Origin of the sequence: Dolichospermum compactum NIES-806 (assembly GCF_002368115.1) — a bacterium.
In the GTDB taxonomy this organism is placed as follows: domain Bacteria; phylum Cyanobacteriota; class Cyanobacteriia; order Cyanobacteriales; family Nostocaceae; genus Dolichospermum; species Dolichospermum compactum.
The window spans coordinates 4,088,666-4,319,351 of record NZ_AP018316.1 but is presented as its reverse complement, the minus strand read 5'-3'; the positions used below and the strand labels follow the sequence as shown (position 1 = coordinate 4,319,351).

General features: G+C 37.5%; 189 protein-coding genes, 1 tRNA gene, 1 other RNA gene and 10 pseudogenes (1 of these 201 only partly in view). 113 read left to right on the top strand and 88 right to left on the bottom strand.

Annotated elements, in window-relative coordinates; translation table 11 throughout:
• On the bottom strand, positions 1–726 hold the 5' portion of the coding sequence (locus tag CA730_RS19995) for an ABC1 kinase family protein (protein WP_096669950.1). The gene continues 972 nt to the left of window position 1, outside the view; 726 of the gene's 1,698 nt are visible here — the first part of the coding sequence; the start codon lies at positions 724–726; its stop codon lies off the left edge, out of view.
• A 418-nt stretch (positions 727–1,144) separates the two neighbouring features.
• Here CA730_RS19995 and CA730_RS19990 point away from each other — a divergent pair, with 418 nt between their 5' ends.
• The 5 genes from CA730_RS19990 to CA730_RS19970 all read left to right on the top strand — a co-directional run bounded on the left by CA730_RS19990 (position 1,145) and on the right by CA730_RS19970 (position 5,070).
• On the top strand, positions 1,145–1,567 hold the full coding sequence (locus CA730_RS19990; protein ID WP_039205040.1) for a putative toxin-antitoxin system toxin component, PIN family: 423 nt from the start codon (positions 1,145–1,147) through the stop codon (positions 1,565–1,567).
• A gap of 7 nt (positions 1,568–1,574) precedes the next feature.
• Positions 1,575–1,847 carry a toxin-antitoxin system HicB family antitoxin gene (locus tag CA730_RS19985; RefSeq protein ID WP_096669948.1) on the top strand — a complete coding sequence of 91 codons (273 nt, stop codon included), beginning with the start codon at positions 1,575–1,577 and terminating at the stop codon, positions 1,845–1,847.
• Positions 1,848–2,087: 240 nt separating this feature from the next.
• Complete coding sequence (gene gpmI / locus CA730_RS19980) at positions 2,088–3,686, top strand: 2,3-bisphosphoglycerate-independent phosphoglycerate mutase (RefSeq protein WP_096669946.1); 1,599 nt, start codon at positions 2,088–2,090, stop codon at positions 3,684–3,686.
• Positions 3,687–4,020: 334 nt separating this feature from the next.
• Complete coding sequence (secG, locus tag CA730_RS19975) at positions 4,021–4,254, top strand: preprotein translocase subunit SecG (RefSeq protein ID WP_096669944.1); 234 nt, start codon at positions 4,021–4,023, stop codon at positions 4,252–4,254.
• Between the two features lie 12 nt (positions 4,255–4,266).
• Positions 4,267–5,070, top strand: coding sequence for a peptidase (locus CA730_RS19970; protein WP_096669942.1), 804 nt, complete (start codon positions 4,267–4,269; stop codon positions 5,068–5,070).
• A 42-nt stretch (positions 5,071–5,112) separates the two neighbouring features.
• On the opposite strand, the gene CA730_RS19965 is transcribed toward CA730_RS19970, so the two are convergent.
• Both CA730_RS19965 and CA730_RS19960 read right to left on the bottom strand, forming a co-directional pair.
• Positions 5,113–5,562, bottom strand: coding sequence for a DUF29 domain-containing protein (locus CA730_RS19965; RefSeq protein WP_096669940.1), 450 nt, complete (start codon positions 5,560–5,562; stop codon positions 5,113–5,115).
• Positions 5,563–5,736: 174 nt separating this feature from the next.
• A complete protein-coding gene (locus CA730_RS19960; protein ID WP_096669938.1) occupies positions 5,737–6,705 on the bottom strand; it encodes an orange carotenoid protein N-terminal domain-containing protein in 969 nt (322 codons plus the stop codon).
• A 201-nt stretch (positions 6,706–6,906) separates the two neighbouring features.
• Between CA730_RS19960 and CA730_RS19955 the strand changes: the two genes are divergently transcribed.
• Positions 6,907–8,625 (top strand): WD40 repeat domain-containing serine/threonine-protein kinase, encoded by a 1,719-nt coding sequence (locus CA730_RS19955; RefSeq protein ID WP_096669937.1) that lies wholly within the window; start codon positions 6,907–6,909, stop codon positions 8,623–8,625.
• 99 nt (positions 8,626–8,724) lie between these two features.
• On the opposite strand, the gene CA730_RS19950 is transcribed toward CA730_RS19955, so the two are convergent.
• Positions 8,725–9,024 (bottom strand): 30S ribosomal protein PSRP-3, encoded by a 300-nt coding sequence (locus CA730_RS19950; protein WP_015079494.1) that lies wholly within the window; start codon positions 9,022–9,024, stop codon positions 8,725–8,727.
• Between the two features lie 281 nt (positions 9,025–9,305).
• On the opposite strand from CA730_RS19950, the gene CA730_RS19945 reads away from it, so the two are divergent.
• Positions 9,306–10,106, top strand: a complete 801-nt coding sequence (locus CA730_RS19945; RefSeq protein WP_096669935.1) for a tetratricopeptide repeat protein — start codon at positions 9,306–9,308, stop codon at positions 10,104–10,106.
• 66 nt (positions 10,107–10,172) lie between these two features.
• Here CA730_RS19945 and CA730_RS19940 read toward each other — a convergent pair whose 3' ends face one another.
• Both CA730_RS19940 and era read right to left on the bottom strand, forming a co-directional pair.
• Positions 10,173–10,706, bottom strand: coding sequence for a dihydrofolate reductase (locus CA730_RS19940; RefSeq protein WP_096669933.1), 534 nt, complete (start codon positions 10,704–10,706; stop codon positions 10,173–10,175).
• 237 nt (positions 10,707–10,943) lie between these two features.
• The gene (era, locus tag CA730_RS19935; RefSeq protein WP_096669931.1) at positions 10,944–11,918 is read right to left on the bottom strand and encodes a GTPase Era; all 975 of its coding nucleotides are present in this window, start codon (positions 11,916–11,918) and stop codon (positions 10,944–10,946) included.
• Between the two features lie 206 nt (positions 11,919–12,124).
• On the opposite strand from era, the gene CA730_RS19930 reads away from it, so the two are divergent.
• Entirely contained in the window at positions 12,125–13,501 is a 1,377-nt protein-coding gene (locus CA730_RS19930) for a carotenoid oxygenase family protein (RefSeq protein WP_096669929.1), read from the top strand.
• Positions 13,502–13,589: 88 nt separating this feature from the next.
• Here CA730_RS19930 and CA730_RS19925 read toward each other — a convergent pair whose 3' ends face one another.
• The gene (locus CA730_RS19925; RefSeq protein ID WP_157750029.1) at positions 13,590–14,684 is read right to left on the bottom strand and encodes a hypothetical protein; all 1,095 of its coding nucleotides are present in this window, start codon (positions 14,682–14,684) and stop codon (positions 13,590–13,592) included.
• A gap of 215 nt (positions 14,685–14,899) precedes the next feature.
• Positions 14,900–15,709: a hypothetical protein gene (locus tag CA730_RS19915; RefSeq protein WP_096669923.1), complete on the bottom strand. Its 810-nt coding sequence runs from the start codon at positions 15,707–15,709 to the stop codon at positions 14,900–14,902.
• A gap of 102 nt (positions 15,710–15,811) precedes the next feature.
• On the opposite strand from CA730_RS19915, the pseudogene CA730_RS26495 reads away from it, so the two are divergent.
• Positions 15,812–15,895 (top strand): annotated as a pseudogene (locus tag CA730_RS26495) (carotenoid oxygenase family protein); the annotation flags it as partial.
• Positions 15,896–16,023: 128 nt separating this feature from the next.
• On the opposite strand, the gene CA730_RS19910 reads toward CA730_RS26495, so the two are convergent.
• The 3 genes and pseudogenes from CA730_RS19910 to CA730_RS19900 all read right to left on the bottom strand — a co-directional run.
• Complete coding sequence (locus CA730_RS19910) at positions 16,024–16,854, bottom strand: alpha/beta hydrolase (RefSeq protein ID WP_096669921.1); 831 nt, start codon at positions 16,852–16,854, stop codon at positions 16,024–16,026.
• 153 nt (positions 16,855–17,007) lie between these two features.
• The gene (locus tag CA730_RS19905; protein WP_096669919.1) at positions 17,008–18,852 is read right to left on the bottom strand and encodes a tetratricopeptide repeat protein; all 1,845 of its coding nucleotides are present in this window, start codon (positions 18,850–18,852) and stop codon (positions 17,008–17,010) included.
• A gap of 105 nt (positions 18,853–18,957) precedes the next feature.
• A pseudogene (locus CA730_RS19900) lies at positions 18,958–19,380 on the bottom strand (adenylate/guanylate cyclase domain-containing protein); the annotation flags it as partial.
• Positions 19,381–19,481: 101 nt separating this feature from the next.
• Here CA730_RS19900 and CA730_RS19895 point away from each other — a divergent pair.
• Both CA730_RS19895 and CA730_RS19890 read left to right on the top strand, forming a co-directional pair.
• The gene (locus CA730_RS19895) at positions 19,482–21,038 is read left to right on the top strand and encodes a DEAD/DEAH box helicase (RefSeq protein ID WP_096669917.1); all 1,557 of its coding nucleotides are present in this window, start codon (positions 19,482–19,484) and stop codon (positions 21,036–21,038) included.
• On the top strand, positions 20,968–22,182 hold the full coding sequence (locus tag CA730_RS19890) for a DUF790 family protein (protein WP_096669915.1): 1,215 nt from the start codon (positions 20,968–20,970) through the stop codon (positions 22,180–22,182). The genes CA730_RS19895 and CA730_RS19890 overlap by 71 nt, the downstream gene beginning before the upstream one ends.
• 80 nt (positions 22,183–22,262) lie before the next feature.
• Here CA730_RS19890 and CA730_RS19885 read toward each other — a convergent pair whose 3' ends face one another.
• The 3 genes from CA730_RS19885 to CA730_RS19875 form a co-directional block, all read right to left on the bottom strand.
• The gene (locus CA730_RS19885; protein WP_096669913.1) at positions 22,263–22,523 is read right to left on the bottom strand and encodes a BrnA antitoxin family protein; all 261 of its coding nucleotides are present in this window, start codon (positions 22,521–22,523) and stop codon (positions 22,263–22,265) included.
• A complete protein-coding gene (locus tag CA730_RS19880; protein ID WP_231939895.1) occupies positions 22,507–22,821 on the bottom strand; it encodes a BrnT family toxin in 315 nt (104 codons plus the stop codon). Before CA730_RS19880 ends, CA730_RS19885 begins: the two co-directional genes overlap by 17 nt.
• Positions 22,822–23,029: 208 nt before the next feature.
• Positions 23,030–24,688, bottom strand: coding sequence for a DUF3352 domain-containing protein (locus tag CA730_RS19875; RefSeq protein WP_096669911.1), 1,659 nt, complete (start codon positions 24,686–24,688; stop codon positions 23,030–23,032).
• Between the two features lie 694 nt (positions 24,689–25,382).
• Between CA730_RS19875 and CA730_RS19870 the strand changes: the two genes are divergently transcribed.
• The 7 genes and pseudogenes from CA730_RS19870 to CA730_RS19850 all read left to right on the top strand — a co-directional run bounded on the left by CA730_RS19870 (position 25,383) and on the right by CA730_RS19850 (position 30,219).
• On the top strand, positions 25,383–27,956 hold the full coding sequence (locus CA730_RS19870) for a M1 family metallopeptidase (RefSeq protein ID WP_096669909.1): 2,574 nt from the start codon (positions 25,383–25,385) through the stop codon (positions 27,954–27,956).
• A 157-nt stretch (positions 27,957–28,113) separates the two neighbouring features.
• Positions 28,114–28,368 carry a hypothetical protein gene (locus CA730_RS19865; RefSeq protein WP_231939894.1) on the top strand — a complete coding sequence of 85 codons (255 nt, stop codon included), beginning with the start codon at positions 28,114–28,116 and terminating at the stop codon, positions 28,366–28,368.
• 5 nt (positions 28,369–28,373) lie between these two features.
• On the top strand, positions 28,374–28,532 hold the full coding sequence (locus tag CA730_RS24665) for a hypothetical protein (RefSeq protein WP_157750021.1): 159 nt from the start codon (positions 28,374–28,376) through the stop codon (positions 28,530–28,532).
• Positions 28,532–29,524 carry an IS66 family transposase gene (gene tnpC, locus CA730_RS19860; protein WP_231939882.1) on the top strand — a complete coding sequence of 331 codons (993 nt, stop codon included), beginning with the start codon at positions 28,532–28,534 and terminating at the stop codon, positions 29,522–29,524. The genes CA730_RS24665 and tnpC overlap by 1 nt, the downstream gene beginning before the upstream one ends.
• A 72-nt stretch (positions 29,525–29,596) precedes the next feature.
• Positions 29,597–29,785 (top strand): annotated as a pseudogene (locus tag CA730_RS26165) (tetratricopeptide repeat protein); the annotation flags it as partial.
• Complete coding sequence (locus CA730_RS26160) at positions 29,780–30,019, top strand: DUF4258 domain-containing protein (protein ID WP_269076529.1); 240 nt, start codon at positions 29,780–29,782, stop codon at positions 30,017–30,019. The pseudogene CA730_RS26165 and the gene CA730_RS26160, both read left to right, overlap by 6 nt.
• Positions 30,016–30,219 carry a DUF2283 domain-containing protein gene (locus tag CA730_RS19850; protein ID WP_096669903.1) on the top strand — a complete coding sequence of 68 codons (204 nt, stop codon included), beginning with the start codon at positions 30,016–30,018 and terminating at the stop codon, positions 30,217–30,219. The genes CA730_RS26160 and CA730_RS19850 overlap by 4 nt, the downstream gene beginning before the upstream one ends.
• Positions 30,220–30,231: 12 nt before the next feature.
• Here the strand turns inward: CA730_RS19850 and CA730_RS19845 are convergent, their stop codons facing one another.
• Positions 30,232–30,369, bottom strand: a complete 138-nt coding sequence (locus CA730_RS19845) for a hypothetical protein (protein WP_231939893.1) — start codon at positions 30,367–30,369, stop codon at positions 30,232–30,234.
• 167 nt (positions 30,370–30,536) lie between these two features.
• The gene (locus CA730_RS19840) at positions 30,537–32,231 is read right to left on the bottom strand and encodes an ABC-F family ATP-binding cassette domain-containing protein (RefSeq protein ID WP_027401786.1); all 1,695 of its coding nucleotides are present in this window, start codon (positions 32,229–32,231) and stop codon (positions 30,537–30,539) included.
• Between the two features lie 657 nt (positions 32,232–32,888).
• Here CA730_RS19840 and CA730_RS19830 point away from each other — a divergent pair.
• The 5 genes from CA730_RS19830 to CA730_RS19800 all read left to right on the top strand — a co-directional run bounded on the left by CA730_RS19830 (position 32,889) and on the right by CA730_RS19800 (position 41,773).
• The gene (locus CA730_RS19830; RefSeq protein ID WP_096669897.1) at positions 32,889–35,063 is read left to right on the top strand and encodes a cation:proton antiporter; all 2,175 of its coding nucleotides are present in this window, start codon (positions 32,889–32,891) and stop codon (positions 35,061–35,063) included.
• A gap of 589 nt (positions 35,064–35,652) precedes the next feature.
• Entirely contained in the window at positions 35,653–39,726 is a 4,074-nt protein-coding gene (locus CA730_RS25780) for a beta strand repeat-containing protein (RefSeq protein ID WP_157750028.1), read from the top strand.
• A gap of 86 nt (positions 39,727–39,812) precedes the next feature.
• Complete coding sequence (locus CA730_RS19810) at positions 39,813–40,073, top strand: hypothetical protein (RefSeq protein ID WP_157750027.1); 261 nt, start codon at positions 39,813–39,815, stop codon at positions 40,071–40,073.
• 197 nt (positions 40,074–40,270) lie between these two features.
• Positions 40,271–40,942: an AMIN domain-containing protein gene (locus tag CA730_RS19805; RefSeq protein WP_096669893.1), complete on the top strand. Its 672-nt coding sequence runs from the start codon at positions 40,271–40,273 to the stop codon at positions 40,940–40,942.
• A 102-nt stretch (positions 40,943–41,044) separates the two neighbouring features.
• Complete coding sequence (locus tag CA730_RS19800) at positions 41,045–41,773, top strand: Bax inhibitor-1/YccA family protein (protein WP_096669891.1); 729 nt, start codon at positions 41,045–41,047, stop codon at positions 41,771–41,773.
• A gap of 103 nt (positions 41,774–41,876) precedes the next feature.
• On the opposite strand, the gene CA730_RS19795 is transcribed toward CA730_RS19800, so the two are convergent.
• From CA730_RS19795 to CA730_RS19780, 4 genes are all read right to left on the bottom strand, one after another.
• Positions 41,877–42,419: a DUF3172 domain-containing protein gene (locus tag CA730_RS19795; protein WP_027401792.1), complete on the bottom strand. Its 543-nt coding sequence runs from the start codon at positions 42,417–42,419 to the stop codon at positions 41,877–41,879.
• A 162-nt stretch (positions 42,420–42,581) separates the two neighbouring features.
• Positions 42,582–43,658, bottom strand: a complete 1,077-nt coding sequence (locus tag CA730_RS19790; protein WP_096669889.1) for a fatty acid desaturase — start codon at positions 43,656–43,658, stop codon at positions 42,582–42,584.
• 196 nt (positions 43,659–43,854) lie between these two features.
• Entirely contained in the window at positions 43,855–44,913 is a 1,059-nt protein-coding gene (locus CA730_RS19785; RefSeq protein ID WP_096669887.1) for a fatty acid desaturase, read from the bottom strand.
• A gap of 229 nt (positions 44,914–45,142) precedes the next feature.
• On the bottom strand, positions 45,143–45,958 hold the full coding sequence (locus CA730_RS19780) for an acyl-CoA desaturase (protein ID WP_096669885.1): 816 nt from the start codon (positions 45,956–45,958) through the stop codon (positions 45,143–45,145).
• 86 nt (positions 45,959–46,044) lie between these two features.
• Between CA730_RS19780 and CA730_RS19775 the strand changes: the two genes are divergently transcribed.
• Together CA730_RS19775 and CA730_RS19770 are read left to right on the top strand one after the other, a co-directional pair.
• Positions 46,045–47,277, top strand: coding sequence for a methionine gamma-lyase family protein (locus tag CA730_RS19775; protein WP_096671664.1), 1,233 nt, complete (start codon positions 46,045–46,047; stop codon positions 47,275–47,277).
• A gap of 37 nt (positions 47,278–47,314) precedes the next feature.
• The gene (locus CA730_RS19770) at positions 47,315–47,692 is read left to right on the top strand and encodes a GxxExxY protein (protein ID WP_027401797.1); all 378 of its coding nucleotides are present in this window, start codon (positions 47,315–47,317) and stop codon (positions 47,690–47,692) included.
• Positions 47,693–47,746: 54 nt separating this feature from the next.
• Here CA730_RS19770 and CA730_RS19765 read toward each other — a convergent pair whose 3' ends face one another.
• Positions 47,747–48,940, bottom strand: coding sequence for a Coenzyme F420 hydrogenase/dehydrogenase, beta subunit C-terminal domain (locus CA730_RS19765; protein WP_096669883.1), 1,194 nt, complete (start codon positions 48,938–48,940; stop codon positions 47,747–47,749).
• Positions 48,941–49,272: 332 nt separating this feature from the next.
• Here CA730_RS19765 and CA730_RS19760 point away from each other — a divergent pair, with 332 nt between their 5' ends.
• From CA730_RS19760 to CA730_RS19750, 3 genes are all read left to right on the top strand, one after another.
• Positions 49,273–49,470 (top strand): hypothetical protein, encoded by a 198-nt coding sequence (locus CA730_RS19760; protein ID WP_157750026.1) that lies wholly within the window; start codon positions 49,273–49,275, stop codon positions 49,468–49,470.
• A gap of 15 nt (positions 49,471–49,485) precedes the next feature.
• Positions 49,486–49,893 carry a DUF6575 domain-containing protein gene (locus tag CA730_RS19755; RefSeq protein ID WP_027401800.1) on the top strand — a complete coding sequence of 136 codons (408 nt, stop codon included), beginning with the start codon at positions 49,486–49,488 and terminating at the stop codon, positions 49,891–49,893.
• Between the two features lie 334 nt (positions 49,894–50,227).
• Positions 50,228–50,713 carry a hypothetical protein gene (locus CA730_RS19750; protein ID WP_096669879.1) on the top strand — a complete coding sequence of 162 codons (486 nt, stop codon included), beginning with the start codon at positions 50,228–50,230 and terminating at the stop codon, positions 50,711–50,713.
• A gap of 24 nt (positions 50,714–50,737) precedes the next feature.
• Here the strand turns inward: CA730_RS19750 and CA730_RS19745 are convergent, their stop codons facing one another.
• Positions 50,738–51,019 carry a TMEM165/GDT1 family protein gene (locus CA730_RS19745; protein ID WP_039202938.1) on the bottom strand — a complete coding sequence of 94 codons (282 nt, stop codon included), beginning with the start codon at positions 51,017–51,019 and terminating at the stop codon, positions 50,738–50,740.
• A gap of 29 nt (positions 51,020–51,048) precedes the next feature.
• Positions 51,049–51,426: a TMEM165/GDT1 family protein gene (locus CA730_RS19740; RefSeq protein ID WP_096669877.1), complete on the bottom strand. Its 378-nt coding sequence runs from the start codon at positions 51,424–51,426 to the stop codon at positions 51,049–51,051.
• Between the two features lie 364 nt (positions 51,427–51,790).
• Between CA730_RS19740 and CA730_RS19735 the strand changes: the two genes are divergently transcribed.
• On the top strand, positions 51,791–52,444 hold the full coding sequence (locus CA730_RS19735; protein WP_231939892.1) for an AAA family ATPase: 654 nt from the start codon (positions 51,791–51,793) through the stop codon (positions 52,442–52,444).
• 137 nt (positions 52,445–52,581) lie between these two features.
• A complete protein-coding gene (locus tag CA730_RS19730) occupies positions 52,582–52,809 on the top strand; it encodes a hypothetical protein (protein WP_096669875.1) in 228 nt (75 codons plus the stop codon).
• 89 nt (positions 52,810–52,898) lie between these two features.
• Here CA730_RS19730 and CA730_RS19725 read toward each other — a convergent pair whose 3' ends face one another.
• On the bottom strand, positions 52,899–53,249 hold the full coding sequence (locus CA730_RS19725; protein ID WP_039202930.1) for a YkgJ family cysteine cluster protein: 351 nt from the start codon (positions 53,247–53,249) through the stop codon (positions 52,899–52,901).
• 306 nt (positions 53,250–53,555) lie between these two features.
• Here CA730_RS19725 and psb30 point away from each other — a divergent pair, with 306 nt between their 5' ends.
• The gene (gene psb30 / locus CA730_RS19720) at positions 53,556–53,675 is read left to right on the top strand and encodes a photosystem II reaction center protein Ycf12/Psb30 (protein ID WP_096669873.1); all 120 of its coding nucleotides are present in this window, start codon (positions 53,556–53,558) and stop codon (positions 53,673–53,675) included.
• A 90-nt stretch (positions 53,676–53,765) separates the two neighbouring features.
• Here the strand turns inward: psb30 and recJ are convergent, their stop codons facing one another.
• The gene (gene recJ, locus CA730_RS19715) at positions 53,766–55,811 is read right to left on the bottom strand and encodes a single-stranded-DNA-specific exonuclease RecJ (protein WP_096669871.1); all 2,046 of its coding nucleotides are present in this window, start codon (positions 55,809–55,811) and stop codon (positions 53,766–53,768) included.
• 211 nt (positions 55,812–56,022) lie between these two features.
• Between recJ and CA730_RS19710 the strand changes: the two genes are divergently transcribed.
• Positions 56,023–56,937 carry a hypothetical protein gene (locus CA730_RS19710; RefSeq protein ID WP_096669869.1) on the top strand — a complete coding sequence of 305 codons (915 nt, stop codon included), beginning with the start codon at positions 56,023–56,025 and terminating at the stop codon, positions 56,935–56,937.
• Here the strand turns inward: CA730_RS19710 and CA730_RS26155 are convergent.
• The 4 genes from CA730_RS26155 to CA730_RS19690 all read right to left on the bottom strand — a co-directional run bounded on the left by CA730_RS26155 (position 56,934) and on the right by CA730_RS19690 (position 69,294).
• Positions 56,934–57,056, bottom strand: a complete 123-nt coding sequence (locus CA730_RS26155; RefSeq protein WP_269076484.1) for a hypothetical protein — start codon at positions 57,054–57,056, stop codon at positions 56,934–56,936. The two genes, CA730_RS19710 and CA730_RS26155, sit on opposite strands and share 4 nt — an antisense overlap.
• A 56-nt stretch (positions 57,057–57,112) precedes the next feature.
• Positions 57,113–58,627, bottom strand: coding sequence for a Swt1 family HEPN domain-containing protein (locus CA730_RS19705; protein ID WP_096669867.1), 1,515 nt, complete (start codon positions 58,625–58,627; stop codon positions 57,113–57,115).
• A gap of 23 nt (positions 58,628–58,650) precedes the next feature.
• Positions 58,651–63,072, bottom strand: a complete 4,422-nt coding sequence (locus CA730_RS19700) for a hypothetical protein (RefSeq protein WP_096669865.1) — start codon at positions 63,070–63,072, stop codon at positions 58,651–58,653.
• Between the two features lie 516 nt (positions 63,073–63,588).
• Positions 63,589–69,294: an alpha-2-macroglobulin family protein gene (locus tag CA730_RS19690; protein WP_096669863.1), complete on the bottom strand. Its 5,706-nt coding sequence runs from the start codon at positions 69,292–69,294 to the stop codon at positions 63,589–63,591.
• A 294-nt stretch (positions 69,295–69,588) separates the two neighbouring features.
• Between CA730_RS19690 and pbpC the strand changes: the two genes are divergently transcribed.
• Together pbpC and CA730_RS25005 are read left to right on the top strand one after the other, a co-directional pair.
• Positions 69,589–71,943 carry a penicillin-binding protein 1C gene (gene pbpC, locus CA730_RS19685; protein ID WP_096669861.1) on the top strand — a complete coding sequence of 785 codons (2,355 nt, stop codon included), beginning with the start codon at positions 69,589–69,591 and terminating at the stop codon, positions 71,941–71,943.
• A gap of 114 nt (positions 71,944–72,057) precedes the next feature.
• Complete coding sequence (locus CA730_RS25005) at positions 72,058–72,204, top strand: hypothetical protein (protein ID WP_172891219.1); 147 nt, start codon at positions 72,058–72,060, stop codon at positions 72,202–72,204.
• Between the two features lie 71 nt (positions 72,205–72,275).
• Here the strand turns inward: CA730_RS25005 and CA730_RS19680 are convergent.
• Both CA730_RS19680 and CA730_RS24655 read right to left on the bottom strand, forming a co-directional pair.
• A pseudogene (locus CA730_RS19680) lies at positions 72,276–72,440 on the bottom strand (DUF1345 domain-containing protein); the annotation flags it as partial.
• 100 nt (positions 72,441–72,540) lie between these two features.
• Entirely contained in the window at positions 72,541–72,696 is a 156-nt protein-coding gene (locus CA730_RS24655) for a lmo0937 family membrane protein (RefSeq protein ID WP_172891218.1), read from the bottom strand.
• A gap of 430 nt (positions 72,697–73,126) precedes the next feature.
• Here CA730_RS24655 and CA730_RS19675 point away from each other — a divergent pair, with 430 nt between their 5' ends.
• The 6 genes from CA730_RS19675 to CA730_RS19650 all read left to right on the top strand — a co-directional run bounded on the left by CA730_RS19675 (position 73,127) and on the right by CA730_RS19650 (position 78,813).
• Complete coding sequence (locus CA730_RS19675) at positions 73,127–73,834, top strand: hypothetical protein (protein WP_096669859.1); 708 nt, start codon at positions 73,127–73,129, stop codon at positions 73,832–73,834.
• Positions 73,835–73,920: 86 nt separating this feature from the next.
• Positions 73,921–74,283, top strand: an RNA gene (gene rnpB / locus CA730_RS19670) — RNase P RNA component class A.
• Positions 74,284–74,439: 156 nt separating this feature from the next.
• Complete coding sequence (locus CA730_RS19665) at positions 74,440–74,703, top strand: hypothetical protein (protein ID WP_197705470.1); 264 nt, start codon at positions 74,440–74,442, stop codon at positions 74,701–74,703.
• A 110-nt stretch (positions 74,704–74,813) separates the two neighbouring features.
• The gene (locus CA730_RS19660) at positions 74,814–77,567 is read left to right on the top strand and encodes a class I SAM-dependent DNA methyltransferase (protein ID WP_096669857.1); all 2,754 of its coding nucleotides are present in this window, start codon (positions 74,814–74,816) and stop codon (positions 77,565–77,567) included.
• A 142-nt stretch (positions 77,568–77,709) separates the two neighbouring features.
• Positions 77,710–78,432: a ribonuclease III gene (gene rnc, locus CA730_RS19655; RefSeq protein WP_096669855.1), complete on the top strand. Its 723-nt coding sequence runs from the start codon at positions 77,710–77,712 to the stop codon at positions 78,430–78,432.
• 69 nt (positions 78,433–78,501) lie between these two features.
• Positions 78,502–78,813, top strand: coding sequence for a hypothetical protein (locus CA730_RS19650; protein ID WP_330221275.1), 312 nt, complete (start codon positions 78,502–78,504; stop codon positions 78,811–78,813).
• A gap of 325 nt (positions 78,814–79,138) precedes the next feature.
• Here CA730_RS19650 and CA730_RS19640 read toward each other — a convergent pair whose 3' ends face one another.
• The 3 genes and pseudogenes from CA730_RS19640 to CA730_RS19630 all read right to left on the bottom strand — a co-directional run bounded on the left by CA730_RS19640 (position 79,139) and on the right by CA730_RS19630 (position 80,897).
• Positions 79,139–79,420 (bottom strand): RNA recognition motif domain-containing protein, encoded by a 282-nt coding sequence (locus tag CA730_RS19640; RefSeq protein WP_096669851.1) that lies wholly within the window; start codon positions 79,418–79,420, stop codon positions 79,139–79,141.
• Between the two features lie 140 nt (positions 79,421–79,560).
• Positions 79,561–79,864, bottom strand: a pseudogene (locus CA730_RS19635) (RNA recognition motif domain-containing protein).
• 163 nt (positions 79,865–80,027) lie between these two features.
• Positions 80,028–80,897: a PD-(D/E)XK nuclease family protein gene (locus CA730_RS19630; RefSeq protein ID WP_096669847.1), complete on the bottom strand. Its 870-nt coding sequence runs from the start codon at positions 80,895–80,897 to the stop codon at positions 80,028–80,030.
• A gap of 122 nt (positions 80,898–81,019) precedes the next feature.
• Here CA730_RS19630 and CA730_RS19625 point away from each other — a divergent pair, with 122 nt between their 5' ends.
• The 3 genes from CA730_RS19625 (at position 81,020) to CA730_RS19615 (ending at position 83,712) form a co-directional block, all read left to right on the top strand.
• Entirely contained in the window at positions 81,020–82,447 is a 1,428-nt protein-coding gene (locus tag CA730_RS19625; protein WP_096669845.1) for a phosphoglucomutase/phosphomannomutase family protein, read from the top strand.
• Positions 82,448–82,919: 472 nt separating this feature from the next.
• Positions 82,920–82,992 (top strand) — tRNA-Ala (locus tag CA730_RS19620).
• Positions 82,993–83,349: 357 nt separating this feature from the next.
• The gene (locus tag CA730_RS19615; RefSeq protein ID WP_096669843.1) at positions 83,350–83,712 is read left to right on the top strand and encodes an STAS/SEC14 domain-containing protein; all 363 of its coding nucleotides are present in this window, start codon (positions 83,350–83,352) and stop codon (positions 83,710–83,712) included.
• A 117-nt stretch (positions 83,713–83,829) separates the two neighbouring features.
• Here the strand turns inward: CA730_RS19615 and CA730_RS19610 are convergent.
• A pseudogene (locus tag CA730_RS19610) lies at positions 83,830–84,021 on the bottom strand (transposase family protein); the annotation flags it as partial.
• Between the two features lie 100 nt (positions 84,022–84,121).
• On the opposite strand from CA730_RS19610, the gene CA730_RS19605 reads away from it, so the two are divergent.
• Positions 84,122–85,012 (top strand): bestrophin family protein, encoded by an 891-nt coding sequence (locus CA730_RS19605; RefSeq protein ID WP_096669841.1) that lies wholly within the window; start codon positions 84,122–84,124, stop codon positions 85,010–85,012.
• A 7-nt stretch (positions 85,013–85,019) separates the two neighbouring features.
• On the opposite strand, the gene CA730_RS19600 is transcribed toward CA730_RS19605, so the two are convergent.
• The 3 genes from CA730_RS19600 to CA730_RS19590 all read right to left on the bottom strand — a co-directional run bounded on the left by CA730_RS19600 (position 85,020) and on the right by CA730_RS19590 (position 87,848).
• A complete protein-coding gene (locus tag CA730_RS19600; RefSeq protein ID WP_096669839.1) occupies positions 85,020–85,949 on the bottom strand; it encodes an alpha/beta fold hydrolase in 930 nt (309 codons plus the stop codon).
• 21 nt (positions 85,950–85,970) lie between these two features.
• Entirely contained in the window at positions 85,971–86,795 is an 825-nt protein-coding gene (locus tag CA730_RS19595) for an NAD-dependent epimerase/dehydratase family protein (RefSeq protein WP_096671662.1), read from the bottom strand.
• A gap of 378 nt (positions 86,796–87,173) precedes the next feature.
• Positions 87,174–87,848 carry a pentapeptide repeat-containing protein gene (locus CA730_RS19590; RefSeq protein ID WP_096669837.1) on the bottom strand — a complete coding sequence of 225 codons (675 nt, stop codon included), beginning with the start codon at positions 87,846–87,848 and terminating at the stop codon, positions 87,174–87,176.
• Positions 87,849–88,090: 242 nt separating this feature from the next.
• Between CA730_RS19590 and CA730_RS19585 the strand changes: the two genes are divergently transcribed.
• Complete coding sequence (locus CA730_RS19585; RefSeq protein WP_231939890.1) at positions 88,091–89,194, top strand: APC family permease; 1,104 nt, start codon at positions 88,091–88,093, stop codon at positions 89,192–89,194.
• A gap of 62 nt (positions 89,195–89,256) precedes the next feature.
• On the opposite strand, the gene CA730_RS19580 is transcribed toward CA730_RS19585, so the two are convergent.
• Positions 89,257–94,725: a translocation/assembly module TamB domain-containing protein gene (locus CA730_RS19580; protein ID WP_096669835.1), complete on the bottom strand. Its 5,469-nt coding sequence runs from the start codon at positions 94,723–94,725 to the stop codon at positions 89,257–89,259.
• Positions 94,726–95,026: 301 nt separating this feature from the next.
• On the opposite strand from CA730_RS19580, the gene CA730_RS19575 reads away from it, so the two are divergent.
• The 3 genes from CA730_RS19575 (at position 95,027) to CA730_RS19565 (ending at position 98,472) form a co-directional block, all read left to right on the top strand.
• A complete protein-coding gene (locus CA730_RS19575) occupies positions 95,027–95,446 on the top strand; it encodes a DUF3110 domain-containing protein (RefSeq protein ID WP_027400778.1) in 420 nt (139 codons plus the stop codon).
• A gap of 87 nt (positions 95,447–95,533) precedes the next feature.
• Positions 95,534–96,454, top strand: a complete 921-nt coding sequence (murQ, locus tag CA730_RS19570) for an N-acetylmuramic acid 6-phosphate etherase (protein ID WP_096669833.1) — start codon at positions 95,534–95,536, stop codon at positions 96,452–96,454.
• Positions 96,455–97,122: 668 nt separating this feature from the next.
• Positions 97,123–98,472 carry a PrsW family glutamic-type intramembrane protease gene (locus CA730_RS19565; RefSeq protein ID WP_096669831.1) on the top strand — a complete coding sequence of 450 codons (1,350 nt, stop codon included), beginning with the start codon at positions 97,123–97,125 and terminating at the stop codon, positions 98,470–98,472.
• Between the two features lie 130 nt (positions 98,473–98,602).
• On the opposite strand, the gene CA730_RS19560 is transcribed toward CA730_RS19565, so the two are convergent.
• From CA730_RS19560 to ndhM, 4 genes are all read right to left on the bottom strand, one after another.
• Complete coding sequence (locus CA730_RS19560) at positions 98,603–99,232, bottom strand: hypothetical protein (protein WP_096669829.1); 630 nt, start codon at positions 99,230–99,232, stop codon at positions 98,603–98,605.
• A gap of 306 nt (positions 99,233–99,538) precedes the next feature.
• Entirely contained in the window at positions 99,539–101,167 is a 1,629-nt protein-coding gene (locus tag CA730_RS19555; protein WP_096669827.1) for a CHAT domain-containing protein, read from the bottom strand.
• Between the two features lie 156 nt (positions 101,168–101,323).
• The gene (locus CA730_RS19550; RefSeq protein WP_096669825.1) at positions 101,324–103,507 is read right to left on the bottom strand and encodes a PP2C family protein-serine/threonine phosphatase; all 2,184 of its coding nucleotides are present in this window, start codon (positions 103,505–103,507) and stop codon (positions 101,324–101,326) included.
• A 213-nt stretch (positions 103,508–103,720) separates the two neighbouring features.
• Positions 103,721–104,077, bottom strand: a complete 357-nt coding sequence (ndhM, locus tag CA730_RS19545) for an NAD(P)H-quinone oxidoreductase subunit M (RefSeq protein ID WP_096669823.1) — start codon at positions 104,075–104,077, stop codon at positions 103,721–103,723.
• 807 nt (positions 104,078–104,884) lie between these two features.
• Between ndhM and CA730_RS19540 the strand changes: the two genes are divergently transcribed.
• A complete protein-coding gene (locus CA730_RS19540) occupies positions 104,885–105,166 on the top strand; it encodes an Npun_R1517 family heterocyst differentiation transcriptional regulator (protein WP_096669821.1) in 282 nt (93 codons plus the stop codon).
• A gap of 266 nt (positions 105,167–105,432) precedes the next feature.
• Here CA730_RS19540 and CA730_RS19535 read toward each other — a convergent pair whose 3' ends face one another.
• Positions 105,433–106,128 carry a response regulator transcription factor gene (locus CA730_RS19535; protein WP_096669819.1) on the bottom strand — a complete coding sequence of 232 codons (696 nt, stop codon included), beginning with the start codon at positions 106,126–106,128 and terminating at the stop codon, positions 105,433–105,435.
• Positions 106,129–106,711: 583 nt separating this feature from the next.
• Between CA730_RS19535 and cobA the strand changes: the two genes are divergently transcribed.
• The 4 genes from cobA (at position 106,712) to CA730_RS19510 (ending at position 110,036) form a co-directional block, all read left to right on the top strand.
• Positions 106,712–107,452, top strand: coding sequence for a uroporphyrinogen-III C-methyltransferase (cobA, locus tag CA730_RS19525; protein WP_407919747.1), 741 nt, complete (start codon positions 106,712–106,714; stop codon positions 107,450–107,452).
• 204 nt (positions 107,453–107,656) lie between these two features.
• Positions 107,657–108,460 carry a uroporphyrinogen-III synthase gene (locus CA730_RS19520; RefSeq protein ID WP_231939889.1) on the top strand — a complete coding sequence of 268 codons (804 nt, stop codon included), beginning with the start codon at positions 107,657–107,659 and terminating at the stop codon, positions 108,458–108,460.
• On the top strand, positions 108,460–109,068 hold the full coding sequence (coaE, locus tag CA730_RS19515; protein ID WP_096669813.1) for a dephospho-CoA kinase: 609 nt from the start codon (positions 108,460–108,462) through the stop codon (positions 109,066–109,068). The genes CA730_RS19520 and coaE overlap by 1 nt, the downstream gene beginning before the upstream one ends.
• 143 nt (positions 109,069–109,211) lie before the next feature.
• Positions 109,212–110,036 (top strand): IS982 family transposase, encoded by an 825-nt coding sequence (locus CA730_RS19510; protein ID WP_096669812.1) that lies wholly within the window; start codon positions 109,212–109,214, stop codon positions 110,034–110,036.
• A gap of 94 nt (positions 110,037–110,130) precedes the next feature.
• On the opposite strand, the gene CA730_RS19505 is transcribed toward CA730_RS19510, so the two are convergent.
• Positions 110,131–110,499, bottom strand: coding sequence for a hypothetical protein (locus CA730_RS19505; RefSeq protein WP_096669810.1), 369 nt, complete (start codon positions 110,497–110,499; stop codon positions 110,131–110,133).
• A gap of 209 nt (positions 110,500–110,708) precedes the next feature.
• On the opposite strand from CA730_RS19505, the gene CA730_RS25775 reads away from it, so the two are divergent.
• The 12 genes from CA730_RS25775 (at position 110,709) to CA730_RS19450 (ending at position 123,814) form a co-directional block, all read left to right on the top strand.
• The gene (locus tag CA730_RS25775; protein WP_231939888.1) at positions 110,709–110,915 is read left to right on the top strand and encodes a helix-turn-helix domain-containing protein; all 207 of its coding nucleotides are present in this window, start codon (positions 110,709–110,711) and stop codon (positions 110,913–110,915) included.
• A gap of 105 nt (positions 110,916–111,020) precedes the next feature.
• The gene (locus CA730_RS19495; RefSeq protein ID WP_096669808.1) at positions 111,021–111,209 is read left to right on the top strand and encodes a hypothetical protein; all 189 of its coding nucleotides are present in this window, start codon (positions 111,021–111,023) and stop codon (positions 111,207–111,209) included.
• Positions 111,206–114,565: a helicase-related protein gene (locus CA730_RS19490; RefSeq protein WP_096669806.1), complete on the top strand. Its 3,360-nt coding sequence runs from the start codon at positions 111,206–111,208 to the stop codon at positions 114,563–114,565. Before CA730_RS19495 ends, CA730_RS19490 begins: the two co-directional genes overlap by 4 nt.
• A gap of 70 nt (positions 114,566–114,635) precedes the next feature.
• Positions 114,636–115,595: an RpnC/YadD family protein gene (locus CA730_RS19485; protein ID WP_053541294.1), complete on the top strand. Its 960-nt coding sequence runs from the start codon at positions 114,636–114,638 to the stop codon at positions 115,593–115,595.
• Between the two features lie 102 nt (positions 115,596–115,697).
• Complete coding sequence (locus CA730_RS25275) at positions 115,698–116,810, top strand: DUF1156 domain-containing protein (RefSeq protein ID WP_197705469.1); 1,113 nt, start codon at positions 115,698–115,700, stop codon at positions 116,808–116,810.
• Positions 116,811–116,819: 9 nt separating this feature from the next.
• Positions 116,820–118,400 carry a DUF1156 domain-containing protein gene (locus CA730_RS25270; RefSeq protein WP_197705468.1) on the top strand — a complete coding sequence of 527 codons (1,581 nt, stop codon included), beginning with the start codon at positions 116,820–116,822 and terminating at the stop codon, positions 118,398–118,400.
• A 232-nt stretch (positions 118,401–118,632) separates the two neighbouring features.
• Positions 118,633–118,851: a hypothetical protein gene (locus tag CA730_RS19475; protein ID WP_053539518.1), complete on the top strand. Its 219-nt coding sequence runs from the start codon at positions 118,633–118,635 to the stop codon at positions 118,849–118,851.
• Between the two features lie 3 nt (positions 118,852–118,854).
• Positions 118,855–119,235, top strand: a complete 381-nt coding sequence (locus CA730_RS19470; protein WP_096669804.1) for a type II toxin-antitoxin system VapC family toxin — start codon at positions 118,855–118,857, stop codon at positions 119,233–119,235.
• A gap of 46 nt (positions 119,236–119,281) precedes the next feature.
• Positions 119,282–122,020, top strand: coding sequence for an ATP-binding protein (locus CA730_RS19465; protein ID WP_096671658.1), 2,739 nt, complete (start codon positions 119,282–119,284; stop codon positions 122,018–122,020).
• Between the two features lie 169 nt (positions 122,021–122,189).
• Complete coding sequence (locus CA730_RS19460; protein ID WP_096669802.1) at positions 122,190–122,396, top strand: hypothetical protein; 207 nt, start codon at positions 122,190–122,192, stop codon at positions 122,394–122,396.
• A 75-nt stretch (positions 122,397–122,471) separates the two neighbouring features.
• Entirely contained in the window at positions 122,472–123,062 is a 591-nt protein-coding gene (locus CA730_RS25265) for a hypothetical protein (protein WP_197705467.1), read from the top strand.
• Positions 123,063–123,088: 26 nt separating this feature from the next.
• Positions 123,089–123,814, top strand: a complete 726-nt coding sequence (locus tag CA730_RS19450) for a hypothetical protein (protein WP_096669800.1) — start codon at positions 123,089–123,091, stop codon at positions 123,812–123,814.
• A gap of 395 nt (positions 123,815–124,209) precedes the next feature.
• On the opposite strand, the gene CA730_RS19445 is transcribed toward CA730_RS19450, so the two are convergent.
• Entirely contained in the window at positions 124,210–125,058 is an 849-nt protein-coding gene (locus tag CA730_RS19445; RefSeq protein WP_157750025.1) for a pentapeptide repeat-containing protein, read from the bottom strand.
• Positions 125,059–125,433: 375 nt separating this feature from the next.
• Here CA730_RS19445 and cutA point away from each other — a divergent pair, with 375 nt between their 5' ends.
• Positions 125,434–125,766, top strand: coding sequence for a divalent-cation tolerance protein CutA (cutA, locus tag CA730_RS19440; RefSeq protein WP_096669796.1), 333 nt, complete (start codon positions 125,434–125,436; stop codon positions 125,764–125,766).
• Positions 125,767–126,102: 336 nt separating this feature from the next.
• Positions 126,103–126,444 (top strand): hypothetical protein, encoded by a 342-nt coding sequence (locus CA730_RS19435; RefSeq protein ID WP_096669794.1) that lies wholly within the window; start codon positions 126,103–126,105, stop codon positions 126,442–126,444.
• A 245-nt stretch (positions 126,445–126,689) separates the two neighbouring features.
• Here CA730_RS19435 and CA730_RS19430 read toward each other — a convergent pair whose 3' ends face one another.
• From CA730_RS19430 to CA730_RS19410, 5 genes are all read right to left on the bottom strand, one after another.
• The gene (locus tag CA730_RS19430) at positions 126,690–126,983 is read right to left on the bottom strand and encodes a type II toxin-antitoxin system RelE/ParE family toxin (protein WP_096669792.1); all 294 of its coding nucleotides are present in this window, start codon (positions 126,981–126,983) and stop codon (positions 126,690–126,692) included.
• Positions 126,980–127,246 carry a type II toxin-antitoxin system ParD family antitoxin gene (locus tag CA730_RS19425; protein WP_096669790.1) on the bottom strand — a complete coding sequence of 89 codons (267 nt, stop codon included), beginning with the start codon at positions 127,244–127,246 and terminating at the stop codon, positions 126,980–126,982. The genes CA730_RS19430 and CA730_RS19425 overlap by 4 nt, the downstream gene beginning before the upstream one ends.
• 116 nt (positions 127,247–127,362) lie before the next feature.
• Positions 127,363–127,776 carry a type II toxin-antitoxin system VapC family toxin gene (locus tag CA730_RS19420; RefSeq protein ID WP_096669788.1) on the bottom strand — a complete coding sequence of 138 codons (414 nt, stop codon included), beginning with the start codon at positions 127,774–127,776 and terminating at the stop codon, positions 127,363–127,365.
• On the bottom strand, positions 127,767–128,036 hold the full coding sequence (locus CA730_RS19415) for a hypothetical protein (protein WP_096669786.1): 270 nt from the start codon (positions 128,034–128,036) through the stop codon (positions 127,767–127,769). Before CA730_RS19415 ends, CA730_RS19420 begins: the two co-directional genes overlap by 10 nt.
• Before the next feature lie 33 nt (positions 128,037–128,069).
• On the bottom strand, positions 128,070–128,279 hold the full coding sequence (locus CA730_RS19410; protein WP_197705466.1) for a type II toxin-antitoxin system VapC family toxin: 210 nt from the start codon (positions 128,277–128,279) through the stop codon (positions 128,070–128,072).
• 163 nt (positions 128,280–128,442) lie between these two features.
• Between CA730_RS19410 and CA730_RS19405 the strand changes: the two genes are divergently transcribed.
• Entirely contained in the window at positions 128,443–129,462 is a 1,020-nt protein-coding gene (locus CA730_RS19405) for a transposase (protein WP_053537527.1), read from the top strand.
• Positions 129,463–129,513: 51 nt separating this feature from the next.
• On the opposite strand, the gene CA730_RS19400 is transcribed toward CA730_RS19405, so the two are convergent.
• From CA730_RS19400 to CA730_RS19375, 6 genes and pseudogenes are all read right to left on the bottom strand, one after another.
• A complete protein-coding gene (locus tag CA730_RS19400) occupies positions 129,514–129,747 on the bottom strand; it encodes a hypothetical protein (RefSeq protein ID WP_096669784.1) in 234 nt (77 codons plus the stop codon).
• Positions 129,748–129,801: 54 nt separating this feature from the next.
• Positions 129,802–130,008, bottom strand: coding sequence for a hypothetical protein (locus CA730_RS24650; protein WP_157750024.1), 207 nt, complete (start codon positions 130,006–130,008; stop codon positions 129,802–129,804).
• Between the two features lie 479 nt (positions 130,009–130,487).
• A pseudogene (locus CA730_RS25000) lies at positions 130,488–131,911 on the bottom strand (GUN4 domain-containing protein).
• A gap of 80 nt (positions 131,912–131,991) precedes the next feature.
• Positions 131,992–133,503 (bottom strand): anthranilate synthase component I, encoded by a 1,512-nt coding sequence (gene trpE / locus CA730_RS19385; protein WP_096669782.1) that lies wholly within the window; start codon positions 133,501–133,503, stop codon positions 131,992–131,994.
• Between the two features lie 109 nt (positions 133,504–133,612).
• A complete protein-coding gene (locus tag CA730_RS19380; RefSeq protein ID WP_015079642.1) occupies positions 133,613–134,029 on the bottom strand; it encodes a photosystem I reaction center subunit II PsaD in 417 nt (138 codons plus the stop codon).
• A 108-nt stretch (positions 134,030–134,137) separates the two neighbouring features.
• On the bottom strand, positions 134,138–136,126 hold the full coding sequence (locus CA730_RS19375) for a DICT sensory domain-containing protein (protein WP_096669780.1): 1,989 nt from the start codon (positions 136,124–136,126) through the stop codon (positions 134,138–134,140).
• Positions 136,127–136,882: 756 nt separating this feature from the next.
• On the opposite strand from CA730_RS19375, the gene ovoA reads away from it, so the two are divergent.
• The 5 genes from ovoA to CA730_RS19350 all read left to right on the top strand — a co-directional run bounded on the left by ovoA (position 136,883) and on the right by CA730_RS19350 (position 142,953).
• The gene (gene ovoA / locus CA730_RS19370) at positions 136,883–138,205 is read left to right on the top strand and encodes a 5-histidylcysteine sulfoxide synthase (protein WP_096669778.1); all 1,323 of its coding nucleotides are present in this window, start codon (positions 136,883–136,885) and stop codon (positions 138,203–138,205) included.
• A gap of 53 nt (positions 138,206–138,258) precedes the next feature.
• Positions 138,259–139,236, top strand: coding sequence for an L-histidine N(alpha)-methyltransferase (gene egtD, locus CA730_RS19365; protein ID WP_096669776.1), 978 nt, complete (start codon positions 138,259–138,261; stop codon positions 139,234–139,236).
• Positions 139,237–139,409: 173 nt separating this feature from the next.
• Positions 139,410–140,948 carry a radical SAM protein gene (locus CA730_RS19360; protein WP_053539035.1) on the top strand — a complete coding sequence of 513 codons (1,539 nt, stop codon included), beginning with the start codon at positions 139,410–139,412 and terminating at the stop codon, positions 140,946–140,948.
• A gap of 148 nt (positions 140,949–141,096) precedes the next feature.
• On the top strand, positions 141,097–141,594 hold the full coding sequence (locus CA730_RS19355; RefSeq protein ID WP_096669774.1) for a DUF427 domain-containing protein: 498 nt from the start codon (positions 141,097–141,099) through the stop codon (positions 141,592–141,594).
• Between the two features lie 3 nt (positions 141,595–141,597).
• On the top strand, positions 141,598–142,953 hold the full coding sequence (locus CA730_RS19350; protein ID WP_096669772.1) for a hypothetical protein: 1,356 nt from the start codon (positions 141,598–141,600) through the stop codon (positions 142,951–142,953).
• Between the two features lie 265 nt (positions 142,954–143,218).
• On the opposite strand, the gene CA730_RS19345 is transcribed toward CA730_RS19350, so the two are convergent.
• The 3 genes from CA730_RS19345 to CA730_RS19335 all read right to left on the bottom strand — a co-directional run bounded on the left by CA730_RS19345 (position 143,219) and on the right by CA730_RS19335 (position 149,119).
• Entirely contained in the window at positions 143,219–146,584 is a 3,366-nt protein-coding gene (locus CA730_RS19345) for an alkaline phosphatase (RefSeq protein ID WP_096669770.1), read from the bottom strand.
• Between the two features lie 217 nt (positions 146,585–146,801).
• Positions 146,802–148,328, bottom strand: coding sequence for a glycine betaine ABC transporter substrate-binding protein (locus CA730_RS19340; protein WP_096669768.1), 1,527 nt, complete (start codon positions 148,326–148,328; stop codon positions 146,802–146,804).
• Between the two features lie 23 nt (positions 148,329–148,351).
• Positions 148,352–149,119, bottom strand: a complete 768-nt coding sequence (locus CA730_RS19335) for an ATP-binding cassette domain-containing protein (RefSeq protein WP_096669766.1) — start codon at positions 149,117–149,119, stop codon at positions 148,352–148,354.
• A gap of 366 nt (positions 149,120–149,485) precedes the next feature.
• Here CA730_RS19335 and CA730_RS19330 point away from each other — a divergent pair, with 366 nt between their 5' ends.
• Positions 149,486–151,747: an amylo-alpha-1,6-glucosidase gene (locus CA730_RS19330; RefSeq protein WP_096669764.1), complete on the top strand. Its 2,262-nt coding sequence runs from the start codon at positions 149,486–149,488 to the stop codon at positions 151,745–151,747.
• A gap of 778 nt (positions 151,748–152,525) precedes the next feature.
• On the top strand, positions 152,526–153,212 hold the full coding sequence (locus CA730_RS19325) for a hypothetical protein (protein ID WP_096669762.1): 687 nt from the start codon (positions 152,526–152,528) through the stop codon (positions 153,210–153,212).
• A 143-nt stretch (positions 153,213–153,355) separates the two neighbouring features.
• On the opposite strand, the gene CA730_RS19320 is transcribed toward CA730_RS19325, so the two are convergent.
• Entirely contained in the window at positions 153,356–156,562 is a 3,207-nt protein-coding gene (locus CA730_RS19320; protein ID WP_096669760.1) for a glycoside hydrolase family 15 protein, read from the bottom strand.
• Positions 156,563–156,597: 35 nt separating this feature from the next.
• Between CA730_RS19320 and CA730_RS19315 the strand changes: the two genes are divergently transcribed.
• Positions 156,598–157,386, top strand: coding sequence for a sulfite exporter TauE/SafE family protein (locus CA730_RS19315; protein WP_172891217.1), 789 nt, complete (start codon positions 156,598–156,600; stop codon positions 157,384–157,386).
• 87 nt (positions 157,387–157,473) lie between these two features.
• Positions 157,474–157,581: pseudogene (locus tag CA730_RS19310) on the top strand (DUF2887 domain-containing protein); the annotation flags it as partial.
• A gap of 93 nt (positions 157,582–157,674) precedes the next feature.
• On the opposite strand, the gene CA730_RS26150 reads toward CA730_RS19310, so the two are convergent.
• Complete coding sequence (locus tag CA730_RS26150) at positions 157,675–157,809, bottom strand: hypothetical protein (protein WP_269076483.1); 135 nt, start codon at positions 157,807–157,809, stop codon at positions 157,675–157,677.
• 446 nt (positions 157,810–158,255) lie between these two features.
• On the opposite strand from CA730_RS26150, the gene nifJ reads away from it, so the two are divergent.
• The 3 genes and pseudogenes from nifJ to CA730_RS19295 all read left to right on the top strand — a co-directional run bounded on the left by nifJ (position 158,256) and on the right by CA730_RS19295 (position 162,565).
• Positions 158,256–161,813, top strand: a complete 3,558-nt coding sequence (gene nifJ, locus CA730_RS19305) for a pyruvate:ferredoxin (flavodoxin) oxidoreductase (protein WP_096669756.1) — start codon at positions 158,256–158,258, stop codon at positions 161,811–161,813.
• A 47-nt stretch (positions 161,814–161,860) separates the two neighbouring features.
• On the top strand, positions 161,861–162,157 hold the full coding sequence (locus CA730_RS19300) for a hypothetical protein (protein WP_096669754.1): 297 nt from the start codon (positions 161,861–161,863) through the stop codon (positions 162,155–162,157).
• Positions 162,158–162,160: 3 nt separating this feature from the next.
• Positions 162,161–162,565: pseudogene (locus CA730_RS19295) on the top strand (PIN domain-containing protein).
• Between the two features lie 258 nt (positions 162,566–162,823).
• Here the strand turns inward: CA730_RS19295 and CA730_RS19290 are convergent.
• Positions 162,824–164,185, bottom strand: coding sequence for an NAD(P)/FAD-dependent oxidoreductase (locus tag CA730_RS19290; protein ID WP_096669752.1), 1,362 nt, complete (start codon positions 164,183–164,185; stop codon positions 162,824–162,826).
• Positions 164,186–164,384: 199 nt separating this feature from the next.
• Between CA730_RS19290 and CA730_RS19285 the strand changes: the two genes are divergently transcribed.
• The gene (locus CA730_RS19285) at positions 164,385–164,621 is read left to right on the top strand and encodes a DUF6737 family protein (RefSeq protein ID WP_096669750.1); all 237 of its coding nucleotides are present in this window, start codon (positions 164,385–164,387) and stop codon (positions 164,619–164,621) included.
• A gap of 6 nt (positions 164,622–164,627) precedes the next feature.
• Here CA730_RS19285 and CA730_RS19280 read toward each other — a convergent pair whose 3' ends face one another.
• Entirely contained in the window at positions 164,628–165,635 is a 1,008-nt protein-coding gene (locus CA730_RS19280; protein ID WP_096669748.1) for a sodium:calcium antiporter, read from the bottom strand.
• Positions 165,636–165,729: 94 nt separating this feature from the next.
• On the opposite strand from CA730_RS19280, the gene CA730_RS25260 reads away from it, so the two are divergent.
• From CA730_RS25260 to miaE, 5 genes are all read left to right on the top strand, one after another.
• On the top strand, positions 165,730–166,443 hold the full coding sequence (locus CA730_RS25260; RefSeq protein WP_197705465.1) for a TIGR04283 family arsenosugar biosynthesis glycosyltransferase: 714 nt from the start codon (positions 165,730–165,732) through the stop codon (positions 166,441–166,443).
• A complete protein-coding gene (locus tag CA730_RS25255) occupies positions 166,444–167,139 on the top strand; it encodes a TVP38/TMEM64 family protein (RefSeq protein ID WP_231940138.1) in 696 nt (231 codons plus the stop codon).
• Positions 167,140–167,277: 138 nt separating this feature from the next.
• Positions 167,278–168,825: a mercuric reductase gene (locus CA730_RS19270; protein ID WP_096669746.1), complete on the top strand. Its 1,548-nt coding sequence runs from the start codon at positions 167,278–167,280 to the stop codon at positions 168,823–168,825.
• 186 nt (positions 168,826–169,011) lie between these two features.
• Positions 169,012–169,773 carry a sterol desaturase family protein gene (locus CA730_RS19265; protein WP_096669744.1) on the top strand — a complete coding sequence of 254 codons (762 nt, stop codon included), beginning with the start codon at positions 169,012–169,014 and terminating at the stop codon, positions 169,771–169,773.
• Positions 169,774–169,804: 31 nt separating this feature from the next.
• A complete protein-coding gene (gene miaE / locus CA730_RS19260) occupies positions 169,805–170,404 on the top strand; it encodes a tRNA-(ms[2]io[6]A)-hydroxylase (protein ID WP_096669742.1) in 600 nt (199 codons plus the stop codon).
• Here the strand turns inward: miaE and CA730_RS24645 are convergent.
• Together CA730_RS24645 and CA730_RS25770 are read right to left on the bottom strand one after the other, a co-directional pair.
• On the bottom strand, positions 170,401–170,529 hold the full coding sequence (locus CA730_RS24645; protein ID WP_231939887.1) for a DUF4351 domain-containing protein: 129 nt from the start codon (positions 170,527–170,529) through the stop codon (positions 170,401–170,403). The two genes, miaE and CA730_RS24645, sit on opposite strands and share 4 nt — an antisense overlap.
• A gap of 31 nt (positions 170,530–170,560) precedes the next feature.
• Positions 170,561–170,707, bottom strand: a pseudogene (locus CA730_RS25770) (DUF2887 domain-containing protein); the annotation flags it as partial.
• Positions 170,708–170,831: 124 nt separating this feature from the next.
• On the opposite strand from CA730_RS25770, the gene recR reads away from it, so the two are divergent.
• Together recR and CA730_RS19240 are read left to right on the top strand one after the other, a co-directional pair.
• Positions 170,832–171,431 (top strand): recombination mediator RecR, encoded by a 600-nt coding sequence (gene recR, locus CA730_RS19245; protein WP_096669736.1) that lies wholly within the window; start codon positions 170,832–170,834, stop codon positions 171,429–171,431.
• A 23-nt stretch (positions 171,432–171,454) separates the two neighbouring features.
• Positions 171,455–172,075, top strand: coding sequence for a tetratricopeptide repeat protein (locus CA730_RS19240; RefSeq protein ID WP_096669734.1), 621 nt, complete (start codon positions 171,455–171,457; stop codon positions 172,073–172,075).
• A gap of 285 nt (positions 172,076–172,360) precedes the next feature.
• On the opposite strand, the gene CA730_RS19235 is transcribed toward CA730_RS19240, so the two are convergent.
• The 6 genes from CA730_RS19235 to CA730_RS19215 form a co-directional block, all read right to left on the bottom strand.
• On the bottom strand, positions 172,361–172,636 hold the full coding sequence (locus tag CA730_RS19235) for a hypothetical protein (RefSeq protein WP_197705463.1): 276 nt from the start codon (positions 172,634–172,636) through the stop codon (positions 172,361–172,363).
• Between the two features lie 173 nt (positions 172,637–172,809).
• Positions 172,810–173,187, bottom strand: a complete 378-nt coding sequence (locus tag CA730_RS19230; protein WP_096669732.1) for a GxxExxY protein — start codon at positions 173,185–173,187, stop codon at positions 172,810–172,812.
• A 232-nt stretch (positions 173,188–173,419) separates the two neighbouring features.
• Positions 173,420–174,034, bottom strand: a complete 615-nt coding sequence (locus tag CA730_RS19225) for a type I restriction endonuclease (RefSeq protein WP_197705462.1) — start codon at positions 174,032–174,034, stop codon at positions 173,420–173,422.
• A 182-nt stretch (positions 174,035–174,216) separates the two neighbouring features.
• On the bottom strand, positions 174,217–175,461 hold the full coding sequence (locus CA730_RS25250; protein ID WP_231939886.1) for a C-terminal helicase domain-containing protein: 1,245 nt from the start codon (positions 175,459–175,461) through the stop codon (positions 174,217–174,219).
• Positions 175,462–175,708: 247 nt separating this feature from the next.
• Complete coding sequence (locus CA730_RS25245; protein WP_197705461.1) at positions 175,709–177,637, bottom strand: SNF2-related protein; 1,929 nt, start codon at positions 177,635–177,637, stop codon at positions 175,709–175,711.
• 433 nt (positions 177,638–178,070) lie between these two features.
• Positions 178,071–178,724 carry a Uma2 family endonuclease gene (locus CA730_RS19215; protein WP_172891216.1) on the bottom strand — a complete coding sequence of 218 codons (654 nt, stop codon included), beginning with the start codon at positions 178,722–178,724 and terminating at the stop codon, positions 178,071–178,073.
• A 186-nt stretch (positions 178,725–178,910) separates the two neighbouring features.
• On the opposite strand from CA730_RS19215, the gene CA730_RS19210 reads away from it, so the two are divergent.
• The 4 genes from CA730_RS19210 (at position 178,911) to CA730_RS19195 (ending at position 186,829) form a co-directional block, all read left to right on the top strand.
• Positions 178,911–184,241, top strand: coding sequence for a chemotaxis protein CheB (locus CA730_RS19210; RefSeq protein WP_096669728.1), 5,331 nt, complete (start codon positions 178,911–178,913; stop codon positions 184,239–184,241).
• A gap of 244 nt (positions 184,242–184,485) precedes the next feature.
• Positions 184,486–185,760, top strand: a complete 1,275-nt coding sequence (locus CA730_RS19205; RefSeq protein WP_096669726.1) for a diguanylate cyclase — start codon at positions 184,486–184,488, stop codon at positions 185,758–185,760.
• Between the two features lie 137 nt (positions 185,761–185,897).
• A complete protein-coding gene (locus tag CA730_RS19200; RefSeq protein WP_039201598.1) occupies positions 185,898–186,134 on the top strand; it encodes a helix-turn-helix domain-containing protein in 237 nt (78 codons plus the stop codon).
• Positions 186,131–186,829 (top strand): type I restriction endonuclease, encoded by a 699-nt coding sequence (locus CA730_RS19195; protein WP_096669724.1) that lies wholly within the window; start codon positions 186,131–186,133, stop codon positions 186,827–186,829. The genes CA730_RS19200 and CA730_RS19195 overlap by 4 nt, the downstream gene beginning before the upstream one ends.
• On the opposite strand, the gene CA730_RS19190 is transcribed toward CA730_RS19195, so the two are convergent.
• Positions 186,819–188,141 carry a DNA methyltransferase gene (locus tag CA730_RS19190; RefSeq protein WP_096669722.1) on the bottom strand — a complete coding sequence of 441 codons (1,323 nt, stop codon included), beginning with the start codon at positions 188,139–188,141 and terminating at the stop codon, positions 186,819–186,821. The two genes, CA730_RS19195 and CA730_RS19190, sit on opposite strands and share 11 nt — an antisense overlap.
• Before the next feature lie 239 nt (positions 188,142–188,380).
• Between CA730_RS19190 and CA730_RS19185 the strand changes: the two genes are divergently transcribed.
• The 10 genes from CA730_RS19185 to CA730_RS19130 all read left to right on the top strand — a co-directional run bounded on the left by CA730_RS19185 (position 188,381) and on the right by CA730_RS19130 (position 200,455).
• Positions 188,381–189,670: a glucose-1-phosphate adenylyltransferase gene (locus CA730_RS19185; protein WP_096669720.1), complete on the top strand. Its 1,290-nt coding sequence runs from the start codon at positions 188,381–188,383 to the stop codon at positions 189,668–189,670.
• A gap of 72 nt (positions 189,671–189,742) precedes the next feature.
• Positions 189,743–190,252 carry an AAA family ATPase gene (locus CA730_RS19180; protein WP_096669718.1) on the top strand — a complete coding sequence of 170 codons (510 nt, stop codon included), beginning with the start codon at positions 189,743–189,745 and terminating at the stop codon, positions 190,250–190,252.
• An 83-nt stretch (positions 190,253–190,335) separates the two neighbouring features.
• A complete protein-coding gene (locus CA730_RS19175) occupies positions 190,336–191,316 on the top strand; it encodes a DnaJ C-terminal domain-containing protein (protein WP_096669716.1) in 981 nt (326 codons plus the stop codon).
• A gap of 754 nt (positions 191,317–192,070) precedes the next feature.
• Positions 192,071–193,099: a hypothetical protein gene (locus CA730_RS19170; RefSeq protein ID WP_407919745.1), complete on the top strand. Its 1,029-nt coding sequence runs from the start codon at positions 192,071–192,073 to the stop codon at positions 193,097–193,099.
• A gap of 142 nt (positions 193,100–193,241) precedes the next feature.
• A complete protein-coding gene (locus CA730_RS24640; protein WP_157750022.1) occupies positions 193,242–194,375 on the top strand; it encodes a hypothetical protein in 1,134 nt (377 codons plus the stop codon).
• A 421-nt stretch (positions 194,376–194,796) separates the two neighbouring features.
• Positions 194,797–195,981, top strand: coding sequence for a right-handed parallel beta-helix repeat-containing protein (locus CA730_RS19150; RefSeq protein ID WP_096669710.1), 1,185 nt, complete (start codon positions 194,797–194,799; stop codon positions 195,979–195,981).
• 138 nt (positions 195,982–196,119) lie between these two features.
• Positions 196,120–196,773 (top strand): COP23 domain-containing protein, encoded by a 654-nt coding sequence (locus tag CA730_RS19145; RefSeq protein WP_096669708.1) that lies wholly within the window; start codon positions 196,120–196,122, stop codon positions 196,771–196,773.
• Positions 196,774–196,877: 104 nt separating this feature from the next.
• Positions 196,878–197,552 carry a COP23 domain-containing protein gene (locus CA730_RS19140; protein WP_096669706.1) on the top strand — a complete coding sequence of 225 codons (675 nt, stop codon included), beginning with the start codon at positions 196,878–196,880 and terminating at the stop codon, positions 197,550–197,552.
• A 129-nt stretch (positions 197,553–197,681) separates the two neighbouring features.
• Complete coding sequence (locus CA730_RS19135) at positions 197,682–198,515, top strand: S1 family peptidase (RefSeq protein ID WP_096669704.1); 834 nt, start codon at positions 197,682–197,684, stop codon at positions 198,513–198,515.
• Between the two features lie 65 nt (positions 198,516–198,580).
• Positions 198,581–200,455: a tetratricopeptide repeat-containing S1 family peptidase gene (locus tag CA730_RS19130; protein WP_231939885.1), complete on the top strand. Its 1,875-nt coding sequence runs from the start codon at positions 198,581–198,583 to the stop codon at positions 200,453–200,455.
• Between the two features lie 12 nt (positions 200,456–200,467).
• On the opposite strand, the gene CA730_RS19125 is transcribed toward CA730_RS19130, so the two are convergent.
• The 3 genes from CA730_RS19125 to CA730_RS19115 all read right to left on the bottom strand — a co-directional run bounded on the left by CA730_RS19125 (position 200,468) and on the right by CA730_RS19115 (position 202,337).
• Positions 200,468–201,004, bottom strand: a complete 537-nt coding sequence (locus tag CA730_RS19125; protein ID WP_096669702.1) for a peroxiredoxin family protein — start codon at positions 201,002–201,004, stop codon at positions 200,468–200,470.
• Positions 201,005–201,048: 44 nt separating this feature from the next.
• The gene (locus CA730_RS19120) at positions 201,049–201,660 is read right to left on the bottom strand and encodes a peroxiredoxin (RefSeq protein ID WP_096669700.1); all 612 of its coding nucleotides are present in this window, start codon (positions 201,658–201,660) and stop codon (positions 201,049–201,051) included.
• 239 nt (positions 201,661–201,899) lie between these two features.
• Positions 201,900–202,337: a DUF6918 family protein gene (locus CA730_RS19115; protein ID WP_096669698.1), complete on the bottom strand. Its 438-nt coding sequence runs from the start codon at positions 202,335–202,337 to the stop codon at positions 201,900–201,902.
• Between the two features lie 498 nt (positions 202,338–202,835).
• Between CA730_RS19115 and CA730_RS19110 the strand changes: the two genes are divergently transcribed.
• The 3 genes from CA730_RS19110 to CA730_RS19095 all read left to right on the top strand — a co-directional run bounded on the left by CA730_RS19110 (position 202,836) and on the right by CA730_RS19095 (position 206,364).
• The gene (locus tag CA730_RS19110; RefSeq protein ID WP_096669696.1) at positions 202,836–204,314 is read left to right on the top strand and encodes a hypothetical protein; all 1,479 of its coding nucleotides are present in this window, start codon (positions 202,836–202,838) and stop codon (positions 204,312–204,314) included.
• Positions 204,315–204,458: 144 nt separating this feature from the next.
• On the top strand, positions 204,459–206,018 hold the full coding sequence (locus CA730_RS19105; protein ID WP_096669694.1) for a tetratricopeptide repeat protein: 1,560 nt from the start codon (positions 204,459–204,461) through the stop codon (positions 206,016–206,018).
• Between the two features lie 166 nt (positions 206,019–206,184).
• Positions 206,185–206,364 (top strand): hypothetical protein, encoded by a 180-nt coding sequence (locus CA730_RS19095; RefSeq protein ID WP_231939884.1) that lies wholly within the window; start codon positions 206,185–206,187, stop codon positions 206,362–206,364.
• A 279-nt stretch (positions 206,365–206,643) separates the two neighbouring features.
• Here the strand turns inward: CA730_RS19095 and CA730_RS19085 are convergent, their stop codons facing one another.
• From CA730_RS19085 to hpnA, 4 genes are all read right to left on the bottom strand, one after another.
• Positions 206,644–207,084 (bottom strand): DUF29 domain-containing protein, encoded by a 441-nt coding sequence (locus CA730_RS19085; protein WP_096669690.1) that lies wholly within the window; start codon positions 207,082–207,084, stop codon positions 206,644–206,646.
• A gap of 325 nt (positions 207,085–207,409) precedes the next feature.
• Positions 207,410–208,417 carry an Rpn family recombination-promoting nuclease/putative transposase gene (locus CA730_RS19080; protein ID WP_096669688.1) on the bottom strand — a complete coding sequence of 336 codons (1,008 nt, stop codon included), beginning with the start codon at positions 208,415–208,417 and terminating at the stop codon, positions 207,410–207,412.
• A 179-nt stretch (positions 208,418–208,596) separates the two neighbouring features.
• Positions 208,597–209,613 (bottom strand): adenosyl-hopene transferase HpnH, encoded by a 1,017-nt coding sequence (hpnH, locus tag CA730_RS19075; protein ID WP_096669686.1) that lies wholly within the window; start codon positions 209,611–209,613, stop codon positions 208,597–208,599.
• A gap of 78 nt (positions 209,614–209,691) precedes the next feature.
• The gene (hpnA, locus tag CA730_RS19070; RefSeq protein ID WP_096669684.1) at positions 209,692–210,678 is read right to left on the bottom strand and encodes a hopanoid-associated sugar epimerase; all 987 of its coding nucleotides are present in this window, start codon (positions 210,676–210,678) and stop codon (positions 209,692–209,694) included.
• Positions 210,679–210,998: 320 nt separating this feature from the next.
• On the opposite strand from hpnA, the gene CA730_RS19065 reads away from it, so the two are divergent.
• Positions 210,999–212,342 carry a cytochrome P450 gene (locus tag CA730_RS19065; protein WP_096669682.1) on the top strand — a complete coding sequence of 448 codons (1,344 nt, stop codon included), beginning with the start codon at positions 210,999–211,001 and terminating at the stop codon, positions 212,340–212,342.
• Between the two features lie 64 nt (positions 212,343–212,406).
• Here CA730_RS19065 and CA730_RS19060 read toward each other — a convergent pair whose 3' ends face one another.
• The gene (locus CA730_RS19060) at positions 212,407–215,862 is read right to left on the bottom strand and encodes a class I SAM-dependent DNA methyltransferase (RefSeq protein WP_096671652.1); all 3,456 of its coding nucleotides are present in this window, start codon (positions 215,860–215,862) and stop codon (positions 212,407–212,409) included.
• Positions 215,863–216,544: 682 nt separating this feature from the next.
• On the opposite strand from CA730_RS19060, the gene CA730_RS19055 reads away from it, so the two are divergent.
• Positions 216,545–217,198, top strand: coding sequence for a MotA/TolQ/ExbB proton channel family protein (locus CA730_RS19055; RefSeq protein ID WP_096669680.1), 654 nt, complete (start codon positions 216,545–216,547; stop codon positions 217,196–217,198).
• Positions 217,182–217,586 carry an ExbD/TolR family protein gene (locus tag CA730_RS19050; RefSeq protein WP_096669678.1) on the top strand — a complete coding sequence of 135 codons (405 nt, stop codon included), beginning with the start codon at positions 217,182–217,184 and terminating at the stop codon, positions 217,584–217,586. Before CA730_RS19055 ends, CA730_RS19050 begins: the two co-directional genes overlap by 17 nt.
• A 1-nt stretch (position 217,587) precedes the next feature.
• On the opposite strand, the gene lpxD is transcribed toward CA730_RS19050, so the two are convergent.
• The 3 genes from lpxD to rd form a co-directional block, all read right to left on the bottom strand.
• A complete protein-coding gene (gene lpxD, locus CA730_RS19045; RefSeq protein WP_096669676.1) occupies positions 217,588–218,664 on the bottom strand; it encodes a UDP-3-O-(3-hydroxymyristoyl)glucosamine N-acyltransferase in 1,077 nt (358 codons plus the stop codon).
• A 55-nt stretch (positions 218,665–218,719) separates the two neighbouring features.
• Positions 218,720–219,961 carry a BaiN/RdsA family NAD(P)/FAD-dependent oxidoreductase gene (locus CA730_RS19040; protein ID WP_096669674.1) on the bottom strand — a complete coding sequence of 414 codons (1,242 nt, stop codon included), beginning with the start codon at positions 219,959–219,961 and terminating at the stop codon, positions 218,720–218,722.
• A gap of 91 nt (positions 219,962–220,052) precedes the next feature.
• The gene (gene rd, locus CA730_RS19035; protein ID WP_096669672.1) at positions 220,053–220,217 is read right to left on the bottom strand and encodes a rubredoxin; all 165 of its coding nucleotides are present in this window, start codon (positions 220,215–220,217) and stop codon (positions 220,053–220,055) included.
• A gap of 428 nt (positions 220,218–220,645) precedes the next feature.
• On the opposite strand from rd, the gene CA730_RS19025 reads away from it, so the two are divergent.
• Both CA730_RS19025 and CA730_RS19020 read left to right on the top strand, forming a co-directional pair.
• Positions 220,646–221,212: an SRPBCC family protein gene (locus CA730_RS19025; protein WP_096669668.1), complete on the top strand. Its 567-nt coding sequence runs from the start codon at positions 220,646–220,648 to the stop codon at positions 221,210–221,212.
• A 5-nt stretch (positions 221,213–221,217) separates the two neighbouring features.
• On the top strand, positions 221,218–221,793 hold the full coding sequence (locus CA730_RS19020) for a DUF924 family protein (protein WP_096669666.1): 576 nt from the start codon (positions 221,218–221,220) through the stop codon (positions 221,791–221,793).
• Between the two features lie 489 nt (positions 221,794–222,282).
• Here CA730_RS19020 and CA730_RS19015 read toward each other — a convergent pair whose 3' ends face one another.
• The 3 genes from CA730_RS19015 to CA730_RS19005 all read right to left on the bottom strand — a co-directional run bounded on the left by CA730_RS19015 (position 222,283) and on the right by CA730_RS19005 (position 226,766).
• On the bottom strand, positions 222,283–222,855 hold the full coding sequence (locus CA730_RS19015; RefSeq protein ID WP_096669664.1) for a Uma2 family endonuclease: 573 nt from the start codon (positions 222,853–222,855) through the stop codon (positions 222,283–222,285).
• Positions 222,856–223,041: 186 nt separating this feature from the next.
• Positions 223,042–225,660 carry an ATP-dependent chaperone ClpB gene (gene clpB, locus CA730_RS19010; RefSeq protein ID WP_096669662.1) on the bottom strand — a complete coding sequence of 873 codons (2,619 nt, stop codon included), beginning with the start codon at positions 225,658–225,660 and terminating at the stop codon, positions 223,042–223,044.
• A 380-nt stretch (positions 225,661–226,040) separates the two neighbouring features.
• The gene (locus CA730_RS19005) at positions 226,041–226,766 is read right to left on the bottom strand and encodes a PsbP-related protein (RefSeq protein WP_096669660.1); all 726 of its coding nucleotides are present in this window, start codon (positions 226,764–226,766) and stop codon (positions 226,041–226,043) included.
• A 130-nt stretch (positions 226,767–226,896) separates the two neighbouring features.
• On the opposite strand from CA730_RS19005, the gene CA730_RS19000 reads away from it, so the two are divergent.
• Positions 226,897–227,958 (top strand): IS4 family transposase, encoded by a 1,062-nt coding sequence (locus CA730_RS19000; protein WP_096663248.1) that lies wholly within the window; start codon positions 226,897–226,899, stop codon positions 227,956–227,958.
• Here the strand turns inward: CA730_RS19000 and CA730_RS18995 are convergent.
• A complete protein-coding gene (locus tag CA730_RS18995; protein WP_231939883.1) occupies positions 227,902–228,825 on the bottom strand; it encodes a serine/threonine-protein kinase in 924 nt (307 codons plus the stop codon). The two genes, CA730_RS19000 and CA730_RS18995, sit on opposite strands and share 57 nt — an antisense overlap.
• Before the next feature lie 299 nt (positions 228,826–229,124).
• On the opposite strand from CA730_RS18995, the gene CA730_RS18990 reads away from it, so the two are divergent.
• Together CA730_RS18990 and CA730_RS18985 are read left to right on the top strand one after the other, a co-directional pair.
• Positions 229,125–229,667, top strand: a complete 543-nt coding sequence (locus tag CA730_RS18990) for a COP23 domain-containing protein (RefSeq protein ID WP_096669656.1) — start codon at positions 229,125–229,127, stop codon at positions 229,665–229,667.
• Between the two features lie 377 nt (positions 229,668–230,044).
• A partial coding sequence (locus tag CA730_RS18985; protein ID WP_172891215.1) for a S1 family peptidase occupies positions 230,045–230,686 on the top strand: 642 nt, incomplete at its 3' end.

Genomic DNA, 230,686 nt, shown 5'->3' with positions numbered 1-230,686 from the left:
AATTTTTACCTGGGGGTCATCACGGAAATTATGGGCAAATTTTTCCGCATTGCGACCTTCATTGATGTAGTCAATTTCCTCAAATAGCTTTGTGCCAAACTCGTCCACAATTAAAGTTAAATCGTGTCCGAGATTCAGCGGTAGCCAAGGAGCAAGCCAACTGGCAACCCAACGCATGAGGTACAGGTCTTTTATCAGTAGCGGGCGGAGATTAGGGCGTTGTACTTTGACTGCCACTTCCTCGCCGCTGAGTAAGCGACCCCGGTAGACTTGACCCAAACTAGCTGCTGCTACGGGTTGAGGCGAAAGCTCTCGAAAAATTTCGCCAATTGAGCGATTTAATTCTGTTTCAATAATCTGATATGCCAGATCATTATCAAAAGGTGGTAACTGGTCTTGTAACTTGATTAGTTCTGCTAAGAAGTCTTTGCGGATTAAGTCGGGACGAGTCGAGAGGGCTTGACCGACTTTAATAAATGTCGGACCGAGATTGGTGAGTAGGGTTCGCAACTGGGTAGCGCGTTTCCCCTGATTTTCCTCCACCTGGTCTTGCCATTCGTCCCATTTGAGACTGAATATAAATCCGGCAAAAGACCAGATTATTCTCAGTAGTCGTCCCCAGGCTAACCAAGGACGGTAACGAAAGTAACGAGCGATCGCTCCGCTTGCCCAGGGCAGTGCCTCTGGGTTATACTGCTTTAATTCATCAGATTTATACTGACCCACGCCTTTATTTGCCTCTTCAACTGGGAATTTTACATCGTCGCTTTGATCCTGAATGCTAACTTAGTTGTTGGCACCGGAAAATGGTACTTTTTAGTTTAGAAAGAAACTTTAACCGGATCTAGGGACAATAGGTGAAGAAATAAGCCTATCTAGCTAGATTTATTTATCTTTTTCTTAATTATACTTTATAAAAGTACAAACTTTTTGTGTGTATTTAGGGTATTTTATATTTTCTTAATGACTCATGCAAATTCGTGATCTTAAGCATTTGCATGATAATCTTACAGAACAAGGCGATCGCGAAGCGCTGCTGCAAGCAGATCGCTCTGCCTTTAATCTAAAATAGTACGAAAGCAAAAAAACTCAGTACGAAGACCAATATTTTCTCTAATGACAGCATATATGCTATCATAGCCACATGGCGATTAAAATTGTGGTAGATACAAGCGTTTTTATTAGTGCGCTTATTGGATCAAAAGGTTCTAGTCGGGAACTAATTCGACGCTGTTTGAAAGGAGAATATCAGCCTTTGATGGGAAATGCTTTATTTTTAGAGTATGAATCAGTCATGCAGCGAGAAGAAATTATCAGCCAATGTTCTCTAACTAACACAGAAATTTATACTTTACTTGCATCATTTATAAATGTCAGTCAATGGATATCAATTTACTACTTATGGCGACCTAATTTAAAAGATGAAGCTGACAACCATTTAATTGAATTAGCGGTTGCTGGTAATGCTCAAATTATTGTCACCAAAAATGTTAAAGACTTCCAAAATGCTGAACTCGTATTTCCTAACTTATCAATATTAAGACCGGAAGAAATTATTAGGAGTTAAACAAAAAATGGCTACTTTAACTATTCGCTTACCCAACGAAAAACACATCCGATTAAAAGAACTGGCGCAAACTAGAGGTATAAGTGTAAATAAACTCATTGAAGAACTTTCTACTATAGCTCTAGCGGAATTTGATGCCTGTACTCGATTTAAAGCAATGGCTGTAACGGGAAACCCAGAAGCAGGTTTAAGAATACTGGATAAACTTGATAATCTTACAGAACAAGGCGATCAGGAAGCGCTGCTGCAAGCAGATCGCTCTGCCCTTAATCTAAAATAAGCAATGAAGGGCGGGGAAACCCCGCTGACAGAAACTGGGATAACTGAGGGATATAGACTGAAACTCTCTATAGAATCTCCGCGTCTTTAGACCGGAGAGTGTCAAAGTCGTCTCAAATATTTGGTATCAGTAGGTTAACAAAATTTGGGATTTAAGATTTTTTCCGACTGAATTTAACTTCCATAGTTGGTTAGCAATGGTATCATTCGAGTATTACAAAAAGTAAAGGGCGATTTTACTATGACCAAAGCACCTGTTGCTCCTGTGGTGCTAGTCATTCTAGATGGATGGGGCTACTGTGAGGAAGAGCGAGGAAACGCGATTCGCGCTGCCAAAACTCCGATTATGGACAGTTTATGGGCAGTCTATCCCCACACCCTCATTCGCACATCAGGAAAAGCCGTAGGGTTGCCAGAAGGTCAAATGGGCAACTCGGAAGTTGGTCATTTGAACATTGGCGCTGGTCGAGTCGTACCCCAAGAATTGGTACGGATCTCAGATGCTGTAGAAGACGGTTCTTTAGCCGCAAACCCAGCCCTTGTCAAAATTTGCCAGGAAGTCAGTTCTGCTAATGGCAAGTTACATCTAGTGGGGCTTTGTTCTGATGGGGGGGTGCATTCCCATATTACCCATCTATTTGGACTACTTGACTTAGCGAAGGAACAGCGACTTTCACAGGTTTGTATTCATGCCATTACTGATGGTCGTGACACTAAACCAACGGATGCCATCAACGTCATTCAGCAGTTGGAAGACTATATAGCTCATGTTGGCATCGGTGAAATCACTACTATTAGTGGTCGCTTTTATGCAATGGATCGTGATAACCGTTGGGATCGAGTCCAATGTGCCTACGATGTGATGACAACAGATAGTGCGGGCAATGGACTCAGGGCTGTAGAGGTATTGCAAGCAGCTTACGCGAAAGGTGTAACCGATGAGTTTGTTCTCCCAGTCCGGTTGCAACCGGGCGCGGTAGAATCTGGTGATGGGGTAATATTTTTCAATTTCCGCCCCGACCGCGCTAGGGAACTAACTCAAGCCTTCGTTAGTCAAACTTTTAACGGTTTTGAAAGACAGTCAATTCAACCACTTTCTTTTGTAACTTTTACCCAGTATGATCCAGAATTGCCAGTTTCTGTGGCTTTCGCACCGCAAAATCTGAGTAATATTCTGGGTGAAGTTATCGCTAGTCGCGGGTTAAAACAGTTTAGAACGGCTGAAACTGAAAAATACGCTCATGTTACTTATTTCTTTAACGGGGGACTAGAAGATCCCTGTGAGGGAGAAGACCGGGAATTAGTCAGTAGTCCAATGGTGAATACTTATGATCAAACCCCGGCGATGTCAGCACAAGCTGTGACAGATGTGGCGATCGCTGCCATCAGAAAGGGTATCTATTCCCTAGTTGTAATGAACTATGCTAACCCAGACATGGTAGGGCATACAGGACAAATTCCAGCGACAGTCACAGCTATTGAAGCAGTAGATAAATGTTTAGGTCGTCTAATTGATGCTATTGGTAAAGCAGGTGGTACAGCAATTATTACTGCTGATCATGGCAATGCTGAGTATATGATAGATGAAGGCGGTCATCCTTGGACAGCCCATACTACTAACCCAGTTCCTTTAATTTTGGTAGAAGGTGAAAAAGCCAAAATACCCGGATATGGAACAAATGTGGTATTAAGAAATGATGGCAAATTAGCCGACATTGCCCCGACAATTCTAGATATTTTACAAATATCTCAACCACAAGAAATGACAGGGCGATCATTACTTAAAGCCGCAGAATATGATTTACAACTAACTCGTACTCCTGTACAAATAGGTTTGTAAAATCGTAAAATGGTAGGGGTAAAGCAAGAGCTTCACTGGTGTCAACTTAACGTAAAACCCAAACCCCAACTGGGAATGATAGCGTAGCGTGGCGTTAGCCATATTCCCAGTCTAATAGCACAAGTCATCTAAAGATGACTGAATAACCGGAAAATTTTTAAATTCTTGAGTAAACTTCAGTTTACTTTGGCTATTAGACCGGAACTTAAGTTCCGGGCGGGTTTGGAAGCTAAACAAATAAGCTATTTATAGCCTAAGTTGACACCAATGAGCATTGCTAAATCCCTCCAAAATTGATAAATTTTGATAAATTTTGATCACCAACATTTCTAATATGGCAATTACTAACATTATTCAAGGCATTTGGGCATTTTCCGCTCTCGGTTTGATTATCCTCGTTTTGTTACATAGTCCTAAAGGTGATGGCATTGGTGCTATTGGTGGACAAGCACAATTATTTAGTAGTACCAAAAGTGCCGAAAATACTTTAAATCGAGTTACGTGGGCATTAGTTGTAGTTTTTATGGGTTTAACTGTGGTTTTAAGTGCTAATTGGTTGCCCAAATAATTGAAACCGAAAATGGGAAAAATTACCCAAAATCACAACTTTTGGCGAAGATTAATAGTTCGATTTCGCTCACTACAAGCAGCAGTTCTGACTTTAGCAATAAGTACAGGACTGCTGGTTGTTTTGACTAACTTTCAAGTTAATGCTGTTTCGAGGGAACAGGGAATAGGGAACAGGGAACAGGAAAGAAACTTCCAATTATTAACTTCTTTACCTATTCTCCCAAAATCCTATCCTTTACCACCAACTCTGGCACAATGGCAAGATAAAACAAATAGTGGTGATTATTTTGATCAAATTAAATCTACAAAAGTTGGTTATTTAATTTGGTCACATTTTCCGGTGAAAGTGAAGATAGAAACACCAACTGATATTAATGAAAAACAATCGCAAGTATGGGTTAATAGTGTTTCTCAAGCAGTGCAAGAATGGAGTATTTATTTACCTTTGCAGATAGTGGAAAAATCTGCTATTGCTGATATTACAATCTTCCGAAAAGCACCACCCTTGCAGCGTGAACCTAATGGTAAAATACTACGGGCGCGTTCGGCTTTAACTAGTTATGATTTATATGCTGAAAATAATATTTTATCTCACCGGTTTACGATTCTGCTGAGTCCTAGTCAAACTGGTGAATATGTACTATCAGCAGCCCGTCATGAACTTGGTCATGCTTTGGGTATTTGGGGTCATAGTCTTCTAGAAACTGATACTATGTATTTTTCTCAGGTTCGCAAACCGCCCTTGATTTCTGTCAGAGATGTGAATACTTTGAAGAAGGTTTATGAACAATCTACAAGTTTGGGGCAGAATTGAATTTATCTCACGCAGAGACGCTCCAGGCGCAAAGAGAAAATTTTAAGATGAAGGCAACCAGTTTTTATCTAAAATCTGATCTAAGGTGTAAGGACAAATTTCTGGTAAGTTGGTAAGTTTGGTTTTGGTTTTAACATAATCTAAGGCATTGCTGTAAATGATATTGATATTTTCTGCTAAGTGGTTGCGTAAGTTAGTTGTTAATTCTTCATGAATTTGATTACGAAAACTAATAATTTCCGCCGCCCAATGGTTAGCATTTCTAGGCTTTTCTATATGCCAATTTTGATAAAGTAATAAGTGTCTAATAATCTGTTCTAATAAACTTCTGACTCGTCTTTTTTCGGTTTTCGCCAATTCTTCTAACTCTTCTATTAAGTTATCATAGTCAATATCTCCCAATTGACGAGATTTGAGACTTTTAATTGTCTCTTCTAGCCATTGTGAGTAATTAGACTCATATAGTTTGTTGATCTCAATAGCTGTTTTCATTATTTGCTGACTTAGCTTGATGCTTAATTAGTTGCGCTTATGCTCTAGAGATGTTTCTTCCTCGTCGGTTTCATAATAACAAATTTTCTGGTCGGTGTCAATATTTTTCACTCTATTATTGCGAGGCTGTGGAAATAACAAGTAAATTTGATTTTCAACAGCCTCATGATTTGATTACACTCGACGTAGGTTCATGAGTTCTTGAGGAGATGCAAGCATATCAATGGCTACGAAGAAGATTTTGCCATCGGGATTGATTAAAAACCGCCAGGAAATGTTCATACCAACTGTGACACCAAACCAAGGAGTTTGCACTACTCCTGTGACCTTTAGTTGTTTAGAACCGTCTGGTTGAACTTCGCAGATACCTTGTTGTGGCATCATGTTTAGTCCTTGTGCTTCTTCGCGCATATATTTAGTGATCGCTTCTCGTCCCACAATTGGCTTTTGGAATGGTGGTTGTAGCGCACCGTCGGTAGTGAATAGTGCGATCGCATCATCAAATTTATCTGCATTCATGGCTTCAATGTAGCCTAAGACCGCAGGTTCTGTAATCCCGTCAATTTTCACTGAGGAAATAACTGGTGTTGTCCGTTGGAAAGCAGGTTCTGTAGCTGCTTTGGGATAACTGCTAGGACCAAGATCAGAAGTATCAAATCCCATATCTACTACAGTATTCCGCAATACGGTGATTTGCTGACCTGGATCAAGTTTCTGTGTAGCTTCTAATACAAATTTTACACCGGGAGACATTTGATAACCAACGGGGATAGGAGCGATGATTCCCTGTTTCATCAATTCTCCTAACTCGAACCAGAAAGCTAGTTTGGTATTAACGCTGAAGAAACCATAGGAACGGCTAATAGGAGTATCAGCACGGCTGGCTAAATCCCGCATCACTTTTGTTTGCTCTTCACGAGACATTTGCTTAATTTGGGTCAGCAAACTTTCGGCTAGTTGTAAGCGTGCTACTCCAGGTGCTGCGGGAGTAATGGTTTTACCCATTTCAGTGTAAGCATACCAAAGGTAAGCTAATTGATCATCAACGTTAAGTTGATCGAATAACGCTATAGTTGCAGGAATAGGGCTGGGAACTTGAGTATTAGAAAAAATAGTTTGAGCAGACTGGATAGTTAAAGCCACAGTCGGAATCTCCAAAATTATGTGTTTATTAGTCTCTGTAAAGACATAAGCTAAAAATGTTTATGATGAACTTATGTCTTATGCAGAGTAATGTAATAAAAATCTTAATTTTTGTAAACAATGGAAATTACGAATTGACAAAATATAAAGTTAGTGGTAGAGTTTTCGTTTTTTCACGCAGAGGAATTTAGGAGATAAGTTGTGTTAGTTAATGGAGTTTATTGTTTAGTTAAACAGATTAGTCAGGGGGGATTTTATCAGACTTTTTTGGCTGTAGATGAAAGTCAATTTCCGCCAATTCCTTGTGTTGTTTATCAAGTTTTATCTCGATATCAACCGCTGGAAATTTTTCAATTTCAGGTACAGAAGTTAACGGAATTAGGTAAACATCCCCAAATTCCTACTTTAATTACACATTTTACCGAAAATGAATATTACTATTTAATTCAAGAATTTATTGAGGGGGATAATTTAGCTAGTTTATTAGCAAAGCAAGGTGGTTTTAATGAAACTCAGATTTGGCAGCTTTTAAAAGGTTTATTACCAGTGATCATGTTTATTCATAATCATCAAATTATTCACCGAAATATTCAACCGGGAAATATTATTTTGCGGACTAAAAATCAAAGTCAAGATCTATTGAATAATTTGGTTTTAAGGGATTTTACCAATATGAAGTTTGTCAATATCAATGAAGATGACGATAATTTAGTTGGTAGTCCAGAATATATTTCTCCAGAACAAGCACAAGGTAAAGCAGTTTTCGCTAGTGACCTTTATAGTTTAGGTATAACCTGTATTTATTTACTTACTCAAGTTTCTCCTTTTGAACTGTTTGATATGACTAATAATTGCTGGGTATGGCTAGATTATCTTACCTATCCTATTAGTGAACATTTAGGACAAACCCTTGATAAACTAGTAAAATATAATTTACAAGAACGTTGGGAATCAGCAGATCAACTTATATATAATTTGGGTATTAAAGATAATTATTTGCCTTTATTATCCCCAATTGAAACTTATTTTTGGCAATTTTCCCATACTCTGAAAAATCAAATTAATAGTTCTATTAATACTGTGGCATTAAGTCATGATAGTAAAATATTAGCTAGTGGTGAAGATAATAAAAGTATTAAATTATGGAATTTAAGCAATCAGCAATTAATAGGGAACTTTATCGGACATACTCAACGTATAACGGCAGTTACTTTTAATGATCATGATACAATTTTAGCCACAGCTAGTGATGATCAAAATATCAATTTGTGGGATGTGAAGACATTAACGAAAATTCATAGTTTGACTGGACATTCACACGCTGTTAAATCCCTAGCATTTCATCCTCATGGGCAAATTTTAGCTAGTGGTAGTTGGGATAAAACTATTAAAATCTGGGATGTAAAACCGGGTTTAGCACGGAACACTTTAACAGGGCATAAATTACAAGTAAATGCTGTGGCTTTTAGTCCCCAAGGACGGCTTTTAGCTAGTGCTAGTTATGATCGCACAGTTCGGGTCTGGAAATTAGAAGACGGAAATTTTCACTTATTAACAACTCTTTCTGGTCATACTTGGGCAGTTTTGACAGTGGCTTTTAGTCCCACTCATCCTAATTTGTTGGCGACTGGTAGCGGTGATAATACAATCAAATTATGGGATGTTAGCACTGGTGAATTAATTAGCACACTTTCAGGTCATTCTTGGTCAGTGGTGGCTGTGGCTTTTAGTGCTGATGGAGAAACGCTGATTAGTGGCAGTTGGGATAAAACTGTGAAAATTTGGCAAATCAGCACAAAATTGGAAATTGCTAGTCTTGTCGGTCATACAGACTCAGTATCTAGCGTTGTTATGAGGGAGGATGGGGGATTAATTATCAGTGGTAGTAAGGACAAGACAATCAAATTGTGGCGAAGATGATGGGGACTGGGGACTGGTGACAGGTGACAGGTGATAATTTGACTTAATTACCCATGACCAATCACCAATTACCCACTACCAATTACCAATTTAAAATAATCAGGCGCTACCTGTGAAGGCAACTTCTGGAAATTTCAACTGTGCTTCTGCCATTGGGCGTTTTCTGCCTTCTTCTTGCCAGTAGTTAATCACTTCTGTGGCTTTGTTAAGCAACTCTACCCGGTCAACATCTGTGATCCAGTGTTTGGATTCTAACTCTTTTTTTAGCTCTTCCCAGGCATCATTTCTGGGCCAAAAAAAGTATTTGGTTAAGGGACTAGAACCTTTACCAACAACCTGATCTACTGCTAGGGCGACGTTTTCGTCTAACCAGAGAATTTTCAAAATGAACTTGGTCAATTACACCTCCGGGGAATATCCGGGTTTTACTTACTAAGTTTGCGACCCCTTATTTTAACTCAATCTTTGAATAATTGACTAATGAGTGCAGAAATTTAGTCAGGAGTCAGGAGTCAGAATGAATAAGGAAGAATGAATAAGGAAGAATGAAGAGGGAAGAGGGAAGAGGGAAGAGGGAAGAGGGAAGAGGGAAGGGGGGGAGAATGAGTAAAACCCTCTTTTAATCTGAGTTTCGTGATCTGCTATATCATTAATTTTGTTGCATATCACGTCAGAGTTAGATGATTAAACTAATTGGTATTTTTCTGAGTTTATTACTGGTTTTTGGCTGGAATACACCAGTTATGGCAGAATCTCAACCTATTACAGCCCAGGAGTTGCAAGTAGGGGATGAATTAGCGACTAAGGCTTTTGCAGCTACGAATCAAGGCGATTTTGTGACGGCGGAGGCTTATTGGACAGAAATTATTGAAAAATTTCCTACTAATGCGGGAGCATGGAGTAATCGCGGTAATTCTCGTGTCAGTCAGAATAAGTTACAATCCGCATTGATGGATTATAACAAAGCCGTAGAACTTGCGCCTACTGTGACAGATCCTTATTTGAATCGGGGGACGGCGTTGGAAGGTTTGGGAAGATGGGAGGAGGCGATCGCTGATTATAATCGTGTATTAGAATTAGATCCTCAAGATGCTATGGCTTATAATAATCGTGGTAATGCTAAAACAGGTTTAGGGAAATGGCAAGAAGCGATTTTAGATTTCCAAAAAGCCACAGAAATTACCCCAAATTTTGCCTTTGCTAGGGCTAATTATGCCCTGGCTTTGTATGAAACTCATCAACCAGATCAAGCTATCCGGGAGATGCGGAATATAGTCCGTAAATATCCTCGATTTGCTGATATGCGTGCTGCTTTAACAGCCGCTTATTGGGTGACGGGAAATAAGGGAGAAGCGGAGAGTAATTGGGTAGCAGCCTATGGACTAGATACCCGTTATAAGGATATGAATTGGGTAAGGAATATCCGTCGCTGGCCACCAAGTATGGTAGCAGCTTTGGATAGATTTTTGAAATTACAATAAATTAAACAGGGAACAGGGAACAGGGAACAGAAAAATCAGTTGTGTAATTAATTTGTGTCCCATCACTTATCCAATTATTGAAGGTGGCGTTATTCCATTAACGCACTTTTCAATTTCTACAAAATTAAACTTATAGCCATTTTCCTGCATTTTCTTCTCTTTTGTGACTTTTCCAAAATCGGCAAATTCAGGAAAGTATATGTCTCCCACAAAATTACCTTCAACAATAGTTAAATAAAGTTTATCGGCAAATTGGATGGCTTCAGTATAAATCTGTCCACCACCGGCGATAAATATTTCTTCTGTTTCACTCATTTTCGCCCATGCAATTGCTTCTGTTAATGAATGCAAAACTACACAACCAAAGGCTTGAAAATTGGGATCTCTGGTCAGAACAATAGTTGTACAATCGGGAAATGGTTTAGTCATGGTAGAATAACTTTTGCGCCCGATAATTACAGGATGTCTGCGGATCATTTGCCGGTAATAAATTTCATCACTGGGAATATCCCAAGGATTACCAGAACGAATATGTTTTCTGGCTGAGTTTGCTAAAATTCGATTTTCCGAAATGGCAGCAATGAGACTAATTAACGGCATAAATTGATAATATTCTGGTTTTTCAAAAAGAGGGTAATTTTAAAAATTTAAGATATACTCAAAACGGTTGAAACATGAACTTTTGTAGAATCACGAAAACCCCAGATTTGTAAGGGTTTAGCACTGCTAAACCCTTACCCGGAGAATCAAATAATTAAGCCGTGTTGGGTATACCCTAAACTGGGCGTATTCCGTACCACGTGACTGGGCGCAGGGCCTGCGCCCCTACTTTCTGATTTATTCTTCGACGCGATAACCTAGTTCTGCTAAACGCACCCGTGAATGTCGCCATTTGGGTTGGACTTTGACAAATAATTCTAGATAAACTTTCCCAACAATTAGCTTTTGAATTTGTTGTCTAGCTTCACTACCAATGGCTTTGAGCATTGTTCCCCCTTTTCCAATGAGAATACCTTTTTGAGAATCTCTCTCAACATGGATTGTGGCGAGAACACGGGTAATTTTTGGGGCTTCTTCAACTAAATCAATGGCGATCGCTACGGAGTGGGGAACTTCTTGACGGGTTAATAATAGTATTTGTTCTCGAATTAATTCACCCATGATGAACCGTTCTGGCTGGTCTGTAACTAAATCCGGTGGATAGTAAAATGGACCTGGTTCAAGATGACTAATTAATAAATCTTGGAGTTGCGATAATTCCGCGCCGGTTTTAGCAGAAAATTTCACACTTTGCCATTTATAGGTATTAGCTAATTGAATATAACTATCATCTATTTTTTGGGCATCTTCTGGTTGTTGATCAATTTTATTAATCCCCAGAATTACAGGTGTTTGAGTATTAATTAGTAGTTCTGCCACATAGCGATCGCCTGGACCACAAGCAACAGTACCATCAACTACAAATAATATCACATCTACCGAGTCAATGGCAATTTTGGCATTTTTTACCAACACTTCCCCTAATTGATGATGAGGTTTATGAATACCGGGGGTATCCACAAAAATCAACTGGGCTGTTTCCGTCGTTAAAATCCCCTTTAAGCGATTGCGAGTAGTTTGGGATACGGGGGAAGTAATAGCTATTTTTTGCCCAACTAATTCATTCATCAAAGTGGATTTACCCACATTAGTCCGACCGATAATGCCAATAAAACCTGATTTAAATCCATCCGGTGCTTCGGGAATCATGACCCCACCGAAATCAGTAAAAATATTATTATCAATATCAGAGATTTGTGATTCTACTTGCATTTTTTACAATTATGATTAACAGATTATTTTGATTTTGACGGAAAATCTCTTGAAGAATAGAGATACATTGATTATCGCATATTTATGGAAAGGATATAGATCCCCGACTTCTCAAAGAAGTCGGATATCTGGTGTTTGTTTTTCATAGCACAAATAGCCAACCATAACTATATTAAATACAGTGTCTCTATCTGAACTCACTGAGTATGACCGCATCAACAGCCGTAAATCCTTATTTAGCGGGTAACTTTGCCCCCATAAACACTGAAATATCTACTGATACCTTAGAAGTTATTGGAGAAATCCCCCCAGAACTATCAGGGATGTTTGTCCGTAATGGTCCCAACCCGCAATGGAGTCCCATTGGTCAATATCACTGGTTTGATGGGGATGGAATGTTACATGGAGTCCAAATTAACGACGGGAAAGCCACCTATCATAATCGCTATGTGAAAACTAGAGGATGGAAGATTGAACATGAAGCGGGTAAAGCTGTGTGGAGTGGACTTTTAGAACCACCGCAAATGGACAACCCTCACGGACCAGGGAAAAATACCGCTAATACAGCCTTGGTGTGGCACAATCAACAGCTTTTAGCACTATGGGAAGGAGGTGCGCCTCATCACATCAATATTCCCGATCTAGCAACTATTGGGGAACATACCTATAATGATAAACTGGTTTCCGCCTTTACCGCCCATCCCAAGGTAGATCCTGTCACCGGGGAAATGATGTTTTTTGGTTACGGTTTCAGACCACCTTATCTACAATATGGCGTAGTTTCCGCCCGGGGGGAGTTATTACGAACAGTACCCATAGAAATACCCACAGCGGTAATGATGCACGATTTCGCCATCACAGAAAATTATACCATTTTCATGGATTTACCTCTGACATTTAGTGTGGAAAGAATGCAGCGGGGAGAACCAATGATGATGTTTGAGAGCGATCGCCCCAGTCGGTTTGGTATAATGCCTCGTCATGGTGACAACAGCAATATTCGCTGGTTTGAATGTCCCTCTTGCTATGTCTTCCACACCCTCAACGCTTACGAAACCGGAGACGAAGTGGTACTTATCGCTTGTCGCATGAATTCTACTAATGTTCTGGTTTCTGACCATACACACCGTGAGGAAAAAGGAGACATTCCTTATTTACACAGTTGGCGTTTTAACCTTAGCACAGGTGCAGTTACAGAAGAAAAACTAGATGACGTACCGGGAGAATTTCCCCGTGTCAACGAAATCCTGTTAGGAAGAAAAACCCAATATGGCTATGTAGGAAAAATGGCACATAGTCAAAATCCCTTGTTTAGTGGTGTCATCAAATACGATTTTGAAAATGGTAAATCCCAAATTCATGAATTTGGTGAAAATCGTTATGGTGGAGAAGCCGTATTTGCACCTCATCCTCATGGTACTGCTGAAGATGCAGGATGGTTGGTAACATTTGTTTATGATGAAAATTCCCAAACATCAGAACTCATAATTATTAACGCCCAAGATATCACCAATGAACCCATAGCGCGGGTAATGATTCCTCAGCGTATCCCTTACGGATTTCACGGTATTTGGATTTCCTAATTAGGTAGGTTGGGTTGACGTATGTTACCCAACATTATTAATCCTTTTGTTGGGTTGGGCTATCGCTTAACCCAACCTACATCTGGATCTATTCCTTCCCTCGCAGATGGTCTATTAGTTGTAAAAAACAGGACTTCCCAAAATCTCTAAGTTCATCAGAATTAAAGCTACCTTGATCTTCATTGGTTGCCATAACCACACACAAACCAAACATTTTATAGAATAATTGTTCAGCAATAATATCGTTACTACCCAGTCTGCTTTTTATTCCAACTTTCTTCTTAATAGTAGTTAATTTATGTTTTGGATCAGAGCATCTCAGGATATCAAGGAACTCCAAAACTAGCACATCAGCAGCCCATTGGTAGGTAGCTTTGTGATGGCTGTTAAAATCTTCAGTGAACCCAAAGATAGAATAAGACCTTTGCTTATATGCACTGTCAATCAGAGTGGCTTTAGTTGTAAATCCTGGGTTAGTTTCCAGGAACTTAGTGAACTTTATGGGTATATCTTCTTTTGGTTCCGTTTCAACTACTGTTACTTTTGCTTTAGGAACAGACTTAGAATTTTTACTTTTAGCAGGTTGCGGTTTTTTAGTAGGTTGCGGTAACGCTTCGCCTTTATCATATTTATCGCCATATTTTTTCTTAAGATAATTGGCAATAACATAAAAACTTCCTTTACCTAAAGCATTTAACCCTTCTAAATTTACTTCAGTTTTGGAGAATTTCTGATGCACACACAAACCAACTAAGCTGAAAAACCTGTCTTTATCAACACTACCTTTTAGCTCATGTCCACGCTGTTCTGTATATAAAGTAACCCCAAATTTCTTATCTAATAGCTCAATCTTGCTCTTTTTTATTTGTGTGGGGTAGGAATGACCAAAATACTCTAATAATTGCTCAACAAAATAAGAACATTCCATTTTTTTAATTTCTTGGTTGTTCTCATCTTCTGGATAAGCAAATTTGAAAAGGTCATAAGAGAAAGGTTGATTTCTCCTGACTTTATACTTATTTTTGATAATGATTATATCATCACATGGCTTAGTCTCCAGGAGTGACTTTAGCGTCTCTAATGCGTGATTGTACAACATGATGAAAGTCTTTAAATTAGTAAATGAGCATCTGATTAATAATGGGGCTGTTTCTGTTTCAACCTCTTCTTTAGAAAATAGCATTATTATTATTAAAAGTCAAGATAAGAGTAAAATATTTTATTTAGTCATTTCGTCTAGGCTGATACAGTCTGCGTCTCCAGTACCATCGGTGTCTGACGAAAAAAAGAATCAGTGATTTTGAAGCATCAGTGATTCCTGAGTTAAAAAAGTGGGATTATGTTTTAACTAATCATCCTTGGATAATTAGAGAAGAACCTAAATCAAAAACCGACATTTCAGCTATCCGTATCCTCATATAGCAGTTTTATGAACTCTTCTGAGGATATCCCCAACAGGATAGGTAGGCATCTAATTGTGTTGATGCTTATTTTAGGGTTCTTATCAATTAGCAAACTTAATAACTCCATTGCATCCAGACCTGAACCAATTAGAATATCAGTTCCCTTTCTGCTTAATGTTTGGTGGATGAGCGATCGCAAATTATTAGACTCTTCAGGTTGATTAGTGAATTCCTCATCACTATCTAAATAAAGGGTTTCTTTCTCAGGTGTTGAAAAATCTAAACTGAGTTTAACTGGTGCTGTTCCGCCATGTCTGTGTCTATTATACTCAGCAACGACTTTATCCCCTATTTCTTTTAGTTGCTCATAGGTATATTTATCTGTGAAACAAGACATAAATTTTAAATTAGGCTCTTGCACAGTAGCAGCAGGTTTACCTGTTCTAGTCGGTTTGGGGTTAGCTGTCCCAACTAAATGGACTACAGCCGTGCGGTTTATCGGCATTTCAGGGCTGTTAGGCTCATTGCAACCGAATAATTCCTGAACCATTTCAATAAACAGATCATAAGATAGCCCTATGGTTTCATGACCATAGGGGTTTTTATCACGAATACGTTTTAACCATTTATCTCTGACTAAGGAATATTCTTTATCGGAGAGTTTGCTTTTTTGTAACCTATGGTCAGACGCTGGTTTTTCGTGTATGAGTAGGTCTTTTGATTCAGGGATATAAGGATTCTTAATTATTTTGATTAGAATATCCCCAAACTCAGTATTAGTCGTAGGCTGGTCTTCTGAAAGCATTTTGTATAGTTGAGCTATATCAGGTTATGTGATCATAATTATTTTACCCCATTTTGTTGTTTGTTTCAATAACTGCTAATATATCTATCTGATGGTATTCTTCAAGATATCACCAGCGCATCCATAGCGCGGGTAATGATTCCCCAACGTGTACCCTATGGATTTCACGGTATTTGGATTTCCTAATTAGGTAGGTTGGGTTGACGTATGTTACCCAACATTATTAATCCTTTTGTTGATTAATCCTTTTGTTGGGTTGCGCTGTCGCTTAAACCAACCTACATTTAGATCATTTTTTAAATTGGTATTATTTTCTATTTAGTAGGATTTTTCTCAACTAAATCAGCGAACTTTTTTAACATTTCCCAATACCTTTCACCTGCAACAAAGGATAAATCATTGTGGCTGGCTTTATCTACCCAAAAAGAAAGTTTGGGAGATGATACAGCCGCAAATAATTTTTCTCCATGACTAAAAGGAATAATTTCATCAGATTTACCATGAATGATCAAAACTGGAGATTTTACTTTTTTGATTTTGTTGAGATTAGTAAATTTATCAAAAGGTAAAATTGGCACAGGAACAACTACTCGAAAAATAGAAGTAAAGCTACTTTCAACTATTAACCCAGCTACAGGTTTTTTAGATGCTAAATCTACTGCTGAACTACCACCAACGGAACGCCCAAAAACTATAATTTGTTGAGGAAAAATATTTAATTGTTGAGTTAAATAATTGTAAGCAGTATCAATATCTTGATAAGCAGCTTTTTCTGTAGGATTTCCTTCACTTGTCCCATAACCGCGATAATCATAAGCAAAGACACTAAAACCCAAATCTCGGATTTTTTTTAATCGTGGTTTTATATACCCCAAATCTTCAGCATTACCATGAGCATAAAGAATGGTATATTTAGCTTGAGGATTTGGTAAATAGATTGCAGAAATATTTTTATTCTCTGCGGTTTTTATCTTGAGAATATCCTGATTATCTTGATAACTGGATGGTTGAGGTAGAAAAATCATGCTGTCAGCGCGGAAATAAACATAGACAGCAAAAAAAGCGTAAATAAAAATGAGAGATTTTAACATTCGTTTCCAAGTTAAATCACCAATAAGCAGTTTTTTTAATTGCTGTTTATCCATGATAGAGAAATAATAAATTACAGCGATTTTCGGGTAAATTCCGTAGGTTGGGTTGACGCAAGGAAACCCAACATTATTAATCTTTTTGTTAATTAATCCTTTTGTTGGGTTGCGCTGTCGCTTAACCCAACCTACAATTTTATTAACATCAAATTACATATCTTCTTGATATTTTACTAGCAAATTAGGAATGTAATCATAACCATCAACACCAATAATGGCAATCATTTTCGGGCGATTTTGTTGTAGTAATAATTGAAATTTGTCTATACCAATTTGTCCTCTAATAATAGTTAATAAAGCAGCAGGTTGTCGCCATTCATCAGAGGCAATTTGCTCTAAAAGATACATTCCCAAACTACCAGAGTAAACTGCTTTTTCATAATTAGCCATCATATAATTAGCTTCAGCTAAATATGCTAAATTTCTGCCTTGTAAATACAAATCACCGGAAATTTGGGCAATTTTAAAGGCATTTTCTAAATATTTAATTGCTGTGGGATATTGTGCAGTCACTACATAAGCAATTCCTAGACTACTAAAACATAAAGCTTGACTTTGTAAATCGTTTAATTTTTCTGCTAATTTTAAACCTTGTTCTAGATAGTTAATAGCAGATTCATAAACTTCAGGTTCACTAATTTCTGTTTGCTTGGCTTGCATAACTTCGCTATAACCTAGATTTACCAAAGCATTAGCTTCTCCAGTTTTGTCTCCAGTTTGTCTACTGTAAATTAATGCCCGTTGACTATAATTAATGGCTTCACCATAATTTTGCCGTTGTACATAAGTCCGACTCAGGTGATTGAGATTGGCGATTTCACAGGCTTTATCTCCGGCATTTCTGGCTATTTCTAAGGCTTGTTGATGAAAATTAAGAGAGCGATCATATCTGCCCAAACTGCGCTGAGAATACCCCAATAAAGTCAAAATCCGGGCTTTTTCTTGAGTACCTTCGGCAGAACGCAAGGGAGCATCTAAATAATCTAAAGCATCCCGTAAATAACTACCAGAAAATGAGGCAAAAATCCCACCGTAAAGAGGGAAATAAGGACGTTGGGCAAAGGTTCGCAAAATTTGCAGCATGATTTGGGATGCACCATTGCTATATATTATGGCTTGATTTTGAAAACCACTAGCTAATTGACTCCAAATTACGGCAAAGGTTAAAAATGTGGAAATAGATAATTTAGGACCTGCTTGAATATCATAAGCTTGTTGATCAAACCAATTAATTAAACCTCTTTGCAAAAGCTGTAAAACTATTGTTAATTCTACCCAGTTACTCAAACTAATTTGCTGTTGTTGTTGAGCAAATTCTAGGGCTGATTGTTCTTTTGCTAGAATCTGAAAAAATGCTTGGGGAACTTCACTATTAACTACTTTAGCCCAACTTGCCCAAGGACTATTTTCTCCAGGTATACCACCAAATCCTAGAGAACTTTTGGGTTCATACATCCAATTTAGTAAATTTGCTTGAATTTTTTGCCAAGAAGTTATACCACGATTAATTCCGTCAGCAATTTGCTGAAAATCTTGGTTAGCGCCGGCAAATTGTTGTAGAGATTTGGCTAACTGTTGAAGTTGGGATAAATTTAAGGGATACTTTAAATTAGGATCAGTAGCTCGCAACAAAGCTGTTAATCGCTCATCTGCGGTGGCTGTGGTAATTTCCCGCATAGATAGGGAAATCGCTTCAGTGGCTTTATTTTGTTCTTGCCACCGTTGCCATTGAGTTTGAATTGTTTTAGCTGCGCGTAAACTTCTAGTGGCTTTGGCTTTTTTCAGTTCGTCGGTTTCCGAGTCTACCTGAGATTGTATCGTATTGAGGCGATCGCTCAAAACTAATTCAAACACCTCCCCAGTTCCGGAAGTGATACCTTTGAGCAACATTTGATAAACCTGCTCTACAGAGCTAATTTTGCCTTTGAGAGTGGTTTCGATAATATCGTTAATTAAAGCGAGATAATGCTCGCGCAATGGTAAAGAGTCTGACACTTTAGCTAATAGGGAACATCACAACAATTCTCATTGTAGCTGTTGCAGGTTTGGAGATTGGAAATTGGGTTTAATTGACATTTAAGAAATGTTAAGTTTTGCTTATCACTTGACTCCATATAATAAATAAGTCATCATTTCCCCTTTACCTTTAATTTTAATTAAACCCCGGTTTTCCACCAAATACTTATCTTTTAACACCTGATAGGTGGCTTCACAAATCTGGATATTATCAGGTATACCGTGAGACTCCATTCTACTGGCTGTATTCACCGTATCACCCCACAAATCATAAGCAAATTTCTTTAATCCAATTACCTATGCTACAACTGATCCCGTACTAATACCCATGCGAATCTGAAAAGACAGGTTATTTTTTTGATTAAACTTAAGCACAGATTTTTGCATATCTAATGCCATATTGGCGATCGCTAGAGCATGATCACTGCGATAATTAGATAAACCAGCGACAGCCATATAAGCATCACCGATGGTCTTAATTTTTTCTATACTATGAATTTCGGCTAATTAGTATAACAAGTACCGAAGAACCGACATTGATATTAGTCATCATGCTCATTTTGCGTTATGAGTAGTTAAATCAGTGTAACCGGACTAAGAAAAAATAAATGGCTCGTCACCCGACATTAACTTTTGATCGTGGTACATTAATTTTACACCCACCACCACGAAGTAAAACATGGATAGACTATGCAACCTGGGATGATAGGGTAGAAAAATTCCGTATTCCCGCAATTAGATACCGTTCCTTAGTAGAAGCACTCCAAGCTGAAGCCACAGATTTTATTGATGAAGCCAAGGCTTTTTATCCCTTGGATTTGGTTGCTAGTTTAGAAATGACACCCTATCCTCACCAAAATGAGGCATTAGCGGCTTGGAAACGGTTAGGACGACAGGGAGTAGTTGTCTTACCTACGGCGGGGGGAAAGACATATTTAGCACAAATGGCGATGCAAGCCACACCCCGCACGACGTTAATTGTCGTCCCCACGTTGGATTTAATGCACCAGTGGTATGCTCATTTAGTAGCGGCTTTTCCTGATGCAGAAGTGGGTTTACTGGGGGGTGGTTCACGGGATAGAACCGCGATTTTAGTTGCTACCTATGATAGTGCGGCGATTCATGCAGAAAGTTTGGGTAATAAATATGCGTTCATAATTTTTGATGAATGTCACCACTTACCTACAGATTTTAACAGAGTTATTGCCGAATATGCGATCGCACCCTATCGGTTAGGACTGTCCGCAACCCCAGAACGCACAGATGGAAAACACGCTGATTTAGATATCCTCATTGGTAAAGAAGTTTATCGCAAATGCGCTGAAGATTTAGCCGGAAAAGCTTTAGCTGCTCATGAAATTGTGCAAATCAAAGTTAAATTATCCCAATTAGAACAAGAAAAATATAATCAGTTAATTCAAACTCGCAATGATTTTTTAAAGCAATCAAAAATATCTTTAGGAAGTTTGCAAGGTTGGCAAATGTTTGTGCAAATGAGTGCGCGTTCTCAACCTGGAAGACGAGCCATGTTATCCCATCGTCAAGCCAAAGAAATCGCATTGGGAACAGATGGGAAAATCCGGGTACTTGTAGACTTATTAGCTACCCATCATCCTGAAAGAATTTTAATTTTTACCGCTGATAATGCCACAGTTTATCGCATTTCTCAAGACTTATTAATTCCCGCAATTACTCATCAAACTCCAGTCAAAGAAAGACATGAAATTTTAACGAAATTTAAGGAAGGTGAATATAATACCTTAGTTGCTTCTAATGTCTTAAATGAAGGTGTAGATGTCCCCGCAGCCAGTATTGCGATTATTTTATCAGGAACAGGTTCAACCAGAGAATATATTCAACGGTTGGGGAGAATATTACGCAAGGGAAATTTAGCAAATAAACAAGCAATTCTCTATGAAGTTATCGCCGAAGATACTAGCGAAGAAGGAACTTCCGCCAGACGCAGAGGGGAAAATAACAATCAGGAAGAAAAGCCGCAAAAAGCCAATTTACAAGTTATTTACGGAACTGGAAAGAAAAGCGATTTAAAAGCAGCAGAAAAATTAGAAATTAATTATTCAACAGAAAAGAAAGATGTTACCAACAGACCTACTGATACACCGCCAAAACGGCGAAGAAATTATCCCAAAAAGACTGAAACTTGATCAAAAACATTTGAGTTTAGCAACTGAATTAATTACTTTTTTTCAGGAAGCAGTCGGGAAAAATCAAGGATTACTAGAACGTCAATTAGCAGACTTTGAAGGAGATACCACAGATTACCGGATGAAACGGGGTTTAGCCTACATTCTTAAAAGTGGTTTTTGTACATTTGAAATAGTGAGTCCCCTCGAACCACCAATCTTAAGAGCAAAAGTATTTGCATTAGCAGCAAAATCAGTTGCTAGTCGAGAATCAACCGATATCATTTTCAATAAAATTGCTGATAATTTAACTCAAGAACTTAATCAAGAAGTTTTACCTGATCAAATCAAAAATGGACTTTATGCAGATTTATCAGAAAATAAAATATTAACTGCTTTTGATGCACCCAAACCAGAAGAAGTTTTACATCGTTATAATTTATCTCAAGTTCAAGGAATTTTTTATAAAGCTAGTCAATTAGTATTAAATGCACATCGCAATGTTCCCGGAGAATATAAACTCTTATTTCGTTATTTAAAGCTATTTCAATTAATGGCTTATATTGAAGGTGATGCCGATCATGGTTTCACACTTAGTGTAGATGGTCCGACCAGTTTATTTACTCCCAGCACCCGCTACGGTTTAGCCATAGCTAAATTAATTCCGGCTTTACTTCATGTTACTAAATGGAGTTTATCAGCAACCTTAAAAACCCGTGACTTTTACACAAATGAATCGAAAACCGGACGTTTTACCCTGAATTCAGAATGTGGCTTAGTTTCCCACTATCCCCCCGGCAAACCCTATGATAGTATGTTAGAGGAATCTTTTGCCAGTAAATGGGATGCCTTAAAAAGTGGTTGGATATTAGAACGAGAAGTAGATTTAATTCCCATTCCTGGTAGTGTAATGATTCCCGATTTTCGGCTAGTTCATCCAGACGGAAGGGTGTTTATTTTAGAAATTGTCGGTTATTGGCGACCAGAATATTTACAAAAGAAATTTGCTCAAGTAAGAAAGGCAAATTGTGATAACTTAATTTTAGCAATTTCCGAAAGATTGAACCTAGAAAAAGCCGGAATTAAACTAGATAACGTACCCGCCAGAATAATTTGGTTCAAAGAAAAACTCTTACCAAAATCTGTATTAGCCGTCATGGAATAATCACAATTTTATATGAAACTGTACAGAATCATAAAAATCTGCGTTTATCTGCGTTTATCCGCGTTCAATTAATCATAAACTTAACTGACAAAAGTTACAGCCCGCAGTTCTTCTTGAAAAACTCGGCGTAGTGTATCTTCATCTAAGGGGGGTTTGGCTTGATCAAGATATTCTCGTAACGCTTGGTTCATCATTGTTTGATAACCTTTCCCTTCAGCGTCTCCTTTTTGTCTAAACGCTTCCAAAATATCATCATCAATATAGATGGTAATACGAGTTTTACCTTGTTGTGGGATAATCGCACCCCGTTTAGCCTGATCAAAATCATATTCCGGTTTCATATTCACGTCTCTCCTTAGGAGTAGCAGGACGGGCAGAAATTAAGCGAATGTTATCACCTCGATAGGTATAGACTACTACTAGCAACCGCCAAAGGTGATCCATCCCCATAATAATAAATCGCTGTTCACCTTTTGCTGATTGATCTTCAAAGGAAAGTGCATAAGGATCGAACAACACAGCCTCAGCATCAGAAAAACTGATTCCGTGTTTTTGTAAATTGCTTTTAGCTTTTTCGGGATTCCATTCAACTATTATATGTATTTGTGAAAAGTTAAGTCTAAATCCCCTAAATCCCACATTCCGCAGGTATTGTTGGAATTATCGTGCGGTCAATTATTCTAGAAATCTTATTCCATAGAGTTAGGAAAAGCGTAAACCACCTCACTGAATAAGGTGCGTCAGATAGAAGATATCTGTTTTTTTACCAAATTATCGGGACTGACGCACCCTACAAACTACTCTCTGCGCCTCTGCGCCTCTGCGTGAAAAAAAATCATAAAGGATATTACTTCCCCTTACCAGATTTAAGAGATAACAACATCTCCATTTGAGTCATGGATTTACTAGGACTATTAACAGTCACACCAACACCACGAATAGAATCAAGAATAGCGGTAGCGTCCGCAGGTAAAGGTTGACTTTGAGCGGATACACGCTGAATTATGGTTTTGGTTTTATCCATATCTAAATAGAAATAACCACCATTAGGTTTTTGTAAAGAACCTGTAACAGTTTTAAAGGTATCACTTTGATCAAGTGCTGCACCTTTGCGATTTGCTAGTGTTTCCGCAACAGGTCCACCAATAGCCACAAATGCTGTATTATCATTGAGCCAACCATGTGCCACGAGAGCGCCTTGTTGGGGGATTTGCCATTCTGTGACATTTTTACCACCAATGCTTCTTTGAGCGACATTGAGAGACTGCTGTTTGGCAAAATTATCGAGTTTGGTGAAGGTAGCTTCGGCAGTTTTGCGATCGCTCGTATCCAATACTAACGCACCGCCAAAACCCACATTGGCTAATAAACCTTGATTAGATTGAATTGCACCTAAACCAAACTCGCCATTCATCCAGCCAAAAATATCTTTATCTAAATCAATTTGCAGAACTTTTAGTTGAGTCCGCGCTTGTTGAATTCCTTGATTTAATTCAGGATAATCTTTGGATTGTTCCACAAAAGTTTCCCAACTTTTACTAATACCTTGTCCACTGGCTAAAGCCAAAGTTTCACTAGGAAATTGTCCCACAATCTTGGCGGGAGTAGCTTGATATTGGAATTTATTTAGTTGGGGATCTAAATTCACAATTGCTTTTAATCGCAAGCCTTCATCATCTATTCCCACCCCTGCTGTTAATGATTTCACTTGCTTAATTTGCGCGAGAGTTTGTGGGGGTAATTGTTTAGATTGAGGATTAAATGCCGTTAATTGTTGGATCATATTGGCATAATCAGGGACATAAATTTGCGCCAAACCATTCTTAACATCCACGCCTTTGCTCAGAATATCATTTGCACCTTCTTTAGTGACAAAAGAAGGTTCGCCTTTATAAGTATCAATCGCTTTTTCTACAGCTTGTTTATTGGATGTTAAAAGCAAATAGTCATTATTCACAAACGTTACATAAGTCGGTTGACCTTGACCTGTAGATTCAATAATTTTTTGACCTTTGTAGTCAGATTCCTGAATTTTGACGTTTTTTTGGTCTTTCAATCTGTTAGCAAATTTCAAGGCAGCCAGTTTATCTTTAATCCCGACCACCAACAAATAATTTGGTGCTTCGGATGCGCGAAAGTTGTCCTGAGATACTTTCTTTGCATCTGGTGGTAGTACCGCAATCATTACTCCACCAACCCAAGGTTTAATATCTGCTTCGTAGGATATCTTACTATCATTCAACATTTGTTGATTGAAATTTTGGAACTCTTTAGCTAGTAATTTCTGCGCTTGGGGTGTACCAAACTGCTGCAACTTATTCCAAGATTCAGGATTAGTGTCAATATAAGTTGCCATTAATGCAGTTGCAGGTACTAATTTAGCACTACCCAAAGGGTTGGAACTATCAGTACCACCCTTAAGATATATATAAGCTGCTATACCCCCTGCTATAATTACAGCAGTACCAATTACAGGGATGAAAAACGATGGTTTTTTGGCAGACACTAGTAAATACTCCTTATTGTTGTGGATTATGTAACAGATTTAATGAAATGCTAATTGGTGGTTGGGGAAATTTATCTAAGCGAAAATTCATGAAAAGAAGTATATTTTGCAGATTTTGTGAGTTTAGCTGATATCAGTGGATGTCGCATATTGAGTATAAAATGGTTGAACATACCCGGCTTCTAGAGACAGTTTACAATTAAGTGGTGAAAAAACTTAATTCTCATGAATTCTGATGTTTGAATTCTTTTTTATCGCTAATTTCCGCTATTTTCACGGTATTTACTGATATAATCGGAAATCTATGATCAGCAAAAATTTGTAATTGGGTTTAAATAATACTCCACTATGGTCAAGACTGAATCCGCAAATGATATTTTATTCCTTTGAAAACAATAGTCAATTTGTCACCTCCCAGTTATTCTAAAACTATATGGAAAATTAGTAGTATTTGTAATCAATAATTATGGATCACGGATGAATACCCTCTGGAACAGAGGCAGAGAAGAGTTACATACTTAAGTTATTAAGTGTGACAACAGTAGCTAAATCAGCTTTGTCAATCTGTAGATTCAGGTAGTGCCGACGTTACCAGAATCAAACAGGCAAAAAATGTCATACTACGCTACACTTCTGTATTTGTATGACTTACATCCCATTAAATGTTTTAGGATTAGAAGGCTAGAAATAATAAATGTTGCAGTTTTATTTTGATACTGAAAAAACCGGACACAAGCGTTTTGAATTACCGGGGGCAAAACCACACTATAACCCTGACCGACCTGGACAGGTAGAACATATTTTTCTGGATCTGAATTTGGATATCCCGAACCAAAGTTGCTACGGAAGTTGTAGTATTCGCCTATTGCCAGTGCGGAATGGGATTGATAGGTTGACTTTGGATGCTGTCAATTTGAAGATTGAGTCAGTACAGGTAAACGAAGTTACACAAAAGTTTGAATATGATGGCGAACAGCTTTGTATTTACCTATCACAGCCTACAGAAATTGGTCATCGTTTGTTAATTGCGATCGCTTACGCCGCCGAAAAACCCCAACGGGGCATTTACTTCATTCAACCAGACAAACACTACCCCCACAAACCCACCCAAGTCTGGACACAAGGAGAAGACGAAGATTCTCGCTATTGGTTTCCTTGTTTCGACTACCCTGGACAGTTATCAACATCAGAAATTCGCGTCCGCATTCCTCAACCCTTAGTTGCTATCTCCAATGGTGAACTCATTGACAGCGTAGAAGAGGCAAAATACACAACCTACCATTGGTCCCAACAACAAATTCATCCTACCTATTTGATGACATTGGCAGTGGGCGATTTTGCCGAAATTCGGGACGAGTGGCATGGTAAAGCTGTTACCTATTACGTTGAAAAGGGACGAGAAGCAGATGCTAAACGCAGCATGGGCAAAACTCCCCAAATGATCGAATTTTTGAGCGAAAAGTATGGTTATCCCTACGCTTTCCCCAAATATGCCCAAGTTTGTGTAGATGATTTTATTTTTGGAGGTATGGAAAACACTTCCACGACTCTCCTCACTGACCGCTGTTTATTAGACGAACGGGCAATATTAGATAATCGCAATACCGAAAGTTTGGTTGTCCATGAACTCGCCCACCAATGGTTCGGGGATTTGGTGGTAATTAAACATTGGTCCCATGCTTGGATTAAGGAAGGGATGGCTTCCTATTCGGAGGTAATGTGGACCCAACGGGAATATGGCGACCAAGAAGCTGCATATTATCGGTTATCGGAAGCGCGGAGTTATTTTAGTGAAGATAGCAGTCGCTACCGTAGACCAATGGTAACTCATGTTTATCGGGAAGCGATCGAGCTTTACGATCGCCACATTTATGAAAAAGGATCTTGTGTTTATCACATGATTCGCGCAGAATTGGGCGATGAGTTATTTTGGCAAGCTGTCCAAACCTTTGTTCAAGACAACGCTCACCAAACTGTAGAAACGATAGACTTATTAAGAGCGATTGAAAAAGCCACAGGACGCAATTTAGCTTTCCTGTTTGATCAATATGTCTATCGTGGTGGTCATCCTGACTTTAAAGTAGCTTATGCCTGGGATGGTGACGCAAATTTAGCGAAGGTGACTGTCACCCAAACCCAAGCTAAAGCCGATAGTAAGGATTTATTTAATCTGAGAATTCCCATTGGTTTTGGATATAAAGAAAATCCCCAACTCACAACTTTTACAGTTCGAGTCCATGAAAAAGAACAAAGTTTTTACTTTCCCTTAACGCAAAAGCCTGATTTTATTAGCTTTGATGTTGGTAATAATTATCTCAAAACTGTCACTTTAGAATACCCAATTTCTGAATTAAAAGCCCAATTAGAATTTGATCCTCATCCTATTTCCCGGATTTATGCAGCAGAAGCTTTAGCGAAAAAAGGCGGATTAGAAGCGACTCTTGCCCTATCCTCAGCTTTGAAAAATGATTCTTTTTGGGGTGTACGGGTCGAAGTTGCCAAAGAACTGGCAGAAATTCAGTTAGATCAAGCTTTTGATGGTTTAGTCGCTGGATTAAATGATCCTAGTCCCTTTGTGCGGCGGGCGGTAATTAGTTCTTTATCGCAAATTAAAACTCATAACAGCTACAAGGCTGTGAAAAGTTTTGTCCAAGATGGCGATGCCAGCTACTATGTAGAAGCTGCGGCTTGTCGAACTATTGCGGCGATCGCAGCAGCGCATTTAGAAGATAAACCCCATGAAGACAAGGTAATAAACTTACTCAAATCTGTGTTAGAAGAACGGGCAGGTTGGAATGAAGTTGTCCGTAGTGGGGCTGTGGCTGGTTTATCTGAATTCAAATCTTCAGAAACGGCTTTAAATTTACTACTGGAATACACAAAATCTGGGATACCGCAACCATTACGCCTTTCCGCAATTCGCGCAGTGGGCAAGATATCCACCGGTCAAACTCCTGCTAATATAGAACGGATTTTAGATCGGTTAGCGGAAATTGCCAGAGAGACTTTCTTTTTAACCCAGGTAGCCGTTTTAACAGCCTTGGGACAAATGGAAACCCCAAAAGCGATCGGTATTTTGCAATCTTTAGCCAATCAAACCGCAGATGGGCGAGTCCGTCGCTATGCTGAAGAGGAAGTAAGTAAGGTGCAAAAGAACATCGGCACAGACAAAACCCTGAAGCAGTTACGTGAGGAACTTGATCAAATCAAACAGCAAAATCAGGAGTTGAAAAGCCGTTTGGAAAATCTGGAAGCAAAATCAAAGTAATACAATAGAGGGCGGGTAAACCCCGCCCCTACAGGCTTTACGATTTGCTGACTGGATCTCTCTCAAGTACATACCGACATATAATTTTATCTATGAATCAACCTAACTTTCAACGTGCCAATACTCTCAAAGCGGTCATGTGCGTCAAATTATGCAAATGATGCGGGCTACTTGTTTACGCGCCAGCACTAAAAATCATAGTAAGATTGAAGCTGAAGACGTTGTTTATGCTGTCAAACAACAACAATTTAGTTTTGAAAGATTTATTCCTGAAGAACATTATCCAGTTTTAGCGCAAGTTTACCTGAATAAAGATGTAAGTAAAGATGATATTGGACAGTCAATGCTGGTAACCGTTCAGGGGGGTAGAAGAGCGATCGTTAAAAATTACCTCCAAAATGTGATAAATTAAGTGACATGGAACTAAATCGCGTCAATCACTTAGAACAGATACCTCCAGAAGATTGGGGTAAGACTCCAGCCAGCGTCAAGAAACTGGTGGAGGAAATGGCGCAGGAAATAGAACAACAGTCAAAGAAACTAACAGAAGTCCTGACAGTTCAAGAACAGCTATAGTGGCATTGCTAAGTGGAGTCTATCGCCACAGTCACAGAATGGTACAAAGTGCGATGGCAGAAGTGTTTGGAATTTCAATATCGTTGGCAACAGTCAACAAACTCAGACTAGAAGCAAGTAACGCAGTGGCAAGTTGTGTAGATGAAGCCAAAGAATATATCCAAAATGCCCAAGTTGTTGGAGCAGATGAAACCAGCTTTAATCAAGGAAACATTGACGGGTTTAATCCTGAACAGAGGAAAGCTTGGCTATGGGTTGCAGTCACACCTCTGGTAACATTTTTTGAAATTGCTCTGACCCGTTGCACCCTCAAGGCAAAGAATTTATTGGGTGAAAACTTCAGGGGCATTTTGAACTCCGACCGTCATGGTGCTTACAACTGGGTCAGCTTGGAACGTCGGCAATTATGTTGGGCGCATCTGCGACGGGAATTTATCAAAATCTCGGAACGAACTGGAGTATCGGCAGAATTGGGAACTGCACTGGTCAAACAGCAAGAGAAGTTGTTTGAACTTTGGCATCGAGTTAGAGATGGTACTTTAAGTCGGAGTGAGTTTACTGAGATGGTGGTTGAGATTCGTGCATCCATCAAAGCAACTTTACTCGAAGCTGATAACTACGAAATTACATCACGGGAAAAAACACCCCTAGCAAAAACAGTACGCACTTGTCGTCAATTACTCAAGGTTGAGTCGGCGATGTGGTTATTTGTGACAACTGTTGGTGTTGAACCCACTAATAATGCCGCAGAACGAGCTATTCGTCCTGCTGTGATTTGGCGGCGGACTAGTTTTGGCTCTCAAACTCAGGCTGGTAGTGTTTTTGTGGCTCGGATGTTAACTGTGGTAACAAGCCTCAAGTCCCAACAGCGTAATGTTTTGGAGTTTATGACGCAGGCTGTTCTTGCTGCTCGTGGTTCTACCACTGTGCCTTCTTTGCTTCCACAAGTTACTGCTGATTCTGATGATTCTGACTTGTTGAAAGCTGCTTAATTTTATTGCTGGATTTTGGGGGTTGTTTTTCGTTTTCTTTGTACCCCCTGAACGGTTACAAAATATTATCACCAGTGTTTAGAAATTTATCAAGAGTTAGATGATCATGATGGCGAGTCTAGAATATATCACCAGTTGGGATATGTAGCCCAAGAAATGCGGGAATATGCCCAAGCACGGGACTTTTATCAACAAGCTTTATCTATCTATATCGAATTTGGCGATTGCTATGAACAAGCTAGAACCTACCACCAGTTGGGAATAGTAGCCCAACAAGTCATTACCGCAAGAGAAATTCAACTAGAATGGGTAGCACGGGTATTAGCAGAACCCCAGAAAACAGAACCAGATCGGGAAGATCCAGAATTACGTCACGCTTTAGCTCGCATTCCTGAAAATGGTAACAGAGTATTGCGTGTTGTATATAATGAAAATAAAGAACCTTGGCGAATTATCACGGTTTATTTTGATCGCACTCAAAGGAATAAATTATGAAAGTACATATTGATGAAGAAGCTGATGCTCTCTATTTGCGTCTGGATGAATCAAAAATTATTGAATCAGAAGAAGTTTATCCAGGAATTGTGCTTGATTTTAATGAACAAAATCAGGTTGTAGGTATTGAGGTTTTACAGTTATCAAGTAGAATCAATCTGACAACAAAGAATATAAAAGTTGAAATTTCTCAATCTTGAATTATAGACAAATTATCTTCCTAATTCTCTAGCTTCCCTGATTGATAAATTACCTAATGAAATTCCCGGTTTCAATTCCTTGAGTTTCGCCTTGATTGCTAATAATTCCTGTTGATTATTTCCTGTCCAACTTTCCATTATTTCAGTCATATTGTTATCTATAGACTGAGAATGAATTTTAATTTGCTGCAACATTAAATCTGCTTTACGCTGAATTATATCTTCTGCAAATAATTTAAGCTAAACCCAAAAAGTTCATTAAAAAATAGGTGACAGAAAGCCAGAATCACAATCAGTCACCCATTCGCCGATATTACTTACTTCTGCTTTGCTCCAGCTTTTGCAGATTTAGCGGCTTTTTTAGCGGCTTTTGCGGCTTCTGCTGCTGCTAATTCCGCCAGTTCTTTTTCCTCAGCTTTCTTATCGAGATAGTAGTGATAATCTCCTAAGTAAACATGAAAATCACCATCACGAATTTCGACAATTTTGTTAGCTACTTGGGAGATAAAATAACGGTCGTGGGAAACTACAAGGACAGTACCATCATAGTTTTGCAAAGCCTCTTCCATCATTTCCTTTGCCGGAATATCTAAGTGGTTGGTAGGCTCATCCAGGATGATTAAATTGGCTGGACGTAATAGCATTTTTGCCAATGCTAATCGAGCTTTTTCACCTCCACTCAATGCCGCAACTTTCTTAAATACGGTATCACCAGTAAATAAGAATCTGCCTAACAATGTGCGGACTTCTTCGTTTGTCCAGTTGGGAACTTCGTCATGGATGGTTTGCATGACAGTTTTATTTAAATCCAAGGCTTCCGCTTGGTTTTGTTCAAAGTAACCAGGAATCACGTTGTGATCACCTAATTTCACAATCCCTTCTGTGGGTGGTTCAACACCCATCATAATTTTTAACAGTGTGGACTTACCTGCACCGTTGGGACCAAGGAAGGCGATTCTGTCTCCTCTTTCCACCAGCAGGTTTGCGGATAAAAACAGAATTTTATCCCCATAAATGTGGGTTAAATCCTTAATTTCTACTACTTCTCTACCGCTACGAGTGGCATCAGGAAAACGGAAATGTAGGGTTCTCATTCCTCCTGTCGGCGCTTCAATGCGTTCAATTTTATCAAGTAGTTTTTCTCTACTTTTCGCTTGGGTACTGCGAGTAGCACTGGCACGGAATTTTTCTACAAATGCCTGTTGTTTTTCTAATTCTTTTTGTTGACGTTCGTAAGCGTTGAGTTGTGCGTATTGATTTTCGGCTTTTTGTTGGAGGTAGGACGAGTAATTACCCAGGTAAGAACTAGAAACACCTCTTTCAGTTTCAACGATTTGGTTACACAGACGATCTAAAAATTCCCGGTCATGGGAAACTATGACCATTGGGGTAATTAAACCTCTGAGGTAATTTTCTAGCCATTCAATGGTTTCTAAATCTAGGTGGTTTGTCGGTTCGTCCAGTAGTAATAAGTCAGGTTTTTGCAGGAGGATTTTTCCTAAACTCATCCGCATTTGCCAACCACCGGAGAAGGCGCTAACTAGGCGATCGCTATCTTCTAGTTGAAATCCCATCTCTGGTAATATCTTACCAATCCGTGAGTCTAAATTATATCCATCCAAAGCTTCAAACTGACGCTGTAACCGATCTAACTCATGAATTAGCTCATCTAACTCTTCTGGATTAGCTGTTTCCATCTCATGAGGGATATGAGCTAAAGCCTTCTGCACTTCATTAGCTTCTTTAAATACAGTCCAAAATTCTTCTCTGACCGTACGAGTGGGGTCAACTTCAAATTCTTGGTTAAGATAAGCTATATGTAGACTGGCGGGGCGAATAATTTCTCCAGCGGTGGGTTCAATCTCCCCAGAGATGATTTTCAATTGGGTGGATTTTCCCGCACCGTTAACACCAACTAAACCAATACGATCTCCTGGTTTGACTTCCCAGTTGACATCTTTAAGAACTTCGCCTGTAGGATAAATTTTACTGATATGTTCTAATCGCAGCATGAAGCGTCTCGTGGGTAGGGGACAGGGGGCAAAGCTAACGCCGTACCTAATCTTAACAAAATTTAACGCCACATTTACAATTTTTTGGCTATGAACCTAAATTCTTTGCTTGATTCAGGAGTTCAGGAGTTCAGGAGTTCAGGAGTTCAGGAGTTCAGGAGTTCAGGAAGAAGGAAGAAGGAAGAAGGAAGACAGAATAAGACAGAAGGAAGACAGAATAAGAAAGACAGGATTTGCCGGCAAGTATTTTACGTTACAACTGAGACATTTTTCCTCATTTTTAGTTATAACAACTGTCAAAGTGGTTAGGACATGAATTAACAATGAAACTCAGTCCACAACAGGTTTTTACTCCTGACTTCTGACTCCTGACTTCTAACTCCTGCTATAGAGTGTTGTTTGACAATTTATGGTTTATTATTAGCTTTTCTGAGGAAATAATTTAGATATGGGTTTTATGCTTGCTAATTCTCAAGTTTATTTGCAGTTTAACAACAAATTAATACTGATTTTTTGAGATTATCTAGATAACAAAGTAACAATAATTAACATCTTAAATTAATAAAAATAGTCGAAAATATATCTAATTGTGTTGACAATTTAAACTATTGTCAAGAATTATCATAGTCAACTCGGATCATCGTTAATGAGGAAAATATGCACACGGTTATTCTCGTTTTGGTTGAAGTATTAATTGTAATTGGACTCTCTCGAATTGTGGGACTGGGATTCAAAGCAATTAAACAACCATTGGTAATTGGCGAGATTTTCGCTGGTATCATGCTTGGTCCATCATTATTTGGTATAATTGCCCCCAGTTTAGCCCATAGCCTGTTTCCACCAGAAACGATGCCTTATTTGAATGTTTTATCGCAAATTGGGCTAATATTTTTTATGTTTCTGATTGGGTTGGAATTAAATCCTAAATATCTGAGTGGTAACTTAAAAACTGCCATTCTTATTTCTAATCTCAGTATTATTGTTCCTTTTGCTTCGGCTTTTGTATTATCTTTCCTCCTTTATCCCTTAGTTTCTAGTACCCAGGTCAATTTTGTCCCTTTTGCCTTGTTTTTAGGGGCAGCAATGTCAATTACTGCCTTTCCGGTGTTGGCGAGAATTATCACCGAAAATAACTTACAGGGAACTCGGTTAGGGACATTAGCCTTAACTTGTGCGGCTGTGGATGATGTAACAGCTTGGTGTATTTTAGCAGTAGCGATCGCTGTCGCTCGTCACGGTAGTATTGACGGGCAAGCTATTCTCACCATTATTGAAAGTATTGCTTATATTGGCTTCATGTTCACAATTGGGCGATGGTTTCTCAAACGTCTGAGTAAACATCATCGTCGGGCTGGGCGGTTGAGTCAATTCGTTCTAGCTGTAATTTATATGGGAGTTGTGTCCTCTGCCTTAATTACTGAATTTATCGGTATTCACCTAATTTTTGGGGCATTTTTATTAGGCGCAGTCATGCCCAAAGATGAAGAGTTAGTCAGAGAATTAGCGATCAAAACTGAAGATTTTGTTCTCATATTTTTGTTACCAATCTTCTTCGCCTACAGTGGGTTAAAAACACAAATTGGTTTACTCAATAGTCCTCATTTATGGCTATTGTCAGCGTTGATTTTATTAGTGGCCATTGGCGGTAAATATATTGGTGCTTATGTAGCAGCTAGGTTCAGCGGCATTGACAAACGCGAAGCCTCAGCCCTGGGTTGGTTAATGAATACTCGCGGTTTAACTGAATTAATTGTCTTGAATATTGGTTTAGAATTAGGCGTGATTACACCCTTACTTTTCACAATGTTAGTAATTATGGCTTTGGTGACAACATTCATGACTTCACCATTGTTGGAATTTACCTATCCTAAACGCCTGATCCGATTAGATGTCGTTGAACCAGAAGCAGAAATCCAACCAGAAGTTGTACCAGTCCCCAGCGAACCTTATATTAATCAATACCGAATTTTAGTCCCAGTGGCTAATCCCAGTACCCAAAAAGGTTTATTACAGTTGGCAACTGCGATCGCTGTTAATAACCGACAACCTGCTGTAGTTTATCCCCTGAGTTTCATTGAACTCGAAGAAGACTATGGCTTTGAAAGTACCCCAACGGCAGCTGATAGACTCATTATCGAACGGCGCCAAAAATTAGAAGAATTAATTGCTACCCTAGAGCCAGCACTAACACGCTTTTGCATTCATCCCATAGTTCGCATCTCTAGCAATGTCGCCAGAGAAACCGCACAGATAGCCAAAATTGAACAACCAGATTTAGTTCTCGTCGGTTGGCATCGTCCAGCTTTTAGCAACAATCGGTTAGGGGGAAGAGTCGGACAAATTCTCAGTACCACACCAGTAGATGTCGCCGTATTCGTAGATAAGGGAGGCAACGCCATTGAAAGTTTATTAGTTCCCTACTGCGCCAACATCCATGACGATTTAGCATTAATTATCGCCCTGAGAATGCTGATTAATCGGGATACTTGTATTTTACAAGTTTTGCAAGTCTTTAAAGGCAATCACATCCAAGAAGAATTAAGTTATGAACTCAACGCCATGATTGAGCGATTACCACAAAGTGTGCGCGATCGCATTGAAATCAAAAGCGTTACATCCCCAGAACCAATCCAAGCCGTAATTGCCGCCTCCGAAAATGTTGATCTAACCATTGTTGGTACTAGCCGTCTATGGGGAATAGAACGTCAAACCCTGGGAAGATACACAGATCAACTCGCCATTCAATGTCGTTCTTCTCTACTCATTACCCGTCGTTACAGTCAAGTTACCTCACACCTTACCGCTCTCTTACCAGCAGTTAACACCCAATAAATCACTGATAATTCCTAACTTTTCTCATCGTCGAACTTAAGTGTTTTTAATTTGCATTCGTGGATAAGTTACGGAACAAATAAATTATCCATATCTTTTTAACGCACCTTTGCAAAAAAAAGAAACTCTATGCGATTTTGACCGCACGAGTCGCTTATTTTGATTCACCAATGCCGCGTTTAGTAGCAATGATAGATTATTGCTTATAGTATGTATTGATAAAATCAATGGTTTATTTCAATATGTTTTTGATACTTTGCAGCAAGGCTTTACTCAAGTGTGGTAGTATAACCGCCAAGGGTGTGTAACCTTGGTGACTTGACAAGAATATCAACATTTTACGGCAATATACTTTTCCTACTTAATAGCAAACCGTTAGTTAACTGTGGTAAGTAATTGAACAAAAATATTTACAGTCATTGCGAGCGAAGGGAAGCAATCACAACCCTTGGAATTGCTTCATTTCACTTCGTTCCATATGGCTAACGCCACGCAACGCTTACGCAATGACATTGTGTAATTAATTCTGCCTTACTACTTAATTTAACCTGTTGTTTTAGTTCAAACCTCGAAAAACATCATTTATTTTATGAACTTTTTAATTAATTCCGCGCTAATCTTAGCTTCTAATCAACTTAAATATTTTTCTCGTTTAAATAACTTTTGGCAGGTTTTTGATACTGCTTTTGGTACACAATACAACCGCAGCCTTGCAGAAATTATGCGGTTACAGTGGGAAGCTGGGGATTTTAGTCAACTTCCCCAAATAGAAATTCTTGATAGTAGTATTCTTGGCGGTGCTAATGGTGCTTATGCTAGTAGCACAAATAAGATTTATTTATCAAATACCTTTGTTGCTGGTGCTTCTTTAGCAGCTATTAGTGGGGTTTTGTTAGAGGAAATTGGGCATTTTGTAGATGCTAAAATTAACCAGACGGATAGCGCTGGAGATGAAGGGGCGATTTTTGCGGCTTTGGTGCAGGGTCAAAATCTGGATGTGGAGACCTTACGAGTATTAAAGGCAGAGGATGATCATAGTATAATTACGTTGAATGGGCAAAGCATACCAGTAGAGCAGCAAAATTTTACGGGAACTGACGGAAATGATACGATTATAGGAAGTTCTGAAGATGACACTATTAATACCTTACGAGGACAAGACACAGTTGATGGGGGAGCAGGGAATGACCTGTTAATATTAGACTACTCCAGTAATAACTATAGTGGGATTAATAGCTCAATTTCCAGTAATGGGAGTGGTGGTTTTAATGGTAATTACTACGCTCACTATGGTTATTATGTTTATGACCAAGTAAGTTTCAGTAATATAGAACGCTTCCAAATTACGGGAACGGCTGTTGGTGATAGTATAGTTACAGGTGATGGTAATGATACTATTAATAGTGGAGATGAGAACGATACCATTAATGCAGGTGGTGGTAATGATACTATTAATGGTGGTGCGGGGAACGATACCATTTATGCGGGTACAGGAATCAATATAATTGATGGGGGTGCGGGGAACGATACCATTAATGCGGGTGATGGTAATGATACTATTAATAGTGGAGATGGAGATGATACCATTACCGCAGGTACAGGAATCAATATAATTGATGGGGGTGATGGAATTGACACCCTTACAGATGCTGACTTCAGTTCAGCAACCACAGCTATCACTATTAACGATAGTAATAATCCGACCATTACCGTTCCAGATGGTACGAGTGTTACTAACATTGAACAGTTTACTAATGTCACTACAGGTAGTGGTAACGACCTGATTAGTTTTACTCAACGTCTCAATAACACTGTTAGTACAGGTGATGGAGATGATACAATTAATGCGGGGTTAGGACAAGACACAGTTGATGGGGGAGCAGGAAATGACCTGTTAATATTAGATTACTCCAGTAATAACTATAGTGGGAGTGGGAGTGGGATTAATAGCTCAATTTCCAGTAATGGGAGTGGTGGTTTTAATGGTAATTACTACGCTCACTATGGTTATTATGTTTATGACCAAGTAAGTTTCAGTAATATAGAACGCTTCCAAATTACGGGAACGGCTGTTGGGGATAGTATAGTTACAGGTGATGGTAATGATACTATTAATGGTGATGCGGGAAATGATACCATTAATGCGGGTGATGGTAATGATACTATTAATGGTGGTGCGGGGAACGATACCATTTATGCGGGTACAGGAATCAATATAATTGATGGGGGTGCGGGGAACGATACCATTAATGCGGGTGATGGTAATGATACTATTAATAGTGGAGATGGAGATGATACCATTACCGCAGGTACAGGAATCAATATAATTGATGGGGGTGATGGAATTGACACCCTTACAGATGCTGACTTCAGTTCAGCAACCACAGCTATCACTATTAACGATAGTAATAATCCGACCATTACCGTTCCAGATGGTACGAGTGTTACTAACATTGAAAAGTTTATTAATGTCACTACAGGTAGTGGTAACGACCTGATTAGTTTTACTCAACGTCTCAATAACACTGTTAGTACAGGTGATGGAGATGATACAATTAATGCGGGGTTAGGACAAGACACAGTTGATGGGGGAGCAGGAAATGACCTGTTAATATTAGATTACTCCAGTAATAACTATAGTGGGAGTGGGAGTGGGATTAATAGCTCAATTTCCAGTAATGGGAGTGGTGGTTTTAATGGTAATTACTACGCTCACTATGGTTATTATGTTTATGACCAAGTAAGTTTCAGTAATATAGAACGCTTCCAAATTACGGGAACGGCTGTTGGGGATAGTATAGTTACAGGTGATGGTAATGATACTATTAATGGTGATGCGGGAAATGATACCATTAATGCGGGTGATGGTAATGATACTATTAATGGTGGTGCGGGGAACGATACCATTTATGCGGGTACAGGAATCAATATAATTGATGGGGGTGCGGGGAACGATACCATTAATGCGGGTGATGGTAATGATACTATTAATAGTGGAGATGGAGATGATACCATTACCGCAGGTACAGGAATCAATATAATTGATGGGGGTGATGGAATTGACACCCTTACAGATGCTGACTTCAGTTCAGCAACCACAGCTATCACTATTAACGATAGTAATAATCCGACCATTACCGTTCCAGATGGTACGAGTGTTACTAACATTGAACAGTTTACTAATGTCACTACAGGTAGTGGTAACGACCTGATTAGTTTTACTCAACGTCTCAATAACACTGTTAGTACAGGTGATGGAGATGATACAATTAATGCGGGGTTAGGACAAGACACGGTTGATGGAGGAGCAGGGAATGACCTGTTAATATTAGACTACTCCAGTAATAACTATAGTGGGAGTGGGATTAATAGCTCAATTTCCAGTAATGGGAATGGTGGTTTTAATGGTTATTACAAAACTGGCTGGTATTTTTATGACCAAGTAAGTTTCAGTAATATAGAACGCTTCCAAATTACGGGAACGGCTGTTGGTGATAGTATAGTTACAGGTGATGGTAATGATACTATTAATGGTGATGCGGGAAATGATACCATTAATGCGGGTGATGGTAATGATACTATTAATGGTGTAAATGGAGCAAGTCTTACTAGCGGATTAGGGGAAATAGACAGCCTCACAGGTGGAGCAGGAAGCGATATCTTTATCTTAGGAAATGCTACCAAGGTTTATTATGATGATGGCAATACTCTAACTAATGGTAGTAACGACTACGCCGATATTACTGACCTCAACATCGGAGATATTATTCAACTTCAAGGAATAAGTAGTAATTACCTGCTGGCTGTTGTCGGTGCAGACACTCAAGTATTAATCAACAAGCCAAATACCGAACCTGATGAACTTATTGGTATAGTCCGAAATCAAACAGGCTTGAGTCTAACAGGAACTTATTTTAGCTATGTTTTTGATAATACTCCGCCGACCAACCAAGCGCCCACCAACATCAGCTTAAATAACAGCACAGTTGCCGAAAATCAACCCATTAATACAAAGATTGGTAATTTCACCACCACAGACCCAAATACTGGTGACACCTTCACCTATAGTCTAGCATTAGGAACAGGTGATACAAATAACAATTCATTCATTATCGTTGGTAATAATGAGTTACAAACCAACTCTGTATTTGACTACGAAACGAAAAACAGTTACAGCATTCGCGTCAAAACCACAGACCAAGGTGGGTTAAGTTATGAAAAAGAATTAACTATTAACGTTAATGATCTTAACGAAATTACTGGTAATCCTTTAATTAACAATGGACGTAACCCAATTGTAGGAACTGCTGGTTCTGACTATATTATCGGCGGTCCAGGGGCAAAAACCATTAGTGGAGGTCTAGGTAATGATTCCTTCGTCTTTACCAATCTCCGAGATGTGGGACAACGGATTACGGATTTTACCCTGGGAGAAGATAAAATTGTCCTTACCCAATTACTCGGCAGTATTATCTATACTGGTTCTAATCCTATTGCGGATCAATACATGAGATTTGTAGCCGGAACAGGTAGTAATACTGGTAGTACCTTTCTGCAAATTGATCGGGATGGGATTTCAGGTAGTTCCATATTTAAGAACTTCCTTCAGGTTGATAACATCACTACAACCCAGTTGAACAACGCCGGCAACTTTGTTTTTTAGCATTTTGTATCAGGAACTCTATGTTAACTCAATTCAAAAAACCTCTGATCACCATCAGTATAACCTTGTCCACTGGTATCAGTTCCATGGCAATCTCTGCTCCTGCTTACTCCATCAACTTAGTTAATTTAAACACTTTTAACTCCATTGGAGATGTTACTAGTAACAACACAGTTATTTACTCAGGTTCATTGAATACGGTTGAAACCAGTGGTGGTACTGGTAGTTTGGAGGATTTCCTGGGTATTGACCCGACCAATTTCTCAAATGCTATCCTAGACAATACTTCTCAGACAAATTCCCACAGCGATCGCTACCAATTAACCACCGGATACCTCATCCTGTAAATCCTGAAATCCCGGAAATCCTGATTCAGACAATTTCCCAGAGCGATCGCCACCAATTAACCACCGGATACCTCATCCTGGAAATCCTGATATGGCTTGCGCCACGCTACGCTATCAGACAATTTAATTACCGTCACGTCAATTTTTCTAATGTTGCGTAGTCTGTGCTAAATATCCCAACCCCAAACAACCAAATTATGAAAACTAGAACTAATCAAATTCTTCCATGTATAGGGGTGAGCTTATTTAGTTTGATTGCTTTCACCCCTATCAGTATTGCCCAACCAATCGCACAACTAAATAATTGGGAATTTAACCCCAAATCCCAGCAATTAGAAATTAATCTCTCCGCAACTGCAAAACCCCAATATTTCCAACTGATGCAACCACCACGAATAGTTCTCGATTTACCTAATACCAAATTAGGTAAAGTCCTCACTCAAAAAGAATATTCAGGCGCAATTCAGAGAATTCGTATTTCTCAACTTAACCCCAATATGACCCGAATAGTCCTTGATATCGCACCAGGAACCAAATTCCAACCCAACCAAGTACAACTTCAACCTCTTTCTCGACAAAAACCCACGCGCTGGATATTCAATCCTCATCTTACCTTTTCTCCAGCCAACAGTCTCTTAAACACACCTTCCACCACCCTACCACCATCCACAAATTTTACCACTAACTCTCAACAACCCTTAATCACAGTCCCACCCCTAAATTCTCAAAACCCATCACCCATCGTCAATTCCCCCCTTCCTCCCGCAATGTTGCCCACACCTGAAGAAAACAAAAACAGTTCCCCAAATAACCCTAAAGAAATTCCCATGATCGAATTTGGTCAACCTTTACCCATACGAAAATTTTAGATTCACAGATTTACCCACTGGTTTCTTAACCCAAAAATTTGTAAAAATAGAAATCAGCAGATTATTTTCCTCAGTTTCCATATACTTTGGTAGTTTTTAGACATGAGTAATACCAGTAATTTTCGTGAAGCTTTCCGTGAGGCGAGAACTCATGGAATCGTTGGACCTAATGTCATCGCTAACGCCCTCCCCTATGTCGGTGGTGGATTAGTCCTGACTGCATTGGGAACTTATGGTGGTTTAGGCATTATCCGCACTAACCCCGGACTCTTTTTTCCTACCTTAATTGGGGCGGTAATTCTCGAATTAATTTTGTTCTTCGTTGCCCAAAATGTCGCATCCAAAGGTAACAAAGCTTTAGCGTTACCCCTGTTGGGTATTTACAGTCTGTTATCTGGATACACATTGAGTGGCTTGGTATTTGTGGCTTTGAGAACCCAAGGGGTAGGTATTCAAGGTATTGCTATTGCTGCTCTTAGTTGTGGAATTACCTTCATTGCTGCCCGAAAAATCGGTTCTAATCTTTCGGAAGCAGATGGGATGGCGTTGACAAAAACCGTTAGTTTGGGCATTGTTGCCTTATTAGTGGTTTGTCTTCTCCAATTTGTCTTTGCCTTGTTTGGTGTTTATACACCCAGTTGGTTAGAAATCGGCATCTCTGGTTTGGGTGTATTTCTCTTTGCAGGAGCATCAGTAGTTGATTTCTACATCTTGCCTCGCACTTATCGCAATGATGAATATTTGCCAGCAGCTTTGTCAATGTACCTTACCTACATCAACTTATTCGTCTTTATCTTACGTTTGCTTATTGCTATCAATGGTCGTGATTAAGTATATTTAGGCAGAGAAAACTCAAATTTGTCAGGAAACAGGAAAAGGGAAAAGGGAAAGAAAAATCTTTAACCTTCTTCCTCCCGACTCCTGACTCCTATATTTAAAATCTTTCCGTATCTTGAGGACTTCCCACAGCCCCCGGTTGAGATAAAAAGAAATTTTGAGCCGATTCATTTTGATAAATACATCTAATATCTGGCTTTTCACTATTTAAGTCCCCTGTAAACCCAAAGGTATTGAGACGATTCTTACATTCTCGCACCTGGTCTGAAGTTACCAGTTTTTTATTTTCTAAAATAGCCCAGTTATTTTGACGAATTACACATCCAGGGCGGATATTCGGCTGGGCAACAAAGACATTAAAGGGATTAAGAGTTACAAAGAGTCTGGCATCCATCACCATTGCACTAGATCCATACTGCACACAAATCTCAGGATTTGGCGCTCTAGTATCAATAAACTCACGGGAAGCCACATTTGATGAACTCAATGTAGTTGTCGAACTAAACGCAATCCCAATCCCAATTCCCAAAATCAGCACCGCTCCAAAAATGGCAATGGTGACGAAGTTAAACACCGGGGATTGGAACATAGAGGGTTTAGACGGATTAGTTGGTCTATTATTAGCAGATTTACGTCTCATTTTCGCTTTATTACCTTCGTCCCAAGAGTGGTTTTTTAATTTCTCCCTTATTCAGTATGCCGAGTCTTAAGGATAATTATCCCCTATTTTCAATTTTAAGGAAAATATAAAATAAAAAAAAGCCCGCATTAGCGGACTTCCTAGATTTAAATATTTTACCGATTACTTGACATTCTGACTCTTAGAAGTGTAGTAAACCTTACTACCTGTATCGGGAACAAAATGACAACCAATAGCAGAATTCCACAGAGACTTCCAAACTGGTTCTTTGGATTCATGGAAATACTCACCCATAATTGGTTTAATTGCTTCAGTCGCTTTTAACAAATTGTAATGAGGCATATTCAAGAAAATGTGGTGAGCAACATGAGTACCGATATCATGATGAATATGGTTAAAAATCCCATAATCTCGGTCAACACTAGAAATTGCCCCTTTCAGGAAAGTCCATTCTTCCCCACGATACCAAGGAATACCAGGTTCAGTGTGGTGCAAGAAAGTCACCATATCTAACCAAATGATAAAGACAATGTAGGGTCCAGCGTAGTATTTTAACAACGCCATCCAACCAAATTGATAGGTGAATAAACCTAACAAAACTGCCATACTAATCCAAAGTGTGGTGCTGGTGATAATGTCCCATTTTTCTGAAGGCTTAAACAGCGGGCTGCTAGGTGAAAAGTGAGAACCTTCTTTACCAGGAGAACGCTTGAATAAATACACTGGATAAGCCAATAAGAACAGATAAAAACGCCCTATTCTTTGCGCTAAAGGCATCTCATCATACTCAGATTCAGAGACGGGATACCAGCTTTCATCATTCTCTAAGCTGCCCGTATTTTTGTGGTGGGTTCTGTGGCTAATTCTCCAACCATGATAAGGAACGAGAATGAAAGTATGGGTAATATGACCAACTAAATCATTCAACCATTTATGCTTAGAAAAAGATTGGTGTCCGCAGTCATGACCAACTACAAATAAAGCCCAAAACATTGTTCCTTGCATGACCCAAAAAACTGGCCAAAAATACCAAGAATCCAGATAATTGGCAACTGCATACAGCAGTCCCACAATCAGAACGTCACGAAAGAAATAATAAAGCGATTTAGTCACACTAGGCTGAAAACATTCAGCGGGAATAGCAGCCTTTAAATCCTGAAGAGTAAAGGGTAATTTCTCTTGACCTTGAGCAGATTGAGAAATAGGGTCTTGATTAAACTGGATTGTATCTAATTGCACTGGATTGGTTGATTGTAAATTATCAATTAACTGTGAGGTAATATTCAGTTACCACTGGAATTTAAACAGAGAAATATTGGCAATTTTCCTCAACATTCTTAAATGTGGTTAATTGCCAAGCTAAAAGAACTGGTGATGAAAGTAAAAGTAAGTAATTAACAACTTTATACTTTCTAAATTCATCACTTATTCTTAATTATTTAGCTGCCCGGTATGCGTCAAAAGTAGTATAACCAATATCAGTTTTGTAGAGTTGACATTGATTAGTGATTTCTTTCATCAAATCCCAAGAGAACTTATATTCATCATGGAGATAAGGACTCCAATTTTCTTTGATACTACTGTAAGCCAACCGTAAATTATAGGAAGGAATAGCAGTAGAAATATGATGGGGAACATGAACATTAATATCGTGACAAAGAACTTCTACCCACTGAGGGTAATCACAATGAATTGTCCCAAATAACTGTGCTAAGGCTTCATTCCACTTATCAGCAGTTGAAAAAGGAACATCTGGAAGAGTGTGGTGAACAATAGTGAAGGTACTCATCCAGAAATGGTAAACCATCCAGGGAATAAACCAGAATTTAACAAAGCCCCAAACACCAGTTGTAATAATCAAAGTTGGGAAAACAATAGCGGCAAAAGCTGCAACTACAGCCACAGAAAGTTTGACATTAGCTTGGTCTTTTTTCTGAAAATTGCGCCAATCAAAATGCACAACTGCCCAATGGCCAATAGAACCGACCCACCAGAGACGTTGACGCATAAACAACTCAAAGGCAGATTGTCTATTCTTAGACCAACCTGCAAAAACTTCTGTTCTAATAGGATGCCAAGCGTTGTCTTCGTCCAGCTTGTTAGTATGTTTATGGTGATGATTATGTTTAATGCGCCAGCTATGAAACGGGTAAATTAAGAACATCATGAAAAAATGTCCCACTAAATCATTTACCCAGCGACGGTTGGCAAATGAACGATGACCACAATCGTGACCAATAACAAAAAAACCTGTTAAAGCAGTTCCTGTAAAAATCCAAGCTAGGGGTAAAAGAAACCAAGGGGAAATTGCGATGCAATAATAGCCTAATGCAGCCATAGATAAACTGAGAACTACAGTTGTCCACGCTTTGCGGCTATTTTTCTGAAAACATTCCTTGGGCAGGCTTTTGATAATATGCTTTAGTTTTATTTGGTCTTTGCCCAGGTCTGTGGAGACCGCTATTTCCTGACTTTTGATGATTGATGTAGTCATGAATACCTGAAAAACAACAGACTGCAGCACAACGTTACTAAAAAACGTAACTTGCTGCAAAGTTTTGTAACATTAATTTCTGAGATTATAGCAACCTAAGAACAACTTAGGATAGATATTCAGCAATTAAAAATTTCAAATTAAAAATTGCTTTATTTACACACAAAAAGTCAATAGTTTTCAGCCAAAAATTGACTATAAAACTATTGACTTTGAGCAAGAAATATGCTTATGCTTTTTTCTCTGCCAGCTTTACGTTTGTTGCTAGACCTAGTAATTGTAATAACTGAATAGTCATCCAAGTCATATCAATTTCCCACCATTCCAAACCATGACGGGCAGAATATTGAAAAGCATGGTGGTTATTGTGCCAACCTTCACCAAATACGAGAATAGCAACCCACCAACAATTAGTTGATCTATCACCAGATTCATAAGTGCGGTATCCGAATTTATGAGTAGCACTATTTACCAACCAAGTACAGTGATAAACCCAAATAATCCGCACAAAAATTCCCCAAACCACCATTGGCCAGCCACCTATAAAATAGAGAACTAAGCCCAAGGCGATTTGTAAGAAAATGAAATTTTTCTGTAAAAACTGATAAACTGGGTCATCAATAATGTCTTTAGTGAAGCGAGGAACTTGATCGTGAGCGGGCGCAAAATGAATCATCCAACCCATGTGACTCCACCAGAAACCTTGATTGGAATCATGGGGATCTGATTCAGTATCAGAATGTAAGTGGTGAATACGATGTGTACCCACCCATTCAATTGGACCACCTTCACAAGATAGTGTCCCAAAAATTACCAAGACATACTCTAACCATTTGGGTGTTTGAAAACTACGATGAGTGACAAGACGGTGATATCCCAAAGTAATACCTAAACCTCCAGTCACCCAATAAAGCAATAAAGCAACACCCACTGCCCTCCAGCTAAAATTGCTAGGAATTAAGGCAAAAAGAGCGCCGACGTGCAATGCAACGAAAAATAGGGTATTAACCCAGTTAATGTGAGGTTTAGAAGTAGCAATTGTCATGCAGTAACCTGAATAGAAATTGTTCAGCCTAGTCTGCGCGATCCTAGAATCCGCATATCTATTTTATGTTTTTCAATGAGGAAAAGATGAACAGCTTTGAACAGCTGCGGGAAGCAGAACAGGCACTATTAGAAATTTTTTCTGGTATTGACGCTCAGGTCAAGCATAATCTTAAACGAGTATTAGATGCCTTTCGTCATCACCGAGTAGGCGCACACCATTTTGCTGGTGTCAGTGGCTACGGACACGATGATTTAGGACGAGAAACCTTAGATAAAGTTTTTGCCCAAGTGATGGGTGCTGAATCTGCGGTGGTGCGAGTGCAGTTTGTTTCGGGAACTCATGCGATCGCTTGTGCGCTGTATGGTGTACTTCGTCCTGGGGATGAAATGTTAGCAGTAGTCGGTTCTCCCTACGATACTTTGGAAGAGGTAATTGGCTTGAGAGGACAAGGCCAAGGTTCTCTTATTGATTTTGGCATAAAATACCGCCAATTGGAATTAACTGATCAAGGAAAAATAGATTGGCAAAACTTAGGCTCTAGCATTACCGACAACACAAAGTTAGTATTGATTCAACGTTCCTGCGGATATTCATGGCGGACAAGCCTTTCCATAGGCGACATAGAAAAAATTGTCCACATCGTCAAACAGCAAAATCCTCACACCGTTTGTTTTGTAGACAACTGCTACGGCGAATTCATAGAAACCCAAGAACCAACCCATATTGGTGCTGACCTCATGGCCGGGTCATTGATTAAAAATCCTGGAGGTACAGTCGTGAGTGCAGGTGGTTATATAGCCGGACGAGCAGACCTAGTAGAAGCCGCCGCTTGTAGACTGACAGCCCCCGGAATTGGTAGCGAAGGCGGAGCAACCTTCGATCAAAATCGCCTGTTATTCCAAGGATTATTTTTAGCCCCGCAGATGGTAGGGGAAGCGATGAAAGGAACATACCTAACAGGTTATGTATTTGACAAACTGGGTTATCCAGTCAACCCCCCACCATTAGCACCCAGAGGAGATGTGATTCAAGCCATTAAACTCGGTTCAGCCAAAAAACTAATCGCCTTCTGCAAAGCCATACAGCAGCATTCCCCCATCGGTTCTTACCTGGAACCCATACCCGACGATATGCCAGGCTACGAAAGCCAAGTAGTCATGGCTGGGGGGACATTTATCGAAGGCAGTACCTTAGAGTTATCAGCAGATGGTCCATTGCGAGAACCTTATGTGGTTTATTGCCAAGGGGGGACTCATTGGACTCATGTATCTCTTGCTTTACAAGCGGCTATTGAGGCGGTGATAAATATAGAATAATCCTCACGCAAAGGCGCAAAGGCGCAAAGGTAAGAAAATGAATGAGAATGAGATTGCAAGGGAGGTTGTTGATGCTGCGTATAAAATTCATACGAAGTTGGGAGCAGGTTTGTTGGAATCTGTTTACCAGTCTGTTCTGGAATATGAGTTAGGAAAGCGAGGATTGCAGGTAAAAGCGGAGCAACCCATACCTGTAGTTTATGAAGATGTTCATCTAGAGATAGGTTTTCGGGCTGATTTAATAGTTGAAAACAAAGTTATTATCGAACTTAAATCTGTAGAAACAGTTCACCCGGTGCATAAAAAACAACTATTAACTTACCTTCGTCTCGCTGATAAACGCCTTGGTTTACTCATAAACTTCGGATCATTTCTCATCAAAGACGGAATCTCCCGCATTGCGAACAACCTATAAACTCAGGACAAAGACGCTTCTTCCCTTTGCGTCTTTGCGCCTTTGCGTGAGACCTTATTCCGGTAACTTATACTGCTCCACTATCCGCTTCGCAAACTCCGGTACATGAGCTTCTAATTTCTCTCCATGATTCCGCTTCACATACAAATAATTTCTCGCAAAGTGGGAATCTATGGAAAATCTCGCATATTCCAGTCCTTTGGGGCCAATCTTATCTATCACCACACCCATTAATTTCGCTGCCCACATGGGTAAGGTGACGGCTTGATCATAAGCTGGTATGCTTTGCTGTACTGCTGGTTTCCGGTTTCCTTGGGACGTGACGGGCTGGGTGTTGAGTTGGTCTTTTACCAGTTCGAGCATTTCTTTGCCTGTATCGTTTCTGACTACTATCCATTGCCATTGGTAAGGTGCGCCCATATACCCGACGACGATATCAGCGAGGGAGTTGACGTAATCGAAGCAACTCATACATGATGGGGCGAAGATGTCTTTGAGGACGTTGGTTTTTAAGCCGAAGAAGGGGACTGTTTCTTCTGAACCGTCTTCGTGTTTGAAGTGGACTCGGAAGTCTTGCATAAATTCGTAGCTGACGACTGTTTCGGGGGAACGGCTGGTGGTTTCTAGGAATTTTTGCAGTCCGGCGCGGGTAACGTTATCTACGCAGGGTGTTCCTAGTACGTAGAGTTTTTCTAGTCCAAGTTTTTTCTCAACGGCTCGTAATGCTTGGATTTGACAACCTACTCCAATCACTAATAACCGTTTCATTCCCGATTTTTCTATCTGTTCTAATACGGATAGGTTGGGGGATAGGGTGGGTTTATTGACTTTGGCTGCTAGTATTTCTTCGGGGGTTCGCGCTATGATAGGCATGGGTTGAAAGCGGTCTTCTTTGCTGTTTTGGACGCAGACTACGCCTTCTACTAAGCCACGATTGAGCATTTCTATGGCTATGCTGCTCACTATTCCTGTCCATTGTGCGCCTTCTATGGGTTGTTGTTTTCTGGCGGACATCATTTCTTGATGAACTCCAAAGTAGAGTTCGTTTTCGTTTTCGAGGTTGCGGGGGCGTTTATGGGCGCTGGTTTCTAGTTCGTCTATTCTTTGGGTAATGAAGGCGCAGGCTTCTTTGACGTAGTGGATATAGTAGGTGTCGCATAGTCCGCATTCGCTACATAGTTCTTTGGCGGGGCGCACGCTTCCGGGTTTGAGGGCTTTGGCTTTTTTGTGGGATTCTATGGATGTCATCTATTTTGTTTATTTTTACTAAATATGGCTTTTATTACCTTACCGTTTGGGGATGTGAACTTGAAAATAGAACTTGAACAAGAGGAAAATGAACCCTTTATTGCGGATAGTGATTGATTTTCTGGTGTGTTGGCTTATGGAAACACAAGACAGGAGGCGGTGGCTGATAAACTGGAAGATTAAGATTCTGTTTCGCACAGAGACGCAAAGGCGCGGAGAATGACACAGAACTAAGGACTTTTAGTGATATAAAATTATAATTAGAGAAAAATAAAAAGATACAGAATTACCAGAAATTAGCCCAGTTAATGGAAGGAGTTGCAACTTCATGTATGGGTAAACTTAAATCAAATAGCAAATGGAAATCGGAAGATAGAGAGCAGATGATTAATGCTGTTTGTGGAGTTATAGAAAAAATATTAAACACACCTTCCAGGAAAACAGGTAATGATCATCATACTTGGTGGTTTCCAGTTAATCAAGAACCTTGGCGAAATTTTGAAATTGTTAACATTGCTTATCCTGACTAAACATGAGGTTCATCTATGAAATTACTACCACAATACCCACCGCTAGTAAACCTAGAAATTATTGAAATCTATGAATATTATGATTTTCCCTGTTTATTTAGCTGTCAAAATGCTTCAGGACAGATTTTTTTTGCTGTTTGGATAGATGAAACACCAGATCATAAAACTTGGCTTTATTCTCCCATGTCAAAAGGAAGATTAAAAAATATTCGTTCTGGTAATATTGATTTATATGATGCTTTTAGAAAATCAGAAGATGGTTTTATTTATCAAGCTATAATTCCTGAAAATGATAATTGGGATGTTGTAGAAATTATATTTTGTGAAAATCTCAGTGATGAATGTTTACCTGTATCTGGGGAAACTATTGATTTTTCCGATGCAGCTTTTCCTCTGGAAAATAAGGAAAAAATCAAGATTTAATTTAAAAATACAAGTATCTATAAAAACTACAAAACTCAATTAAAAACTATCTGATAAGAATCTTTATGCTTACAGCAGATATAGAATTTTGGTTAGCATTAGCAAATCTTAAATACTAAAACAGTCAATCTATTGAATTGGATTTTCTGGGCGCAAAGACATTAAGTTTTGCAGATTTTTGAATTATTTGTTAATCAAACTTCAAATTTGTTTACAAAATCGTCTGAAACCGCTTTAATAACGCTATTTTTTGGTTTGTAACAGTTAATTGATATTTGTTGTCAAAATCATTGTTTTAGTTAGACTCTAAGAATACAACAAAGCAATTATTCTTATGAACGCTATTTCTAACCTCGATTTGAAAAGGTCAACTTGGCAAACAGCTATTCTGTTGACTTTGGGCTTTTGGCTGAGTGCTAGTCTGGTGTTAGATTGGGTAATTATGCCTAGTCTTGCTGTTGCTGGGATGATGAATGAGGCAAATTTTTCTACAGTCGGTTATGTGGTTTTTGGGAATTTTAATCGCTTAGAATTATTGTCTGCTGCTGTGGTTTTAACTGCTGTGTTAGCTATTAGCAAAACTCAATCTAATTGGCGTTTGGGTATCATTGCTTTATCTGGACTTCTGTTAATAATCGTATTTCTAGATACTTATTTCCTAACTCCCCAAATGTGCGCTCTGGGGGCTAATTTTAGCCTACTCCCTCGTGATTCAATGCCACCAACAATGAATTTATTGCACGGCGGTTATTTTCTGTTGGAAGTCTTGAAGGTGGTCGGAGGAGGTGTGCTTTTAAATTGGTGTTGGCGGGAAGCTTAAAGTCAGAGTTTTTTGCTTTTTGAATTATTCCTCGTCACTGTTGGGTAATAATAGACGGATGGCGAGGATGGCAAAACCGACGGCGGCGATCGCTTTTAAAATGCGTGTAGGTAAGAATTGGGACACTGCACCACCAGCCAATGCGCCCAGGAGACTTGTTAATACTAAAGCGCCCGCTGTACCAAAAAATATAGCTTTTCGAGATTGTCCTTGTCCAGAAAGTGCGATCGCTGCTAACTGACTTTTATCACCTAATTCTGATAGAAATACTGTGACAAAGCTTAGTCCTAAAAGATGCCAGTTCATAATTCCCCAGTTCACAATATTTATAAGTATTAACCCTGAATCACATCCCACACCAACATCAGGGAAATTAGCAGCAACATCACCCCGGCTGATTTCTCGACGGTTTTCGGGCTAAGTTTTGTGGATATCCAACCACCTAATAATACTCCCAGTAGGCTGGTAGTAATTAATGCTACCGCTGAACCAAGAAAAACCACCCAAGGGGCATGAGATTCGGCACTCATTAATAAGGTGGAAAGTTGGGTTTTATCACCAATTTCTGCGAGAAAAATTGTAATGAAGGTCGTCCCAAAGACCATAAATACAGATTCTTTCGGTTGGGGATGATCCTTGAGTATGGTCTGATGTAACTGGCTTTCAGTTTCAGATAGGGTGGAAATGCTGACAGGTGGAGTATCAAGTTTCACAGGCGCTAATATTGTCTCTAGGTTGTTTTCATATTCTTTTCATTTTCTCATATTGTTGTCATAAATTGCAACTGGATTTCTCAAAAACCGACAGCTTGATCAAAACGGATTTGTTCCAAACTGCGATCGCTCTGCTTATACTCATCAAGAGGCAATATCAAGCAAATAGCAACATTTATTTTTTGCATAAAGATTATTGATGAGAATACGCGCTTAATTAATGATATTAAAAAGTAATCTAAAACAAAATCTCTGATCATAACTTTGAGTGCTAAAATACCGGATATAGAGCGAATTGAAGATATTCATGTAAGAAGTTCTTTTAGATTCCCTATATAATTATTTATTAAGAAAAGTAAGAAGAATGAAAATACAGAGTTTTAAATTCATTAACAATAAGCAAAATTGGCACATTGAGGAAGTTAAATTTGAGAGTCTAAATTTACTTGTCGGTGGTTCTGGAGTTGGAAAGACAAGAATTTTAAAGGCACTTGACTTGATTTGTGATGTTGCAAAAGGTAGAAATCGTAACTTAGATGATTTAGAATGGAGTATCAATTTCTCTCATTTAGGACAAAATTATAGGTGGGAATTAGAAAGTTCCTCAATCAAAAACGAAGAAATTCTTCTAAATGTAAATGAGTCAAAACAGACTGAAATTGTGTATGAAAAACTAGTTCGATATGATGATAATTCTGAATTAGAGATACTTCTCCGCAGTGGCTTAGATTCAAAATTTAATAATGAAAAATTGCCTAAATTGAAAAGAACTGAAAGTGCAATTACTCTTCTTTCAGAAGAAGATTTGATTATTCCAGTTCGTAAAGCATTTGAGAGATTAATATTTAACTTTGAAACTCGTCAACAATCGATGATTGGACTTGGTTTTGATCCTTCTGAAATACCAGTTAATATTGAAGATGATGAAGTTCAGAATTCTAAAGAATTTTTTGCTAATTTTCCGCCAGTCTTAAAGGCTTTTTATTTACAGAAAGCTCAAAAACAGAGATTCATATAATAATTCAGCATTGCTGTATTGAAACATGGGCATTAGGTAATGCCCAAATTCCTAACGAATACAGTTCAATTGGAAGTTCTCCAGTTTTATCGGAGTTTCAGGCATATTACGATATTTTGGTAAATGATCCTGAAGAAATGTCCTCCTTTCCACCTGGATATATTTTTAGGACAAAAGCGAAATTTCATGAACGTTATCTCAAAGAATATCTCACAGAATTTGGTTTGTCCTACAGTAAAAAAGATCCAAAAGTTGTAGCGGATAAAAAGTATCTAGATGCGTTAAAAAAGCGATGTGAATCAATGAATCATTTATCTAGCTTGAAATTATTGTTAGATATATGGGATCGCATAGAAACTTTGTAAGCAGTAGCAAAACTTAGGTACATCAAGGTGAATCTCCCATTGATTACTGCGCTTAAAAACACAATGAGAGAATAATTATATGAATTAAATCAAAAACCGACAGCTTGATCAAAACGGATTTGTTCTAAACTGCGATCGCCATAAACCCCCTCAATTTGCTGACGACAGCAATCAATGGCAAAATCGTTGACATCTTCCGCTTCAATTCCATACATCTCTTCAAATGTCTCTGCTACCACACGACAAAACCGGGGACGGGTGGAGTAGATTTTACATTCCCGCGCACCATGATCATAATTTACGCACCATCCCCCCTCGCCGACCATACTGAGATAAAGTTCTAAATCCGGTGGTGAAAGATACTCTTCTAAGTCTGGACGATCTGCTGGTGTTAGGTTACAGCAAGCACCACACTGAGATATACATTGCCAAGTAGCCATATTTTTAACCTTTTAATCTTCCTATTATACCCATGTATAGTTAATCTTCCTGTTATACCCCTGTATAGGGTGATTAGGATATCAATCATGAAACTCTGACAACAAAAGGATTTTACTCCTGACTGCTGACAAAGGGCGCAGACCCTGCGCCCCTACCTCCTGCTATATTCTACTTTTTTATGACTTTTTCTATAATTTTGTGAACTAAATTAAATTTTAGATCCCCTAAACAGATATGATAAGTTGCGGGTTTTACGATTGAATTATTAAATCTTTTTAAACCATTAAAATCATTGGGAGGAAAAAATGGAGATTTTAGCTAACATCAATTGGGAAGTTGTCTTGCAGTTAACTTGCGTGGGACTAATCGTGGTTTCCGGTCCTATAGTAATCTTCGTTCTAGCATTTCGCAACGGCAACCTGTAGATTGGGTCATGGGTAATGGTTTATTTAATCACCAATTACCCATTTAGGATCATCGGGGTTTAAATCCCCGCTTAAAAAAGTTTTAAATCTTTAATTCTGTACAGAAGTTGATAAAGCCTGAATTGCAGTTTGTACAATTCCTTCATAGATGGGTTGGGACAGATCTATCTGTTCTGCATTGTCGCGGTTGAAACCTAACAGACCAAATTTATCTTCTGGTTGCATAACTAAAACTTTACCTTCAGAATTCTTAACTCTTAATTCCCTACTCATACCATTTTCATAGATTCCACAGGTATATTGACGCTGTTTATATTCAAAACTAGCGCGTGGTGGTTTTGATGAATTAGCAAAAAGTTCAGCAACGTGATTTGGGAGTTTTGCACCGATTAACTCCATTTCAATGGTAGTTTTACCATTAAAGTTATTTTCTCGGAGTTTGTAAGCAATATCTAATCTTGATGGTAAGGGAAAATAATCACCCCAACGCCATGCTATGCCTTTAATTTCTTGACGCTGATTGTCTATAGTTTGGGATACAGTTAATTTAATATGACCTTTACCAACTATTTTCTGTTCAATCACTTGAACATTCGCAGTCCAAAAAATTGGATCTGAGTTATCAATACCACAGGGATGAAGAATATTTAACTGTTGAAAAAGATCCTGATTAATTTCGTGAATATTAACTTGAGTATCTATTTTCAACAGCGGTTTAAGGTGTTGAGGTTCTAAACACTGATTTGCAAATGCAGATAACCGCAACCGAAATTCTGGTAAATTCTCTGCTGGTAAAGAAAATCCCCCCGCAGCTTTGTGTCCTCCAAATTTACCTAATAAATCCCGACAAGTATCTAAAGCTGCAAATACATGAAATTCAGGAATTCCCCGCGCTGAACCCCGAATTATGCCTTCATTTTCGTAAGTTCCAATAAAAACGGGAACACCATAACGTTCTAATAAACGGGAAGCCACAATGCCAATAACACCATGATGCCAATCTTCTTTGATAACAACTAATACGCGGTCTTTTTGTAAAGAGTTTACATATAAATCTTCAACAATAGAAATGGCTTCTTTTTCAATTTCTTCGCACATTTGTTGACGTTGAGTATTAGTTTGTTCACACTGGATAGCTTTGGCTAGTGCAATACTAAAATCATCAGTTGTGAGTAAATCAATGACAATTTGGGGATCACCAATTCTGCCGATAGCATTAATTCTTGGTCCCAATCGAAAACCAATATCTTCGGGTTTTAAAGATTTTGAATTTTGATTTTTTTCTCCTTCACTAGCTTGAACTCCGGCAATTTGAATTAATGCTTGTATCCCTGGTAAAGTAGATTTTGATAATATATTTAAACCTCTTTTTACCCAGCGACGATTCACACCAGTTAAAGGGGCTAAATCGGCGATAGTTCCTAATGTAAATAGGGCTAAAAGGGGCTGTACTAAACCTTTGAGTTCGCCTAATTGTTGGGCTAAACAAACGGCTAAAATATAAGCCACACCCACACCAGCCACACCTCGATAGGGAGAAGATTCAGCGATTAGTTTCGGGTTAAGAATTGCATTAGCTGGGGGTAATATTTGGGGAATATCATGATGATCTGTGATAATAACTTTTAAACCCAATTCTCTAGCTTTGGTAATTGGTTCAACGGCAGAAATTCCGTTATCTACAGTGAGAATTAGTTTCACCCCTTCATCATGAAATTCTTGAACAATGCGGTTATTAATGCCATAACCATCGTGCATTCGACTGGGGATAGCATAATCAACATCAGCACCTAACGCGCGTAAACTGCGGAGTAGTAAAGCAGTGCTGGTCATACCATCTGCATCATAGTCGCCACATATAGCTATTTTATCTTGATTAGCGATCGCCATTTCCAATAATTCCACACTTGCAGCTAAATCAGGAAATTCCTCCAAAGGAGAAGGTAAATTTAAAGATTCAGGATCTAAAAATATTTTTGCATCTTCTGGGTTTTTCATCCCCCGATTAATTAACAATTGGCTAATAATGGGGGAAATATTCATTAAATTTGCTAATGTTAAACTGGCTTCGGGATTTGTTGCTGCAATTTGCCAACGTTGATTGGGTAAGCGTCTAATTGATTGGTTATTGTTCATTGCCAATTTCCGTCTTTTTCATTGATCATGGCGCGTTATACTGTCGCTAACACAACCTACGTATCTTTTTTAAAATCAAATATTAGTTCTGTATTTATAATACGTAATTCAGTATTTTTAATGATTTATTAACAATTCTTACTACAAAACTGATAGTATCTTCATGTATAATCTGTTTCGATACAAAATTCCAAGTACCAAGTGATTAACCATGAAAAATTGGCAGTACAAATTATTTGTAGGCTTACTTTGTTGTGCCTTTTTAGTTTTCGGGTGGCAAAATAGAGTATTAGCAGCAGGAATTACTAGTAACAATACTCCAATCCTCAAAGCAGAATTAGCCCAATTAGAAGTAAGCCAAAATGTCTATGACTATCTATTGCAATATCAACCAGAAACTTATAATGTTCTCACCAAAACATTAGCAGATAGTATTGAAGATGCCAAACAACCATTAGCAGATGAAGTAGTTAATAATCTTTGGGCTTTATCTCCAAATAATCCCCAAGTAAAATCGAGATCAAATAATGGCAAAGTAGAATATTTGATGTCAACTTGGAAATACACAAGTAACCCAAGTACAGATTGGCCAATAGGTGCAAAGAAATTGCTACCTTATCAAACTTGGTTTACCGCAGTACCACAAGTAAAAGAATTTTGTCAAAAATATCAAGCAATTGATAGCAATATTCCTGATAATGTTGAACTCTCATTGCGGTTACAGCAGTATTTAGGACTAATCTTAAATAAATATTCCACTAAAACTCATTTTGTGGAAATGTGGGTAAAAGCCGAAGATTTGATGAGACCATGTATTGATGGAGAAATTAACGATTCTAGTTGTAATCTTTTACCTTTACCTGTTCCTGATAGTAGTCCTGTTGTTAAGGCAATATACACCAATTCCTACACCAATGCCAAAAAAGAATATTATCCTTGGTCTGGTTTAGGTTATACTTATGACTGGGGAAATCCTCTAAAACCGCATCAAGGACCAAGTGAGTTTATTATTAACCCCACTCCAGAAAAACCTGTAGAGGTGGAAGTTGTTTCTGTGACACCGACGCAAGAATATTGTCGGAATCAGATTGCCAAAATTGATGTTTCCAGTGGGGGATTATACTAATGATGAGAGCGATCGCCTATAGTAATGGAGGGGCGATCGCATACTTCATATTTAGTTGACTGCAAGGACAAAAACATTATGATTGTTGGATATTTTTTATCTATGAAAAGTGTATACATGAGTATTTTTAAGATACACTTGCTAAATTTATCCAAATTAGGTATTTTTTCAGTATTTAATTCGGATTGCTGTAGATTCTTCTTTTATATTCTTCCAAGTTATAAAGGATTTCTTGACAATATCCCTCAGCTATTTGACGTTCATGCTCTTGTATAATTTCATCTCTTATGTGAGCCATTGGATTACGGAGTTTAGCCAGAAGTTGAAACCGAGCAGACCAATAATTTTTATCCTGATTGAGAATCTTTTCAAATAAATTCCAATGAGATGAAATAATTTCATATAAATTCATTGGATAAGAGAAGTCTAGTAAGTTAGTTGAAGCACGTCCTCCAAATGATTTCTTTTCCTTTTCTTGTGCTTCTCGAAATTGATCAATCATTTTTTTTAATTTAGGACGAGATTTTTCTAATTGGGAAGGCCAATCTTCTCCATACTCGGTTTCCATAATTTCAGTAATTAAAGAACGGAGCTTTCTTTCCGTATCTCGCCAAAGAGGCCATAAATCTCTTGAACGTTCTACTAATCTGAGATAATTTTCAAAATGAGATGAAAAAACTTGATAATATCCATAATTATTAGGTTTTATTAATCCATATCTAACAAATTTTTCTGCATCAAATTTGGTGGCTGTAATTACAGGACCAAACAATATTTGAAGTAGTTTATCGAGAGAATCATCTTCTTTGAGAATATCTATTAAATTATCATAATATTTCAAAAATTCAGATGTAGCTTCTTGCAAGCTTTCTTCTAAATTATATTTCTGACTATTTAACCATGAGTTAGCTAATTCAAATGATAAAGCTGAAGCTAGGTGAGGGTGTCCCCCTGTATTGTCCCAAATAAACTGAAAACATTCATTAGTAACATCGAAATCAATTTTTTGTAGTTTGTTTAATAAAGTTCTTAATTCTTCTTGACTAAAACATCGTAAAATTTCATCTTTAAAAATACCAGGAAGATTGGAGATATCTACTTGATTACCGATCTCATACAAATAACGCCTTGAAACTGTAACCAAACATATACTCCATTCGGGTTGATATGCTAATTCTCTCAATGCTTGAAATCCTACACCATCTTTAAAGATATGGCGTGCTTGATCAAATTCATCAATTACTGCAATTATCCGCCAATTAGATCTTTTAAGCTTTTTAAAAAACTTACGAACTTCAGATTGAAGGTCCAGCCACTGAAGATTTTTCTCAAGTAATGATTTTCCTTTAATAAGGATAAATTCATCTTCTGAATCAGCATCATCCAAAGACTCTAATGTCTGTTTCACGAACTCTCGAAATAATTCTTGATGATTTTTTACATCTGGAAGGTTAATTCTAAATGTTAATATTTTACGTTCAGCAAGAATATTTTTAGGATAGATTAAGGTATGATAAACTAAGCTAGATTTACCAATTCTAGGCGCACCAACAATAGCTAAACAACCTGCTTGTGGTGAATTAATAACTCGTTGTTGAATAGTTCTGATTTCGTCTTGACGACCGACAAAATTATCATCATAAACAATGTTGCCGTTATTCGCAAAGGGATTATAAAAATAATCTTGCATGGTTATAAATCTCCTTGTCTATTTTATTGATGTGCTAGTAACCATTCTTTGAATAAACCAACTTTAATTTTATAAAGAGAAGTACCTTGTTTTTCTATTACTTCTCGTCCTACTAAATTATCTAGAATCTGATCTATAGGTTTTGAAGTTTGGAAATTAATAGCAGAGCGATCACAATGAGATTGAATGCGTGAACCTTGAGCAATATCCCGTAAAACAGATAACGCATCTTCTCTACTAATGTTGTCAATACTACTATCACCTGCACTAATTAAATTATCAAATACAGAATCATCAAGAGAATTATGTCCACCAATTAATGTTTCCTTTACAGTTTCAATATCTGCATCAGTTACATAAATAGCTTTTTTGCGGTTCATATACTCAACTAATCGGTTGCAAAATATCTGAATATAATAAGGACTACCTGCTGTCAATCTTAGTAATAAATTAACAGCATCTCCTTTATAACGACTTTCACTGGTATCAATAATACGAATTGGATCAATAATTAAACAACGGGCATCATCATCTGCTAAATAAGAAATACGCTGGCTTTCTGCTACTTGAAATTCATTAGGGAAATGAGCAATAAATTGGGGCATTGTATCTTGTCCTACCAAAACTGCTCCAAAATGTCGTTTTTCCAGCAAAGCCTTCCACGATTTCATAAATGTATCTTGAATACGTCCTCGCATAATTTCACCATAAATATAAGAAAATTCATCTATCAAAAGCATTATTTTAGCATCTTTATATGCCTCTACTTTCTTTAAACTTTTACGTAAGTTAGTCATATAATCCTGAAATTGAAGTTGCGAATTTTGTTGAAGTTCATCTAATGTAGGACGTTTAACATCAATAGCTGGATAACCTTGATCATTTAGGTCTTCAAAAGCATCTTCTATGCATTGGATAATTCGATATAGAAAAGTGCCTACTGAGAAATCATCTCCAATAATATCGCCAATACTGAAAGAAACAGGAATTATAGGTAATCCTAATTGTTGTTTTAAGTGGTAAAGTACAGATGATTTCCCAGCACGTTTTTGTCCGTATATTACTAAACTCTTAGCAGAGGAGGCATTACGGATAGAAGATAGTAAAACATTAATTAATTGATCCCGTCCATAAAACATATTTTTGTCCTCTACCGTACTCCCTTGTGCATAAGTAGCATAAGGATTTTGTATGTCTTTGAACTCCGTGTTTGAATAAAGCTTAATAGACTGTGTATCCTCACTTCTTTTCTTCTCATCTCTACGAGTAATAAAAGATAGTTCATAGTACAATGTAAATACTTGTGATTCTTTTGCAATTTCCGTAATAGTTACGGGAATTTGACAAGTAACCGATTGACCTCCAGATAATGCTTCTGTAACATCAATATCTTTACTTTGAATACTATATTCATTATTAGGGGAGGGCTTTACATAAATTTTTATAGAACTTGCCGGACTTCTTCCATTTTCATTAGTAATTGTAATTTGACATTTAATAGTTGAGTTCTCATCAGGTGTGTAAGAATCAATGGACAAGTTAGTTTGAAGTTCATTAGGTTCAGCTAGCATCTGAATTTCTTTAAAATGTTCTTCAATTGTTTTCTCTAAAATTTTCAAATAAGGATAAAATAATTCTAAAGAATATTTAGTAGGTTCTTTTTCAATTTCATCCGCTAGTTGATTAATTTGTTTTTTAATAACTGTTACTAATCTCTCTCTTTCTGTATAAGTTTTTTGTTGCCTATAATCAAACATAAAACCTAAAACTTTATTAATGTCATTAAGACGACGTTTATCTAAAGATACACGTATTTTTTGAATAATAGATTGTATTTGATTAATTTGGTATTCTAATAATCCTAAATCATTAGCTGAAGATTCTAATAAACTTAAATCTCTAATAATTTCCTCAGTTCGTCTATTTAAAACATCACGAGTTCGTCCCCACAATTCTGTAAATTTTTGAAAATCTAGATTCGATTCACCTGATTCACCTAATATTTCGTAGCATAAGGATTGAACATTCTTATTTAGATCTTTATCTTTATTAATAAGTGTTAAAATAAATTCTGCAATTGGATTATTAAGAGACAGAATGAGTAGATATTCAATTACAATACGACCTCTACTTTTTTTGATTGCTTCTGTTAAACATTCTTCAGGCTTTGGTATATTTTCAGAAACTATTTCTTCTGAAGATTTATTGCATAACAACATTAGGGATCGTGATAATCTTTCACCAAGTTTCCATTCCCATTTAGGAGCAATAGCAAATGCTTCCTGATAGTAAGATAAAATTACATCTTGAGGTTTTTGTTCTAAAAGACAAGAATCTCCCATATCACCTGCATAATGTTGTAAATAAAAACGAATCTTTTGTTGTTCCCCCTCTGACTCAAAATTAAGTAATAACTTAGCAGCAGATAAGTTGTGTTGCGCTCTCAATCCAGGTCTTTTTCTACCAGCACCTTCAATTAAACCTTTTAGTTTTTTTAAGTCTTCTTCAGAAAAATTACGATTGGCTATTTTAACTTCATCAACTCCCTGGTATTCACAGCGATCTAAATAAAACTCAAGAAATTTACTAATATTCGTACCACTTTCATTTAACACATCTTGAACAATAAATATTTCTTCTAAACGAGCATAAAATCCAGTTTTTTTTGCTTGCTGTAATGCTTCAAGCCATTTTTTTGCCGTGATATTAGTAGGACTAATGGCTAAAATACGAGAAAGAGTTTTTTCTGCTTCATCAAACATTTCTTCTTTTACTTGACAAACAGAAATTTGATTTAAAATGTTAGCTCTTTTTTTTAAATCATATTGAGGAGTTGATTTCAATGTATCATTTAGTAGCTTCAAGGCGTTACAATACATTTTAGCGTGTCCGTATATATTTAGTAATTGGTTATCAATACTTTTTTTGTTTAATGATTTTGGTCTATAATCGGTTAAAATTTTTATTGCTTCTTCATCCCTGTTCTGCCTTGTAAGAAGTGCAGCTAAATCTTTAACAGCAGCTTCACCGTTGTCATTGTTTTTAATAGCCTGACGATAGAATTTTTCCGCTTTCTTTAAATTTTTATCTATAATCTCAGCCCTTTTAGCTTGGGCATAATCACCCGAACCTGTTGGTAATCCTCGTTCTTTATCTGCTTCACGATATTCTGTTAAAAGATTTTGAGCTAAAGTATGTTCAGGGTCTTTTTCAAGAGCTTTACGAATTTCAACAATAGCCTGATTGTATTGTTTGCGTTTGGCTAAAGTTTGGGCGTAGTTGATTAAACTTTCAATTTCTTTTTGTTGTTTAATTTTATTTTCATAACGTTTAGTTTGTTCTTGGGCTTGCTTTAATTCTTGTTCTTGTTTAAGATATGCTTGACTTGCTTCTACATCAAGATTAAATAGCATTGATTTTAGAATATTTGACAATTTCTCAAGTTCCAAATAGTGCTTAATAAAAGCAGCAGTTAATTCTTGTGCCTCTTTTTCTTTATTATACTTTTTGAGTGCAAATACAGCACTTTCAATTATTAAACGACTGTCATCTTCTTTACTATCCTCAATAGTTTTTTCATAAAGATTGCTAAGTTGATTAATTATGCCTGATTGCAGTGCTAAATCAATAAATTTATACCAAGCCACCATATTTTGTGATGGTGAAGAGAGTTTAAAATATTCATGTAAGGCATAACAAGCTTTAGCTTGATCGGATTTTAAAACTATGGCTGCTAAATTGTACAATACCCGATGGTCTTTTGATGTAGAAACAGCTAATTCAAAGACTTCAACAGCTTTACGATTTTGCCCCTTTTGATAGTACAGACAACCTAAATTAAATCGAGAAGAAGCCAATTTAGGATATTTTTTGATGAGTTGTTCACAACTTTCAATTGGTCGATTAAGTAGTTGACTATCTTTGTTTTTAATAGCATGATCATATTGATTTTTTACCTTATCCCATGCTTCTAACATATTCTTCTTTTCCGCTGAGTAGAGCAAAGATGTGATTTCATGAGGTGTAATAAAGTCAGGTGGTAAAGGATCAAATTTTGCTTGCGTAATTGCTGTATCAAAACGAGTATCAATTTCCACTAATTTAGTAACAACCTCAAGAGAATATATAGGAATATTATTATTTATGGCAAGTTCTAACTCAGTTTTCAAAGCTGATGAAGAGGTTTGTAAGTCAGGTTTGTTCTGTAGATTAGAAGAGATGGATGAATGGGTAGGTAAAACAGTAGAGGTATCTATAATTGGTATTGGGAAAATACAATCAATTGCTTCAGCAGCCAAAGGCATTTTTGCGCCAGATGCTTGACGTAAAATAATGCTCGTCTCCCTTATCTCACTAAGAACGCCAGAAAACTGATGGCCTGTTCTAAGAATAACGGAAATTTCCACACCAATCCTAACACTGTCCTGAATATCTTGTATGTTCATAAAACGTTAGATATCTATTGATAAATCAGTGATTCTTAAAAAAATCAACTGTATTACTAATTACTTATTTAGTGTAACCTGTACTACTTCTTACAGTCTACACGAAAGTGCTGTTTTCTCTAATCTCTGCTTTCCCTTGCAAACAAAATTATAGTGGGTGTAGAGCGATCGCTCATATACGACAATACAATTGCCGCACTACTATGTCAACATATTTATACTTTAGTGAAAACGAATTCTTCCTGAGTCGCACCATCAAACAACTAAAAATCCACACTCTAGATCAACAATGTGCAAACTTTAACTATACAGAATACCCCCAGAATCTAAAGAAACCATTCCTCAAGCATTATCGGATATCATGACACCAGCAGTTGGGAGTGGAGGAAGATTAGTACATTTACCCAACAGTACACTACTGGGAGTGTGTTCAAAAGTCAATAGGGATATGGCGTGCGATTCGTTGTTAGCTGAATCACGAACCACAGAGACACAGAGGACACGGAGAAAAGAGAATTAATTACTTGAAATGTTTAATGTGGAGTCTGCACTGCGTCCAAATTCTTCTGGTGCATATTGAAGATGTGCTTCCGCACCAGGCCAAATGAATGTTCCGGGAGTCACGGAACGGACTAAATAATGTAAACTGTAAACTCCTGGTTCGAGATGATTTGCATAGGAAATTATACGATCTTTATAGATAGTTTTATATCCTAATTGCCAATTATCGGCCTTTGCTTGTAATGCTGGTGTCGCAGTTTGAAAACTATCATCTACTGCTTCAAAACCTGCGGGTAATGGATCTTTGATGACTACATGATCTACAGGATGATCTGTAATTACTTCTAAACCAATATCAAAAACTTGTCCAGGTTGTAGAGTTAAAGGTTTATCAAAAGCATACATTCCAATTTTTTGAATAGTTTTCTCTTCATTAACTTTACTAATTTCTCGCGTTACTCGTAACCCGTTAAATCTTCCTGGTTGATTTCCTTGTAAACGATAGTTGTAAGCTACTAAATAATGTAATCTACCTCTTCCAGATTTTTGTAACCATAAATCACGTTTACCTTGAGGTAATTGATTCATGGGAATATTTATTTGTAAGTTAGGATTTTGATAACCATTAAATCGAGTTTCTCCTAATTTCTGATTTGCTAATTTTACCGTAGTCATAAAATTAGGTGGTGTGGGTTGGAGTTGGCTATATTCCACTAAAGCTGTGAGGGCTTGGGCGTTATTATAACTAGATTCCCATGTGCCATATCTGCGTAAATTTAGCAGACTTTGCAGTAATTTGTCAATGATTTCTGGGTTGGTTTTTTGATCAATAAATAACTGTAAAGCTTGGGCTTGGGTAACAGTATTTGAACTCATCCAACTCCAAGTTTTGGGTAAGTTTACAACTGCGGTACGTCCAGTTTCATAGATATTCTTTTGGAACTCCAACCGCATGATTTGGGCTTGATTTTGCCATTCAGGAAATTGATATAGATATCTGGCTAATTTGATTTGAGTAACTAGATCAAAATTATCACGTTGTTGATAAATATCTGATAAGAAACTATTGCGTTTATCGCCTAATTGTGCTAAGGCAATTAAAGAATTTAGTTGCAGTTGAGATTTACAAAGTTTCTGTTTACAAAAGTCGTATTGTCCAGGGTTAGCGAGAACATTTTGTAAATAAGTTCTCAGACTAGAGATAATTTTACTATCAACTACACCAGGAAAGCTTTGATTAGCTATAACTAAAGATTCTCCAGCATAAGTAGAAACCCAAGGATCTGATTTTTCTTGTCCTGGAAATGCTGCAAAACCACCATCTGCTATTTGCAATTTTTGTAATTGTGCAATTGCTAATTTTGCTTGTTGTTGAGGATTAAATTCTGCAAATGTCTGATTATATTTTTGGGTGAGAGTTTGCAGATTTGCAGCAATTAATAATTGACTTGCGGCTGGTTCTGCAAATGGTAAATCATTATTTTCTAAAACTTGTTTTGCAGGGGCTTTAATTGCGGGAATTAAGGTACTGGCTAATTGAATATCTAAACCTCCGGCTTCACGAAAGGTATTTTTAGCAATATTCAAGGGAATTTTTACCTGTCTTTCACTTACACCAGTTTCCACAACTTGTTCGGTAATTTCTAAAGGTTTAATTTCCAAGGGGACAGTAAAACCATCAGCAATATTATTTAATTGGGTGGTAAATGTAACTTTACTTTCGCCCACATTACCCACTACCATGGGAAAACGATAAGCTTGGGTTGCTGACTCGGCTTTTGCTTGTAATGTCGTGGTTTTGGGGTTATTTTCGGCGAAGTTGAGAAAACCGCTAAGTTCACCATTAATATTCAGATTTCCGGTGTTGGTGGTGGTGTTGGTGACGGATAAACCTGCCAAAATGCGATCGCCAATCCGGGCAAATTGTGGCAAGATAGCATTAGTTATTAATGGCTTTGTGGTGATAAATGTTGCGTCACTATTCCCAAACCGCAAATTTCCATCTGTAGCCACCACCATTATTCGCCAAGTTGTTAAATTATCGGGTAATTTAAAGCTGATTTTCGCCTTACCATTTTCATCACTAATTACAGCACCATTGTAATAAGCTAAAGCTTGAAAATCTTCACGAATCCGAGTATTTGCTAAAGCATTGGATAAACCTCCACCATAACCCCAACCTTTAGGTAAAATTTGCGGTAATGGTGCTAATTTAACATCACGACGATTATCACTAAATCGGGTAGAAATTGATTGTTCCGCATAAACAGTATCTACCAAATTTGGCGGACGATAACCAGTTAGTTGTAACACCGCTTCATTTACCACCATGACAGTAAATTGTCCTTTGGTGGCGTTTCCTTGATCATCTTTTAATTCCAGTTCTACAGTTTCTTCTTTTCCAGGTTCTAAAGATTTTTCAACTGGGTTAATTTGTACCTTTAAATATTTATCTTCTAAGTTAACTTTAAAAGCTGCAAAACCAATTCTGGCTAAATTTTCTAAACTTCCCGGTTCTACTTGATTAAGTGGTTTACCTTGTCTAACTAATACCGCTTCTACTGCTGCATTAGGTAACATTTCTGGCGTAATTGGAAACTGAATTTGGGGCGCACCTCCTTTAATTTTAACCACTTGTTGATAGAGAGGTTTATCTTTAATGACTGCAAAATATAATTCTCCTTCTGGGTAAGGAGATTGAATTAAAGCTGTAGCAGTATCTCCAGGTTTAAATTCTTTTTTATTTAATTTTACTTCTAATTTATCTTTTTCTTCTTCACCCCAAAATACTTGATTTTCTCCTGTCACCCAAATTTGTAAATCTGTAGCTGTAATCTCATCTCGACTATCACTAAAATTAGCGCGAATGCGATATGAACCTGATACTGTAGGTTTCAAATTGACTGTTTGGGGAATATTCGTAGATGTAATATCTGTTTTCCCAACTGTCTGATATTCAACTTGATTTTGTGGAGTTTTACTACCTTCAACAATTTTGGTAACGCTGCTATATTTCATCTGTTGTAATTCCAGATGTATTCTTTGATTTTCTAGAGGTTTTCCCGTTGCGTCCGTAACAATAAACTCTACAGGAAAATCCTTACCAGCGTCAGCGACAAAATTACTTTTTAAACCAATCAGTCTATTATTAGGTAAAGCGGTAAAAGTTTGGGAATTAGCAACTGATAAATTAGAAACATCACTAATTTGCACATCTACCCGATAAGTCATGGGGTAGGGTAAATCTTTAGCTACAGTTACAGTTTGATTACTTTTCCCATTAGGATCTAATTTAGTGTTAGTTTGTAAGACATCATTAGGAACATTCGGACTTTCTTCTGGCCAAAACCATTGTCTCCCAAAACTAAATTCTTCCCAACCTTTAGGGATAAAATTAGTCTGTTGACGAGTAACAAAATATTTAGCTTCTCCTCCTTCCACTGGGGAACCAAATAAATAATTACTTCCTACTTGCACATCAATTTTGTCATCAATTACTGCAAATTCTTTATTTAGCTGTAAATCAACTTTAAAATTGGGAGGTTTAAATTCCGCTACCCGAAACTCTCCAGAAATTTCTTGTCCCTTGTTACCTTTAGCTTTGATAGTATAAAATCCTAAAGGCTGATTTTTAGGAATTGGTAACTCTAAAGAAAATGTACTAAATTCATTAGTGGTTTTTGTGCCTAAATCTGTATTCTTGCCATTAGTATTGACTAAAGTTACTTGATAAACGGAATTTTTATCTTCCTGGATTTTCCCATTTTCTAAATAATCTGCAAAAGCAGTAAAGACAGCTTTTTCTCCAGGTTGATATAACTGTCTATCAGAAAAGATAACCCCTCTTGATTCTGGCTTCTCAGCTTCCCAACCAGCATCAATTCCATAACCATAAGCACCAGTATATTCTTCCGTTCTGGCAAATGCCCAGTCTTGATTTTCACTAGCAACTACTAATAATTGTGGTAAACTAGATGGCAATTTGGGATAACATTGTGTTAATTGATTATTCTCAATAATTAAAATTCCCTTATCATCAGTTTTTCCAGTTGCACAGGGTACAGGTTGAGGACGAGATTTATCCGCTAATTTTGATTGATAAATTTGAATATTTGCTGCTTTAACTGGTGAACCATCACTCAGATGATGAACCCGAATTAAACCCGATTCTGGAAACCATTGAGAAAATAGTCCTAAATTGGTTAATTGTACCATGCCATAAGTTGTTGGTTCTTTCCACAATTGTTTACCATCTTCTTGATATTGATGAGTTCTTGCTTGCACTCCATAAGCTAACATTCCCTGACGATTACCTAATTTTTCCTTCAGAGGAACATTGATAGTTAGGGATTGATTTTTCTTGCTGCTAATTTTAAAATCTTGCCATTTAGCAGGTTCGGGTAATAAATCATTAGCACTATTTGTATAAACCAAATCTGTAGGTTTAACAATGCGATAAGCTGCTTGATATTTTGACTCTGGTAAATTAATGGTATCAATATTAATTTGTAAATCTTTATCTGTAGGAAAAATATTCAAATCTGATGGTACAGAAATATTCCCAGCTATATCACCTGTCTCATATTTAATTGTGACTGGTTTATTTAAAGTTTGTCCAAATTTATCTTTGATATTTTTCTCAATATTAATTGTATAAGTAGTAGCTGGTTGTAAAGCATAAGGATTAATGCTGACAATTCTATCTGCTTCCGAAATTTGCAGTACACTATCAATATTTTTTGGTGTTGGCTTAATTTTAATATTTTCCTTAACGGAATCTGCTAATAAAATGTTATTAAATTCTAACTGAGGACTACCTTTAGTAAATCTCCCATAAGTTCCCCCATAATCTGGTTCTCCATAGGGTTTAATTCCCACAAATCCTAAAGGTGAATAAGTTGCTAATTTACTGACAAATTCTTTCTGACTGGGTAAATTACCATTAGCAGGAAGAATACCAAGAGAAAAAGTTAAACGGTAAGAAGTAGCTTTCTCTAAATTTTGCCCAGGAATAAGATTATAAACCCAATTTCGGACTGAAGGGTCAAATTTTTCAAAAGGATCTAAACTTTCTGGTGTTTCTTCCTTCGCTAATTCCACCTTAAAACCCACACCTTGGGTTTTACCTTCAGGAATTAACTGTAAATGCTTTTGGACAGAATCTAAATCTAATTCTAAATTAGAGGTAAATTGCAACTTTGGTTGTAAATCAATGGGTTCAACTACAGCTTTTTCAATGGGATTCACTCCAGGTAAATTAGTAATTTGAATAGGTTCAGTATTAAAAGTCCAAGCCAAATCTTGATTTAAGCGATGATTTTTTAAATCTGCTAAACCCGCTTTGAGAGTAACCTTAACTCGCGTTGCTTCCGGTATAGCTTTATCAGCTTGAAAACCCACCATACGCGGAGTTAAAAAGCGAAATTGTCCAGGTAAAGGAGGCCAAATTGCAAATTTAGTTAATAAATTTTGCTGTTGGGGACTATCAAGAATTTCAACAGGAATTAAAGCTTCCTGAAAGCGAATACGAATTTGACTGGTAGGTTTTGCATCTCCTAAAGGACTGATTTTTTCTATCCAATCTGGTAACTTTGGCGTTATTAATGACTCAACAGGTGGTAATTTTTCCTTACCTGGTTGAATAGTCATAAAATTGCAACCCGTTATTCCAAATACGAGAGTGATAACAAACAGGAACTTAAAGATTTTTCTAATTATCATATTAAATAAATGCAAAAAATATCAAAAGCAATTAGCTACAGTGAATAAAGCAATCCAAAATAAAATGTCAACATTTCTCTTTCTCTGTGTTCTCTGTGCCTCTGTGGTTAGATTAAAAAAACCTCATTTCTAGTAGGTTAGGTTGACGTATGTTACCCAACATTATCAATACTTTTGTTGGGTTGCGCTGTCGCTTAACCCAACCTACTTGTTTCTTACTTGAACGGTATTGGTATATAGATAACTAATCTAGCCTGACAATTTCCCAAAAAGCATACAATTCTTAACATTATGATGAAATTAACCACTCATCTCATAAAAACTCTGACTCTCAGAGTCTTAGCAACTCTTCATGAGATAAAATCATCCAAATTTAAACTAAATCGCCACTACAAACTGAATAAAATTATTTTCTCCTTCATATTAATCTGTTTATTAATCAGATTATGCCCTTATTTTGTCCCTATTCATAGTATAGATATTGCCCAGCATCAATTAGCAATAGAGTTTACAGATCGTAATAATTTACCATTAGGAACTGTATTAACTACCGATCAAGAAAATACCTCAGTTGTCAACTTAAATCAAGTTTCACCTCAATTTATCAACGCAATTTTAGCCGCTGAAGATGCTCATTTTTATCAACATGGGGCGTTAGATATAAAAGCAATTTTTCGAGCAATAAAAATAGCAATTGAGAATAAAAAAATTGTTTCCGGTGCTTCCACAATTACCATGCAATTGGCGAGAATGCTGGATAATTCACCTCGGACAATGACTGCAAAATTAAAAGAGGTTTGGTTATCTTGGCGATTAGCTGCGGGAATGAGTAAAGATGAAATTTTAGCTGCTTATATTAATCGTTTACCTATGGGGGGAAATATTTATGGTGTGGAAGCTGCGGCACGAATTTACTTTTCTATTCCTGCTAGTGATTTAAACTTAGCCCAAGCTTCTATTTTAGCAGCAATTCCTAATAATCCCACTTATTTTAATCCTTATCAATATCAAAAAAGATTACAGCAACGACAGAAATATGTTTTAAACAGAATGGTACAGGAAAAATATATTTCTGATGCAGACGCGCAACTTATATATCAGGAGAAAGTGATATTTCAAACCCGTCAAAAAGGAATCATTACTGCACCACATTTTTTATTTTGGTTAGCAACAAAAAACAATACACCTAATACAGAATCATCACCTATTCGCACGACAATAAATCGCCCTTTACAGCAATTTGTGGAAGCACAAGTACAACAAGTAATTTCTTCTTTAAAGGCGAATAATGTCCATGATGCAGCAGTGGTGATAATTGACAACTCCTCTGGGGAGGTTTTAAGTTATGTTGGTTCGCCTGATTATTTTAATGATGTGAAATTAGGACGAAATGATGGAGTTCAAGCGTTGCGTCAACCAGGTTCTACCTTAAAGCCATTTGTTTATGAATTAGCTTTAGAAAAAGGAGTAATTAGTCCTCATACTATTTTGCCAGATGTGCCGACTCATTATGCAATTCCCGGAGCAAAATTATATAGTCCTACAGATTATACTAATAACTTCCTTGGTCCTGTCAGAGTCAGAGTTGCTTTGGCAAATTCTTTAAATGTACCTGCGGTAAAAGTATTAGAAAAGGTAGGTGTAGAAACTTTCTTAAATCGGCTGCATGAGTTGGGTTTTGCACATCTAAATCAAGGTGCTGAATATTACGGTTTAGGATTGACTTTGGGTAGTGGTGAGGTGAATTTGTGGGAACTGGCTAGGGCTTATTTAACTATGGCTAATATGGGAAAAATTACACCATTAGTAACTACATTAAACAGTTCTCCAATTGCCAATTCTCAATCTTTAGTTTCCGATAATTGGCAATTAATTATTGATATGTTGAGCGATCGCTATGCCCGATCAACAGCTTTTGGTGTAGACTCAGTGTTAAATTTGCCCTTTCCCGTCGCTGTCAAAACAGGTACTTCTTCAAATTATCGTGATACCTGGACAGTTGGCTTTAGCAGTAATTATACTGTGGCTACTTGGGTAGGTAATTTCAACGGTGAACCCATGCGTCAAGTTTCCGGTGTCACAGGGGCTGCACCTTTGTGGAACAGAATCATGTTACATCTGCATGAACATCAAACCCCCGCTGATTTTCCACCTCCAACAAACATGGTAAAATTGCCAATCTGTGCCACTACAGGGTTAAAACCTACACCTAGCTGTACTTCCGTAGTTCAAGAATATTTTTCTGTAAAAGATAAAATTGCATATCAAAAATCTACGGATTTCCATTTATCACCTGTGTATGATCAATGGTTAGCAAAACAGCCACAATTGCATTTTAATCCTAATAATTTCCGAATTATCTCTCCTCGTAATGGGGATTTATTTCTGCTGTATCCATCTGAAGAAGGACAGCAAAAAATAGAATTCAAAGCTAGTGGAACATTAAATCAGTCTATAGACTGGTGGCTAAATGATCAACATTTATCTACACAATCAACCAATGCGATATTTTGGCATCTACGCCCTGGTAATTGGAAGCTAGAAGCTAGAATTGGTAAGCTACATGACCAAATAAACTTTCAAGTAAAGTTAGGGAATATCCAACCGAGAAAACAAGGGTTTTCTGTAGCAAATCCTACTAAATTATAGAATGTTAGAGATTGATGAATTTTCAATAATAAACTCAATATTTTGTCCGGGATTTGATAAATCAAATTCGATAATGTAAATAAGGTTAAAAGTTTTAAGGAACTGAAAATAGCCATGAAAAATACACAAGAAACTAAGTCTGCGAAAAAGAAACAGTCGTTTCCTCCTGTTGATATTGGGACTCCTAAAGTACCAGTCCGCAAAACTAAAGCGAAAAATCAACAGTCTGAATCACTCAGCGACTGGGAACACGCAAGTTAATTAAATAGTAAATTGCTGTGCATTTAACTTGAATATTGACTAGATATTTAATACCTTATTTATCGCTATAATTACTCAATTAAACCCGCAATGATATTAATACTCATGGCGACAATTGCGGTATTAAAGAAAAAGGAGAGAATACTATGGCGTAAAGCTAATCGTCTCAGGGATTGCGAGGTAATTTGAACATCGGAAACTTGACTAGTCATCCCAATCACAAAAGAGAAGTAGAGAAAATCCCAGTTTTGCGTTTATTGATGCTGCTGTACTTATTGAATTTTCCATGCCATCAAACCAATCAGTACCAGCAGACCTAATGCTCTCCGATTGTGATTATACAATCCGTCTTCCTATAAATAAGTTATAGACAATGCCAATTAGTGCCAAAACTAAAAGCAGGTGGATTAAGCTACCACCAAGGTGAATTGAGAATCCTAACAACCAAAGAAGGAAAAGTACAACAACGCCAGTCCAAATCAGATTCAACATATTTTCCTTGCCTATTTAGATAGAAGTGATAAAAACTTAGTCAGAATGAAAGATGGTTATCTCCCCAAAAGTAGATATTTTAATGTTTATCAATAAAGCAAGAAGACATGGCTGATAAAGAACTAATTTATAAACTTTATTGAAAAATGGTTGCTTGTTTAGGCTACCTTTTCATAATAAAATGAAAATATTTTAATATCGTCTATAATTAGACATACATCAATGGATTGTAAAGAATAATTAGTATGAGTATTGGCTTACTCCACCCTAATTATTGGCTCTTTGGTACTTGTTATGCTAAATTAGCAGTCGGTAAAAGGGAACGATGATTTGGATGATGGCATAAAAAAATAAATACCATCTCATCAAAAAAATCATAGCTCAGACCATGTTACAATTTTATAATTGGTAGAAAATCAGGGTTATAAAAATGCAAAGTGGCGACCAAAATCTGATTATTTTGATGATTTATATACTTACCGTCTATTGGACATTTAATCGCATGATTGAATCTATAGACGATATAGTAAAAGTTGATTTCCAAAAAGGTGCTGTTGATGATCAATTGAAAGAACAAAATCTCCAAGACACTGTAGATATTTCCTTCAAAACAGGTACTTATGGTTTGGATAAAGTAGAAACTGATCTGAAAGAGTTATCAATGAGTATTGAAAATAAATCAGATAGTATTGCCATATATGTTGATTGGGATAATAGTTCTTTCGTGGTTGAACATACCAAGCAATCTCGGAGAGTGATTCGCAAATCCCCAGATTTAACCCGCGATTTAGCCATACCTCAAGTGCCGACAATCATTGCTCCTAAAAAGACAATTTCTGAAAATGTCACCGCAGAAGATGTATTTCAAAGAGACAAAGAATCAGGAACATATAAACCAGCTTCGCCCTTAATTAATGTTGCTGCCATCAAAAAGAATGATAAACAAAAGAAGTTATACAAAGACTTTATAGATGGCAAAAAAAATTTAGAATTTTCATTACAAATTGTGCTGCGAATTTCGGAAATGCGAATCGGTATTGCGCCAGGAATGAATGTTCCTCCAGTGTCAATTATTAATTGTCCTTTTACGATTAAAAAGCTCCCTTGGACCTATGCGTTACCTTGGAATAAAAAGTGATCTATGAATATCCTCAACTTCTTGAAGAAGTCGGGGATCTGAATCTGGCGATTTTCAGGCAATCAAATGTAAAATAAATAAGGAAGAGAGTCGGCGTAGGCAGTTGCAGATTAGTCATTAAGACTGGTTTGAGGAAAGTCCGGGCTTCCGAAAGACCAAACTTGCTGGATAACGTCCAGTGCGAGCGATCGTGAGGATAGTGCCACAGAAAGATACCGCCAGTCAATTTATTGGTTGGTAAGGGTGCAAAGGTGCGGTAAGAGCGCACCAGCAGCGTCGAGAGGCGTTGGCTCGGTAAACCCCAGTTGGAAGCAAGGCCGGAGGAACTACGGTTGGTCTTTTACCAGTTCCGCTTGAAAAGAGCCGCTAGAGGTGTTTGGTAACAAACATCCCAGATAGATAACTGCCCTCGCAAGAGAACAGAACCCGGCTTACTACCGACTCTCTTTGAAAACGGACTTTGGATTTTATTTTCCATAGTTCGTTTTTTCAATTACTACAGAAAATGAGGGATACTGAAACATTTTAGCTAATGAAATTTTGAATAGAGCTATTCAACATTTCTGACATAATATATAGCTATAGTTATTAATATGGACAATAAAATGGACGAATTTACTAATTGTGAACATGATCAAGTTTTTAGAGGTAAATATGAAATGTGGTTTTTGTTAATCTTTTTAAGATTAATTTTAATAGACTCTAATAAAAGCAAATTGTTTATCAGCGAAAAATTAAGTTTCGCTTTTAATAATGACTATAGTAGTCCAAGTCCTATCCTTAGTAATGAACAAGCACTTAAAATATTTAGTGACCATGCTGAAACCCCTGAAAGTTTGAATATTTATTTAATGCAAGTGATAAAATAGTGTATTATATAGTATATGATTCTCTAGAACAGTAATTACTTACCAGTTCTAATTAAGAAACTGCAAAATATAAACTTAAAACCACTGTTTCTTATCCAAAATTATCAGCTATGCCTTTAAGTTGGAACGAAATCAAAAGTCGAGCGATCGCATTTTCTCAAGAATGGGAACATGAAACCTCAGAAGATGCCGAAGCTAAATCATTTTGGGATCGTTTTTTTCATGTTTTTGGTATTTCTCGGCGACGGGTGGCGACATTTGAACAATCTGTAAAAAAAGCCGATAATAAACAAGGTTTTATTGATTTACTCTGGAAAGGTGTAATTTTAGTAGAACATAAATCTAGGGGAAAAAGTCTAGATAAAGCTATGCAGCAAGCTAAAGATTATTTCCCTGGTTTAAAAGAACATGAATTACCAAAATATATTTTAGTTTCTGATTTCCAAAAGTTTAAACTCTACGACTTAGATACTAATATTACCACAGAATTTGAACTAAAAGATTTTATTAATCAGGTTCATTTATTCGGTTTTATGGCTGGTTATGAAAAACGCACCTATAAAGATGAAGATCCGGTCAATATACAAGCTGCTGAATTAATGGGGAAACTACATGATAAACTAGAAGCAGTTGGTTATCGAGGTCATGATTTAGAAGTCTATTTAGTCCGGTTACTCTTCTGTTTATTTGCTGATGATACAGGCATTTTTGATAAAGGTATTTTTTGGGAATATATTGATTTACATACTAAATCAGATGGTAGTGATTTAGCAATGCACATTGCTTCTATTTTTCATACATTAAATACACCACCGGAAAAAAGATTAACAAATTTAGATACTAATTTGGCTCAGTTTCCCTATGTGAATGGTAACTTATTTGCAGAGGTTTTACAACCGGCTGCTTTTGATAGCAAAATGCGGGAAATGTTTTTAGAAGCTTGTGGTTTTGACTGGGGTAAAATCTCACCGGCTATTTTTGGTTCGATGTTTCAAGCGGTCATGAATCCCAAGGAAAGACGAAATTTAGGCGCTCATTATACCTCGGAAAAAAATATTCAAAAGTTGATTAAACCTCTATTTTTAGATGATTTACATTTAGAGTTGGAAAAGGTCAAAAGTAATCGGGGTAAACTCCAAGAATTACATCAAAAAATCGCTAATCTTTATTTTCTTGATCCTGCTTGTGGTTGCGGTAATTTCTTAATTATCACTTATCGGGAATTGCGAGAGCTAGAGATTAAAATTTTGCAAGCATTGAATAAAAATGGACAGCAATTTATTAATATTCAAGATATTATTAAGGTTAATGTAGATCAATTTGCGGGTATTGAATATGATGAATTTGCGGTGCGTGTTGCTGAGGTGGCAATGTGGTTAATTGACCATCAAATGAATATTCAGGTTAGTCATGAATTTGGTCAATATTTTTTCAGAGTTCCTTTAACTAAATCTGCAAAAATTGTTCATGGTAATTCATTAAGAATTGATTGGGAAACCGTTGTAGAGAAGGAAAGCTTGAGTTTCATCTTAGGAAATCCCCCATTTGTTGGTAAACAGCTACAAAATGCAGAACAGAAAGCAGATATGCAATATGTTTGTAATAGTATAAAAAATTCAGGTGTTTTAGATTATGTAAGTGCTTGGTATATCAAAGCTGCTCAGTTGATACAAAATACAAATATTCGTTGTGCTTTTGTGAGTACAAATTCTATATCACAAGGTGAACAAGTTGGGATTATTTGGCAAGAGCTGTATAACAATTACAAAATAAAAATACATTTTGCACATCGTACTTTTAGTTGGAGTAATGAAGCTAAAGGTAATGCTGCTGTACATTGTGTAATTATTGGTTTTGGTTTAGAGGATATTGAAAGCAAGAGAGTTTTTGATTATTTAGATATTAAGGGTGAACCAACAGAGAGGAAAGTTAAAAATATTAATCCGTATTTAGCACCAGGAAATGATTTAGTTATCTTGAAGATAACTAAGCCTATTTTTAGTGTACCTGAAATGATCTATGGTAGTAAACCTACAGATGGAGGAAACCTGTTAATGACTGAGGAAGAAAAGATAGAATATGTCATTCAAGAACCATCTGGAGAAAAATTTATTAAACCATTTATTTCTGCTGATGAATTTCTTAATGGTAAAAAACGTTGGTGTTTTTGGCTTAAAGATATTCAACCTAATGAATTAAAAAAATTGCCATTATTATCCGATAGAGTCAGTAAAGTTAAAAAAATGAGATTATCAAGTACAAAACAATCAACGGTAAAATGGGCAGATTTTCCTACCTTGTTTACTGAAAATAGACAACCTGATAGTGATTATATAATTATTCCTCTACACTCATCTGAAAATAGAAAGTATATTCCCATCGGTCTATTTAACAAAGATAATATTGTTGCGAATAGTTGTAGTTGTATCCCTAATGCTACTGTCTATTTATTTGGTATTCTCACTTCAGAAATGCATATTACATGGGTAAAATATGTATGTGGAAGATTAGAAAGTCGTTTTCGTTATTCCAATACCATTGTTTATAATAACTATCCCTTTCCTGAAAACGTAAATGATAAGCAAAAACAGAAAGTAGAAATAGCCGCGCAAACAGTTTTAGACACAAGAGCAAAATATCCAGATAGTAGTTTAGCCGATTTGTATGATCCCCTAACTATGCCACCGGACTTAGTAAAGGCACATCAAATATTAGATAAAGCTGTAGATTTATGTTATCGTCCCCAACCATTTGTAAATGAATTGAATAGGATTGAGTTTTTGTTTAATTTATATGAAGCTTTAAATGCTCCCTTACTCAAACCAGAGAAAAAGAAAAGAGCAAAAAAACTAATTAATTGTTAGTATCAATTAGGTAAGGGTTTAGCATTGCTAAACCACTAGGAAAAATTTATCTGTATCATGATTTTTATCAAGTATTTCTATTTATACTTTATAATTTAATGCTAAGTTAATAGTTATTATCCCTTTGTTCCATACATACCTAATGTCCAGCGTTTATCCCCGCCGTCAACGGCAGCTTGAAAGTTTAGTCCAAAAGTTCGGTTTGTCAATCAATGCACCGATAAAGTGGCAATTATTGGACTTGGCACTAACTCATCCTACTGTCTCTGATACTGCCAATTATGAACAGCTAGAGTTCGTTGGCGATGCGGTGGTACGCTTAGTAGCGGCTGAAATATTATGGGAACATTATGCTGATTGTTCAGTTGGTGATTTTGCGGCTATTCGTTCAGTCTTAGTGAGCGATCGCATTCTCGCCCAACTAGCAAGAGAATATGGTTTAGAATTATATTTACTAGTAGCCGGTAGCGCCACCGCTGATCATGTTGGTCAAGAATCACGATTAGCAGACTCCTTTGAAGCCGTTCTAGGGGCGCTGTACCTGAGTACCAACAATCTTAACCTGATTCGTCCTTGGTTAGATCCCCATTTCCAACAACTAACCACAGAAATTCGCCTCGATCCTGCTAGACTTAATTATAAAGCCGCCTTGCAAGAATGGACTCAAGCACAATTCAAAGTCCTCCCAGAATATCGAGTTTTAGAAGTCAGTCAACCCCACCGCACCCATGAACGCTTCTTTGCTGAAGTTTGGCTACATGAAAAAATGTTAGGACAAGGCAAAGGACGCTCCATTAAAGCCGCTGAACAAGCCGCCGCCAAAGTTGCCTATTTAGCAATTAGCACCCCACTAAAAGATGAGTAATAATAACAACCAAAGTCGCAAAAACATCAATTAATAGCCGATGAGCAAAAACTTAATGATTTGTTATTAGTGAGAACTTGCAGTAATTTATTAAACTTTTTAGTTGTTAATAACCAATCATCACCACAGCACTTTGTTTTCTTAGATTTAATTAGCAATCAAGGAACAGTCCCCACAATGGGCTTATTATTAAAAATTGTCCTCATTTGTGGAAAAGTTAAACCATATTTAGAAAGAAAATTTGCAATTTTGTTTAACCACTATGAATCTTACACCACTCATACTGTTGGCTGGTTAGTGGGAACTTTGGAACAATTGAATATTGCTTTTAGTATTAATTTTCGTGGGATTGATTTATCATTCTTTAAGAGATTTTGTTAAAAATAAATAGGGCTTGCTGAGGTCTTGATAAATCTCTTGAACCCACATTCCGCACCCCCCGGTGTCACAATCGGTTTTTTCTGATTTTTATCCCCATTTAATGTTGTATTTTGTACCAAAACCAAGAAATATTGGTAGGCTATCGCTAAAACCAAATCTCCAAACGACCAATTTTCGTTGTGTGACAGTTTAGGGTGCGGAAGGTAGGCTTGAAAAGTTGAGAGATAGTACAATAGCATGAATTTAAGCTTTTATATATACATTAAAAAAGACAGAGATTTTCTCTGTCCTCAAAATATGGTGCTTAGAGTTTTAATGGCAAAATTTAGTAGCGATCGCGTCGTCCACCACCACCACCACGATCTTCTTTCGGTTTAGCTTTGTTAACCTTCAAGCTACGTCCCATCCATTCAGCGCCGTCAAGTGCTTCAATCGCGGCTGTTTCTTCTGCCTCTGTTCCCATTTCTACAAAGGCAAAACCTCTTTTCCGACCAGTTTCCCGATCAGTAGGTAGTTGAACTCTCTTAACAGTTCCATATTCTGCGAAAACCCCACTTAGGTCATTTTCTGTAACCTCATAGGATAAATTACCGACGTAAATTGACATTGAATAGCTCCGAAAATTAAAAAGTTGACTTGTTCCTTAACTACAATATCAGCACTCAGATAAAATCCGCTATAGGACTTAAAAAAGACACATATTGTGTCTATCTTGATAAAATTATGATTTATTGTGGATGTTAAAACTTAGTAACGGCGAGAATAGCCGCCTCCGTCACCCCCCCCGTCTTCCACCACCACCACCATCTGTTTTGGGTTTAGCTTTGTTAACCTTCAAGCTACGTCCCATCCATTCAGCGTTGTCAAGTGCAGCAATTGCGGCTTCTTCTTCCGCATCTGATTCCATTTCTACAAAGCCAAAACCTCTTACACGCCCAGTTTCCCGGTCAATAGGTAGTTGAACTTTTTTAACAGTTCCATATTCTGCAAATACCTGCTTGAGGTCTTCTTCTCTAACCTCATAGGATAAATTACCGACATAAATTGACATTGAATAGCTCCAGAAATTAAAAAGTGGATTTTTAGAAAATTAACAGGAGGAATGCCTCAACCATATAATACCCGTAATTAAGGTTTATTTTCTAATTGGGCATGGAAATTTATTTCATAAAAGCAGGATACAGATGCCGGATTGCTCGAATAAGTCCGGTATCTTAAGAAGATGTAGGAGAAGGGTGAGATTTTGTAATTGGCATCGAATAAGATTTTGGTAGTTTTAAATCAGCGAATTCACAGATAGAACTAAAAGCACAAAAACGACAATGGTTTCCGGGATTCGGGGGAAATATTTGACTGAAGTTGCTATTTTTAGCTTCATATTGTTGTAAATCTTCTTGATGTTGTTGGGCAATATTTGCTAACTCAGATTCTAAAGCTTTAAACTCACTATTACTAATAGTAATTAATTCCGATTTTTTGCCAACTTCCAAATTATAAAAAGAGGCAACTGCGGGTTTGCCAGGATAAAGATAACGGGCTGCAAGTAAATAAACTAATGCTTGTCTGTGGTCAAAGGCCGATCTACCAGTTTTAAAATCTAAAATATGTAAGGTGCTATCAGACTCAATAAATATACAGTCCATAGCGGCATATAAACGAAAGCAATAATCTTGTTTTTCAATCACAATCGGTTTAGGAAAACCTTCATCACCGGAAGTTAATTCCAGAATCCTCTTACCTAATAATAAAGGGGCATTTTGATATTTTCTTAAAATTTGTAATACCCGATATTTAACTGTTTCATGAGTTTGACTCAATCCCAATAACCTCGCCACTTTTTCCACACCATCAACCTGAGTTAACCAATGAAGATGACGATGAAACTCATACACACCTTTTTGGGCAAGAATGCCAATGCGCTGGTGTGGTGTGGCTGTTGCCAATAAAGCCTTAACTTGTGGTTCATGTTGTCGCGCTTTAATAAATCCTCTTCTCATTTGGCAATGCCAATGTTCCTGTCCCCGGCTGGGGGCAAATAAAGACCAAAGGTGGTAACTAACAAAGGGTCTATCGGGGGTTGACATTGCTCATGTAGAGTGAGAGAAATTACCTTGGGGATACTTGCGGCTTAGTGGCTGTTCCACAGCTTTGCGGGATGCTTCCTAATAGTAAATAGCAATAATAATGCACGGGAGAGAGTGGCAATATGAGTAACCCTAGCAATTCCGGTAAGATAAAGTTTGGTACTGATGGATGGCGCGGAATTATTGCCGATGATTTTACTTTTCCCAATGTACGGAAAGTAACGAGAGCGATCGCTAGTTATCTAGAAACTGCCTATAGTAAGGACAAACCTGTTTTAATTGCCTACGATACACGGTTTTTAGCTGACGAGTTCGCCCGGACATCTGCCGCAGTTTTGGCGGATTTGGGCTGGAATGTGAAAATTACTGATCGGGATTGTCCCACCCCAGTAATTGCCTACAATGCGCGTCTTCTCAATTCCGCAGGGGCTTTGATGTTTACTGCTAGTCATAATCCTGCACCCTATTGTGGGATTAAATATATTCCTGATTATGCAGGTCCTGCAACTCCAGAAATTACTGATACTATTGTCGCCAACATAGAAACAGCATCGGATGAGTTACCTAGCAGTAACCCCTCTGGTTCAATTTCTACTTTTGATCCCAAGCCCGATTATCTAAATTTTATCTACACCTTGTTGGATGTGGAAAAAATTAAAAGTGCGAATTTAAAGGTCAAGTATGATGCCCTTTATTCTACTTCACGGGGATATTTAGATGAAGTCTTGCAACACTGTGGTTGTCAATTAGAAAGTTTCCACGATTGGCGGGATGTGCTGTTTGGTGGTGGTATGCCTGAACCCAAAGGGGAACAGTTAGTTGAGTTGGTGGCAGCAGTGAAGGCTGATCATGCGGATTTGGGTTTGGCTACCGATGGTGATAGCGATCGCTTTGGTATTGTTGATGAACAAGGCAATGTTCTCACTCCCAATACAGTGCTGTTAGTTCTAGCACGGCATTTGATTAAAAACAAGGGTAAGAGCGGTGCAATTGTTAGGACTGTGGCAACTACGCATTTATTAGATAATTTTGCTGCTAAGTATGGCTTGCAAATTTATGAAACTGCGGTAGGTTTTAAATACATTGGCGAGAAAATGCGAGAAACCGCCGTCTTGATTGGTGGAGAAGAATCCGGTGGTTTGAGTATCATTGGGCATATTCCCGAAAAAGATGGGGTTTTAGCAGATATGCTAGTAGCTGAGGCGATCGCTTATGAAGGTAAGCCTTTAAGTCAGTTGGTACAAGAAGCTATAACTGAAGCTGATGGACCCTTGTATAACAATCGCTTGGATTTACACCTCACGGAAGATCACAAAGTCGCAGTGATTGATTCTTATACCCAAAATCCGCCCTCAGAAGTGGCAGGAATTAAGGTGAAAGAGGTGGGCAGGAAAGATGGTATTAAACTGTATTTAGAAGAGGGTAGCTGGGTGTTGCTGCGTCCTTCTGGGACAGAACCTTTGGTGAGAGTGTACATGGAAACCAACTCACCGGAAAAACTTAGTCAGATTGCTAAATTCATGGAAGGTGAAATTGCTAAGTTAGGTTAGCGAATCAAGGAGTCAGGAGTCAGGAGTCAGAAAGAAGAAAAAGAGGAAGTTGGGTAGTTGTAATTTTTATTTCCCGCCCCCTGCCTGACAGGTGTAGGTTTTTTACATTCTGGTGAGGGCAAGACTTGGGCGACAAGGTGGACAAGATGACAAGGGAGGAAAACCCTACAGGATGATGTTTTTTGGCAACAATAACACACCGTTAAAAGACTATTGTGCGGATAAAATCTTCCTTGTCTACGTTCCCTCCAAGTCTTCCCAGTCTTGCCTTCACAGACAATATTAAAAACCTACCCTTGTGAGCCCCTGCCCCTGCCCCCTTGCCATAACAATAATTTTTCATATCCACCTACTTACTTAATATTTCTTAATATAAATATCTTGACCGAATTAGCATCAATTGATATATAATCACAAAAGACACAAATAAAAACTAACCAATAAGCCTTTTTGCTTACTGAATTAGGTTTTCGGGGTTATAGCGCAGTTGGTAGCGCACCTCAATGGCATTGAGGGGGTCAGCGGTTCGAATCCGCTTAGCTCCATGCAAATTATAATTAATCGAACAGAATTAATGACACAACTGATTTTTCTGTTAAGTAGGTGGGCGTTAAAAATTGTCGTTGGGGCAAGGGAACAGGGAACTCTTAACTGGGAACAGGAAGAGAGTTTTGAGTGATTTTACTTTTCTTCACATACCTTTAAATTTTTCTGTTCACCTACTTAACTCTCTCCACGAGTGAATTTAATTTCGTCCGACTGACTGGAAAATAAGACTCCTACCCTCAATTACAGGGTTTTCATAGTTACCAGAAAGCGATACCATGCCACTGAATTTTTTATCGGGAAAGATACCAAAAACTTGATAAGATATTGGCAATATAGCTGGTAAGTTAAAAAAGATGCCAAGCATAAACGTTGAAGTCCAATTATCTTCAGAACAACTGCTAAAAGCCGTTGAACAATTAACCCAACCAAATTTGGAGCAGTTTGTTTATCAACTTGTAGTTTTGCGTACTCATAAAAAAGCAGCTTGTTTGCTCAAGAATGAAGCACAATTATTTTTGCCGACACATCAAGATAGTATAGATAATGAAAAGTTCATAGATAAAAGAGAAATAGAAATATTAACAAATGAAGAATATCAAGCATTATTATATCTGGGAGAACAGATAGATAAACTACAAGCGCAACGTATAGAATACATGGCAGAACTAGCCAAAATACATGAGACATCTCCAAAAACTGTCAAAGTCTTTTGGTGAGTAACTTAGAAACCACAAATGCAAGTATTGGAAATTAGCCGTTATCAATGATAACATAGGGATTTGAGATATTTTTTGATAAAAACCAGGCAAAAAATGAACTTATATGCGTAAATTTTATCCCAGACCTATAGGATTCGTTGGTAATATGAGTGAGCCAATCCTTAATCTGACTAATCCACAAATTGTTAAAATTACTTGTTCATACTTTTGGGGATTTAATCTAAATCTTTCTTGGACAACTCGAAATATTTTCAAGGAACGAATTCGGTGTTCAACAAATATCCGGTTTGATGAAAACTTCTGATTTTCTTCTTTCTGGTTTTAATTAGGGATTTTTAAGTAAGCATTGTTATATCTCACAGTCTCCTGTATATTTTATCTCATCTTGGATGTATCAAAGGATTTTATGTTAGAGAAAAGACTGCCCTGGTTTGAAAGTGCTTTACAAATAAAAGGATCAGTTATTGCAGCGATTTACAAACGGGTGCTTTTGTGTGGTGCTTTTGGAGTTTTAATTTCTATATTTTATCATCTGAAAATTCCCGTTTCTCAACCAATTTTAGGTAGTGTTATTCCCAGCATCGTTTTGGGTTTGTTATTAGTATTTCGTACTAATACAGCCTATGAACGTTTTTGGGAAGGGAGAAAATGCTGGGGGGCAATAGTCAATACTATCCGTAATTTAGCTCGACAAATTTGGGTATCTATTGATGAAAAAGAACCAGAAGATAAAGAGCATAAAATCGAGGCTTTAAACTTACTTGTGGCTTTTGGAATAGCGACAAAACTACATTTACGAAGTGAACCTATAAATAGTGATTTAGAAGCATTAATGCCAGATTCTAAATACATCACTCTGAAGATTATCAATAATCCGCCTTTAGAGATTGCCTTTTGGATTAGTGATTATTTACAACACCAATATAACCGTAATTGCATTAATAGTTATCAACTGACATCTATGCAGGAACTATTAAATATATTGGTAGATAATTTAGGTTCTTGTGAACGAATTTTAAGAACACCAATGCCCTTGGCTTATGCTATTCACCTCAAACAATTATTATTGCTGTATTGCTTCTTATTGCCATTTCAAATCGTCCAGAGTCTTGACTGGTGGACTGGGTTAATTTCTGCTTTGGTTAGCTTTACGTTGTTAGGCATTGAAGCCATTGGGTTAGAAATTGAAAATCCCTTTGGTTATGACGAAAATGATTTACCTTTAGACGCAATTTGCACAACTATGAAACAAAATATTGATGATTTAATCAGCTTAACTCCTACTGTGCATAAATAATGAAATTTTAAATGGCACTGGAAATAGAAGCTATAAATGGTGATACTACCTCAACAAATGCTTGAGTATATTCATAGGGCATAACATTCTTGCCAATGATTTTGACTCCCTGACCTTGAGGTAAGCGATTCAAATAATATGCTAATCTTTCATCGGGAGTTTCTGGTTTACTTTCTTTGCTAATGCCGCGAGCTTTTTCTCCGACAACTAATAATGTACGGTGAGGAATTGAAGCAATATCATGACTATAATCCCTTTGCCAAAATCTGGCTAAAAAAGCAAATACAGCATAACGCCCATTCATATTTTTAGCATCTGATATGAGAGTGTTTAACCATTCATCATCAACGTTTTCACTGAGAGCAAATAATTTTTCAGATGAGAAAGAATGTAAAAATTTGCGGGTACGGGCATAGCGGAAAAAGGCATTACCTATGGGAGATGTAAAAATACTCCAAAGTAAGTTCTGTTGCCACTTGGGGGCATTTTTAGTAATAACTGGACGAGAGGTAGGATCAGATAATACTAACCCAGCAATTAGGTTTTTTTCCAGTTTCACTAATTCAATGGCAACTGGTAATAAAGCTCCTTGAACTACGATAATAACGGGTTGTTTGACTACAGTTTGTAAAAAGTATTGTAGCTGTTTTGCCCAGTTAATTGGTGTATGTGCTAAGGCTGGCATATCACTTTCACCACATCCCAATAAGTCGGGATTGTAGATATAATTTTGGTGATTTTTATCATACCATTCTCGGCAAAATTGTTGCCAAAATTGCCGTGATAAACCTACACCGATAGGATGAATTAAAAGTAAAGGAATGCCTGTTGCTGGAGAATTGAGAGGTTGATGAATTTCGTAAGCACAACGATAGTTTTGCCAAGAATAATACTGGGTTGGCAATGTTGTTCCGTTGCTAATTGTAGATGATGACATGATGATAATTGGGGAGGAGGACTAAAAAATTATTTGCGGGTGAATGAATTGATATCCAGCATCTTTAAGCTTTTGATTGGATACCCAGGCATTATATGGGCGGATGTTTTTATTATCTGCATCCCAAATAACTTTAGGTAAATTGTTTTTTGTCATCACATTATCAAGTAATTCTTTATTTGTGAGATGACTATCATCTACAAGATTATAAATGCCTTGTAAGCGATGCTCACGAGCAAATTCTATGGTGTTAACAATATCATCAAGATGAATCCAATTGGTGATATCTTCTCCATTTCCGGGACGAGTTGTTCCTGCGGCTCTACCAAAGATTTTTTCCAGTTCTCTACCCAGTCCATAAATCCCACCTAACCGTAAAATACAAATGCGGGTATTTTCATTGTTTGCTGATAATAATATATCTTCTGTTTTTCTGAGTAGTTGAGAATTGCGATTAGCTGGTGCTGGTGGGCTTTCTTCGTCTACCCAAACACCATTTCTATCTCCATAAATTGAATAACTACCTGTATATATAACTTGGTGAATATGAGGAAATTGGGGTAAGAGAGAAACTAGAGTTTTCGCAGTATCTACATAGGTTTCTTCATAAGAATCTGCATTTTTTGCCCCAACACTTAATAAAACAATTTCTTGATTTTTTAATACGGCTTTCAAATTTTCTAGATTATTACCTGATGTGACAATAACTCTTTGTGCTAATGTTTCTAAGGTAGGGATACGTTCTGGGCTAGTGGTAGTTGCGGTCAGCATAAAATTACTGTTTGACTGCCAATATTTGCTAACTGCACAACCTACATAACCACAGCCAATAATTGCAATGTTCATGATCATTAATAGAACTAAAATAAATTATTTTTAACAATTACCAGTCAATCGTCAATAGTACAGGAATCCAGAAGTTTTTGACTAATAAGTATTAGTTTTACTTGAAATTTTCTGCCTATTCAAATATATAATCTGAGAAGGAAGCCACATTGATCATTAAATTTTGTGAATACAGGATTCCTATTTTGTATGTAAACTTGACTTCTGGAGTCAAAGAGTAGGAAGTAGATTCTCTCACATATTATGGGTTATGGCTATATTATTAATTTTAATGGCTATGACTATGGTACTCACTGATAATCTAATTAGCAAGAAATATTACTAAGTTTTTTATGTCGTCAGTAATTTTAACTTGCCTTTTAGGTTCTGGGATTGTTTTCAGGTATGAATTATACCATCAGGCATAATGGCTCCAGCTAATTTAGCTCCAATCAATTTTACCAGCAGGCGATCGCCTGAACGAATTCTCGCTCCTGTCAAATCAGCGCCCCGCAAATCAGCACCGCTAAGATCCGCACCAATCAAATTCGCCGAGCGTAAATTGGCATCTCTTAAATCTGCTAAAAGTAAGTTAGCCCTAAATAAATTGGCTTCTGATAAATCCGCACCTCGGAGAATCACCTTGTGCATAAAGGTATCACTAAGATTAGACCCACTTAAATTTGCATAGCTCAAGTTTCTGCCTGATAAATCCCGGTTACTCAAATTAGCGCGACTAAAATCTTTACCGCTTAAATCTGAATTTGGCTTTGGTTGTTGATAAGTTGTGTGTGGTGGATAGGAGTATCTAGATGATGGTTTATCGGCTTGAGGTGGCGAAGAATAAGATGAGGTGGGCTGTTTATCCCGTAAAGAGCGCAGTTTATCACGAGCTTCATTAAATAATTTCAGCTTTTCCTGGGCTTTGTTTTGTAAGCGCAGATTGTCTTTGGGGAGACGGTCTGGATGCCAAACAAACACTAAATCTTTATAAGCCTGGTTTATTTGTTCAAGTGTAGCCCCTGGCTCTAATTCTAAGATTCTGTAGTATCGCTCCAGTTCGCTGCTCGTCATGGTGTATTAGTGAATATTAATTAATAATTTAACAAATGTTGAGTATTTGTTCATTTAGTGTTTTCTATCTTCTCCACCATCGAGTGGTAATTGAAGAAACTTGTATTTGTTAGCAAAATTTTAGGCTAAACTGTAATAGTTAATTTGTTACAAATCTTCCCAAATTGCTATATTCTGTAAACTCAGGTTTGAGTTGATTCTTAACTGAGTCAGAGTTAACACATTTGTCATTTGGACTTTTTATGTCCTTCTACCCTCAAATTAAGCAATTTTTCCTCGGTAAATCCTTACCAACGAGCGCCCATAGCGAAGAACGATTGAGCAACGCGGCAGCTTTGGCGGTTCTTTCTTCTGATGCTCTTTTCTCTGTGGCTTATGCAACAGAAGAGATTTTGCTCATTTTAGTGGCAGCAGGAAGTGGCGCTCTCGGCTTGTCTCTACCCATTGCGATCGCAATTATCGCCCTTTTAGGCATAGTTGTTCTTTCCTATCGGCAAACCATTCGCGCCTATCCTAATAGTGGTGGTTCTTACATTGTCGCTAGAGAAAATCTGGGTCTTTATCCAGGACTCGTGGCTGGTGGTTCGCTGATGATTGACTATATTTTGACTGTCACTGTCAGTATATCTGCGGGGACGGCGGCTTTAACATCAGCGATTCCTGGACTCCAATCTCACACTGTGCTGCTGTGTTTGATTTTCATTTTCTTATTAATGCTGGTAAATCTCAGAGGTGTCAAGGAATCAGGGCAGTTATTTATGATGCCGACCTTTGCCTTTATTGTGAGTATTTTTCTATTAATTGGCATTGGGCTGTTTAAATATGGAACTGGGCAAGTTCCGGCTGAATATCCTAATCTTCCTACTACGGAAGGAATAAGTTTGTTCTTCATCTTACGGGCTTTTTCCGCAGGATGTACGGCATTGACGGGGGTGGAAGCAATATCTGATGGAGTATTAGCTTTTAAAGCCCCAGAATGGAAAAATGCTCGGCTCACGCTGTTGTATTTAGGGGTGATTTTGGGATTTATGTTTGTGGGTATCACTTACTTAGCGAACATTTATCATATTGTTCCCGAAGAAGGACAAACAGTAGTTTCCCTCTTGGGTAGAGTAATTTTGGGGACAGGACCTGTTTACTATTTTCTGCAAATTGTTACCCTGTTGGTTTTGATGTTAGCTGCCAATACCAGTTACGCGGATTTTCCGAGACTGTGTTATTTTCTGGCACGAGATGGATTTTTACCCCGTCAGTTGTCCCTATTGGGCGATCGCTTGGTCTACTCCAATGGTATTATTCTCCTCAGACGAAAACCTAATTTCTGGAGATGTCTATTGAATAACTGACTTTATTCGTAATTCATAATTTTCTTCTTTCTCCTGACCACTGACCACTGACCACTGACTCTTCAAAACTTTCTTTCAAATTCAATTACAGCCCGACTATCATCAGTTAAATTAGTAGAAGAACGGACACGAAATTGATTATTTATGCGGTAATTAACCCCCCATTGTAAAGGATCATTTGCCGTGAGAATCTTAATAGTAGAAAGAGAGAACTTGGGAGAAATATCAATTCCTGCTTCCAAAGCTAATTCTAAAGATGAGTTATTTCTTCCAGCTTCTGGTCTTTCAGATAGAATGGTTGGAAATATTCGCAATTCACTTAAACCAAAAGCATCACCAATTTCATTAAATGCACCTTGGAAATTACTGAAAACAGCCGAACCGGCAATATTAATTAAACCCAGGGTACTATCACCACGTCCTTGATTATCTACAAACCCACCTCCTAGCAAGGTGACAATTTGTGTTTCTGAACGAGAAGGATTACTTTTTAACTGCAAATTATCATTAATTTGACTAGCTAAACCATTAATACTAGCTTCTACTCGCACCGTTTCTAACCCTGCTAAACCCAGAGAACCTTGTCGGCTGAGATCACTATTTTGAGTTATGTCTAGAACCTTCGCAAATAGGCGAATATTCAAATCAGGGTCACGGGGTTGACGAGGACTAAAAGTAGCAGTTTGTGGATAACCTTTTGCTAGATTTAGTTGGGTAGTAAATAAATTTACTGCCCCTTTAGTTAACTTAATAGTTCCTTCTGGTATGGGTTCAGCTAAAGAACCATTAACAGTTAGATCTCCAGAAGCTTGGAATTTGAACACTGGTGGTTTGGAAATTTGGATATTTTTGCCTAATCTTAATTTTAAATCATTTAATTTAGTAATTTTATTTTCTGTATCTAGTTGATTCAGGTTATTAATTTTCGCAGATGATGAATTTTCATCTTTAGATTCTGCTAACAATACTTGACCATTGAATAATTCTATATTACCGCCAATTATTGGTTGAAGAAGAGAACCAGTAATTGTTAAATCACCATTAGCACCTCCTTGATATAAATCTTTGAGATTTAAAGATAATTGTCTTAAATTAACCATCAAGGGAATATCTATTTGCAAATTTTTACTATTAGCAATTGGCAATTCTCCCACAGCTTCCACTTTACCATTGCTAAATTTACCTTCAAGACTTTTGATAAATACACGAGTTAAATCAAAAATTGCTTTACCATTCACATTAGTTAACTTTCCTGGTAGGGCTTGGGCGCTAAATGTAGCATTATCAAGAGAAGCAGTTCCTTTCACGAAAGGTTGTTTTCTAGTTCCTCTAACTTTTAAATCTAATTCTCCTTGTCCCTTTTCAAAAGCTATCTCATTAGTAAAGAGATTTAAAAGTGTCAACCCTTCATTTTTGATATTGACATTTAAGGTAACGTTGTCACTGTCCGATTTTTCAGAAGCAAAGGGTAAAGTATAGGGAATACTACCATCAATATTTGCAGGTTCGGACCCCACTCCTAGTACCTGACTACCAAAGTTTAAACGTCCATTAGCATAACTGAAACTAGCATTAGCTGATTCCACTGGTTTTTTATCAATTGTTCCTTCTGTAATGTTTAATTCTCCTGTAGCTTGAGGATTGGTAACACTACCTGCTATGGCTGCGTTAAGTTTTAGCTTACCTGTAATTCCCAGCGGCAGTTTCACTAAATTATTAAATCGCTGAATGGGAAAGTTTTCAACTGTTAATTTACCTGATTGGGTTTTACCACTAACGTAACCTGTAAAGGCAATTAACTTGTTTTCTGATTGAATTCTTAAAGGTTGTAACCGTAAAGTTCCTTCTGTAAAACCACCTTCAGCTATGATTTTTTCGGCACGATAAAAGCGACTTGGTTCTGTTGGGTTCCCCCAGGTAAAATTTTGTCCTTGGAGGTTAAATTTTATTCTTGGTTCGTCCGTTGTAGCAGTATTAATGAAGATGTTACCATTCAAAATCCCCTTTAAGTCTCTTAATTCTGGGATAGGTTGAGTATCTAATCGTTTTTGTTTTTGACTAGTTAGCAGGGCATCAATTTCTGATAATCGTTGTATTTGGTTAAATAGAGACTCTAATGGTAAGCCTTGAGAGTAAGTGGTTAAATCCGCAGACTTGCCGTATATAGGTGGGTTTAAACCCCGCTGGAAGTCTTGAATATCAAAGATTTGTGCTGTGGTGAGAATGTCTTGAATATTGCCTTTGTCAATCTTGATATTTGCTCGCACTTGCGGTTTTTTTGTCCAGGGTTTGATATTGGCAGCAAAAGTATATCTACTTTCACCTTTGCGAAGTTCGCTATCACTGAGGATGAATGTGTTGTTATTGTAGCGTAGTTGGGTTGTAAAGCGATCGCCTTTAATTCTCCCCAGTTCCGGTTTGTCAATGGCTATATTTCCCGCTGTAGCCCATGTCTGCGAATTAATTTGCAAATTCCCTGTTAATAATCCTCTCACCCCTCCTGGACTTAAAGGAGTATTTGCTGGTAAAGCTATATTTAAAGCTTTTAAAGGGAAATTAGTCACATTTACATTCCAATTAGATCCTATTGCTGCACCTGATAACAATGCTTTTTGCCACTGAACTAAAAAGGATTTGGGGCGATTATTACCATCTAAATTAACTGCAATACGTTCCTTTGCACCAGCAACATATAAACTCAACCCCTGTCCTGACAAAGAATTTAAGTTACCAGTCAAGAATGGCTCAAAAGCAAATTCCTGAACTTTTAAATTGCGTAACCCTACCTTAGCTGTAATATTTGGAGCAGTGGGTTTTCCCGTCACCCGTCCGCTAAAATCCAATCTGCCAGCAATATCAACAATATCAGGTAGTTGTACTGGCAGGCCTTCCAGACTATAATTTTTTGCCTGGATATTCAAATTAACATCAGTAATTTCTGGAATACCCGATTTTTTCGCATTAGCTAATAAATAACCCTTTATAGCGAGCGCCGTTGAACTATTAGCTTGAAAATTGGCACTATTATAACCATCAATAGTTAGCTTTTCTCCATTCCAGCCAATATCAGCTTGAATAGGTGCATTAATACTTGCTAAACCTTGACTCAACCGCACCTGACCAACAGCAGCCACATCTGCTAATGTGGGAGCAGCTAAAGTTCCCGATACTTGCAACTTTCCTGCCAACTGTCCTTTTAACTGCCGATTAAAAGGCTTTAATTGCAAACCTGAAGTAGCTAATAATGCTTGATAATTACCATTATTCAGTTGAATCTCAGAAGCTGTAACTATACCATTAGGTAATTTTAGATAGCCTTTCCCTTCTCCTTGAATAGTTTCTGGTTGGAATGATTCCACCGAACCCGCTACTTGCAATTGACCAGTGATCATTCCCTGAATTTCTGGGCGCATTCCCTGCGCCCCTACGAGTTTTGTTAAATGTATATTATCAGCTTGAATTTTCGCCTGATAGCGACCTTCTGCTACTTTAATATTAGCAGCTTTAATTGTCCTTCCACCTATAGATAGAAAGGCTTCACCGATTCCAGAAAAGGTTTTTAGACTGAAATTTTCCCTGTTACTTGTAATCATAAAATTACCTGATAGGGGATTATTTAAAATTGGGTTAGCTTGTTTAACAATTGTTGCTAACCGTAAGTCTTTTCCTTGCAACAAAGCGGTAAAATTTTGGTTATTTAATTGGATTTGGGAAATATTGACTGTGCCACCTGCAATGTTGACATTGGCATTTTCAGGAATAATTGTTTCTATTTGAAATGGCGAGGAATTTCCTGATAAACGCAACCTACCGTTAAATTCTGCCCCAGCCAAAGCAATATTTTCCTGCTGTTTTTGGTCAACAAAAGATGTTAATTGGATTTTACTAGCTTGAGTTAAAGCTTGCCAACGCTTGCTATCATAACTATAAGTACCACTACCAGTAACTATACCGCCGCCAACCTTGGCAACTATATCACTAAAGGAAACTGTGCGATCGCTATGAATAATACTTGTCCCCGTTGCTGGGTATTTGGCTTGAGGAGCTTGCCATTTAACCACAGTTTGGGTATTAGTAGCCACACCCTTCAATTCTGCGCTGGCTGTCATTAGTCCAATGGGGAATCCCGTTTTGATATTATATACTTGAGCGATCGCATCCCCAGGCACATTTTCGGCTTGTAATTGCAAATTCAGTGCCGATACTTTACCAAGTTTAATTATCCCCCCACCCTTAACCTCACCTCCATAGGTAGTTTTACCTTGAATATCTGTAATTTTCAGAAGAGATTGACTACTAATAAGCTCAAATTTACTACTAACTTTCCCAAAATCAACTTTATCAATTTGGGCAGTTTTTAACGTCCTCACATTCCCAGACAATACAGGTTGAGAAGTTCTCCCTACTATCTGTAAATCAGCTTGAGCTATGCCACTCACCGGAAATGGTAACTTTACCTTGAGCGTTGTTTGGGCATTAGCCAAACTTACCGCATTTACACGTCCTTTTAAATTAAACCCTGCTTGCTGATCAATAATACCCGATGCTGTTAACGGAATCTTTCCGTAATTTGTGACTATATGATCTAATTTAATTAACAATCCATCAAAACTGAGATTTCCCTGACTATTATTGAGCAATTGGGGTAGATTGGGAATTTGCACCGTCACCCCTTCTAAAGCCGCATTGCCATAAAGTAAAGTTTTCTGCTTTGGTATCACCTTAATTCGCAAATCACCATTAACCTTACCAGTTTGTAAAATCAGTGGTAAAGTTACAATCCGGGTAATATCTGCGGCTAAAAGATTTTGAGCTTTGAGTCGAAAATCTCCCGCTAAAGTTTTCTCAGGAATTAAATCGCCAACAATGGCAATATCACCCCCACTGACAGCCTTACCAGCCAAGTCTAATTTAATGAGGCGATTTTTATCTAAGAAAAGTTGAGCCGTGCCATTAACCCCAGAAAATCCCACAGGGACTGGTAAAGAAATTTTTGCCCCTTCAGTAACTTTCGGCACTAATACCAAATTTGCATCCCGAAACCGCAATTTATCTAAATCGGTTTTAATCAGTCCTGCCTCAGCAGGTGGAGCGATAGTAGTCGTTAACCAGCTTCCCTGCCTATCCTGCTCAACATAAACATCTGGATTAATTAAAGTTACATCTAATCGAAGATTGCGGTTAATAACTAACTTCCAAATATCAAATTCTACATCTACTGCTTTGACATTTACCCGATCTGGATCTGTTGGTGTAGCGGGAATCTCCGAAGCGGCAAACTGAACACCAGTCAGGGAAAAGGATTTAACTGCTCCCAATTTCACTGGACGATTGAGAGTATTAGTAAGACCTTGGGTTGCTAATGGTACTAAATCATGATCAACAAAACCCTTTAATCTCCAAACACCACCAGTAATTCCTAATAATAACAAAGCACCTATACCTAAGCCAGCACGACCAATTATCGTCCACCATAGACGATTAATCCCAGAATTAACGGGGCGAGAATTTTGACTAGGAGAGTTAGACATAGGTTTGCACGCTTTGATTACCAGATATCTAGCAAAACACTAATTACTGAAACCGGATAAGCCTCAAGGTTATCCACAGCACTAGAAACATAAATGAATATTGACATAATTTTAGGTCTAACTCTTAGAGTATAACGGGATAAGTGCGAAAATAAAAACTTTGGTTTTGGTAGAATTTGCAAATTATGCCTTTTGGTCTATGCCTAACTTTCAATAATCTCACAAAAATTATTGGATATCTCTATGAATATATAGTATTGAACTTTAAGATAAATTAGAGAACTGAATCAAAGGATAGACAATGCGTGTTTTTGTACTAATGTTCAATGCTGGCACTGATAATGAGGGGATTCACAGCATTCGGATTAGCAATGCTCAAGGGATAGAAGGGAATAAAATCCTCATGTTTGAGTCAGAGGATGATGCCACCCGCTTTGCTTTAATGTTAGAAGCACAGGATTTTGCTGTCCCGACAGTGGAAATGATGAATGCTGATGATGTTAAGGAATTTTGCGAAAGCACTGGCTATCTCTGGGAAATTGTGGCGGAAAATAACGAATTAGTATTGCCACCAGAAACGAATGTCAAACAAACTGATTGGCAACCTGAACCAGAAATAGAGGATACTGATGAAGACTTTTTGTCTTACAGTCCACCTGCGCCAGAAATTGCTAATTCTGATTTAGACAGTATTCGACGCAAACTGGAAGGTTTATTATAATTAGTTATTAGTCATTGGTCATTATGGGTAAATAAAAACTGACGACTGACAACTGACAACTAACAACTGACAACTGACACAAAATATATGACAAATTTTCAGGAACGCGGGCATTTACTCACCGAACAAGTTAATCCCAATAGTCTCAATTTAGACCAGCTTAACTCCTTGGAATTAGTGGAGTTATTTAATAGCGAAGACCAAAAAGCAGTAGCAGCAGTAGCAGCGGCGAAGGTGCAGTTAGCAGCAGCTATTGATTGCACAGCAGAAAGGCTACGTCAAGGCGGACGTTTATTTTATGTAGGTGCAGGGACGAGTGGGAGATTAGGAGTATTGGATGCTGCTGAGTGTCCACCGACTTTCTGCACTTCCCCAGAATTGGTACAAGGGATTATTGCTGGTGGTGCGGGAGCATTAGTCCGCAGTTCTGAGGATTTGGAAGATCGGTCTGAAGATGGGGAAAGTGCGATCGCTCAACGACAAATTACCCAATTGGATGTAGTCGTCGGTATTACTGCTGGAGGAACAACTCCTTTTGTTCACGGTGCCATTAATGCAGCGCGTCAACGGGGAGCTAAGACTATTTTTATCGCCTGTGTTCCCGCCGAACAAGTTAGCATTGAAGCTGATATTGATATTCGGTTGTTGACAGGGCCAGAAGTTTTAGCTGGTTCTACTCGCTTGAAAGCAGGAACAGTCACAAAATTAGTCTTGAATACTCTCTCGACGGGGGTAATGGTGAAACTAGGTAAGGTCTATGGGAATCGCATGGTTGATGTTGCTGTCACTAATCAAAAATTACGCGATCGCGCTTTACGGATTTTACAAGACCTCACTGGTTTAAGTCGAGAAGCCGCTGGTTTTTTACTAGAACATAGCGGTAAATGGGTTAAATTAGCATTATTAATGCACTGGACTGGTTTAGACCAAGAAGCAGGTAAACAACTATTAGCAGCCCATCACAGTAATCTCCGACTAGCTGTAAACAGCTACAATCAGAATACTTAATTACTAAAACTGCTCACATCAAAAAACAAAATTAAAAATGGGTAATTGATAATTACTTATTGTTTCTTGTAACATTAAAATAAGCGTTATTACTGAACTATTACAGTAGATAAAATGAGTATATAATATTATAATACAATAGGATTATTGAGTAAATAAAACAGATGGTTAATTGCATACCGCGGTATCAATGTGAGACCTTTTAATATTTACTAGTACAGCACGGCGTAAATAAATCAACCATTCTTAATCGCCAAAAAGCTTGCCCAATATTGGTTTTGACTTTTGACTTTACTGGTACAGATGTGCTAGTTGATAAAGCGATCGCCGAAAAACTCTATGATCCCCTTTTACAACTGGCACGCAACTCTTTTGATCATGGGATTGAATCCCCAGAAATTTGGATAGCGTTCGCGGAGCGTCCCGGAGGGAACTGGCTCTGCTGCAAGCAGTTCATCTTTTTTGTGGAGTTCTCTTACTGTCTCTAACTTAATGGTATGGAGAATTTTCTGCAATTTTGTATTTTGAATGAGGGTGACAGCTAGTGAAGCTATGGTATATTTGAGGGTGGTGCAGCCGTGAATATGGCTAAAATTAGGTCTACTACTATAAAATTTTAAGCGAATGGCGTAAGCCTGAGAATTTGTTTAGACACACTCACTAACTCGATGACAGGCAAAAACGCAAGACAGAATGCATTTCTGCGGTTGGTGTCCAGTAAGGTCGAAGTTTCCGAGTCAGCATCTCGCTACTTGTTGCTTCCTGGTAAAGAAATGGTAATTGGACGTGACCCCATCTGCCAAATTGTCTTGGATGCCGTAATATACCGGATGGTATCTCGTCGTCATGCGGTACTTCGTCCCCTTTCTTTAGCGACTGATAACGGTTATAGCTGGGTAATTTGTGATTTAAATAGTGCCAATGGCACTTTTTTAAATGGAGAACGCTTGAAAGGATGTCAAGAATTACATTTAGGCGATCGCATTTCCCTGGGTACTGATGGACCACAATTTATTTTTGAGTACGAAGTTGTTGCTCAAAAAACAATGATCAATGTCAGTAAAGCGACAGTATTATCATCTGTTAATTATCAACATCTGTCATCAAAGCAAGATTCTGTAAGCTTCACACAATTATTTCCCATTATCTCTACTGGTAAGGATCTCACTCGCAAGGCCTACCTGATCCCAGGAATCTTAACAGTAGTTTTCGTGGTATTAATGTTTGCTACTGTAGGTCATCCCCAAGCCAATCAAGTAATTGTGGGATCTTACATCGCTTTTGCTGCTTACTATTTTGTTTATCAATTGTGTGGTAAATCTAAGCCTTGGTGGGTACTCATGGCTGCCGCACTGAGTACAATATTAATTTTACTGAGTCCTCTTTTAGATTTATTTATCACAGTTTTCCGCGATATCTTACCTGGGACTTTGGATGCGACATCTCCAGATGGGATTACCTTCACCGAATTATTAGTGCGGATGTTTTTTGGTGCAGGGTTAATGGAGGAACTCCTGAAAATACTACCAGTATTAGGAGCATATTGGATTGGCAAGTCCCTCCGATCACCCTGGCGAGAACGGATTGGGGTTTGGGAACCGCTGGATGGTATTCTCTTGGGTACAGCTTCCGCTGTGGGTTTTACTTTACTAGAAACTCTTGGTCAATATGTACCCTTAATTTCCCAAAATTCTGGTCAATTAGTCGGTTTACAGCTACTCATTCCCCGCATTTTAGGTTCTGTGGCTGGACACATGGCTTACAGTGGCTATTTAGGCTATTTTGTTGGTTTGGCTGTGTTAAAACCCCTCAAAGGCAAGCAAATCCTCACGGTGGGTTATTTGAGCGCTTCTGCACTCCACGCTTTATGGAATGCAACGGGCGCTATTAATGCTTTGTTTTTGGTAGTAGTCGGTGTTTTATCTTATGCATTTCTGATGGCAGCAATTCTGAAAGCACGGGTATTATCACCCACAAGGTCAGAAAACTTTGCTACCCGGTTTCTTGATCCAAAATAGCAGGAATCAAGGAGTCAGGAGTCAGGAGTCAGAAACAAGGAAGGGAGAAGGAAGAAGGAAGAAAGAATTAAAATTGGCTGGGTGTATGACTTTTTCTGTGAACTATTGATTTCATTGGAGTAGATACCGCTTAAGAATCAGATTTTGAGAGATGTTGGAGGGCATAATCAGCGATCGCTAAAGTAATTTTGGCCTGTTCTATTTCTGATAAATTTGCCCAATCCCGATGTTCAAAATCTCTAATTGTCGATGTTAATGTGTGTGCTTCAATACTTCGCATTGCATAAGCAAAAGGACGAGCTAAAACCAACAGATCATCTACTTCCCAACTAGGTAGTAAAGCTTGTACACATTCCACTAATTTCTCACTAGCGGATTGTTCAAGCATAGAAACTTCAGCAGCTTTTTGAGCAATCGCAGTGAGTAAACCGCTAGGAATAACTGAAAAAGCGTTCTGCAAGACTTCCTGAAGATAATTAACAGTATTTTTACTACTGTTATTTTCCAGAACAGCAACCTGATCCCACATTGTATCTAGATGTTGATAAAAATTGTCGGTACTGATCCTCAGTTCTGCATCGGAAAAATCTTGCAACCCAAACTGTAGTTCTATATTATGAAAATAATCTTCTGAAGATTCATCAGCCAAATTCCAGGGATAAGCAGCATCTTCAGGTGCTAAAAGTGCTTCTATAAATTCTAAATCTACATTTGATGGGGCAATATTCAAAATATTTAAATCATTAATGTGGGTTTTCATTTTCTTCTCACTATTAATTTATAGGTTCTATTGACAGCTACAATCTCAAAAATTGAATTTCCGCAAAATACAGCAAGAGTCAAGAAGTCAGGAGTCAGGAGTCAGGGGGAAGAAGAAAGAAGGAGTAAAACTGGCTTTCTATCTGGCTTTGAATTTAGATTCTGTAAGTAGGTGAACACAATAAAACCAAACTGTGTAAAGAAACGTAAAATCGCTGAAACCTTCTTCACTCTTGTCTCTTGCCTTGCTATAACGACTATTTTCAACGCCAACCTACTTACCTCATTGTTAATTATCAACTGGTTTTTATGAGTGACTTTTGGGGGTAGGTACGGGGGTGCTGCCCCTAGGGATGGAATCCTCTCGAATAAATTCCCAAATTTCACCTTTAGAACTCCCAAACATTAACTGCATTCCTGAAGTTAAAGGTACTTCTTCCCGGAGAATTTGTTGCCAACCATTAGGGCTTAAATACCAGGTTGTCCCATAGGTAGAGAAATCCTGTAGGTAATAAGTGGTCATGGATGTAGTTTCTTTGAGAGTCTTTCGACATAAAATTTCTGCGTGGTGTCTAGAAATATAAATTTCGGGGATGATAATATCATTCTCCTTTGTGCGACCGATGCGGGTGACTCCAGAACGTAATGGCCAAGTTTTGCCTCCTGGTGTGAGCGATCGCAAATAAGCTGTATTAACGGGGGTAACTAGGTCAGAAATCGCCGTATTGGGTAGTTCTGTGACTCCTTCATCCACATCTTTAATCAGTTCTCCATCAAAATCAGGATGGAGGTAGAGAACTGGTAATGTCCAAGCTGGTTGATTAAATTTATACAGTGTCAATAGTTCTTGTCTAGCGGTTGCCACTGCTTCATCAATTAATTTACGCGATCGCAAACTGAAAGCAAAGGTTTGAATAAAACTATGACTTTCGGCATCAGCAATTTCATCACGCATCCCCAATACCGCTGGCACACCATGACGAATCAACACCTCAGCCAAACTACTAGCCAGTATAGCCTTGTGATCAACTGCTGCTGGTTGCGCTCCCCAACAGGCGTTAAAAACTCCCAATTTTATGCCTGTTCGTGTTAAAACCTGAGCTAATTCTATGCCATTAATTCTGAGTTCATTTCCTAAAAATAATGAGCCTCCATCTGGATCTGGTAATCCATGACCAGCATAAAAAAACACATTATAAACTTTAGTTTCTAACTCCTGAATTAACTCTGCCTTTGTCGGTTGGATCAGGGTTTTTACTGTACAAGGTGCGTATCCAGCGGCAGTTTTGCCCCCAGGATGACCTTCTAACAATGTCTTTTTTAGTAAAGACGCTTCCTGATCTAGTTGTAATTTATGATTATGTCCTAACACCAGCAGAATATTTACCGCCCGGTCAGTCCGCAATTCTGGTAATGGTTCAACTGCGCTGATGGTACGACTAAATAAAACATCTTGGGAAAGAGATATGGCGGATTGTCCAACTTCCCGCTGCATAATTTCCCAGGGGAGGGCAATTAGATCAGGATCACGAATTTCTAACCGAAAGCGTAATTGAGTCTTTTGACCCATAGCCATACCCCGACTCCGTTCCCAGCTACTCAAAATCGCCCCATCAAATATCCATCCCCAGAGATTGATGCCTAATGATTGCATCAGACGACTACTATAAGGACTGGTACTTTGACCTTCAGCGGGTGAAATTACAGTTAATGGCAAAGTATTGACTGATGAAGAAATTGCATTAGAAGGAATATCCAGGGGACTATGACCAGCAAACATTTGTTGCCATTCTTGCCAAACTTGATTAAGTTCAGGGGAGAAAACACAATCACGGAGAACATAACCACTAGGATATGGTGCTTTGACTACCCAAATAGCGAAGTGATCTGTGCCAGTATTTACTAGACGGGCGATCGCTATACTCGCCGAAGGCATTGCCAAATTCGGGCTAGACATGGATTTGGTCATTGGTCATTGGTCATTGGTCATTGGTCATTGGTCATTGGTCATTGGTCATTGGTCATTGGTCATTGGTCATTGGTCATTGGTCATTGGTCATTGGTCATTGGTCATTGGTCATTGGGAAAATTTCTACCTGTTCCCTGTTTCCTGCTCACAAATGCTAGGTTGATCTGATTGTAAAATAGAGATGTCCTTGACTAAATCTTGCAGTTCAGAAAATTTCAGTTGTACTATTTTAGGAGTTGCTGATGCCGGACTGGATTTTTCACAGACCCGCAACCGCACATCTGGATTATCCACAGCATTAGGATTATCTTTTTTCTCTATAACTTGGAAAAAACTTTCAGCAGGGAAAGTTTGCCTATTTAAGATTATGGAATTATTAGCTTGAATTACCCAACTAGGAGCAAGATTTTCTAAACTTCTTTGTGCCGTCAAAGTTGGTGGTTTACCTGTAGAAAATGGAGAGGGAGAAGAAATTACTGTTGGTGACTTAATTTGGAGTTTAAACCAATATCCCAACAAACCAGATGATAATGTTAACCCTAAAAGAATAAACAACTGTAATGGTAATTGGGAAAGTCTAGCAGTCTTGCGTTCAGAAATAACTTGAGTTTTCGGACTATTAATAAAACTCTGTCCATTGGCTGTATCATCACCTGTCGAGTATAATTCTGTATCAGGTAAAAGATGAGAAATATCCGCTGTAATTATCGTCTCTGGTTCAGAGTATTCAACATGATAATGTACTAAGGCAATAGTGGCATTATCATGTCCATTTTTAGTATTAGCAATTTCTATTAATCTTTGGGCAACATCTTCTATACTTGTTTTTCCAGAGAGAAGAGGTAATATTTCAGTTTCCCAAGATTCTTCCACTCTATCAAAATCACTCAACCCATCGGATGTGAGTAAGAAAACAGCATCTTCATCAACAATAAAACGTTGAGATGTGGGGTGTAGCGAGGTACTTTTACCCATTCCCAATGCCTGAACTAATGAACCAGAACCACTGTGTTCTAAAGCTTCTCTGTAGAGAGCATAGCCTAAACGGACTTCACGGGATGCAACATCATCATCTAAGGTAACTTGATGACAACCATGATTAGTAATCCAATAGGCACGACTATCACCGACATGGGCAATATACATTTCATGGGCAATAGGTAAAGCCATAACAATAGTTGTTCCCATGCGTTGTCGCCCTTGACGGTGTTCGTTATCGTTACGCTGGCTGATTTTGTCATTAGCTGTGGCTACTGCCAGTTCTAAGTCCGAAAGTAGTAAAGCGGGATCTATATTTTCGGTGGGAACTGAAGTCAGTTCTTTGACTTGTTTATAAATAGTTTCAATTGCCAGGTTGGAAGCCACGTTACCGCCTTCATGTCCACCAATACCATCACAAACAATAGCTAGGGTGTTCTCCTGCGGTGGTTTCGTGATTAAAGTGTCCCCGGCAGGATAACAAGCATCTTCGTTACGGGGGCGGCTGGGTCCTGGGTCTGTTTTAGTATAGATTTTAATTGTGGTTGTTTGAGATTGTGCTAATTGACTCAATCCCTGGTCTAAAATTTTAATTAATTGACTCGATGAGTTAATTTCTCCTTTAATTAACCAATCACATACTTGTTGCACAAATGGAGCAATATTTGGTTTAGTAGTTGGTAGTAACTGCTGCCAAAATTCTCCTAGTTGGGGTAATGTTGGCGAATTTTTATCATCGAACCGTAATTCTAATAAGCGGATTAGTACACCTTCTACTCTTAATACAGAATTATCTAAAAGGCTAGATGCTACTCCTTCAATAACTAGGGGTTGCCACAAATTAGCTAATTGCCATAGCCAATGAATTTGACGCATTGATGAGGCTTGACTCCAAGCATCGTCTAAGCTTTTACATAAATTAACTTGAGTAATGTTTGCATTAACTATTAATGGTGGTTTTTCTAATAGTAGTATCTCTGTTTTAGTCTGCTCATTACTTAAATTGAGGATTCCATAAACTTGTGGGATATGGAGACGATAGGTGATGAGTTTGAGGTAGGGTCTAATTTTTTCTAAATCATCTAATTCAGGTATTTCGGGCAATACACCAGGTTTAATATCTAAAAGTATGGATTTATCAATGACTAAATAACGAGCGCCCGCATCGTTTAAAATAGACCCATGACAATGACTAAAATCACTGCCCACAGCCCAAAGATAACGCTTTGGCAAGGGAGTGGAACACTGCTGGCAAAATTTGTGGGTGAGGGGATTAGCCGATTGACAATATTCATTTGGGCAGCAGAGCGTTACCGCATCATTTTCCATAGTTTTCCCACCGATTCTGCAATTAGCATTTTTTTTAACAGTATTTGGTAGCAATGGTTACTACCGCGCATATTTTTAGCAACCCACAAACTTATCATAACTTTTATTGTTGTGGGAATATGTAGCAATAGCAGAACTAATCTTCAATCTGTCACTAAAACTTGACATAGCCGGCGAATTATCTTCGCCAGGACTAAGTAAATATGTACTATTCTATTGGTTGTTACTAGTTGCTACTTGGGGTAGTCCCATACTGTAGTTAGTAACCCGACTGGAGAGATTATAGCTAATTTCACCTTTTTGGAGGAGCGATCGCAGATAATGCTCCAAATCTGAACCAATACGGCGTAAGTTATAATCTGTCAGATCCTCGCCACTAGATGCTTCTACCAGTTGATCAAACTGGCGATAAACTTTTTGCAAAGCATCTTCATTCCAGTTGAACTCGTTGTCTGGATCAATATCCAATGTCAAGACTTGATTACTTGGAATCAGGTCATCTTTGTCCATTTCAGCCGCAAAAATGCGAACATGACGGGTTGTGGACTTGAGCAGCATCAGGTTATCCATAAATTTGGGTGTAAGAATTTAGCTGAATTACACTGCAATCATTTTAACTGCTATGTTTGAGCTTACAGCAGAAATGAATGAGAAAGTCACTGAATCTACGAGTTTGCAGTTCGGAGTTCGGAGTTCGGAGTTCGGAGTTCGGAGTCAGGAGTTCAGGAGTTTAGGAGTTTAGGAGTTTAGGAGTTTAGGAGTTTAGGAAGAAGGAAGGAGAAAGAGAGGTGTTTGGGTTTTGATTTCCACTTTGTATCTCATTTATCTGCCATCTGTTGTAATTTTGCTGTTGGTCTTGCTTCATGGATGTGATTATTCACAAAAAATTTCCTGATTTCTTGACTGATTCTGATTTTTTCTCATGTAAATATACTCAGCTTGTAGTGACTTTAATGAATTTTCCTACAATTATGAATTGCATTTATCAAAGGAGCGTCTTCAGTAAAAATGCTTAAGTATTACTAGGGAATAAAAGTAAAAAAAATAATATTTCTTGACGTTTTTAACAAGTTGATGTAAAAACCTTTATCAAGGGCAATCAACTCTTTACAAAAACTTCATGGTATAACATCTCAAAAATCGAATAATAGTTTATGGCTAAGATATGCCATAACTAGTAAAGAAACATCAAAAAATAGTAAAATCTAACTGAAAAAAGACAGGGGGAGTAAAATAGAATGCCAGTTTTATGGATAAGGAGAAATTCTGATCTGTAAAAACTTTGGATTCACAAAAGTATAAAGAAAGTATAAGGAATTTTTCTGAAGATTTAGTCCCTAATCCGTATAAACACTGAGTGAAGGAATCCTCAAAACTATGAACTCCAAAGCATTACCACGTCAAATAAATAATCCCGAAGTAGGTGTTTATGACTGTGAAATTCACCTCAAATTTCGTCTGATTGAGGAAAAGAGTTTGTTAAGTGATCGTGAGCAACTGTTGCAAGTATTACTAGAAGCTTTAACAGAAGGATCTGACGATTTTTTAGAAACCTTACAAGCATCAGTTAAAGCCCAGGAGATTTCGGAGTTTAAAGCCTCTCCACAAATGCGCCGTCAACTGATGCGGTTACGCAATTTCGCTGATGCCATACAATAGTATTCAGTGTAATTACTTATAGTAGCCTATCTAATTTAGGGTTTTCAAGATTAAGTTTTAAAAGTCTGCCTCTACCTATTTTCCCCAATAATAAGTTTGCTTGTAAACGTAAAACTACGTCTACAATATTTGCGTCTTCGTACTGGCAAGCTAGGAAAATTAGTAGTAAAAATATGCAACATTATGTTACTATTTCGGCAGCCAAGTTATCTAGGTGCATTTTACCATTTTTTTACCAAGTAACTCTAATCACTAGTAGATGTAGTTTACTTAGCTAGACCATGTTCTAGAGCAAAACGAACTAACTCGGTGCGACTATTAGTACCAGTTTTACTAAATAATCGGCTGACATACTTCTCGACATTGCGGACGCTTGTTTCTAAGCGACGGGCAATTTCCTTATTCATTAGTCCTTCTGCTACCAAATTTAAAACACTTTGCTCTCTAGGAGTCAAATCTATTTTAAACGGGGCTGGAGATTGGGATATCGCACTCCTGTGAGTTAATAGTATTCTAATTTGAGCGATTTGATTAGCCAAATCGGCAAGATTTGGGGTGTCGCTGTCTTCCCCGGTAGTGGGAGTTTGGGCGCTGCGACGCGCTAGTAAGTTTTCAACTATGGCGACTAATTCATCAGGATCGAATGGTTTAGGTAAATACGCATCAACACCTGCATGATAGCCTTGAATGCGATCGCCTGTCATGCCCTTAGCAGTTAAAAATACCACTGGTAAGGCTTGGAAACGGGGGTCATCTCGCATTTGCTTGAGGAACTGATAGCCATCCACCTGGGGCATCATAATATCAGAAATGACCAAATCAGCTGTGTTCTCTTGCATCCAGTTCCAACCTTCACGGGCATTACTGGCAGTTTGAACCCTAAAACCGCTTTCTTGTAAGTATTCTTTGACGGCTTCCCGCAATCCTGGTTCGTCATCTACCAGTAACAATTGTGCTGACATTGAAAATTCCTATTAAGTGTACCTTGATCTAATCTAGCGAAATTTGGTGAGTCTTGACTACTAAGGGACTTCCAATTAAAAAAATACCCAAAAATTTCTTGTGGTGCGGGACGAATTGCCAGCTAATCATCAAGGACGGGCAGGATGCCCATCCCACAAAATTGGGTAATTTATTTTTTGGTGTTCCCTAAGGGACTTCCAATTAAAAAAATCCCCAAAAGTTTCTTGTGGTGCGGGCATCTTGCCCGCTAATTACCAAGGACGGGCAGGATGCCCATCCCACAAAATTGGGTAATTTATTTTTTGGTGTTCCCTAAGACAGGGAAAAAACAATGCACAATGTACAATACTACGTTACTATACTCAGTATAGTAAAAAATTCTAAAAGAGAGAACCTCGTGATAGCATTCCCAGTCAGAGGCTTGGAACAAGATAACGAGATATATATCGCCAAACTTAATTATCATTTTAAAGTTTCTAAACCAATCAATTTTGTAGGGGCCAACCCCCTGTGGTTGCTACAAATACCGGGGTAGGCACGGGGGCGCTACCCCTACAATCCAAATCTTTTATATAATTAGTTTTGCCTGCGTACTTAATAAATGTCAGTAAGGAAATGGGTAAAGTTTATCTTGTTGGTGCAGGTCCTGGAGATGTAGAATATTTAACCGTTAAAGCCTATCGGCTGTTAGCATCTGCCCAGGTATTGGTTTATGATGCTTTAGTTGATAGTCAATTATTAGATTGTGTTCCTGTTGATTGCCTAAAAATAGATGTTGGTAAACGCGGAGGTAAACCCAGCACTTCCCAAACTGAAATCAACGCTTTATTGGTAAAATATTGTTTAGAAAAGAAACGAGTTATTCGACTAAAATCGGGAGATCCTTTCATATTTGGGCGTTGTATTTTAGAAATTGTGGCTTTAAAAAATGCAGGTTGTGAATTTGAAATCATTCCGGGAATTTCTTCTGCATTAGCTGCACCATTATTGGCAGGAATTCCGCTCACAGATAACGTTCTTAGTCGTTGCTTTGCAGTTTGTACAGCCCATGAACCAGAAACTTTAAACTGGGAAGCATTAGCAAGCTTAGAAACCTTAGTAATTTTGATGGGGGGAAAAAATTTACCAGACATAATCCATCAACTGATAAAATATAGGAAATCTCATTCTACACCAATTGCTATTATCCGTTGGGCTGGAACACCCAGTCAAGAAATCTGGACAGGAGAACTGGGAAATATCCTCGAACAAACCGCCGGCTTATCTCTCTCTCCCGCAGTTATAGTTATTGGTGAAGTTGTCCGATTACGGGATTACCTGTAAGGGATTTCCATTTGTAAAATTGTAGGTTGGGTAGAACAAAGTGAAACCCAACCAAGTTGAGGAAATGTTTGGGTATTAGAACAAATTAAAACCCAAACAAATTGATGAACTATTGGGGTAAAGGAAATGTTGGGTTTCATTCTTCAACCCAACCTACGAATACTCTTTTGCGCGAAACCTAAAATTATTACTGTCACAAATTGAATGTCAACCGTGAATTACAATCTTTCTCCCCTTGCTGGTAAAACTATTTTAGTTACCCGTTCTGTGGGACAATCAAATCAATTTAGCGATCGCTTAACCGGAGCAGGTGCTAATGTGATAGAAATGCCAGCTTTAGAAATTGGACCCCCTAGCAGTTGGGACGCTTTAGATCAGGCAATTTTGCATTTATCAACTTTTAATTGGCTAATTCTCACTTCTAGTAATGGTGTAGAATACTTTTTCGATAGATTAGAAAAATCCGGTCAAGATAAAAATGCTTTAGCTGGTGTGAAAATTGCTGTTGTTGGGGAAAAAACAGCCCAAAGTTTACAAAAACAAAATATCCAAGCTGATTTTATCCCTCCTAACTTTATTGCTGATTCCTTAGTGGAAAACTTTCCCGAATCACTAATAGGTAAAAAGATATTATTTCCTAGAGTTGAAAGTGGTGGCAGAGAAGTATTAGTAAAGGAATTAACAGCCAAAGGTGCAGAAGTAATTGAAGTTCCCGCTTATGAATCTTGCTCTCCTCAAAGTATCCCTCCTGCGGCTGAATATGCTTTAGTTAATAATACTGTAGATATTATTACCTTTGCCAGTTCTAAAACAGTGCTATTTTTCTCGCAATTAACAGCACATATATTTACATACAATCCCGAAAATTTAGCCAGAGTTTGCATAGCGTCTATTGGTCCCCAAACTTCAAAAACTTGTCAAACTGTATTTGGGAGAGTAGATATTGAAGCGGAAGAATATACTTTAGAAGGTTTAACAAATGCCATAATTAAATTTTCTCATAACTAATGACTAAGAATTTAATTGGTTTAACTGGTGGAATTGCAACAGGGAAAAGTACAGTTGCTAATTATTTAGCGACAACTTACAATTTGCCGATTTTAGATGCAGATATTTATGCGAGAGACGCGGTATCTGTAGGTTCTCCTATTTTGTCACAAATTGCTGAAAAATATGGTAGAGAAATCATATTAAATGATGGTAATTTAAATAGAGCTAAATTAGGAGAAATTATTTTCAATCAACCGGAAGAACGTTATTGGGTAGAAAGGGTAATTCATCCTTATGTAAGAAATTGTTTTGCTAAAGCTATTAAAGAATCATCTGCAAATACTTTAATTTTAGTGATTCCTTTATTATTTGAAGCTAATTTAGAAAATCTAGTTAATCAAATTTGGGTGGTATCTTGTTCCCCACAACAGCAACAACAGCGATTAATAGAACGGAATAATTTAACACCAGAACAAGCAGCAGCGAGAATTAATAGTCAATTACCTATTGTGGAAAAAATCGCTCGTGCTGATGTGGTTTTAGATAATTCTGCTAATTTAGAATCACTTTTACAACAGATAGATAAAGTTTTGTTGCAAGATTCAACATTTTTAGAAATAAAATAGGAGTAATAAATTTGAGATCATTGCTGTTTTATACAATCCAAGGTAAAGTATGATGGAAAATGTATTAGGATGTCAGTTTAATGAATTTCTCCTAAATCTTACCTAAATAAAATCCCCTCCAGGAAGAAAAAGAGGAGGGGAGTATGTTAAACGAAATAATTGCCATTTATGCTATCACGGATGACTTGCTCAAAGCGATTGGACATGATGAAGATAGTCGTAGAGTCATGAATGATGCAGAAATTATCACAACGGCTGTGTGTGCAGCGATGTTATTCAATGGTAACCACAGCAAGGCTTGTACTTATATGCAAGAACATGGATTGATACCAAATATGTTGGATAAATCACGATTTAATAAAAGATTGCACGGAGTTTTTATGTTAATGAATGATTTATTTCATCAAATGGGAATGATGCTCAAAGAAATTAGTGAAGATACGGAGTATCTTTTAGACTCATTTCCTGTGCCGATGTGTGATAATATTCGTATTTTTAATGTCAAGTTAATTAAGTCAGAGCAGTATAGAGGTTATATTGCATCCAAGAAAAGATACTTCTATGGTGTGCGAGTTCAATTATTAACAACCAAAACCGGAATTCCTGTGGAATTTGCGTTTTTACCTGGTAGTGCCAATGATGTACGTGGGCTAAATGCTTTACCCTTAAATCTGCCACCGGGGAGTGAAGTTTATGGTGATGCAGCTTACACAGATTACACAATTGAAGATGACTTGGAACAAACAAGTCAAATTAGTTTAAAAGTGATGCGGAAAAAGAAATCCAAACGTCTTGACCCCCCTTGGATTCAATATATAAAACAACATACTCGTCATTACATTGAAACTGTATTTAGTTCGATTACAAGTGATTTTCCCAAATCCATTCATGCCGTCACATATCAAGGGTTTTTATTGAAAGTGCAAGCATTTATTTTTGCCTTCACTCTCGACCAAGCATTTATTTAATTGGTACATTTTATACTTATAAGTATACTATTCCTGAAGGTTACTTCTCAAGAGCCATCGTTAATTTTTGATGCCTTTCTTCCCTATTGAAGCTCTACACATTATCCACCATTTTATTACCCGCAACTTGGGTTATTAACCGACGACCAGGATAAGGTGTAAAGTCTTCAAATAATTTGAATCCCAGACTGATGAGAAACCCCGATAATTCGCCGATAGGATGGGGTTTATTGTTGTCCTGGCTACAGTTTATTTCAGATGCTAAATAACCACAGAACCAAGCAATAGTACCAATATCTAAAACAGCGATAAGCTTTTCACAAATTTGATGGTTGATTTCCGGTGGTTGATAATCAAAGATGGTATCTAATTTTTCTGGACTACGTTGTTGACAATAACAAATTGCTGACTCTGCTAATATATCGAGTTTTGATTTCTTGGGATTGCCAAATTCCTGACCCATAACATTACCTCTGTTTGTATGCTTATTTTAGCAAATCGGGGGACAATGATTTTAGAAGCTAATATCTAACTTTTGGTGGATGACACTAGACTTACTTAGTGCATATTTCGACTTTATACAAATTAAACATCAAAGAAAACTAAAAAACTAGCAAATTTTCTTGAATTTAGCTGTTTTTGCTATTGCTTTTATTTTTAAATGTGCCTATTATGTCAAAAGATATAATACTTGTTACATCAGGCATGAACCAGATGTTGAAAAGACCATTGCTGGTCAAACAACCCGAAATTGGGGGGCTAATTCGGGAGTTTCGCCTGTTGACTGAACTTACTCAAGAACAGTTCGCAGCTTATCTAGGTATGACTTATGGCACTGTTAACCGTTGGGAGAATGAGCGATCGCGAAGCGCTCCGTAGGAATCGCAACCCTCACCAATTGCCATGCAACTTATTCAGCAGAAGCTTGGGGAAGTGGGGGAACAGGGTCAGGAATTATTGCAGAAGTATTTAAGGAATTAAAAAATGGTAGAGCGTTTATTGCAATTAGATGATTTATTAAATATTCGTAGTCCTGAGAAAATTGCTAACCTCTTCCAAAAACTAGGTTATAACGCTGCTATTCAACCTTTAAATATAGATGATTTACATTTACCAGCCCGTAGCACTGAGGCTATTTATGATCTGAATGAATTATCGGGATATAAACAATGAAGATAGAACAGTTACAGCCAGGAATCATCATTTGCGGAGACAAATTTCCTGAACCCGTAAAAGTTTTATCATCTAAAATGATAGGCACTTACAGAGTAAAAATAGAAGCTGTTGGTATTAATAGTGATAAATATTATCACCCTGTTATTCCTATTCAAGAATTAATTAATCTCCAAGAACAAAAAGACGTACAATTTCAATTTACAGGAAATCCTGAATCGGTATTTTTATACTTAGAAGGAACACGCATTCGCAATGCTTTTCAATTTGACCCCCTTTATGGTATCAGTGCATCCCAAATTGACCCATTACCCCATCAAATTGAAGCTATTTATCATTACATTCTCAAAAGTCCTAATATTCGTTTCTTGTTAGCAGATGACCCCGGTGCTGGTAAAACCATCATGGGAGGATTATTAATTAAAGAATTAAAATATCGAGGTTTAGTAAATAGGGTATTAATAGTTGTTCCTGGACATCTTAAAGACCAATGGTTACGAGAGATGAAGGAGCGTTTTTCTGAGAAATTCTTAATGGTAGATAGGGGTGTAGTTAATGCTAGTTGGAGTCAAAATGTTTGGACAGAATTTCCACAAATCATTACATCCCTTGATTTTATCAAACAAAATGATGTGCAATTAGCTTTTAACGATGCTAGATGGGATTTAGTTATCGTTGATGAAGCTCATAAAATGTCTGCTTATAAATATGGAGAGAAAGTTAGTAAAACTGCTCGTTATACTGTAGGAGAAACTCTATCTAGTAATTCTAAATATTTAATTCTATTAACTGCTACCCCCCATCGGGGAGATCCTGAAAACTTCAAATTATTTCTGGATTTACTACAACCTAACTTCTTTGCTAATACAGAAATGTTAGCAACTTCTATTGAAGATGCAGATAATCCTTTATTTTTACGTCGTTTAAAAGAAGATTTAAAAAACTTTGATGGACAACCTTTATTCCCACCCCGTTTAGTGGAAACGATTAAGTATTATTTGAATGAAGAAGAGAAAAAACTTTATAATGCTGTTACCGATTATGTAGAAGAGAACTTTAACAAAGCTCTCCAAAAAGAAAAACGTAATGTGGCTTTTGCTTTAACTGTTCTGCAAAGACGTTTGGCTTCTAGCGTCAGAGCCGTTTTAAAATCTTTAGAACGTCGCAAACAACGATTAGAAGATTTATATAAAAAAGGCAAATTAATACAGGATGGTATTTATCATGAAGACTACCTAGAAGATTTAGAAGAGGAGGAACGCTACAGTAAAGAAGAAGAATTACTTGCTAAATTAACTTCAGCCGAATCTTTAGATGAATTAAAGTTAGAAATTACTAATTTAGAGTTTTTAGTTAAGTTAGCTAAAGCAGCAGAAAAGCAAGAGATTGAAACAAAACTCAATCGCTTACGGGAAGTTTTAGAAGAAAGAAAAATTCGAGAAAGTAAGGAGAAGTTACTAATTTTCACTGAGTCAAAAGACACAATGGAATATTTAGCAGAAAAGCTGAAAAAGTGGCAGTATAGTGTGACTTTAATTCATGGTGGCTTAAACATGGATGCTCGGATTAAAGCCGAACATGAGTTTAAAAATCAAGCTCAAATTATGGTAGCCACAGAAGCCGCAGGTGAAGGTATTAATCTGCAATTTTGTTGGTTAATGGTTAATTATGATATTCCTTGGAATCCTAACCGATTAGAGCAAAGAATGGGACGGATTCATCGCTATGGACAACAACATGAAGTTCATATTTACAATTTAGTGGCTTTGGATACGAGGGAAGGTAAGGTTTTACAAAAGCTATTTGATAAGTTAGAAGCAATGAAAGAAGCTCTAGGAGATAGAGTTTTTGATGTCATTGGTGATGTTTTACAAGGTGCTAGTTTAAAGGATTTAATTCTGGATGCGATCGCTAATAAAAGAACTATAGATGATATTTTAGCCCAAATGGATAAAGTCCCAGACATGGAGGCAATTAATAAGGTTAAACAGGCTAGTTTAGAGGCTTTAGCTACTCGTCATATTGATTTATCTCGAATTAATCAAGAACAGCGTACAGCTAAGGAAAATCGTCTTGTACCGGAATATATTGAAAGGTTCTTTTTAAGAGCAGCTAAACATTTAAAAATCAAAGTTGAAAAACGTCAAAATGGATTTTGGCGTATTCCTAGTGTACCTTTTGAGTTAAGAAATCAACCCCATGAATTTAAACTCAAATATGGAGAAGTACAACGAGAATATTTAAACTTTGGTTTTGATAAAAATACTACTTTTAAAGCACAAGCAGAATTAGTTACCAGTGGTCATCCTTTAATGGAAGCAATTTTAGAACATTTATTTAAACAATATCAAAAAGAAATAGATAAAGGCTCAGTTTTTTTAGACCCTGATGGTAAATGGGACGGTTTATTATGGTTTATGTCTGGTGAAATTCAAGATGGTAGTGGAGAAATAGCCGGACGTAGATTAGTGTGTTTGTATCAAGACAAGTTAGATAATTTTCAAATTGTTAATCCTTCAGTGCTATGGGATTTAAAACCCAATGACGAATCTACAGAAATTATAGAAGAATTAGTAGAAGCATTAAAAGTTAGCAATCTGAAATCTAAACTAGAAAATGCTATAGCTTATATTTTAGACAACTATTTAGACCCCTATCAAGAGGAATTATTACAGAAACGTTTATCAGATGCTCAAATTAAGCGGAAATACGGTTTAAAATCCATTGATTCTTTAATTTTAGAGTCAGAAGCCAAATTAACTGACTATGAGATTAGAAAAATCCAAGGTGATAATATTCCTGATGTCATTATTGGTAATGAACAGCGTAACCGAGATGATTTAGAACAGAAAAAACTCAAGTTAGAAGAAGATATTAGAGTCCAAACTAATCTTTATCTTTCAGAACCTGAGATTTTAAGCGTTATTCAAGTCATACCTATTGTTTCTAAATTTGGTGGTTCTGACCAACATACTAATAAAGAGATTGAATTAATTGGTATGGAAACTACTATTGAATACGAGAAACAACAGCAGAGAAATCCTCAAGATGTTTCTTTAGAATATGTAGGTTATGACATTCGTTCCTGTGATGATTCAGGTAATTATCGTTATATCGAAGTTAAAGCTAGGTCTGCTACTGGAGCAATTTCTTTAACTCCTAATGAATGGGTAATGGCTAATCGTTTAGGAGATGAATATTGGCTTTATATTGTGGAAAATGCAGCAACTAATCCTACATTATACACAATTCAAAATCCAGCACTTCATTTAAACCCTGCTGAGGAGGTAAGTGTAATTCGGTATGTCGTTAATGATTGGCGTTATCATGCTAATTGTGAAAGCAATCAGAGTTAGATCCCGGACTTCTTAGAGAAGTCCGGGATCTGATAAAATTAATAAAATAACCAGGGATATAATATTAATTATGAGCGACATTACCGCAAATTATGATGATACATGGAAAGAAGCAATAGGAGAATATCTGGAATTATTCTTACTATTCTTCTATCCAGAAATTCACCAAGAAATTGACTGGAGTAAACAACCAATATCTTTAGATAAGGAATTAGAACAAATTACCGCATCAAGTCAAACAGAAAAACGGTATGCGGATAAATTGTTTCAAGTGTGGTTATTAAATGGTGAAATAATTTGGATTTTAATTCATATAGAAGTACAAAGTCAATATGATAAAGAGTTTCCAAAAAGAATGTTTATCTACAATTATCGTTCTTTTGATTTATTTAATCAACCAGTAATTAGTTTAGCAATATTAGGAGATGAAAACAAAAAATGGCGACCAAATAGTTATGAATATGGTTTAGGTAATAGTAGAGTAAAAATTGAATTTAGTATAGTCAAACTATTAGACTATGAATGGGAATATCTAACCACAAGTGATAATCTCTTTGCTACAATAGTAATGGCACATCTGAAAACCAAAGCTACCACTAGTAATTTAACTGAAAGAGAACAATGGAAATGGAGTTTAGTTAGAGCATTATATCAAAAGGGCTTAACTAAGTTTGATATTATTAATCTAGTTAAGATCATTGATAAAATGATGACTTTACCACCACCATTACAAACAGCATTTGAAACCAAATTAGATGATTACGAAAAGGAGTTAAATATGCCATTCCTCAGCACTATTGAAGAAAACGCCCAAGCAAAAGGTAAGGAAATTGGTGCTAGAAAAACTTGTCAAGAAAACATTATCAAAATCCTCTCCAGTAGATTTGCTAATCTTCCAGAAAAGATGATCTATACTATTAAGGGAATTGATAATATGTCTATCCTGGAAAATTTACTTTTACCCAGTATTCATGTTAATTCTCTGGAGGAATTTCAGCAGTTAATTGATTCCTATTTACCGCAAAATTAACCAAATTCAGATCCCTGACTTCTCTGCTAAAGATACCCCTCCAAAAGATCCCCGACCTCTCTAAGAAGTCGGGGATCTGAAAACCTCACAACCACTAAAACCATGAACCAAGCAGCTATAGAACAATCATTTCCCATCCAAGAAGTTAGCGAATATTCCGCTAAAGAAAAAAACATTAGACATGGACATATTTCTACCTTACATATTTGGTGGTCAAGAAAACCTTTAGCTGCTTCCCGTGCTACTATTTATGCTGCTTTAGTTCCCGCTTTTACTGAATCAGAAATTAAACAGAAAAATCAATTTATTGCTGAACTTTCTAAATGGGAAAATGCTAATAATCAAGAATTATTAAATCAAGCTAGGGCTGATATTTTAAAAGCTAATAATGGGATTCCTCCCAAAGTTTTAGACCCCTTTTCTGGTGGTGGTTCTATTCCTTTGGAAGCGTTGAGATTGGGTTGTGAAACCTATGCTAATGATTTAAACCCTGTAGCGGTTTTAATTGAAAAAGCTACTTTAGAGTTTCCCCAAAAATATGGACAATTAAAAACTAGAATATTTAAGGAAACTACAGGAGGAGAAACTCCACAAACCTATAATCCTCTATTGGAAGATGTGAAAAAATGGGGTAATTGGGTATTAGAAACTGCCAAGAAAGAAATCGGTAAATTTTACCCTCATGAAGCCGATGGGCGTATTCCTGTAGGTTATTATTGGATGAGAACGGTTACTTGTCAAAATCCTAATTGTGGAGTGGAAATTCCCTTAACTTCTAATCTGTGGTTAGCTAAAAAAGATAATAAAAAAGTTGCTTTAAAAATCATTCCTATAATTAATGAATCAGGAAATAATAAAATTGATTTTGAAATTGTGGAAAATGATGGTATTGATTTTGATCCTACAACGGGTACAGTAGCAAGAGCTAAGGTAATTTGTCCCTGTTGTGGTAGCAGTTTAACTGATAAGGATACCAGAAAACAATTTATAGATGGTATTGCTAGTCAAAGAATGGTTGCGGTAGTTTTACACAATCCTAAACAATCTGGTAAAACCTACCGGTTAGCAACTGCTGAAGATATGGAAATATTTAATCATGCTCAATCTTATTTAGAATCTAAGCGGAATGAGTTATGGGATAAGTGGGGTATTGATCCTATTCCTGATGAACCTTTAACCAGAGTACCGATTACTTTTGGTGTGATTAATGTTTAGGTTTACGGTATGAATACATGGGGGTCTTTATTTAATTCCCGTCAACAATTGGCTTTGATTACTTTTGCTGATGCTGTAAAACAAGCTCATCAATTAATCTTAAAAGAAGGTTATGATGAAGATTATGCTAAAGCGATCGCTACTTATTTGGCTTTAGTATTAAATAAATTAGTAGTTTTTAATAGCTCTAATTGCACTTGGAAAGTTGATACTACACAAGTTAGAAGTGCTTTTGCAGGAAGACAAGCATTACAAATGACGTGGGATTATTTTGAAACTAATCCTATATCTCAAGCAGGTACTAATTGGTTAAATAGCTTAAAAGTTGTTTTAGAAGGAATCGAAATTGTTAAAGATAATAATTTATTTATTAAAACAACCCAATCATCAGCAACAAATCTCTCCTATCCTGATAATTATTTTGATGCAATTATCACAGATCCTCCCTATTATGATAGTATTCCTTATTCCTATTTATCAGATTTCTTCTATGTTTGGTTATCAAGAACTATCGGAGAATATTACCCCGAATTATTTGCTACTCCGCTCACTCCTAAATCAGATGAAGCAGTAGCTTACAGTCATAATGATGGTGCAGAAGCAGGAAAACAATATTTTGAAGAAAAAATCGGTTTAGCATTTCAAGAAATTTCCCGCACCTTAAAAACGTCAGGAATAGCTGTCATTGTTTTTGCCCATAAATCTACAGATGCTTGGGAAACTATTATTAATGCCCTTTCAAAAGCAGGATTATATTTAACAGGAAGTATTCCTATTCATAGCGAAATGAAATCAAGATTAAGAGCAATGGATTCAGCCGCATTAGCATCATCAATATACATGGTATGTCGTAAACGTACCAGTGCAGAAACAGCCTATTTTGAAGAAATAGAAAGCGAAGTGCAGGAAAAGATCAAAGAAAGATTAGACCATTTTTGGAGTCAAGGAATAAGCGGTAGTGACTTCTTTATTTCTGCCATTGGTCCTGCATTAGAAGTATTTGGAAAATACCAAACCGTAGAAACTTATGCAGGAGACACCATAGAAGCAGCAACCCTATTAGAATTTATCCGTAAAACCGTTAGTGAATACGCATTAACAAAAATTCTCAAAAACCCGCAAGAACTAGGAGGAATTGACCCCCAAACCCGATTTTATTTACTATGGCGGTGGACATTTGGTAATAGTAAAGTCATATTTGACGAAGGACGAAAATTAGCATCAGCTTGTGGTATAGAAATTACCGAATATTGGAATAAGGGATTTATTAAGAAAGATAAAGAATTTATTACTGTCCTCAGTCCCAAGGACAGAGATAAAAAATTTATTGACCAAGAAAAACTAGAAAACATGGTTGATATCCTGCATCAAATGTTATTATTATGGGAGAAGAATAATAGAGAGAAAATTACAGAACTTTTAACCAGCACAGGAAAATTAAATAATAATGCCTTTTGGCAAGTAGCACAATCTATTTCTGAAGTATTACCAGATGGTGATAAGGAAAAGCAGATGTTACAAGGTTTACTTTATGGACGGGAAAGTTATCAAAAAGCAGGAAGTGAAAGTAAACAATTAGGGTTGTTTTAATTAGGATTGTTGGAAAATTATTACACCTCTTTTCTATAGGGAGAGGATCTGAAGTCCGTAGGTTGGGTACAACGAAGTGAAACCCAACAAAAGCTAACAAGTAATAACTTACAAATGTTGGGTTTCGTTCCTCAACCCAACCTACAGCATCTGAAACTGTAATTTCTCTTGCTAGTTAATACTAGTTAATAAATGTTAGCCAAAATTCAAACAAAATCACAAGGAGTTGTTTATGAACTTACAATTAGTTGATTCCCTAGTTCACATTATCAATACTTTAACCTTGGAAGAAAAACAAATTTTGCAAACAAAAATCCTTTCTATACTTCCAAAAAAACCAGAATTAACTCCATTAAAAGAAGAGCCTTTTATTGGAATATGGTCTGATAGAACAGATATGGAAAATAGCACTGAATGGGTGAAAAATATTAGACAAAAAGAGTGGAGATAAATTATGATTTTAGTAGATACAGATATATTAATAGATGTTAGTCGTAATATTGACATAGCTATTAATCGTCTTGATTTAGAAGAAAAAACGAATCAGATTAGTATTAGCGTTATTACTGAAATGGAATTAATAGTAGGCTGTAGAAACAAACTAGAATTACAGCATATCAACAAATTTTTATCCCGTTATGACATTAGCCAAATCAATGATAATATATCAATTTTTACGGTAGAATTAATCAAAACCTACCGTTTAAGTCATGGATTATTAATGCCAGATGCTTTTATTGCTGCTACATCTATTATTAATAATTTTCCTTTACTAACAAAGAACCAAAGTGATTATCGCTTTATTTCTGGAATTAATTTACTCCCTTATCCTTAACTAATTGATTATATTATTACCAAATCAAATAACAGGAGAAAAAACAATGACATTACCAGCATGGTGGAATATTGCAACCCCAAGAAAAGAAATTTGTGACGGTACATTTAGCGAATCATCCTTTGCTGCGGATATTGCAGAAGTGGTAAAAGGTTCAGCACCTCAAGAATATTTAGACGCTCGGTTATTCTTTGAGAAAACCTATTTAACTAGCGGGTTACAAAACTTAATTCGTAACGTTTTAACCTGCATAGCTAATGGTACAGGAGATAAAGTTATTCAACTACAAACCCCCTTTGGAGGTGGTAAAACCCATTCCTTATTAGCAGTTTATCATCTGGTTAAATCATTTAGTGAAATTAATCATTTATCCCAAATTCAATCTTTAGCTAATAACCTATCAATTCCTAGTACCAAAGTTGCGGTATTTGTAGGAACAGAAGCAGATGTGATTAATGGTAAAACTCCTTGGGGGGAAATAGCAGAACAACTGGGTTGTTATCATTTAATTAAAGATCATGACCAAAAACGTATTGCTCCAGGGAAAGAAATATTAAGAGAAATTATCAAACAAAGTGGCTCAGTTTTAATTTTAATAGATGAATTATTAGCATATATTACCAAAGCTAATGAACTAGAAAAACAAGAAAAAATTGCTCAAGGACAAACTTTAGTATTTTTACAAGAAATTACGGAAGTCATCGCAGCTTCTAATAATTCAGTGTTAATTCTTACTTTACCAAAAAGTGATTTAGAACAATTTGATGAAGCAGCAACTAGAGCATTATCTCAATTAGAAAAAATAGCTGGTAGAGTAGAAACTATTTATGTACCTGTAGATGGTGTAGAAATTTATGAAGTTGTCAGAAAACGTTTATTTGATAGTATAGGAGATATTGACCAGCATAAACAAACAGCAGAAACCTATTTTCGTCTTTATCAACAACTAGGTAATGATGTACCCTCAGAAGTCAAAGAAATTAGCTATCGGGATAAAATAGAACAAGCCTATCCTTTTCATCCAGAATTAATAGATACCCTTTATGAAAGATGGGGTTCATTTCCTACATTTCAGCGCACTAGAGGAGTATTAAGGCTATTAGCAGAAGTAATTAAAGACCTTTATAAAAAAGGTGCAGATCCTTTAATTCAATCATCACAAATAAACCTATCAAATCCAGCATTAAAACGAGAATTAATTAAACATATTGGCAATGAATTTGATAGTATTATTACTTCCGATATTATGGGTAAATCTCAACAAATTGATAGAGACATGGGAAGTGAATATGAAAAATATAATATTGCGTCCAAATTAGCAACAGGAGTATTTTTCTATTCTTTTAGCGGTTCAGACCGGAGAGGAGTTAGTTTATCTTGGTTAAGAATAGCCTTACTTAATGGTAGTATTCCTGCCATGATAATTGGAGATGCTATAGATAAATTAGCAGATAATCTTTGGTATTTTCATGAGGAGAAACGTTTTTATAGCTTTAAAAATGAACCCAATCTAAACCGAGTTATTGTTGATAAAGAGCAATTAATTGATGATGAACAAATTGCAGATAAATTACGAGAATTAATCAAAGAACAGCCTAAAAGTAAATTTTTTGAAACCCATATTTGGAAAGAGTCTCAGGATATTCCTGATCATACTAAGTTTAAATTAGTGATTTTACATCCTAATTATAAAAAGGGAGATGAGGAAACTGAGAAATTTACCAAGGAATTATTTAGCAATACATCTTTTCGCACTTATAAAAATACTGTCTTCTTAGTCATCATAGATGCTGCTAGTTATGTAGCACTAGAAACCCAATTAAAACGCTATCTGGCTTTAAGTGCTATTACTGGAGACAAAGACTTAAAAACAACACTTTCATCATCGTCTCAAACTGAATTACAAGGCAAATTGACACAAGCAGAAAAAGACATTGTAGGTAGTTTGCTTACAGCTTATCGTCATCTAGCATGGTGTGGTCAAAATACTGTAGATTATAGTGATATTGGCACACCGACAACAGCAGAAAGTAATTCTTTACTAGAACGAGTTGAAAATTATCTCAAAAATAAACGCCCCATTAATTCTAAGATTGCACCAAATGTAATTTTAAAGGGATTAAGTGCTAATGAAACTGAGAAAAGTTTACAAGATATTTATAATAACTCTCTCAGAACTCCTGGACAAAAACCTTTATTAGAAAGTGAATTTGTCATTTTAGAAGCAGTGAAAACTGGAGTCAAAGAAGGTAAATTTGGGATTAGATTTAATGAAAAACTTTATTATGAAGATAATCTTAATGAAGTGACATTAGCAGCTATTTTAGTACGTCCTGAAACTGCTCAAGCAGAAAAAGCACAATTACAAACTCAATCCGATAATAATTCAGATTCTCATAGTAATAAAACACCAGAAAATATAAGTCAAACTTCATCAGGTAATTCAACATCAACTAATTCAACGGGTGAAAATCCTTTAGTAAATCCTGGCAAAGTTGAAACTCCATCTGGAACTTATAATGTCAATCCTTCCAGTGAAGCAAAAACTCAAACTAAAGTTAAAAAAGTTAAATTCAAAGCAGATTTACCTTGGAGTAAACTATCTAATCTAGTTCGTGGTGTAATTACACCACTTCAAGCAGGAGCATCCAACATTAAAATTACCATTGAAATCGAAGCAGAATCAATCCAGGGGTATGACCGTCATACATTAGACAATACAGTGAAAGAAACCCTGAAACAATTAGATTCAAAAATTTTGAATTGGGAAGAGGATGAAAAATAATAGATTAAGGCTAAAAAATTTGGCGGATATAATTCGCTACCACAGTTTAGCCAAGTTGAGTAGGCGATCGCCCCGCCCCCGCCCCCACCAAATTCTTGAGAGAAAAAAGGAATCACTTCGCTAACTACAGGTATTGCTATTTCTAAGTTCAATTTTTTACAGTACACTTATGCACAAAACCTTTAACGACAACCCAACGCATCCAAAACGCGCCTTACAAATTTGGCAAATTCTCATTAGCAAAGCAGCTAACCGACAAACTTTAACCTATGGAATGCTAGCCAAAACTATCATTGCTTTTGACCCTAAAGCAGTTCGTTTTGAAAATGTTGATCCACCTCGGAAGTTTGGACGAATTTCTGCATTTTATGAATAGTGATAACAAGCGATAGCGAAGCGCTGCTGTAAGCAGATCGCCACCCGTACCCTACCAAATTTTTAGAGAAAACCCATGAACCTAAAACTATTATTAACAGCAGCCATAACGACTTGCATTGTCACCACTGCCACCCAAGCCCAAGCCAAAGCCGATACTTACAGGGCTGGGAAGTTCACAGTTACTATAAATGCTAATACCTACGTTGGTTGTGATGCTAAAGGAAACTGCATCAAATTAGAAGACGGTACAGGATGGCAAGATAATGGTTATCGGGGGATGACCTGGAGTAATGGGGATTATTACTACTCGATTTCTTGGAAAGAAGATTCTGATGACGGAATGTACTTAATGATTGTTAATAAGAGTAAACTAATTTTAAGTGAAAAACTGGTAGCAGTCTCAGAAAATACACCTAAAGTTGAGCTTAAATGGGCTATTTGGTGCGATGTAGTCAATATCAAATCTGGACAATTAGCACTGCGGTTTACTCCCAATGGCAAATCCAGAGCCGGTTTAAATAATGGTAATCATGTTTTACTCAGGAAACAAGAGGGGATTTGGGCTTATGTCGATGTGATTAGGGGACCAAATAAGAAAGTTAAGGGCTTGAAAGGCTGGGTTAATTCTAATTATCTTTCTTGCACTAAAGAACCCATTGATTAAATTTTGAACATTTTCAAGGAAAATCTATGAAACCTGTTTTGAAGACCCAAAAATTAGTATTACCACAAGTACAGCGATACCTACAGGGGGCGAAGCGATCGCTATTTATCTTAGGATTCAGTTTAATAACTTTAGGTGTTAACGAATTATCAGTATTAGCCCAAACTCGACAACCAACTAATGCAGAAATTAAAAGATTACGTCAAGAACTTCAGCAACAAATTAGCAGAACCAAAAATAATAATGTAGGTGCTAGTTATCTTCAAGATAGACGTACTCAAGTAGAAAAGAAGACAAGAGAATCCTTTGTACGTGCTTGGTCAAAGACTGAACCAGAATTAGCACCTTTCTTTGGTCGGTGGATGGGATACGAAAATAGTAGTCATATTTATCCATCAAATAGTAAGGGTCGTGTTTGTGTTTTTGAAACAGCTGAAGGTTCTGGTCGTTTAACTACTGGTGTTTTCTCTAATGGAGTTATAAAAACCAATATTGGAGAAGTGCTATTCAAAGAAGGAAATTATTATTTAGGATCAGCATTGCTCAAAAATGGCAGATTTGTCGGCAATAATAGTGAGATTCCTTTACATAGTCCCAGACCTGTTGAATCACTAAGTGGATTACTTGAATATATATTTGAAGCATCAGAAAAAAATCAAATTTCTCAACAATTTAAAGCTGCTGGTTGTACTTCTAGTTTACCAAATTCGTCTGCAAATAAATACACAACCCCAAAACAAAAACGTTTCTAAAATGAATAATCAAGAACTAAGTAGGTGAACAAAATAAAAATGAGGGGTATTGCGTTTTGTAAAATGGCTGAAACTCAATCAGAATCTCGCATTGAGACAACTTTACATACCGTTATATACCTTTAAATTTTTCTGTTCACCTACTTAATCAAGGATGGCGTGAGAAAGCGATAGCGAAGCGCTCCGTAGGAATCGCTCTTACTAAATTCTTGGGGGAAATTGAGCGATCGCTCTTACTAAATTCTTGGGGGAAATTGAGCGCCCCCAATTCTTAGGGAAACCCAGGCGATAGCGAAGCGCTGCTGCAAGCAGTTCGCTTTGTTCACAGGGCGTATATGAATTGTGGATTTAATACCCAATTCTTGTGGGAAGCGATCGCATATTCCAAGATAACTTTATTTAGATTCTTCCCACTCCTTTGTCGAAGGGTTAAATTTTAGCTTTGAACAATTTATTGTTGAATATGTAGATAAGCCCAATTGTTTAGAAAGCTGCTGATCATAGATTGCTGATTGCCAAGATTTTGCAAGTTTTACTTGTTCAGAAATTAAATTTTTAGCGCATTCTAAGCTTGCACCTTTTAAATTAGCATTTTGGAAGTTAGCATTTTGCAGATTTGCTTTTTGTAACTTAGCATTTTGCAGATTAGTTTCTACAAAATTAACTTCTCTTAAATCTGCACCTCTTAAATCTGCATCTTCTAAATTAGCTTTTTGAAAATTAGCTTTATATAGATCAGTGCATTGTCCCTGCTTAATACATATAAATTTAGCTTGATATAATTTAGCTTGTTCAAAAATTGCTCCATAAAGCGTAGAACCAGAAAAATTAGCAGCCTGAAGATTAGCTTTTTTTAAATTTATTTGTGATAAGTATGCTTTCTGGACTTCAATACCAGACAAAGAAACTCCATCTGTGTTTAAATCTTCAATAGCAGTTATTCTTCCTCCATTTCCTGATTTATCTTGCATATTAATAATAACTTGCCATGCTTCATATTGTTTTCGCTGCTGGCGTTCTTTAGCTTCTGAGAAAAAGAGGATAACAGCCACAATAACTCCTAATTTACTAAGAATATCTAAAATGTCAAAAATCGCCATTTTACTTAGAACATAGAGAAACCATTCTAAACACCATTCTGGATATTCATAACATCCATACCAAAAAGATTTAGGTTCTGGACGTTCTGGTTTTTCAAGTTTAGATTTATCTTGCATAGCTACATGAACAAAATTAATTGCCAAGAATTAGAGAAAAAGTTCATTAAAGATATATCATAATGTAGATGTAAGATTATTTATTTTGTTATAAAGCGACAAAGTTTTACATAAAAATTAACATAGAGAAGGCTATGCTGTTGTAAATTGAACTATTTGGCAAGAGCTTCATCAAGCATTTGACATTAAATTAACTGCGATCGCCCTACCAAATTATTGAGAAGAGTGATCGCCTTTACCAAATTATTGAGGGAAATTGAGCGCCCACAATTTTTGAGGAAACCCCAAGCGATCGCTCTCCCAATTCTTGAGGAAAACCCAAGCGATAGCGAAGCGCTGCTGCAAGCAGTTCGCTTCCCCCTTCGTAGACATTGCCCCAAACAGATATAATAAAGTCAAAATATGAAATTTCTTTTTGTTTACGTCACTTGTAAAGACCGTGCTGAAGCTCTTAACGTAGGTAGAGCCGTAGTAGAAGCCCGTCTTGCGGCCTGTGCCAACATAATTGACGGTATGGATAGTATTTATTGGTGGCAAGGTGAATTACAAGTGGAAAAAGAAGCTATTTTAATTATGAAATCGCGCCGTGATTTATTTGCAGAACTAACAGCTAAAGTAAAATCAGTACACTCTTATCAAGTACCTTGTGTGGTGGCTTTACCAATTGAGGCAGGAAATGAGGATTATCTGAATTGGCTAATGGCAGAAACCAAGGCTATAGATATGACCAAATAGTTGCAAGTTTTACATTACCTTATTATTGACTGGAGTTTAGACTAAGACATGACAAAATGACCCAGAAGGACTGAGTTTACAAATTACATAGCTCAAACTAGAAAAACTAAGAGGCTAAGCCGATTTAGGTTGTTCCTTCTTTGGTCTAGGAGTAGTCTTTTTGACAGTAGGGTAGCGAATTCTTGATAAATCACAACATTAATCAAAGAAGTCGGGGATCTTGTTATTAAGATATAAGTTATTTATATAGGATTGTGGCAAAAAAGAACTTTCTCAATAAATAGGGGTCTATTCTCATGATTATTGATAATATTCTCAATAATCTAACGATTTCTGGTGATTTCAGCTAGGGGGCTTGACAGTGTTCCGAGTTTCGGGTATGCTTATGGTATTGGTGGGAAAGTGTGCGCCCATATATATAAGGTTTTTATCTATCAAGATAATTATTTCCCAAATAAATTCCAGAAGCAGGGAAATAAGAAAATAATATTTGTCCTCATAACCAAAATACCAAGATGTTATTTTGTATCTCAGGATAAAGATGCAATTACAAGTTTAGATGTAGGAGAATTGACTGCTTATCAACAAGAATTGATTAATAGTGGGAGAATTAAACGAATTTATTTAGATGAATTACCACCGGGTTCAATTGGTATGGGGTTAATTGAGTCCAGATAAATAAGTAGGCTTATTTAATTGTCAGAATCAGGATATCCAGGATTTTAGGATTTTCAGGATGTTATTGGATGATTTTTGGTGGGGAGTTGGTGATTTTTAATTGTCAGAATCAGGATATCCAGGATTTTAGGATTTTCAGGATGTTGCTTTGCGTTGAGGTTTTTTGGATGTGAGGATTTTTGTGATGTGGGGAATTTTTTGGATATTATTGGATGGATGATCAAAATTCTCAGTTAATAAACTATCTATTCTGCAAATAAAGCTTCTAAATCTTGACGACCATTCACGACTCTGAGAATTTCAACATTATTATCAACAACCTGATAAAAAATGATGTAACCATTTAAAGGAAGTCCACGCATTTCTTGTCTTATATATTCATAACTGCGTCCCATTTGAGGAAATAGCAGTAATTTTTCACACTTTTTTGTGAAATCTTGAAAGAGGATTTCTCCCGCTTCAATATTTCTGTTTAAAAAATATTCAGAAATGCTATCTAAATCTCGAATTGCTAGAGGTGAAATCAAACATTGATTCATTTTTTCTCCTCACGCGCATGACGAAATTTTGCCTGTATCTGTTCAACAACTGTTTCTAAAGGAACTCCTTCCCCTCGTTCTAATTCTGCTGCGGCTTCATTAACTTTAACTTTCACATCTTCTACCCAGTCTTCATATTCTCGTTGTTTTTCTTGTAAAAGTTGTAAAGCTTGATTAATGACTGCTTCAGCATTAGGAAATCTCCCTTGAGCTAACTGGTTTTGAATAAACTGTTCTTGTTCTGGTTTTAGGGTAATATTCATTGTCTATTTCCTATAACTGATAATTTTCATTATAAATGTAATTGTCTGAATCATGATGTCCAGGATTTTAAGATTTTCAGGATGTTGGTTTAAAGTATGATGATAAATTATGATTCCTAAATAAAATCTGCTAAACAACTACCTAATTTTAAATTTTCTATATTTTCAAAATCACTATCATAGGTAAATAAAATTAAATCATGTTGAATTGCTGTAGATGTAATCCAAATATCATTAGTAGGTATAGGGTTTCCTTTTTTTCTCAATTGAGAATAAATGAGAGCATAATATTCTGATGTTTTCTCATCTACCGGAAATATTTTGACTCTAGGAGATTGCATAAATTTATCTAATTCATAACGATTAATTTCTGGTTTATTTCCTAATGCAAAACCTCCTAGTAATTCTCCAAGGATGATAGAATTGATGGCAATAATATCTACATTTGCAATTATTGTAACTGCTTCATTTTGATTACGTTTAAAAGCAGTATAAGCATTAGTATCTAGTAAGATTGATTTTATTGCCATAACTTTTGATCAATTTCATTAAATTGTTGCGTATTAAGTAAGAATTGAGTTTCATCTTCTTTTGTCCATGTTCCAGCAAGATAATCTAAATCATGGTAAGGATAGGAATTAGAAGGATGTTTTTCTGAAGTTTCCAAAGTTTCTGAATGTTTCATATTATTTATTTTACCACTAAATTCTTTTATCCATTGATAAAGGTTATTTAGTTCTTGTTCTGGTATTTTGTCAATTTCTGCTTGAATCAGTTCTTTCATAGTCATAGCTTTTACTCCTGATGAGAATTGATTATATTATTATATCGTAACAAGTAATTTGTCTGATAAACCATTTCTTTCTATAGGACGGGTAGCACTACGCCAAAATTCTACTAGGTTTTGATGTGTTAAATAACAATTTTCTTTTTGTCTTCGTAGTCTAGCGAGTGCATTTAAAGATTCTGCACACATTGGATGATTTGGTTGTGCTATTCTCAAAATAATATTTGTGTCAATTAAATATGTCACTAAATTTCCTCATCTTCATAAATACCTGCTCGACTGACAGCATAATCTGATAAAAGTGGTATATTTGGATTGTGGCAGAAGTGTTGAATGTTAGGAAAAGATTAAAAAAAAGTACCATAATTTGATACAATCTAAAAAAATATAGATAAAGAATTATCAAATTATGCGCTTAAAGAATTTCCCAGAAGTGGTCAAAACAATATTGAAACCATTGCCCAAAAAAGATTATCCAGTTCTGGACACATTTTCATTTGTATCAGTGTGGTTACAGTATGTCATGGATAAAAGTATAGTGAGTATGAGAGATTTATTTCAAAGACTAAATAATCAAGGGATAGATTTAAAAATATCAAATTTTTCCAAGGCAAGTAAAAAGAGAGATACTCAAGTATTTTTGGAGATAATAACTGAATTAAACAATCAACTGAGAAAGAAAAAAGGAAAGGAAGAAACCCAAGCATTATTTCCTATAGATTCAACAATTATTACATTAACAAGTAAATTATTATGGAGTCAAGGATATCATCAAGTAAAACTATTTTGTGGGTTAGATAGTTTGACATCAGAAGTTGGTGGAATGGTGATTCATTTTGGGCAAGGACATGACCATAAATATGGACAAGAAACAGTAGAAGCAATTCCGTCAAAAGGAGTAGGGATAATGGATAGAGGATTTGCATCCTCCGAAAGAATATCTGAATTAAAACAACAAAAAAATAAAGCTTTTGTCTTAAGAATTAAAAATAATGTCACTTTAGAAATGCTAGAAAATGGTAATTGTAAAGTTGGCAAAGATGAAAGAGAAGTGGAAATTAGAGTAGTAGCATTTTGTGATATAGAAACTAAGAGTGAATTTCGTTTAGCAACAAACTTATTAAATGAAGGAGAAGAGCAAGTTAGTAATCAAGAGATTATGGAAATTTACATACAAAGATGGCAAATTGAATTGTTATGGAAATTCTTAAAAATGCACCTCAAGTTAGACAGACTTATGACAAAGAATGAGAATGGAATTAGAATTCAGATAATGTGCTGTTTAATCGCTTATTTGATATTGCAACTAATAGAAATACCGCAAGAATTTGGCAAAACTTTATTAGATAAACTCCGTTATCTTCAGTCCTATATGTGTCAGGAAATAAGTTATGTTCATTGGTTTAGAAAACTTATTTGGATAAGATGAAAAATAGCACTTATAGGCTAAGTTTATTTCAATATGTAAAGTTTTATTACGCTATTCAACATTTCTGGGATTGTGGCTAGAACTCCATTGATTCAGTGATTGAATCCATTCTTCATCGGAGACTTCTTGATAAAATGGAAGTTCTGTAGTTTTAATTAATTGTTCTAGCATTGCATCAAGATGAGGTTTAACTGCTTCTGCTGGAAGTTGGGTAATTTTTGCTAATGTCTCAGTAATTTTTTGCAATTCTTGAGAATGAGATTGTTGCCATGTTCGTAGGATCATTGTTTTGATAATGTGATTTTTCACAGATTTTATTTTAACATAATATTGTCTGAATCAGGATTTCCAGGATTTGAGGATTTTCAGGATGTTATTGGATGATTTTTGGTGGGGAGTTGGTGATTTTTTTTTGTCTGATAGCGAAGCGTGGCGTAGCCATATCAGGATTTCCAGGATTTGAGGATTTACAGGATGTTGTTGGATGATTTTTGGTGGGGAGTTGGTGATTTTTTTTTGTCTGATAGCGAAGCGTGGCGTAGCCATATCAGGATTTCCAGGATTTGAGGATTTTCAGGATGTTGTTGAATGATTTTTGGTGGGGAGTTGAAGGTTTAACTCTCATGTTTTCAATTTTAAAATTGATGATTACATATTCAATAAATATTCTTTAATAACTTATAAATTTAAAAGATTATATTGTAAATCAAACATTTCAAAATAATATCCTGTAAATCTTTTAATCCTGGTTATCCTGATTCTGACAAATACAACGTTCATCACCAACAAACCATCTAAAAATTACCATCCTGTAAATCCTTTAATCCTGTACTTCGACTTCGCTCAGTAACCAGATATCCTGATTCTGACAATTGAGAATTTCAGATTCCCGACAACTTTTAACAATCTTCTCATTTATCACATTAATTATCGCAGAAGTCGGGGATCTTTAGATGCAAACTAACATCCTGTAAATCCTTAAATCCTGGATATCCTGATTCAGACTTAATATTTTTCTGTAACCCTTAAATGTTACAGTCTACAAGTCTCGACGAGAGAGACAAAAACACAACACCCTCCACCAAGCAAAATCTCCCAAATGTACCACTAAACAGACCAAACCCATTAGAAGGGAGGTGGCCTTCTGGTGCTTTCCTATCAAAAGTAATATCTTTGTAGTACAACCAGTTGCCTCCTTTTCTCCATCCTACCTTATCCCCGAACTTGTTCCAGATGTCTGAGTCATATTCTCTCGTTCCACCTAAACCTTGATAAATTCGTTTTTGCAGAGAAAACCCAAATCTTCCATCACTGTATTTACCCACAACTGGTCAATGGTGCGGAGGTCTTCACAGGGAAAATTATTAATGTGGTGAACTTCTAACCAACCTTCCTTTTCCCGCTTCGCAACCGCTAACATTACCCGTCTTGTTTCCTTGTCTGCTTCCTGCCATTTCCCTTGTGCGAGGTAGTCACGCAGTTTCCTGTAGTCCATTCCACAGGATGATTTTAGTCCCCCCTCCTCGCCTGCGGGGAGGGGGTTAGGGGGTGGGGTTCTTCTCTGTGGTTGTTGAATATCAAAATTAATAGGTGGTGGTGTGGGAATATTCACAACAGGTTTAACCACTAACCCCAACAACTCCCGAAACTCCCGCACTGTTTGGGGACGGTTGACTGGTTCTAACTCCATCCCTTTGAGAATAGCCGCATTTACTTTATCGCTAATCTGTTGATTATATTTTTGCGGTGGTGATAAATTTACACTATACTCAGCGCGATAATTAGCAGGAATGGGAACTCTATTCGTTAATAAACTATATAATGTCGCGGCTAAAGCATAAATATCTGTATAATAACCAAAATCTCCCCGTCGTTCATATTGTTCTATCGGTGCATAACCTTGGGTTATCATCGCAGTCATGCTTTTGATTTTACCAGGTTGAAATTCCCGCGCTAACCCAAAATCAATTAATACTGCTTCCTTGCTTTCCCGTCGCAACAAAATATTATTGGGTTTTACATCTCTGTGTAAAAGTTTCCGTTCATGAACACATTCTAAAGCTTGTCCGATTTGGTCAATGTAGCGCAAAGCTTCGGTTTCTGACAAGTAACCATTTTCAGCCGTGTAGTTTTCCACATAAGCTGCTAAATCATCCCCGTCAATGTGTTCCATCACAATAGCCCAAAGTCCATCTTCAGGAAAATTGTCGTAAACTTGGACAATATGGGGATGATAGCATTTTGATAAATCTAAGGCTTCTTTTCTAAACCTCTTTTGTCTTTCCGCAAAGTCGGGTTTTTCTCGTTGTTCCCGGTTGAGGGTTTTAATCACAACCAACCTGTTTTCTTTTGTATCTTCTGCAAGATAGGTTTCACCAAAGCCACCGCCACCGATCGCTCTTTTAATGATATACTGTCCGTTCTGTAGTGGGGTGTTAGGTGTCCACATATTTTCTGAATCAGGATTTAAGGATGTACAGGATTTAGATCCCCGACTTCTAGGATACGTCTTTGCGCGAAAATAAATTCTCAACGCAAACAACGAATAGCTTCTAATAACCCTCTAGCTTTATTTAGAGTTTCTTCATATTCCTTTTCTGGATCAGAATCAGCTACCAAACCTGCACCAGCTTGGACTGTGACCGTCTGATTATGTAATACCATAGTTCTGATAGCGATCGCACTATTCAATTGTCCTTCAAAATCGTAATATCCATACACACCAGAATACACACCCCGACGGCTGGGTTCTAACTCATTAATAATTTCCATCGCCCTGATTTTAGGCGCACCGCTAACTGTCCCCGCCGGAAAGCACGCTTTTAATAAATCCCATGCAGTTTTACCCGGTGCTAACTTACCTACCACATTACTAACAATGTGCATAACATGAGAGAAGCGTTCAACTATCATTAATTCATCAACTCTGACACTACCGCTACTGCATACCCGGCCTAAATCATTGCGTCCTAAATCTACTAACATGATGTGTTCGGCGATTTCCTTGGGGTCTTGGAGTAAATCAGCGGCTAAAGCTGCATCTTCCTGGCTGGTTTTTCCCCGGGGTCTAGTTCCTGCTAGGGGACGGACTGTGGCGATAATTTCCCCTTCATCATTGCATTCGGCTTTGACCATGACTTCGGGGCTAGAACCGATAATTTGCCAGTCTTGGAAGTTAAAATAAGCCATGTAAGGCGAAGGATTGATTTGCCGCAGAGAACGATATAATGCGAAGGGATTACCTGTATATTCTGTAGATAAGCGTTGCGAAATGACGACTTGGAAAATATCACCAGCTTTGATATGTGCTTTGGCTTTTTCCACACTGGCGCAAAATTCTGGACGGGTAAAGTTGCTGGTATATTCTTCTATTCCGGCTTTAGGCTTGTTTCCAGGGGCTGTCCAAGTTAATTTGGTGTTTTCTGGTGATAGTGGTAAAGATAGCTTCCTGACCATTTCCTGAATGCGATCGCTCGCTTTTTGATATGCTACCTCTAACCCGGCTGGATCACGTAAATCTGCGTAAGCGATCGCCCAAATTTTCCGTTTTACCTGGTCAAAAACTAATAACTGGTCTACCTGCATCCATAAACCATCAGGAATATTGCGCTCATCTTGGGCATGAATTGGTACACGCGGTTCAATCCAATTTATTAATTCATAACCCCAAAACCCAAATAAACCACCAATTCCTGAAGGTAATTCTGGTAATTTTACTGGGTGATAAGGTGCTAAACATTCAGATAAAACTGTAAACGGATCACCTATAAAAACTTGTTGATCACCATTTCGATGGGTTTGGGTGGTTTTATCACCCCTTGCTTCCAAAATCCACAAAGGATCACAACCTAATAAACTATAACGACCTACGGTTTCGCCACCTTCCACCGATTCCAGCAAAAAGCTATAAGGTTGATCTGCACAAACTTTATACCAAGCGGATACAGGTGTATCTAAGTCGGCTATCCATTCCTGATACACTGGCACAAAATTACCTTGGACAGCAAGTTTCTGAAACTGGTCGAAATCGGGAAAAATCATAATAAAAATTAACAGTTAAAAATTAAAAGTGAGTTTTTTGTCATGGGCAAGGGGGCAAAGTTTATTCTTCTTCCCCATTACCCATTACCTATCACCCATTGCCTAAGGATTAAGCATCGTGAGTAGCTTTACCGCTGAATTTGATTTGTGCAGGGTTGGGGTTTTGACCGATTCTGCGGGGTACGTGACGCACCATAGAACGTCCAGCATTTACCTTTTCAGGGAACACGCCATCAGCAGGGTGAATCATGGTAGTTTCGCCGCCGGGGAGAATGCGGTAAACTTTGTAGTCGGTAATTTTAAATTTGCGAAGTTGTGCGCCTAAAGCAATACCGTACTCTTTGCGAGCAATGTAAAGTAGGTTTTCGCCTTTTACCATTTTAGCAGCGCCACCAGTGGGCATTTCAAACACTTGCTCTTTGGGACTAGTCCAGGTGATAGCGTACTTTTCTTCTACATCAGCTTTTGTGAGTAGCCCGCCAGTGCTGCCACCAAAGATTGGGGTTTTTCCAGTCAAAGTTGCCATAAACTGTCTCTTGTAGGTTTTTACGGCATACTAACATTGGAACTCGACTTATGTTGCGATCGCGTTATAGACTGTAACAGTTTTTAGTGATTGGTTGGTTGTCAGTTGTCAATTATTCTCCTGACTACCATGCACGATGGGAATTGTAAAATGAAATTGACTACCTTGGTCTTTACCTGTGGATTCTGCCCAAATTTTTCCATTCCAGCCATTGACAATTTGCCGACAAATTGCTAGACCCAAACCAGTTCCCCCGGTAGTCCGACGTAATGCCCCTTCCTCTTGGTAAAAGCGGTCAAAAACGATTTCTAGGCGGTTAGGTTCGATTCCTCGCCCTGTGTCAGCTACGGTGACTTCTAGCATCTCCTGACTATTGCTAATAGCTTTAATAATAATTTGCCCAGAAGAGGGAGTAAATTTACAAGCATTATCTACAAGTTTGGCGATTACCTCCACTAACCAATCACCATCAGCCCTGACCAAAGGTAGGTTGTCGGAAATTTGAGTTTTGATTTGTGGGATCTTTTCTTCGCTAGAGCGTGTCCGTAAGCGACTGAGGGATAAATCTATACATTCTTGGATAGTTAATGATTCAGGATGCCATTCTACCCGACCGCTTTCTAAGTTAGAAAGGGTTAAAAAGTCTTGTACCAGCTTCCGCATTCTTTCGGAGTCGGAAAGGGCTGTACTCAGCATTACCTGTTGCAATTCCCAGGGCATATCCGGTTCAGTAGCCAAGCTTTCTAAACAAACTTGAATGGTAGATAGGGGGGTACGCAGTTCGTGTCCAGTAATCGCAATTAAATTACTGCGGGTGCGGTCCAAGGCTTCTAGCTGTTTGTTCAGTTCTTCTAAATTGGCAAAAGATTCAGCTTGGATGAGGGCTGCACCTATTTGAGTAGCGATCGCCTTCACTAAGTCTAACTCCCCAGGTTGCCATTCATGAGTAGGAAAATAGCAATAATGTAACTCCACAATTCCCAATAATCGCCCCTGATATAATACGGGTTCCATTAACCAAGAACGCACACCAAACTGCCTGACAATTGACGACAAGGCTGGTGATTTCTTTACCTTATAGTCTGTCAGAGTATCAGCTACACATACTCCCTCCAACTTTTGTAGCACCTGCTGAAATAGCGGATTATGTTCTAACTCCCAACTTTGCCCCAGTACAGATGCGACATTAGAATTCAAAAATTCATGACCAATTATAGCTTTCGCATCTGTAGATTGAGCGCGATAAATTAGGCAACGACAGGCTTCTAAATGTTGTCCCAACTCTTGCGCTGCCACTTGGAGAATTTCTTGTGGATCAAGCGATCGCCTAATTGCTGTACTAATCGAATTTACCAGCCGTTCTTTCCGGGCTTGAGCCGCAATTGAACGGTAAGCTTTATGCAGCTTATACTGACTAGCTTGCAGATATGTCACCAACCTCTGCACAAACGGGTCAGTATCAAGGTCACAAGCATACTCACGATCAGAATTGACCACGGACTTACCTGTTAATTTCCCAATCCGCAACCGACTGAACACTTCATCCACTTTTTCCGCTAAATCCGGCCGATACACCTGAATTCTATCTAACAACAATTGGGCAGCTTTTAAGCAGACTCCTTTTTCCGAGGTCCAAATTCCCTCAAATCTTCGCGCTGTATCCATATCCAAGTTAGGGAGCATCTCTGGGATATGTTTATTTCTAGCCAGAGAACCCAAACTTTCTCGACAGATTAAGCAAGTAGCATAATTATCCGCCACCACGAGTAAATGCCATTCTTGCGCTAAAGCATCATCAGGCTCAAAAGCTACCTTTTCATAATATTCTGAGGTATTAGCAAACTCCGTTTCCGGTGCAGATAATACATATATTTGATTACTTTTTTCCGCCAGTCGTTGATAGCGGTGGGCTTCTTGACGGTAAAATCGCTCTTTCTGAAAACTAGCAATAATCAGAGGACGATCCAAATTAGCGGCTAAAACCTGATCTTCCATAGCATGGGAGAGCGCAGTTAGTGAAGTCTTAAAATATAATTGGGGTCGTAGATGGGGGAGTGAGTCTAGTAAATCACTCAGCACGGAAGTGGAAATACTCATTAGTCATTAGTCGTTAGTCAGTGGTCACTGGTCATTAAACACATACAGCAATAGGCAATAGGCAATAGGCAATAGGCAAGAGTAAAGAAGTTTTCAGAGATTTTACGTTTCTTTACACAGTTTGGTTTTATTGTGTTCACCTACTTATATTATCTATTACCTATTGCCCTTATCCATTACCAGTAGCAAGAACATTGATCTATTTTCATGATTCCAATATAGCTTTGTTGGCAACTAACGCCAAAACACTATAACAGGGGCTAATGTATGATTCTAACAAACTCGCCCAAAAAATTGGTATTCTTAGAAATTAATATACTTAGTTTAGAATAGCCTAAAAAGATTGTTTATATTTGTTTTTGTCAATATAGTAATTCAGCTATTAGTAATTTTACTGAAAATATTAAATACAGGAATCCGGCTGGTAAGCTGTTACGCAGCTAAATTTGATAACCATAATTTACTTAAACTTTGTAGTGCGGGCATCTTGCCCGCTAGAATTATACAAACTAAATGCACAACAGCTTAGTGATTTTACTGGAAATATTAAATTTTAATTAAAAACAAAAAAATGGTATCAAAATAAGATAATTAAATACATAGCATATAATTCTCGCACAAAAATTCCTGTACAATTCCTGTAAATATTTATCATTGAGATAAAAATTTTATTAATCCCAGGATTAGTCACTAGTTTGATTTAAAAAAATTAATCAATCCAGATATTACCGAAAATTAATTCACCAAGTTAAGAAAATGACAGATGCGCCTATTCCCCAACTCAATGATTGTAGTTCAACAATCCTACTTAACTATTTTGAAAATTCCTGGAAAATGGAAGAAACCTTAATAAAAAGTGTAATTAAGGAAGAAACCTTTTATCTCAATCCCGACCCTTTAAGAAATAAATTAATTTTTTACCTGGGACATTCGGCTGTTTTTTATATCAATAAATTAATTCAGGTAGGATTAATCAAACATCGGATTGACCCCCAATATGAAACCCTATTTGAAGTTGGCGTTGATCCAGAAACACCAGCAGAACTAGAAGTAGCCATTCAAGGAGTTAACTGGCCTGATATCCAAAAAGTCTGGGAATATCGAGACAAAGCTAGAGCAGAAATTACTGCAATCATTCATCAAACTCCTTTAAATTTACCCATTCATCAACAGCATCCGATGTGGGCTTTATTAATGGGAATAGAACATAGTCGCATTCACCTAGAAACCTCATCTATGCTGCTGCGTCAACTACCCATTGATAAGTTAAAACGCCCCCAAGGATGGAATTATGCACCTACTAATCGAGAAATTCCGCATAATCAAATGCGAGAAATTCCTGGTGGTATAGTGAAATTAGGAAAACGCCAAGATGATTTAACTTTTGCTTGGGATAGTGAATATGGTGATTTAGAAGTGGAAGTCTCACCATTTTTAGCTAGTCAATATCTCATTACCAATGGAGAATTTTTAGAATTTGTCCAAGCCGGTGGTTACAATAATATCAATTATTGGCATAATGAATCTTGGGAATGGAAACAACTCTACAATATCCAATGTCCCAAATTCTGGATACACCAAGAAAATAACTATCGCTATCGTGCCACATTTGATGAACTAGATTTACCTTTAGATTGGCCTGTAGAAGTCAACCACTATGAAGCAATGGCATTCTGTCGGTGGAAAGGTAAAAACATTCGGTTAATGACAGAAGCAGAATGGAATCAAGCATTAACAATATCTGAAGATTCTAGTTTAGCCAATAATTATAATCTCAACTTACAATTTATTTCCCCAACTCCTGTGGGAATGTTTTCAGGAAATCATCAATCTGGACTTTCTGACTTACGGGGTAATGTCTGGGAATGGTTAGGCGAAACATTTAAACCCTTACCAGGATTTCAAACTCATCATCTTTATGCAGATCAATCTGCACCCTTTTTTGATAATAAACACTTTATGATGTTGGGTGGTTCTTGGGCAACTAATGGTACAATGGCTTTACCTTGTTATCGTAACTGGTTTCGTCCTTATTTTTATCAGCACGTCGGTTTTAGAGTTGCTGAAAGTTTGGATTAAGTAAATATCTTTTTCACGCAGAGTCGCAGAGTCAACAACAGAGGATTTAGAAAATGATTGCACAGCCTTTAACAGTTTTAGATCATCATTATCAAGAGTTACGTATTGATGGTAAAGATGTCATTAAGGGGTTAACTGAAAAACCGAAAAATTTACCTCCCAAATATTTTTATGATGATCCTGGTTCTCAATTATTTGAACAAATTTGTGAGTTACCAGAATATTATCCGACTCGGACAGAAGCCTGGATTTTACAACAATACGCTGATGAAATTGCCGAAATTACTAATTGTTGTGAGTTGATAGAGTTAGGAAGTGGGAGTTCTACTAAAACTCAAGCTTTATTAACTGCTTATCAGAAAATTTCTGGTAATTGTAGATATCTGCCTATTGATATGAGTGGAGGTATTCTCAAAACTAGTGTTTTACAGTTGCAAGAAAAGTATCCTGATATTGCTATTCATGGATTATTAGGAACTTATGAACAAGCTTTAGTGCATTTAGAAACCAATTATTTACAATCACGGATGTTATTTTTTCTGGGAAGTTCTTTAGGCAATTTTAACCCAGAGCAATGTGATATATTCTTAAATCAAATTTCTCGCACTTTACAAACTGGGGATTTCTTTTTACTAGGAATTGATTTACAAAAGCCCAAAGACATTTTAGAAGCTGCTTATAATGATAGTCAAGAAGTGACTGCTGCTTTTAATTTGAATATATTTTCTCATTTAAATTGGCGGTTTCAAGGTAATTTTGATATCAATTTTTTTAAACATCAGGCAATTTATAATGAGGTTGATAATCAAATTGAAATGTATTTACATTGCCAAGAAAGTCATTGGGTTAATTTGGAAGTATTGGATCTAAAGGTGTTTTTTGAAGAGGGAGAAAGTATATTAACAGAAATTTCTCGGAAGTTTGATTTACGAACCATGGAAACACAATTACAAACTAAGGGATTGAAAACTGTCAAAACCTGGACAGATGAAAAAGGATGGTTTGGTTTGATTCTTTGTCAAGTTAAATGATATCATTTCTGTGCCGGTATTCAGAAATCGAGATTAAGTTTCAAAAGCCTAATTTATTACCCGGAAATCACAAAACCTGTAGGGGCGGGGTTTCCCCACCCTTGATTTTATTGTATCCGACCGATAACGACTCAGATAAAATGTCTTGTATCAAAGATTAATAGGGGATTTCTATGAAACTGAAAAATCAAAGCATCGGATTAGTTGAAGTACCTGCTTTGGGATTGTATGACGAAGGAGGACATAATTGGACAGCATTATATAGACGTAATACCTTATTGAGTAAACAAGTTTTAATCGCAGATTTACAAGCAGGTGGTTTTGATGCTCAACTTGTGAATCTGAAAGCTGGTGATTGTCAAGAACCCTTTGGAGAAGTAACTTGGAAAGGGATGAACTTGACCAAAGCTTATGTAGGTCAGAAAATTGATGATATAGATCCTGAAACTTATGATGCTTGGGGAGTAACAGTTAATTATACCCAAGAGCGTCAAGTAACTTGTATGGCGATCGCACATTTTGCCAGTAAAGGAAAGCCTGTTGTAGTTGGTGGTTCTGATGCGATCGCCGAACCTCGTTACTATCTAGAAGCAGGTGCAACAGCAATAGTAATTGACAAATCAGGTGCAGCAAACTGGCCGATTTTTGACTATGTACTCGGTAACACTCCCAGAGAAAAACTCACAGGAGTAATTTTAGCTGATGGTACTTATCATCCCACCCGTAGCCAAGCCATGAGTCCTGATGATTGGGCTTTACCATCGGTGGAAGTAGCCAGACAATGTTTAGGACAAGAATACTCAGAAGAGCCTTTTATCGAGAATCTCGTACCCATAGGTTCGGTGTATCCTGACATTGGGTGCGATCGCAAATGTGACTTTTGCCAAACCCCAACTTACACATCAGGCTATCGGCGGATGTCACCTCAAACCACCCTCAATTGGATTGCTCGTCAAAAAGAAGCCGGAGCAAAATGTACAGTCATGGGTTCAGACCAATTTCTCGGTCGCGTCCTATTTCCAGGCGGAAAAGAAGAGATTCTAGAAATCACCAAAGGTGCAAGAGAAATGGGAATGCCACTACTGTGGCCTAATGGTTTAGAACTCAGAAAAGCCACATTAGGAAGAGGACGCAACTATGACCACACAGACCTCACACCAGACGAAGAACTGATCGAAGCACTTTGGGGATGGGATGGCAAAGTAGGCGGTTTTCTAGGATATATTCCCGCAGAACGTCCAGTTTTTGGCAGAGAGTCCTACAGCAAACTTCTTCCCTGGCAACAACATTGTGAAATGATGCAACTGATTGTCAAAGCAGGTCTTCCCGTCATCGTTTATGGTCTAATTATCGGCTTTCCTGATGACACCCACGATAGTTTACTCCGTCTAGAAGAAGCAGTATTAGAACTCCATCAACAACTCAGAGAAATTAACCCAGAATTAGAATTTCAAGTTGCTTCCTATGCAATCTCTCCCATACCCGGAACACCCCAAGGAGAAAACATCCGTAAATCAGGACTACTACGTTTTGATGATCCATCTATAATTGGTGGTTTCTGGACTCCAAGTTGTGACACACACCATCTCAGCTATGAAGATATTTCTGAATGGCAATTTCGATTAGCTAAAATTGGTAAAGCCGAATCTAAATTGATCAACTATCATGGAGGACTCACAAAAATGTCTGCTGGTGGTAAATCAAGTAATTAGAAAAATTTTGGTGTTGTATAATTGCAAGATAAAACCATTAAATAACACTTGCTCTTTGCGTCTCTGCGTGTTAGCGAAGCCGGGCGTAAGCCCAAAAAAATTATCCCATTAGCAACACCAAAAACTCCAATCAATTGAGGAAAAAATCATGATTAGACCCAATCCAATTACACCAAACCCAGGACAAGAATCAGTTTGGGAGTATCCCCGTCCAGCTATTTTACAAGATACCGACAAACATCTGAAAGTAATTTGTAAAGGTATTGTTTTAGCCGAAACAACTAGAGGAAAAAGAGTTTTAGAAACTAGTCATCCTCCCACCTATTACTTCCCTCCAGAAGACATTAAACTAGAACATTTAATCGCTACATCAAAAAAAAATATATGTGAATGGAAAGGCGCATATCAATATTATGATATCAAGATTGGTGATCAACTCATCAAATATGCTGCTTGGCAATATTTTGCACCAACTCCAAATTTTATGCCCATGCAAGAATATTATGGTTTTATTGCGGCTTTAATGGATGCTTGTTACGTAAATGATGAGCTAGTAAAACCCCAATCTGGTGATTTTTATGGCGGCTGGATTACAGCGGATATTGTTGGACCATTTAAAGGTGAACCCGGTACATGGGGATGGTAAATCATGAAAATTTCGGTCATCAAAATTGATAGTTTGAGAATTCATGAACATCATATAGAAATTATCTATCTTGCCGATAAATTTCAATTCTCAACTAAGATTTTCTATCATGATGTTTCTTTTTCTAGGTTGATGGAAAAATATTCTCAACCAATCATACAACGAATAGTTTCTCATATTGCCTTATTTGAAGGCATGAAATTATGTTCTTTGTTTCCTGAATATTATGATATTTCTGTCATTGCTGAATATTTAGAACTTCCCATTTTAGATTTGTTCCTGACAATATATCAAGGAGTATTTGGACAACATTGGTATGAAAATAATATTACCAATTATCAACAACCAGAAATTATTTATTCTCAAAATCTAGGAGTAAGTCAACCTACTTATATTTTAGGAGATAATCACACAATTCTCGCTGGTTGTGGTGGGGGAAAAGATAGCATTTTAGCCCTGAAAATGTTAGAAGTAGGAGGTATTCCTTTTGCTTCTATGCAATATTCCCATAGTATTTATGGAAAAGCTAATTTTCAGCATGATTTAATTTCCCAAGTGTTAAAAAGTGTCAAACCAGTTCACAAACATCAAATATCTATTTATGATGATTTTACTGAATTTCCGTTTTTGAAATTATATTTTCCTGAAAATTCCGGTATTACTGCTCCCGAAACACCAGTTTCTATTTTTGAATCTTTGATTTTAATGTTAGATCAAGGATATAATTATCTCTGTCTAGCACATGAAAAAAGTGCAAATACTGGTAATTTATTCTGGGATGAAATAGGAAAAGAAGTAAATCATCAATGGGGTAAAGGTTTAGCAGCAGAACAGATTTTAGATCAATTTATTCAGGAACATCTGTTCACTAATTTTAAATACTTCAGTATTCTCCAACCTATTTACGATTATCGCATCTTTTATAACTTTAGCAAATACCCTAAATTTATACCTAATATTCATTCCTGTAATGTACAAAAACCTTGGTGTAGGAAATGTCCTAAATGTGCTTATGTTTGGTTAGGTTTAATGGCATTTTCTCAGCAAAGTATTGTTGATGAAGTCTTTAAAAAAAATTTATTCGATGATGTAGATTTACTTCCTACTTTCCGAGAAATGGTAGGTTTATCGGAACATACACCTTTTGAATGTATTGGAGAAATTGAGGAAAGTAGGTTATTGATGAAAAGATGTTTAGAAAGGGATTTATCTGGTAAAGCTTTGGATATGTTTACTGAGGAAATTTTATCAGATAGTACAATTAATTGGCAGAAAATTGAAGAGAAATATAATTATGTTTACGCAACAGAACACGCTATACCTGATTGGATATTTGAGAAAATTAAAGACCAGTTGTAAAAACTAACTACTTCTGAAATCAGAGATTAACCCCTATCATGAAATTGATAAAACCAGTCAAATAATCTCAAATAGTGAACCAGGAACTATGTGGTGGTAAATAAAGAAAATTTCAGTTGTTAAAATAGTTGACAAGATTTGGAGGTAGTATTAGCAAGCGATCGCACTATAGTCTCTAAGTGAAAAAAAAACCAGAGAGAAGAAAATATAGAAATTCTGATCTTCTTCCCTGGTTAATGATCAATTCAATTCCAATACTTGCCGGTTATTCAAAAACAAAGTTGGTATTGATATCCAAGCCAGTAACGCCATTAACAATAGCAACAGTTTGACCAAGTAAACCGATTTCCGTATTACCATTGAGAACATTGAGAGTCAAACTGCTAGAGGAAATACCAAGAACACCGATGACATCAGTGCCTTTTTGGAAGTCAAGCACAGTATTAGCAGCTTTGGGTAGTTCAGCATTGACAATCCAGAATTCGTCAGCGCCAGCACCACCGGAAATTAAGTTACCACCACCAAGACTAACTTTGAAGATATCATTGCCATCACCGCCGAGGGCGCGACCATTAGAACCAAGGTAGAAAGTGTCATCACCCGCACCACCTGAGAGGCGATAGCCACTTACATCTCTCGCCTCAAGGTAATCATTGCCAGAGCTACCAAACACAACGTCATTATTGCCAGCGAAAATTGTGTCATTACCGCTACCAGAGTCTATGCGGTTACGTCCTGCAATGGGAGAAGATACTGTTTGTGCTTCAATTTCATCATTACCAGCGCCAGTGAACACAGTATCATTAATCCCATCAAAGGTAGTATTAGCTGCACCAGCAATTAATATATCAACACCAGTTGTTCCTGATACTACCTGAGTTGCTTGTTGAGATGCCGCAAATTCGGGTGTCACACCAAACATAGTTTGGTACATGACATTGTAAATCTCGGTGTTGTCCAAGGTGCTGGGTAGTTTATCTGCATTCATCCCATGGGCTTTAGCAACAATGCTACCAGGGAAATCGGGAGTACCGACCCAAGCTACACCGAAGTTACCCATTGGTCCATCAATGCTGCTTTTAGCTGCGAAGGGTTTCCAAGGATCTGCAACTGTGCCTGTACTACCATTAACACCATCTAAAACTGCCTGATTTGTATTAGTTGTAGTGGGGTTAACACGAATAAATGGCGCACTAGGCTCAGTATCCGCTAGTGTAGGGCTAGAGGTAGAGTTACCAGCGGGACGGTTGTAAGGCTCAAATTGGAAAACTTGCAATCCGCCAGCATCGCTATCTGCGGCCGTGATCACCAAAGTATTAGGATCTTGGGTGTTGATGTAGTTCATGGCTACACCGATCGCTGCATCAGCCCGGCGTACAGCTTCTATAGTGCCAACTGCATTGTTGTTATTAGCAAAGTTGTCACTACCTTCCTCTTCCACTACCACAAAGAAACCATCAGGGTCTTTGTTGAGGATTTTTAAAGACGCATCTAGCATCTCTGCTACTGTCGGTGCAGTGTTTAGGTAGAGAGGTAAGGGATTAGCAGTGTTTAATCCTAATTGTTCTTCCCTGCGATCGTCAAAGGTGTGGTTTGCAGCAAAAACTCCGAGTAACTTCGTGGAAGCAGTAGCACTTGCTACGGCAGTGTTCATTTGCGCTTCTGTGTAGACCACAGTATAGCCCAAGGATTTTGCTAAATCAATCAGGTTAGTGGTGGGACGATCTTCGGCATCAGCGAAATCAGCATCAATTTGGGCGGTAACGTGAAAACCAGTAGTACCTTTAGGTAAGAGGTAAACTTCACCGCCGGCCATGATGATTTGAGTGCCAGAACGAATTACCTGTTCGGCAATTTCGGCGGTTTTATCACGGGCGCGGATGGTGTTGCCAACGCGGTTAGTGGTGGCAGCAGCAAAAGCGGCTGTTCCCGGTTCACCAATATGACCTGATTGAATAAGGGCGGTTGCTTTACCAGCGGCGATCGCTTCTTCTAAAATTGTGTAGCCAACTTTACCAGAAGCAGGAGTAATAATAGATTGGTCTTCATTCAAGCCAAAGGACTCGTTGAATACCTTCACACCGTTAGCATGGGTGACAGCCCCGGCATTGGAAGTACCAGTTAACTGGTTTTCCATGTGTCCTAAATAGACACCTGCATTGGACATCTTGTCCCAGTTGAGCCTACCATCAGGACCAAGATCAACATTGCGGGTTGCCATGTAGTGAGAAGGACTTGTACCATCTGGATGGATAAAAATCACATTCCCAGTTGACTTGGTAGCTTTGGGGGCTGGTGTGGGTTCAGGATTCCGAGATACCAATTCCTTATTGAATAGGGTCTCATACATCAACTCATAGATCTTGGTATTATCCAAGGTTGCAGGTAATTTATCTGCATTGAGACCATGAGCTTTAGAAACAATAGAACCGGAAAAATCAGGTGTACCAGCCCAACCAATACCAAACTTGAACACATCACCACTAGCATCTGGTGCAGCTACAAAAGGCACAGTGTTAGCCCCCGTTTGACCGTCTAGGGGTACGATGCGGTTCGTTGTGGTGGGGTTATTATTAACAGTACCTACGGTTGCACCAGTGCGGGGATCTACTACTTGTAAACCACCAGCATCGCTATCAGCAGCAGTAACCATCAAGGTGTTAGGATGCTTCTTAATGAATTCCATTGCTACACCAATGGCTGCATCTGTGCGGCGCAATCCTTCTAAAGTTCCGGCCGCGTTGTTGTTATTCCCGAAGTTGTCTGTACCTTCCTCTTCCACAATGGCAATAGAACCATTCTTGAAGTTGGGGTGTTTTTCCATCAACTTCTGGGTTACATCCAACATCTCGGCAATGGTGGGTGCTGTAGCCAGATATAGTGGTAAATTGTTCGCTGCTAAAACTTCTTCAGGGCGATCATTAAAAGTATGGATAGGTGCAAATACACCTAACACTTTATTTGGCGGTACAGGCAGAGCCAGTAAAGCATTAAGTTGTTCTTCAGTGTAAACAACTGTATAGCCTTTAGTTTTTGCTAATTCAATTAGGTTTTCTGTGGGGCGTACAATAGAACTGGTACTCAGTGCATCGAGTTCAGCCGCAGTACCGTGAAAACCATTTGTACCAACAGGTAGAAGGTTTAGTTCACCACCACCCATAATAAAGTCAACACCTGAGTTAATTACCTGTTTGGCAATTTCCGCAGCTTGGGCGCGAGGTACGGTAATACTTGCATCACCGTTAGTAATTTGCTGTGTCTTAGCAACAAAGGCGGCTGTACCAGGTTCAAAAATAGCACCAGATTGAACTAGGGCGGTAACTTTACCTGCGTCTCTGGCTTCTTCAACAATAGTTTTGTTTGTCCCAGACATGGAGGTGATGGGGAGGTTGCCTAATTCAAAACCAAAGGACTCCGCATATACCTTAGCACCTGTAGCATGGGTAACAGCACCAGCATTAGATGTGCCGCCCAACTGGTCTTCCATATGACCTAGATACACACCAGCATTGGACATCTTGTCCCAATTCAAACGTCCATCAGGACCCTTATCTACAAATCTTGCAACAGCATAGTGAGACGGACTAGTTCCATCTGGGTGCATGAAAATGACATGATTACCTGTTGTCATAAAACCTCTCAATTAACTAGTTCAGTTTTTGCAAGTAATACTTAAAGTAACCATGCTTGTGTTAAGAAAAGTTACGATAATAGGTTAAGACTAATTTATTTAGGGATTGCTAAAAAAAATGTAATTTATTATGCTACATAATGAATTGCAGAATATGGGATTAAACAAAGCAAAAAACTTATGGAAATTGCCGATAAAACTTTATAAGTTTTAAAAATTATAATTGTTGAGATTTTAACCACTCACTGACAACTTTTTCCACTGGTTGAGATTGATTATCTACTTGATAATTCATCTTTTGGATTGCAGTTGTAGAAATTTTACCTCCTAATTGATTAATGGTATTTGTTAATTCTGGATATTTTTGGAGAATTTCTTGATTAAAAATAGGTATAGCTTGATATGGTGGAAAGTATTTTTTATCATCTTCCAAAATCACTAAGTTTAACACTGGAATTAAACCATCTGTAGAATTTGCAGCAATAAAATCTACTTGTTTTTCTTTTAATGCTTGATACATTAATCCTAATTCCATTTGGTTGATATTGGCAAATTTTAAGTTGTATGTTTTAGATAATCCTGGATAACCATCTGCTCTTTCTAAAAACTCATAACCAAATCCTGCTTTCATTTGTGAACTATATTTACCAATTTCCGAAAGGCTTTTAATTTGCCATTTTTCGGCATCTTCTCCTCGGATAATCATGGCAAAGGTATTCTCAAACCCTAAAGGTTTCATCACTGCTAATTTCAATTTTTGATCATAGTATGCTTTGACTTTTTGATAAACAATTTCAGGATCACTAATTGGTTTTTCTTTCAAAATAGTCGTAAATGAAGTTCCTGTATATTCTACATAGCCGGCAATTTTTCCCGCTTTTACTGCTTCATGAGCAATAAATGTTCCGCCTAAATTAAAACGACGATCTACTTTTAATGTGGTATGATTTTCTATGTGTTGTGCTAATATTTCTCCTAAAATTACTTGTTCTGTGAAATTTTTTGAGCCGATAATAATTGTTCCTGGTGTTTGTTGATAGTTCCAAGCTATTAATCCAGCTACAATTAAAGTAATTATTCCGAAAACAATACCTATTTGCTGATTAAATTTACCTTTATTTGCTATTTGTTTCGTGAGGTTTTTTTCTAATAATCCTAAACCCAAATCTGCACTTAAAGCAATTAAAGCAGCGGGAACTGCTCCGGCTAAAATTAATTCATTATTAACTGTGGAAATACCGCGAAAAATAAATACTCCTAAACCACCACCACCAATAGCAGCAGCAATTGTGGCAATTCCTACGGATATAACTGTGGCTACTCTGACCCCTGCTAAAATGACTGGTAAAGCCAGGGGAATTTCTACTTGGAATAGTAATTGTTGATCTGTCATTCCCATGCCTATCCCCGCTTCTTTAATGGCGGGATTGATGCTATTAATGCCAATATAGGTATTCCGAATTATGGGTAATAAAGCATAAAGAGTTAAGGCAAATATGGCGGGAGTTTTGCCAATTCCCCCCAGAAAAGGCACGGAAATTAAAAAGCCAAAGATAGCTAAACTAGGGATAGTTTGAATGGCGTTTGCTAAACCAAGAATGGGCGCAGCAAGTTTTGGTTGACGAGTGATAAAAATGCCGACAGGAAGACCAATAGAAATGGCGATCGCTAGGGATATAATGACTAATATTAAATGTTCTCCACTGTGGAAAATTATTTCTGTACCATATTGAAAGAAAAACATAGTTTTTGGATTTTTATCTAATTTTAATTAAGCTGTTCCCAATTATTACCAACATTTAAACAAGCTAGAAATGCTTTTGCTTCTGGATGTTGAGATTGGAGAAATTCTCTTCTAGTTCCTAATACAACTAAATTCCCTTCAGCCATTAAACCAATTCTTGTAGCTAAAAAGAAGGCCTCTTGAATATCATGGGTGACAAATATCACGGTTTTTCCTAATTGTTGTTGTAAATATTGAAATTGTTGTTGTAACTCTAAACGGGTAATTGGGTCAAGTGCGCCAAAAGGTTCATCCATTAATAGGATAGGTGGATCTGCGGCTAAAGCTCTAGCAACTCCCACCCGCTGACGTTGACCTCCTGATAATTGATGGGGATAACGTTGAGCAAATTTTTCTGGTTCTAATCCCACTAAGTTTAACATTTCATAGACTCTATTTTGAATTTTCTGTGGTGACCATTTTTCTAAAGATGGTACAAGTCCGACATTTTCAGCGATGGTAAAATGGGGAAATAAACCTGTTTCTTGGATGACGTAACCTATCCGTCTTCTCAGTTTAATGGCATCCCAGTTAGTTGTGGGACGATTTTGGACTAAAACTTGTCCTTGGGTGGGGACAAGTAAATGATTAATTAATTTTAAAGTTGTAGTTTTGCCACTCCCACTGCGTCCTAATAAAATTAAGGCTTCCCCTTGATGAATGCTCAAATTTAAGTTAGATAACAAAGGACGGTGATTAATGGCAAAACTGGTATTTTGAAACTCAACGGCAATTTCTGATGTTGTTGACATAATGGTTTCGTTAAACAAAATTAAGGTGGTCAGATCCCCGTAAGATCCCCGACTTCTCTAGGAAGTCGGGGATCTTATTTATGCTTATTTATTCAATATCAGTATAAAAAAACAAAGGTAGTGAGTATTTCTTATTCACCTCTTTCTACTTTTATGAGATCTTATCTCTGAGTAAGTATTCTCTACCCCTAGCACCTCTCAATGTTGAGGAAGGAATAAACTATTGGAAAACAGCCAGTTTTCAGGCTTGACTTCTAATTAATAAGGTATACATTTATAGAAATTCATTGTCTTTGATTTAATTACTTTTCTCTTTTAACAGTATTGATTTGAGCAAACTTATACCTGTATAGGTAACTTTGGCTAATGACACCGGATACATTGATGACTCCAGAAACAATTGTCCTCGACAACAGAACTTTTACTCCCGCAGACCAAAAAGAGATTTCCGAATGGCCTTGTGTTGTCAGTCAAAGACCACAGCCAACCATTACAGTTAAAGATGATGATTTATTCCTGGTGACAGATACGATGGGGAATATTTCCGATTGTTACCTTTATGGTAGCACTCCTAGTATGGGGATGTTTTGCCGTGATACAAGGTTTTTGAGTCGTTTGGAGTTACAGATTGAAGGGCGATCGCCTATACTATTGAGTAGCAACGCTGACAAAGGATTTGCCCTCTCGGTTTTATGCACCAATCCTGATTTAGACAATCTTTTCAAGGCTGATACTGTGGGTATTCGTCGAGAACTGGTTCTGAATGGGGCATTATTTGAAGAAATAGAAGTTGCTAATTACAACACTACCAGCATTGTTTTTGAATTGAGTCTGAGTTTTGAAGCTGATTTTGTGGATTTATTTGAAGTCAGAGGTCATCACCGCCAAAAACGGGGAAGACTTTTACACTTAAATGAATTAACATCTGATCATGTTGTACCTGTCTCTTCTCAATCGTACAAAGAAGAATCTCTTACCCTAGCGTATCAGGGCTTAGATGGTTCGATTATGGAGTCTCTAATTCAATTTCAGCATTTGCAACCAAATCGGTTTCACGGTTATACGGCAGTTTGGCGGATAGAATTGGCGGCTCATGAAACTAAAAAGTTAGGTTATCGGCTAAATATGTTCACTGATAATAAACCTAGCTCTACTATCAGTGCTGCCTCTACTTTATCACAAGCAAAAGCCGCTGAATTAATGGAGGAGCAAAATTGGTTGCAGCAAATTACCCGGATTAGCTCCGATAAAAGTATTTTTAATCGCGTCATTTCGCGGGCTGAACAAGATATATATTTGTTGCTTCAGTCCTTTGGCAAACATAAAACTGTTTCTGCTGGAGTCCCTTGGTTTTCCACTTTATTTGGTCGAGATTCCATCATTACTGCGTCCCAAACCTTGATGTTGAATTCCAAAATTGCCAAAGAAACCTTGCTACTATTGGCAGAATATCAAGGTCAAACGGATAATATTTGGCGGGAAGAAGAACCGGGTAAGATTTTACATGAACTGCGGTTGGGAGAAATGGCGAGATGTCAAGAAATTCCCCACACACCCTACTATGGTACGGTGGATGCTACGCCGCTGTGGTTAATGTTGTATGCTGAATATTACAGTTGGACTCATGATCAAGAAACCTTAGAAGCACTGTGGCCAAATGCTTTGGCGGCTATGGGTTGGATTGATCGTCAAATCCAAGAAACGGGTTATCTCAGCTATGCTCGCAAATCTAAAGGTGGTTTAATTAACCAAGGTTGGAAAGATTCTGGTGATTGTATTGTCAACCGCAAAGGGGAATTAGCCATTGGTTCTATTTCTCTGTGTGAGGTGCAAGCTTATGTCTATTCGGCGAAAAACCGCCTTGCAGAAATTGCCAAAATTCAACAACGTCCAGATTTAGAAGAACTTTGGCAAAAAGAAGCTAGACAACTTAGGGCTAAGTTTAACCAAGATTTTTGGTTAGAAGATGAAGATTTTTGTGCTTTGGCTTTAGATGGAGAAGGTAACCCAGTAGATAGTATTAGTTCTAATCCTGGTCATTGTTTAAATTTGGGGATATTTACCTCTGCAAAAGCCTATAGTGTGGCGGAAAGACTGCGGGCTGCGGATATGTTCAATGGTTGGGGAATTAGAACTTTAAGTAGTTTGTCCCCTGCTTATAATCCAATGGGTTATCATACTGGTTCAGTTTGGCCTCATGATAATTCTATGATTGCAATGGGATTGCGATCGCTCGGTTTAATTGATCAATCGCTGGAACTATTTCAAGGGTTATTCAACATGACCTCCCAGCAACCCTATCAACGCCCCCCAGAACTATTTTGCGGCTATGAAATGAACGGTGATAATTCTCCCGTCCAGTATCCCGTTGCTTGTACTCCCCAAGCCTGGGCTACAGGTAGCATTTTTCAACTATTGCAAATGATGGTGAATTTAGTCCCAGATGCACAGAATAATTGTTTGCGAATCATTGACCCCGCCTTACCAGAATCAATTAACAATTTATCTTTTCATAACTTGCGTATTGGTGGCACAATTTTAGATTTAGAATTTGAACGAGTTGGTAACACTACCGCTTGTCGAGTTGCCAAAAAACGCGGTAACTTGCGCGTCGTCATTGAAGCGTAAATTCGCAAAATTTGAGAATATTCTGTAGGGGTGGAGTTTCCCCGCCCTCAATTATACTTAGCCCCCTCATCGCTTGCGGGGAGGGGGTTGGGGGAGGCTCACAAGGGTAGGTTTTTAATATTGTCTGTGAAGGCAAGACTGGGAAGACTTGGAGGGAACGTAGACAAGGAAGATTTTATCCGCACAATAGTCTTTTAACGGTGTGTTATTGTTGCCAAAAAACATCATCCTGTAGGGTTTTCCTCCCTTGTCACCTTGTCCACCTTGTCGCCCAAGTCTTGCCCTCACCAGAATGTAAAAAACCTACACCTGTCAGGTTGGGGGAGGGGTTCTTGTACCTCATAAAACTGAGAAGTATTGTATTACATCAATTGTGATCACCGCCATAGCAAAAGTTAATTAAACTTTCATCTGTACTTGATGTTAGCTTTATTTTTCGTATGTTAGACTTGCCTAAGTTCTAGAAACTCAGCACCCAGTATTTTTTGGGGTAATCACATAGAACAGGTTTTCAGGGATTTTGATGAATTTTGTCCATCTAGGATAACTCAATCTTCAAGCAGATCATCAGTAATCATTTGTCTGTTGCCATCAAGCACAACAATTACAAAAATAATCCGGGCTGTCAATTTACTTGGCTCAATGAATTTGAATTGGGCTAACTTTATATAGCTTTATTGTAGTTTTGCTGATGAATATTTGTAGCATCCTAACTAAATACGTCTTCTATCTAACATCTCAAAAACGTCTTTTCCAAACTATTGAGGTTGATTAATTCATGGTTACTAGTATTAGACAAACCGTTCGCGGAATAGTTTTTACAAATCGCCACTTAGCAAGACTTTACTATTTTTTGAGTTTTTCTCGCCCAGTTTTACCACAATGGGTTGGTGCTGATTACTACCGCGAAAAATCATCCTGGGAATTACAACCAGAGCGTTGTCCATGTGATCTTGAATTAGTTGAATATTTACAAAAGCATAATATTCAAGATCAAACTATCTTCCATTTTGGAACAGGCTCTCATCATATTCTAGGATTGGAAAATCATAAATTTTCTCAACCAAATGAAATTATTGGGATTACCGCTTCTGCACCCGAACATCAAGAATATGTCCGATTATCTCTTAAAGATCGTCTACTGTCCAAGTATTACAAAGTTCTCTGCACAGATATATACACCTTGACAGATCGTTCTTTACCTATGCTCGATGTAATTTCTCTGTTTCATCTAGGCGAATTTTATATGCCTGAAGAAGCACCTTTTTTGCATCATAATGAAGAATCTCTTCTAGCGATGTTTCTGAGTAAACTCAATCCCAATGGCAAAATTCTCTTCTATACAAAATCAATTGGTTGGGGTCATGCTCAACCAATAATTGAATCATTTGTAAAACAGGGAAAAATGCACAAGATTGAAGAATACAAGAATTTATTGGTGTATGCCAAATGTAGTTTAAACTGAACCAGATAGCAATAAGCAGTGGAACAGAATTAATTAACTACACAATTGATTTTTCTGTTCCCTGCGATGCACTGAGCCTGTCGAAGGGTCGAATTGTTCCCTGTTATCGGTTTTACGAGAAAAGTGCTGGAAAAGCTTTGAGTTTAAACATCTTCAACAAACTCCGTCAAGAATCTAAACGCCTTCAAAATATAATTGGCGCAATCTTGGGGAGAACTATTATAAAATGATGGCCATGCACTGGCTTTATCTTCATCATAATAATTGCTACGATGGGGATGAATTTCTAACCACGCTAACCGGACTGCGTGACCGATTAACACATCCAAAACTATATATTCCTCAATTTGCAAGCTAGGGTTATTAGCCACGATTGTAGCCAATTCCATCAAGGCTTCTACATTAACTTGGCGATATTCTGGAGCTTCAATTTTATTCAGCAAATGTTCAACTAACAAAGCAAAATTTCTTTCTCCTGCTGTCATTTCGGAAAGCATAATTTCACTTTCTAACCGATTTCGGCGTTCCAATTTATCGCCAATAACTAAACCTTTGCAATGCTGCATTAATAGCCAAACTTGTTTAAAAAAGTCTTTAGGTACACGATTTAATGCCCCTTCTGCTTGACGAAATCTGCGCCAACCATCAGGAGGAACTTCCGTTTCTTCACTAATTGTAGGTAACACAACCCAAGCAATATCACTTTCTTTTTGTTTAACGTGCAATGATTCCTGTTGACGTAATAAACTACTCACCCCACTATATCCAGTTAACACTTGGCGCAAACGAATTTTTACTTCAAAAGGTGAAAGCTGCATTAATTTTTCATAAGCTTCATCTTGGGTAAGGATGAATTCTCTAGCTATGTCGCTAGTAATTAAAAGAATCAAATAACCAACTCTTAATGTAATAAATCCGCGAAATAATTCTGGTTCTGACTTGATTAACACACCAAGATAAATGAGAATTTCTTGGGTTAAAACTCTATCACGGATATCCTCACGACAAAAGTTATTAATTTTCTCAGTAATCTCACTTCCAGATATAGGAACAACTATCAGAGAAGCTTGACTATAAGCCCTTCCAACTGCAATTTGCTTACCTTGAACCAAAATACTCGTTATCGCGTCTGATAAGCCAATATCCAGCATTTGGCGTAAACCCGCAGCCCGTCGCACCACCGCCCACAGCCCTAAATCCCCGGCTTTAGTATAAACTTCATCGAGCAAATCCGCTACAGTGACAGCATGAGTAGGACCTGCATAGCCCGTATCAAATTCTAAACCCTGTAACCGAGTTAAAGTTTGCAGTAATTCAATTTGCTCATAAATATTTTCTGATGATCGCAAATATTCTAATAATGAATCTGAGTTAGTTTCGCATTCCATTTGGAATTCTTGAGTATGTCCCAAAGACCAACTTTTTTCTAAATGAGAAGTCAGGTAATAACAACGGATACCTCTATTTGCAACTGCTGATTGAGAGAATTGTGCATTTGACAAAAAATCAATTCTTTGCAATGCGGCTGTCAGCATTAATTGATTCAGTTTTCCTAATTTTACCTGGACTCCATTACAAATACCATCTTTGAGTTCTTGCATTAATTCTAATAATGCCTCAGAACCAGTTTCTAGCATAGTTCGAGTAATCATTAAACTCAAAGTCGGACGACCTAAGTCACTCCAATATTTTTGAATATAAGCCAATTCACCTCTAATTTGATCTACCAAAAAATGATAATCAAGAGTTAAATAAAACTGTTGAGAATCTAAAAATGATGGTAAAAAGATAACTGTTTGCTCTCGAATCCGAAAGAATCTTGATATCGTTAAACTTCTCAGTCTTCGCAAAGGACGACCCGTTAAACCCAATTGATCATTTCTACCAATTTGCGTATAAATTTGGGAAAGTTCTTCAGATTTCCGAATTTGAATTGGTGCAACTTGGGTAGGAGTTTGGGTTTCAATTCCATATACTTCTAATTGCGTTTGTAGAGCTTCGTCTTCTGCTATTAAAGCAATTTGAACTAAAGCACTGCGCTGTTTTCCGACGTTTAAATGTCTTCCTAAAGGATCAATATCTCCCAATGAGATTAAGCCTTCACTTAACATTTCACCCAAATAATATAAGCTTTGCGCCCAAACCAAAGGAATATTTTCATTTGGTAATCTTAACTGAGACTGAGGATTTAATTTCTCAGCTTCTATATTTTCTTCTGGAACATAATAAACTTCTGGTAATAGCTGTAACCCATTCTGTTGTACCAACAATGATTGTAAAAGTTGCCGATATTTTTCAACTTGTGCTTGTTCACTGCGAAATAATCCATCCAGAACTAAATAAGTGAAAAATAATGGCCATTCACACTCAATATGCTCAAATTCTTTAAGCTCACCAGGTTCATAGTGTAAACGTTCAGAATCTTCTAAAACAGTTTGATGTCCATCTCGCAAAAACCGTTTACAACCATATTTTCCTTCGAGTTTATTAATGATTTCATTAAATGTGCGTTCTCGCAATGCCTCATCTTTCACAGCAAAAGCGGGATAACTAATAATACTTAACAACGCCGCATCAATTTCCTTAGAACCTGATTCTCTGGGTAATAATGATTCTAAAGTAATTCTGGCTCTAGCAATTTCATCTGGTAAAACATGAATTACTGATGCTTGACTACCATGAACACCAAATAAGTTTAATCCATTTATAGATTCTAAAGCTGCTTTAGCCATTCCTAAAGAACTAGCATTTAATTCTGCACTACCATGATTAATTTTATTCCCCCGTTCCCAAATCCCAAAATCTGGTGTTCTGTAAGCTCGACCAATATAATAAACTAGGTTTTGGACAAAGTTCACTTCATCCAACGTAAAAATAATTGATAATCCACTGACGGTCATTTGTGCCAACATCAATAAAAATATAGATGTAGCGTCAAGTTGTAAATGTCCCCATTCATCATCACCGACAACTATATCACCTGTAGCTGTATTGTATTTGGCGTGAAGTCCATCTAATAAAGATTGTGTATGTTTAAATGTTTCGACTTTATGGGCTTGTCTCATCATAGAAAATAACAGCCCACGCATTAATTTAACCACACTATGTTCTAGTTCATAAGTTCGCCCATGATCATGATCTGATTTGCGATAGGCTAAAGCTAAACCCCAAACTGCTAAAATACTATACACATTATCTCGCACCCAGGCATCTGTATAATCGCCATGCGCGGTAATAGCGGTACTCGCTGGTAATAAACCAGTAATGGGGTTTTGACGCGCTAAAATAATTGTCTTGATTTGCTGATAGTAAAAATCCAAGCGAGTTGGTGGTGTGGTAGATTTGTTCATTGTGCCGTTTTTAAAGTGTAAGTTTGGAGATGGGAATGGGAAATATTTGGGCGTTTAGTTGGGGTGCTTTGGTAGGCGTTTTGGGTGGATTAATCGGTTTGGGTGGCGCAGAGTTTCGTTTACCTGTACTAATTAGCATTTTTAATTATCGCACTCTTCCGGCAATTATTATCAATCTCGTTGTCAGTTTAGTTACTGTTATCTGCTCGTTTGTTTTTCGCAGTGGTGTCATTGGTATTGAAAATGTTGTTGCTAACTTTGCCATAATCATCAACATTTTAGCAGGATCTCTGATTGGTTCTTACGTTGGGGTTTATTACGCTACGCGGATTAATGAACGAATTTTAAATCGGGTTGTTGTGATTTTTCTGGTTTTGCTAAGTGTTGTGCTAATTGGGCATAATTTTATATTTAGTGTTGGTAGTTTACAATTGCCAAGTTTGTTGAGAATCAGTATTGGATTTGTCGCGGGTATTGTGATTGGCATATTTAGTAGTATGCTTGGTGTAGCTGGTGGTGAGTTGATTATCCCCACAGTGATTTTGTTATTTGCAGTTGACATCAAATTAGCAGGAAGTTTGAGTCTGGCAATTAGTATTCCTACTATTATGATGGGTTTATTTAAATTCAGAAGTCAGCAACGATTACAGGAAGTTAAATCAGACCAAAAATTTATTGTTTTTATGGCTTCTGGTTCAATTCTTGGGGCTTTTATTGGCAGCAATTTATTGAGTTATATATCAAGTTATTTACTATATTTAATTTTAGGGATCATTCTTTTATTATCAGCCTTTAAATTAGCAAAGCATCAGCCAGCTAGATAATATTAATCTTCTAGACAATAAATAAAAAAGTTGTATAATTCATCCTATGGCTGTATATAACAATGATCCAAAGGAGAATCTTTTTCTGACCGACTGTATGAGCGGTTATTTGGGGAGTTATTTCTCTATTTTTACAGAAATAGGGAACGTTTTCAAGATTGGCAAGCGGTGTTAATTTATCCAACTCGGAGTAGCGTTGCGTACGCAGCGAGTATTTTTGATTAATTCCGCCCTGAAGGGGCGGGGCTTGTACCGAAAATTCCCAATCCAAAATCTAAAATCCAAAATCTAAAATTTTTCGGTGATAACATCATCTAAACATTGAGATTGAGAATTACGTTGACTGTTATTCTTTCCAGATATATTTAACTCACTCTTTAGGCGTAATAGTTCAATTTCAATTTCAGGATCTCGATAAGTCATAATTGATATTGATTGGGTGTTAATACAGGAGATTAACTTTAAATTATACTGTAAAACCTTGTATAACTGTCAACTATCTTGCCCAAAAACTTCCCGCACCTCCACCCCATGACAATCATTTAACTTTGATAAATCAAAGATTATAGATATTGAGTACAACATTAATATTGATATATCCAGAAGATTGACTATTTGCTATAATTAAAATATTGGCTAAAAGTCAGAATAATTCATGAGTAATAATTGATAATTAATAAAACTGTAGAAAATATCACAAATTAACTTCCTGACTTTAGCTGTTTTCAATGCTTATCTTTTTGGTTTCTCTGCATAGATTAGTAAGGTGCGTCAGACGTTAAATCATACTTAAATTCGACTATTTATCAATCTGACGCACCCTACGGAAAAATTGAAACAACCAGAAAAGAGAGACAGGAAGGAAAATCATGCCCAAATCTTATGCCACAATTGATGGTAACGAAGCTGTTGCCCGTGTAGCTTACAAATTAAATGAAGTAATTGCTATTTATCCGATTACCCCATCTTCAAATATGGGTGAATGGGCTGATGCTTGGATGTCTGAAAATAAACCCAATTTATGGGGTACAGTTCCCAGTGTTACCCAAATGCAAAGTGAAGGAGGGGCTGCTGCTGCGGTCCATGGGGCATTACAAACGGGGGCATTAAGTACAACTTTCACCGCTTCTCAGGGATTATTATTAATGATTCCTAACTTGTACAAAATTGCGGGAGAATTAACCAGTTTTGTCATTCATGTTTCTGCCCGTTCTTTAGCTACCCATGCTTTATCTATTTTCGGTGATCATAGTGATGTTATGGCAGCTAGGGCGACAGGTTTCGCTTTTTTATGTTCTGCTTCTGTGCAGGAAAGTCATGATTTTGCTTTAATTTCTCATGCAGCAACTTTGGAAGCAAGAGTGTCATTTATGCACTTTTTTGATGGGTTTAGAACTTCCCATGAAGTGCAGAAAGTTGAGTTGTTATCTGATGAGGATTTACAAGCTTTCATTCCCCAATCTTTAGTATTTGCACATCGTCAACGCTGCTTAACTCCAGATAAACCAGTATTACGAGGAACGGCACAAAATCCTGATGTTTATTTTCAATCTCGTGAAGGTGCAAACCCTTATTATGATGGTTGTGCTGATATTGTTCAAAAGATTATGGATAAGTTTGGAGAACGCACAGGCAGATATTACAAACTCTATGAATATCATGGCGCACCTAACGCAGAAAGAGTAATTGTAATTATGGGTTCTGGGTGTGAAACTGTCCATGAAACTGTGGATTATCTCAACAATCAAGGGGAAAAAGTTGGAGTTATTAAGGTGCGGCTTTTCCGTCCTTTTGATGTTGCCAGATTTATCGAATCATTACCAAATAGTGTCAAATCTATTGCTGTTCTTGATAGAACAAAAGAAGCCGGAAGTGCGGGAGAACCTTTATATTTAGATGTGGTGACAGCTATTTATGAAGGTTGGAAAAAAACTACATTCCCTAAAATTGTTGGGGGCAGATATGGACTGTCTTCTAAGGAATTTACTCCAGCAATGGTGAAGAGTATTTTTGATAATCTGACTCAACTTAAACCCAAAAATCATTTCACAATTGGGATTAATGATGATGTCACTTTCACTTCTTTGAATTTTGATGCCAATTTCTCTACAGAACCAGATCATGTGGTTCGGGCAATGTTCTATGGTTTAGGTTCAGATGGTACAGTAGGGGCAAATAAAAACTCCATCAAAATCATCGGTGAGGGAACAGAAAATAATGCTCAAGGTTACTTTGTTTATGATTCTAAAAAGTCTGGTTCAATGACAGTTTCTCACTTGCGATTTGGAACGGGAACAATTCGCTCAACTTACCTGATAGACAAGGCTAATTTTATCGGTTGTCACCATTGGGGATTTGTGGAAACTATTGATATTTTAAAAGCTGCTGCACCGGGAGCAAGTTTGTTGTTAAATAGTCCTTATGATGCTGATCAAGTTTGGGAAAATCTACCTCCAAAAGTCCAACAGCAAATTATTAACAAGAACCTGAAAGTTTATACTATTAATGCTAGTCAAGTGGCAAAAGATAGTGGTATGGGACACAGAATTAACACTATCATGCAGGTCTGTTTCTTTGCTTTAGCGGGGGTATTGCCAGAACAAGAAGCTATTAGTAAAATCAAACAAGCCATAGAAAAAACCTATGGTAAAAAAGGTGCGGAAGTTGTCAAGATGAATTTGAAAGCCGTAGACAACACCCTAGAAAATCTGCATTCTGTAAATGTAGAGACGTTCCATGGAACGTCTCTACAAAATAACGCAAGATTTCTACAAAATAATCCACCCAAATTTGTCGAGAATGTTCTTAGCAAAATCATGGTTTGGGAAGGTGATGATTTACCCGTCAGTGTTTTACCTGCTGACGGAACTTTCCCCAGTGGAACTGCAAAATGGGAAAAACGCAACGTTGCAGAGGAAATCCCCGTTTGGGAGGCTGATGTCTGCGTTCAATGCGGTAAATGTGTGATGGTTTGTCCTCACGCTGCTATTCGCGCTAAAGCTTATCAACCGAGTGAGTTAGTCAACGCACCTATAACTTTCAAGTCCACTAACAGCAAAGATAAGAGCTTTGCTAACCAGAAATTTACAATTCAGGTAGCCCCAGAAGACTGTACAGGCTGCGAAATTTGTGTGAGTGTCTGTCCTGCCAAAAACAAGGCAGAACCCACCCGCAAGGCGATTAATATGAGTCCGCAGTTACCGTTGCGAGAACAAGAACGGGAAAATTGGAATTTCTTTTTGAATTTACCAAATCCTGACCGAAAAACTTTGAAAGTAAGTCAAATCCGACAACAACAATTGCAAGAACCATTGTTTGAATTTTCTGGTGCTTGTGCTGGGTGTGGAGAAACGCCCTACCTTAAATTATTAACACAATTATTTGGCGATCGCTCACTCGTTGCCAACGCCACCGGCTGTTCTTCCATTTACGGTGGAAATCTCCCCACAACTCCTTGGAGTCAAAACGCTGACGGAAGGGGTCCGGCCTGGTCTAATAGTTTATTTGAAGATAACGCCGAATTTGGTTTTGGTTATCGTTTATCTATAGACAAACAAGCGGAATTTGCAGCAGAATTATTGCAACAATTAAGTAGTGAAATTGGCGATAATTTAGTTAATGCCATTCTCAAAGCTGAACAAAAAACCGAAGCTGATATTTGGGATCAACGGGAAAGAATCGTCATTCTCAAACATAAATTAGATGAGATTTCAGAAACTACAAACGACGCAAATCTCAAATCCAAAATCCAAAATCTCAAATCCCTCGCTGATTATTTAGTCAAGAAGAGTGTGTGGATAGTTGGGGGTGATGGTTGGGCGTATGATATAGACTTTGGTGGTATTGATCATGTGATTTCCACAGGTCGCAATGTGAATATTTTGGTGATGGATACAGAAGTTTATTCTAACACCGGAGGACAATCTTCTAAAGCTACTCCCAAAGCCGCAGTTGCTAAATATGCGACGGGTGGAAAACCTGCACCAAAGAAAGATTTGGGTTTAATGGCGATGACTTATGGTAATGTTTATGTGGCGAGTGTGGCATTAGGTGCGAAAGATGAACATACACTCAAAGCATTTTTAGAAGCGGAAGCTTTTGATGGTCCATCAATCATAATTGCTTACAGTCATTGTATTGCTCACGGGATTGATATGACCAAAGGTTTACATCAGCAAAAGGCGTTAGTAGACTCAGGAAGATGGTTGTTATATCGCTATAATCCGGCATTACAATCACAGGGGAAAAATCCCCTCCAATTGGATATGAAAGCACCTTCTGAGTCGGTGGAAAAGTCCATGTATCAAGAGAACCGGTTTAAGATGTTGACGAAGAGTAAACCGGAAGTGGCGAAGTTGTTGTTAGAACAAGCGCAAGCTGAAGTAAATGCACGTTGGGAAATGTATCAATATTTAGCGAATAGGTAATTTAGATCCCCGACTTCTTAGAGAAGTCGGGGATCTGAGGAAATATTATGTTATCAACAGAACTTCAACAAGAATCAATGAAAACAAGAATTGAGAGAATTGTGAATATTTTGATGGAAAAACGTCCTTTATTTAAGGAAGAACTGAATGAGGAGGAAATGATTCAGCATTTATGTAACATATTTCAGAAAAATTTATCTATTGAGGAGTTTAATATTATAGAAGATCAAGACTTAAAAAAACGTTGTAGCGGTATTTTGTCTGTAGAAATGCTGTCAGGATTGTTAGATGATTTAACTCCTGAACAAATAGCTATTTTTGACGAAGCAGTTAAAAGGAAATAAAAAATGACTTATTTATTAGATACCAACATTGTTTCTTTTACTATCAAAAATAATCTCATAATTAAGGAAAGATTAGAAGAGTTGCGTTCACAAGAACAATTAATATCTATTAGTTGCATTACTTATTTTGAGGTTAAAAGAGGTTTGTTTGCAGTAAAAGCAAGTAAACAATTAGAAAGATTTGATGATTTTTGTAAGGATTTTCAAATCATTTTCTTAGATGATTTAGCAATTTTGTAAAAAGCAGCAGAAATTCATGCAAATCTTAGATTAAGAGGATTACCAATCCAAACAGAAGATATTTTAATTGCTGCAACTGCTATTGTTAAAGGATTTATTCTGGTTTCTAATGATAGCGATTTATTGAGAGTTGAGGGATTAAGTTTAGAAAATTGGTTACAGGAATAAGTTTTGTGGCAATACTTGTCGGTTAAGCTCAAAAAATAGAATTCTGTAGGTTGGGTTGAGGAACGAAACCCAACATTTATAAGCATTTGTTGCGCTGTCGCTTAACTACAAAAACTCTTAACCGAACAGTATTGAGTTTTGTGGGCATTTGGTGAGAATAATTCAATGCAAAAAAAATAAATCCCCGACTTCTCTGAATAGTCAAGGATTTGGGTTTCAAGTGTTTTTAGTTGAGCTACTTACTGCTAACGACAAATACTAGAGATTGACTGGCTGCTTATTTTTGTTAGGTTGGGAATCACTGCTATTGTTAACAGGTTGTGTTGCTAAAAAAGCGTCTTTACCTGTAATCAATCGAGAGCGACGATTACGAGTAATATAATTCCAAGCCCACTGAATTACTACTACTAGTTTAGTGTCAAACTCAATCAAGAAATAGATGTGAATTACTAGCCAAAATACCCAAGCAATGAAACCTGTAAGTTTGATGAAGCCTAAATCTACAACGGCTAAATTTTGCCCAATCATTGCCAAACTACCCACATCATTGTATTTAAATTCCGGTAAAGTACGACCTTGAAGCCGTCGTTTGATGAGTTTACCTACATACTCTCCTTGTTGTTTAGCTACGGGGGCAACACCAGGTAGGGGTTTACCATTTTGATAGGAGAAATTAGCTAAGTCTCCAATTACGAAAATGTTTTTATAATCCTTGATAGTCAAGTCAGGTTCTACAATTACTCTGGCAGAGAAATCGCATTCTACATCTGTGCGTTCTGCAAGGATTTTTCCCAAAGCTGAACCTTGTACACCTGCTGCCCACAGGATGGTTTTTGAGGGGATTTCTGTCAATTCACCGTTTTGCTTGAAAGTAACAATGTCATTTTCAATATTTGTGACTCTGGTTTGAGTGTGAATAACCACACCCAACTTTTGTAAAGATTCTATTGCTACTTGCGATAATTCTGGGGCAATGTGTGGGAGAATGCGATCGCCCCCTTGCAATAGTAAAATTTTCGTTTCTGTGGTGTCAATGTTACGAAAATCTTCTTTGAGGGTTTGGTATGCTAACTCTGCGATCGCACCAGACAATTCTACACCAGTTGGACCCCCCCCCACAATCACAAAAGTTAACAAAGCCTGACGTTTTGCTGGATCACTTTCTTTTTCTGCGGCTTCAAATGCTGAAAATATCTGCCGACGCATTTCTATCGCATCTTCCACAGTTTTCAAGCCAGGGGCAAATTCTTTCCAATTATCCTTACCAAAATAGGAATGATTAGCACCAGTGGCTAGAATTAATGTATCATAATGTACGGATTCATCACCAAAAATAACTCGTTGCGCTTTGGGATCAATATTATTTACTTCTCCTAACAATACCTTTGTATTCTTACTTTTGCTGAATACAGATCGTAGTGGTGCAGAAATATCCGAAGGTGATAGCGTACCTGTGGCAACTTGATATAAAAGCGGCTGAAATAGGTGAAAATTACGTTTATCAATGAGAGTAACATTTACCTTCGCATTCGCAAGAGCCTTGGCTGCATACAGTCCACCAAAGCCACCACCAACAATAACAACCTCATGTGGTGCATTCTTCTCACGGGGAACAACCATAAACCATATTTCCTTTTGTTAAGAGTCATGTAACCTTTCTTAACAAATATGTAACAATATTATAATACATTTTGCCGTCTATTTAGAACCCTTGAAAAAATACTAAAAGTAGTCAAAGTTACGAATAAATTATTATGGAAAAATATGAGGATAAATGCTGATATAATATTCCTAGTAAATTCTATTTTATTATCCAAAAATGTCTGAACAACAAACAATTAGTCCTTGGAAATATAAACCTTGGTGGTGTCAACCTTGGTCAATTATACTCACTGCTGTTACATTAATTAGCGGTAGTTGGTTAATATTTAAAATTATTTGGGTGACAATTTTAGTAGCTATTCCATTATTAATTTGGATGGGATTTTTTCTGTTAATTTGGCCACAAATAATGATTCGTAGTGGGGTTTTAGATAATTTGCAAAAAAATCCTTAATTCCCATCAAAATATATCCCGGTAAATCACGTACATTGCGCCAATATAGAGGACAACTAGAGTTAATCCATCCCAGGTAATGTACATTCGTGAACCACTGACAGCATGGTAAATTAGCCCATTAATAGCTACTGAAGTCATAATCATGGCAACAATAGCAGTAAATATATGTATCTGACTGATGTTTAACCAAAGATTACCTTGTAAATACACCAAATCATAAACGCCCAAAATTGCTAAATTGGTGATATTAGAACCAAAAATATTGGATACTGCTAAATCAACGGCATTAAGTCGAATAGCAGCTAATGATGCTACTACTTCAGGAAGGGAAGTGGCTGTAGCTAAGAGAATTGCACCAATAAAGCTTTGTCCTAATCCAGTTACCTCTGCAACTCTATCACCTAAAAATGCCAACCAAATACCGAGAATTACAATTATGACTGAGAGGAAAATAAACCTCAGATATGCTTGTTTTGAGGTAATATGTTGATATTGAAAAGCCTCAATTTCTTCCTCTAGCACTTGTGCGCGTCGTCTCATCTCAAATTGAGCAATCATGCGGGCGCTCAACCAATAGAGCCAGAGTAAGATAATACTAGGGATACCCACCCATCCTACAGCTAAATTCATTTCTGTTTTCGCTAGGAGTATTCCTAGAGTCGTCACACCTAGCATGACACAGCCCAAACTAGCGGCTAATCCATGACTAATCTGCGCTCGCTGTAGTACGGGTTCAGGTCCGTTGTAAATATCAAGTAATGCCAAAATGAGTAAATTAAAGAGACAACTGCCCAAGATGCCCCCTACAGCTAGGTCTGGAGAGTTAAACAGAATAATGGCACTTGTCCCTGTGGCTAGTTCCGGCAAAGATGTGACACCTGCTAAGAGAATTGTTCCTACCCAAGTTCGTCCCATTCCGGTTTTTTCTGCTAATATATCGGCACTTTGGGAAAGTGATGAGCCGATGAAAATTACTAAAGTAATACATATAATAACTTGGAGAAATAGCATGATTATTGAGAGAATGTAGAACTTGTTTAAATATTATCAGGTTTCAAGAAAATGGCAAAAGTTTACTATTTGTTGCATAAATATTTTGAGAATCATGACGGAAATCATAAATCAAAATTTTAATCGGGACTTAATTTCTATTATTATTCCCACACTCAATGAAGCTGATAATATTCAGGAGGCAATTATTAGCAGTCAAATTGGCAGTCATATAGAAATCATTATAGTTGATGGTGGTTCACAAGATCAAACATTATTAATAGCCAAATCCTTGAATGTTCAGGTGATTATTTCTCCTCCTGGACGTGCTAATCAAATGAATGCGGGTGCTATGGCTGCTAATGGGGAGATTTTGCTGTTTCTCCATGCTGATACTCGTTTACCGACTAATTTCGAGCAGATGATTCGCACAACCTTGGCACAACCGGGAATTGTCGCTGGTGCGTTTGCTTTACAGATCAATGCCCCCGATTGGGGCTTGCGTTTAGTCGAATTTGGTGTAAAATGGCGATCGCATCTTTGGCAAATGCCCTATGGTGATCAAGCTATTTTTCTCACCAAAGATGTATTTGGGCAAGTTGGTAATTTCCCCCAAATACCAATCATGGAAGACTTTGAACTCATGAGGAAATTAAAAACTCTGGGGAAAATTTATCTATTACCAACACCTGTAATTACTTCACCGCGAAGATGGTTAAAAAAAGGAATTATCCAAACTACTCTTGGGAATCAAATTATTGTCATTGCTTATTTACTAGGTATTCCCCCTCAGCGAATTCGTAATTGGTACTCTTCTTTGAAATTGTAAATAATTTTTATGGTTATGACATTTTTATCAGAATTAGATTTAGCTTTAGCGCAGGAATCTATTAGTGCATCTTCTCTCAGTTTCCTGCCATTTCTACAAAATACTTTACAATGGATTAATAGTCTTGGTGCTGTGGGGGGAATAGTATTTATTGGTATTTATATTATTGCCACTTTGGCTTTTTTACCAGCCGCAATTCTTACTTTGGGTGCTGGTATAATTTTTGGGGTAATTTGGGGTTCTTTATATGTGTTTATTGGTGCTACTTTGGGGGCTGTAGCTGCATTTTTAGTAGGACGTTATTTAGCTAGAGGTTGGGTGAAAGAGAAAATATCTAGGTATAAAAAATTTGCCATCATTGATAAAGCAGTTAGTAAAGAAGGATTAAAAATTGTCTTATTAACTCGACTTTCTCCCCTCTTTCCTTTCAACTTATTAAACTACGCTTTGGGAGTTACTAGTGTTTCTTTTAAAGACTATCTTCTGGGTTCAGTAGGAATGATTCCGGGGACAATTATGTATGTTTATATTGGATATTTAGCAGGAGATTTAGCCTTAATTGCTAATAAGAATCAACCTAGTAATATGATCCTCCACTGGGTAATTCAAATTATTGGGTTTATAGCGACAATTGCTGTTACAGTTTATGTAACTAAGATCGCTAAAAAAGCCTTAGAAGAGGAAATTTCAGAATAATGTTCTATTTTTAATCCGCAAAAATTTTGGGAAATTTGTTAAATATAAAACTGACAAATTTTTGAAAATGATGTATCTGTAAAAAAGATCGCCCAATCAAAAATACACTTTATACTTGACCATTTAGAGGTAATACTAATGTCAAATTCAGAATGTCCAAGAGTCACAATGCGTCCCATGGATGAATTTAATCAAAAACTAATCAAAAATGTTCATCCCGATAACTGGCTAAATCCCCAAGCGGCTGATTATTATGATTTGGTAGTTATTGGTGGGGGAACTGCGGGTTTAGTTGTCGCTGCGGGGGCTGCGGGTTTAGATTTGGGTTTGAAAATAGCATTAATTGAAAAAAATCTCATGGGAGGAGATTGTTTAAATTTTGGTTGTATCCCCTCTAAATGTTTAATTCGTTCTGCTCGTGTAGTTGAAGAAATCAAAAAAGCCAAGGATTTAGGGATTAATATTTCCCAACAATTTGATGTAGATTTTGCCACAGTTATGGAGAGAATGCGGCGGATTCGGGCGAGTATTAGTCATCATGATTCTGTGGAAAGATTTAAAAGTTTAGGAATTGATGTTTTTTTAGGTGCTGGTAAATTTAAAAGTCAGAATACTATAGAAGTTGATGATCAAACATTAAAGTTTAAAAAAGCTGTCATTGCCACGGGTGCTAGGGCGGTTAAACCAAAAATTCGCGGAATTGAAGCCGCAGGTTATTTAACTAATGAAACTGTTTTTTCTCTAACTCAGAAACCAGAAAAATTAGCAGTAATTGGTGGTGGTCCTGTTGGTTGTGAATTGGCGCAGACATTTCGGCGTTTGGGTTGTGAAGTGACATTATTTCATCGAGGTTCACATATTTTAAATCAGGAAGATCCAGAAGCAGCGGAAATTTTGCAAAAAGTTTTAATTGATGAAGGGATTCGTTTAGTATTAAATTGTCAATTAGAAGAAGTTGTCACAGTTACAGAAGGAAAACGCCTCTATTTTTCTGTAAATAGTGAAAGAGATTCGGTGACAGTTGATGAAATTTTAGTTGGTGCGGGGCGTGCGCCAAATGTGGAAAATTTGAATTTAGAGGCAGTGGGTGTAGAATATGATCAAACCTTGGGTGTGAAAGTGAATGATTATTTGCAAACCACAAATCCCAAAATTTACGCCGCTGGTGATATCTGCATGAATTGGAAATTTACTCACGCGGCAGATGCAGCAGCACGAATTGTGATTAAAAATACCCTATTTTCGCCTTTTGGTTGGGGACGAGCTAAACTCAGTAGTTTGGTGATGCCTTGGGTGACATATACCAGCCCGGAAATTGCTCATGTAGGGATGTATGCAAATGAGGCAGAAAAATTAGGTATAGAGATAGAAACTATTAAGATTCCTTATAGTCGCATAGATCGAGCGATCGCAGATCATGAAGAATCTGGTTTTTTAAAGATACATCACAAAAAAGGATCAGATCAAATCCTGGGTGCAACCATAGTTGCTAATCACGCAGGAGAGATGATTTCCGAAATTACGACAGCTATTGTTAACAATATTGGTTTAAGTAAACTTAGCAGTGTAATTCATCCTTACCCCACCCAAGCAGAAGCCATTAAAAAAGCCGCAGACGCTTATCGTAAGACTTTACTCACACCAAAAACTAAACAATTATTGGGATTTTTAACCAAGTTTTCTTAAATTGTGAGATCTTCAGATCCCCGACTTCTTAGAGAAGTCGGGGATCTTGTTCTTCTATATATCCAACAAAGCGTTATAATTATTAAAGTGGGAGTGAATAAATCAAGAAAATATTCAGGGTAAAATTCATGAATGTACACATAAAATTGACCTATCTATGCCAGAATTATCAGGACATTAAACAAAATGGAATATAAATCTCTGGCTATTGTCACTAGTATTGTTATATTTGGAATCCTGGAAACCTTAGTTCCTTTCTTTCAATATCGTCAAAATCCCGTTAACAGATTTATTCACAATTTAATATTGGGTTTAATAAATTCTTTGGTGATTAACCTCACAGTTATTTTAATCTTAAATTCTCTCTGGAAACCAACCTTACCCCAGGGTCTTTTTTATAATTTAAATTTACCTTGGTTGCATTTTATTCTCTCTTTTTTATTGCTGGATTTGTATATGTATACGTGGCATAGATTAATCCACACTTGGGGTTTTGCTTGGCGGTTTCACAAAGTTCATCATACAGATAGATTGATGAATATATCCACAGCTTACCGCTTTCATCCGGTAGAAGTAATTGTCTCCAATATCCCCAAAATTGGATTAATTTATCTATTGGGAATTACCCCAAATGCGTGGATATTATATGAATCTTTATTTGCTATATCCTTAGTTTTTCATCATAGTAATTTTGCTTTACCTTTGAAAATAGATAAATTCCTGAGTTATTTGATCGTTACACCTAATTATCATCGCGCTCATCATTGTCAACTAACAAAATATTTAAATAGTAATTACACCAGTTTGTTAACTATCTGGGATATAATATTTCAATCCCGTTATTATCCACCCCAACCAGAAACAATCCAATTTGGTGTACCGGAAGAAACTAGAGATTTTAATGTGATCAGTTTATTGAAATTACCGTTTAAGATTAAAATTAATTAGCTGAATTGTTAAATTTGGAGTTTTTCTGGCTGTGTTAAGTTCACCTTTACCAACTATCAACGCCCTCAAACAACCTACCAGTGATGCTTGGGTAGAGCAAGCGATCGCTAACCTTGATATTATTTTACTAGATCACTCCCACTGTGAACGCAAAGCCGCAGGAGTAGCATTAAATATGATGTTTCGCTATCCCTCCAATGCTAAAATGGTGAGGGAGTTAACAGCGATCGCTCGTGAAGAACTAGAACACTTTGAACTCGTCAATCAATGGCTAGAACGCCGTCATATCAAACTTGCAGCCCTCTCCGCACCCCCCTACGGTGCAGGTTTAAAATCCCAAGTCCGGGGACAAGAACCCCAGAGATTTTTAGACTCCTTACTCGTTACCGGTTTAATCGAAGCCCGCAGTCATGAACGTTTGGGACTCCTAGCTGCTAACTGTCCAGAACCAGAACTAGCGGAATTTTACCGCAGTTTAATGGCATCAGAAGCCCGACATTTTGGCATATATTGGGTTTTAGCTGACACCTATTATGACCGAAAAATCGTCATGGACAGATTAGATGAATTAGCAGAGGTAGAAAGTCAATTATTATCAACCTTACACCCAGAACCGAGAATACATAGTTAGTCAGTTTGTGACGGAGTATGGATTAACAACCAAGTTTGCAAATCATCCAAACTCTGAAAATCTAAAAGAGCTTCACTCAATTCTTCTACCACAGATAATGGCAAAGCCGAAATAGATTTTCTCATTTTTTGAGATATTCTCCCAAACCGCTTTGTTAATAGCATCAATTGCAAAAGTCGGTTCTTTGACAGCCACAGAATCAAAACGGTCAGCCTGAGCATTAATAGGCGGATATGTCAACAGTTCAAACAACAAAGATGGGTATTGTTGAAAGAGTTTATAAAAAAGTGAATCTCTTCGCATAAAACATGATTATAATATTTTATTGATTAAAATTGCTCAAACTTTGCGTCTTTGCGCGTATAACACAATTCATTTTAACTTTGAGATAACATCATTGTAAAATAGAAAAAAGCCCGGAGGTAGAATTACGGTTTACGCACGTCCCCTAGCCAAATTAATCGAACAATTGCAACGTCTCCCTGGAGTTGGTCCCAAAAGTGCCCAACGTTTAGCTTTGCATATCTTAAAAAGACCAGAAGCAGAGGTAGAAGCCTTAGCTCAAGCACTTATTGACGCAAAAAAACAGGTCGGTTTATGTAAAGTTTGTTTTCACCTTTCATCAGATCCAGTCTGTGAAATTTGTCGTCACCCTCAGCGAGATAATACAACTATTTGCGTAGTTGCAGATTCCCGTGATGTAATTGCATTGGAAAAAACCCGTGAATATAAAGGTAAATATCATGTTTTAGGTGGCGTAATTTCCCCTATGGATGGTATTGGACCTGAACAGTTAAATATTCAACCTTTAGTGAGAAGAGTCAGCGAACAAAAACCCCAAGAGGTGATTTTAGCCATTAGTCCCAGTATCGAAGGAGAAACCACAACATTATATATCGGTCAATTACTAAAACCATTTACAAAAGTCACCCGCATTGCTTTTGGTTTACCTGTAGGTGGTGATTTAGAATATGCTGATGAATTAACTTTAGCAAGAGCATTAGAAGGACGGAGAGAACTAGATTAAAAGTAGCAAATTTGATTACCAAAATGTTTTTTACCAACTCCCTAGAAAATCAACTGCAAGAGTGGAATAATACCATTAACATTCAACCAAATAACGTTAATGCTTATGTCCGTCGCGGCATGGTTTATTTTAAATTAGGAAAAATTGCCGAATCAATTCAAGATTTTGATCATGCAGAAAAGTTAGATATTCAAATTACTCCCTATCTTTGGCAACGAGGATTATCTTATTATTATGCAGAACGATTTGCTGAAGGTGCAAAACAGTTTGAAATTGATTTAACTGTTAACGCTCAAGATGTGGAAGAAACTGTCTGGAGATATCTTTGCATAGCTAGATTATCCGGTGTGACAGAAGCTCGTAATTCTTTATTACCAGTGAAAAATGATCCGCGAAAAATCATGAAATCTATCTATGATTTATTTGCAGGTAATTGTACAACAGATGATGTTTTAAATGTGGGAAAATTGGCAGGATTAAAAGGTAAGTTTTACAGTCATCTATATTTGGGTTTATATTATGAAGCTGAGAATAATTTAGAGTTAGCGCAGGAATATATAGTTAAAGCGGCTGATGAGTACAAAATTGATGATTATATGTGGTATTTAGCAGTAGTACATAAGCAGTTAAGGGAATGGGAGTAATATATGAAATTTATTATTATATATTTTAATAAACGGTCAGAATCACGGATTATACGGATTAAAGGATTTCACGGATTTTATTTTATGTATTCCTATAATAGATCACTTATACTATAACAGATCAATAAATCCGTGCAATCTGTGTAATCCGTTTAATCCGCGTTCAGGATTTTAATTGTCTATTACTATCCGTGCAATCTGTGTAATCCGTTTAATCCGCGTTCAGGATTTTAATTGTCTATTACTATAACAGATCAATAAATCCGTGCAATCTGTGTAATCCGTTTAATCCGCGTTCAGGATTTTATTTGATGTATTACTATAACAGATCAATAAATCCGTGCAATCTGTGTAATGTTCTCCTTGGGGTTCTCTACTTAGTGGTTCACCTTGCCACGCGCCAAAGGTGCTAAGAAACTGCTGTGACCATTGACGTTTTTTGGGCTTAGAGATGGGTTGATAAACGAGTAAAATTTCTAGTTCTTCCCCTGAGTGGTTGGGTAGGGGAATTTGCAATATACCTTGATCATTGACATGGGCGGTTATTTGTATACTTTGCATTGCTTTGTCTCCTAATTATTATATATTTTAATAAACAGTCAGAATCACGGATTATACGGATTAAAGGATTTCACGGATTTTATTTTATGTATTCCTATAATAGATCACTTATACTATAACAGATCAATAAATCCGTGCAATCTGTGTAATCCGTTTAATCCGTGTTCAGATGTTTATGTTTTTATTAGTCTTTTAAATTGTACGCTTTCACTACCAAAATTAATCAATAATCCAACTTCTAATTTATATACTTTGAGATAATTTAATGCTTGGGCAAAGTGGACATCTTCTAGTTGTTTGGTGGCTTTTATTTCGACTAATATTTTTTCTTCTACTACAAAATCAGCGCGTCGTGTTCCAATAGGTTCGGGTAAGTTTTTGTAATAGATTTGTTGTTCAATTTCTCTGGCAAAATTTAAACCGGCTTGATGAAATTCGTAGGCTAGGGCGCGTTGATAAATTACTTCTTGAAAGCCGTTACCTAGAAATTTATGAACTTCAAAGGATGCACCGATTATTTTTTTGGTAATGTCTTCGTATTTTAAACTCATACAGGATCACGGATTATACGGATTACAGGATTTCACGGATTTTAGTTGTCTATTACTATAACAGATCACTTACTACTATAACAGATCACTTAATCCAAGCAATCTGTGTAATCTTTTTAATCCGCGTTCAGGATTTTATTTATCTGTTACTATAACAGATTACTTATACTATAACAGATCACTTAATCCGCGCAATCTGTGTAATCCGTTTAATCCGTGTTCAGCCCTTTTATTATAGATTCTGGAAAGATTTGAGAATTTGCAGCACGCGATAGAGTTCATTACTCGATCGCTTAAAAAGTGAAAAATCATCAGAAAGATCGTATTGAGATTGTTGCAGCTTAACAAACATAAAATGATCGCCGTTGGTAACGAGTCCATAAGTTGGTTTATCACCATTTGGGCTTGCTGTCATGTAGGTAAGAGCTTGTGGTACTGCCACTAAAAATGAAAAACTAGAACGCTTTGCTTCAATTAAAACTATCCATAAGTTGTTATTCAAAACTAAAGCATCAATTCTTCCGTGATAAGTAACACTACCATCATAATCGCTAATCTCAACTGACTGTTCACTTCGCAAACTAAAAGGTGATTCCAGAAAACCTGCCAAAAATAGTAATGGTGAAACCATCAACAAATTTACCGTTCCTTCAGACAAACAGCCTTGATTAATATGATATATATAAGACCCTTTGATCCGATCTAGAGTTGTTTTTTCGGTATCTTCTAATTCTTCAAAATCTCTACACCATTCCATGAAAAAGTCTGGATCATGAGATCGCCTTAGTCCTAACTTTGTCTCTACATCATAAAGTGATTGAATATTTTCTGTAACTGCAATAGTCATAGTTATTTACTCCCAAAAACTTCTGAATCACGGATTATACGGATTAAAGGATTTTACGGATTTTGATTTTTCGTTATGCTACAAGTCCGCGCTATTACTAGTTTATCTATCTTTGTCTATAACTATAACAGATCACCTAATCCGTGCAATCTATGTAATCCGTAAAATCCGTGTTCAGCATTTTATACTGTAACTAACACCCAACTGATTAAATCGAAATTACTTAGCTGATATTTACCATCAACTGTAACATTTTGCTTAATTCTATCTATAGAAGCCTTATTACCTCTTTTTAAACCTTGCAAAATTCCCAGAGTTTCATTACCCATCGTCTTTTTGACAGAACCATCTTCCATTTGCTCCTCTTGTACTGCTTGACTGGTCAACCAAGTTTTAAGCGCGTTTACCAACTCCGCAACTGCCACCGCTTCACCGCGATCAACTGCATCAGGAACAAAACGCTCGTTATCCTTATACAAGGTTAGCAAATCTAAAACTTCTTTTTGATTTTTTAAAATTAATTTACCTGATTTATCAATGTAAATTAAATCAAACACTTGATATTGATGAGCTAATTTTTTAGCTGGTTTAGCAGGATACCCCAACAAAGCAATAATACCATCATGCAAATTATCATTCAAATCATCATCAATGCCCGATTTCTGCACTGCTGTAAATCCTGTATATACACCTTTTGGCATTTGGCGATATTTATCTTTATCACGATTAAATTCTGTTAATAAATCCTGACGATATCGCTCTAAAGACAAACTATCAAAGCCTAAACCTTGATTACTAACTTCAATATCATCCCATGTAGTTTGCATTTGTCGCATCATCAGATCATTCATTTTTTGATCAAATTCTTCATCATGAGCCATCTTAGCAAAACTATCAGAAAATTGATGATCTACTTCTGCTCCTGCTAACTTCATGGCGGCCATACGCTGTTCAATTCTTCCTTGTAAATTGAGATAGGAATTAATATTATCTGAAGGCCAGAAGTTAATCCCAAAAATTTCTTGATTAGGACTACCTAACCGATCAATTCTACCCATACGTTGGATAATTCTCACAGGATTCCAATGAATATCATAATTAATTACCATATCAGCATCTTGTAAATTTTGCCCTTCACTTAAAGCATCCGTAGCAATCAAAATATCTATGGGTTTCTTGAGTTTGTGGTAAGTTTCAGGGTGATTATCTTTAACCCATTCTTGCCATTCTCCAAAGGCTTCAAGACCTGATTTTTCAGAGGTAAAAGCCCATTCTTTTTCACAAAATAGCTTTGTATAGGGTGCAAATCTTTCGAGAATAGCCTCCATAGATTGTTTGTGTGGGCTATCATCGGAGTATGAACCTGTTCCTGATGCGATCGCAATTTTGTCAAAACCTCTAGCTTGAAGTTGGTTAAATAAATACATCGCTGTATCACGATAAACTGTAAAAATTACTACTTTTTGATTGTGGTTATTTGCTCCTGATTTACGCTTTTTGATAATCTCTATAATCAGTCTTTCTAACTTATCATCACAGGATTTAAACTGCTGGGATTTTTGAATTTCTTTATCAATTTTTATAGCAAACTTTTGTAAATTAATATACAGCTTATCGAGAGCATCTAAATCTTTTTTTAGATCCTCTTTAAACTTATCTAAGTTACCAGCTTGATCAATTTCCGCGATACTGATGGGGCGTTTTTTTACCTAATGTATCAGTAATATCATCATCATTCTCATCATTTTCTAAATCATCAACATCATCTTCTAATAATACCGTTTTTACCTTGTTTGCTTGATATGCTTTAATTTTATCTAAAGCATTTTGATGATGATTTTTGATTTTTTCTACTGTTGAGTAAAAGGAAAACCAAGAAGACTCTAATCGCTTCACCATCAAAATATAAATCATTTTAACTAGAAAGCGATCGCGTGACTTTTCATCCCGTAATATATCTTTCTTAGCGTCTTTTTGCTGATTTGATTCATCCTCTAAATAAAAGGCTGGCTGATATCCTGATAACATTGGTGGAAAATGATCAAACAATTCCTCAAAGGTTTCAAAATTACCAAGTTGATGTGGTGTGACAAATAAATTTTTAGGCTTTGTCTTAGTAGGAAATAGTAAATTTGTCTGTTGACCTTCCACCATTTTTCTAGTTCTCGCAACTAATAGAGAATCTGTTAACCTAAAAAAATCATTGTCTGAGAGCTTTTTAATAAAATTGCCAATTTGAGGTTTGGCATCTCTGCGCCACTCGTTAAATATAGTCTGTGCTTGTTTAAAGCAATAATCAATGTTTTTTACACCTAATTTGCTATCATAGCCATGTATATCACCTTGAACCATTAACTTAAATTGATTTCTCACATCATTGAGAGAGTTATTAATTGGAGTTGCAGATATTAGTAAAACTTTGATATCTTGATTGTTTTTTAAAATCTTATCAACTAAAAAGTTATAACGACTAGATTTATCATTTCTGAGATTATGACTTTCATCAATGACAATTAATTTGGGTTTGTCATCACAAAAAAACTTATCAGCGCGATCGCTATAGGAATTTAGGCGATCGCCGTTCATATCGGTATGAAAACGAATAAAAAATTTCAGCTTATCGGTTTCAAATTTTGATGCTTGATCTTCCTTATAGCGTCTCCAATTACTCTCTAACTTTTTAGGACAAAGTAATATAACTTCCCGTCCTTGCATTTGAAAAAACTTCATTACAGCCAAAGCACTCCAAGTTTTTCCTAAACCTACCGCATCTGCTAAAATAGCTCCATCATATTTTTGCAACATTCTAATTAGACTGAGAACACCCTTTTTTTGAAATTCATAAAGAGCAGAAAAAATAGCAGTATTTTCTAATCTACCAACTTGACGATTAAAGTCTGGATCATTCTCAATTTCTAAAACTTGATTACCAAACAACTCAAATAATATCTTGTAGTAAATATCTCTGGGAGTATATTTAATAAATATTTTTTCAATTTCCTGAATTAGATATTGCTTAAAATCTACCTTTTTAGTTGTTCCATCTTTCAATAAGAGAGTTTTTTCTGGATGAGCTTGATGTTTATGCCAAAGTGAATCAAACCATTTTACCAACTCTTTATATTGATGATTATTTCCCGTCTCAGCAATATTCAATTCTAAATTATTGGTATGTTTTAGTCCAATTCCAGCCTCAGTTAAATTGGAACTACCAGAAATAAAATACTTATTGCGATCGTCATCCTTCAATGGCTCAAATAAGTAACACTTAGCATGACAAAAATTCGGCTCTAAAGTTTTTGCTTTCACCTTGTCCTGTTTTAAAAACATCACAGCTTCCTGTGCCAAAAGACTAAGATTCAGAGCCGCTTCAATGGTAATATTTTCATTTAGTAAATCTAAGGGGCGATTTTCAATTTTATCTAAGTTAACAATATCGCCAAGCACTAATCGAAATTTAGCAATTTTATGATTAATTTCCTGAGAAAGATAAGCTAAAGCCCCAACAGTAAAATAACCTGTAACAATGTCTACAGTACCTTCTTCTGTATATTTTTTAATCCACTCATGAACTTTCCGATATTTTTCATTGTCTAATATCATTTAGCCTTTCCTTGTAAAGAGGGTAAGTCTAGCAAGTGTGTTATTAGCAGCAAGTAGTAAATCAAAATTAAGTATACTCCTATTTGACTGTATACGTTATTTTGCGGGTAATCCAGAAAAAATCGGACAAGGTATTATGGCAAGTCACTACACTTTAGTGCCAAAACGCTAAATGACTGCTTTCCGATGCAAACAAAATTATAGTATGTTTAGAGCTAACGCTCATATACGGCAACAAAATTGCCGTAATACCATACCAACATACTTATACTTTGCTGAAAATGAACTCTTTCTAAATCGCGCTAATACACAACTAAAAGCGCATAACTAGCTCAACAATAGGCAAATTTTAACTATAGAATTTGTTGAACGCTTAATTAACTGTAACGAACCAGCTTTAAAAATTACCGCTATATAAATCGTGAGTCAGCTTTTAGAAATTAATCCGACGATAAACTTCACCAAGAGGAACTTCTACATTTAAACTATGTACTAATATAGACTGATCAATATGATCATAAACTTGCCATTGCCAGCGAACTGCTTGCAGCAGCGCTTCCCTATCGCTATTATCATCAAGTTTGTGATACTGCTCAATATAGGGTTCAGTTTGGCTAACTAGTAGATATTCACAAAAGCTAGGAAGGGAGCGATATTTTCTAAATTTTTCACCCCTATCATAACCTTCAGTAGAGGGTGATAAAACTTCTACAATTACTAGAGGATTGAGAATTTCATCGGTGCGATAGCTTCGCTCGCCGCAGGCATCGCCATTAAACTCTGGTTCACCATTAATTACAAGAACATCAGCATAAGTACCATGATTAAACTCAGAAATCCAGATTCTTAAGTCCCCATTATAAGTTTGAAAATTAGTATCTCTGAGAGCTAAATTAAGTAAAGTAGTAATATTGACGGTAAGACGACTATGAACTTCTGAACCTCCAGCCATTGCAATAATTTCCCCGTTACGATATTCATGTTTTTCTACGGCGGTTTCCTCCATTACCCGATACTCATCTGGAGTGAAGTGAGTTGTTGTTATATCCTGGGCAATACTGGGGGGACTGGTTTGAGTAATAACCACGATCAAACCTCACGAATAATTGGTTTTATTTTAAGATAGTTCTTCCTTATCAAATCCATGATAACAAATTTTAAATCAATTGTCAAGCCCCAAATACAGTTTTTCGCGCGCGACAAGATTTTCGGAATCGCTGCTTTGATACCTTACAATAAATAGTTAACTAATAAAATTAGGAGTTTATAAGTAGTGTCTGAAGAGACTAAGACCCATTGCTTCGTAGTTGGCATTGGGGCTTCTGCGGGAGGACTACGAGCATTAGAAGAATTTTTTGATAATATGCCCGCAGATAGTGGGGCGGCCTTTGTTGTGGTGCAGCACCTATCTCCAGACTTTAAAAGTTTAATGAAAGAACTGCTAGAACGTCGGACTCGCATGATAGTGAAGCGGGTACAGAGCGGAATGCAGATTGAACCGAATATAGTATATTTAATTACTCCTCAGAATAATTTAGTTGTTAATGATGGGATTTTAGAGTTAATTCAGCAAAGTGAACCGCCTCGACAGCAACCGAATTTCCCCATTGATATTTTTCTCGATTCCCTATCTAGAGATAAGGGAGAACAAGCAATGGCTGTGATTCTTTCAGGGACGGGAAGTGATGGGACAAGGGGAATACAAAGCATTAGTGAGTCCGGTGGGTTAACCTTTGTCCAGTCACCGGGAACAGCGGAATTTGATGGAATGCCCCAAAGTGCGATCGCTACAGGTATTGTAGATCAAGTGCTACCACCAGCAGAAATGGCGCGGACGATTTATGAAATCATCCAAATGCAGCGTCAAGGTGCGACACAAGGGGAATCCCTCCTTCCAGAACTAGAGTCAGAAAAACTCCGTGCCATTATTCAAATTCTTAATCAATACGAAAAGCTCGATTTTTCCTATTATAAACCCAGCACCCTCAGCCGTCGCATTTACCGCCGTTGTTCCCTGAGTGGGCATAATCTCTTAGATGAATACGTAGAATATTTAAGAACCTCCAGCGAAGAACGGGCGCTGCTGCGAGATGACTTAATGATTGGGGTGACAAGGTTTTTCCGGGATTCAGCCGCCTGGGAATACTTAGATAAAGAAGTATTACCGGAATTAATTAGCCCCTTGGAAAATGGTCAACAGTTAAGAGTGTGGGTGACAGCTTGTGCTACCGGGGAAGAAGCCTATTCAATGGCGATTTTGATGGATGAGGTCATCAACCGCTTAGGTAAACAACTGAGTGTGAAAATTTTCGCCACAGACATAGATGCAGCCGCTTTAAGTAAAGCCGCAGAGGGTATATATCCGGAAAGTATTAGTATTGATGTTTCTCGTAAACGGTTAGAAAAATATTTTACCTTCCGTAACCGGAATTTCCATGTGTCGCGGGCGTTGCGGGAAATGATTATTTTTGCTCCCCACAATTTGGCGAAAAATGCCGGATTTACGCGAATGCACCTGATTAGCTGCCGCAATGTCCTGATATATATGCAGCCAGTTTTGCAGCAACACGTGATGCGAATGTTGCATTTTTCCTTAATGCACAAGGGTATTTTGTTGTTGGGTGCAGCGGAAACACCAGGGGAATTAATTGAAGAATTTAGTCCCCTGTATGAGAAATTTAAAATTTATCAAAAGCGGCGAAATGTGCGTTTACCGATTCTGAATCAAAATTTAGAATATATAACTCCCGTTGTCGCTCGTCCTAGTCAAACCAGACGGGGGACGGTACAATTTGATCCGGCTTTGAGTGCGGCTTTTAGTGCTTTTGTGCGTCGCCGACAATGTACCTGTTTGTTAGTTAATGATGATTTAGAACTGTTCCACGTCGTTACTGATATGGTACAGATTATGCAAGTCCCAGAAGGACAAATGACCAGAGTGATCGCCGATTTAGTCCCAACTACCCTAAAATTACCGATTAATACTGCCCTACATCGTGCCAAACGAGAACGAAAAACCGTTCTTTACGGTAATATTCACTTAAATCAGGGCGATAATATTCGCAGTGTCAATTTGGAAGTTACCTATCATACGGGAGATACCCGCATGACAGACTTCTTCATGTTAATCATTGAAAATGAAGAACGTCCTTCTTTACCCAACCGTCCCGAAGCTTTTCAACAGGACGCGGAAGCAACTCAACGCATTCTCGATTTAGAATATGAATTACAGCAAACCAGAGAAAACCTCCAAGCCACAATTGAAGAATTAGAAACTACTAACGAAGAACAACAAGCCACTAACGAAGAACTACTGGCTTCTAATGAAGAGTTGCAAAGTACCAACGAAGAACTACATTCCGTTAACGAAGAACTATATACAGTTAATACAGAATATCAAACAAAAATTCGTCAATTATTAGAATTGTCCAACGACGTGGATAATTTGCTCAGAAGTAGTGAAATTGGCGTAATTTTCCTAGATAGAGAATTGCGAATTCGGAAATTTACTCCCGCAGCCACAACCGCTATTAACCTCTTAGAAACTGATGTTGAACGCCCAATTCAGCACATTACTCATAATATGAATTGTCCCAATCTGCTGGAATTATTACAGCGGGTAGTGGAAACAGAACGCCCCATTGAACAAGAGGTAAAATTAAATAATACGGATGTTAATTTGTTAATGCGTTTATATCCATACCTTAGAGATGATGGACAAACGGATGGGGTAGTCATTACTTTTGTCAATATTAATGAAATTAAGCAAGTCCAGGAAGCTCTACAACGCCGGACGGAGGAATTAGAAAAACTGTATAATACAAATCCGGTGGGGTTGGTACTCCATGACGAAGAATTACGCTTTGTGCGAATTAACGAAGCAATGGCGGAAATTAATGGTTTATCAGCTAATGCACATATTGGTAAACAACTCCGAGAAGTATTACCAGATTTAGCAAATCGAGTTGAACCGATTTTATATCAGGTATTAGCAACAGGAAAATCAATTCGCAATGTAGAAATTTCTGGGTTTACACATTCCCAACCAAATATCCAAAGACATTGGATTGCTAGTTATTATCCCGTTAATCAACTTGATGGTGGTAAGGCTGTCAGTTCGGTAGTTGTGGAAGTTACCGAACTCAAACAAGCACAAATGGCTTTGTTGCAAAGTGAAGAACGATTACGAGCTTTGATGAATTCCAGCCAAACCATTTTATTTAGTTGTCAACCCATTGGAGATTATCGAGCTACCTTTATTAGTGATAACGTGCAGCTGATTCTCGGTTATTCTCCAGAAGTGTTTTTAGATGAAACTGGTTTTTGGTACGATTATATCCATCCCGAAGATAGAAATCGGGTGTTAGCAGGATTAAATAGGTTGGAATTTGATAATACCTATTCCTTAGAATATCGGTTACACTGCGCTAATGGTGACTATCGCTGGTTTTTTGCTCAGTTGCGGTTAATTAGAGATCAAGAAAGTGAGCCGTTAGAGTGTGTAGGCTATTTAGTTGATATTAGCGATCGCAAAGCTGCTGAAAAGATTCTTGAACAACAGGTACAACGGGAACGACTATTAAAACAAATCACCGACGAAATTCGCCAAAGTCTCGAACCCCAAAAAATCTTTGAAACCTCCGCAAACCGCATTGGTGAAGCCTTTGGAGTAGATCGTTGTTTCCTGCATACTTACGAACTTGAACCAACGGAACATCTACCAATAGTAGCAGAATACTTGAGCGGTGATATTGCTTCCCTTCAAGGAGTCCTAGGACCTATTGCCGGTAATCCCCAAATTCATCAAATCCTTCAGCAAGATACAGCGATTATTATAGATAATGTATTTACTGATCCACTGGTATCATCCAGCATAGAAACTTCTCAAAAAATTGGTCTAAAATCAATATTGGCAATTCGCACATCCTATCAAGGAAAAGCCAACGGGCTGATTTGTTTACATCAGTGTAATTACCAACGTCATTGGATTACTGAAGACATTGCCCTGTTAGAAGCCGTAGCTGCTCAAGTGGGAATTGCGATCGCTCATGCTAAACTTCTACAACAAGCCGAACAGCGACAAATAGAACTCGCTCAACAAAACCTAGCCCTAGAAGCAGCCACCGAAAAAGCTCAAGCCGCTAGTCGCACCAAAAGTGAATTTCTGGCCAACATGAGCCATGAAATTCGCACACCCATGAACGCTATTTTAGGATTCTCCGAACTATTACAAAATCTCGTCAGTGATGATTTAGCCCAAAGTTATCTCCAAGCCATTCAAACCAATGGCCGCACCCTACTAACCCTAATTAACGATATCCTGGACTTATCGAAAGTTGAAGCTGGGAAACTCAAACTCAACTACGAATCTGTCAATCTTCCCTCACTGCTGCAAGACATTCAACAAATGTTTTTGCAAAGAGCCAAAGAAAAAGGATTATTTTTAAATCTGCAAGTTGATGAATTCATTCCCGGAGCAATATATATTGATGAAGTCAGGTTGCGACAAATTTTCGTAAATGTTGTTGGTAATGCGATTAAATTTACCGAAAAAGGTGGTATTACCATCCGTGTCCATAGCCGCACTAACCCTAATATTCCCAATCATGCCCACTTAGAAATTGCCGTTTCTGATACAGGGATTGGGATTTCTCCCCGTGATCAAATTTTGATTTTTGATGCTTTTCGTCAAAGTCAAGGACAAAGTAATCGCAAGTACGGCGGAACCGGGCTAGGATTAACTATTAGCCGCCGTCTAACCCAAATGATGGGTGGTACTGTTGAGGTAACAAGTGAGTTGGAACAGGGTAGCACCTTCACCTTAATATTTCCCGAAATTACAGTCACTCAAACTACAGCAAGTTCACCATCATTCACCCCAGAAAATCATGATTTAAGTCAATTTCCGGCTCTGAAAATTCTCATTGTTGATGACGTACAATCTAACCGAGATTTACTCCAGGCCTATTTTAATGCTACTGCTCACCAAATTATCATGGCAGACAATGGAGCGATCGCTCTTAAATTAGCCATTGAACATCATCCTGACCTGATATTACTAGATTTGGTCATGCCGCAAATGGATGGAATCACCGTTTTGCAAGCCCTGAAGCAAAATCCCTCCACAGCGGATATTTGTGTGATCATCGTCACAGCTTCCATTCAAGAACAGGACTTTGAAGAATTACAACCCTTAGCTCAAGGATTTCTCCGCAAACCAGTTAGTCGTCAGGATCTTTTTAGTGAGTTGCAACGTTTATTCCCCGCGCAGTTATTGGTAGACTTAAAATCTACCTCCCAAACACAAACCATCATTTCCGCAATGCCGCCCCAGTCCTTAGAAAAGTTACCAGAACTGATAAAATTATTACAACAGGAAGAAGCATCTGTCTGGAAAACCTTACACCAAACCCTGCTAATTGACCAATTACGAGCTTTTGCGCTGCGATTGCAAAATTGGGGAGAACAGTATAAATGTCCTGATTTGATAGAATACGCTAATACGCTAAAAACCCAAATTGATACCTTTGATTTGGCTCATTTGGCTGACACCGCTGCTAATTTCCCACAAATTAGCAAAAAGTTACAAAAATTGCTACCCTAAAAGATTATTATAAATTCTACAAATATACAGCAGGAGTCAGGAGTCAGGAGTCAGGAGTCAGAAGGAAGAATTATCAGGAGATAAGAATAGCCTCGAATCTGAAAAGTGATAGGTTTTTAATGGTTTCCATGCTAATTCCTTGCACCTAATTCACTTTTTCAAACCGAAAATTTCCCAAAACCTCTTTTGGATTTTCTGTTCCCTGTTCCCTGTTCCCTGTTCCCTATTCCCTGTTATATAAATAATGGAAAAAATTGCTTTTAATCCCCAAGATTGTACAATATTAATTGTTGATGACCTGATTCAAAATATTCAAGTTTTAGGAAGAACCCTAGAAACGCAAGGGTATTCTATTACCTATGCTTTAAGTGGAAAAGAAGCTCTCCAACGTCTGCAAGCAATTCAACCAGATTTAATTTTATTAGACTTATTAATGCCAGAAATGAGTGGCTTGGAAGTTTGTGAACAAATTAAGAAAAATCCAAATTATCATCATATCCCAATTTTATTTCTGACTGCTAGTCACGAAGAAGAACATTTAATAGAAGCCTTTGAAAAGGGCGCGGCTGACTATGTAACCAAGCCTTTTCGATCTACAGAATTATTAGCCCGTGTGCAGACACATATTCAACTAAAACGCCAAACTAGACAGTTACAACAAAGTGAAAATAAACTCAATACCATCGTTACTCATATCAAAGATGGAATTTTAATTGTTGATGAAGCAGGAGTTGTAAAATTTGCTAATCCGGCTGCGGCGCAAATGTTTGATAGATCCTTATCCAATTTAATCAATCATGAATTGGGACTACCAATTGTAGTAGGAAAAGTTGCAGAACTTGATATTATTCGTTCTCGAGGAATTATCGGACGGGCAGAAATTACTGTTGGTAAAACTGAATGGTTAGATCAAAAAGTCTCAATTGTTTCTATGAGAGATGTGAGTGAACGCAATCAAATTGAGAATAAATTAAGAATTGCTTTAAACAAACAGAAATTACTAAGTCAGAAATTAAAAAAACTAGCAAATACTGATGTCTTAACTGGAATTGCCAATAGACGCAACATTTTAGCAATTTTGAAAAAAGAATTTCAACGAACTCAATGTTACAAAGAACCTTTTTCACTTTTAGTAATTGATATTGATCACTTGAAATTTGTCAATGATTCCTATGGATATCCCATTGGTGATCAAGTTTTAAAAGAAATATCTCAACTGTTAGTTAAGTGGTTACGCAATGAAGATACAGTAGGGCGTTTGGGAGGTGAGGAATTTATGATCATTTTACCAGCGACAACGTTACAAAAAGCGATGGAAATAGCTGAACATCTATGTGAACAAATTCGTAATTTAGAGATAGATACTACCTTTCAACCCATGAAAATTACTATCAGTATTGGCGTAACTGCCTATCAATCTGATGATAAAACCGACACAGTGATACTAAAACGTGCCGATGATGCTCTTTGTCAAGCTAAAGAGTCTGGACGCGATCGCGCGATCGCCATTTCTGGGTAAAGAAAAATGAGCTAAATCAGGTCTAAATTGAAAGCCATAATTTTTTAGAACCAGAGTAAAGCTCAGATAAAATTATATAATAATTTGGTTTTGATGAGGTAGAATGTTTAATCTATTGAGGCACACATTTTTTAAATATGGATGCTAGAATGGACGCTTTTGGAATCAGAGTTCGCTATTTCAGAAAACGTTTAAAACTTTCCCAAGATGAATTGGCTGAAAAATCTGACTTACATCGTACATACATTGGTGCTGTAGAGCGAGGTGAACGAAATATTAGTTTAATGAATATTTTTCGTTTAGCTGATGCTCTTCAAGTTACAGCTAAAGATTTGTTTGATAATCAAATAGAAAATGGAGAAAACACAAAATGATAAATGAAGATGAGTTACTGAATATAGCTATAGGAAATATTAGAAAAGTTTCAGAATTTAACCCTTACAAGAGCTATGATGGTGTCAATAACAGAGAAGAATTTCAGCAATTCATAGCTAATGATCCTGCCTTTGGTTCTGTAGGTTTAGATGACGAAAGATACATTATTGCCAGAGTAGGAGGAAATCTTGTAACTTCTTTACATCGCAAACTTGGTGATATGTATGAGAATTTATTTGCCTATTTATTAAAAGAGAGTTTTGGCTTAAATGAGAATGAATTACACTTTAGTGTCAATATTAAAATTGGTGAGCGTGAGCAAGATCGATCCATTGATGGATTAATAAGAAAAAATAAGTTTAACCAAAATATTCCTCAAAATTGGATTCAACATGAAGGAATAGGATTTGAAGTCCGTTCATGCTATCAAATTGGTGACTCTAAAAGAATTCAGGCTGATTATGATACGTCCTTAGCTTTGAAATCATATCAAATTCTCCCTGTAATGTTAATTTTCTGCAATACATCTTTAAAAAGCCCTGTACTTAGATTATCAAAGAGTTGGGAACTCTATGAAGGAATAAACAGTTTTAATTTAGTTCATACTATTACTGGTTTCGATCTTTATAATTTTCTTCAGAGAAATTCAGAATCTTTGAAAAAAGAGATAGATAATATTTTCTCTAATTTTTAATACATACTGCTGTTTCATACAAACGTTTTTTACCACCTCTTTTTCTAAAGGAAATTATTTTCTCAACTTCAAAACCCTCGTGTTGAAAAAGCTGCCCCAAAATCACCTCTGTAAATATCTCTACATTTGAGAGCCTAGAATTACCCACAACATAAACACCCTGGAAATTTCTGGATACGCTCTGTTTTAAACATTTTATATGTTTCCACAAATCAATAAAGTATTTGGTGGCATAATTACACATCAAGATATTTTGATTTTTAAGCTCATCATAGTAAGAAAGATATGGCTTAATCTCATCAGGAACTATAATTAAATCCTTTTGTAAAATTGAAGTCGCTCTACCCCATGTTCCACCTATTGCTTGTAAATCTATTTCCGTAGCTTCACTAATATCTTCTAATAGTTCTAAGAAATGCAATTGAGGTCTGGTTTGATGAACATAACTATAACGGTTTGGATAGGGAGGTGAAGTAATTACAAAATCTATAGAACGATTAATAATCTTATTTTGTAAGTTGTTTGTGGAATTACCGACTATAATGGAGTTAAAATTTGAAAATAATATTTGCTTTTGATTGAGCTTGATCAAATCTTCCTTTATGTTCTGGAGATTTGTACTAATTTCCAAATAAACATCTATCTCCCTCTGATGATTATCATCAAATGTAATAGTTGGATGATTTCTATGAATATTTGCACAATCTAAACACGCTTTATTCAAAGACAACCAGATATATTCAGAAATAGGATTATATTTTTCCTGATTCATTATCTCACGGCAAATAATCAAATTCTTTAACACATGAATTTTCCACCAACGAAAGACATTATGAATAATTGGAACTCTGGTATTGAATATCTCAATAACATCTTCTAGTGAAAATGTCTGATATTTTTTAATCGTATCAAATATTTCTTCAAGATAAATATTAATTAAATGCGTATTATCAATATTCCATAGTAACGACTTATTTCCCACTTGCTGAAGTAGAGGATTAATCTCAATTCCCATAGCCTTAATTCCATGCTTCTGACATTCAATAACTGTTGTGCCTCTACCACTAAATGGATCAACGACAAAATCATCTTTACTAATTTTAAATATATCAATAAAAAAGCGAACTAAATTTGGCGAATAGCTAGGGGTCAGCCGATACCATCTATGTACTGACTCTGTTTGTCCTGCTTTAAATGTGATATCACCTATATCAATTTCTTGATAGTTAAAACCAGATTCCTCAATGCTTCTATAAAAACAGTTAGCAATATGAGTATTTTTATCTTCAAATAGTGATAGTTGTTGAAACATGATAACTTTAATGGTAAATTGCTACTTAAAAGTAGCACAAAATGTTCATATTGGCAATACTGCTTCAACTATAAATTTAGACTCTCCTGCCACCCACTACTATAGTACATAAGTTCTATTTTGGCTAATTTACTGCCATCTCAAAAATTCATCCCTAAGATTCTTTGATCCCCCTTTATTAGTTGTTACATACAGTCCTAAACTGTAGATGAGAGTGAAAGGCAGTTGGGAGAAATTTTGTGAAAAAAGTTTTAGCAATTATTCTGGGTGGGGGTGCGGGTACCCGGCTTTATCCGTTAACTAAACTCCGCGCCAAACCAGCAGTACCAGTAGCAGGGAAATATCGTCTAATAGATATACCTGTTAGCAACTGCATCAATTCCGAAATATTCAAAATCTACGTCCTGACTCAATTTAACTCAGCCTCTCTGAATCGTCACATCGCCCGTGCTTACAACTTCAGTGGGTTTAGCGATGGGTTTGTGGAAGTGTTAGCAGCACAACAAACACCAGAAAACCCGAACTGGTTCCAAGGTACGGCTGATGCTGTGCGTCAGTACATCTGGATGTTACAAGAGTGGGATGTAGAAGAATTTCTGATTCTTTCCGGTGATCACCTTTACCGCATGGATTACCGACAATTTATCCAGCGTCACAGAGATACCAATGCTGATATTACACTTTCTGTAATTCCTATGGATGATCGTCGCGCCTCAGACTTTGGCTTGATGAAAATTAATGATTCAGGTAGGGTAATTGACTTTAGCGAAAAACCTAAAGGTGAAGCTTTAGCACAAATGCGTGTTGATACCACCATTTTGGGGTTGACAAAGGAACAAGCTGCATTACAGCCATATATCGCCTCAATGGGGATTTATGTCTTTAAAAAAGATGTTTTGATTAAGTTGCTAAAAGAATCTTTAGAACGGACTGATTTTGGTAAGGAAATTATTCCTGACGCAGCCAAGGATCACAACGTCCAAGCTTTCTTATTTGACGACTATTGGGAAGATATTGGGACAATTGAATCTTTTTATGAGGCTAATTTAGCCCTGACTAAGCAACCCCTACCTCCTTTTAGTTTCTACGATGAAGCAGCACCAATTTATACTCGCGCTCGTTACTTACCCCCCTCTAAACTGTTGAATTGCCAAATCACAGAATCCATGATTGGCGACGGTTGTATTTTAAAAGATTGTCGGATTCAACATTCAGTTTTGGGAGTGCGATCGCGGATAGAATCAGGATCGGTAATTGAAGAAACCCTGATCATGGGTGCTGACTATTACCAACCATCTGTAGAAAGACAATGCAGTTTAGAACAAGATGATGTTCCCGTCGGTATTGGCACAGATACCATTATTCGCCGTGCCATTATTGATAAAAATGCCCGCATTGGTAACAATGTGAAAATTATCAATAAAGACAACATCCAAGAAGCAGAAAGAGAAAAGCAAGGCTTTTACATCCGTAGCGGCATTGTCGTTGTTCTCAAAAATGCTTTAATTCCTGATGGTACAATTATTTAGTTAGTAGTGATTGGTAATTGGTAATTGGTAATTGGATGATTTATCTTTCTTGTCCCCTGTTCCCTATTCCCTATGACTAAATTAATTTTGCTAATTGGTCTTCCTGGTAGCGGTAAATCAACCTTAGCAAAACAATTATTGACAGAATGCCCTCAGATGCAGCTAATTTCCACAGATGCTATCCGAGGGCAGCTTTTTGGCTCAGAAGCAATTCAAGGACCCTGGCTGCTAATTTGGCGCGAACTGGAACAGCAATTACAGCAAGCCATAACCGCAGATCAAGAAGTGATTTTTGATGCTACCAACGCCCAAAGGAAAAATCGTCGGGAAGTAATTACCCTCGCCCGTGATTGTGGCTTTAGTTATATTATGGGGGTTTGGGTAAAAACTCCAGTTTGGCTATGTTTGGCACGAAATCAAAAACGGATTCGCCAAGTTCCCCAATATATAATTCTCCGAATGCACCGTCAGATCCAGGATGCTCCCCCTAGTGTAGAAGAAGGAATAGATGAGCTTATATTCTTTTCATCATGGCATGAGTACGGGAATTGCGATCGCCCATTCAGCAAGAACCACACTTGATCATGGGAACGGTTTGTTAATTTAATATCAGAACCTTTTTGCCCGGCATTAAACCAAATAAAATTTCTACAGGAGGCTAGTAGATGGCTGCAACCGACTTCAAAGACTATTATGCAATGTTAGGAATTAGTAAAACCGCCACTTCAGAAGAAATTAAACAAGCTTTTCGCAAACTAGCCCGTAAATTTCATCCTGATGTTAACCCCAATAACAAACAGGCTGAAGCCAAATTTAAAGAAGTTAATGAAGCCTACGAAGTATTATCGGACCCAGATAAACGCAAAAAATACGATCAATTTGGTCAATATTGGAAACAAGCTGGTCAAGGTTTTCCCGGTGGTGGATCTGGTACGGATATGGGCGGAGTTGATTTTGGTCAATACGGCAGTTTTAATGACTTCTTAAACGAATTATTTGGTGGTGCAGGTTCCCGCAGCGGACGACAAAGTTACTCTTATCGGACTCCTTCCGGTAGACCAGGTGGCGGTTTTAACGATTTTGGTTTTCCAGATAGCGGTACTGGTGGCACACAAGATACAGAAGCTGTAATTATTTTAACTTTTGCAGAAGCATTTTCCGGTGTTCAAAAACGCTTTAGTTTAGGAAACGAAACTATTGATGTGCGTATTCCTGGTGGCGCTAAAACTGGGACTCGTTTACGGGTGAAAGGAAAAGGACAAATTAACCCCATGAGTCAACAACGGGGAGATTTATACTTAAAGGTAGAATTACAACCCCATACTTTTTTCCAAATAGAAGGGGACAATCTGGTTTGCGAAGTCTTAATTACCCCTGATGAAGCCACATTAGGTGCAGCAATAGATGTACCCACACCCGATGGTCATGTCAGTGTTCAGCTACCTGCGGGAGTTCGTTCTGGTCAATCCCTGCGCTTACGTGGTAAGGGTTGGCCTATAGCTAAAGGTGGACGTGGTGATCAATTTGTCAAAGTAGCGATCGCTCCTCCCAAAGACCTCACCCCCCAAGAACGAGAATATTATGAGAAAATTCGGGCTATCCGCACCTACAACCCCCGCAGTCATTTAGCACAACTTAAATTGTAAGAACTATTGAGAGTATTTCCCTGAAAAACGATCCAGAACCTTTATTTTGCAACCCTTACAAAAAACTCTCCCCCATGTTTAATATCTCATACTGTAGTATTCTGCTACAGCCTAATACTAACTTATATACTGAAACACTCCTAGTACCGCAGGGCGTTCGTCAAAAGTCAAAAGTCAAAACGAAGACAGTATAGGCTTTTTAACGATTTAGAATGGTTGGTTTATTTATGCCGTGTTGTACTGGTTAATTTAAAGAAAATATTTACTTATGTAAAGCTTGCCTTTAAAGTTACATTTCCTGTACAATAAAAGGTGTGGGGTCGAATTCTTGTAGATATATATACAAAATAGTTAGTATTTTGTCTGAATGTTAAGTACCTGGGCGGAGGGAAATCAAAATATATTTCGTTTTTTGAAATGGCTAAAACTCAACGATAATAACCCATCGAGGTGAATTTACATATCGTTACACATTTTGGTTATACTCAAAACGGCTAGAAGCTGGACTTTTTTATCATACAAAGAACCAGTTCAAAGCCTCTCCAGTATTAAATATTATTCATTCCTTTTCCCTCTCCTAAGAGGAGAGGGATAGGGAGGGGTTTAATATTTGGTTAAACTATGAACCGTTCGCAGTATATTTGACATCTACCTACTTAATTCAGTCAAATTCAAAAACTATCTTGTATAGCTGTATACATGGGCATGGATTGTTACCACTGAATAACATCTTGTGAGGAGTGATATTTTGAAGATGAAAAAGCATTCTCTTATACTAATTAATCACTACAAACGCTTTTGCTACTTGGGTTTATTACTAACCCTGCCAACTTCACTGCTAACCACCACCATTTTAGTTACTTCCGCATCAGCGACAGATGCCATAGTAACTGAAAATCAGCCCAGTGAATTAATCACAAATAAAGTAGTCACAGCCGCACAATCAGAACCAAAGGTTGAATCTATTTCTGAGCAACAACAACCACAACTAATTGCACAAACAGCGGACAGCAATCCGGATGATATTAATAAAATCCGCCAAGAGCTACTAGTTGAACCCCTGATCAAAGTTAAAATAGTAGAGCCTAAACCAACCTACCCACCTGGACTCAGTTTTGCTGCTCCCAGTGCCTTCGGCGCTAACATGGGTGATGCGTTTGTGGGAGCATCAACAGCAACCGCTGGTAATAGAGGTAACTCTATAAATGACATGGACGCGAGTACCAGCATTGGTTTTGGTTTAGGTAATTCCCAAAAACTAGTTGGTCTAGAATTATCCTTCAACAACGGTAGTGTCAAAAACTTTGGTTCTAATGGCGCCTTTGACTTAAAAGCTCACCGCATTGTCTACGCTAAAGGAACCAATCAAATTGGTGTAGCTGCTGGCTGGAAAACCTTTGCCCAGTATCAGACTGAAGCCAGTACTGAAGAGATCAGGCCTTCCAGCGTCTATGGTGTGGTGACAACTTACTCTCTTTTAAAGCCTAATGATGCTGTGAATAAAATGCCCGTCTCATTCTCTCTGGGGGTTGGAGGTGGTGACTTTAGGCAAGGTAACGCCAGTACTGGTGTATTTGCTGGAGCAGGTGTGCAAGTTCATCCCCAAATCGGTGTGGGCTTTGGCTGGAGTGGGGTTGGCTTAAACCTTGGTGCTTCTTTCGTTCCTGTACCTACGTTACCCTTAACAATTACACTCCAAGGTGCGGATCTCACAGATAACAGTGTAGGCGGCACAACATTTGCGCTAAGTATAGGTTATGGTTTCAATTTCTTGCCTAAATAGGGCTTACTGATAGAGTAGGGTGGCGATAAACCTGAAACCCTTGTATATAAAGATTTTAAGGGATATTAGAGCCAAAAAAGATGCAGGGAATCAAGGACGATATCATCAATTGTCAAACAGTTCCATATTTTAGATAATCATCATGTTGAAAACCAGAAATCTCATTTTTGCCCTTAGTTTGAGTCCTTTACTGTCATTTGCTTGGCAATTACCAAATCAAGCCCAGAGTTTGAGTCCCAGTATAGGTACAACAGGTGTTGACTCTGGCGCTGCTACTGGTGGTTCACAAACTAGTGGTTTTTCCACGCCACCAACAACGACAACAACGACAACAACACCAACAGCAACAACAACGATAGCAGGAACAACAACACCGGCAGTAACAGCAACAACAGCAACAGGAATTTCTATCATCGTTCCCATCATACCTGGTGTTTCCGCCACCATCATATCTGGTGTTTCCACAGCAGGTACTCTGTCGGCGGTTAGTACCACTGGTGGCACAACTACAGGAGGAGGTGACACAACTACGACATTATCTACAGTTACCGTTTCAGCAGCGACCGTAGAATCAACTTCATCTAGCGTCACTGTAACAGACAGTGCAACGGGGAACACTATTGTGATCACTCTGGCTCCACAAGTCCAGGTTACTGTGAATCAGTTGGCTGCTGCTATTGTTCAGGCTCTTAGTACAACAGGCGGTGGCGGCGCTGCTGCTGCTGGCGGTGGTGGTGCTGCTGCTGGCGGTGGTGATGCTGGTGGTGGTGATGCTGCTGGTGGTGGTGGTGATGCTGCTGGTGGTGGTGCTGCTGCTGGTGGTGGTGATGCTGCTGGTGGTGGTGCTGCTGCTGGCGGTGGTGATGCTGCTGACGTTGCTGCACTACTCACAGGCGGTGCTGGGTCACAACAGGCTGCGGTAGCTCTGACAAACACTCTCACTGCTGCGGGTATTTCTCCACAACTAGCAACAGCACTAGTCACATCTCTCGCAAGTTTGTTTGCTTCTGATAACGCTTCCTTACCAAATCAGCCCCTAGCCCAAGCAACATCAGGACAGATAATAGCAGGAACTAAAGCTCTCAAACCTGTTTATGTCATTGCTCAAAGCGGTGCTGGGCTAAGTGTAAATATCAATAAGCTGAATGATGCTATTGTTGCCTATAACGGAATTATCCTCCAAAGCGAACCAAAAGCTCTCAAGAATATCTCTCGAAATACAGGTTTCGTCGGTATTGGTGGCATACTCAAACAATTGAGAACCGCGATCAAATAGCCTCCTGTATCAATACTGCTCGGTTAAGCCTAAAAAGTCATTATCCGGTAGGTTGGGTTGTGGAACGTTTACGTATCCCTGACGGGAGGCGTTAGCCATAGTGTGGCGAAGCCATAACCCAACATTATCAAGAATTTTGTTAGGTTTCGCTGTCGCTCAACCCAACCTACACAATTTCGTTGTTTGAGCTTAACCGACAAGTATTGACCTGCAACCTGCTATATTTTTTTGTTTCATAAGCATTTCCTGAGTTGCTCAAAACGGGGATTTTGGGATTATCAACGGAATGACGGGGATTTTAGCAAATAATCCGGATCAGGTGTATATAAGTAATGTATATGTATAACTTTGAGATTATCCTAGTATTTATGGTTTAATTTGTAATAAATAAGTATATACTCATCAAATCAAGGAGTTATTTATGAGTAATCGGTTCAGATCAAAAACCTCTTGGTTCGTGACGACATTAGCCATATCTAGTTCCCTAATTAGCACATTCCCAGTACAAGCAGAATTGCCTCCCGTTGCCCAAGTAATTTATGTTGACCCTGTTAATGGTTTAAATACTGATGAAGCTGGAACATCAGCAAAACCCTACAAAAGCATTACTTCTGCCCTCAGTCAAGCCAAACCGGGTACAGTTATTCAATTAGCTCCTGGTAATTATAGCAACGAATCATTCCCCATATTACTCAAACCAGGCGTAACATTACGGGGTGATGAATCCAGCAGGGGTGAGAGAGTAGTTATTTCCGGTGGTGGTGATTATATCAGTCGCACCTTCGCTAAACAGAATATTACTATCCTGACAAATCAAGATACCACAATCGAAGGTGTAACCGTCACCAACACCAATCAAAGGGGTACAGGTGTATGGATAGAATCAACTAACCCAACGATCAAAAACAGTACCTTTACTAACAATGCTAGAGACGGAGTTTTTGTTACAGGTACAGGAAATCCTAAAATTGAAAATAACCGATTTGTACAAAATAGTGCCAACGGGATTTCCCTAACCAAATCAAGCCAGGGAGAAGTTCGTAATAATTTATTTCAGAATAACGGCTTTGGTTTAGCCATTGGTAATACTGCCACACCCTCCCTAACAGAAAATCAAATCGTTCAAAACAAAGATGGTATAGTGATTTCCGAATCTGCTAAACCCTTAGTGCGTAAAAATACAATTCAGAATAACAATCGGGATGGTGTTGTTCTCATTCATGATGCTTTACCTGATTTGGGGACTAGTAATAACCCAGGTGGCAATGTCATTGCTAATAATGGTCGTTATAACTTCAACAATGCTACGAAAAACAACACCATGTTTGATGTCACAACGACAGAAACACCAGATACTTCGCAAAACGCTGATTTATCAGCCGATGATCCTAACATAGCGCTGCTAAAAAAATGGGAACTAACACCTATAGCCTGTAACTCTGGTAGCGAAGTCGTCACCATCATCATGAGTAGCAGACGATACTGCATTACGCCCCATCCTGACTTAACAGCTAAACGTTACCAATATAATCAAGCTACTGGTAACCTCAAAGCTTTAGCAGATTCCCCTAAACCTAATTCGTCTCGGACAAGAGGGGGTTTATAGGTTGCTGTATCAAGGACTCACCAAACAAAATATCTCTCAAATCCTAATTTCTCCGTGACCTCTGTGCCTCTGTGGTTCATGGGTAAGTCAGATCCAAAAGAGCTTATCTCCTCCTATTTTTAACATTTAAGAAGTCTTATGAAACATCAATTGAAAACAGCGATGATAGCGGCAACTTTAGCCCTCTCCAGTATTTTTGCTTTGGGGTCTACAGTTCAAGCTTTCCCAAAGGTAGATAATAGTGTTAATTCAGATGTAGATCCATCAGAGGAATCCTATACAGGAACTCAATTCACCTGTGTACCTGACGGAAATGGTAACCTAGCCACCGTTGGTCAGCGATCTGGTGGAGAACCAATCCCTGTAATTATCTGGACTTCAGATAGTTCCAAGTATTTTGGCAAAAAAGTTACTCCTCAAAGCCGTTGCCAAATCGTGACAGAAAGATTTAATCAGGCTGTAGCTGAAAGTGGTGGTAGTCTTAAAGATGTTGTGTTGATGAACGGTCAAGTCGGAAGTAAAACCGTCATTTGCGTAGTTTCTATTAATGACACTGGTTGTGATGGCAGTAATACTCTGTTTACCTTCAACCCCAAGAATGCCAAGAAGGCAGACCAAATTCTTGCCCAAATCTTGCAAATCAGTCGTGAGGGTTCTAGCGCCGGCGTAATTAGGGAAACAAAAGGTCGTGTCCAGGTGAGATTGAACGATTTGCTAACCATGAATGCCAATCACCCACTCCGGCAAACCAGAAGAAACTCTCCTGCTCAAAATAACCCCGGTGGTTTGTAATTATCAACATCCTGCTAATAAAGTCTAGAGAAAACTAGACATTTACTTCAGTCAGGAACTGGAAAAGCGTCATTTCTTCTTCTTTTTAACATTTAGGGAGTCTTATGAAATATCAATTAAAAACAGCGATTGTAGTTGCCACTTTAGCCCTATCTAACATTGTTGGTTTGGGATATACGGTTCAAGCCTTACCACCAGTGGATAATACAATTGATAATAGCAACAGTATTGCGATGCCAGATGTAGACCCATCGGAGGTAGCCAACACTGGGACTAAATTTACCTGCGTCCCCCAGGGTGATGGTAGCGTGGCTACGGTTGGTCAGCGACCCGGTGGTCAGCCAATCCCTGTCATTATCTGGACCTCAGCAGCTTCAAAGTATTTTGGTGAGAAATTTACTCCCCAAGGTCGTTGCCAAATCGTGACACCAAAATTAAATCAAGCTGTAGCTGAAAGTGGTGGTAGCCTCAAGGATGTTGTGTTGATGACCGGTCGAGTTAAGAATAAAACTGTCATTTGCGTAGTTTCAGCAAATGATACTGGTTGTAATGGACGCAATACTCTGTTTACGCTGAAGCCAGAAAATGCCAAGAAGGCAGACCAAGTTCTTGCCCAAATCATGCAAATCAGTCGTGTAGGTTCTAGCGCGGGTTCCGTCCGTGAAACAGAAGGTCGTGTACAGATCAAATTGAAAGATGTGTTAACAAAAAACCGCAATCTCTCTAGTCGGCAACCGGCAAAGACACCTGCCGTCCGAGATGACTCCCTTGGTTTGTAATTATTAACTCACGTTGCTAGTTATCTGAATTAATGGTAATTAGGGAAAAGATAAAATTCTGATCTTTTCCCTATTCTCTAATATACAATTGGTAAGCATGATTTAATCCACATTATTTGAATATTAATCATGTTTTCTCCCATAGCTCGCAGGTTGTTTTTAGTATTTATTACGACGGTTTGTGTGATTCAGTTGTATGCCCATTCCACCCCGGTAGTGTTAGGCGCTACATCCGATCCTGATGTTGATGTTACCGCAGCCAAAATTGCCAATCATGTAACTGTCAGGATTTTAACTCAATCTGGTTCTGGCTCAGGGGTGGTCATTAAACGTGAAGGGCAAACTTATACAGTATTAACAAATAATCATGTAGTTGCTGATAGTCCTGAAGATGGTTATGGCATTTTGACTTCTGATGATAAGATTTACCAGGGACAACAAGTCAATGGCATGAATACGAAAAAATTCGACTTAGCCCTGGTGAAATTTACTAGTCCACAGGATTATCAAGTAGTAAAATTGCCAAAGTCAAAAGCTATTTCTGAGGGAGAAACAGTATACGCCTCTGGTTTTCCGGCTTGGCATTTTGTCTTCAAAGGCAAGAAGATCACTAAAATGGAAGAAACCCGAAATTGGGGAGTTAAAGCTTTTCAAGTCAAACCTGGAACTATTAAAATGCAGATTACTAAAACTCTCCCTGGAGGTTATCAATTAGGCAACACTAATGATATCTTTCAAGGGATGAGTGGGGGACCTGCCTTAAATCAGCAAGGTGAACTAATTGGTATTAATGGGCTATTAAAGTATCCTTTTCAAGGTATTGAGGCTTTTACTTTTACCGATGGGACTATACCAAAAGAAGAAGATTATTTGCAAATGGAATCTCTCAGTTGGGCTATTCCTATTGACAATGTTCTTGCTTTTCTCGAAGAACAAGAAATTATCAAGGGAGATAAAACATAGTTACTAGAATTTACAAGAAGACTCAGAACATGAATTTATATTTTACCAGGGTAAATTATACCATCTTGACTACGACAGCAATCGCAACTATTGTAATTTCTCTACCAACATCTGCTGCTGATACTGTTAGTACCCAAAAGATTGCTCAAATTGCTAAAAGCACCTCAGTCCAAATTAATGTAGGGGGTGATCTTACTCCCGGAGGTTCAGGAGTCATTATTGCTAAACAAGGTAATACTTATACTGTACTGACAGCTAATCATGTGGTGTGTGATGATTTAGGCCGGGCAGGAAAAATTACTTGCGCTACAGATACTACTTATTCTATACGCACAAATACGGGTAAAGATTATCCTGTCAAAGATATTAAAGTATTACAGCAAACTAGAAATGACCCAGATTTAGCTATAGCTACTTTTGTGGCTACAGAAGATTATCCTATTGCGACTTTAGGAAACTCTGATCAAATGGTAGAGGGTGCAGATGTCTTTGTTGGTGGGTTTCCAGCCGTATTTGATAAAGTTGGATCTGCCAGAGACTTTGCTTTCACTACGGGAATAGTTGTTTCTCGTGCTAGTAATGCTATTAATGGCTATGGTTTGATTTACGATGCTAGAACCATAACTGGTAATAGTGGCGGTCCTGTGTTTGATATTGCTGGTAGAGTTGTGGCGATTCACGGGTTAGCTGATACTTCAGGTAAGAATAAAACAGAAACGGGAGTAGTGGTAACACAAAAAACAGGATTTAATGCGGGGATTCCTATTAATACTTTTTTAGCTACAAGTGAGCCAATTATTAAAAACACCCCCATCAAGAAGGATAATAGTTCTACTAGTGAAAGTCCTGCTACCCGTTTAAACAATCCTCAGTCAGCAAGAGACTTTTATGCCAGGGGTATTACTAAACTAGATCAATATAATTATCGGGACGCAGCGGAAGATTTTACTCAGGCAATTAAGCTTGATCCTAAATACATAGAAGCATACTTTAAAAGGGGATATTCATACACATGGGTAAGCAAGCATCAAGAAGCTCTTACAGATTTTAACCAAGTTATTGTTCTTGATCCTAACTACTTAGATGGCTACCTCAACCGGGGCTGGAGTCAGATATTATTACAAAATGATCAAGCAGCCCTTGAGGATTTTAACCGGGCAATTCGTCTCAACCCTAACTATGCTGCCGCCTATGCCCATCAGGGTATGGCTTATGTTAAACTAGGAAAGTATCAAGCGGCTTTGGAATCCTCTAAACAAGCTATTCGCCTTGATCCTCACAATAGTTATGGGTACACAATTCAGGCAGATGTGTTTAACAACTTAAAAGACTATCCAGCAGCCATAAAAGTGTCAACTCTAGCTATTATTATTGATCCTGATGATTTTAATGCTTACATTAACCGCGCCATAGCCTACACTATAACTGGTGATTATCAAAATGCACTTGCAGATTATCAAAAATCCGCAGAAATATTTAATAGGCGTTATGTTCAAAAATCTACTTCTCAAGTTGAGGAAAAGCCAAAACCAACTTCTAATTCTCAAGCAGAAGCAAAGCCAAAACTAACTTCTAACTCTTCCACTGATGCCAATATAGAGTTAATTAAAAGCTGGGAATTAATTAATGTTTCCTGTACCTCTGGGGAAAAATTAGTGACAATTATGATTGATGGTAAACAATATTGTGTAAATCCTCGTCCAAGTTTAACTCTTAAAAGTTATCAATATAATCGGGGTACAGGTAGATTAGAACCTTTTGATGCCAATGTAGAGTTAATTAAAAGCTGGGAATTAACTAATGTTTCCTGTACCTCTGGAGAAAAATTAGTGACAATTATGATTGATGGTAAACAATATTGTGTAAATCCTCATCCAAGTTTAACTCTTAAAAGTTATAAATATAATCGGGGTACAGGTAGATTAGAACCTTTAGTTTAAACTGTTCCCAATTTAATCATATTTTTCCAGAAGTGTCTCTATACTGGCATTATGATCTAAAAAGGAAAATAAATGTCTGTAGAGCAGTTTGCCATCTTTATCTAATACAAATTGTGCTGGTAAGGGCGCTCCTAATGCTTGTCCAGTTTTATAAATACGAAATGTATGGCAACTGGAATCACTTAATAATGGCATTTTTAAGCCCAAGTCTTGAACTATTATTTGACTTTGCTTTTTGTCGGTGCTGGTAATTAATAAAATTTCAATTCCTCGGTTTTTAAACTGTTCATAGTTATCATTTAAAGCTTGAATATGGGGATAACAAAATGGACAATATTGCTTTTCAGTAAATATTCTGGTAAAGGCAATTATTACAGGTTGTTTACCGCGAAAATCAGATAGCTTAACTACAGCATTATTAGTAATATCTGATAGTTTAAAATCTGGTGTGCCTACACCCAATCTAAAATTATCTAACGCCGGTATGGGTAGGAAATTATGGAAAAATCGCTCATTAAATAAGCCAGTAAAATCAGTTGAAGTCAGCATAAGAAATTTAAAATTAAAAGTTTAATTACCAAATTCTCAATTCTCTAGATATCAGCAAAGTAAATTTTAGACTTCACGGGATCAGGATTCATGGTTTTGTCCCCAGGTTGCCAATTAACAGGACAAACTTCATCAATATGGGACTGAACGTGCTGAATTGCTTGTAATGTTCGCAGAGTTTCATCTACATTACGACCAAAAGCTAGATTATTAATAGTGGAGTGTTGCAGAATGCCATCTTTATCTACGATAAATAAACCACGCAAAGCAATACCAGCATTTGGATCAAGAACGTTGTAAGCGGCACTAATTTCCTTTTTGATGTCGGAAACTAGGGGATAATTTATATCACCGACTCCACCAGATTTACGATCTGTTTGAATCCAAGCAAGGTGGGAAAATTCACTATCAACGGAAATACCCAAGATTTCTGTATTTAGTTGGCTAAATTCTGGGTAGCGATCGCTAAATGCTGTCACTTCAGTTGGACAAACAAAGGTAAAATCTAAGGGATAGAACAACAGTACAACATATCTACCACGATAATCAGACAATTTAATTGACTTAAACTCCTGATCTACTACACTTGTTGCTGTAAAATCGGGAGCTTGTTGTCCAATACGGAGACATCCCTCTGTTCCATAGGTAAGTGTCATATTTTCGCCTGAATTAGGGACTTTTTAACTCAATATCATCAACAACAAATTATATCACGAAGCAGGATATCTGCAAATTGGCTTTTAGGGATATGCGCTCCCGTAGCCTACGTGGAAGCGCATCTAAAGGACGAAAGACTAACTTCTATTTTTCAGCAAATCCTAATTAGGGTTTGCTGAAAAAGTTATCTGTGAGGGCTAGAAGTATTGCTAACGCCACGCTACGCTATCAGCAAGCCCTAATTATTCGCATACTTACCAATCACTTGAGCTAAATCTGGTACTGCTTCTTGTACGTGTTTTTCTGCTGAATTACGGAATTTTTCGTAAGTTCCTCGCACCAGTTGGCGTTTCGTATTTTTAACCCTGGCATCGGTTACACTTAATAGTGCATTTGCTGTTCTGTTACTATTAGCTGTGAGGTACTCCACTGGTTCACCCTGTTGCACTCCTTCACTCCAGATGGGATCAATTGCAGTTAAGCAAACTGGCAGAAGGGACTCAATGACATTGGAGATATAAGCCGGTTGAATTCCCTTCAGTGCAGCAAAGGCGGCTTTTAGGGCTATGCCACTCATGCCTGACTTAGATGCTAGTTGTACATCTATCATCGTGCAGCAGTCTTGGACAATTAAGTCTTTATGACTAGAATTCATTATTTTTTCGCTCAGTCCCATTTTAATACTCCTACGTATCAAATTGCTTGATTTATTATTCTATAAGTAGTTGGATAAAATTAAATTCATTCATGAAGTCAAAGAACAGGGAAGAGTATAGTATTTGGAGATTTTTGATGGCGATATACTCCATCATCGTCACTAGGGGTTAGCGGAGAGTGTCAAAGACATTGCTGAAGTTATGTGTCCTATTGAGATTACGGGAACATAAAAACTGAAGATATCATTAATTCCCCTGTTGAAGTTATCCCCAGGGGAAGTTATTATGTATGGGAATAAGATGCGTCTTGGCAATGGCAAAATAGTCTAAAAGATAAAAAATAATTCAGAAGACACAAATTTCAGGAGTTAATCAATTTTACCTTGAGTATCATTATTCCCCCCGTCTCTCAGTAGATGATACTGTGGGATATTAACTTCACGATTGGGATAACCCCTGAATTCTTTGTTGATAAAATTTCTATTCAACTTTCACCGATCAGAATCAACCATAACAGTATGTCTTACGTATCTCTCCTAAAAAACATACCAGAATTATTCAGCCAACCCACGGGAATAGCCGCCATAGCCTCCCTTGGTATCCACGGTGCTATTGCCTTGATTGTCCCATTAATGCCAGTTAACTCTAATCAATCTTCTCAAACTGACTCACCCAAAGCAGTCGGATTGATGGAATTGAGCGCTGCTGATCAAAGCCGATTACCACAACCCCCTGGTACATCCCAGGTAGCTTTACAGCAACCCCAATTACCTCTACAGCTACAACTACCAGGTGTTAATGCGAGCAATCCATTAACTAGCTATCCCGCTTTACAACCGGAATTATCTAGTCAGTCGGTATTACCAGCTATTCCGAGTTCGCCAACCAACTTGAACCTTTCTTATCTACCCAGTAAGCAATCTATTGAAAGATTGACTCGCAATGATTTACAAATGGCAATGTCTAGATTGCCAGCCAGAAGTACATATAATCCCTCAACTGCTTCAACCTCTCCTTTTGTCAATAATTTAGATCAGCAAATACGAGAAACTGCACCTCTAGGTATTAATAAGTTACCAGAACTACGACAAAGCAATGAAATACCAGGAGAACCACTAAATAATCCATCTGCTGAAGCTATTGATATTGGCAGTACAACAACAGCGGGTATTTCAGTAGCACAAACAGTGGAATCAGGAAATAATGCCATTAAAGTCCCTCAAGATCGGGAAAAATTAGCTCTAACGGATAATTATCAGGGAAAATCACCAGAAATCATCACCAATGAGTCGGAATCAAAAGGTAAAAGAACGGAGCAATTACTGGCTAAACTGAGTTCTTACAATACTCTTAGAGAAAATATCCGTCAAGAATACCCCAATATAAAAGAGAAAGGGGTAATTCGGGAAACCATCTCTACAGATACACCTGAGATGGAAGGAACAGTTGTGGGTAGATTAGTTGTAGATTCAGATGGCAAGGTCTTAGATATTAAGTTCCAAGCAGGAGCAGAATCGCCGAAGCTACAATCTAAGGTTAGAGAATTTTTCATCGCCAATCCACCTCAAGCTGATAAGCAGTTAATTAGTTCTTATCCTTTCCAACTAAAGTTCCAAAATAATCCCAATGCTACAGGTGTGAGTTCTAAGATTCAACCTGCCGCTACTTCAACTACTGAAAAGGTATTTGAACCTCAAACAAAACCTTCAGGAACTCCAAATTCTCAAAAATTACCTGAACCTCAAACAAAACCTTCGGTAACTCCCAATTCTCAAACATCACCAGAACCTCAAATAAAACCTTCAGTAACTCCCAATTCTCAAAAATTACCTGAAACTGAAAATACTAAAAGTCTTCCTGAGACTCCATTAGTAAATACTCTTAGTCCTATCACTTCAGCAACACCCAGTCGTGATGCTGCCGCTGTCTCTACTGAATCTAGTCAAAAACTTATCCAAACCTTACGCCAAATCAAGGAAGAAAGAAAAAATCCTTAGCACCATGATCAAAGAGGTGATGCGTTACGCTCTCGTTTTCAGCTTTACACACCCTTCGTGCTGTTTTTGAACCGGATTCATATAGATTTATAAGGGTTTAGCAGCGTTAAACCCTTATATAAAAAGACCGCAGAAATATTATACATGGATTGGATTACTCTCCTGCGATCGCTACAATCTGACTTTCTGAAAAGGTTAATATCTGGTTGTTTACTTCATTGTCAAATAGAAGGTCAACATAGTGAATTAACTATTATTTCTGGTGAGCGATTAAAAGCATTACGGGAATTTTGCTGGTTAATGGCGGAAAAATATAAACGCACTTCTCCAGTCCGTGACGTTTTTATTAATAATCTTAAAGGTAAATTAGGTGAGGAAGTTGTTAAGGAAAGATTAGCTAATTTCATTACGGAAGTAGATTATGAAAAACGCTTTGGTGGTGACGGTAAAAGTGATTTTACACTCACTGCTAATTCTGCCATTGGCGTTGAAGTCAAATCTCGTCACGGTAGTATTGATAGGGTCAGATGGTCAGTTAGTGCCGAAGAAGTGGAAAAAAATGCGGTAATTGTCTGTATTTTGATTCAAGAAGAAGTCAATGAAGCGCAATCTGCATATCATCTTTTTTTAGCTGGATTTCTACCCACGCAAATGATTAAATTGAAAACTGGGAAAATTTCCTTTGGGATTAATCAATTATTGTATGGTGGTGGTCTATTTTCCTATTTAGAACAACTTCCCATTTCCGCAAATTCCTATTCATCTAATTTATCTCAAAGTCAAATAATTAAACCCCAATCTACACCTGTGGATTTAACTATTTTTTATTTAAATCTTGGTGATGAATATTTCCAAAAAGGGGAGTATGCAGCGGCGATTAATAGTTATAATCAAGCCTTACAGTTTAATAATAGTGATGCTGATATTTATCATAAACTGGGTTTAGTTAATTATCAATTAGGCGAGTATCACACAGCAATTACTAACTATAGTCAAGCAATCAATATTAATATTAATCATCCTCAAGCTTATCATCAAATAGGTTTGACACATTATCAAATAGGGAATTATCAAATAGCTATAGAAGCTTATACCCAAGCAATTAGAATTAATCCCCATATTGCGATTAATTATAAAAATCGTGGTGATGTTCGCTCTCATATTGGTGATACTCAAGGAGCAATTGAAGATTATAATCAAGCAATTAAGCTAAATCCTGATTATATTAATACACAAAAAGATAAACACATATCTCGTTACCTATTAGATGATCAACAGAAATCACACCAAGTAATTAATATTGATTTTGATGATGCTATTGGGTATAAAAATCGTGGACATGATCGAGTTGAATTAGGAGATTATGAAGGAGCAATTGCTGACTATACCCAAGCCATTCAAATTAATTCTGATGATATTGATGCTTACTATTGTCGGGGTAATGCTCATTTTGATTTAGGAAAATATGCAGCAGCAATCACCGATTATACTCAAGTAGTGAAAATGAATTCTCACTATATTAATGCTTATTATAACCGAGGAAATGCCCTCTTAGAAATTGCCGACAAACAAGGAGCAGTGGCAGATTTTCATAAAGCCGCAGATTTATATTGGCAAGAGGGAAAATTAGCAGAATATCAAGATATAAAAGCGAGAATAATAGAATTAGAAATAGAAGCATCTTTAGATATTTTAAATTTTTAATAAATAAGATTAGTAGATGCGGCAAAACAGTTAGGTTCACAAATATTGATACTTGAAGTTGCAGCACAAAATGAATTTGCTAAAAAGCTATTTGAAAATCATGGATTTAATGTGGCAACTTACGAGATGATGATGGATTTCAATGCAGGATGAAATGGGAAGTAATATGGAAAAAGAACATGAAAAAGTAGAACATAATTTTCAATATTTAATTATTAAATTAAATAAATTAAAAGATAAGATTAAATCTCAAAATAATCAAGGAAAGTTTCACTTTCTAGCTTTGGATATTTTGACAGAAAAAATACGTTTTCTGCCTAGGGAAATCTCTGCAAAATTTTTATAGTGATTTTTATGAAACTACAAGATTAGAACCTAAATTAGAGGATTCCTTAAATAAGCTATAAATTATCAATATGCCAAAAAAAACAATATTAACTCTGGATCTTATTTGTATAAGCTCAGAAATCAAATTGTTCATTTGCGTCCAAATCAAAAAAATGATTTATTACCCAAATCAATTGATGATTGGAATCTTTTAATATTTGATATGCTAACAATAGTTTAAGAACTTTATAAAGCTAATCAAGACTTATTAAATTGATTAGGAAATCAGCATTTTACTTTATTCTTGATTAACTAAAAAAGCAGGATCAAGAATTTGATAAATACTATAGGGATTTTCAGCAGGAAAAGTTGTATCAGGTAAATTAGTTTCCTGAATTGCTAAATCCACACCATCTTGGTAAGCAAAAATCATTGCTTCCGATAGATAGGATTTCAGACTGGGGTTTTCTTCTAGAAGTTCTTTAATGCGACGACGTTGTTCTCTAATTGTAGCTTTCCAACTATTACTACGTTTATCACTTTGATATTCCCACTTTAGTAAATGTCCAATTAAAATCCTTAGTCGGTTTCTTAATTCTTGCTTTTCTCGCTTACCCAAAGATTCAATTTCCTCTATTAAATTTAAAATATCAAGTTGATTTAGTTGTCCTTGCTTTAATAATTTTGCCTGTTCTAAAGTCCAAGCATAAAAGTCAGTTTCATACAGTTGTGATGTCATATTTTTATCTCCAATTGTACAAATGATTAATCTTGCATTTATTTTATCCTGATATGGCTACGCCACGCTTCGCTATCGGATATTTTTACCATCAGAATCAGGACTTCCGAGATTTTATTACTTTTACTTTGTGTTGATAGTTCTTTATATAAACTAGATAAAAATACGGTTTTTCCTGCGGCAGAAGCACCTAATGCTACTATTCTATAAGATTTTATAGTACCTTTGACAAAGCCAGTAGATATACTGTTGTAATAGTTACATACATTTATTTACTGGCCTAGATATTTTAATATTTCTTTACAAAAAGAAACCTGCGCTTTTACTACTCAGAAACTTCTAAATTTTGCAACCAAATAACCAAATTATCTAAACTTGCAAAATCTAAAAACACCTCAGTTAAAGCTTCCAATTGTTCCAGCGACAACTTCTCAATTTGCATTTTTAGCTGACTAGGAACTTCCCCAAATCTTTTAGATAACAACCGTAGGATCAGATTTACTTCTCCCTCCTGTTTACCTTGTTGTTTCCCTTGCTGCATACCTTGCTGTATACCCTGCTGTATACCCTGCTGCATACCTTGCTGTATACCCTGCTGCATACCTTGCTGCATACCTTGCTGCATACCTTGCTGCATACCTTGCTGCATACCTTGCTGCATACCTAATTCGGTAGCTTCTTCTCTGAGTTCTTCATACAAGCGAGTTTGCTGAAAACTTATTCCTAACATTGCTTCTATCTCCACACGACTTAAATGAGTAAACCGATAAGAAATAATCGTGGTAATTATTTCCATTATGCCACGTCTAGCTGTTGGTTTTTGTAACTCCTGCTGACAACGATTGATTAAATATCGCGCTGCTGCTGGGGCTTTGTTTTGTTTTAGAGTTGTCAATACCAACAAACTGACATCAAGGGGTAATTGCTCAAATTCTCCCAACTCATCCAAATATACTCGATGGACTTGTTCTGAACTCAAAAGTGCGCGATAGGGGTGAATATCCCCTTGTTCCGTACTACGAGTTGGATAAATTAACACCGCTTGCCAATCTTGAAAACGTTCCCTATTTCTGTAAAAATAGAGAAACAACTCCCCAAATAACCGCTCATACAGTCGTTCATCTTTTTGAAATTGTACTTCACAGAAATAAACAACTCCTAGAGTTTCTGTTTCTGGTGGTAAAAATACCCCGTCAATTTCAAACTTTGGTTCTTTCACCGCTACCGAATCGAAGCGATAATTAGCCGCATTTGCGGGGGGATTTGGCAATAATTCAAACAGCAGGGTTGGATATGTTTGAAATAAATAATAGAAAATAGAGTCACGTCGCATATTATAATTCTAAATTAATCCTACTCAAAATAAATTCTTCTCTGGATGATTGTCCTTAAACAATCAAAATCAAGATTTATTGGATTTGAGAATAAACAGGATTTATTGTGAGTAAATTATTCTTTCATCCTGTTCATCCATTAATCTTAAAAATCCTGATTCTGACAGTTTTCAGATTATTACTTTCCAAACACAGTGGTTAGAGAACGGGCAATATTTTTCGGTTGCATTGCATCCATTGCTGCTGTTGGTTCATAACCACAATGCACCATACAATCAGCACATTTAGGATTACCACTAGCGCCACCGTATTGACTCCAATCAGTCTTATCTAACAACTCCTGAAAGGTTGTATAGTAACCTTCATTCAATAGATAACAAGGTTTTTGCCAACCTAAAACACTATAACTAGGACTACCCCAAGGGGTGCATTCATAGTCTTTTTCACCAATGAGAAAATCTAAGAATAAAGGATTGTGATTGAAGTTCCAGTTCTTTTTTCCAGATGTGTAAGGTGAGAGAATTTCTCTAAATAAAGCGCGGGTTTGTTCTTTTTGCAGAAAATGATCTTGATCTGGGGCCCATTCGTAACTGTAGCCAGGAGAAATCATCATCCCGTCAGTACCCAATGTTTCCAGAAAATCAAAAAATTCCTGCATTTCTTGGATATCGCAACCTTCAAAAATGGTCGTGTTGGTAGCGACACGAAAACCTTTAGCTTTAGCGGCGCGAATTGCTTGGATTGCAGTATCGAAAACACCTTTTCTGTCTACACATTTATCATGCCATTCTCGCATTCCATCCAAATGGACGCTAAAGGTTAGATAAGGAGAAGGTTTAAACTTATCGAGACTCTTTTCTAGTAATAAACCATTAGTACACAAGTAAATATATTTCTTGCGTTTAATTAAGCCTTCAACAATTTCACCTATTTGGGGATGTAGGAGAGGTTCTCCACCGGGAATAGAAACAACTGGTGCGCCGCATTCTTCCACAGCCGCAAAACACTGTTCTGGAGTAAGATTTTGCTTGAGGATTTCTACTGGATGCTGGATTTTACCGCAACCAGTACAAGCTAGGTTACACCGGAACAGGGGTTCTAACATCAATACGAGGGGAAAGCGTTTTCGCCCTAATAAGCGTTGTGTAACTAAATATTTACCTATATCTACTGCTTGTTGTAAATTAATTGCCATGAAACTAACACTCCTCAATTTGGTCATTGGTGATTGGTCATTGGTGATTGGTCATTGGTAATTAATTTCTGTCACCTGTCACCTATTCACATAACTATTAGACACAAACCAATCTACAGCATCCTTGAGGGCTATATTCAGGGGTGACTGAGGTAAACCTAATTCGCGGATAGCCTTAGAAGCATCATAATACATTGGTTGCTGTGCCATGCGGACTCCATCAATGGGAACTGTCGAGGTTTTTCCTAAAGGTGCGAGGATTTTTTCGTCTACCCAAGCTACAGTTAGGGGTATCCAAGCTGGTATAGATGTTTGCGGTGCAGGTAAAGTCGTGATTTGGGAGAGTTGTTCTAGGAGTTGTTTAAGGCTAAGATTTTGATGACCGAGAATATAGCGATCGCCTGATTTCCCCTTTTCTAATGCTAATAAATGTCCCTTGGCGACATCGCGCACATCAATAAAATTCAATCCCGTATCTACATAAGCTGGCATTTCTCTCCGCAAAAACCGCAGAATAATATCCCCTGTAGGCGTAGGTTTAATATCTAAAGGACCAATTGGACTACTAGGATTAACGATCACAATATCTTGACCCTGATTCACCGCGGATATTGCCACTTGTTCAGCTAGGAATTTAGATTTTTTATAATCCCCCACTAATTTTTCTAGGGGACTTTGGTAAGTTTCATCTACAACTTGTCCCAATTTACCTACACCAATAGCGGCAACGGAACTGGTATAAACTGTGCGTTCAATCCCCGCTTTTTGGGCTGCAGACAGGATGTTGCGTGTACCTTCCACATTGTTAAGATAAAGCAAGTCTCGGTCTTTTTGCCACAGGGAATAATGGGCAGCAACATGAAACAGATATTGACAACCCTGCATCTGTTCCCAGATATTCGGGTTATTCAAATCACCTTTGACAATATCTACAGCCAAACCCTGTAAATTACTCAAGTTACTATGAGGACGGACTAAAGCTGTAACTTGGTATTCTGATTGTAAAAGCGATCGCACTACATGAGAACCAATAAACCCCGTACCACCAGTCACAAAAGCCCGCATTTAATCACCTCACACTTATTAAAATTTTATTATCAGATAATTTTTAAGCGATCGCTCCCAAATGGCTATTTTTTTGTGAAAATAAATAGGAAATAACAGATAATAGGACTTACGCACGCTCACTAATTTACCATGATATGAATGAACGAAATTGCGTCGTTTTCGGCTTTGGGAATAACTTATTGAGTAGGGTGCGTCAGATAGAGGGAATCTGTTTTTTTGTCAAAATATCGTGTCTGACGCACCCTACAAGGGATAAAATTTACGTCACATATTTGGGGAATCTTGTCAATGCGTAAATCCTAGATAAATATAACATTATGCTTCAACAATTACCCAATCGTATTCCCGCTCCCCCCTGGTTGCAACTTATCAACTGGATTGGAGATCCCATTGGATTCCAAGAAAAATATCGTCAACAATATGGGGACATTTTCACCATGCGGCTAAGTGGTGTTGGTACTGCTGTAATTATTGGTAATCCCCAAACTATACAGGAGATTCTTACCCAAGATTCTAAATTTGATATTGGCCGTGCTAACAAACTAGCAGAACCGCTCATCGGCAAAAATTCTATCATGTTAATGGATGGCGATCGCCATCGTCGAGAACGAAAATTATTAATGCCACCTTTTCATGGAGAACGGCTACAAACTTACGCCCAACAAATCTGCTTGATTACCCAACAAATCGCTAGTCAATTACCAATTAATCAGCCTTTTGTAGCTCGATCTATCATGCAAAAAATTAGTCTAGAAGTTATTTTACAAATTATCTTTGGATTAAGTGAAGGAGAACGTTATCAACAACTAAAACCCCTACTTACTTCTTGGATAGATATGATTGATTCTCCTTTACGATCCAGTATGCTGTTTTTGAAATTCTTACAAAAAGATTGGGGAGAATGGACACCTTGGGGACAGATGAAAAGCAAACAAAAAAAGGTTCATGAATTACTCCAAGCAGAAATAGAAGAAAGAAGAAATAATCATAATCATCAACAGAGTGATATTCTCAGCTTAATGATGGCTGCAAAAGATGAAAACGGTCAACCAATGACTAACGAAGAATTAAAAGATGAATTGTTGACACTTTTATTTGCTGGACATGAAACCACTGCCACAATCCTAGCTTGGGCTTTTTATCAAATTCATCAAAATACAGATATCCTGGCAAAATTGCTGCAAGAAATCAACAGTTTAGGAGAAAATCCTCAACTAATGGAAATTGCCCAACTTCCTTATTTAACCGCAGTTTGTAACGAAACTCTGCGGATGTATCCAGTCTTACCAATTATTTTCCCACGCATCACTAAATCATCTATGAATATTGCCGGATACGAGTTTGAACCGGAAACAATGTTAATGCCCAGTATTTACCTTGTCCATTATCACGAAGACATATATCCTCAACCCCACCAATTTAAACCCGAACGCTTTCTAGAAAGACAGTATTCCCCCTCAGAATATATGCCCTTTGGTGGTGGTAGTCGGCGCTGTTTGGGTTATGCTCTAGCTTTGTTAGAAATAAAATTAGTTTTGGCAATAGTTTTATCTAATTATCAACTAGCCTTAGTAGATAATAAACCTATTAAACTCCAAAGACGCGGGTTTACTCTTGCTCCTCAAGGCGGAGTTAAAATGATGATGACTGGAAAAAGATAAAATCCTGATTCTGACAAATATTAAATACCCGACTTCTTAAAGAAGTCGGGGATCTTGATACTCACTATATTTCCACATATTGCCAGCGTTTGGTTGCTCCTGTTTCTCGACAGATTAAAATCCCAAACCATTCTAATCTTTCTACATTTTCAGCAATGGCATTTTTGTATTTTCCACCATTTTTGAATTGAGCCGCAATTTGTTCCACTGTCCACTCGCTGGTATTGTTGCGGAGTAAGTCGCGGATAGTTGCAAGTTGCTCTTTTGGTTGTTTGGGAAAAGTTTTTTGTTCGGTGGGAATAATCACAGTTTCTTCTGTTTCCATGACTTCCGTTAGCACCTGTTGAGTAACTTCATTTGGTGCTTGATATTCGGGACGCAACCAGCGAATTATTCCGTTACGTTCTTCTTCTGCACGTTCAGCATTGAGCGCAACTAATCGTTCTAAAATTATTTCTTCAATTTCTGCTTTTGTTTTATTATCATCTTTTAAATCTTGCCATTCATAAGCATCAAAAACGGCGTGATCTAATTCATCATGAATTTGTTTGAGTGTGGAAACTAAGGCTTTATTATTATATGTTTTATCTGCTTCGGTAAATGTTTCACCTTTGCGGAGTTTTTCTAGAAGGTTATACATTCCGGTAATTGTGATTTCGGGATGTTGTGTTTGCACTCGTTTACGGTGGGAGTCTAATCTTTCTCCTAATTCTCGGATTTTCTGTTTTTGTTCTGGTGTAGGATTTGGAAAAGGGAATTTTCCAAAGCAATCAGAATGGTTATAATTTGGTCTATCTTCCAAGAATGCACCTGTTTTTAATGACCATATTATATGAGGTACTGATGAAAGTACACCAAGATAAAAAGCATCATCTAATCCGAAAGCAATTAATTTAGCATCAGGTAAAATGTCATTTTCTACAAATATAAAAACGCGATGCTTTGCGGTACGACAACTAACTATATATCGTTCTAACCCATTTATTGCATTACGAATTTCTTGGTTAGAACGTCCAAAAAGCCACCACTGTTCCCGACGTGCTTTATCTTTCATTTCTAAACGTTTAGGTCGAACAAGTTCATAAATTCTCTGATATATATATGGATATTGCATAACCTGAGATTCATTTAAACCATATAAATCAATAATCCTTAAATTACGAGGTTTATCTGTAATATCTCTGCCATTACGATATCGTTTAATTAAATGAATTGCTGTCGGGTCTTGTTGAATAAGTTTTAAATATTCTCCTTCATTTAGGTGGAAACCTTCACCTAAAACAATTACACCTTGTCCACTTAATCTAGAATTTGCTGTTAACTTAGATGCTGATACCACATCTACACCAACGCTTAAATCTACATTAATAAATCCTTTGGATATAGCTAAATCAACAATAGTTACACCATCATCACTTTCCACTTCTTTAACTACTTTTCCTAACACTCCCTCATGTTTTCCAGATTCTACCACAGTCATGGCAATTCTCACTGCTGCGCCATCTGTAGTATCTATCCAAGGATGATCAGGAATTGCAAATGTAAGAGATATTGGACTTTTACCTACTAGATGTTTAACTAAAACTTTTCTATTAAATGTTTGAGTAATACTATTAGTTGTAATTAAACCAAAACTTTCTAATTTATCTTCAACAACTAATTTAGCTGAATGATACCACCAATACATGACAAAATCAACTGTATCTGGTATGTCTTGATAAACTTTTCGTTGCGCTTCAACGTAACCATCACCTAATCTATCTCTCATCCTCTTATTACCAATAAAAGGAGGATTAGAAACAATATAATCTGCATCTGGCCATTGAGCAGGACGAGGATTAAGATAACGATAAATAGGAATTTGATCACTCGCATCAGGAACATCCTCCCCCGTCACAGGATGCTTAATCATTGTTCCACCCCAGCGCGTTTTTACCTGACCAGTTTTAGTATCAATATCTAATTCCTTACCATCATAATCTAACACCGCATCACGAAATTCAATATTATGAAAATCCTGTAAAATCGGTTCTGGTGGTGGTGTACTTCCATAGCGTTTAAAATGCCATTGTAAATAACCAATCCAAATTACTAATTCTGCAATAGCGGCCGCTCTAGGATTAATTTCAATCCCTAAAAATTGCGCTGGATTTACCTGTTTTCTTCCTGCTAAACGCGGATCAAATTCCTCTAATAAATTCGTTGTTACCTCTCCCAAAACATCCAGCAACCGCATCTGTACTTCTTGCTCCAATGTCTTTAATAGATCTAACGTCACATACAAGAAATTACCCGAACCACAAGCAGGGTCAAGAATACGAATTTGTTGTAATTTATCTAAAAATCCCCGAATCTCATTTTCAGCCTTTTCTATTTGTGCTTTTGTAGGTTTTTGCTGTTTTTCCTTCAGAGTTAAAAACCGATCAACTTCCGATTCCACTAATAACCATTCTGACCGCAAAGGTTCTATGACTACAGGACGCACTAACCGCTCAACATAGGATCGGGGTGTGTAATGCGCTCCTAAACTTTTCCGTTCTTTACTATCTAAAGCTCGTTCTAATAAAGTCCCAAAAATCGCCGGTTCTACCTCTGTCCAATCTTTATTTGCAGCTTCCGATAGGACTTCTAACTGTTCTTTGGGTAAATCAAAAGCTGTAGCATCTTTAAAAAAGCTGCCATTAAATTGGGGAATTTCATCAAAGTTAAATTCTCCCCCAGTATTCATAACTTTCCACAGTCTTTCAATCTGGGTTTTAAATGTTTTCGGTTCAACCAACCAACGTTCTTTTAAAGCTTTAGTAAAAACTTCTCCTTTCAATAATTTTACATCTTCTGCAAACATGGTAAAAATGCAGCGCATGAGAAAATTGGCGACTTCTTTAGGTTCGTATCTTTGTTGTTCCAACCACCGCGCTAATTTAGCTAAAGTATCAGCTACTTCTCTTGTTACCCGCGCTCGATATTTTTCCGGGTTGAGACTTTGAGGATCATTAAATATCGCAACAAAGCGATTAAATACTTTCTCATCTAAAAGCTGATCAAGATTAATTTTTTCCCGCGCACCATAACCACCATAATTCCCACTAAAACTCATCCATATTTCAAAATGAGAACCAATATCACAGGTAATTAAAAAGGGAGGTTTACTTGGTAGAAAAGGTGTATAACTTTGAGCTTGATAAAAAGCCTTTTCCATTGCTATATCATAGGTTTTTGTCCCTCGTTTAGCTGTCCCCCGTTTAGCTGCATTTCCCCCTTGTTTAGCTTCAATTAAAAAATGTCCTTCTTTGTAGAAGTCTGCAAAGTTTGTAGTAACTCCATCTTTGTTAAAAATTTTGATGTCTTTATCAAAACAATAAGGATCATTTGCCATACTACCTTTAGGTAATGGACGTTCTACCCCCAAAGCATCACAAAGTTCTAAAAAGAAACCCTGATAATTTGCTCTCTCATTACCTTGCGAACCTTTCCATTTTTTGAGGAATATTTCTACTCGTTGGCTATCTTCATTTTTCATCAGAATCATGATTTACAACATTTCAGGATTTTACAGGATTTTTGTCTGATAAGTAATTGGACAAAAATATTTACAGTCATTGCGAGGGAAGGGAAGCAATCACAACCCTTGGAATTGCTTGATTTCACTTCGTTCCATATGGCTAACGCCACGCTTACGCAATGACATTGTGTAATTAATTCTGTCTCACTACTTATTTGGTTAAACTATGAACCGTTTGCAGTATAAGGGATCACCAAAAAATAAATTACCCAATTTTGTGGGATGGGCATCCTGCCTGTCCTTGGTAATTAGCGGGCAAGATGCCCGCACCACAAGAAACTTTTGGGGATTTTTTTAATTGGAAGTCCCTAAGTTTTTCTTCAAAAAATTCTTTTTTTAGGGGTGGCGATCGCGCTGAATGTGGTAATATAGTTATATTAATATAATGGGATGCAAGCAAAATTTTTATTAATGCACACACTCCCATTATAAAAATATTACGCCGAGCTAAAAAAGTCAATCGAGTTAAACCAAAAAAAAAGAAATTTTTTTTAAATTTTTTAAATTTTTTAAATTTTTTGAAGTTGAGAACGTCGAATCAAAATTTAGACAATACTCTGCCATAGCGATCGCCTATTAATGACATTCTCTTGACAAAAATCTGTTAATCTAGCTGTGTCCAGAATTAGCAAAATAGTCAATGGAAATTAGTAACTTATTCAAAGCTGGTGGCGTAGTGATGTGGCCACTGCTATTTTTTTCCGTTTTAGGAATCACCCTCATTCTGGAACGGATTACCTTTTGGATAGGAATTAGCGGTCGTCAAAATCGCGTAGTCAAGCAGGTGTTAAGTGTTTATCGTCAAGGTGATGTAGTTACCTCTTTAAACATCTTACATAAAAATGCTGATTTACCGATCGCCCGAATTTTTTTAGCAGCTTTAGAATTGGAAGAAGCCAACCCAGAAGAATTTCGCTTGGCTTTGGAAAGTGAAGCACAGGCAGAAATCCCCTTATTAAAAAGGTTTCAAAACATTTTTGATACAATTATTGGTTTAGCGCCCTTACTAGGATTGCTAGGGACAGTCTTGGGGTTAATTACTTCTTTTGCATCCTTAAATATTGGTGATGTGGGGGGGACAAAAACCGCTGGTGTTACTTCTGGGATTAGTGAAGCTTTGGTATCTACAGCATCGGGATTAGTTGTAGCTATTATTACTTTATTTTTTGCGAATAGTTTTCGCGGTATGTATTTGCGGCAAATTGCTTGGATTCAAGAATATGCTGGTCAGCTAGAATTACTGTATCGTCGTCATTATGAAAGAGGGGATAAATCCTATGCGTCTACCAGATGAACCGGATATTCCAGCCCAGATTAATATTGTACCGATGATTGATGTCATCTTTGCTATTTTGACATTTTTCATTATGTCCACTTTATTCTTACATCGTTCTGAAGGTTTGCCAGTGAATTTACCTAAAGCAGCCACAGCCAAAGCCCAATCATCAGCCGCACCAATTAACGTTACAGTAGATTCAGCCGGGGATGTGAGTTTAAATCGCCAGCCAGTAACTATTGAGACTTTACCAGTAAAAGTACAGGAGTTGATGGGCAAAAATACGGAAGTGGTAGTTATTATCAATGCTGATCAAAGTGCTACTCATGGTCAAGTGGTGGTGGTTATGGATCGGGTGCGGCAGGTAAAAGGGGCAAAATTAGCGATCGCTACCCAAACACCTTAATTTATTCTTCCTTCTTCCTTCTTTCTTCCTCCTGACTCCTGACTCCTGACTCCTGACTCCTATTCTGTAATTTTTTCAGATTTTGATATATTTCTGGCAAGCGACTATAAATTGCTGATGCTTTGAGGTAAAGTTTGTGCGGTATGGCTGGACTACCTGAGACAATTTCTCCTGGTGCAACATCCTTGAGAATACCAGTTTGAGCAGAAGCCATTGCCCCATCTCCAATTTTAGCCTGATTGGCAATTCCCACTTGTCCAGCTAAAATTACTCGATTTCCAATCTTCACGCCGCCAGCCATGCCTGTTTGACCTGCTATGGCGCAACCAGAACCTATTTGACTCCCATGTCCTATTTGAACTAAGTTATCAATTTTGGTGTTTTTACCAATTCTTGTTTCTCCGACTGCGGGACGGTCTACGGCTGTATTACAACCTACTTCTACCCCATCTTCTAAAACGGTGTAACCAGATTGTTCCATTTTTAGCCAACCTGTGCGAGTGGGGACAAAGCCAAAGCCTTCTGCACCAATTACAGCACCGCTATGAATAACGCAATCTGCACCGATTTGGCTGCGTTCATGAATGGTACAGTTAGCGTGGAGGGTGGTGCGATCGCCTATTTGTACTTCTGGATAAATAACGACGTTAGGATGAATAATGGCATGATTGGCAATTTCTACATTTGCAGAAATGACAACATGAGCGCCAATATACACATCATCACCGATTTTGGCGTTGGGGTGAATTACCGCACTAGGATGAATTTCGGGAGTAGGACGGTAAGGTTGATAAAATAGAGCGATCGCTTTCGCAAATACCAGTCTGGGTTGAGTTGTGGATAACCAAGCTAGACCCTTTTCTCTGGCTTGATTTTGCAATTTTTCATCTGGGGGCAAAATTACAGCGCTCGCACCTGTAGAATTGAGCAATGCGGAAAATTTAGCTCCTTCTACATAGCTGAGAGTCCCAGATATTGCTTCATCTATGGCTGCAACTCCAGTAATTTCTAAATCAATGTTAGGGCTACTTTCGGTAATATAATCACCAAGTTGATTGAGGATTTCACTGAATTTCATACGGATTTACACGATTTATAGATTTTTGTCTCACGCAGAGGCGCGGAGAGGGAAATTAATGATCTACTGTTGATTTTGTCATGGATTGACCGGCTAGGTAGGCTGTTGTCCAAGCACTTTGGAAGTTAAAGCCACCTGTGATACCATCAATATCTAATATCTCACCGGCAAAATGCAAGCCGGGGACTATTTTACTCTCCATTGTTTTGAAGTTGACTTCTTTAAGGTTGACTCCTCCACAGGTGACAAATTCTTCTTTAAATGCGCCTTTACCTGTAATTAGGTATTCTCCTTGGGAGATTTCTTGGACTAGTTGATTTAGGGTTTTGTTGGATATGGTTGCCCAACGGTCTTCTGTGGTAATATGAGCGCGATTGACAATATATTGCCAAAGCCGATGTGGTAAGTTTACACCACGATGGAGAGCGATCGCTTTTTGTCCCCATTCAGCTTTGACGGTTAAAACTTTTTGTCTCACTTCTTCTTGTGATAAATCTGGCAACCAATTAATCAGTAATTTGTGTTGATAGCGATTTTCATTAAGAATTCTTGCACCCCAGGCCGAAAGTTTCAGCACTGCTGGACCACTTACACCCCAATGGGTAATTAATATTGGTCCTGTTTGTTGTAATGGGGTTTTCCCTGTACCTGGTAAGCGCAGATTTACAGAACTAACACTAATTCCCGCTAATTCTCGCAGTTGAGGATCAGCAATATTAAAGGTAAATAAAGAAGGTACAGGAGTTTGGATCTCATGACCTAATTCTCTAGCAATTTTATAACCAGCTAAACTACTACCTGTAGCCAAAAGTAAGCGATGACATTCTTTAGTTTCTCCCGACTTCAGCAGAACTTCAAACCCGGCATTTTTGCGGGTGACAGCCGTAACAGGTGTACCAATACACAGTTCTATGTTGGCATCAAAAGCCGCCTTAATTAAACATTCAGCAATGGTTTCCGAACGGTCTGTAATCGGGAACATCCGTCCGTCAGCTTCCGTTTTTACATTCACCCCATGCGTCGCAAACCAAGCTATGGTATCTAAAGGTTGAAACCGGGTAAAAGCACCTAACAAGGCTTTACCACCTCTAGGGTAATTCTGGACTAAAATCTTGGGGTCAAAACAAGCATGAGTAACGTTACAGCGTCCCCCACCGGAAATCAGCACTTTCGCCAAAGGTTGACGACTCGCTTCAATTAAAGTAACCTGGGTCCGGGGATTAGCTTCAGCACAAGCGATCGCACCAAATAATCCCGCAGCCCCACCACCAATAACTACAATTTGCAAAGGTAACAACTTCAAAAATTTTTTAATATTTCAGATTTCAGATTTCAGATTTCAGATCCCTGACTCCTCAAAGAAGTCGGTGATCTATCCTACCTCCATATTACTCTTCATATAACTCAAAGTCTGATTTTTCAGCACCACAAACTGGACAAACCCAATCATCGGGAATTTCTTCAAAAGCTGTTCCTGGTTCTATACTGCTATCTGAATCACCTATTTCTGGGTCATAGATATAGCCACAAACCGTACATATATACTTTTGCATCTTTTTTACCTCCGATTAATGACTTGTCAGTTTTTTTGATGTAATAATTATTGGTGGTAAATCTAAAAACGCCACCATCTCCTGGAGCAATAACTGAAGATTGACAAAGCTATAGCCCCGAAGAACAGTAGCGTAATTACACCACCAGGAAGAAAAGTGATAATACCCAATCCTCTCAGTATAAACAAGGAAACACTCATCCCCAAGAGAATCCCAAAACCCTGGATTAATTTGCCATTTAAAGAAGATTGACTCACAGTATTTTTCTCTTAACTCGAATTTACACCCTTGAAAATAAACTTCAGACTAATTATCTGCGAAAACTCTATGAATTGACCCGTAATTGGAATTTAGTGAGTTAAACTCAATGAGATCATTAGGGTTAATCACTGAAAAAGTTACCAAAATCACTATATCTGCATTATATTATGTCCAACTCAAATCTTAAAAATCTCCCTTACCCCACACTACCGCTATCAGATACCCTTTGGAATCAAGATCAGCAAAGACGACTAATTCAGGGAGAAATATTCACAGAAATTCGCTCTTATACCCACTGGGGTGGTGCTGTTACCGCTTGTATGTACGTACCACTAGTTAGATCCCATGTCTGGCAACAAATTACAGATTACCCCCGTTGGGTCCAATATTTTCCCGATATTACCAAAAGCGAAGTCATATCCAGAGGTGATGTCAAACGTCTGTATCAAGCAGCACAAAAAGCCTTTTTGTTTTTGACAGCCCAAGTAGAAATTTATCTGAGTGTGGTGGAAGTATTAGGACAGCAAATCCACTTTCAGATGGAAAAAGGTTCATTTACAGATTTTCACGCCAAGTTAGAACTCAAAGATATGGGTAATGGTACTCTGTTAGCTTATACAGTACAAGCCACCCCCCATGTTCCCATCCCCTCAATTTTTATTGAACAAGCAATGAATTTGGAGTTACCAGCAAATCTATGTAAAATGCGACAGGTGCTTTGTAATCATCAATAATAGCAATGTCACAGGCAACAACTATTTTGGATTTTTGGTTTGGTCATCTAAATGACCCAAATTACGGGAAAATTCAGCCATTTTGGTTTGAAAAACAACCAGATTTCGATGCTAAGATCCGCGACCTTTTTCTGGAAGATTACCAAAAAGCGGTAGCAGGATATTTACATGATTGGATGAATTCACCAGAAACCTGTTTGGCTTTAATTCTGTTACTAGATCAATTTCCCCGAAATATGTTTCGTGATACCCCACAAGCCTTTGCAACGGACTGGGAAGCACTATCATTAGCGCAACACGCCACAAACAAAGGCTATGATAGAAAATTATTAGCTGTGCAACGCTGGTTTATATACTTACCCTTTGAACACAGTGAAAACCCTATTGATCAACGGAAGTGTATTAAGCTATTTCAACAACTTAGTCATGATCCCTACAGTGCAAAAGCGATTGAATCAGCTTTTCGACACAAGGAAATAATTGCTCGATTTGGTCGCTTTCCCCATCGTAATGCCATTTTAGGACGGATTTCTACCCCAGAAGAAGAGGAATTTTTAGAACAACCTGGTTCTTCATTTTAAACCCCGTCTAAATTGAAACCTATAGTTTTTTCTGTGGCGAAAACTCAATGTTTCAAAATGGATGGGGTATAAGTTGGGGATTGGGTTATTTTCCGATACAAAAAAGCTAACTAATCCTAACAAAATAGGATTTACGCATTGACAAGATTCCCCAAATATGTGACGTAAATTTTATCCCTTGTAGGGTGCGTCAGACACGATATTTTGACAAAAAAACAGATTCCCTCTATCTGACGCACCCTACTCAATAAGTTATTCCCAAAGCCGAAAACGACGCAATTTCCTTCATTCATATCATGGTAAATTAGTGAGCGTGCGTAAGTCCTATAGTATATAGCGGTATGCACTTGCATGAGATACATCATAGCCCCCTCATCGCTTGCGGGGAGGGGGTTGGGGTTCTTGTATCTCACTCAATCGAGAACCGCTATAGTCAAAGCGAACTCCTATTTAACTTCCCTAAATTTAAAACCTTTCTAAATTAAAAAATTAAATATTGATAATATCTTCGTATATATTTGTCATTTCTAAAATTAATCCAACGGAATCTAAATGTAATTTATCATCCCCATTAATCAAAGTTTGTATAGTCCAATTTCCTTTTTCATCTTGACGATAAACTTCTACCTTGATTTCATTTTGAGAAATTAAAACATATTCTTTTAAACTTGCTAAACTGCGGTAATTTACCAGTTTTTCCCGTCTATCTATAGTTTCCGTACTTGGTGATAGCACTTCGATAATTAAACAAGGATAATTCAAAAAATAACGGTCTTGATCTTCAGTGTCACAACTGACTACCACATCAGGATAGTAAAATATAGTTTTATTATCATTGGCTAAATTTATTTTCACTTTCATGTCAGACATGAAAACATTACAGGAACTACCCCGTAATCCAGAACGTAGTCTACTAGCAATATTGAGAGTAATTATGTTATGTTCTTTACTACCTCCAGCCATAGCAAAGACTTCACCTGCAAAATATTCATGACGAATATCGCTAGATTGTTCTAATTCTAGATATTCTGCCACAGAGAACAGGTAAAGAGGAGATTGCATAATTTTTCCTTTTTTTAATACTTCTCAAATTATGTCTTTTACCAATTTAGCTAAAGTACGTTAAAACCCACTCTGGTTAACTCAAAATCAAAAATTATCCTATTTACGCAAAAGTAGTCGGTTTTAACCGACTTTAGCTTTTAGACAGGGAATTTATTCCCTGGCTAACTTGAAGGGACTGATTCTCTAACCCGTAAACACCTCTGCGGGTAAACGATTAAAGGAAAGGCGCTCATTTTGGACATCTACAAAAATGGTGTCACCGTCGCTGAAATCACCGCGTAAAATGGCTTTAGCTATTTGGGTTTCTAGTTCCCGCTGAATTGCTCTTTTTAATGGTCTTGCACCAAAAACGGGATCATACCCGACTTCTGCTAAAAAGTCAAGAGCAGAACTAGATAATTTCAAAGACATTTTCCGGTCAGTTAATCTTTGTCTTAACCTATCTACCTGTAACTGGACAATATTCCGCAATTCCGATTTTTGTAAACTGTGGAAAATAATTAGTTCATCCAGACGGTTTAAGAACTCTGGACGGAAACTATTTCGCATTGCTTCCATCACCCGATTCCGCATTTCATCGTAACGGCTATCATCTCCAGATATATCTAGGATATATTGAGAACCAATGTTACTGGTCATGATGATGATACTATTTTTAAAGTCTACTGTGCGACCTTGGGCATCTGTCACCCGACCATCATCGAGGATTTGCAGGAAAATATTAAATACGTCGGGGTGGGCTTTTTCAATTTCGTCGAATAAAATTACCGCGTAGGGACGACGACGAATAGCTTCAGTTAATTGTCCTCCTTCTTCATAACCCACATAACCGGGAGGCGCACCGATTAGTCGAGAAACGTTGTGCTTATCCATGTATTCTGACATATCAATCCGCACCAAAGCTTCCTCTGTGTCAAACATATAAGCCGCTAAGGCTTTCGCTAGTTCAGTTTTACCGACACCGGTTGGACCAAGGAAGACAAAACTAGCTATGGGACGGTTGGGGTCAGAAAGTCCAGCGCGAGAACGTTGAATGGCATCAGCGACGGCGGTAACGGCTTCTTGTTGACCGATAACCCGATGATGTAATTCATCTTCTAAATGCAGGAGTTTTTCTTTTTCTGATTCGACTAGTTTATTGAGGGGAATGCCTGTCCATTTAGAAATAATTTCGGCAATGTCCGCTTCTGTAACTTCTTCCCGTAATAATGATTTCCCGGTTTTTTGAGTTTGGGAAAGTTCAGTTTCTACGGCTTGTAATTGCCGATGTAAGTCTGTGAGTTTACCATATTTCAATTCCGCAGCCCGGTTAAGATCGTAGTTTCTTTCGGTTTGTTGAATTTCTAAATTAACTCGGTCAATTTCTTCTTTAATAGATTGAATTTTGGTGATAATCCCTTTTTCAGATTGCCATTGTGTGCTAAGAGTTCTTTGATCTTCTTTGAGGTCAGCGAGTTCTTTTTCTAATCTTTCTAACCGTTCACGGGAAGCGAGATCACTTTCTTTTTGTAAAGAGAGTTTTTCCATTTCTAATTGCAGGATTTTCCGATCTATTTCGTCCAGTTCTTCGGGTTTGGATGTAATCTCCATTTTCAGTCTAGCAGCGGCTTCGTCTACTAAATCAATGGCTTTATCGGGGAGAAAGCGATCGCTAATATAACGATTAGAGAGAGTGGCCGCAGCGACGAGAGAACTATCAGAAATTCTCACCCCATGATGGACTTCATAACGTTCTTTCAAACCGCGTAAAATAGAAATTGTATCTTGAACGTTGGGCTGATCTACATAAACTTGCTGAAAGCGTCTTTCTAAAGCGGCATCTTTTTCCAAATATTTGCGATATTCATCTAAAGTTGTCGCCCCAATGCAGCGTAATTCACCCCGTGCTAACATCGGTTTTAATAAGTTTCCCGCATCCATCGCCCCTTGACTTGCACCTGCACCGACAACGGTATGAATTTCATCAATAAATAAGACAATATTCCCACCGGATTCGGTGACTTCTTTTAATACGGCTTTGAGACGTTCTTCAAATTCACCTCGGAATTTTGCTCCCGCAATTAAAGCCCCCATATCTAAACTGATGAGTTTGCGATCTTTAAGAGATTGGGGAACATCACCCGCCACAATGCGCTGTGCTAACCCTTCGGCGATCGCAGTTTTCCCCACTCCAGGTTCACCAATTAAAACCGGGTTATTTTTGGTTCTGCGGGAGAGAATTTGTACTGTACGTCTAATTTCATCATCACGACCGATTACAGGGTCTAGTTGACCTTTGCGGGCGGCTTCTGTGAGATCACGTCCGTACTTCTCCAGTGATTGATATTTACCTTCTGGATTTTGGTCAGTCACTTTTTGTTTCCCTCGAATTTCTTTGATAATATTTTTGAGTTTGTTTTCATCTAAACCGAATTCTTGCAGTAAACTCTTGCCAAACCGATCATCTTTGGCGTAACCTAACAGCAAATGTTCAATAGAAATAAATTCGTCTTTAAATTCTTGACGATATTTTTCTGCCCGATCTAATAATGTATCTAAACTGCGTCCTAAATAAACAGAAGCACTAGCACCGGATACCTTCGGTTGACGTTGGATAAATTGCTCGGTGCGATCGCGAACTTTTTGCAAACTTGTCCCAGCTTTGGTAAAAATGGCACTGGCCAGTCCTTCCTGTTCCAGCAACCCTTTCATCAGGTGTTCACTTTCTAGCTGCTGTTGCTGATATTGTTTAGCGACATCGGGGGTATGAGCGATCGCTTCCCAGGCTTTTTCTGTAAATTGATTGGGGTTAGTCGGCTGCATAAGCTTTTAGAATAACAAACTACTGTCTAATAAGATCATTGTAAAAATATTTGGCAGAATAGCTAGATCGGTCTTCACATCTTTAAAGTGTAGTATTATTGCCCAATGTGGAGTAATAAGTTGTCAGTTGTTAACAGGACTTACGCAACTGGCACATTGGTAGGGTGCGTCAGATATCAACAATCTGTTTATTTCCAGGATTTATGCAGTAGTAAAGCACCCTACAACAGATTTTTGGTGTGAAACTTGCGTAAGGGTGGGGTAATTTAAGGAATAATGGTGATTCGATAACTTGTGTGTACACCGTAGCTTTATAAGGGGAAAGGGGGGTAACAATGTGATGAAAATTACGGGATACGACTTTTCAAACATCCTCTTAATTACCAGATTGGACTTGTGGGTTTTTCAGATGTAGATTTTTCCAGTCTAAAGGATTTAATTATGGTGTCTTCCACAGTTTTCGCAAACTCTGGATAGGATTTATTTTCAGCGCGATAGGTGAGAATATAGGCTTTTTTATCATTAACAATCCATACTTGCATTTCTTGGAAATTTACCTTGTGGATATTATCTCTGCCTTCATAAACTACTTGATAACCTTGTGTTTCACCAAGTTGTATTTGTCCAGATTTGATAATTTTCGCATTTTGTCCTAATGCTTCAATTTGTCGGATAGAAAACTGAGTATAATCTGCCAAAGTTTCCGAATGGAATAACTCATCTATAGTGATAAAAAATTCTGGAGTTAGAGAAGATGAAATCGTATTTTTCGGGACAATTCGCGTTAATTTATCTATGACTGGCGTTTCTTGCCAATTTTTAGGATATTTAAACTTAATCCCAGATTTTGCATATTCTACTACGTTAATTGGTGGTTGCAAATAACTATTAACACCTATCACACCAACAATTATTGGAAATATCAAAAACACCGATTTGATCAGTAAAGGTTGTAATGTTTTAAGTTTTTTATCAATAAATATTTTAAATTGTTTATCAATAATTGTCGTTGGTTCAGTCGGTGGTGTAGTTATTCGAGATTCATTTACAGCCGTCATAACTTCTGCTGCTGACTGAAACCGGTGTCTAGGGTTAATCTTGAGCATTTTATCTAAAATATTAGCTAGAGAAGAGCTAATAATTCTCTCTGTACAGGACAAAAAATAGAGAAAAAGCTTGCAAAGGAAACAGAGAAAGGGTTTCATAGAAAGTTACCACACAATCAAAGAAACCCCTATGAACCAGATTAACCTATTACGAGACACACTAAAACCACATTTGGAATGGCATGGAGCGCGTCTAAGCTTTTTAGCGTTATTTTTAATATCTTTATTAAGAGTAAAGACAGTGAACTTGGTAGAATTAGCAACTGGTTTTCGCAACTGTGCTAAAAACGAATCCAATTACAAACGGTTGCAAAGATTTTTCCGAGATTTTGATATAGATTATGCAGTCATAGCGAAAATGATTGTAAAAATCATGAACATTCCCCAGCCTTGGGTGTTAAGTATTGACCGGACTGAATGGCGTTTTGGTCAAATATGGTTAAATATCCTCATGTTGGGAGTAGTACATAATGGTGTCGCTTACCCCCTAGTTTGGCAGATATTGGAGAAGAAAGGTAACTCCAACACGGATGAACGAATGGATTTACTTGACCGATTTGGACAACTGTTCCCAGATGCACAAGTTGACTATATCAGTGCTGACAGAGAATTCGTGGGGGCAGAATGGTTAAGTTATTTACTGCTTGAACCAAATATTCCATTCCGAATCAGGATTCGTCACACTGATTTAATTAGTGATACAGAAAAGACTCTTCCAGGTAGCGTCATTTTTGCTCATCTGGCTGCGGGTGAATCTCAGGTTTTATCTACTCGTCGTTGGGTCTGGGGTCGTTCAGTTTATGTAGCTGGTTTACGTCTTGATGATGGCAAGTTATTAATCGTGATTTCTGATACTTCTCCCCAAACCATAATTGCTGACTATGGCCGTCGTTGGGGGATTGAAACTTTGTTCGGTATGTTTAAAACTCGTGGTTTTTGCTTGGAATCTACACATTTTATTGATTCTAACCGATTGAGTAAGCTCTTAGCTTTACTGTCATTAGCTATGTGTTGGGCTGTCAAGACTGGAGAATGGTTGCATCAACACCAACCTATCAAAATCAAGAAACATGGACGTTTTGCTAAAAGTGTTTTTCGTTACGGTTTAGATTATCTGCGTTCTCTTGTTACTGATTTAGATTTGAAATATGACGACTTTCTTCTCTCTCTCAATTTTTTGTCCTGTACTTAGAATAATTCTACTAGCTTGTTGTCGCCAATTTTGGTAATTATTGTCAAGGTAATCAACGGGAGTTGTACCTGTGACTAACTCCAGACAAGTAACAGCCAAACTATATAAATCACTAGACGGATAAATTTCTCCTATTCTTCTTTCTTCAGGTCTTTGTTCAGGAGAAGCGTATACTTTTGTAAAAATAGGTAGAGATTTTTTTATATTTGTTTCACCAGAAACAACTTGTTTCACCGCCCCAAAATCAATTAAAAATAGTTTTTGTGTTGCTGTTTCTCTAACAATATTACTGGGTTTAATATCTCGATGGATAGAATTTTGGTCATGAATAAATTGTAAAATCGGTAAAATTTGCTTTAAAAAATCTAAAGTCTCTGTTTCGGAAAAACGACCTTTTCTTCTGAGTTCCTGAGATAGATCTTCACCTTGGATATATTGTTGTACTAAATATTTAAACTCAAGCTCTTCTTGTTGACCAAAAGCAGGAGCGGTCAAGGAAAAATAATCATATAAAGTGGGAATATTCCCGCTATTATCACCTAAAAATTCTAAAGCCTGAGCTTCTCGATCAAAAGCTGCTTTGATTCCTTCAACAAGTTTGTCAGCAATTTCCGGGTTGTCATTAATATTCAATCGTTTGATCACACATTGACGCTGATTCACAGAATCTAAATCAATAGCTTGAAAAGTAGCACCAAATCCTCCTTTCCCCAAAGGTTTAATAGTTTGATAATGTCCCTTTCTCCCCTTTAATATTAGGGGCATTCCACAAGCTTGACAGAATATTCCCGACTTAGTATGAGAATCTGGAGAGTCGGGAAAACGGTTTTCGGGACTAGGGCAGTGGGGTCGGGTACAATAGTACATGATAGATAAAATAGTACATGATATAGTTACAGTGTTAATCCATCAAATCGGATTGTATCATAAAATTAACTTCTAAGTAAACATCTGAATATTTTCAAAAAATTAGTATACAATCAGTTATGTGTGTATCAAGTAGCCTTGCTGAATTGAGACATGAAAATCAAAAATTCCATGTCTCAAACTCCGCGCCTCTGCGCCTCTGCGTGAGAAAAATTCATATTTTCACTCACCAACACCTATAAAGTTTAAAAAAAGTAGCGCCATAATCACCAAAATTCAGTAATCAAAGGTCAAGCATTATGCAACTACCAGCATTAACTAGTGTCTTAGCATTCACCGCATTGACAGTTACCCTGAGTGTTAACCCCGGTTTGAGTCAAGAGATTCCCAAGCAAGAAGTTAGTTTTGCTTGTCGTTCAATTTCTTACCAAGGTAATACGGGAAAAGTTCCCACTACCATGGCCTTCGTTCCCGACAAAAAACCTAACCCTTATGTACCCATAATTGCTTGGAAATCTGACTCCTTTCCCAGTAGCGAATGGACTCCTAAAAGACGCTGTCAACAAGTAAGTAAAAAATTCCAGCAATTTTACGAACAAGGCCGATTAGATTATTTAACTACCGGTAAGTTGAATGGGTTGGGAGTTATCTGTGCGGCTAAACCTGGTGAATGCAATAAAAACAATATTTTATTTAGCGTCAGGCCAGGTGTAAACCCCACTACAGTTCTAGCTGAACTTAATGAAATCAGAGAAGGTAGAAGTACAGACTTAAATTGGCAAAATTCCGGTGAAAATACTTACTTAAATCTGGGTGAATATCTCAGAAAAATCTCTAAATAACAAAATACCCCACCCGCTCACAAGGGTAGGTATTTTACATTGTCGTGAGGGCAAGACTTGAAGGACAAGGAAGGACAGTGGACAAGGGAGGAAAACCGTACCAATAATGTACAATTGGTAACAAAAACTGACGCTCAACAGACCTTGTACTGAGCGAAGCCGAAGTACATTTTTTGCATAAAATCTTCCTTGTCTACTTTCCCTCCTTGTCTTCCTGGTCCTGCCTTCACAGATAATATTAAAAACCTACCCCTGTCAGAACCCTCCCCCTTCACAAGGGTAGGTATTTTACATTGTCGTGAGGGCAAGACTTGGAGGACAAGGAAGGACAGTGGACAAGGGAGGAAAACCGTACCAATAATACTATTTAACTAATCATGAAACGTCAAATCGCTATTATCTCCTGCTTACTGCTGCTACCTTATCCCGCGTTAGCAATAGAAACCCAAACCAAGACAACAAAACTACTTACACAGACCTCGCCAACGTGCGAATTACAACCAGCAGACCCAGAAAACGGTATTTATTCAGACCCACAATTACAAACCATTGCTAAACAAATTACAGTTAGAGTCAGGGACAAGGAAAGAGGCGCTTCCGGGACAATTTTCGCGAGAAAAGGTAATTCTTATTTAGTAGTGACTAATTCCCACGTTGTCAGAAGAATTAATAATATCAATATTATCACAGCCGATGGTCAAAAATATGCAGCTAAAATTTTCCCTAATACTAACTTTGATAAATTCGATTTAGCCATATTAGAATTTACATCTAATAAAGAATATTGTTTACCATCAGAAATTGCTGACAGAATCGCATCTTTTGATATTAACTTAGAAACACCAGTTATGGCCGCAGGATATGCTGTATCTGAGGATAAATTAGTATTGACAACAGGAGAAGTACAACAAATCATCTCCCAACCGAGTTTAAAAGATGGTTATGAAATTGGCTATACCAGCGATATTCAACAAGGAATGAGTGGCGGTCCAATTATTAGTAGTTTCGGAAATTTAATA

What these genes read in the sequence shown, in the direction of transcription:
- CA730_RS19990 (WP_039205040.1), top strand. Translation starts at nt 1,145, where the DNA reads ATGGCGATTAAAATTGTGGTAGATACAAGCGTTTTTATTAGTGCGCTT.
- CA730_RS19985 (WP_096669948.1), top strand. Translation starts at nt 1,575, where the DNA reads ATGGCTACTTTAACTATTCGCTTACCCAACGAAAAACACATCCGATTA.
- gpmI (WP_096669946.1), top strand. Translation starts at nt 2,088, where the DNA reads ATGACCAAAGCACCTGTTGCTCCTGTGGTGCTAGTCATTCTAGATGGA.
- secG (WP_096669944.1), top strand. Translation starts at nt 4,021, where the DNA reads ATGGCAATTACTAACATTATTCAAGGCATTTGGGCATTTTCCGCTCTC.
- CA730_RS19970 (WP_096669942.1), top strand. Translation starts at nt 4,267, where the DNA reads ATGGGAAAAATTACCCAAAATCACAACTTTTGGCGAAGATTAATAGTT.
- CA730_RS19965 (WP_096669940.1), bottom strand. Translation starts at nt 5,562, where the DNA reads ATGAAAACAGCTATTGAGATCAACAAACTATATGAGTCTAATTACTCA.
- CA730_RS19945 (WP_096669935.1), top strand. Translation starts at nt 9,306, where the DNA reads ATGATTAAACTAATTGGTATTTTTCTGAGTTTATTACTGGTTTTTGGC.
- CA730_RS19940 (WP_096669933.1), bottom strand. Translation starts at nt 10,706, where the DNA reads ATGCCGTTAATTAGTCTCATTGCTGCCATTTCGGAAAATCGAATTTTA.
- era (WP_096669931.1), bottom strand. Translation starts at nt 11,918, where the DNA reads ATGCAAGTAGAATCACAAATCTCTGATATTGATAATAATATTTTTACT.
- CA730_RS19930 (WP_096669929.1), top strand. Translation starts at nt 12,125, where the DNA reads ATGACCGCATCAACAGCCGTAAATCCTTATTTAGCGGGTAACTTTGCC.
- CA730_RS19925 (WP_157750029.1), bottom strand. Translation starts at nt 14,684, where the DNA reads ATGCTATTTTCTAAAGAAGAGGTTGAAACAGAAACAGCCCCATTATTA.
- CA730_RS19915 (WP_096669923.1), bottom strand. Translation starts at nt 15,709, where the DNA reads ATGCTTTCAGAAGACCAGCCTACGACTAATACTGAGTTTGGGGATATT.
- CA730_RS19910 (WP_096669921.1), bottom strand. Translation starts at nt 16,854, where the DNA reads ATGGATAAACAGCAATTAAAAAAACTGCTTATTGGTGATTTAACTTGG.
- CA730_RS19895 (WP_096669917.1), top strand. Translation starts at nt 19,482, where the DNA reads ATGGCTCGTCACCCGACATTAACTTTTGATCGTGGTACATTAATTTTA.
- CA730_RS19890 (WP_096669915.1), top strand. Translation starts at nt 20,968, where the DNA reads ATGTTACCAACAGACCTACTGATACACCGCCAAAACGGCGAAGAAATT.
- CA730_RS19885 (WP_096669913.1), bottom strand. Translation starts at nt 22,523, where the DNA reads ATGAAACCGGAATATGATTTTGATCAGGCTAAACGGGGTGCGATTATC.
- CA730_RS19870 (WP_096669909.1), top strand. Translation starts at nt 25,383, where the DNA reads ATGTTGCAGTTTTATTTTGATACTGAAAAAACCGGACACAAGCGTTTT.
- CA730_RS19865 (WP_231939894.1), top strand. Translation starts at nt 28,114, where the DNA reads ATGATGCGGGCTACTTGTTTACGCGCCAGCACTAAAAATCATAGTAAG.
- CA730_RS24665 (WP_157750021.1), top strand. Translation starts at nt 28,374, where the DNA reads ATGGAACTAAATCGCGTCAATCACTTAGAACAGATACCTCCAGAAGAT.
- CA730_RS19850 (WP_096669903.1), top strand. Translation starts at nt 30,016, where the DNA reads ATGAAAGTACATATTGATGAAGAAGCTGATGCTCTCTATTTGCGTCTG.
- CA730_RS19845 (WP_231939893.1), bottom strand. Translation starts at nt 30,369, where the DNA reads ATGACTGAAATAATGGAAAGTTGGACAGGAAATAATCAACAGGAATTA.
- CA730_RS19840 (WP_027401786.1), bottom strand. Translation starts at nt 32,231, where the DNA reads ATGCTGCGATTAGAACATATCAGTAAAATTTATCCTACAGGCGAAGTT.
- CA730_RS19830 (WP_096669897.1), top strand. Translation starts at nt 32,889, where the DNA reads ATGCACACGGTTATTCTCGTTTTGGTTGAAGTATTAATTGTAATTGGA.
- CA730_RS25780 (WP_157750028.1), top strand. Translation starts at nt 35,653, where the DNA reads ATGAACTTTTTAATTAATTCCGCGCTAATCTTAGCTTCTAATCAACTT.
- CA730_RS19810 (WP_157750027.1), top strand. Translation starts at nt 39,813, where the DNA reads ATGGCAATCTCTGCTCCTGCTTACTCCATCAACTTAGTTAATTTAAAC.
- CA730_RS19805 (WP_096669893.1), top strand. Translation starts at nt 40,271, where the DNA reads ATGAAAACTAGAACTAATCAAATTCTTCCATGTATAGGGGTGAGCTTA.
- CA730_RS19800 (WP_096669891.1), top strand. Translation starts at nt 41,045, where the DNA reads ATGAGTAATACCAGTAATTTTCGTGAAGCTTTCCGTGAGGCGAGAACT.
- CA730_RS19795 (WP_027401792.1), bottom strand. Translation starts at nt 42,419, where the DNA reads ATGAGACGTAAATCTGCTAATAATAGACCAACTAATCCGTCTAAACCC.
- CA730_RS19785 (WP_096669887.1), bottom strand. Translation starts at nt 44,913, where the DNA reads ATGACTACATCAATCATCAAAAGTCAGGAAATAGCGGTCTCCACAGAC.
- CA730_RS19780 (WP_096669885.1), bottom strand. Translation starts at nt 45,958, where the DNA reads ATGACAATTGCTACTTCTAAACCTCACATTAACTGGGTTAATACCCTA.
- CA730_RS19775 (WP_096671664.1), top strand. Translation starts at nt 46,045, where the DNA reads ATGAACAGCTTTGAACAGCTGCGGGAAGCAGAACAGGCACTATTAGAA.
- CA730_RS19770 (WP_027401797.1), top strand. Translation starts at nt 47,315, where the DNA reads ATGAATGAGAATGAGATTGCAAGGGAGGTTGTTGATGCTGCGTATAAA.
- CA730_RS19765 (WP_096669883.1), bottom strand. Translation starts at nt 48,940, where the DNA reads ATGACATCCATAGAATCCCACAAAAAAGCCAAAGCCCTCAAACCCGGA.
- CA730_RS19760 (WP_157750026.1), top strand. Translation starts at nt 49,273, where the DNA reads ATGGGTAAACTTAAATCAAATAGCAAATGGAAATCGGAAGATAGAGAG.
- CA730_RS19755 (WP_027401800.1), top strand. Translation starts at nt 49,486, where the DNA reads ATGAAATTACTACCACAATACCCACCGCTAGTAAACCTAGAAATTATT.
- CA730_RS19750 (WP_096669879.1), top strand. Translation starts at nt 50,228, where the DNA reads ATGAACGCTATTTCTAACCTCGATTTGAAAAGGTCAACTTGGCAAACA.
- CA730_RS19745 (WP_039202938.1), bottom strand. Translation starts at nt 51,019, where the DNA reads ATGAACTGGCATCTTTTAGGACTAAGCTTTGTCACAGTATTTCTATCA.
- CA730_RS19735 (WP_231939892.1), top strand. Translation starts at nt 51,791, where the DNA reads ATGAAAATACAGAGTTTTAAATTCATTAACAATAAGCAAAATTGGCAC.
- CA730_RS19730 (WP_096669875.1), top strand. Translation starts at nt 52,582, where the DNA reads ATGTCCTCCTTTCCACCTGGATATATTTTTAGGACAAAAGCGAAATTT.
- CA730_RS19725 (WP_039202930.1), bottom strand. Translation starts at nt 53,249, where the DNA reads ATGGCTACTTGGCAATGTATATCTCAGTGTGGTGCTTGCTGTAACCTA.
- psb30 (WP_096669873.1), top strand. Translation starts at nt 53,556, where the DNA reads ATGGAGATTTTAGCTAACATCAATTGGGAAGTTGTCTTGCAGTTAACT.
- recJ (WP_096669871.1), bottom strand. Translation starts at nt 55,811, where the DNA reads ATGAACAATAACCAATCAATTAGACGCTTACCCAATCAACGTTGGCAA.
- CA730_RS19710 (WP_096669869.1), top strand. Translation starts at nt 56,023, where the DNA reads ATGAAAAATTGGCAGTACAAATTATTTGTAGGCTTACTTTGTTGTGCC.
- CA730_RS26155 (WP_269076484.1), bottom strand. Translation starts at nt 57,056, where the DNA reads ATGTATACACTTTTCATAGATAAAAAATATCCAACAATCATAATGTTT.
- CA730_RS19705 (WP_096669867.1), bottom strand. Translation starts at nt 58,627, where the DNA reads ATGCAAGATTATTTTTATAATCCCTTTGCGAATAACGGCAACATTGTT.
- CA730_RS19700 (WP_096669865.1), bottom strand. Translation starts at nt 63,072, where the DNA reads ATGAACATACAAGATATTCAGGACAGTGTTAGGATTGGTGTGGAAATT.
- CA730_RS19690 (WP_096669863.1), bottom strand. Translation starts at nt 69,294, where the DNA reads ATGATAATTAGAAAAATCTTTAAGTTCCTGTTTGTTATCACTCTCGTA.
- pbpC (WP_096669861.1), top strand. Translation starts at nt 69,589, where the DNA reads ATGAAATTAACCACTCATCTCATAAAAACTCTGACTCTCAGAGTCTTA.
- CA730_RS25005 (WP_172891219.1), top strand. Translation starts at nt 72,058, where the DNA reads ATGAAAAATACACAAGAAACTAAGTCTGCGAAAAAGAAACAGTCGTTT.
- CA730_RS24655 (WP_172891218.1), bottom strand. Translation starts at nt 72,696, where the DNA reads ATGTTGAATCTGATTTGGACTGGCGTTGTTGTACTTTTCCTTCTTTGG.
- CA730_RS19675 (WP_096669859.1), top strand. Translation starts at nt 73,127, where the DNA reads ATGCAAAGTGGCGACCAAAATCTGATTATTTTGATGATTTATATACTT.
- CA730_RS19665 (WP_197705470.1), top strand. Translation starts at nt 74,440, where the DNA reads ATGGACGAATTTACTAATTGTGAACATGATCAAGTTTTTAGAGGTAAA.
- CA730_RS19660 (WP_096669857.1), top strand. Translation starts at nt 74,814, where the DNA reads ATGCCTTTAAGTTGGAACGAAATCAAAAGTCGAGCGATCGCATTTTCT.
- rnc (WP_096669855.1), top strand. Translation starts at nt 77,710, where the DNA reads ATGTCCAGCGTTTATCCCCGCCGTCAACGGCAGCTTGAAAGTTTAGTC.
- CA730_RS19640 (WP_096669851.1), bottom strand. Translation starts at nt 79,420, where the DNA reads ATGTCAATTTACGTCGGTAATTTATCCTATGAGGTTACAGAAAATGAC.
- CA730_RS19630 (WP_096669847.1), bottom strand. Translation starts at nt 80,897, where the DNA reads ATGTCAACCCCCGATAGACCCTTTGTTAGTTACCACCTTTGGTCTTTA.
- CA730_RS19625 (WP_096669845.1), top strand. Translation starts at nt 81,020, where the DNA reads ATGAGTAACCCTAGCAATTCCGGTAAGATAAAGTTTGGTACTGATGGA.
- CA730_RS19615 (WP_096669843.1), top strand. Translation starts at nt 83,350, where the DNA reads ATGCCAAGCATAAACGTTGAAGTCCAATTATCTTCAGAACAACTGCTA.
- CA730_RS19605 (WP_096669841.1), top strand. Translation starts at nt 84,122, where the DNA reads ATGTTAGAGAAAAGACTGCCCTGGTTTGAAAGTGCTTTACAAATAAAA.
- CA730_RS19600 (WP_096669839.1), bottom strand. Translation starts at nt 85,949, where the DNA reads ATGTCATCATCTACAATTAGCAACGGAACAACATTGCCAACCCAGTAT.
- CA730_RS19595 (WP_096671662.1), bottom strand. Translation starts at nt 86,795, where the DNA reads ATGAACATTGCAATTATTGGCTGTGGTTATGTAGGTTGTGCAGTTAGC.
- CA730_RS19590 (WP_096669837.1), bottom strand. Translation starts at nt 87,848, where the DNA reads ATGACGAGCAGCGAACTGGAGCGATACTACAGAATCTTAGAATTAGAG.
- CA730_RS19585 (WP_231939890.1), top strand. Translation starts at nt 88,091, where the DNA reads ATGTCCTTCTACCCTCAAATTAAGCAATTTTTCCTCGGTAAATCCTTA.
- CA730_RS19580 (WP_096669835.1), bottom strand. Translation starts at nt 94,725, where the DNA reads ATGTCTAACTCTCCTAGTCAAAATTCTCGCCCCGTTAATTCTGGGATT.
- CA730_RS19575 (WP_027400778.1), top strand. Translation starts at nt 95,027, where the DNA reads ATGCGTGTTTTTGTACTAATGTTCAATGCTGGCACTGATAATGAGGGG.
- murQ (WP_096669833.1), top strand. Translation starts at nt 95,534, where the DNA reads ATGACAAATTTTCAGGAACGCGGGCATTTACTCACCGAACAAGTTAAT.
- CA730_RS19565 (WP_096669831.1), top strand. Translation starts at nt 97,123, where the DNA reads ATGACAGGCAAAAACGCAAGACAGAATGCATTTCTGCGGTTGGTGTCC.
- CA730_RS19560 (WP_096669829.1), bottom strand. Translation starts at nt 99,232, where the DNA reads ATGAAAACCCACATTAATGATTTAAATATTTTGAATATTGCCCCATCA.
- CA730_RS19555 (WP_096669827.1), bottom strand. Translation starts at nt 101,167, where the DNA reads ATGCCTTCGGCGAGTATAGCGATCGCCCGTCTAGTAAATACTGGCACA.
- CA730_RS19550 (WP_096669825.1), bottom strand. Translation starts at nt 103,507, where the DNA reads ATGGAAAATGATGCGGTAACGCTCTGCTGCCCAAATGAATATTGTCAA.
- ndhM (WP_096669823.1), bottom strand. Translation starts at nt 104,077, where the DNA reads ATGGATAACCTGATGCTGCTCAAGTCCACAACCCGTCATGTTCGCATT.
- CA730_RS19540 (WP_096669821.1), top strand. Translation starts at nt 104,885, where the DNA reads ATGAACTCCAAAGCATTACCACGTCAAATAAATAATCCCGAAGTAGGT.
- CA730_RS19535 (WP_096669819.1), bottom strand. Translation starts at nt 106,128, where the DNA reads ATGTCAGCACAATTGTTACTGGTAGATGACGAACCAGGATTGCGGGAA.
- CA730_RS19520 (WP_231939889.1), top strand. Translation starts at nt 107,657, where the DNA reads ATGTCAACCGTGAATTACAATCTTTCTCCCCTTGCTGGTAAAACTATT.
- coaE (WP_096669813.1), top strand. Translation starts at nt 108,460, where the DNA reads ATGACTAAGAATTTAATTGGTTTAACTGGTGGAATTGCAACAGGGAAA.
- CA730_RS19510 (WP_096669812.1), top strand. Translation starts at nt 109,212, where the DNA reads ATGTTAAACGAAATAATTGCCATTTATGCTATCACGGATGACTTGCTC.
- CA730_RS19505 (WP_096669810.1), bottom strand. Translation starts at nt 110,499, where the DNA reads ATGGGTCAGGAATTTGGCAATCCCAAGAAATCAAAACTCGATATATTA.
- CA730_RS25775 (WP_231939888.1), top strand. Translation starts at nt 110,709, where the DNA reads ATGTCAAAAGATATAATACTTGTTACATCAGGCATGAACCAGATGTTG.
- CA730_RS19495 (WP_096669808.1), top strand. Translation starts at nt 111,021, where the DNA reads ATGGTAGAGCGTTTATTGCAATTAGATGATTTATTAAATATTCGTAGT.
- CA730_RS19490 (WP_096669806.1), top strand. Translation starts at nt 111,206, where the DNA reads ATGAAGATAGAACAGTTACAGCCAGGAATCATCATTTGCGGAGACAAA.
- CA730_RS19485 (WP_053541294.1), top strand. Translation starts at nt 114,636, where the DNA reads ATGAGCGACATTACCGCAAATTATGATGATACATGGAAAGAAGCAATA.
- CA730_RS25275 (WP_197705469.1), top strand. Translation starts at nt 115,698, where the DNA reads ATGAACCAAGCAGCTATAGAACAATCATTTCCCATCCAAGAAGTTAGC.
- CA730_RS25270 (WP_197705468.1), top strand. Translation starts at nt 116,820, where the DNA reads ATGAATACATGGGGGTCTTTATTTAATTCCCGTCAACAATTGGCTTTG.
- CA730_RS19475 (WP_053539518.1), top strand. Translation starts at nt 118,633, where the DNA reads ATGAACTTACAATTAGTTGATTCCCTAGTTCACATTATCAATACTTTA.
- CA730_RS19470 (WP_096669804.1), top strand. Translation starts at nt 118,855, where the DNA reads ATGATTTTAGTAGATACAGATATATTAATAGATGTTAGTCGTAATATT.
- CA730_RS19465 (WP_096671658.1), top strand. Translation starts at nt 119,282, where the DNA reads ATGACATTACCAGCATGGTGGAATATTGCAACCCCAAGAAAAGAAATT.
- CA730_RS19460 (WP_096669802.1), top strand. Translation starts at nt 122,190, where the DNA reads ATGCACAAAACCTTTAACGACAACCCAACGCATCCAAAACGCGCCTTA.
- CA730_RS25265 (WP_197705467.1), top strand. Translation starts at nt 122,472, where the DNA reads ATGAACCTAAAACTATTATTAACAGCAGCCATAACGACTTGCATTGTC.
- CA730_RS19450 (WP_096669800.1), top strand. Translation starts at nt 123,089, where the DNA reads ATGAAACCTGTTTTGAAGACCCAAAAATTAGTATTACCACAAGTACAG.
- cutA (WP_096669796.1), top strand. Translation starts at nt 125,434, where the DNA reads ATGAAATTTCTTTTTGTTTACGTCACTTGTAAAGACCGTGCTGAAGCT.
- CA730_RS19430 (WP_096669792.1), bottom strand. Translation starts at nt 126,983, where the DNA reads ATGAATCAATGTTTGATTTCACCTCTAGCAATTCGAGATTTAGATAGC.
- CA730_RS19425 (WP_096669790.1), bottom strand. Translation starts at nt 127,246, where the DNA reads ATGAATATTACCCTAAAACCAGAACAAGAACAGTTTATTCAAAACCAG.
- CA730_RS19420 (WP_096669788.1), bottom strand. Translation starts at nt 127,776, where the DNA reads ATGGCAATAAAATCAATCTTACTAGATACTAATGCTTATACTGCTTTT.
- CA730_RS19415 (WP_096669786.1), bottom strand. Translation starts at nt 128,036, where the DNA reads ATGACTATGAAAGAACTGATTCAAGCAGAAATTGACAAAATACCAGAA.
- CA730_RS19405 (WP_053537527.1), top strand. Translation starts at nt 128,443, where the DNA reads ATGCGCTTAAAGAATTTCCCAGAAGTGGTCAAAACAATATTGAAACCA.
- CA730_RS19400 (WP_096669784.1), bottom strand. Translation starts at nt 129,747, where the DNA reads ATGATCCTACGAACATGGCAACAATCTCATTCTCAAGAATTGCAAAAA.
- CA730_RS24650 (WP_157750024.1), bottom strand. Translation starts at nt 130,008, where the DNA reads ATGGCTACGCCACGCTTCGCTATCAGACAAAAAAAAATCACCAACTCC.
- trpE (WP_096669782.1), bottom strand. Translation starts at nt 133,503, where the DNA reads ATGATTTTTCCCGATTTCGACCAGTTTCAGAAACTTGCTGTCCAAGGT.
- CA730_RS19380 (WP_015079642.1), bottom strand. Translation starts at nt 134,029, where the DNA reads ATGGCAACTTTGACTGGAAAAACCCCAATCTTTGGTGGCAGCACTGGC.
- CA730_RS19375 (WP_096669780.1), bottom strand. Translation starts at nt 136,126, where the DNA reads ATGAGTATTTCCACTTCCGTGCTGAGTGATTTACTAGACTCACTCCCC.
- ovoA (WP_096669778.1), top strand. Translation starts at nt 136,883, where the DNA reads ATGACAGATGCGCCTATTCCCCAACTCAATGATTGTAGTTCAACAATC.
- egtD (WP_096669776.1), top strand. Translation starts at nt 138,259, where the DNA reads ATGATTGCACAGCCTTTAACAGTTTTAGATCATCATTATCAAGAGTTA.
- CA730_RS19360 (WP_053539035.1), top strand. Translation starts at nt 139,410, where the DNA reads ATGAAACTGAAAAATCAAAGCATCGGATTAGTTGAAGTACCTGCTTTG.
- CA730_RS19355 (WP_096669774.1), top strand. Translation starts at nt 141,097, where the DNA reads ATGATTAGACCCAATCCAATTACACCAAACCCAGGACAAGAATCAGTT.
- CA730_RS19350 (WP_096669772.1), top strand. Translation starts at nt 141,598, where the DNA reads ATGAAAATTTCGGTCATCAAAATTGATAGTTTGAGAATTCATGAACAT.
- CA730_RS19345 (WP_096669770.1), bottom strand. Translation starts at nt 146,584, where the DNA reads ATGACAACAGGTAATCATGTCATTTTCATGCACCCAGATGGAACTAGT.
- CA730_RS19340 (WP_096669768.1), bottom strand. Translation starts at nt 148,328, where the DNA reads ATGTTTTTCTTTCAATATGGTACAGAAATAATTTTCCACAGTGGAGAA.
- CA730_RS19335 (WP_096669766.1), bottom strand. Translation starts at nt 149,119, where the DNA reads ATGTCAACAACATCAGAAATTGCCGTTGAGTTTCAAAATACCAGTTTT.
- CA730_RS19330 (WP_096669764.1), top strand. Translation starts at nt 149,486, where the DNA reads ATGACACCGGATACATTGATGACTCCAGAAACAATTGTCCTCGACAAC.
- CA730_RS19325 (WP_096669762.1), top strand. Translation starts at nt 152,526, where the DNA reads ATGGTTACTAGTATTAGACAAACCGTTCGCGGAATAGTTTTTACAAAT.
- CA730_RS19320 (WP_096669760.1), bottom strand. Translation starts at nt 156,562, where the DNA reads ATGAACAAATCTACCACACCACCAACTCGCTTGGATTTTTACTATCAG.
- CA730_RS19315 (WP_172891217.1), top strand. Translation starts at nt 156,598, where the DNA reads ATGGGAAATATTTGGGCGTTTAGTTGGGGTGCTTTGGTAGGCGTTTTG.
- CA730_RS26150 (WP_269076483.1), bottom strand. Translation starts at nt 157,809, where the DNA reads ATGACTTATCGAGATCCTGAAATTGAAATTGAACTATTACGCCTAAAG.
- nifJ (WP_096669756.1), top strand. Translation starts at nt 158,256, where the DNA reads ATGCCCAAATCTTATGCCACAATTGATGGTAACGAAGCTGTTGCCCGT.
- CA730_RS19300 (WP_096669754.1), top strand. Translation starts at nt 161,861, where the DNA reads ATGTTATCAACAGAACTTCAACAAGAATCAATGAAAACAAGAATTGAG.
- CA730_RS19290 (WP_096669752.1), bottom strand. Translation starts at nt 164,185, where the DNA reads ATGGTTGTTCCCCGTGAGAAGAATGCACCACATGAGGTTGTTATTGTT.
- CA730_RS19285 (WP_096669750.1), top strand. Translation starts at nt 164,385, where the DNA reads ATGTCTGAACAACAAACAATTAGTCCTTGGAAATATAAACCTTGGTGG.
- CA730_RS19280 (WP_096669748.1), bottom strand. Translation starts at nt 165,635, where the DNA reads ATGCTATTTCTCCAAGTTATTATATGTATTACTTTAGTAATTTTCATC.
- CA730_RS25260 (WP_197705465.1), top strand. Translation starts at nt 165,730, where the DNA reads ATGACGGAAATCATAAATCAAAATTTTAATCGGGACTTAATTTCTATT.
- CA730_RS19270 (WP_096669746.1), top strand. Translation starts at nt 167,278, where the DNA reads ATGTCAAATTCAGAATGTCCAAGAGTCACAATGCGTCCCATGGATGAA.
- CA730_RS19265 (WP_096669744.1), top strand. Translation starts at nt 169,012, where the DNA reads ATGGAATATAAATCTCTGGCTATTGTCACTAGTATTGTTATATTTGGA.
- CA730_RS24645 (WP_231939887.1), bottom strand. Translation starts at nt 170,529, where the DNA reads ATGAGAAAATCTATTTCGGCTTTGCCATTATCTGTGGTAGAAGAATTG.
- CA730_RS19240 (WP_096669734.1), top strand. Translation starts at nt 171,455, where the DNA reads ATGTTTTTTACCAACTCCCTAGAAAATCAACTGCAAGAGTGGAATAAT.
- CA730_RS19235 (WP_197705463.1), bottom strand. Translation starts at nt 172,636, where the DNA reads ATGCAAAGTATACAAATAACCGCCCATGTCAATGATCAAGGTATATTG.
- CA730_RS19230 (WP_096669732.1), bottom strand. Translation starts at nt 173,187, where the DNA reads ATGAGTTTAAAATACGAAGACATTACCAAAAAAATAATCGGTGCATCC.
- CA730_RS19225 (WP_197705462.1), bottom strand. Translation starts at nt 174,034, where the DNA reads ATGACTATTGCAGTTACAGAAAATATTCAATCACTTTATGATGTAGAG.
- CA730_RS25250 (WP_231939886.1), bottom strand. Translation starts at nt 175,461, where the DNA reads ATGTATTTATTTAACCAACTTCAAGCTAGAGGTTTTGACAAAATTGCG.
- CA730_RS25245 (WP_197705461.1), bottom strand. Translation starts at nt 177,637, where the DNA reads ATGATATTAGACAATGAAAAATATCGGAAAGTTCATGAGTGGATTAAA.
- CA730_RS19205 (WP_096669726.1), top strand. Translation starts at nt 184,486, where the DNA reads ATGGAAAAAATTGCTTTTAATCCCCAAGATTGTACAATATTAATTGTT.
- CA730_RS19200 (WP_039201598.1), top strand. Translation starts at nt 185,898, where the DNA reads ATGGATGCTAGAATGGACGCTTTTGGAATCAGAGTTCGCTATTTCAGA.
- CA730_RS19195 (WP_096669724.1), top strand. Translation starts at nt 186,131, where the DNA reads ATGATAAATGAAGATGAGTTACTGAATATAGCTATAGGAAATATTAGA.
- CA730_RS19190 (WP_096669722.1), bottom strand. Translation starts at nt 188,141, where the DNA reads ATGTTTCAACAACTATCACTATTTGAAGATAAAAATACTCATATTGCT.
- CA730_RS19180 (WP_096669718.1), top strand. Translation starts at nt 189,743, where the DNA reads ATGACTAAATTAATTTTGCTAATTGGTCTTCCTGGTAGCGGTAAATCA.
- CA730_RS19175 (WP_096669716.1), top strand. Translation starts at nt 190,336, where the DNA reads ATGGCTGCAACCGACTTCAAAGACTATTATGCAATGTTAGGAATTAGT.
- CA730_RS19170 (WP_407919745.1), top strand. Translation starts at nt 192,071, where the DNA reads ATGAAAAAGCATTCTCTTATACTAATTAATCACTACAAACGCTTTTGC.
- CA730_RS24640 (WP_157750022.1), top strand. Translation starts at nt 193,242, where the DNA reads ATGTTGAAAACCAGAAATCTCATTTTTGCCCTTAGTTTGAGTCCTTTA.
- CA730_RS19150 (WP_096669710.1), top strand. Translation starts at nt 194,797, where the DNA reads ATGAGTAATCGGTTCAGATCAAAAACCTCTTGGTTCGTGACGACATTA.
- CA730_RS19145 (WP_096669708.1), top strand. Translation starts at nt 196,120, where the DNA reads ATGAAACATCAATTGAAAACAGCGATGATAGCGGCAACTTTAGCCCTC.
- CA730_RS19140 (WP_096669706.1), top strand. Translation starts at nt 196,878, where the DNA reads ATGAAATATCAATTAAAAACAGCGATTGTAGTTGCCACTTTAGCCCTA.
- CA730_RS19135 (WP_096669704.1), top strand. Translation starts at nt 197,682, where the DNA reads ATGTTTTCTCCCATAGCTCGCAGGTTGTTTTTAGTATTTATTACGACG.
- CA730_RS19125 (WP_096669702.1), bottom strand. Translation starts at nt 201,004, where the DNA reads ATGCTGACTTCAACTGATTTTACTGGCTTATTTAATGAGCGATTTTTC.
- CA730_RS19120 (WP_096669700.1), bottom strand. Translation starts at nt 201,660, where the DNA reads ATGACACTTACCTATGGAACAGAGGGATGTCTCCGTATTGGACAACAA.
- CA730_RS19115 (WP_096669698.1), bottom strand. Translation starts at nt 202,337, where the DNA reads ATGGGACTGAGCGAAAAAATAATGAATTCTAGTCATAAAGACTTAATT.
- CA730_RS19110 (WP_096669696.1), top strand. Translation starts at nt 202,836, where the DNA reads ATGTCTTACGTATCTCTCCTAAAAAACATACCAGAATTATTCAGCCAA.
- CA730_RS19105 (WP_096669694.1), top strand. Translation starts at nt 204,459, where the DNA reads ATGGATTGGATTACTCTCCTGCGATCGCTACAATCTGACTTTCTGAAA.
- CA730_RS19095 (WP_231939884.1), top strand. Translation starts at nt 206,185, where the DNA reads ATGGAAAAAGAACATGAAAAAGTAGAACATAATTTTCAATATTTAATT.
- CA730_RS19085 (WP_096669690.1), bottom strand. Translation starts at nt 207,084, where the DNA reads ATGACATCACAACTGTATGAAACTGACTTTTATGCTTGGACTTTAGAA.
- CA730_RS19080 (WP_096669688.1), bottom strand. Translation starts at nt 208,417, where the DNA reads ATGCGACGTGACTCTATTTTCTATTATTTATTTCAAACATATCCAACC.
- hpnH (WP_096669686.1), bottom strand. Translation starts at nt 209,613, where the DNA reads ATGGCAATTAATTTACAACAAGCAGTAGATATAGGTAAATATTTAGTT.
- hpnA (WP_096669684.1), bottom strand. Translation starts at nt 210,678, where the DNA reads ATGCGGGCTTTTGTGACTGGTGGTACGGGGTTTATTGGTTCTCATGTA.
- CA730_RS19065 (WP_096669682.1), top strand. Translation starts at nt 210,999, where the DNA reads ATGCTTCAACAATTACCCAATCGTATTCCCGCTCCCCCCTGGTTGCAA.
- CA730_RS19060 (WP_096671652.1), bottom strand. Translation starts at nt 215,862, where the DNA reads ATGAAAAATGAAGATAGCCAACGAGTAGAAATATTCCTCAAAAAATGG.
- CA730_RS19055 (WP_096669680.1), top strand. Translation starts at nt 216,545, where the DNA reads ATGGAAATTAGTAACTTATTCAAAGCTGGTGGCGTAGTGATGTGGCCA.
- CA730_RS19050 (WP_096669678.1), top strand. Translation starts at nt 217,182, where the DNA reads ATGCGTCTACCAGATGAACCGGATATTCCAGCCCAGATTAATATTGTA.
- lpxD (WP_096669676.1), bottom strand. Translation starts at nt 218,664, where the DNA reads ATGAAATTCAGTGAAATCCTCAATCAACTTGGTGATTATATTACCGAA.
- rd (WP_096669672.1), bottom strand. Translation starts at nt 220,217, where the DNA reads ATGCAAAAGTATATATGTACGGTTTGTGGCTATATCTATGACCCAGAA.
- CA730_RS19025 (WP_096669668.1), top strand. Translation starts at nt 220,646, where the DNA reads ATGTCCAACTCAAATCTTAAAAATCTCCCTTACCCCACACTACCGCTA.
- CA730_RS19020 (WP_096669666.1), top strand. Translation starts at nt 221,218, where the DNA reads ATGTCACAGGCAACAACTATTTTGGATTTTTGGTTTGGTCATCTAAAT.
- CA730_RS19015 (WP_096669664.1), bottom strand. Translation starts at nt 222,855, where the DNA reads ATGCAATCTCCTCTTTACCTGTTCTCTGTGGCAGAATATCTAGAATTA.
- clpB (WP_096669662.1), bottom strand. Translation starts at nt 225,660, where the DNA reads ATGCAGCCGACTAACCCCAATCAATTTACAGAAAAAGCCTGGGAAGCG.
- CA730_RS19005 (WP_096669660.1), bottom strand. Translation starts at nt 226,766, where the DNA reads ATGCTCAAGATTAACCCTAGACACCGGTTTCAGTCAGCAGCAGAAGTT.
- CA730_RS19000 (WP_096663248.1), top strand. Translation starts at nt 226,897, where the DNA reads ATGAACCAGATTAACCTATTACGAGACACACTAAAACCACATTTGGAA.
- CA730_RS18995 (WP_231939883.1), bottom strand. Translation starts at nt 228,825, where the DNA reads ATGTACTATTGTACCCGACCCCACTGCCCTAGTCCCGAAAACCGTTTT.
- CA730_RS18990 (WP_096669656.1), top strand. Translation starts at nt 229,125, where the DNA reads ATGCAACTACCAGCATTAACTAGTGTCTTAGCATTCACCGCATTGACA.